Here is a 230,686-nt window from a genome sequence, read left to right as displayed (position 1 = left end):
AAAACGCTTTCGGAGCCGTCTTTCGGTAACGAAAAGCCTGTTTATAATAGCCGCCGTATCGAGAAGGTATTTGAGTATATGAATGCGAGTTACAGTAAGCCTATAACCCTGGCCGAGGTAGCTAAGATAGCTAACATGCCCGAAGCCTCCTTTAGTCGTTTCATTAAAAAGCGTACCAATAAAACCTTTATTGATAGCTTGAACGAAATACGGCTTGGTCATGCGTCCCGCATGTTGATTGATACCACGTACACTGTTGCCGAGATAGCTTACAAATGCGGCTTCAATAATATTTCCAATTTTAACCGGTTATTTAAACGCAAAAAGTTGTGCATTCCAAAAGAGTTTCGCGAAACGTATGTTGGCAACCGGGTATTTATATAAGGCTTGTATTTGCATAAATACATACTCTTTCGTTAAAATAGTATTATCCATTCTTCCTGTTCAGAAATATCTTTGAAAAGCCAGTTATTTCACCTTCTGAATCAGTTTTATCCATTCTTAATTGTTGCCTTCGGATTGGTTGATAGCTTATGCACCTAAAACATGAAATTATCATTTATTGATGCTGCTATAATTATTCTTTATCTGCTTACAACCGTATTTATTGGGTTTTGGTACAAAAACAAAGCGCGGCAAAATAAGGAGAGCTATATGCTGGGCGGCAAAACCCTGCCCTGGTATATGCTTGGATTAAGCGATGCATCAGATATGTTTGACATTAGCGGCACCATGTGGATGGTAAGCCTGTGCTTTACTTACGGTATGAAAAGCATTTGGATACCCTGGTTATGGCCTGTATTTAACCAGGTTTTCCTGATGATGTATTTATCGCGCTGGCTACGCCGCTCTAATGCCACAACTGGCGCTGAGTGGCTCGAGACCCGCTTTGGCAGAACCGGACCCGGTGTAGGCAATTCACACAAGGTAGTTATTGTGTTTGCACTATTAAGCTGCCTGGCATTCTTAGCCTACGGCTTTATTGGCTTAGGTAAGTTTATTGAAATTTTTGTGCCCTGGGATATGGTAAAATCTTATGTTCCTTTTAATGTGGCCCCACAATATGTGCCTCATATATATGGCATTATATTTACGCTTTTTGCTATGTTTTACTCCATTTTAGGAGGGATGCACAGCATCGTACTGGGCGATGTGATCAAGTACATCGTCATGACGGTGGCTTGCATATGGGTAGCTGTTATTACGGTTATAAAACTTAAATCGGGCAGTATACACGTGCCCGAAAACTGGTACAACCCCTTCTTTAGTTCCCGGCTTGATTTAGACTGGTCGCGCATCATCCCTGAGGTAAACCGTAAAATTAAAAGCGATGGTTATTCGTTATTCGCCATCTTTTTTATGATGATGACCTTTAAGGGCTTCTTTGCAGCCCTGGCGGGCCCGGCACCTAATTATGATATGCAAAAAATACTTTCCACCCGTTCGCCCGAAGAGGCCAGCAAAATGAGTGGATTTGTATCTATCATCCTGTTACCAATCCGTTATGCGCTGGTAATAGGATTAACTGTATTAGGGCTGATGTACTTCAAGCAAATGAATCTCAAAAGTGCTGGCGGAGATATCGATTTTGAACGCATTTTGCCGGTGGTAATCAATAACTTTTTACCGGTTGGCCTGGTTGGATTGCTGCTTACCGGTTTGCTGGGTGCTTTTATGGGTACTTTCAGTGGCACCTTAAATGCGGCACAGGCCTACATCGTGAATGATATTTATTTAAAATATATAAACCCCAAAGCCAATACCCGCAAAATCATCTACATGAATTATATCGTAGGCATAGCGGTGGTAACTGTTGGTGTAATACTGGGGTTTTTTGTGCGCGATGTAAGCCAGATACTTAACTGGATTGTATCGGCCTTGTATGGTGGCTACATTGCATCAAATGTGCTTAAGTGGCATTGGTGGCGCTTTAATGCCAATGGTTTTTTCTGGGGCATGTTATCGGGCATTGTTACGGCTATGGTATTATCAAAACTGGTGGCTGATGACAAGTTGCTGTATTACTTCCCGGTACTGTTCGGTGTCTCGTTAGCCGGATCGGTTATCGGAGCTTACGCTACCCCGGCAACCGATATGGTTGTACTTAAAGCCTTTTATAGTAACGTCAGACCCTGGGGTTTTTGGGATCCTGTTAAAGCGCAGGTAATAGCCGATAATCCGGATTTTATACCCAATAAAAATTTCAAGCTTAATATGTTCAACGTAGTGCTGGGGGTAATAGCGCAATTATGCCTTACCATACTGCCTATGTACCTGATATTGATGCAACAACTGCCTTTGCTCATAACAGTAGCCCTACTGCTGGTTATTGTGCTTATTTTAAAAAGAACCTGGTGGGATAAATTAAAAGATTATTAATGATATGATACAGGATTTTGAAGCTAAACTGAACCAACTCCAGCATAAGCATCAGCAGCTACTCAGCAGGGCTAACGAGCCTGTTGAAAGTACCAACGGCATTTATCAGCGTTACCGTTTCCCTGTGCTTACGGCCGAACATGCTCCGCTTAACTGGCGGTACGATTTTAATCCCGAAAGTAATCCGTTTTTAATGGAGCGTATTGGCGTTAACGGTGTGTTTAATGCCGGGGCCATTAAGTGGAACAATAAATATTTGATGGTGGCCAGGGTTGAAGGCGTTGATCGTAAATCGTTTTTTGCGGTGGCTGAGAGTCTCAACGGGGTGGATAACTTTAAGTTTTGGGAGTACCCGGTTACCATGCCCGAAACGGATGAACCTGATACTAATGTATATGACATTCGCTTAACCGGGCATGAAGATGGCTGGATATATGGCTTGTTTTGCACCGAGCGGCGCGATCCTTCAGCCCCGGCGTATGATCAGTCGATGGCGGTGGCTGCCTGCGGCATTGCCCGTACCAAAGATATGGTAAACTGGGAGCGCCTGCCCGATTTGCAAACCAGATCCGCACAGCAACGCAACGTAGTGTTGCACCCCGATTTTGTAGAAGGTAAATACGCATTCTATACCCGCCCGCAGGATAGCTTTATCGAAGCCGGTACCGGCGGTGGCATCGGTTTCGGCTTGTGTGATGATATTACTCACCCGGTTATTGATCAGGAAGTTATCATCGATAATAAAAATTACCATACGGTTTATGAAGCTAAGAACGGCCAGGGGCCGGCCCCCATCAAAACTGAAAAAGGCTGGCTGCATTTGGCGCATGGCGTACGCAATACGGCAGCCGGCCTGCGCTACGTTTTGTATATGTTCATGACCGACTTAAATGATCTGACGAAAGTGATTTATAAGCCTGCCGGCTACTTTTTAGCCCCCGAGGGCGAAGAGCGTGTAGGCGATGTATCTAACGTTGTGTTCTGCAACGGCTGGATCAAGGATGATGACGGAACGGTATATATCTATTACGCATCATCGGATACGCGTATGCATGTGGCCGTATCAACAGTTGATAAGCTGGTGGATTATGTAATGAATACCCCTGCCGATGGTTTCCGTTCGGCTACCTCGGTACAATCCATTTATAAACTGATTGATCATAACAAGCAGGCAGCTTTAGTACAAGAATAATGGGATGCTAAACGAATTGATTATTAACCAGCAATTGCAACAGTACCGGCAGGAGGTAACCGCCGAACTACACAATATATTGAGCTATTGGCTGCAATATACGCCCGATCATGAAAACGGCGGTTATTACGGAAAGATAGATCATGAAAATAAGGTTGATGCTGAGGCACCTAAAGGTGCTGTATTGCATGCTCGTGTGCTGTGGGCTTTTTCGGCTGCTTGTAATCATGAATTTAATGAAACCTACCTGAGTGAGGCGCGCAGGGCTTATGCCTATATAGTAAAGCATTTTATTGATCCACAACATGGCGGCGTTTACTGGACGGTTAATTACCAGGGCCAGCCTTTGGATACGAAGAAACAAGTGTATGCTAACGCCTTTGTTATTTATGCATTAGCAGAATATTATATCGTCTCAGGAGAGCAGGAGGCGAAAGAACAGGCCATTAATCTTTACAGGTTACTGGTTAATAAAAGTTATGATACGGAGCTTACCGGCTATTTTGAAGCCTTTACCCGCGAGTGGCAGGAGACAGAAGACCTGCGCCTGAGCGCCAAAGATGCCAACGAAAAGAAAACCATGAACACGCACCTGCATGTGCTGGAGGCTTACACCAACTTATACCGTATTTGGCCCGATGCAGAATTAAAACAGCAAATGGTTACCCTGTTACATAACTTTCTGGATTATATTGTAGATGTAAAAAGTGGTCACCTCGTGCTGTTTTTTGATGAGCGGTGGAACCGCCGCTCTGATACGATATCTTACGGACACGACATTGAAGCTGCATGGCTGTTGCTGGAAGCAGCAGAGGTAATTGAAGATCACGAACTAATTGAAAAGTTAAAATCGCTCGCTGTTCAAATGGCCAATGCTGCAATTGAAGGGGTGGATACTGATGGTGGCTTATGGTATGAATACGAACCTACCCAAAATCATTTGATAAAAGAAAAGCATTGGTGGGTACAATCAGAAGCGATGGTGGGCTTTATGAACGCATGGCAAATCAGTAAAGATGATCGCTATGCTACGCTATCCTTACGCAATTGGGCGTTTGTAAAAATACATATTTTGGATCAAAGCGGCGGCGAGTGGGTGTGGGGCATTTATGCCGATGGAAGCCTGATGCCGGGCGAAGATAAAGCGGGTTTGTGGAAATGCCCGTACCACAATAGCCGGGCTTGTATAGAAATAGCCAAACGTTTAAACCAAGTAAACTAACCAACAGAATCACTAAAACCTATGATGATGAATATGTATAAACGAATAGCGCTTACTGGCTTACTGGGCTTTTTAACAGGTACGGCCGTGTTTGCACAAGAAGAAGCGCCGGTACAGGTGCAAAAATCGGCCAATGCTAAAGTGACTAACCTCGCGCCAACCCCACCCATGGGCTGGAACAGCTGGAATACTTTTCAAACCCGTATCGACGAAAAGCTGCTGCGTGATATGGTAGATACTTATGTGGCATCGGGCATGCGCGATGCCGGTTACCAGTATTTTACGCTGGATGACGGCTGGATGTCAATGGAGCGTGATAAAAACGGGCAGTTGGAAGCCGATCCTAAAAAATTTCCATCAGGGATGAAAGCCTTTGCCGATTATGTACACTCAAAAGGATTAAAGTTTGGTATATATAATTGTGCAGGCGACCGTACCTGCGCCGGCTATCCGGGTACCCGGGGGCATGAGTATGAAGATGCCCGCCTTTACGCCTCATGGGGTGTGGACTTTTTGAAATATGACTGGTGTAATACTGATAGCCTGAACGCCCGTGAGGCCTATATTACTATGGCCCGTGCATTGCAGGCAACCGGCCGGCCTGTTTTATTTAGTTTATGCGAATGGGGTAACCACCAGCCCTGGCTTTGGGCAAACGGTGTGGGCGAAATGTATCGTGCCACAGGCGATATTACCGCTAACTTTGATAAGGATAAGCACATGGGCACCTGGACGGCCTTAAGCGTGTTAACCATTGTAGATAAACAACCCGCCATACGGCAATTTAACGGGCCAAACCATTGGAATGACCCGGATATGCTGGAAGTTGGTAATGGCATGAGCCCTACAGAAGACAAGGCACATTTCACCATGTGGTGTATACTGTCGGCCCCGTTGGTAGCAGGTAATGATCTGCGTAAAATGAGCGAACAAACCAAAAGCATTTTAACCAATAAAGAACTGGTAGCGATTGATCAGGATAAGTTGGGCATTGCAGCTTACCGTAGCTCGGCGGTTAATGGTTTAGAAACATGGATCAAGCCCTTAAGTAATGGCAAGTGGGCTGTATGCTTTTTGAACCGTAGCGATAAACCGCAGGCGCTTAACCACGTTTGGGCACAAAATGCACTAAACGATAGCTTTTCAAAGCGCGGAGCCGACTTTACCCAATCAACCTATAAGCTACATGATGTTTGGGCTAAAAAGGATGTTGGTACTACTAAAAAAGCTTTCAGGCAAACTATTCCGGCGCATGATGTGGTGCTGCTAACGCTAACCAAATAACTGTAGTTGCAATCAATGAAACGTTTGTTAAAGATAGCTTTACTGGGGGCATTGCTTTATTGCGGCGACAATGCAAGGGCACAAATTTATGCACCTTCCGACCCGCAGGCTACGCCCGAAACCCGCTTTTTGTTTGCCAGTATGCAGCGCCTGCAAGGGGCCGGGGTGATGTTTGGTCATCATGATGATACGGCTTATGGCGTAGGCTGGAAGTTTGATGCCAACCGGTCGGATGTGAAAAGTGTGACCGGGGCGTATCCGGCTATATACGGCTGGGATTTTGCCCGTTTGGAACATAACAGCAAACTGGATATTAACGGCACCCCGTTTAAACTGCAACGCAAGCTGGTGCAACAAGCCTACCGCCGTGGTGGTATCAATACTTTTTGCTGGCACATGGATAACCCGTTTAATGATAAAACAGCCTGGGATACCACGCACAATTCCGTAAAAGAGATTTTACCAGGCGGCAGTGCTCATGCCAAATACATACAGTACCTCGATCATGTGGCTGGTTATGTACGCAGCTTAAAAGGCGATAATGGCGAGGCTATTCCTATCCTGTTTCGCCCGTTTCATGAGCTAACGGGCAACTGGTTTTGGTGGTGCCGCAATACCTGTACGCCTGATGAGTTTAAAGAGCTATGGCGTTTCACGGTGGATTACCTCCGTCAGCAGAAAAAGATTTATAACTTTTTGATAGTATACTCGGTAGCTGATTTTGATACCAAGGCTGATTTTTTGGCCCGTTACCCGGGCGATGCGTATGTAGACTTTATTGGCTTTGATAACTATTGCTACAAAAGTGTACCCGACTATCAACAAAAGTTAGGAATGCGCCTCGCCCTGCAGCAAGAAATTGCTGCCGAACATCATAAAGTGACCTGCCTGGCCGAAACCGGTTATGAGCAGATACCCATGGCCAACTGGTGGACTACCGTACTGCTGCCCGAACTGCAAAAAAATAACAAAACAGCCTACGTGCTGGCCTGGCGCAATGGCCGGCCCGATCATTATTACACGCCTTATCCAGGGCAGGTAAGCGAGCAGGATTTTGTTAAGTTTTTTAATAACCCGGTCAATATCTTTCAAAACCGACTTACGCCGTTGGCCGTATATGGGCACTATATTTTACCCGAAAAAGTAAAGTAACCCAACAAACAGAAAATCCCGATAGTATTACCACCGGGATATTCTGTTATGTAATCTATCAGTTATTCACTAAACGTTAGTAAGGAGTGCTGGCTGGCAGTATGCAGGTCGCGCCATACCTGGTTTATTTCAGTATCGGGCGATGCCGCCTGTAAGCCGCAATAAGGATACAGTAAATCAACACTTTCGCGGGATAGCTGTGCAAGCAATCTGCTGGTGCGGCTTACGGCTTTCAGTAAGCTATCTTCATTCAATTGTTGGTCTGGCAAAGCCTGCCAGGAAGCATCCACCGCCTGATAAAAACTATCGCGCATAGCCTGTAAATTATCTTTTACGTCACGCAGTGTATCTTGTAGCACGGTTTTTTGCATGCCGGTCAACTTAGGCTGTTGTAACTTTTGCTGAAAAACATCCTCACACAAATCAACAAAGTGCATGGCCATGCCCGATAGGTTGGCCGCCAGGGTAGCTTCAGCCAATTGCAAAAATGGATACTGGTACAAAGGGGCATCAACTACAGCCGCATTAGCAGCAATTTTAAAGCTCCGGTTGGTATTTACCTCCACATTATGAATATTAAACGCATGGCTGCCGGTTCCCATCATGCCTACATACTTCCAGGCAGGTACAAACTCAGCATCGGCTTTATCAACTACAAATGGCAATATCACTGGCTTGCCCATATCATCTAACACAGGCTGTCCGTTCTGGTAAATGGCGCAATTAGCTGTAAAGTGCGTAGCATGGCGTACGCCGCTGGCATACTTCCAACTGCCGTTTAACAGATATCCATTCTCGGTTATTGTAGCCGTACCCGAATCGGCACCGCTACCGGCCAGGCATACTTTTGGATCGGCAAAAAGTTGCCGGGCTGTTTCGGGCGCTAAAAAGCCGCCAAACCAGCCGGCACCGGCACATAAGGTAACTACCCAGCCCAGGCTGCCATCGGCCCAGCTCAATGCTTCTTCCAGGCGTACCAGGTCAGGCAATGGCATTTCTAACCCACCATATACAGCAGGCACCAATAATTTAAACCATTGTTGCTCATAAATCAGCTCCAGTTGTTCTGGCTGTAGTAAGCCGGCCTGCTCAGCCGCAAAGGCATGTCTGCGGATGGTATCAACCCAATCACTACGTAATAAAGCGGATGGATGCGGAATAGCGGTCATATAACTTGTTTGGCTGCTTGAGTTGATTTATAAATTTTACGCCACTCCAAATAGCCAAAGATGGCTACAATAAATAGAAACGCTGTTAGCAGCGCAAACAGAGGTAGTTCTTTATGAAACAGGAGCGGAATAGCAAACAGGTTGCTTATATTCAATACCAGCCAGTTTTCAATGCGGCGACGGGCCAGCAGCCAGGTGCCTGCCCATGCTGATGAGGATACCCAGGCATCCCAAACCGGTACGGTTGATGGCGTATAGTTTTTAAGCAGCAAATAAATAAGGCCCCAGCCGCCAAAGGCAATTAGTAAGGTTACCATCCATTCCTTACGGGTGGCATAGGCTACCTGTATTGGTGGCTGCCCTTTCCGGTACACCCACAAAACCCAGCCGTAAATGCTCATCAATACATAATAGGCGTTCAGTGCCGAATCGGCGTAAAGGCCAACCTTTAGTAGAAGGAAAATGGTAATGGCCGAGCTGGCAATACCTGCCGGGTAAAGCCATACCTTATTTTTGCGGGCCAGCAGCACTTCGGCTACACCCAGCAATACGGCAAACCACTCCCAAAAAGTGGTGTGCCGTATTTGTGTGGTCAGTAATTCAAGCCATTGCTGCATAGCGGTTAAAATCTCAGGTTAACAGAGGCCAGGAAATTGCGTGGCGCCTGCGGAAAGAAGTAGTTATAGTTAATAATATGACCGGCCTCAACATCCGGGTAGGTAGCGCCGTTTGCTTCATACTTTTTACTGAACAGGTTGTTAACCAAAAGGGTAACACCAATATTTTTAACGCCTTTTACACTGAAATTGTAATTTAACCGCAGGTCATTTACAAAGTACGATTTCAGGTAGCGGTTAACCGCATAGGGATTATTAGCCACGTCAGGAGAGGTGGTGATGCCCTGCGGGTTAGTGTTTGAGGTATTATCTAAATATTGTTTGCTTACATACTTGCTCAATAAAGCGATGCTGCCGTTTTTAACCGGTGCAAAGCTCAGCTCGCTGCCGGCAATAAATGATGGAGAAAACGCCAGGTTAGATTTGGCAAGCGTTTGTACTACCGGGTCAATCTTTTCAAAGTCGGCATTGTAATTGTCGAGTGCTTGAGTGAAATTTTTCACTTTATTAGTGCTTACAGTAGCGTTAGCACCCCAGCTTAGCTGGCGGGTAATGCGCACGCGGCCCTCGGCCTCAATACCGGCGCGGTAACTGTCTTTTACGTTAGTGCGTATTTGTGTACCCACATCGTTCAATTGCCCAGTAAGTACCAGCTGGTTTTTGTACAGCATATAAAAGCCGTTAATGCTACCGCTAAAGTTAGATTGGTTGATGCGGTAACCAACTTCAAAATCTTTCAGGTTTTCCGATTTTGGCTCTGGCTGCCCGGCAGCACGGTCAGTATAATCATTACGGTTAGGTTCGCGGTTGCCTACAGCAAATGAGGCATAAACGTTGTTATGGTCATCAATCAAATAGGTAAAACCAACTTTCGGGTTAAAAAAGTTGAAGGTTGCCCGGTTGTTGATTAGCTGCATCTTATTTTCAATACCCTGAATGTTGTAGTTTACGCGGCGGTATTGCAAATCACCATAAAGTAATACGTCACCTACCTTGTATTCTGCACGACCAAAAATGTTAAAGTCGTTCTTTTTGCCATTGTTGCGATAGTACTCATAGTTAGGAAGTATACCGGCACTTTGCTCTGTATAAAGCACGTTGCCAATATGATCGCCATCGTATTTATTATATGCGCCACCTAATATAAAGTTGAATTTATCATCAGTGCGATACTTTAATGAGTAAGTTACACCATAAAAGTTATTATCCAGCCAGCGGCGGCGCACCAGGTTGGTATTGGTAATTTTAACGCCACCAATGGTCACGGGTTTAATACCATACGTTCCGGCCAAATCGTCATTATCCTGATATTCTTCATAATAACCATAACCTCTGGTATAATGCAGCGCACCGCTGAATGATAAAGAGCGTGATATGGTTTGATCGTAAAGCAATTGGTAATGCTTTTGGGTATAATCATCTACCTGATTACGGTAGCGGTCGCCATTTGGCATAATACCCAGTTCGTTATACCGGCGCGGATTTTCACCAATGCTATCTGCATATGCCTTATTGCCAATAACATAATCCGGGATACCGTTCCAGGCCTGATAAGTACGCTCATGACCGGCAAAAACATTGGCTCTTATAACATTAGTTTTACCATAGTAAGCACCGCTTAAAAAGTAAGACTGTAAGTTAGAGGACGCCATATCAATGTACCCATCAGATGAAATGCGCGACAAGCGGCCATCGAAAGTGAATTTGCCACCCAATAAGCCGGTACCTAACTGCACCGTATTTTTAACCGTACCGTATGAACCGGCTGCGTTGTTTAATTCGGCATAAGCAGAATCGCGGCGGGTAGTGGTTTGTATATTTATACTTGCACCAAAAGCACCGGCTCCGTTGGTTGATGTACCTACGCCACGTTGTATCTGGATGTTATCTACGGATGAAGCAAAATCGGGTAAGTTTACATAGAAAGAGCCCTGGCTTTCGGCATCGTTGTAGGGGATGCCGTTGATGGTAACGTTGGTGCGCGTGCCGTCTGATCCGCGAATGCGGATACCGGTATAACCAACACCAGCGCCGGCATCAGAAGTAGTAACTACCGATGGGGTTTGATTAAGCAAAAAGGGCAAATCCTGACCCAGATTGTTTTTTTGAATATCCTTGCGGCGCAGGTTGGTAAAGGCAGTAGGCGAGTTGGCCGATGCACGGGTTGCACTCACGGTCACTTCCTCAACCTGTGTTGTAGCGTTTGCTATTTGCAGGTTAACAGTGAGGTTGCCATTTAAATTAAACGCTTTTTGAGCAGTTTGGTAACCGATATAGCTTACGGTAAGTACATAGCTGCCAGCTTTTATATTGCTAAACTGATAGTTGCCAGTTCCGTTAGTTACGGTGCTGGGCGCTAACTGCAGGCTTTTTAAAACGAGGGTAGCACCTGGCAAAGGCTGACCGGTTTGCTGGTCGATCACTTTACCGGATACGGAAAACTGTGCTGCTGCAACAAAGGGCAACAGCATGGCAATAAATGCCGAAAGTAAATTTTTCAAAATGTAATGAATCCAATTACGTTAAACCATCTGCCCGCTAAGGGAGTAAAATGCGTGCAGTATAATTAACTTATTACCTCTCTCCCTACGCCGGCATTACCCGGATCAGGTGCTGGAGTGAGTGGTGAGTGGCGTGTTGTAAATTGTGAGTGGAACACACAACCTGCAACAGATAGCTGACAACACTTCTCCATGGGTATGATCTCAGCCTGTCTTTCAGTTTGATTGCTCAAAGCAAGGCACCCCTTATGAATTTGAGGCAAAGGTAAGATATGATTTGAATTTTGGTGGCTTATCGCGTGCTTTTGTTGCAATCTGTTCATATAGCAGTCGAAATATTAACAGATTAATCAATAGTATCATCAATTTTGGCTGCTTTTGTCAGCAAAAAGTGCTATCTCCCGAACCTTCTTTTTTAACAATTGTTAAATCCGTAATTTTGCACTTATGAAATTACCTATTGTAGCCTACGGCGACCCGGTTTTAAAAAGAAAGGCCGTTGATATTGTGCCAGAGGAATATCCTAATCTGAAAGAATTGGTAGAAAACATGTTTGAAACCATGTATGCTGCCCGCGGCGTTGGGTTGGCTGCACCTCAGGTAGGTTTGTCATTACGTTTGTTTGTAATTGATGCATCACCGTTTGATGAAGATGAACCCGAACTGAAGGACTTCAAAAAGGTGTTCATCAATGCCCAGATGCTGGAAGAAACCGGCGAAGAATGGCCGTTTAATGAAGGTTGCCTGAGCATCCCGGATATAAGAGAGGATGTGTACCGCAAGCCAACTGTGCGTATATCTTACTATGACGAAAACATGCAGCACCATGAAGATACCTTTAAAGGCCTGGCCGCACGCGTTATACAGCATGAGTATGACCACATTGAGGGTAAGCTTTTTACTGATAAATTAAGCCCCTTGCGCAAGCGCCTTATCGAAAAGAAACTGAACGATATTTCGCGTGGCGTAGTAAGAGGAGTGGAGTATAAAATGAAATTTCCGGCAGCTAAAAAAGGCCGTTAATTAGTCATTGCTGCTGCGGCTTTTGTCTCCGGCAGATATTTGTTTAATTAAAGATCCCCAGGCCAAGGGGTTCAGCAACGGATTTGGGATCAGCGAGTGCTGGTTCAGGATTCGTGTATGCATATCCTGCCCTATGGCCGATTGTATTTCACTGGCATCGCGCGGCAACGTGCTGTTGGCCGCCGCCAGTGAACTCTTACTTAAATTCTTCCGGGCGTTTTCCAGATCGTCGTCTGCCAGCTTCATGGTCACAAAGTCTTTTCTGAACTCATCTGTTGTAGCCCACGGAAATACATGAAAAGCAGGCAGGTTAATAACCTGCGGTTGCATTTTGATCTGTATGGTATAGCTTTTACCTATTTTGGTTGGAATTACAATTTGTTGCGGAGCAAAACCTACCGCCGTAAACAACAAGGTATCCTGCTCGTGCGCAACAAATGAAAAGTATCCTTTATAGTTGGAGATGTTGATGGTCTTTTTACTGCTGGCATCCACAATGCTCACGTAAGGCACAATTACTTTATTACTGTCGGCATTAATGGTAATGCCCGAAAATTGCAGCAAAGGCTTTTCCTGCTGTTGGGCAAAACCTGCAACTGCTGTAAATAAAAAGAGTAAAAGGCCAACTACACGCTTCATCATGAACTCCAAAATCTCTTAACGGTATCTGATTTGTTTACCTGATTAGTTTTAAAAAAGTTTCAACCCGATAAAAGTAAGCTTAGGCTTACATAACCAACTAATTTTTAACAAAACTTAACACTAACGCATGTTGGCTGGCAACACGGCATTAGGGTCGTCTATATCCGTTAGGTTCACGGCCTCAACAGCTGTAATTTCAGGTACCGATTTTTTGATGGCCTGCTCAATACCGGCTTTCAGCGTCATGATACTCATCGGGCAACTGCCGCAAGAACCTAACAGTTTTAATTTCACTACATTTTCAGGCGTAATCTCCTCAACCGAAACGTTCCCGCCGTCAGCTTCCAGATACGGCCTGATGGTATCTAATGCTGCTTCAACCTGCTCAAATAAACTCATGTTTATAATTTTAGTAATGTAAAGATATTAAATTATTTAGTGACTTGCCACATTCGCTCCATCGGGTGCCTTGGCATTGCTAATGGATACCTGCTGCGCCACCTTTTCGGCAATGTGTATAAAGGCTTTGCTCATAATGCCATCCTCGGTGAGCACTACAGGCTTGCCTGCATCGCCCGATTCGCTGATGCTTTTAACCAGCGGAATTTCGCCCAAAAACGGAGCATTAATTAATTGAGCCAGCTTTAAGCCGCCACCCTGTCCAAAAATGTAATACTTATTATCGGGCAGTTCGGCAGGGGTAAAGTATGACATGTTTTCGATCACACCCAAAACCGGTACATTAATGGCATCCATCATAAACATGCCTACACCTTTTTTGGCATCGGCCAAAGCTACATCCTGCGGGGTGGTTACAATAACCGCACCTGCAATAGGGAAGCTTTGGGTAACGGTGATATGAATATCGCCGGTGCCCGGAGGTAAATCCACTACCAGGTAATCCAGATCGCCCCAATCGGCATCATTAAACAGCTGCTTTACGGCTGTTGATACCATTGGCCCGCGCCATGGCACCGGCTGGTTAGGGTCGGTAAAGAAACCGATAGACAAGAGCTTGATGCCATACTTTTCAATAGGCTCAATGCGGGTTTTGCCATTTACCTGGCTGGCCTGCGGGCGTGCACCCTCCAAGCCAAACATAATAGGAACCGAAGGGCCATAAATGTCGGCATCAATTAAACCTACCTTGGCGCCGGTTGCTGCCAGGCCCAAAGCCAGGTTGGCCGCCACGGTTGATTTACCTACGCCTCCTTTGCCCGATGCCACGGCAATGATATTTTTAACGCCCGGTACGCCAACATTCTTTTGCTGGGTAACGCGCGATGTCATATTGATGGAAACCTCAATATCCGGACTGATAAAATGGCTGATGGCATTACGGCAGGCATTCTCAATTAACCCTTTTAACGGACAAGCCGGGGTGGTTAGTATTACTGAAAAGCTAAGTTTATTGCCTTCAATATGTATGTCCTGAATCATGTTCAGGGTAACCAGATCTTTCTTTAAGTCTGGCTCCTCTACGTTGCTCAGGGCTTGTAAAACTTGTTCTTTGTTTAGTTGCATTTCAAAACCGAATGAACACAAAATTACAAAAACAGGGCCGTAATGCTTTTTGTTAGAGAAATAATTACTTTACGGAAACGTTTTATAGCCGATAAGAATTAGTTTTGGAGAGAAATTTACACATGCGTCGCCTTAATCCTAAATATTTACGAATTGCCGGTATTGTACTTGGCATCGTCTTCATTATAATTCTTATTGGTGGCTACCTGGCCTATAGTAAGCGTGAAGGCTTGTTACAAACCGCTATTACCAAAGCGCAAACCAAGGCTAAAACGCAATATAACCTGGATGTGAAAATTGGCAAAGCCCATTTTACCGGGCTAAGCACTGTTGCCTTTAGTGATATTACCGTTGTGCCCGAACAGCGTGATAGCCTGCTGCACATACGCAAATTTGTAGTAAGTGTAAAGCTGATGCCTTTGATTGTAGGCAACATTAAGCTGGCCAATGTGGAGCTGCAGGATGGCTTGCTGAATCTGGTAAGCAAAAATGGCGTGCGCAACTTTGATTTCCTGTTCAAGAAAAAGAAAACTGACGATAAGAAATCAACCAAAGGGCTTGATGATTTGGCCGATAACCTGATTAACCAGGTGCTTTACAAAATACCTGATAATTTAGACCTAAAGAATTTTAAGGTAACTTTTACCGATGATAGCAACCAGGTAAAAGTGCTGGCCCGTTCGGCAGTGATTAAAGATGGCGATCTGATGTCGACCTTTGATATCAATGATAATTACGCCACCTGGCATTTTGCGGGCAAGCTGCATCCGTCTGATAAGGAGATTGATGTAAAGTTATATGCAGATGGTAAAAAGGTAGAGTTTCCGTTCATTGAACAGAAGTATCATCTGAAAATGAACTTTGATACCCTGACTACCCGCCTCAACAAAGTAGAGCATGGCAACGATCAGACGCAGATTTATACTTATTGCGCCGTGCGCAACCTGCTTATCAATCATCCGGCTTTATCAGACAGTAATGTTATTGTGCCGTCGGGCGCTATTGATGCCAATGTTTTTGTGGGCAACCGGTATGTGTCGCTGGATAGTTCATCGGTTATTCACCTTAAAAAGATCACGGCCCATCCCTACATTAAATACACTATGCGCCCGGTAAAAATATTTGCCGTTAAAATGCATACCGACTGGCTGCCCGCCCAGGATATTTTTGATTCGTTTCCGCAAGGGTTATTCACTACGCTTGAGGATATTAAGGTAGCTGGTAAACTGCGTTACAACTTGCACCTGTTTTTAGATACATCACGGCCTGATGATGTGCAGTTTGAATCGGGCATGGCGCAGCAAAATTTCAGGATAGTTAGTTTTGGCAAAACCGATTTTGGCAGGCTGAACCGCCCTTTCACCTACGTGCCTTATGAAAAAGGCAAGCCCATGCCAGCCCGTGAAATTGGCCCTCAAAACCCTAATTATACCCCGTTAAATGAGATAGCACCCGAGTTACGCTATGCGGTTATGACGGCCGAAGATCCGTCGTTTTTTACCCATCATGGCTTTGTGCAAGAATCGTTGCGTAAATCAATTGCCACCAACCTTAAAGAAAAGAAGTTTAAGCGCGGTGGTAGTACCATATCCATGCAGTTGATAAAAAATACCTTTTTGAGCCGCAAAAAAACACTGGTACGTAAGGTAGAAGAAGCCATTATTGTTTGGATGATTGAAAACACCCGCCTTATGAGCAAGGACCGCATGATGGAAGTGTATTTCAACATTATTGAATGGGGGCGCAATATTTACGGTATAGGCGAGGCTTCGCATTTTTACTTTGGTAAATCGCCATCCAACCTTACACTGGGCGAAAGTATTTACCTGGCCAGCATTGTACCCAACCCTAAAGCTGGTTTATACGCTTTTGAGCCGAATGGTACCCTGCGCTACCGCCTGCACGGTTACTTCAGACTAATTGGTAACCTGATGGCCAGCCGTGGCTGGGCTCAGCGCGATAGCAATGCTTACGGCTTTTATAATGTGCGCCTGCGCGAAGGCTTGCGCCAGCGCATAGCCCCGGTTGATACTGCTGTGGCCGATAGTATTATGAAAAATCCGGATGCTGTGGATGACGAATTAAACCCGATAGGTGTAACCGAAGAACCAAAGCAATTGGGCTTTTTCCAGCGCTTGTTCGGTAAAAAGGACTCGTCGGAAAGGGCACAGGAAGCAGTACAGGACACTGCCAAAGCAAACCGCAGACGCGAGCGAGATGCCCGCAGAGAGCAAAAGCGGTTAGAAAAAGAGCGTTTGAAGGCTTTGCATGACAGGGGTTTAGGTTAATCTGACATCATGATTACGCTTTTAAATGTTTAAACATCTAAATTTGTTGAAAAAATAAAAAGTCCCATGTCATTAAAGCAATCACTGGAGTGGCGTTATGCTACCAAAAAATTTGACCCGGCTAAAAAACTAAGTGCCGATCAGCTACAGCATTTACTGGATACTGTGCACTTGTCGCCTTCATCATACGGCTTGCAGCAATACAAAATATTGGTGGTTGAAGATGCGGCCATCCGCGAGCAACTGCGCGACGCTGCTTACGGCCAGGCTCAGTTAACCGATTCTTCACAGGTAATTGTGTTTGCCGCCGAAACTGAAATTAACGAAGCTTACGTAAAAAAATACATTGATCACATTGTTGAAGTGCGCGGTATTGAGCGCAGCGCCGTGGCCGATTTTGAAAACGTGATATTAGGTGCTATTGGCCGCATGGGCGAAGACCAGAAAATAGCCTGGGCGCACAAACAGGCTTACATTGCACTGGGTATTGCCATGGCCGCCGCATCAGAAGCTGGTATTGACAACTGCCCGATGGAAGGTTTCAACGCCGGTAAGTTCGACGAGATTTTAGGCTTGAAAGAAAAAGGGCTGACCACCTCGGTGATTTTATGTATCGGTCATCGTGCCGAAGACGATCATTATGCTCACTTTGCTAAAGTGCGCAAACCTGCCAATGAGCTGTTTATCCATATCTAACAGTTACGTTAAATAATACAAAGAGGGCCGCTGGTGTAACACCGACGGCCCTTTCTTTTTGTATGTTTTTAGCTGATAGGATACCGGGCTATGATAGCTACTATAATATGTAGAATGATATTGCTGTACACGCCGGCCAGCACATCGTCCATCATTACGCCGGTACCACCGGGCAGCTTTTCCATACGGCGAATTAGCAAGGGTTTTACCATATCAAAAAAGCGGAACAAAACAAGGCCGATGATGAGGTATAGCGGCGTTATGGGAATGAAAAGCAGTGTAACCAGTTGCCCGGCTACTTCATCAATCACCACACGATAACTGTCCTTACCCCAGTCGGGTTCTACCTGGTCGCCCACGTAGATGCCCAGCAGGGTAATTATTATGGTAATAACAGGCAAAGTCCAGTTGCTGTCTAACAAATGGTTTTGTTGCAGCAGGTATACCAGCAAACAGGTAACGATGGCCGCAAGGGTGCCGCCGCCTTTAATGTAGCCGATGCCCAGCCACGAGGCAATTAATTTATGAATCACTTTTTGTAGGGTTATGCTTAATAAACTGCTAAGTTCAGCATTTTTGGTTTGCCCTTAAAATAAAAAGCCCTTTTGCCAGTAGCAAAAGGGCTTCGTTGCATTCGGTGGTGTAGCAATTATATTTTGAGTGTTAACGCTTGTCATTCTTGGTATGTATGATAATAGTGGCAAAGCACATCAATTAGGCGGTAAGCCGCCTGGTAAATTGATGGCACGAAATAAGCAGCGCCCGGAATATTATTCTTCATACATTTAAAAAATAATTCGATTTATAATTACTGATTTTGGTTTAGCCTTGTTATAATGGCCGTAGTTAAGATATAAGTTTGTTAAAGCAGCTTACTGAACTTGGTAAAAAAGTATCAGCAAAAGCATTAAAAATACAAGGGGCTAAAAACATATTCAATTAATATAGCTTCAGGAAAAAGTATTAGGTTAGCAACATCTATACATCTGTATAACATTATATTAGTTTATGAGAAAACTTCTAAGTTCGGCTGCGTTGGTGGCATTAAGCGTTGTAGGCATGCCTGCAGCGTTAAAAGCGCAAACAGCTGCTGTAAAGCAAGTACAGCTTACCCGGTTCCAGCTGCAATCGTCGGCAATAGTTAAGGAAAGTGGTAAAGAATTATCGGGTAATACCTATCATGGTACTGCCAAATGGTACCCGGTGCGGGTGCCCTCTACGGTATTAACTGGACTGGTAGCTAATAAAGTTTACCCCGACCCCTACCAAGCGCTGAACAACATGCGCATCCCCGATGCGTCAGATGAGTTCAACAAGCAATATGATCTGGATAAATACAGTCATTTACCAGGCAAGGTAAATCCATGGAAAAAGCCCTACTGGTACCGCACCACTTTTAATGTTCCGGCGGGTGATAAAGGCAAAACTTTTCAGCTCATCTTTAAAGGTATTAACTACCGTGCCGAGGTATGGCTGAACGGCAAGCGTATTGCCGACTCCACCCAGATGGCCGGTATGTTTGCCGATTATAACCTGCAGGTTAGTAAGCAAATTGTTCCGGGCGGTGTAAATACGCTGGCCGTAAAGATATTCCCGCTTGATTATCCCGGCCTGCCCGATAAGGAGCAGTTGGAAGCGATGGGGCCTTTTTATTTGAATGGTGGCCCCACCGGCGATATTGGTAAAAACGTAACCATGCTTTGTTCGGTAGGGTGGGATTGGATGCCGCCCGTGCGCGATAGGAATATGGGTATCTGGCAGCCGGTATTTTTACGCACTACAGGTGGCGTAACCATTAGCCGGCCCAAACTGGCAACCGAATTGGCTTTGCCCGATACCAGCACCGCCAGTGTAAAACTGAACTTGATTTTAGCTAACCATAGCGCTGCCGCTGCCAACGGTAAATTAACAGTAAGCATTAAGCCCGAAAACTTTGCCGGCTCGGCTGTGCAGTTTACCCGCAATGTATCGGTAAAAGCCGGAGAAGCCAAAGATGTAAACCTGACCCCGGCACAAGTAAGCGAACTCTATCTGCGTAATCCCAAATTATGGTGGCCTAACGGCTATGGCAAGGCAAATCTGTATCGTATCCGTTTACAATATGCCAGCGGCAAGCAAGTAATGGATGATACCACTTTTGTGTTTGGCGTGCGTACCGTAAGCACCAAAGCAACTGATGTAAATGGCTTTACCCGCCGCGAGTTTTTTGTGAACGGCAAGCGTGTGCATTTGAATGGCGGTGCCTGGGTGCCTGATATGATGGTAAACCGCGATTCGGCCCGTTATGATTACGAACTACACTTGTGCCGTAATGCCAACGTAAACCTGGTGCGGATATGGGGTGGTGGCGTTACTCCGCCTGATCATTTCTGGAATGCCTGCGATAAATACGGGTTGATGGTGTGGTCTGACTTCTGGATCACCGGTGATACCCAGGGCGAGTTCAAAGGTTCGCCTGATTACCCGCTGGAAGGCAACATCTTTACCAAGAACGTGATCAGAACCATTTACCGCATCCGCAATCACCCAAGCTTACTGGTGTGGACGGGTGGTAACGAAGGTCATGCCCGTAAAGAATTATATGATGCCATGCGCAACAATGTGATCCAATTGGATGGTACGCGGCCGTTTATTCCAAGCTCATCGGGCTTTGCTAAATTGCCTGCAGGCTGGCAGGGTTCATGGCCTGATAACTTGCCGAGCGGCGTTTACAGCGGCGGCCCTTATGCCTGGAAAGATCCTAAAGAGTATTATAAATTAGCAGATGCCGGTAAAGATTGGGTGTTTAAAGATGAAACTGGTATTCCATCGCAGCCGCCTTACAACACGCTGGCTAAAAATATTCCGGATACTACCTGGGATCAGAAACTGCCGTACCCGCTCAACAACATGTGGGGCTACCATGATGCCGCTACCGGCGCCGGTAAGTACGATGAGTACTATAAAGACATGGTAGACCGCTATGGTAAACCTAAAAGCCGAGTAGATTTTTCAAACAAAATGCAGCTGATGAACGCTGCTGGCTACCAGGCCATATTTGAATCGGCCGGGCATAAGCTCACGGAAACCGGCGGTGTAATGCTGTGGAAACTGAATGCCGCTTTCCCAAGCGTGATATGGCAGATATACGATTGGTATTTGCAACCAAATGCCGGTTTTTACGCCATGCAAAATGCGGTTGAGCCTATCCACATCCAGTTCAATCAAAATGATTCGACCGTGGCTGTGCTAAACCGTACCCATGCACCAACCGGCACCTTAATGCTGCAGGCTGATGTGTATAATACCAAAGGCAAACAGCTGTTTCATCAAATGGCAACTGCCAACCTGAGCGATGAGGGTGTAAAAGAAGTAATACCAATGGCCTACGTTTTAAAACCATTGAAAGAACTGAGCCTGGTGGTGTTAAATATTAAAGACACCAAAGGTAAAGTTATATCGCGCAATGCTTACTGGATGGCGCCGGGTAATGATTATACCTCTTTGAGCAGCATGCCGAATGCGCAATTGCAAACTACATTGGTAAAAACAGAAAAAGGTAAAACAGAAAACAAGTGGACGCTGCAAATCACTAACAAAAGCAGCCAGGTTGCCTTCTTTGTTCGCCCGCAATTGCTGGTAAATAACGACGAGATTAGGCCAAGTTACTGGAGTGCCAGCTATATTACACTGGCACCTAATGAAAGTGCAACCGTTTCGGTAAGTGCACCTGTAGCTAAGCTAACTGGTGGTGCACCAACCATTACTGTTGAAGGCTGGAATGTGCGCAAACAAAGCGTAACCCTATCTGGTAAATAACCGCATTCGCTAATGCAAAGCTAAAAGGGAGCCGATGAATACTATACATTGGCTCCCTTTTTTATGAAAGGCAATTCTTAAACATTCACAACACTAAATAGCTGAATTGTATGGTAACGGCTAATATTATTAAGCGATTAATTTCCGGGTTAGGCTTGTTGGCTGCCGCAAGCAGCATGAGTTGTGCACAAACTCCACCGGGCGCTGGAGCAGATAGTATCCGTTTAAACCAAATGGGCTTTTACCCGCATGCGTCAAAAGTGGCTATTGTACTTACAAACAAAGCACAGCAATTTACCATTGAAACGGCCGATCATAAAAAGGTATTTACGGGACAACTGCGGCCTTCGGCCAAGCCGGATCTGTCCGGCAAAGCCGTTTATGTGGCCAACTTTACTGCCTTGCAGCAACCCGGTAAGTATGTTCTACAAGTTCCAGGTATAGGTTATTCTTATACCTTTGAAGTGCGCAATTGCATCCACCAGCCTGTAGCAACGGCCAGCATAAAAGCGTTTTATTACCAGCGTGCATCCATTGCCTTGCCCGAAAAGTACGCCGGCCAATGGCATCGCCCGGCAGGGCACCCCGATAATCAGGTGCTGGTTCATCCATCGGCAGCAAGTGCCACTCGGCCTGCAGGTACGTTTATATCTTCATCACGCGGATGGTATGATGCCGGTGATTACAACAAGTATATTGTAAACAGCGGTATCAGTATGGCTACCCTGCTGTCAGTTTGCGAAGATTTCCCTGACTATATATCCACTGTAAAACTGAATATTCCTGAAAGCAGCAATAAAGTACCCGACATGCTGGATGAAATATTATGGAACCTCCGGTGGATGCTAACCATGCAGGATCCGGCTGATGGCGGGGTATACCATAAACTTACCAACGCCCGCTTTGATGGCATGGTTATGCCCGATGATGCAAAGGAACCGCGCTATGTAGTACAGAAAAGTACTGCCGCAACGCTCGATTTCACCGCCGTAATGGCGCAGGCCAGCCGGGTAATGAAGCGTTACAAGCGGGAGTTACCCGGTTTAGGTGATTCATGCCGGAAAGCAGCGTTAAAGGCATGGCAATGGGCGCAAGCTAATCCTAAAGTGATTTATGACCAAACGGCCATGAACGCCGCCTTTAAACCTGAAGTAGTTACCGGTACCTACGGCGACCAGCAGGTAGCTGATGAGTTTGACTGGGCCGCGGCCGAAATGTACATAACCATGCAGGATGACCGGTACTTGAATAAAGTACCATTGGGTGATAAAATAAAATTATCGATACCCAATTGGGGGCAGGTACGTATGCTGGGCTACTACAGCCTGCTGCGAAACCGGAATAGGCTTACACTGGCCGGTAAAGCTGCAATGTCTACACTAACCAAGCAGATGCTGGCCTTTGCAGATAGTTTGACTAATCCGGCTACCTTACCGGCTTATCAAACAGTAATGGGGCGGTCGGCGCGCAATTATGGTTGGGGAAGCAGCTCGGAGGCAGCCAACCAAGGCGTGGCTTTGGTGCAGGCTTATTTGTTCACCAACAAGCCGCAATACCTGAATGCTGCTTTAAGTAATTTAGATTATTTGCTGGGGAGAAATGGAACGGGTTATTGCTTTATTACCGGCTTGGGTAGCAAGCCCGTAATGCACCCGCATCACCGGCCATCGGTGGCTGATGGTATAGTGCCGCCTGTTCCCGGGTTATTATCGGGCGGGCCAAACCCCGGCCGGCAAGACGGCATTGCTTTGCCATCTTTAGTTCCCAATCAGGCTTTTGTGGATGATGACCGGGCTTATGCCGTGAATGAAATAGCTATCAACTGGAACGCACCGCTGGTATACCTGGCCAATGCTATGGAGGCCTTGCAGTATCGTAGCAAATATGCGGTACCCAAAAAGAGGTAAGTGTATCGCTCACCTCTTTTGGGTTTTATTAAGCTTGTTTACCGTTTAAAAAGTCGATCAGCTTTTCCATGGCAATAGCACGGTGACTGATACTGTTCTTTTGCTCCATGCTCATTTCGGCAAAAGTAATGTCGTACCCCTCGGGCTCAAAAATCGGGTCGTAACCAAAGCCTTGTGCACCTACGCGTTCGGTGCGGATAGTTCCGTTTACCGTGCCGTCAAAAAAGTGCTCTTCCCCGTTCCATAGCAGTGATATCACTGTACGGAAACGCGCTTTGCGGTTGGTGACCCCGTTCAGGTTAGTTAGTACTTTATTGATGTTGGCCTCGTGGTTGCCGTGCTCGCCTGCATAACGGGCAGAGTATACGCCCGGCTCATTGTTCAGTGCCTCTATCTCAAGGCCGCTGTCGTCGGCAAAGCAGTTTACCTTATATCTGTCAAAAACATAATGGCTTTTAATAGAAGCATTTTCCTGGAAAGTAGTACCTGTTTCAGGTATATCTTCCATACAGCCAATATCGGTTAAGCTTAGCAGCTGAAGCTGGCTGCCGGTTTTGGCAGCCACTTCCTGCAGTTTATGGTTGTTGTGTGTGGCAAAAACAAGTGGGTTGGGCATATTAAAAAGTTTTTATCTGGTTCCAGAATGCTTTGGTGTTTTCCTTATGGCCCATCATTTCGTCAAAACCAAAAGTATACAAGGCTATGCAGTCATTTATAGTTTGTACGGCATTTAGCGCCACCTCCGGAAAGTTGGCAGGCCGGGCTTGCGCACCTAATATCAATAGCTTCTCCGGACTGAAAAAGCTGGTCAGTTGTTTAAAGTCGGTACCAGCACAGGTGGCGATGTTGAGTAAGGCAATATCATCCTGCGTAAAAGAAATACGGCTTAATGTGCTTTCGAGTGCCTTCAGATGCGCATCGGCCATAAATTGCTCCTGCGGGTAATGGCAAATAACCAAGAAGTGCTTTTTATTGCTACCCAAATACTTGAACTCCCGCTTTGGCGTTTTAATGGCAATCACCTCTGGCTCTGATACTGGTTGGGTTGCTGTAACCGGTGGTTCAGCCCGTTGAGGTGCAGGAGCTGTTGATGCGGCAGGCTCTGGTTCCGGTACTACGGGTGCTGCTGGCTTGGGGTTACGGAGCTGCTCTTTATCGGCATTCAGCAGGTAAATATCATCCTGTAGCAGGTAGCGTAAGGCAGCAATGGCGTTCTCGGGGTTCACTTTAACAAATTTTAACAAAAATAGCTAAACCATGTGAGCCTTTATGGGGATATTAGCACAATTATGCGCGGTAACAATTAATGACATTATTATGCCGCTGAAATTCAGGAAATTTTACGAAATTCGGAGGTTTATTTCGGGCAGTTATCCCGGGTAAATAAACGAGTGTTATACGATAATAAATGAGAAAGTTCGGAATAGTTATTTTTAGTCTTTTAATCGCTTTTTCTGCGGCACATGCGCAAAAACAAACGCTGGATAAAATTGCCGGTGTGGTAGGTGGAAGCGTAATCCTACAATCAGACATTGAGCTGCAATATGCCCAGTACCTGGTATCAGGTAATCAGCCTGATCCTAATATCCGTTGTGTGATACTGCAACGCTTGTTAACCCAAAAGTTGTTGGCACAGCAGGCAGTTATTGATAGTGTTACCGTAAGTGAGGATGATGTAGACGCACAAATAGACCGTCGTATGCGTGCATCCATACAACGTGCCGGCGGTCAGGATCGGTTGGAGCAGTTTTTAGGCCGCTCATTGATCCAATACAAAGATGAAATACGCCCCGATATCAAAGAGCAAATGATTGCCGAGCGTATGCAGCAAAAAATTACAGAAAAGGTAAGTGTAACCCCGCAGGAGGTTAAACGTTATTTTGAAGCAATACCTAAAGACAGCTTGCGTACCTACAATAAAGAGGTTGAGGTTGGTCAGATCGTATTTCAGCCCAAGCTGAACAAAGATGAAAAAGCCTACTACAAACAGAAAGCTGAAGATTTGCTAAAACGTGTTAAAAATGGCGAAGACTTTGGTACCCTGGCGCGCTTATATTCCCAGGACCCGGGCTCGGCACCAGAAGGTGGCGATTTAGGTTTTCAAGACCGTAACGGCCTGGTGAAAGAGTTTACCGCAATGGCTTTTAAACTAAAAGCCGGTGAAGTTTCACCTGTATTTGAGAGTGAATTCGGTTTCCACTTTTTGCAGGTTATCGAGCGTAGGGGCGAGCAGGTGCATGCAAGGCATATCCTTATTGTTCCGGCAGGTACACAATCCAGCCTGGACCGTACCAAAGCTAAAGCGGATAGTGTTTATGACCAGCTAAGCAAAAATAAAAAGATCGACTTCTCTACCGCTGCGTCAATTTTCTCAGACGATAAAGAGACTAAATACAACGGTGGCATGATGATGAATGAGGAGAATGTACAATCACGTTCAACTTTCATTCCAACTGATAAACTGGATCCGCAAACTGCACTGGTAATTGATACAATGAAAGTAGGCGGTATTTCAAAACCACAGTTAATTACCGGTCAGGATGGTAAACAATCTTACCGTATTTATTTCCTGCGGTCAATAACGGATGCACACAAGGCTAATCTGAACCAGGATTTTCCGCGGATGAAAGAAATTGCACAGTCCGACAAACTGAACCGTACGGTAAGCGAGTGGTTTGAGAAAAAGCGGAAAGATACTTATATCCGCATCGATCCGGAGTTCCAAACCTGCAATATACTTAAAGACTGGGTTACCAAGCCTACAACGGCACAGGTAACCAATCCATAATTGAGTTTATGACATACCGTTCAGAAGTTGAAGCAGCTGATGCCTTAAAGCAGGCTTATCATACCATCCGTGCCGAGATAGGAAAGATTATCATCGGGCAGGATGAAGTAGTTAAGTCTGTGCTGATCTCTATTTTCAGTAACGGGCATTGCTTGCTGGTAGGGGTACCTGGTTTAGCTAAAACCCTGCTGGTACAAACCGTAGCCCAGGTGCTTGATCTGAACTTTAACCGCGTCCAATTTACGCCCGACCTGATGCCATCTGACATTATAGGTTCGGAAATATTGGGCGAGGATCGAAATTTCAAATTTATACGAGGCCCCATTTTTGCCAACATTATTTTGGCTGATGAGATCAATCGTACGCCGCCCAAAACGCAGGCTGCCTTGCTGGAAGCCATGCAGGAAAAAGCGGTTACAGCGGCAGGCGTTACCCATAAACTGGAACAGCCATTCTTTGTACTGGCTACCCAAAACCCGATAGAGCAAGAAGGTACTTACCCGCTGCCCGAGGCGCAGTTAGACCGCTTTATGTTTAACGTAGCCCTAAATTACCCAACCTTTGCCGAGGAACTACAGGTGGTTAAAAACACCACCACTACAAACCAAGTACAGGTAAACAAAGTACTGAATGCAGAACAGATTGTATTCTTTCAGCAATTGGTGCGCAACATACCCGTTACCGATCATGTGCTGGAATATGCCGTGCGCCTGGTAGGCAAAACGCGGCCACAGGGCGAGCTGGCTACCCCGCAGGTTAAAAGATTACTGAACTGGGGCGCAGGGCCGCGTGCATCACAATACCTGGTACTGGGTGCCAAGTGCCATGCTGTAATCAGTGGCAAATACTCGCCGGATATTGAAGATGTACAAGCCGTGGCCAAGCCTATTCTGCGGCACCGTATTGTGCGCAGCTACCATGCTGAGGCCGAAGGCTTGTCAACAGATCAGATCATTGAGCAGCTGTTTTAATTAAAAAAGCTTATCATAAAATAAGAGGCGCTGTATCCACATACAGCGCCTCTTATTTTATGGAAATATATCTAACTAAAAAGCCGGCTATTAATGTAGCCGGCTTTTTAATTTATTCATTGAGTTACTACTCGTTTTCAACAGCCGAAAGTATTTCCAGCAGTACGTTCCAGTGGTTTTGAGCATCCATTTCCCACACACGTACGTAGTTGTAGTTGCTTACAATGTTACCTTTACGAATGCGTGCCCGGCCATAGCTGTACGCTAAATCGTTGCTGTTCGAACGGCCGGCATTAACCGTTTCAGCTGAAATACTGATAGCCTGATCGGACAGGAACTGCAATACTTTATCCTGACCGGTTATTGGCTGAAAGCCCGGGAAATAGTAATGAGCCTCGGGGCTGCAAAACGCTTTGTAGCCTACCAAGCTCGATTTTTGAAGGGTTGCATTCAAAGCTTTATCGGTTGACATAATGATAGCCTTGGCCTTAAACGGATCTTTAGTAGTTGTATTGGCTTTGGCTGCATCCGGCTCTTTTACATCAACCAATGGTTCGGCATCGCTTTCGGGGTGTTGTATACCCAATTGAAACAGCAGTTTTAATTTATTATCTAAACCGCCACGCCAGATGGATACATAGTCGCCAAATACTTTATCGTCACTTGCTTTGCCTGCCGTATAAACGTAAGGACCAGCAGTAACCGCTAAATCGCCTGATGCAGATATACGGGCAAACTTTGGCTGCCAGGTTAAGGTGCCGGGTTGTTTATCGATGTTACCGTAAAAGTCTGTTATTTTAACAGGTTCGGGTTTAAAAACCAAGCCTTCAGGATCAGCTACAGATAAAAATGCTTCTTTAATGCCTTTGCGGGCGGCTAACTTGTTAAAATCTTCTTCGGTTTTAATAGCAGTTTGTGTAGTGCCGGTAGTTTGGGCTAAAGTAGTAGCGGCATAACAGCATATTGCAGCAATAGCCGACAAAGCTTTGTTCATATTCATATTTAGATTGAAGACAGTTGTAGTTGATGAAGCAATATGCTAAAGCAAGAAAGCTATCATAACTATGAGTTTAACTTAAAATGTATATAATTATTGTAAAGACAGGGTAAAGAATTTAATGCAAGTCTATACACCGCATGGCTTAATCTATTAATATCCATGCGGTGTTAATAAACGTTATTGCTTATAAAATGTTTTTATGGGAATTTAAATCTTGTTCCAGGTGGTTCCCTCTTTACTGTCTTTCAATTGAAAGCCGATTTTCTGCAGACCATCGCGAATTTTGTCAGATGTAGCGTAATCGCGGTTGGTTTTAGCCTCGCTGCGCAGTTGTACTACAAAATCCATCACTTTCGGCAGTTCATCAGTAGCTGCCTGCTCATTTTTAAGACCCAAGATATCGATGACAAAATCCTGCATCAGCTTTTTTAGCAGTGTTAAATTTGCTTCGTCAATCTTCAGCTTATTATCATGAACCGAGTTGATAATGCGCGATGCCTCAAACAGTTCGGCAATTAAAACCGGGCTGTTAAAATCATCATTCAAAGCTTCATAGCAACGGGTTTGCAGGGCTTGTATATCCGCTTCGCTGGTGTCGGATGCTTTGAGGCCGCTAAGCAGTGTAAGTGCATTCATCAGGCGTTTAAATCCTTTTTCGGAAGCCTCCATCGCATCGTTACTAAAATCAAGCGTGCTGCGGTAATGAGCCTGCAGCATAAAGAAACGAACCATCATCGGGCTATATGCCTTGTTCAGGATTGAGTTGTTGCCCGAAAATAACTCATGCGGCAAAAAGCTGTTACCTAATGACTTTGACATTTTCTGGCCATTAACAGTGAGCATATTGGTATGTACCCAGTACTTGGCGGGATTTTTACCGCAGCTGGCCATATTTTGCGCCACCTCGTTGGTATGGTGTGTTGGTATCAAATCCAAACCGCCGCCGTGTATGTCAAATTGCTCGCCTAAGTATTTATTACTCATGGCCGAGCACTCCAAGTGCCAGCCCGGAAAGCCAACGCCCCATGGTGATGGCCATTTCATCAGGTGCTCAGGTTTGGCCTTAATCCATAAGGCAAAATCAAGCTTGCCACGTTTTTCATCCTGGCCGCCTAAAGTACGGGTGTTGTTCAGCAAGTCGTCCAGATGACGGCCGCTTAGTATGCCGTAGTTGTGCTCATGGTTATATTTTTCAACATCAAAATAAACTGAGCCGCCTACTTCATAAGCATAACCTTTAGCCAGGATTTCTTTTACCAGTTCAATCTGCTCAATGATGTGGCCTGTAGCTGTTGGCTCAATGCTGGGCGGCAAAATATTTAAAGTTTGCATTACCTCATGAAAACCTACAGTATAAGTTTGCACAATTTCCATCGGCTCCAGTTTGGCCAGCTTAGCTTTTTTGGAAATTTTGTCTTCTCCTTCATCGGCATCACTCTCCAGGTGGCCGGCATCGGTAATATTGCGCACATAACGCACTTTATAACCTAAGTGAGAAAGGTATCTGAAAATTAAATCGAATGAAATATAAGTACGCGCATTACCCATGTGAGCATCGCTGTAAACGGTAGGGCCGCATACATACATACCTACATAAGGCGCATCTAATGGTACAAACTCCTCTTTATTACGGGTTAAAGTATTGTAAACAAATAAATTTTGTTTCATGAGTGCAAACTTACAATTTTTTGATGTGAGGTGGCATTATCAGCAGCAATATGAATTTAAGCAGATAAAGAAGGCTATTTAAGCATTAAGTCGCTGCAAACGGGATAATGGTCGGACATTTTCTTTTTCACGATCCAGTAATTGTCTACATCCAGTTTTGGACTGGCCATAATGTAATCAATCTGGTAGTTTGGAAAGCTGCCATTATAGGTGCGCCCCATACCCGAGCCTTTTTCGCGGAAAGCATTTTTAAGGCCCTTAGCCATCTGGTTTACAGCAAAGGATGCCGGGGTGTCGTTAAAGTCGCCTGATATTACATAAGGATAAGGGCATTGCGCAGCATGTTCCTTCACCTTAAATACCTGCTCACTGCGTTTAATAAAGGCGCGCTTAAGCTTGCTGCCAATCCGCTTGGATGATGACAAGCTGGTTTTGCCATGCCGCGAAACCGAATCCAGGTAATCATAATCGGTAGGATCAAACCGGATAGACTGAAGGTGTATGCTGTAGATACGAACAATATGATTGCCTTTCTTGATATCCGTATACACGCACTGGTTACCACTGCCACCTTCGTCTGAGAGCCTAATGTAACCTTTATTTACAATAGGGTATTTTGAGAAAATAGCCAACCCGACTGCCTCATAGCTTCTGTCATAATTAAAAGGCTCAAAATAATAATGATTAGAGCGCATGAGCCTTTTCATAGAGTCGGTAAAGGCGTACTGCCCGCGTTTGCGGGTGAAGTATTCCTGCATACCTACTACATCGGGGTGCTCGGCTGCAATGATGCTTAAGGCTTCGGTTTTGGTATTAGGATTATTTTTGTCGCCATAACCTTTAAAATTGTGCACGTTGTAGGTCATTACCCGCAGGCAGTTCTCTTTAACAACATTACGTGGCGGCTCAAAAAAGCGGAAGCCAATATTATCGAATAATACATTGAAGCCAATTATGATGATAAGCGTTGGCATAAGCCAATACCTTTTACCCCTGAATACCCAGAATATCAGTAGTAAAACATTTGCTAATAAAAGGAACGGATAGGCCAGGCCAAAAAAAGCGACGATCCAAATTTTGCGTGGATCGATTATAGGTGAAAGATAACTGATAAGCAATGATAAGCCTGCCAGAATGGTTAACCACCAGAATAGTTTATCGAAAAAATTAAGCTTCGTATTTTTACCCTTCATTATGATTGCTGGCGCGGAATAAAGTTTCCTTTTCCTGCTTGTTCAGGCTGTCATAGCCGCTTTGCGATATTTTGTCCAGAATACGGTCTATCTCTTCTTCACGCGGGCGACCAGCATTTGAGGGTACGCTGCGATTTTTAGAGGCCACGGTTACTTTGGGCCGTTGGTTCAGTATCCGATCCATTGGGCGGTTCCAGTCGTGCCCGCTTTTTAATTGCTTAATGTAAATAAAGCCCAGCAGCGCCCCGCCTAAGTGCGCAATTTCGCCGCCGGCATTAGGGCCTAATATGCCTAAAAAGTCGATAGTTACATAAAATAAAGCCAGCCATTTTAATTTTACCGGCCCTAAAAACATCAGGTAAATGGTGTAGTTAGGCAGCAGGGTAGCCGTGGCAATTACAACAGCCATTACACTGGCCGATGCGCCTACTACCGTTGCATTATACAAAGCCTCTTTGGAGAAAGCCGGTAATACATTAAACGCCAGGATAAATAGTGCCGCTCCGGCAAGCCCGCCTAAAAAATACAGGCTAACGATTCGAGTTTTACCCAGGTACTCTTCAAACAGCTGCCCCATCCAGAATAACCACAGCATGTTGAATAAAATATGGAAAATACCGTCATGCATAAACATGTAGGTAATCGGTGTCCAGAAGTGGGTGGCCAATTGGGGCAGATAGGCCGGCATGCTTAAGTACTCGTTTGCAAAAATGCTTATGGCATCATTACCCATCATGTGCAAAATAACTGCAGGTATATTGATAGCTAAAAATACCAATACATTAATGCCGATAAGCAGGTTCAGTTTGCTGCCTGATTGCAGCATTTTATAACGCAGTTCTTGCCACAGGGTACTCATGATGCCGGAGAATATTTACTTAAATAACTTACATAAGTTAGTAAAAATTGTTTGGTGTTTTTATATTCCAGATTTTAATTAAAATATAGCCTACCAAAGCGCCCCCGAGGTGTACTAAGTGGGCTATCATATCGCCCTGCTGAGGCCTTATGGTGCTGTATAGTTCATACAGTATGTAAAGTGAAACAGCATACTTTACCTTTACCGGCATTGGTACCGGAAACACGATCAACTCCATGTTGGGGTATAAGATCAATATGGCGGCTGTAAGTCCGAATATTGCACCCGACGCGCCTACCGTGCTACCTCTGATGATTTCCAAAAAGCTCAGAAATTGCTCCTGTGTTTCGGGATTAAAGCTTTCTGGCCCTGGAAAAAAGTGGCCGGTAAGCTGATAGGCCTGTACTGCCTTTACGATATAATTAAAAAGTAAAGCGCCTATACCGGTAATGAAATAATAGTTTAAAAACCGCTTGGTTCCAAATGTTTGCTCAATGATAGGACCTATAAACAGCAAGCCCAGCATGTTTGAAAACAAATGGCTTAAATCAGCATGCATAAACATATAGGTTACTATTTGCCACGGCCTGAAGAGGGGTGAACTTGGATAGTAAGCAGCCAGCCAGCCCATTTGTACCCCCATTTTGGGCAGCATGGCTTCTGCAATAAAAAATATAACATTTATGATGAGCAGGTTTTTTACAACCGGCGTCATGTTTTGTAATGGATTCTGACTGTATGGTCTCATATCTGTACAGGTAGCCGATTGTATTATTTTTCGAACCTTTCGGCCAGTTCATTCAGTGTAAAAGTACTAATCACCGGTTTGCCGTTAATAGCGAGGTTGGGCATTTGGCAGGCAAACAGCTGGTCAATCAGTAAGTTCATTTCTTCGAGCGTTAGCTTGGTGCCGGCTTTGGTAGCCGCATTGCGGGCCAGCGTACGGGCCAGCGCATCGCGCTTATCTAACTTTAGAATAGCCAGATTGTTTTTAAACCCTTCCAGCAGGTCTTCCAGTAACTGATGCTCGTTTGTGGCGTTCATGTCGGCCGGTATGCCTTCAATTACTACCGTATTTTTACCAAACTCGCGGATGTCAAAACCCAGTGAGCGAATATCAGGCAGCAGTTCACGTAAAAGCTCAAAATCTGCCGCATTCAAGGTAACCGTTTGCGGAAACAGGCTTTGCTGGCTAATGCCCGAGTGGTTTTGCAATTGCTGCAAAAAGCGCTCATATAAAATACGCTCGTGCGCCGCCTGCTGGTTAATGAGCATAAAGCCCGATTTAATTTGCGACAGTATAAACCGGTTGTGTATCTGGAACAACTGCCGTTCGCTGTCTTTACTGATCTGCTGGTTGTTTACCTCAATGGTTTCAGTAGGCAATAGTTCTTCCTGCCGGGTGTCTTCCTGCTTGCTGATTTCATATAGCATTTCCCAGTTTTGCGGTATACCGGCTTTATACGGATTGTTATCTGACCGGAACGCAGGCTCGCGTGGTTCACGGGGAGCAGGCCTGTTGTCAGATGCAAAAGGGTTAAAGTCTGGATTGAAAGTAACGCTTGGCGGAACGATCTCATTCAGCGGCTTAGGCGTAATCAGGTGTTCAATACTGTTCTCCTGGTCAAAATCAAGCGTAGGCGTTATGTTGTAACGGCCCATAGAGCGTTTTACCGATGAACGGATGATGGCATATATTGCTTTCTCATCCTGATACTTAATCTCAGTTTTAGTAGGATGTACATTGATATCGATCTTGCTCGGGTCAATATCAATAAACAGCACATATAACGGATAACTTTCTTCGGGTAATAGCTCCTCGTAAGCGGTTAGTACGGCATGGTTCAGGTAAGCATCCTTTATAAAGCGGTTGTTTACAAAAAAGAACTGCTCGCCACGGGTTTTGCGGGCAAATTCGGGTTTACCTACAAAGCCATGCAGTTTAATGATGGTAGTATCTTCCTCAACTGGTACCAGCCGTTGGTTATAATTGTTGCCAAACAAGTGTACAATACGCTGCTTTAATGCCGCAGCCGGTAAATGGTATACCTCCTGCCCATCATGATGCAGGGTGAAAAATATCTGGGGGTGGGCTAAAGCCACACGCTGAAACTCATCGATAATATGCCGCATTTCCACCGAGTTGCTTTTTAAAAAGTTACGACGGGCGGGCGTATTATAAAAAAGGTTTTTAATAGATATTGATGTGCCGGCGCTGGCAGCACAGGCTTCATGGCTTAATACTTCAGAACCTTCAATGCTGATGCAGGTGCCCAGCTCATCCTCGTGGCGGCGGGTTTTTAGCTCCACGTGTGCAATAGCAGCAATAGAAGCCATGGCTTCGCCACGAAAGCCCATGGTGCGTATGGCAAACAGGTCTTCAGCTTTGCGTATTTTGGATGTGGCATGCCGCTCAAAGCACATGCGCGCGTCGGTAGTGCTCATGCCGCAGCCATTGTCAATTACCTGTATCAGGGCTTTACCGGCCTCTTTAAGTAATATCTGTATCTTGTCTGCACCCGAGTCAATGGCATTTTCCACCAGCTCTTTTACGGCCGAAGCCGGCCGTTGTACTACTTCGCCTGCAGCAATTTGATTGGCTACGGCATCCGGTAAAAGCTGTATTATATCTGACATCTAAAATAATCCCTCTCTATTTCGATGCTAAATTAATTATTTGGCGGCATAACTTTACTTTTGAATACTTGTATATAGTTTTGCAAACATTGTACGTTTAAATAACTTCTGTAGCTGAAACGATGAAAAAACTTTGGCCTGCGCTATTAGCGGTGGTTTTTGCCGCCTGCCAAAAAAAAGAATATAATGCCGACCTGCTGGTAAAAAATGCAACCGTATACACGGTTGACAGTAATTTTACCACAGCCGAGGCCTTTGTGGTGAACGGTGGTAAAATTGTGGCCGTAGGCAAAGCCGATAGTCTTGAAAAAATTTACATGGCCCGCCAGGTGTTAGATGCTGCCGGTAAAGCTATTTACCCTGGCTTTATTGATGCCCATACCCATTTTTACCGTTACGGATTAAGTTTGCAGGAGGTGGCGCTGGCCGGTACATCAAGCTGGGAAAGTATATTGGATTCGGTACAGAATTATGCCAAGCGCAATGAAGAAGGCTGGATAGTAGGCCGTGGCTGGGACCAGAACGACTGGGCCGTGAAGCAGTTTCCCAACAAGATACAGCTGGATTCGCTGTTCCCTGTTCGTCCGGTTGTATTGAGCCGGGTTGATGGCCATGCTGCCATTGCCAACCAGGCTGCATTGAATATTGCCGGCATTAAGCCCGGTCAAAAAATTGAGGGCGGCGAGATAGAAACGATTAACGGTAAACTGACCGGTATACTGGTAGATAATGCCGTTGGGCTGGTAACCCACAAAATGCCCGAAGCTACCGATCAGGTAACGCAAGCCGCTTTGCTAAATGCGCAAAAAAACTGTTTTGCAGTAGGCTTAACTACTGTAGATGATTGCGGTCTGGATTACCCAATGATTAACACCATTGCCGAAATGCAGCACAAAGGGTCGCTTAAAATGCGGATGTACGTTATGCTTTCGGATAATGAAGAGAATATCAATTACCTGTTTAACCGTGGTATCTACAAAACTCCCGGATTAAATGTACGTGCATTTAAAGTGTATGCTGATGGCGCTTTAGGATCAAGAGGGGCCTGTATGCTGCATGATTACAGTGATCAGAAAGGGTGGAAAGGCTTTTTACTAAGTAGCCAAAAGCACTTTGAAGAGATAGCTCAGCGTTTGGCAGGTAAAGGGTTCCAGATGTGTACGCATGCCATCGGCGATTCGGCCAACCGCACCATATTAAAAATATATGCCAACGCCCTGAAAGGCAAAAACGACCGCCGCTGGCGTATAGAGCATGCCCAGGTGATAGCACCGGAGGATATGCACTACTTTGGCGACAACAATATCATTCCATCCGTGCAACCTACGCATGCCACATCAGATATGTTTTGGGCAGCACAGCGTTTGGGTAACGAGCGTCTTAAAACAGCTTATGCCTACAAGCAACTGCTGCAGCAAAACGGCTGGCTGCCGCTGGGTACCGATTTCCCGGTTGAGAACATCAACCCGCTGTATACTTTTTATGCTGCTGTAGAGCGTAAGGATATGAAAGGTTTGCCAGCCCGGGGCTTCCAAACCGAAAACGCATTGAAACGTATTGAGGCTTTGCGCGGCATGACCATCTGGGCGGCCCGCTCCAACTTTGAAGAGAAAGAAAAAGGTAGTATAGAGCCTGGCAAGTATGCTGATTTTGTGATCCTGGAGCAGGATATTATGAAAGCAAAAGGCGGCGACCTGCCTAAAATAAAAGTGCTGAAAACATATATTAACGGTGAAAAAGTGTATGAGAAAAAGTAGCTCCACGTTGCTGGCAGCTATCTTGTCGGGAGGGATTTTATTGAGTGCAGCCTGTGCGCAAACGCCACCGCTTATTAACATGCCCACAGGGGCGGCTTACGTAGCAGAAGAGCGGACTGCCGCACAAACCACCGTTTTGCTTAACAATGAGCAAAGCATCATTCCGTTGCGCGATCTGGATCAAATGAAAGCGGCCAGTGTTCGCTTTAACCATACCAACGCACCGGTTTTTGATAGCTTATTGAACAAGTATACCCAGGTAAGCAGCTTTAATGGGCTTACCTACAACGGTTTTACCGGTGCAAGCAAACTGGCCGATGATCTGAAACTGTATAACACCGTTATTTTGCAGTTAACAGATGCCGACCTGATTAATCCGCAGGTGATTGATTTTATTGGTGTAAATGCCCGGCTAAAAAAACTGGTTATTGCCTATTGGGGTAATGGCAGCACACTGGGCAGGCTTAACGAGATTGCGGTACCCATTGTATGGTGCCAGCAGGTTTCACCGGTAAGTGCATCATATGTTGCGCAGGCTGTATTTGGTGGGGTAGCTGTCACACAAAAGCTAGCTAAAACATTTTCGCCCAGGTACGCGGCCGGCACCGGCTTTTTAACTGCGAAAACCCGTTTGCAATATACGGTGCCCGAAGGTGCCGGCATGAGTGCTGCCAATTTGCTGGCAATTGATAATATAGCCCGCGAGGCTATAGGCGACCGTGCTACGCCGGGCTTTGTGGTACTGGCAGCAAAGGACGGTAAAGTGATCTTTAATAAGGCTTACGGTTATCACACGTATGAAAATACACAGCCCGATAAAATAACTGATATATTCGATTTGGCATCGTGTACCAAAATATCGGCCACTACCATAGAGGTAATGCAGCTGGTAGAGCAGGGCAAGTTAGGATTGGATTCAACCATGGGTAGTTACGTAGCTTCGGCACGTAATACCAATAAAAACAAGGTGCTGGTGCGCGATCTGATGTTGCATCAGGCTGGCTTAACGCCTTATATTCCATTCTACGAGCGCCTGCGGCCAAGCGATCATAGTTCCGATTCATCAGCTGCTTATCCAACCAAAGTGGCCGACGGGTATTATCTGCGTAAAGATTATTACAAAGATGTAATGCTGCCGCAGATGCTTAATACCGCTTTACGTACCAAAGGGCAATATGTATACAGCGACCTGAGCATGTATTTCATGAAAGAGATTGTGGAAACCATAACCGCCACACCTTTGAATGTATATGTGCAGGATAAATTCTATAACCCATTAGGTATGCAAACGGCCGGCTTTTTGCCACGAAACCGTTTCAGCCGCGATCGTATTCCGCCTACCGAAAATGATACTTATTTTAGGCATACGCTGGTGCAGGGCTATGTGCACGATCAGGGCGCAGCTATGGCAGGCGGCGTATCTGGCCATGCCGGTATGTTTGCTACAGCTAATGATCTGGCTATTTTATACCAGATGCTGCTGAATGGTGGCACCTATGGCGGTATTCAGTATTTAAAGCCCGAAACCGTACAGCAATTTACCTCCAAACAATCGGCTGTAAGCCGTCGCGGCTTAGGGTTTGACCGTTGGGACCCGGTGGTAAGCAAGCATTATCCATCCAATTTGGCCTCGCCGCAAACTTACGGGCACACAGGATATACCGGCACCTGTATATGGGTTGATCCGCAAACAAACCTCATTTACATTTTTCTGTCCAACCGCGTATATCCAAAAGATTCAACACTACTTAATAGTCGTCGCATTCGTGGGCGCATACAGGATGTGTTTTATGAGGCAATACAAAAGGGGCTTTAGTAGTAAAGAGGGAATTGGTGCGGGGTGAGGTTTTTAGGGAACGAGGAGAGTAACAAGAGCGAGATTCATAGAGAAACGTGCGGGGAATTGTTGTCTGATCGAATTTGATAGTCTTAATCTTGGCGCTTGATCCTTAGTTCTTGGCTCTCAAAATTGGTTCTTTTCCCCAAAATATCTATCTTCATCACTAAAACTTCATTATGTCTCAATTAAATATACCCGAGGGTTACCAGCAGGTAATGCCTTATTTGATTGTCAAAAATGCTGACGCATTCAGCCGGTTTATGCAGGCGGTTTTTGGTGCAGCCGAAAAGATGAAGGTGATGCGCGATGAGGAGAAGATAATGCATGCCGAATTACAGTTAGGTGAAAGTACAATTATGTTCAGTGATGCCACTGCCGAGTTTCCGCAGCAAAACGCCGCGCTGTTTGTGTACGTGGCCGATTGTGATACGGTGTATGACAGGGCGTTGGGCCATGGTGCAAGCCCCTTAATGGCACCCGACGAACGGGAATATGGCCGCAGCGCAGGTATACGTGATGCATTTGGCAATACCTGGTGGATAACCGGTTCTGCTTCTTCAGCTAATGAACAGGCCGAAGAGGAATAATGAGTTAAAGTATGGCTTTTGTATCAAAACTGTTGCGCTGTCAAAGTTTACACGCGCTTAACACATTTGCCATAAATTGCTGTTAAACTTGCACGTATGAAAATCGGAATTGTATGTTATCCAACCTTCGGGGGGAGCGGTGTGGTAGCTACTGAATTGGGCAAAGCACTGGCCGACCGCGGGCACCAGGTACACTTTATCACCTATAATCAACCCGTGCGTCTGGATTTCTTTTCCGAGAACCTGTTTTACCACGAAGTTAGCGTTAGCAAATACCCTTTATTTGAGTTTCCGCCGTATGAGTTGGCCCTGGCCAGCCGAATGGTAGATGTGGTTCGGTTTGAAAAGCTGGATATTTTGCACGTGCATTACGCCATACCACACGCATCGGCCGCTTATATGGCCAAGCAAATTCTGGCTACCTATGGCATTCATATTCCTTTCATTACTACGTTGCATGGTACAGATATTACCCTGGTGGGTAACGATCGTACTTACAAGCCCGTAGTTACCTTCTCTATTAACCAGAGTGATGGTGTTACGTCGGTGTCCGAACATTTAAAGCAGGATACTTACCGCTTTTTTGAAGAAGTGAACCGCGATATACGCGTGATTACCAACTTTATTGATTTAAAACGTTTCAGCCATCAGCCTAAAGGCCACTTCAAAAAGGCCATAGCGCCCGAGGGCGAAAAAATACTGGTGCACACTTCTAACTTCAGGCGGGTAAAACGCACATCAGATGTGGTGCGCATTTTTGCCAAGGTGCAGGAGCAGATTCCATCCAAATTGCTCATGGTAGGCGACGGGCAAGACCGCCCTGAATGCGAGCAACTGGCGCGCGATTTAGGCGTTAGCCAAAACATTCGTTTTTTGGGTAAGCAGGATGCGGTAGAAGAGATTATGTCGGTATCTGATTTATTCCTGATGCCTTCACAGTCAGAAAGCTTTGGTTTGGCTGCGCTGGAGGCAATGGCCTGCCGTGTGCCGGTTATCAGCAGTAATGCCGGTGGCTTGCCTGAACTGAATGTAGACGGTGTAACCGGCTACCTGTGTGATGTAGGCGATGTGGACGGCATGGCTCAACGCGCCGTTTATATGCTGGAGGACGAAGACCGCCTGAATACTTTCAAGGAAGAGGCCCTTAAACACGCCCGCACTTTTGACCTTTCGAACATATTGCCTCAGTACGAAAATTTCTATCAGGAAGTGATTGCTAACAGCAAGCCCGTTAAAACGGCATAGTAAACTTTAGAGTTAAAGCGCACAAAAATTGTTGATCCTGAACGGTTGCTTTGTGCAACTGCCACACCGTTTAAAACAACATGGGCAGGATTTGTGTATAATTAGCACATATACTTAAAGTTTTATTATTTATGAAAAGGATATTTCAATCTACCCTGCTTATAGCAGTTATAGCCCTGGTGGTTTCAGCATGTTCATCAACCAAAAATACGGCAGGCTATGCCAATGCATCACGTGGTAAATTTACCGGCACCTGGACAGTAACCAACATTTCGTATGATGGTATACTGCAAAGCGCCGTAAGTAATGTGTTCGATCAGGCTGCACCTTCAGCTTTTGTGGGCAGTACCTGGAAACTAACAAACAGCGGCAATGGTATTTATACCCTTACCAATGGTGCATCACAAACCATCTTCTGGTCACTTTTCAATGACCCGACCGGCCAGATGTTTCAGTTTAAAAAGATTTTTGAAGGCGATAAAGCCAAAAACGTACAAACTGGCTACCGCATGCTGGTTAGCAGCAACGATGGCAGTACCATGATGTTAAAAACGCCGGTAAGCTTAGGTAGCGGAACTGGTTATGTAGTATATACATTCGCTAAACAATAACAAGCGTTTAAATCATAAAAAAGGCCGGCATGAGTTCATGCCGGCCTTTTTTATATTGTTCCTGTAGCTTAATCAATAGTAGTAAACTTGAGGCATACAGGGCTATCAACAGTAATGCGATTATTGGTAAGCTTAAGTTTACCGGTAGTTTTATCAACCTTAAATACGATTACACTGTTACCGTGCTGATTAGCCACCAACATGTAGCTGCCGGTCGGGTCAATTACAAAATTACGTGGCGTACTGCCCAGTGTCGATTGGCGCTCAACCAAAGTTAACTGGCCGCTTTCCTGGTCTATGGCAAATACCACAATCTCGTTGGCATCACCGCGGTTGGTTGCGTATAAAAAGCGACCATCAGGCGATACGTGCAGATCTGCTGCACCGGTTTGGCCAGTGTAGCCATCAGGCACAATGCTTACGCTTTGAAATGGCTTTGGTTTGCCGCCATTGTAGTGATAGGCATATATCTTACCGGTCATCTCTGTAATTAAATAAAGATGCTTGCGGTCAGCGCTAAAATCCCAGTGGCGCGGACCATCGCCGCCTTCAACGCTTACGCTGGCCGGCGTTGCTGGTGTAAGCACAGGCGTTTGTGATGCTTTATAACGTTGTATGTTCAGTTTATCGGTGCCTAAATCGGTGTATAGCAAAAACTTTTCATCAGGCGTAAGTGAAGCCATGTGAACATGTGGCTTTTCCTGGCGCTCTTTGTTAGGCCCCAGCGGCTGATTGCGGTCGGATAATGTTTGTGATGCCGGTTTCAGTGAACCATCTGCATTCAACAAGAAAACACTAACGCTACCACCGCCATAATCTGCCGTAAAAACGTTTTTTTGTGCTTTATCAATACTGATAAAGCAAGGTGCCGCGCCTGTAGATTGTTTATTCAGGAAAGTAAGCTTGCCGGTTTTAGCCTCGAACGAGAAAGCACTTGCGCCGCCTTTGCGCTCGTCGCTGGCTTCATTGACCGAGTAAACAAACTTGCGGTCGGGCGATACGCACAGGTAAGAAGGGTTGTCCACGCCATCTGCTTCGTTTAAATAAGCCAGGCGGCCGCTTTCGGTGTAAAACCGGTACACATATATGCCTTTGCTTTCGCCGCTGGTATAAGTGCCAATCAGGAGGTCGAGCGATTTGGGTGGTTTAGGCTGTGCTTTTGCCAAAAAGGGAAGCATAGCCATCAGTATCAATGTTTTTTTCATGAATTTAACACTTTAAACAATGCAAGGTAACAAAAAAGCCCTTTTAAAATAAAAGGGCTTTTGTAACAGTCTTGATGCCTGTATGGTGTAATTTTATTAGTTGATCAGGTGTTTTAACTGGATGATTTCTTTTTCATCCAAATAACGCCATCTGCCTCGCGGCAAATCTTTTTTGGTCAGGTTGGCATAAACCGTGCGGTCCAGTTTTACCACCTCGTAGCCTAAGTGTTCAAATATGCGGCGTACAATGCGGTTTTTGCCGCTGTGTATTTGTATGCCTACCTCGCGCTTGGTGCCACCTTGTACATAGGTAACCATATCCGGCTTAATAAAGCCATCTTCCAGCTCCAGGCCGAAAGCTATTTTGTTTAAATCGCCCTGGGTTAAGCTTTTGCTTAGCTCAACCTGGTATAATTTGGTGATATTGTTACGAGGGTGTGAAAGCTTATCAGCCAAATCGCCATCGTTGGTCATTAACAATAGGCCGGTCGTATTACGGTCTAAGCGGCCAACGGGATAAATACGCTCGCGGGTAGCTTTATCAACCAAATGCATCACCGTGCGGCGCTCCTGCGGATCGTCGGTAGTGGTAATATAGTCCTTTGGCTTGTTCAGCAGTACGTATACCATTTTTTCGCGCTTCAGGGTTTCACCGTTGTAGCGAATCACATCTTTAGACGGATCAACCTTAAAGCCCAGTTCTGATACCACTTCGCCGTTAACGCTTACCACACCCGCAGCAATCAGCTCGTCGGCCTTCCGGCGTGAACAGATACCTGCGTTTGAAATATAACGGTTAAGACGTATTAAGTGGCTGTCTTCCTTCTTTCCTTCAGTGGCTTTTTTGCGTCCGCGCATTACACGGGCGGGTTTCTCGCCGGCAAAGTCGTCCTCTGCCGGGCGGCTATAGCCACTGCGTGTTTTAGGCTGATCGCCTCTTTCGCGGAAAGGTTTATTTTTGAAGCCTTCGCTTCTTTCGCCACGGCTTCTGTTGCCGCCGGCTGGTCTGTCAAATTTCTTTTCGCCCTGGAAACCGCCTTCACCACCTCTTTTTGCAAAAGGCTTGCGGTCGGCTGATGCGCCGTTACCAAAGCTGCGCTGCCCTTTACCTTCGCCGCCTGATGCATCTCTGCGCGATGAAGAAAAAGGTCTTTTACCTTCTGATGCGTTGCCGCCGAAACTTCTTTTCGGACGATCATCGCCACCAAAACCACCTGATGAGGTTTTGCGTGATGCTGAAAAAGGTTTTTTGTCAGCATCGGCATCGCCGCCTGTAAACCTTTTACGTGGTGCGCCGGTATCTGATTTTTTAAATCCTGAAGATGCGTTGCGTGTGCGTGAAGATGAGTTACTGCGTGGGTTATCGCCACTTCCGGCACGCCTGCCGGATGATTTGTTGGACTTGTCGTCGCGACTGTTCCCTGGTTTTTTAAATACCATAAATGTTTTTTAAAGCCTTAAAAGCAAGACAGCAAAAGTACGCAAAAAGTTGATATTTATTAAAAAATTTTCCACAGCAGAAAGTGTGTTTAATACACTGTGAGGCGTTGTTTTAAAAACTTTTCAACAAGGTTGTAAACACTAAGCCGGTGTAACTATTTGGTATTCTGATATGTTTGTATACCTTTGCAACACATCTAAACCTATTTGTTTAACTTAATTTAACAGAATGATTAAAAAACACTTAATTACGTGTTCCGTAATCTTTGTGCTGTTTATCATTTCTAAGCTTTTTATTTACAGTGTTCCTGATAAAAAGCCTTTGAAAAACAGTGGTGCGATTTTAAATTTTTATGCCGCAACCAAACCCGCTTCAGCTAAGCTGAACTTTGCCGAAGAAGAGCTTCCTCTTCATAATAAGAAAGTGAACAGAAAGATCCGTTACTCGATCTGGAAACACACTGTCAGAAATACCCAATCGCCCGAATTGCAAGAACAGGCCGAGAAATGGTTTCCTGTTATTGTGCCTATCCTGAAAATGTATGGTATTCCCGAAGATTTCAAGTACATACCGCTGCTTGAGTCGGGTTTTAGCAACAAAAGGAAATCGCCGCGCGGTGCTGCCGGTATGTGGCAGTTTATGCCGCAAACTGCACGTGCCTATGGCCTGAAAGTTTCGCGCCGGCGCGATGAGCGTTATAACGTACGCAAATCAACCATTGCCGCCTGCAAGTACATTCTTGAGCTTCATGACAAATTTAACAGCTGGACACTGGCTGCTGCCGCATATAATGCCGGCTCGCCCCGTATTATGCATGCCATGAACCGCAAAAATAAGGGCAATTACTTTTATATGCGCCTTAACCGCGAAACCAGCTCTTATGTGTACAAGCTGGTTGCCATGAAGCAGGTGATTAATAAAGCCGAAGAAGCTAAGCCGGCCTATGCGCATTACGATGCGCTGTGGGCCATGCTGAAGCCAACCGAAAATTTGACTTTGAATTAATAAATAACCCGCTATTACGGAGCACACCCGGTCGGCCAACGCTATGTTGCCCGGCCTTTTTTCCGTATATTTGCAGCTCTGTTTGAGAGAATTACGGCGGCGTTAAAACTTAGCTGCCTAATGCAAGTTTAATACTTGTTTCCTAACTAAAATATGAGCACAAAACCTATTGATCTGGGCGAGCAAAGCGATGTGGAAGTGTACGGAGCCCGGGTACATAATCTGAAAAATATAGACGTTTCTTTTCCGCGCAACCAGCTGGTGGTAATTACCGGTTTAAGTGGCAGCGGTAAATCATCACTGGCGTTTGATACCATTTATGCCGAGGGGCAGCGCCGTTATATGGAAACCTTTTCGGCTTACTCCCGCCAGTTTATGGGCGGTATGGAGCGGCCGGATGTGGATAAGGTATCGGGCCTGAGCCCGGTTATAGCCATTGAGCAGAAAACCACCAGCAAAAATCCACGCTCAACGGTAGGTACCATTACTGAGATTTACGATTTTATGCGTTTGCTGTATGCCCGTGCAGGCGAGGCTTACTCTTACGTATCGGGCCAAAAGATGGAACGCATGAGCGAAGACCAGATTTTGCGTGCCATTATGGAAAAGTTTGACGGGCAGCCGGTAAATATTCTGGCTCCGGTGGTAAAAGGACGTAAAGGGCACTACCGCGAATTATTTGAGCAGATACGCAAGCAAGGCTACCTGAAAGTTTATGTGGACGGCGCTATTATGGACGTAGAGCCCAAAATGCAGGTAGACCGCTATAAGATTCACGATATTGATATTGTGGTTGATCGCCTGATGATCAGTGAAAAAGATAGCAAACGTTTGTATACTTCTGTGCAATCGGCGTTAAAAACGGCCAAAGGCATTATTCGTATTGCTGATAAAGATAACAATGTATCTTACTTCAGTAAGTACCTGATGGATCCTATATCCGGTATATCCTACGATGAGCCGCAGCCTAATACTTTCTCCTTCAATTCGCCTTATGGCGCTTGTGATAAGTGCGATGGCTTGGGATATATCTTTGTGGTGGATGAAAGCTCGGTAATACCCAATCCAAAGCTAAGCATCATTAACGGCGGTTTGGCCCCGATAGGTGAGTACCGTGAAACATGGATATTCCATGTGCTGAAAGCGCTGGCTAAAAAGTATGAGTTCTCACTATCTGTACCGATTGAAAAAATTCCGCGCGAAAAGCTGGATATTATCCTGAATGGTTCGCATGAATTACTTACGGTATCGGTTGAGCACAATAAATGGAACGTACAAAGCTACCAGGTAACTTTTGATGGCCTGATCCGCATGCTGGAAGAGCAGCAGGAACGCAAAGGCGACGAAATAGCTGACGACCTGGAAGCTTACCGCGTGCTGAAAACCTGCCCGGTTTGCGAAGGTGCCCGGTTAAAGAAAGAATCACTGCATTTTAAGGTAGACGAGAAAAATATATTTGAACTGGCCAGCATGGATATCCGTACCCTGCAAGACTGGTTCAACGGCTTGGAAGAGCGCCTGAACGAACGCCAGAACGTTATTGCCCGCGAGATATTGAAAGAGATTCGCGCCCGCATTGGCTTTTTGCTGGATGTAGGTTTGAGCTATCTTACGCTTGACCGTACGGCCCGTACCTTATCGGGCGGCGAAGCACAGCGCATCCGCTTGGCTACGCAGATTGGTTCGCAGCTGATGAACGTGATGTACATCCTCGATGAACCCAGCATTGGCCTGCACCAGCGTGATAACGACCGGTTGATTAATGCCCTGAAAAACCTGCGCGATTTGGGTAACACCGTATTGGTGGTGGAGCACGATAAAGACATGATTCTGGAAGCCGACCATGTGATTGACATGGGTCCTGCGGCCGGTGTGCATGGCGGTACGGTAGTAGCCGAGGGCACGCCCAAAGAACTGATGGCGGCACATACCTTAACTACATCCTATCTGAACGGCGAGCGCGAGATTGCCATCCCCAAAAAACGGCGTGAAGGTAACGGCAAGGTACTTACCTTGAAAAAAGCTACCGGCCATAACCTGAAAAAAGTTACCGTGCAGTTTCCATTGGGTAAGCTCATTGGCATTACCGGTGTATCAGGAAGTGGTAAATCCAGTTTAATTACGGAGACCTTGTACCCGATACTGAACCATCACTTTTTCAGGGCTAAAAAGCACCCGCTGCCTTATGATAAGATTGAGGGGCTGGAGCATATAGATAAAGTAATTGAAATTGACCAAACGCCTATTGGTCGTACGCCACGCTCAAACCCGGCTACGTATACCGGGGTGTTCTCGGATATACGCGCGCTGTACGTGCAATTGCCTGAGTCGAAGATACGGGGTTATAAACCGGGCCGTTTCTCGTTCAACGTAAAAGGTGGCCGCTGCGAAACCTGCCAGGGTGCCGGTCAGAAAGTAATCGAAATGAACTTTCTACCCGATGTACAAGTGCCTTGCGAGGAATGTGGCGGCAAGCGTTACAACCGTGAAACTTTGGAAGTGCGTTACCGTGGCAAGTCCATTAGTGATGTGCTGGATATGAGTATTGAGGATGCTACGGCATTTTTTGAGCATATTCCATCCATTCATCGTAAGGTAAGAACCCTGAATGATGTGGGTTTGGGCTATATCACCTTAGGCCAATCATCGTTAACCCTGTCGGGGGGCGAGGCGCAGCGGGTAAAACTGGCTACCGAGCTGTCTAAAAAAGATACCGGCAACACATTTTACATTTTGGATGAGCCAACTACCGGGTTGCACTTTGAGGATATCAATGTGCTGTTAGGCGTATTGCAGCAACTGGTTGATAAAGGCAATACCGTGTTAGTGATTGAACACAACCTGGACGTGATCAAAGTGGTTGACCACGTGATTGACCTGGGCCCTGAAGGCGGATCGGGCGGTGGTCAGATCCTGTACAAAGGCACACCCGAAGGCTTGTGCAAGGTAAAGGAAAGCTTTACCGGGCAGTTCCTGGCCAAAGAGATGGGTATAAGCGTACCTGTAAGCGTGTAAATTCAGGAATAAAATAGGATAATATAGGAAAGAGGCGTAAGTAATTACGCCTCTTTTTGTTTGGCCGGTTTTTCAGGTACAAACAGTATGTTTGCGTAAGCCAACCCATCACATGAAACTGAACGACGATCTGAAAACTTTTCTTTCTGTAGCATCTTATATACTGTTTACGTTTATTCTGTCGCGCATAGTTATATGGGGCGTAGATAGCCCGATCATTATCTACGTTTATTTGTCGCTATCGTTCCTGTATTTGGTGTATGTTTCCTATCAAAACGTTGTTTACCGGCTTGGTAAGGCAAAGTACCTGCTGTTCCCTACTTATAATGACCGCTATTATATTCGGTGTTCTTTTATCAATCGGGTGTGTGCTTTTGTTTGTATTTGATACAGGTATCGGCATCTATCTTTTTATCCTGGGCTTTTGTTTAAGTATGCTGATCGTGTTTAATGGTATCTACCACCTACCAAATGCTAAAATAGAAATTAATGGAAATGAAATGCTGATTTCGGGGTATAATACGGCGTTCGATTTAAGGTTGGTAAAGCAAATAGAAATCCAGCAAAATAGGATACTCGTTAAGAATATTAATGATAGTGTAGTTCGGATAGATAATTTGAATCTTGATAAGGACTGGGCAGACCGCGTTAGTAATTATATTATATCATATGCTCCGCAACTAAGCATTGCCACAGCCACCGACAGCAATGTTGCTGTGCTTATATCTAACATTTAAACATGTCAGCATCCATTAAGGTAAAAGATAACAGTCATATTTGGTGGCTTATTATTCCGCTTTGTATGCTTCTTATAGTATTCATAGCTATGTCTAACGTGGTATCAGGTTATCTGACAGCCTTCGTAATTACATTGCTTATTTATACTATATATTTGACCTTATATGTCAGATATCTTATTAAAAATGAACGTACTTATGCTATTGATGCTGATGAAAAAGGAGTCAGAATTCGCAAGTATGGATATTTTAATTGGTTTGATGTAACACAAATTGTAACGGACACCAAAACGGTACGCAATATGAATAGTAGGTATGAAGAGAGATACATCATATTTAAGTTACGTGTACATCCGTACAGTATACGACTGATAGCTACCTCTTATGATGATGATTACCTTGAACTGGCAAATAAACTGCGTATAATGGGTAAGCTGAACGGATAGTTATTAGAATCTCGCCAATAAAATTTTCTTTCTTCAAAACTTGACAACTAATTATTTAGTTATATCTTTACCTAAAGATTTAGTTATAAATACCAATAGTTATGAAAACAAGAAAATTTAACAACAGCTGGGTTGCCAAGGGTGCCGGCTGTATCCTGACATTAACACTAATGCTGAGCTATAATATTAGCAGGGCACAACAAAAAAGCACAGGCAACGAGGTGTTTACATCAGTAGAGCATACGCCCGAGTTTCCTGGAGGTATGGAAGCCTTTTACCAGTACCTAGGCAAAAATATCAGATACCCTGCCCCAGCGCGTGATAAGAATATTACCGGCAGGGTCATCGTTACCTTTATTGTGGAGAAAGACGGCTCGCTGAGCGACGTAAAAGCCGTGCGCTCGCCCGACCAATCGCTGGCGAATGAAGCCAAAAGAGTAATAGCTGCATCACCCAAATGGAAGCCAGGTACGCAAAACAACCATGTGGTGCGGGTACAATATACCGTTCCGGTACAATTCTCTATTATAAAGAATGACGGTAAAGAGCCCAAATCTGAAAAAGGGCAGCCCACCAATAAAGTAGGAAGCACTAAAAATAAAACTACAACAGATGAAGTAGTTGTAGTGAGCTATAAAAATTAACCGGGCTAAAATACAGGCAGGCTATACCAGTGCATTAGCGTTTGGGTATAGCCTGCCTGCTAGTAATTATTCCAGCTCTATCTTTTGGTGCTGGTAGGGGATTTCCACGTTGGCAAAACCATTTTCAGCTAACCGTTCGGCAAACTTTTGCTGGGTATCGTACTCGCCATGTACCAGGAAAACCTTTTTCACCTGAGCCGGGTCCTGACAGGATAAAAAGCGAAGCAAATCTTCATAATCGCCGTGGGCGCTCATGGATTTGATGGCGCATACGCGGGCTTTTACCTCATGGCGCTCGCCAAAAATGAATACTTCATGATCGCCCCGGATGAGGTGCCCGCCTAATGATGAAGGTTCAGAGTAGCCTACCATCAAAATTGTATTCTTGGCATTGTTAATATTGTTGCGGATGTGGTGCCGCACTCGGCCAGCTTCGGCCATGCCCGATGAGGATATAATTACGCATGGCCGCGGGTCATCATTCAGTGCAATAGATTCTTCGGTCGACTGGATAAATTTGAGCCCTTTAAAGGCAAACGGGTCATCATCCACCTCCATAATTTTGTTTACCCGGTTGTTGTATTCCTCAGGATGGTCCTTAATTACCTGTGTAGCTTTTTCTGATAGTGGGCTATCTACATAATAAGCTACATCGGGCAGGCGGCCCTTCAGTTCCAGGCTGTTTAGGGCAAATAATAATTCCTGCGTGCGGCCCACGCTAAAGGCTGGTATAATTACCTTGCCGCCATTGGTAATACAGGTTTCGCGGATGATTTCCTGCAACGCATCCTCAATGGGTTCCAGCTCTTTGTGCAGCGAGTCGCCATAGGTTGATTCCAGCAGAATGTAATCGGCCTGTGGAAATTTTTGCGGATTGCGCAGTATCAAATCACCATACCTGCCCACGTCTCCGCTAAAGGTAATTTGTGTTTGCTTGGCATCCTCAAAAATAGTAAGATGTATAGCGGCGCTGCCTATTACGTGCCCGGCATCAGTAAGCCGGAACTTTATGCGCGGGGTAATTTCATACTCTTCGTTATAATCTACCACCTTAAACAGGTGCATAGCCTCCATCACATCCTCTTCGGTATATAAGGCTTCTTCGGGGTGGCCTTTGCGTTTAGTATACTCGGCATCCTGCTGCTGTATCTTGGCCGAGTCAAGCATCAGTATCTGCGCCAGTTCCATAGTTGGCGCGGTGCAAAATATAGTGCCTTTAAAACCTTCGGCAAGTAGCTTAGGGATCAGTCCGCAATGGTCGATATGGGCGTGCGACAAAATCATATAATCTACCTTGAGCGGGTTAAAGCCCAGGTGGTCGTTATATCCATCCGTTTTTTCGCCCAGTCCCTGGAACATGCCGCAGTCCAGCAAAATGCTGGTACCGTCATTTAGTTGTACAATATGTTTGCTGCCGGTTACATTGCGGGCAGCACCATGAAAAGTAATATGCATGTATATGTTTGTATCTAATTGGTAAAATGAAAAATAACTGTTTCAATTATTAAAATGTTCAGTACATAGAAAAAATTTGTTGACTAAATAATTAGTTGTAAATTTATCATTATACCAATTTAGCTGACAGGTACATATCTTTCAGTAAGTTAAAGTGTTTATACTATGGAAATTAAAGAGCTTACCCGTGCCGAAGAACAAATTATGCAGGTGCTTTGGCAACTTGGTAAAGGCTATGTTAAAGATGTAATAGATTTGCTGCCCGAGCCCAAGCCGGCATACAATACCGTATCTACTATTATCCGTATTTTAGAAAACAAAGGCTTTGTAGGCCATACTGCTTTTGGCAAAAGCCATGAGTATCATCCTGTCATCAGTAAAGAGCAATATCAAAACTTTGCCACCGATAAACTCCTGACCGGCTATTTTGATAATTCGGTAAAAAGGATGTTTTCTTTTTTTGTGCAAAAAGAAAAGATAGATGTAAAAGAGGCCGATGAAATTATGAAACTGATTGAAAAGTTTAAGGACAAATAACCCGATGTGATATGACCTGGTGGCATTACCTTTTGCTCGTAAACCTATACCTGATACTGTTTTTCGGGTTTTATGCTTTGCTGTTGCGGCGCGAAACATTTTTTCAGCTAAACCGCATTTATCTTGTGGGTACGGCAGTGTTATCATTTATACTACCGCTGGTACAGGTGCAGTGGGTAAAGCAGTGGTTTATTACCGAGCAGGTACGGCAAACCATTTATCAGGTTAATCCGCAGATTGTTTTTCTTATCAAGGCCCAGCAGCAAAGTAATATTACTCTGGGGCAAATTATAGCGGGTATATATTTTGCCGGTGCAATAGTGTTTGGCATTAAGTTGCTGTGGCAACTCATTGCCGTAAAAAGGTTGTTGCGGCAAAAGCCGGAAGCCGCTGCCTGGTCGTTCTTTAAAAAAATTAAGGTAGACGAGAACATGCAGCAGCAGGGCGCCATAATGGCGCATGAGCAGGTACACGCCCGGCAATGGCATTCGGCCGATATATTGCTGGTGGAGGCAATAGTGATTATTAACTGGTTTAACCCGGTGGTTTACCTGTGCCGCAAGGCTATAAAGCATATCCATGAATATATTGCCGATAGCAATGCCATCAATGAGGGCTATAGCAAAAGTGAGTATGCCATGCTGTTGCTAAGCCAAACTTTTAATGTACCTACACATAACTTAACTAATACCTTCTTTAATAACAGTATGCTCAAGCAGCGCATATGGATGCTGCAAAAAAGTAAATCTCGGCGGGTAGCTTTAGTTAAGTATGGCTTTTCGGCCCCATTATTTATACTGATGCTGGCTTTATCTTCGGCAACTATCAGTAACAGCAGTGTGGTTAAAGCAATTCAGCACAAAGCGGAGCGCGTATTAGATGCGCCTGCCGGTACTGATATCAAAAGTGCAAATGTCAAGCAGCAACCTAATGAACTGAATAGAAACAGGCAATTAAGCTTTGCGGGTAAGCTATCTGAATCAGAAGCTGAGTTTCCTCGGGAACCAGCTTTGGCCGAAGCAACAGATAACAATATAAAGCAGACGAACGAGGTGTTTACCTCGGTTGAACAGGTGCCCGAGTTTGAAGGGGGAATGGAAAAATTCTATCGATATATAGCACAGCATATACGCTATCCTAAACTGGCCTACGAGAGCAATGTACAGGGTAGGGCTATCATTACCTTCGTGGTAGAAAAAGACGGTAGCCTGTCCAACATCCATTCCCTGCGCGATCCGGGCGCTGGCCTTGGCGATGAAGCCATACGGGTGATGGCGCAGTCGCCACGGTGGATGCCCGGCAGGCAAAACGGCAAAACTGTCAGGGTGCAATATACCGTGCCAATATTATTCACCTTGCAGGATGAGGATAAAACGCCCACAGATACTTTGGCTGCAGCGATGAACTAAAGGATACACGGCAAATTACTATTAATTAAAAGATAGATATGCCACAGCAGCCTTTGGCAAAAAGGGACGATGCGGGGCAGTTCTTATTAAAACAATCTAAACTTTGTAAGCCGGTTAACAACCGGCTTTTTTAATGGTATTGACATTGTTGGTTCTACTCTTTATTTAAGCACCCACAAGTTTATGCCTGGCTTGTGCGCTCTATCCTCAAAATACAACTAATTATTAATCTATTGTTGTATGAAATATTATTTCAATAATTGAAAATATAGCTAACCCTACAGATTTAACTTTCGTAAAAGGTGGAAGGTTTGGATAAAAAGTAAATGTTTTTTCCGGCCTGTAAATGAGCACATAGTTGCTCCGTCATCACGCTAAACTTAATCTGTTTGTTATGAATATAATTCTAAGCTCCGGCAAATCCCACTTTATTATCAATGTATCAGGTCCGGCTATGGGTCTGTCTGGTTTTAACGCTTACTTAACGGCACGAGTAAAATTTGATTCCCTTAAGGCGCGTAATTAACTGTGGGGAAATCAAAACTGTTGTAGAGCACAATACCACACTTTTTCCCAACTCAGGGGAATGACTACCACACTTAAAAACGCTAAATATTAAAAATATGGCCAAATCAGCCCCAATTGAAGGCTTTTCACAATTGGAACAGCGATTGCCTAATGTATAACATAAGTTAATTAGTAAATAAAAAAATAAATAGATATGAATAGAAAATTTACTTATGCCATATTAGCCGGAATTATCTCGCTATCGGCTTGTAAAAAAGACAACGTACGGGTGGATGAAAATCCAGGTACTACAACTCCGGTTAACAAAATTGCTCCGGACGGCTTTACATTCGCAACTTCAAAAAACGTAACACTTAATGTTACTTTAAAAGCCAACAACGATCAGCCGCTGGCAGGTGTTGTGGTAAGTGTGCTGATGCCAAATACCAGCAACATCATTTTTAAAGGTGTTACCAACAAAAGCGGTGTGTTGCAAGGTGTGGTTACCGTACCTGCTGCAACCAGCAAATTAACTATCGATCCGGCTTACATTGGTGTAATGCGTAATGCCAATGCCAGTATATCGGCCAGCAATACCATCAATGTCGTGATTGGTGGTAAAGACGGCTTTAGCGGCGATATCGTTCCTGACGAGTTCAACTCTTCTGAATCAAAAGCCAACAACAAATACATAAGCCAGGGTTGGTTAACAACAGATTATGGCTATCCGGGTTCTTACACTGCTTCTTCAGCGTTTGTAACTACAGCGCCTTATACCAGAAGCATGGGCCGTCCGTTATATCTTGAATCAACAGGTGACGTAATCGAGCCATCTCTACTTTCTTATATCAATGCTTCTTTACCTGAAGGTAGCCCGTTAACCACCACTCACCCTGAATATCTGTCAAACAGTACCGTATCAACTATCAACGTTACTGCAAAATCAGATATTTATGTAACATTCGTATCAGAGGGTGCTGGTTACCAAAGTACTTTAGCGTATTATACTTACAAAACTAACACCCCGCCAACCAATACATCAGGCGGTATTATTGTGAACGCTATTGATAAAATTACGTATGTGTTCCCTAATGCATCAGCTTATGGATCAGGCGGTGGCTTAAAAGCTGGTGATAAAGTGAAGTTAGGCAACTTTGATGCAGGTACTACTATCGCATTCGTATTGATGCAAGATGCTTGGACAGGTACCGGTGTATACAATAGCGCTCAAAAGTTCTATAGCCAGAATTCACTTAACCCGGAAAGCTCAAGCAGCGGTAAAAGACAACATGCGGTTGTATTGTACGATGACGTACACGACCTGTACTTAACTGGCTTTGAGGACTGTAACCGTACAACACCAAGCAGCAACGTAAATGGATATACTACCGACAACGACTTTAACGACTTAGTATTCTATACCACTTCAGCTGTAACCAACGCTATTTCAAATGCTGATGTACCTGCAATTGATAAAGGTGGCGACAGTGATGGCGACGGTGTGCAAGATGTACAGGATGCATTCCCTAATGATCCAACCCGTGCTTACATTAGCTACTATCCATCTCAAAATACTTATGCAAGCATTGCATTTGAGGATAACTGGCCTAAAAAAGGTGACTATGATATGAACGACTTAGTGGTAAACTGCCGCTACACTTTCACCAGCAACGCCAGCAACCAGATCGTGGATATGAAAGGCGAGTTTGTGCCACTGGCATCAGGTGCTTCATTCCACAACGGTTTTGGTGTACAGTTACCAGTTGCTGCATCAGCAGTTAGCGCAGTAAGCGGTCAGAAAGCCATCAGCAACTATATCAAATTTGCAGGTAACGGTGTTGAAGCCGGTCAGTCAAAAGCGGTAATCATTCCGTTCGATAACCACGAAGCGGTTATGAAAAATGCTGATAACTCATACTTTATCAACACCATGACTGATAAGCCAAAAGTAACTACCAGCACTGTAACCGTAAACGTTACCTTCGCATCACCAGTAGCACAATCAAGCTTACAACCATCAACCTTTAATCCATTCCTGATCAGCGACTTGCGCCGCGGTTATGAAATCCACTTACCAGGCTACGCACCAACTGATCTGGTTGACAGCAAACTGTTCGGTACTGATGATGATGCATCTTCATCTACTACCAAATACTACGTGTCAAAAGAAAACTGGCCATGGGCTATCAGCTTTAGCACTGAGTTTAAATACCCTGTTGAGCTGCAAAGCATCAACCAAGCTTATCCTCACTTCCTGGAATGGGCTGGTTCAAATGGTGCTACCTACACCGACTGGTACAGCAACACTGCCGCAGGTTACCGTGTAGACAGCAAAATCTATTCAAAATAAGTTCTATTTACTAATTAAACGCAAGCCCCGACCGGATCTATCCGGCGGGGCTTTTTTTATTTGCATCGTATTTAAAAATTAATGTTTAAATAATGATACTACATCGGGCGTGGTTACCGGCATTTTAATTTTTACACGCATAGCGCCGTTAAAACTGTCTTCTTCTTTCAAAAACTCATGCCCCTTTTTGCTTAGCCAAAAAGCTTGGGTATAGGTGCTGCCATTGGGCGCTTTACCTTCCGTTACCAGTTTCCAGCAATCGGTTTGGGCATTATCCAGAAGGGTAATCTTTTCGCTACCGGTTACTTTATAAGTTACATAACCCGGCTTACCTAAGCCGGCATCATAAAAACTGATGGCAAAAGTTTTACCGGCAGCCAGTGGCAGCATTTCAAACGTCTCAATATCCAGGTTCCAGTTATAATTGGGTTCGGTAAATGCCAGTTCAAAACCTTTGGCTTCGTTATTAGCAACGGTATCTGTTCCTGTTATTTTATCAGATCCCCAGTTATAGGCTTTAGTTTTGCTGCGTACAGTTTCTTTTTGATACACAGGTGCAAAATCGGCAGCACGGTTTACCGCATAATAGGTACGGTAGGCGCTTGTATCGTTAGCATACCAGTGCTGGCTTACCGTAAAAATCTTTTCGCCATTTTGTGTACCGCTTTTTACATCTCTTACCCAGTAAGATAAATTAAGCGTTTTGGGTCTGGCAGGGCTTTGCATATACACCAGGTACTGGCGCAAGCCTGGTTTCAAATACGATGTTTGCAGCTTGTGGCTTTTGAGGTTAACGGTGTCAACATGAGTTTGCGCAAATGCATTTGGTGATAAGGCTGCAGAGCATAAGCCCGTAATCAGCAATCCGGTGTAAGCAAGTTTAAGCATGTGTGTAAAGGTTTATTGTATTGACTATCCCTACCCATGCTTTGTTACAATATTTGACTGAAAGCAGCGAAAAAGATAATTATCAGGTTATTAAACCGTTAATAAGCTGTTAAGTCAAACTCGCACAACAAACAGGTTTATGAAAACAGTGGTAAAACTTTATTGGCACTATCATTTTGGTAGCATGCACAGGCTGCGCACTCAAGTTTGCAAGGCTGCTGTTTACTGAAAAACAAAAAGGCTGCTTAGCAATGCTAAGCAGCCTTTTTATATCTAATACGATATTGATTACTCAACAACAGTAACTTTCAGCATGTTGGTTTTGCCTTGGTTGGCAATTGGCACAGCAGCAGTGTTAATTACTACGTCGCCGGTTTTTACCAGGTTTTCAGCTTTCAAAATGGCATTTACGTCACTGATTGTTTTGTCAGTGCTTTCCAATTCGTTATAATAGAATGCTTTTACACCCCAAACCAGGCTTAATGCATTCAGCAGGTTTTGGTTAGATGTAAAGATATAAGTTGGCGCTTTAGGGCGGTGGCTCGAAATTTCAAAAGCGGTATAGCCAGAGAAAGTCATTGACACGATACCTACGGCATTGGTATGCTCAGCTAAATGTACGGCTGATTCACATACAGCATTGCTCAAGTAGTTAGGGTGAGTGCTTTCAACCTCGCCACCTTGCTTAGATGCATTGAATGGATAGCCACCTTCTTCAACATTACGCACAATTTTAGCCATAGTTTCGATAACGATAACCGGGAACTCACCAACTGAAGTTTCACCGCTCAGCATCACAGCATCGGCACCGTCTAATACAGAGTTAGCTACGTCATTCACCTCTGCACGGGTTGGGCGAGGGGTAGTAATCATGCTTTCCAGCATTTGGGTAGCTACAATTACCGGTTTTGAAGCCGCACGGCATTTACGAGCTATCATTTTTTGCAGCAATGGTACTTCTTCTAAAGGCATTTCCACACCCAGGTCACCACGGGCAACCATCACACCATCGGTTGCGGCAATAATGGCATCGATATTTTCAATAGCCTCCGGTTTTTCAACTTTGGCAATAACGCGTGATGATTTGCCGCTTTGGCTGATAATACGTTTCAGTTCAACAATATCATCACCAGTACGAACAAATGATAAACCAATCCATTCTACGTCGTTTTTCAGCGCAAACTGCAGGTTATCTAAGTCTTCTTCAGTTAAGCTTGGGATAGAAACTTTGGTGTTAGGCAGGTTCACACCTTTGCGTGAAGTTAAGATACCACCGTGAATAACCTCACAAAGTACGTTGTCTTTACGGTTGGTTTCAATCACTTTCAGTTGCAGCTTACCATCATCCAATAAAATGATCTCGTTGGCTTGTACGTCCTGCGGGAAAGTTTCATAAGTGATATAAATCTGGTTCTCATCGCCAATGCACTCATGAGTGGTCATGTTGATGTGCTTGCCATTTACCAGGTGTATACCGCCATCTTTTACCAAACCAATACGAATTTTAGGGCCTTGTAAATCGGCCAGCATGCTTACATTGGTTTTGTATTGTTCGTTGATTTCGCGGATAAGATCGATGGTTTTTTGGTGATCTTCTTGCCGGCCGTGCGAAAAATTCAGGCGGCAAACATTAACACCAGCTCTTATCATTGCCAGCAATACATCTTTTTTTGCAGATGCCGGGCCCATTGTGGCCACTATTTTAGTACGGTTGTAAGATAATTTCATATAATGATTTTTACTGTCCCTGTCAAGCTATTAATATAAGTGTAACGTCAACACTTTGTAAAAGTGCCGCTAAAATAACAGATTTTCACGTGATTTTATTTTTTTTGGGTCAATCTTTACTGCGGCCAAAATTTCCTGAATGCGATTTAAGGAGCTGATGATGCGATTTAAATCGATTTCGTCAATAAAATTCCTGATCATCAGAAAATAATCCACCTCGCGCATTTCCGGGATTAATAATCCGTCAGAGCCTTTGTTGGCAATCAAATAAAAGTCGGTTTCGGTGGTTTCCCAGTGGGTGTGATAAATAGAAAAATGTGCCGGCTCAATGGTGCCCTGATATATATCAACCGCTAAATCGGGGATTTTTTTAAAATCGAAATTGAGGTACTTATTAATAAAGTAACACAACCGGTAATCCCTTAACGGTGCTGTGATGGCAATGAGCGCAAAGTCCAGATCGATTTCAAATTTTAAAATCTTCTTCGTCAAAATCCGTATTTTTGAGCTGCAAAAATACAAACTGAAACCTTAGCAGTGAAATTTTGTTACAACATTGCAGTAGATTTTAGATTTGATATTTAACTAAATTTATTTTTCTTTGCACTGAAATTTTATTTAATCATTAAAGATAAACTATTATGTCTGATATCGCTTCAAGAGTAAAGGCTATTATCGTAGAAAAATTAGGTGTTGACGAAAGTGAAGTAACACCGGAAGCAAGTTTCACCAACGATTTAGGTGCAGACTCTTTAGACACCGTGGAATTAATCATGGAGTTTGAAAAAGAATTTAATGTAGCTATTCCTGACGATCAGGCAGAAACTATCGGCACCGTAGGTCAGGCAATTGCTTACCTTGAAAAAAACGTTAAATAAGAAACTCCCAAGAGAAGTAGATGGAGTTTAAACGAGTTGTTGTAACCGGGCTGGGTGCACTTACTCCAATTGGTAATTCAGTTGCAGATTACTGGAACGGATTGATTAATGGAGTGAGTGGTGCTGCCTTAATAAAAAGTTTTGATACCACGCATTTCAAAACCAAGTTTGCATGCGAGGTTAAAAACTTTGATGCCGATGCTTTTTTAGGTCGGAAAGATGCCCGTAAGCTCGACCCTTTTGTTCAGTATGCTTTATACTCCACCGAAGAGGCAGTAAAAGACGCGCAGCTTGATTTTGAAAAGCTGGACACCAATCGCATAGGCGTTATCTGGGGATCGGGAATTGGCGGTTTAAAAACATTTTTGGATGAAGTGGTAAGCTTTGCCAAAGGTGATGGTACACCGCGCTTTAATCCGTTCTTTATCCCTAAGATGATTGCTGACATTGCGCCTGGTCATATTTCTATTAAATATGGCTTGCGGGGTCCAAACTTTACTACAGTATCAGCCTGTGCATCATCAAATAACTCGCTGATTGATGCGTTCAACTATATCCGTTTGGGTAAAGCTAACATGTTCATCAGCGGAGGGTCTGAAGCTATAATTAACGAAGCCGGCATAGGTGGTTTTAACGCTATGCATGCCTTGTCTACCCGTAATGATGATCCTGCAACCGCATCCCGGCCATTTGACTTGGATCGCGACGGCTTTGTAGCCGGCGAAGGTGCCGGAACCATTATACTGGAAGAACTGGAGCATGCCAAAGCCCGTGGTGCAAAAATTTACGCCGAAATGATGGGTGGTGGCATGAGTGCCGACGCTTATCACATGACGGCTCCGCACCCCGAAGGTTTAGGCGCTGCACTGGTTATGAAAGCGGCGTTAGAGGATGCGAACATGACACCGGCAGATATTGACTATGTAAACGTACATGGTACCAGTACCCCTATAGGCGATCCGCAGGAGGTGAAAGCTATCCAGCAGGCTTATGGTGAAGATGTTTACCGCGTTAATATCAGTTCAACCAAATCCATGACCGGGCACTTATTGGGTGCGGCAGGTGCGGTGGAGGCCATTGCGGCTATCTTGGCTGTGAAGAACGATATCGTTCCACCAACCATTAACCACTTTACCGACGATCCTGCTTTTGATCCGCGTATTAATTTCACTTTTAATACCGCTCAAAAGCGTGAAGTACGTGCTGCACAAAGCAATGGCTTTGGCTTTGGTGGTCACAATGCTTCTGTAATTTTCAAAAAATACCAGGACTAAGCGTATTTTAATGCCCATCTCAAGGTTATATAAGCTTTACATATCGCCTAACAGGAAATACGTAAAAACATTAAAGAATTTGCTCGGCTTCGTGCCGGGCAATTTGTCTTTATACCGACTCGCTTTCAGGCACAAGTCGGTGGCGCAATCTGTTAAAAAAGGCGTTAAGAACAGCAACGAGCGATTAGAGTTTTTGGGCGATGCCGTATTAGGCAGCGTAGTGGCCGAGGTGCTTTTTAAATTATACCCTTATAAAGACGAGGGCTTTTTAACCGAGTTGCGTTCTAAAATTGTGAGCCGGGTTAACCTTAACCAGCTGGCCCGCAAACTGGGTTTGGAACAATTAATTGAGTATGATAACCGCATGGTTAATTCCACACGGCAAAGCTCATTGCTGGGAGATGCTTTTGAGGCCTTAATCGGTGCTGTTTACTTAGATAGAGGTTATGATTTTACCAAAAGCTTTCTGCTCAACCGTATTATCAAACCCCATATTGATATTCATACCCTCGAGCAAACCGAAACCAATTTTAAAAGCAAGCTTATTGAATGGTGCCAGCGCCACGGTAAAGATGTACTGTTTGAACTCACCGCCAACCAGGAAGGCGAAAGCAGTAAGCTGTTCACTATTCATGTAAATGTTGATGGAGAAATAATGGGCCTGGGTAAAGAGTTCAGTAAAAAGAATGCCGAAAAATTAGCAGCCGAAAAGGCCTGCGAAGCATTGGGTATTTAGTATAATTAACCTCTTTAAGGCGAGAGTTTATAAAGGGCTACTTAGCTTTTGTACCGGTTTCTCTTTAATTGACTTAAAGCTCTCAGCCGATTTTTTGATAAATAAGATCAGATCATAATCTGTCCATTTCTTTAAGTCTTCATAACCTGGGCGGTAAGCCAGCATAAATAATTCTGCATCCTCATCCGAGAATTGCCCTATTCTCTTTACCAGCGCTTTGTTGTAGCGCTTGTCAATTTCCTGCTCCTTGCTTTCGCGCTGCATGTAGTTATTAAAACGCCGCGCCTGCGAGGCGTTCTTGCCAAAAAGCTCATACAAGGCTGTAACCGGCGATGCCAGGGCTGATAATGCTGGCGGTTTGCCATCGTAATAAATGCCTTTACTGCGGTAGCCCTCCATTGTTTCCTGCAATTCCTGCTTTTTGCTGGTGCCGCGTATTACCACCGGGCCCAATACTTGTTGCGGCATCATGCGTATAACCAGATCTTGTGTTGTGGTAACGGCAACCTGCTGCTCGGCATACCCTTTTTTAATGAACAGTAGCGTATCGCCCACTGAGGCACGGATGCTGAACAGCCCCAGGTTATCGCTCATTACCATGGCCTTATTATTCAGGTTGCTGATAGATACCTGTGCCGAACGGATATTGGTACGCTCATTAAACACCACACCCCTAATGGCTGTTGCCAGTTGCGCTGATGCAGAAAAAGACCAAAGCAGCAGGGCAGCCAAAAAATATTTAAGGTATGAACGGGGCATAATAATGTTTTTGCGAAAATACGGATAATACCGGTTAATGAATGTTAAAAAAGGTTAACGCAAATATCAGCCGCTTATTCTGATTTGGCGGGCAAACTATAAGTAAATCAAGTAAAAACGCTATCTTTGCACATGATAAAATCCATGACAGGGTATGGAATTGCCGCTTTTGATTCGGGCAGCACCAAATACACCGTTGAGATCAAATCTCTGAACAGCAAGTTTCTGGAGCTTTCGCTGCGTATTCCCAAAGCTTTTTCTGAAAAAGAGTTTCAGTTGCGCACCGAGTGCAGCAAGCTGCTGGAGCGGGGTAAAGTAAACCTGAGCATCAATGTAGAGCAAACCGGTTCGGCTGTAAAAGCTGCCGGTATTGATACCACCCTGCTAAAACATTACTATGAACAGCTTAAAGCAGCCAGTGCTGAGTTAGGTGAAAACTCCGGTAATTTAATGCAATTGGCCCTGGGTTTGCCCGAGGTAGTAAAATATACGGAAGACACGGTTAGTGAAGAAGAGTGGAAACAGGTAGAAAGAACTTTTCAGCAAGCCGTGGCTAATTTTCAGCAGTTCCGTAATGATGAAGGTAGCGTTTTACAACAGGAATTAACCAATCGTATCAACCTGATTGTGCAAAGCCTGGATCAAGTTCTTTTAGAAGATCCTAAGCGTGTACCGGTTATCCGCGAACGTCTGAACCAGTTTCTGGCTGATGCTGTAGGCACCGAACACATTGATCATAACCGCTTTGAGCAGGAACTGATCTACTACATTGATAAGTTGGACATCACCGAAGAAAAGGTTCGCTTGCGTACCCATTGTACGTATTTTATTGAAACCCTGAAATCTGCTGATGCTAACGGGAAGAAATTAGGTTTTATTTCGCAGGAGATTGGCCGCGAAATAAATACCATCGGTTCTAAAGCGAACGATGCTACTATTCAAAAGCTGGTAGTAGGTATGAAAGAAGAACTGGAAAAAATTAAAGAACAACTATTGAACGTACTATAGTTATCAAGTTCGGTGCCCCTAATCATCAAACTTAATAACCTCAAACATTGCAACATCAAACATGGGTAAACTCCTTATATTCTCTGCCCCATCGGGCGCTGGTAAAACTACCATCGTGCATCACCTGCTAACCAAGTTTCCTGAACTGGAATTTTCTATTTCGGCAACCACACGTGAAGCGCGCGGCGATGAGCAGCAGGGCAAAGATTATTATTTCATCAGCAAAGAAGAGTTTTTGCACCGTATTGCCAAAAAGCAGTTTGTTGAGTTTGAAGAAGTTTATACCGGTACTTTTTATGGCACCCTGCGCGAGGAGATTGAACGTATTTGGAATAACGGCAAAACCGTAATTTTTGATATTGATGTTGAAGGTGGCTTGCACTTAAAACGTAAGTACCAGGAGCAGGCGCTGGCTATATTCGTTCAGCCCCCGTCGTTAGAAGTATTGATTGAGCGCCTTACCGGCCGAGGTACTGATAGCGAAGAAAAGCTAAAAGAACGTTTTGCCAAAGCCGAAAAAGAACTGAACTACGCCCCTAAGTTTGATGTGATCCTGAAAAACTATGATCTGGCCACAGCCTGCCAGGAAGCAGAACAGCTTGTGGGAGATTTTCTGAGTAAATAAGGTATCCCTTCATTGTATGAAAAAGGTCGTTTCTTGATATAAGAAACGACCTTTTTGTTTTACTGGTTGATTAGTTATGCTGAACGTGATTTTGGTATTTCCTAGGCCAGTCTGACACTGAAATTATCCTGCAAGTTCAGCACAACAGCAACCTTTTTAACGCATTGCATCTTTCTCCTGATAATTCTGCACAATGTCAACGGCATCGTTTACAGCATCGCTTAAGGTAGTGATGAAAGCCCCTGGCTGTGCCAGGCTAATAGCGTAAGCAATAGCATCAACTTCGTCGGGCAGCATTTCAAGCGGCATATCCGGCTTTACAGACTGGATGCCCTGTGCCATTAAACTCATAATATTTTCGCGTGTACGGCCGCGTAAATGATCGGCTTGGCGCAACAGTATGTGGTCAAACATTTCGGCAGCAATGCGGCCCAGTTCTATAATATCTTCATCGCGCCTGTCGCCCGTACCGGCAATCAGCCCTATCTTCTGTGGCGAGTCAATATGCCGCAAAAATTCACGAATTCCGTTATAGCCATCAGGGTTATGTGCAAAATCAACCATAAACCTAAACTCACGGAAGTTGAAAATATTCATCCTGCCGGGCGTTTGCGTAGCTGATGGAGCAAAGGTTTGCAGCGAGGTTTTAATGTCTTCCGTTTTGAAGCCATACAGGTAAGTGGCCAGAGTGGCGGCCAGCACGTTTTCAATCATAAAGCTTACCGTGCCACCAAAGGTTAAAGGTATCTGGCTGATGCGCTGTACACGTATTTTCCAGTCGCCTTTTTGAATGGTAACATACCCGTTTTCGCAAATGCAGGCAATTCCACCTTTTTGGCAGTGCGCTTTAATAACCGGGTTGTTCTCATTCAGGCTAAAGTAGGCAATGTTGCAGTCGGCATCTTTAGCAATACGCACGCAGTGCTCGCTATCGGCATTCAATACGCCCCAGCCATCTTTTTTTACGGAATTGATCACCACGCTTTTTACCCGCGCCAGGTCATCCAGCGTATGGATGTCGGCAATACCCAAATGGTCGGGCTGTATATTGGTAATTACACCAATGTCGCTTTTACCAAAGCCCAATCCTGAACGTAAAATGCCGCCGCGGGCTGTTTCCAGTACGGCAAAATCAACGGTTGGGTCTTTTAAAATAAACTCAGTACTGTGCGGACCGGTGGTATCGCCTTCAACCATCAGCGTATTTTGTACATAAATACCGTCTGATGTGGTAAAGCCAACTCGGTAGCCATTATTTTTTACAATATGGGCTATTAAGCGGGTAGTAGTAGTTTTACCATTGGTACCGGTGGTGGCAATAATAGGTATACGCGCTGCTGTACCGGGCGGGTACAGCATATCAAGCACATTACCGGCAACGTTGCGGGGCAGGCCCTCGCTTGGTGCCACGTGCATCCGGAAACCCGGCGCAGCGTTAACTTCCAGTATTACGCCGCCATTCTCGGTAAGGGGCTCGGTCAGGTTTTCGGCCATAATGTCGATACCGCATATATCCAACCCAATTACTCGCGAAATACGCTCACAGATAAAAATATTTTCAGGATGTACCTGGTCGGTTACATCAATAGAGGTGCCGCCGGTACTCAGGTTGGCGGTCGATTTCAGGTAAACCACCTCATCCTGAGCCGGAATAGTTTCGAGGGTATAGCCTTTTTTCTGTAGCAGGTCCAGCGTATCTCGATCAACATTGATCAGCGTCAGTACATTTTCGTGGCCATAACCGCGGCGTGGGTCTGTATTTTCCTTGTCAATCAGTTGCTGAATGTTCAGCTCTCCATCGCCTTTTACATGGGCTGGTACGCGGAGGGCAGCGGCAACCATTTTATGGTCAATTACCAGTACGCGAAAATCAAAGCCGGTAATAAATTTTTCTACTATAACCTTGCGCGATATACGGGCTGCATGCTCAAAAGCATCTATGGCCTCCTGCTCGGTTTTTACGTTAATGGTAGCGCCACGGCCGTGGTTGCCATCCAGCGGCTTAAACACCAACGGAAAGCCTACTTTACGGATAGCCTCTTTAACCTGCGATGCCGAAGTAATAGTTATGCCGCTTGCTACCGGTATGGCCTGCTCTTGCAGTATACGCTTCGTTTCTTCTTTATTGCTCGCTAAATCAACGGCGATGCTGCTGGTGCGCTCGGTCATGGTAGCGCGTATGCGTACCTGGTTTTTGCCATAACCCAGTTGAACTAATGATTGGTTGTTTAACCTGATCCAGGGGATATCTCTTGAAATAGCCTCTTCAACGATAGATCCGGTACTTGGGCCCAAGCGGGTTTTTTCCCGTATCTCACGCATTTGCTGAATATCGGCCTCCAGGTTGTACTCACGGCCTTCAATCAGTGCTTCGGCAATGCGTACGGCCGATTCGGCTGCAAACACGCCTACCTTTTCTTCAACATAATTGAATACCACATTGTAGGTGCCCGGCGTTTTGGTTTCGCGCGTGCGGCCAAAACCACAAAACATACCGGCAAGTGTTTGGGTTTCCAGCGCAATATGCTCAATCACGTGGCCCATCCAGGTGCCTTGTTGCACACGCTTAAAAAAGCCCCCTGGTACGCCCGGTGAACAACGGTGCCCGTACATACTGGGTATCAGTTCCTGAATGCGCTCATAAAAACCTTCAATTGTATTTGTAGGGCGGTGCTCCAAATCCTCCAGGTTCAGCCGCATTTGAATCAGTTTTTTACGGCTGATGCTCCAGATATTGGGGCCGCGCAGCACTTGTATTTTTTCAATCTTCATAGATGTTGTTTCTCAATATCAGATAGAGGGTATTCTTTGTTTGCTTAAATCAAAAATTGTAACAAATTAGTGTAATTTCTGGTATTATAAATGATGTTTTATTGCGAAAAGTGCAGATTTTATGCTTTTTTATTTTACTTTGTAATATACCAACTGAATTTAAACGATGATTGTCCCGAAAGGTAAACTAATAATTATAGGCGGTGCGGTTGATATGGGGACCAATGTGAGTGCTACGGAGCATATTTTACAGCCCAATTATATCAAATTTTTTGAACGCGGTATACTAAAAAGAATAATTCTTGAATCGGCCAGGCAGCAGGCTTCGCAGGTAGAGGTAATTACCACAGCTTCGCAGATACCCGAGCTGGTTGGAGAAGAATATATTAAATCATTTACACAGCTGGGCGTACCTAACGTAAATGTGCTGGATATTCGTAATCGCGAGGATGCAGCCAATCCCGAATATCTGGAGCGCATACGCCAGGCCGACGTGGTTATGTTCAGCGGCGGCGACCAATTGCGGCTTAGCTCGATTTTTGGCGGTACCGAGTTTTTACAAACGCTAAAAAAGCGCTATTGCTACGAGCACTTTGTAATAGCCGGCACTTCTGCGGGTGCAGCGGCGGCATCAACCAATATGATTTACCGTGGCGAGAGCAACGAGGCATTGGTGAAAGGCGAGGTACAAATTACGGCCGGCCTGGGTTTTATTGACCATGTAATTATCGATACCCACTTTGTGCAACGTGGCCGTATAGGCCGGTTGTTTTATGCGGTGGCCAGCAATCCGGGCATTTTGGGTATTGGCTTAGGCGAAGATGCCGGCCTGCTGATTACAGAAGGTTGCATGATGGAAGCTATCGGTTCGGGGCTAACTATTGTGGTAGACGGCAAGGGTATGGTCGGTACCAATATTTATGATGTGGAAATGGGTGCACCGGTATCTATCGAAGGCCTTAAAGTGCACGTGATGTCTATTTTCGACCGTTACGATTTAGAGCAGCACCGTATGGTGATGAAAAAACGTACCAAGGTAGAGGATGGCGTTTACCTCCAAGTTCCTGACAAGGATTAAGTTGCTGGTTATATTCTTATAGATAGTGACTTTAACAACTGAAAATGTAATTTCGTTGCACTTCAATCAAAACAATAAATCATTCATTATACTTTTGCAGAGACACAAACTATTGTGTCTCTTTGTGTTTTATAACCCTTATTACCAGTTATGAAAATTATTATACATGGCGGCTTCTTCAGTGAGTCGGGCACTAATCAGGAAGTAAAGCAGGCTAAGCAGGATGCGCTGAAGCAAATTGTGCAGCAGGGCTATGAATATCTGCAAACGCACACCGCAGTAGAAACAGTGGTTTACACCGTAAGCCTGCTGGAGGATTGTGATTTGTTTAATGCAGGTACAGGCTCGCAGATACAAAGCGATGGCGTAACCAGGATGAGTGCCTCCCTGATGGATGGTAAAACGCTGGGCTTTTCGGGCGTGATCAATATTGAGGATGTAAAGAACCCCATTTTTGTTGTCGAAAAGCTGATGGCTTTTGAAGATAAGGTACTGAGCGGTAAAGGCGCCTTGCAATTTGCACGTGATAACGGTTTTGGCTACCACAATCCCGAAACGCCGCAACGCCGTCAGGAATATGAAAAGAAATTAAATGAATCGATCAGACTGGGTACAGTAGGTTGTGTAGCGCTGGATGCTGATGGTAATCTGGCAGCGGCAACTTCAACCGGCGGTAAAGGTTATGAAATGCCCGGCCGGGTAAGCGATTCAGCCACGGCTGCAGGTAATTATGCCAATGCTTATGCGGCAATATCATGTACGGGCGTAGGGGAAGATATTGTGAGCGGTGCAGTGGCCAGTAAAATTGTTACCCGTGTTACCGATGGTATGTCAATCGAAGAAGCTACGCGAAAATCATTAGGCGAATTAAAGCCGTTCGATGGTTTTGCAGGTACTATAGGTATTGCTGCAAATGGCGATATCTATCATGCTGATACACATCCTTATATGGTTTGGGCATTGCATGATGGAGATGTGGAAGTTTTTGATTAAGTTGCAAACTTATTACAAACGGATAACGTAATAAGCGGTAAATTTGCTTACTGGCTAATTTAATTGAACTCAAACAGAGAACGCATGCGCATATCCTTACTCGTTTTGTTTTGTACTGTCAGCTTATCAGCTTCGGCACAATGGTATAAGTTGAAACTATCCAATTACCGCAGGCAGCCGCAATTGGTAACTTCACAGGGGCCGGCGTTTAAGCTTTTACCGGCAAAAATGCAGTTAACCTCGGTTAAACGGGTAAGCATTGCACAAACATGGTACGGCTTGCTGCTCAATGAGCATGTTACCATGAAAACGGCACAGCACCAAATGCGTTTCCGCGAATATGCCGAGGCAAGCTATAGCTTTCGCGATCTGGCAAAAATTTATTTGCAGTTAAACAAGTTGTCGCAAGCCAAATGGTTTTTTTTACAGAGCAACAATTTATCGCGCCAGCAAAATAATGATAGGCTTACCATCGCCAACCTTATTGATCTGGCTGCTATCAAAACAACCATTGGTGATTTTTCACTGGCCCAGCAGGATTTGGACGAGGCACATACCCTGGCCATTGCCCGTAACTGGCAGGATGATGTAGCGCATGTAAACCGCGAAATTAAAAGCTTGCAACGCGATAAGCTTGCCGCTTTAAAACCCGGCACTACTTACGCCGGTACTGCACAAACCGCGCTATAATCGGGCTGCATTAAATCAGTGTATAGTAAATTGTTAGATAAATGACATAACTATACAGTTTCTGATAAAACATTATTAAATATATTATTATTGTATACAGGAGACAGCTTTAAATGCTGTCTCTTTTTATTTACTTTGGCACGAATAATAATATAGGCACCAATATTGATGTTTTATTTAAATACTGATTTAAAAACCGCAAAAGAAATGTTCAAAAAGCTCTATATACTGCTGGTGCTGGGCGCTGCACTGGCTTGCAAAGCGTCTCCATCCAAACCGGTTAAGCTTGCCCCCGGTGATTTGCAGCCAGATCAAAAGCAGAGTTTGGTATGTAAAGAAGTAGCCTCGCTGATATCTCAGTACAACTACAAGAAAGTGAGCCTGAACGATTCGCTTTCCAACGCAGTATATAACCGCTATCTTAAAGCGCTGGATGAGAACCATAACTATCTGTTAGCATCAGACCTTAAGGATTTTGACAAATACAAAAACGAACTGGATGACGATCTGAAAACTGGCGACCTAAGCGCTGTTTTTTACATCTTTAATGTTTACCAAAAACGTTACCTGGATCGTATCAACTACTCGCTAACCCAACTGAATAAAAACTACGATTTTAATACGAACGAAACGTTTACTTATGACCGCGAAGATCAGCCTTGGGTATCTTCTTCATCGGCTATGGATAAGTTGTGGAGCCAGCGTGTAAAATATGATCTGCTGAACCTGAAACTGGCCAGCAGTGATATGACCAAAAACAAAGAAACTTTACGCAAGCGCTATCAAAATCTGATATCGCAGTCTAAAAAGCTGTCTAACCAGGATGTGTTCCAGGTGTTCATGGATTCATTTACTGAGGCCATTGACCCGCATACAAACTATTTTAATCCGGCTAATGCGGCCAATTTCAATATCGAAATGTCGCGCTCGCTGGAAGGTATTGGTGCTTCATTGCTGTCAGAAAACGAATATGTAACAATTAAAAGTGTTGTAGCTGGTGGGCCGGCAGATAAAAGCCGTCAAATCAATATTGATGATCGCATTATCGGTGTTGCACAAGGCCGTACCGGTGAGTTTCAGGATATTGTGGGCTGGCGTACAGAAAGTGCTATTGCCCTGATACGTGGTACAAAAGGTACAATAGTGCGATTGAAATTATTACCTAAAGGTACTGGCGCATCCGATAAGCCTAAAATTGTGGAAATGGTGCGCGAAAAGATCGTACTGAAAGACCAGTTGGCCAGAAAAGAAATTCGTACTTACAATGCCAATGGTAAAACCTATAAAATAGGTATTATCAATGTGCCTGCTTTTTATATCGACTTTAACGCTTACCGCGCCAAAGATCCGAACTACCAAAGCACCACCCGCGATGTGAAACTGATATTGGATACCCTGAAGCGCGAAAATGTGGATGGTGTGATTATGGACCTGCGCCAGAATGGTGGTGGTTCATTGATTGAGGCAATTGAGCTGACCGGCTTATTTATTAAGCAAGGCCCGGTAGTGCAGGTGCGTGATACCCGTAACCGTGTTGAGGTGAATGAGGACGAAGACCCTACTGTAGCATACAGCGGCCCTATGGCTGTAATGGTTGACCGCTTTAGCGCCTCTGCTTCCGAAATTTTTGCCAGTGCCATACAAGATTATGGTCGCGGTTTGATTTTGGGTACACAAACTTATGGTAAAGGTACCGTGCAAAGCGCTATTGAGCTGGATAAGGTAATTAGCACCTCATTGCGCGATATGATCACATCCATGACCAAAAAAGGAAATGGTACAGGTGCCGAAACTAAATTTGGTCAGTTAAACTTAACCATTGCTAAATTCTACCGTATCAACGGCAGTTCTACCCAACACAAAGGTGTTACGCCTGATGTGGCCTTCCCGTCAGTAATTCCGCTGGATAAATATGGTGAAGATACCGAGCCATCAGCATTGCCTTTTGATATGATACCAAAAAGCAACTATACAAAAGCAGCTGATTTAAGCGCAGTAATTCCGCAATTGGCTCAGTTGCACAACCAGCGTATGGCTGCCAGCAACAGCTATAAATATTTAATGGAAGATATTGCCGACTATAAAAAGCGTGATGCCGAGAAAAGCATAACCTTAAATGAGAAGCAACTGAAAGCACAGCGCGATGCCGACGAGCAGAAAATCTTTGAGCGTAATAATTTGCGCAGAGCGGCTTTAGGATTATCGCCGTTGAAAAAAGGGCAAACCCGTCCTAAAAACGAAGACCTTGACTTCCTGAAAATTGAAGCCGGTCAGATCATGACTGATTTCATTAATCTGGATAAAAACGCTCGTTACACAGGAGTAATAGCACCCGGATCATCAAACTGATAAATTCAATTTCTTAGACGTAATCAAACGCCCGGTATTGCCGGGCGTTTGGCGTTTAAAACCAAACCCATTTGCATCGGTTATCTCTATATGTTCAACAAACCGCTGCTCGAATTTACCGACAAAGGCATTTACTGTGCTAAAGGTAAATTCTATATCGACCCCTGGCAACCTGTGGATGATGCCGTAATTACCCACGCACACTCCGACCATGCCTACGCCGGGCACAAACGTTACCTGGCTCATCACTTGTCGCGCGAGGTGCTTAAGTACCGTTTGGGCGAGGATATCCGGTTACAAACGGTTGAGTATGGCGAAAAGGTGATGAAAAACGGTGTCGAGATCAGTATGTTCCCGGCCGGTCATGTAATTGGCTCAGCCCAGATACGGGTTGAAAGCCAAGGCGAAGTTTGGGTCGTATCCGGCGATTATAAAGTAGAAGATGATGGCGTGTGTACCCCTTTTGAACCAGTAAGCTGCCATCATTTTATATCTGAATGTACTTTCGGACTGCCCATTTATAAATGGAAGCCGCAAGTTGATCTTTTTAACGAAGTAAATGCCTGGTGGAAAAATAATCTGGCTCAGGGCCTGGCAACGGTTATTGTAGGGTATTCACTGGGCAAAGCGCAACGCATATTACAAAACCTCGATTTAGGTAACGGTAAAATATATACGCACGGCGTTATCGAAAACACCAATGAGGCGCTGCGCCGCAATGGCATACAATTGCAGCCTACAAAACGCATAACGCAAGCTACATCGAAAGAAGAGATACGTAAAGGCATCGTAATAGCACCACCATCAGCGGTTGGTACACCCTGGATGCGTAAGTTTCAACCCTATAGTTTTGGTTACTGTTCAGGTTGGATGGCGCTGCGTGGCGCCAAACGCCGCCGCGCGGCCGATAGAGGGTTCATCCTATCAGACCATGCCGATTGGGACGGGTTAGTGAGTGCCATTGATGCTACCGGCTGCGAAAAAGTATACCTTACGCATGGCTACACCGCCAGCTTTGCCCGCTATTTGACCGAAATAGGCTTTGATGCGCATGAGGTGCACACCCTGTATGGCGGCGAAGAAGAGGGAGCCCCGCCCCAGCCCTCCCCGGAAGGGAGGGAGTTGGACGATGCGAATATTAATATAGCAAATCAAAAAGTCTCCCCTTCCGGGGGAGATTTAGAGGGGGCTGTAGATTTGGGAGGGGCCACTATATGAAAGCATTTGCCCAACTGTTCACCGCCCTCGATGAAACCAACAAAACCAACGAGAAGGTAAAGGCGCTTAAAGATTATTTTATGCGCGTGCCCGATACCGATAAAATGCACATGCTGGCGCTGTTTACCGGGCGTAGCCCCAAGCGGCAAATCAATGCTACACAATTCAGGCTGTGGGCTATGGAGGCGTCTCATATACCGGCCTGGCTGTTCGAGGAAAGCTATCACGTAGTGGGCGATCTGGCCGAAACGGTAGCCCTGCTCTTACCGGATCATGAATACAGCAGCAGCAAAACACTCACCGAGTGGATGGCCGAAATTGTAGCGCTGAATAATCTGCCCGAAGTAGAAAAGCGCGACTGGTTAACCCGCTCATGGGCGGCATTGGACAGGCAGGAGCGTTTTGTGTTCAATAAAATATTAACCGGAAGCTTTCGTGTAGGCGTATCGCAAAACCTGGTTATTAAAGCCCTGGCAGATGTATCTGGATTAGATGCCGCTACCATTACACACCGCCTGATGGGTAACTGGATGCCTGCTACCTATCAGTTCGAAGAATTGGTGCATACTGATACGGCTATTGAGGATGTGTCGCGCCCTTATCCTTTCTTTTTGGCTTACCCGGTGCAGGAAACGTCTACCGTGCAAAAAACGCCGGAAGAACTGCAAAACCTCTTGGGTGATGCCGGCGAGTGGCAGGCCGAGTGGAAGTGGGATGGCATACGTGCCCAGCTTATTAAGCGCGATGGTCAGATTTTTATCTGGAGCAGGGGGGAGGATCTGGCTACGGATAAGTTCCCGGAGCTGCACCCATTCATGCAGCAATGGCCCGACGGTACAGTGGTGGATGGCGAGATACTGAGCTTTAAGGAAGGCCTGCCGCTGCCCTTTGCCATATTGCAAACCCGTATTGGTCGTAAAACGCTTACCAAAAAGGTATTGGAAGAAGGGCCTGTGGCTCTCATCGCTTATGATTGCCTGGAATACGATGGAGAAGACATCCGTTATAAAACACAGACCGAGCGTCGTGGGTTGCTGGAAGGTTTACAGCACACAACGCCTTATCCCGAAGTGTTCCGCATTTCGGAGCTGATTGAATTTGACAGCTGGGCACAGTTGAGCCAAATACGCGAACAATCGCGCGCTATGGTAGCCGAGGGTATTATGCTGAAACGCAAAAACGCCCACTACCAGGTAGGCCGCCGCCGGGGCGACTGGTGGAAATGGAAGATAGATCCGCTATCCATTGATGCCGTAATGGTGTATGCACAAAAAGGCCACGGTCGCCGCGCCGACCTGTATACCGATTATACCTTTGCCGTTTGGGATGGCGATAAACTGGTGCCTTTTGCCAAAGCTTATTCGGGCCTTACCGATACCGAGATTAACAAGGTAGATGCTTTTGTAAAGCGCAATACGCTCGAAAAGTTTGGGCCTGTGCGTACTGTAAAGCCCGAACTGGTTTTTGAAATTGGCTTTGAAGGGATACAAAAATCAACCCGCCATAAATCGGGTGTGGCTTTACGTTTTCCGCGTATATTGCGCTGGCGGCATGATAAGCCCAAGGATGAGGCCGATACCATTGAAACGCTGAAAGCTTTTTTGGGAGAAGGCCCTATCTAAATATCCTCGAAAGGGAAACTTTTAATAATTGAATATTTAAAATAAACAGTAAGCCCTTCCCTTGCGGAGGGTTTGGGAGGGGGCTTATGACTTTACAGATTCTAAACGGCGATGCAACGCTAAATGGCTTTAATAAAACCGGGCTGGACGGCGATGTGCTGGTGTGGCGCGAAGTATTTTCAGAAGGCCCTTTAATGGAAACCCTGGATGCTGACTTTTGGAAAACCCGGGAGGCCTGGATTACAGAAACGTTTAATGCTACAGCCGAAGGCTACCAGCAAAAGGTTTTGCTGGAGCTGGAAAAGCTGAATGAGCCCTACAGTGAAATTAACCTTTGGTTTGAATTTGATTTGCACTGCCAGGTAAACCTGCTGGGCGTTATGCAACTGCTGCAACGGCAGGCCGATTTAACTGAGCGCAGCATCTTCTTAATTTGCCCGGATAGCCATCCCGATGTGCTCGATTTTCGTGGTATGGGCGAATTGACAGGGGCTCAATTGGAAGATGTATTTGACAACCGCCTGCAGTTAAGCGAATATGATTTTACCATCGCGGCCGAAGCTTGGCAGGCCTATACAAGCGGCAATGCTACGCGGTTAGCTGAGTGGATAGCGGGTACGCCTTTTTGGGGAAGTTTGCACATGCTAAAGCCAGCTTTGGAAGCTCATATTAAACGGTTGCACGTAAACCAACAAGGGTTAACTTATATGGAAGCAACACTGTTGTTGTTATACCAAAGCGGCGCCACCCAGCGCGATGCCTTGTATGAAGCATTTTGGAAACAGCATAAAATTTATGGCATGGGCGATTGGGAGCTTGATATCTATTTGAATAAGCTGCAAAGCAAGGGTTTGATTAATTCTGGTAAATAAGCTGATTCTACTTTAGATAAAGCAATAATTTAAGGCTTGCAATATTCCGGTTAGCTTACCGTTTTAAAATCAGTACCCACATTATTACAGAGGCGCATCTTCCCTCACTTAAGGCAGGTTGTGCCTCTGTAAAACCAAGCCCGGGCGGTTTTAGCTCAAAACATTTTCAGTTTCCGAATACTTATCTTTGCTGAAATAAACTTACAGCAATCAAATGAACACCTATATCATTAGCGGTGCCGGTAGTGGCATTGGCAAAGCTATGGCACAAAAGTTGGCCCAGGCTGGCAGCACCTGTATCTTATTGGGACGTAACAAAGCGAACCTAACTGAAACGCTGAATACATTGCAGGGCAGCGGGCACCAAATTTTGGTTGCTGATATTAAAGAAATAGCCAGCCTGCAGCAAGCAGCAAATCAATTAGGGGATACAGCTGTAAATGGATTGCTGGCCAATTCGGGTATTGGCGGCGAGAACTATTGGGGCGATGCTGACCGTTGGAACGATATCATAGGCACAAACCTTACCGGTACCTATAATTTTATAAATACCTTCTTGCCTAATCTGCGTAAAACGGAGGGCATCAAACAAATTGTTATTACCTCATCAGTACTGGCGCGTTTGGGTGTGGCCAATTATTCGGCCTACTGTGCATCTAAAGCTGGGTTGCTGGGCTTAATGCGCTCGTGGGCTGTGCAATTTGCACCCGAACAAATACTGGTTAACGCCATTTGCCCGGGCTGGGTAGATACCGAAATGTCGCAGGAAGGGCTGCAGGGCATTGCCGACGGCATTGGCATCACCAAAGACGAATTTTTTGAAATAGCCATGCAAAGCGTTCCGCTACGGCGCATGAGCCAGCCCGAAGAAATTGCCGATCTGGTAGCATACCTGCTCAATCAGCGCTCCATGACCGGCCAAACTATTGATATCAACTGCGGCGCAGTGATGAATAGCTAATTACTGGTAATTAAATGTAGTTACTGCCGGTACGCTTTCGTTCTTAAGCCTGTCTATGGCGGTAACTACATACGTATAAATCTTTCCGCGTTCGGCGGTTGGGTCGGTTGCCTCGTTAGCGTTATCGTACTTAATGCTGATGATGTGGCTTGGATCAGAAAGGTTTACTTTTTCGCCGAAATAAAACCGGTATACCACATAGCCATATACAGCTTCGTTATCGGCAGCCAGTAAAGGTGTTTGCCACCTAAGCTGTATGCCACCCTGGTCATGCCGTACCACACCTAACTGGCGTGGTGCATTGGGGGCTACCGAATCCAGCCAAAGCATAACAGGCGGTAGGGCCGGCGTTTTATAATAATTAGTACGCAGCGAATCGGTAAAGCCCAGCGGGTTGCGCCTTAGCGATGCCGAACTGAAATATACACTACCTTGTACACGCGGATTATTTCGCATATATCTGATCTGAGCCGGTAACTGGTTCGGGTTTTTGAATCCCGGCGAGCCCGGTTCGTTAATGCGGTAGGCAGCCTGGCCTATATATAAGTGATGGTTGTATGCATTGTCGCTCCACCAATCGGCCAGCTTTTCGAAAGCTGCAGCGCGGTTGTTAAACGGCCAGTATATTTGCGGGTTAATATAATCTACCCACCCTTCCTTAATCCATTTGCGCGAGTCGGCAAAGTTTTCATAATAGGCGGAACCACCATGGGTTTCAGATCCTTCCGGATCCTGGCTCTCGTTTTTCCAGATACCAAACGGACTGATACCGAATTTCATGTGCGGGCGATACTTGTGTATACTGTCGCCCAGCATGTGTATAAGGCTATCCACGTTGCTGCGGCGCCAATCGCGTATATCGGTAAACTGGCTGCTGCCATACTGCTCATACGTAGCCTGATCATTGATGCGCTGCCCGGCAACGGGGTAGGGGTAAAAGTAATCGTCCATGTGTATACCGTCCACATCATAATTTTTTACCACATCCAGTATTACCTGAACAATATAGGCGCGTACATCTGGTATACCGGGGTTAAACAGCTTCCTGCCGGCGTAAGTGAAGAACCAGTCGGGATGTATGCGGGTAACATGCTGCGGGCTCAGGCTGTTAAAGTTGCCATCCATTGTAGCGCGGTAAGGGTTAAACCAGGCATGCAGTTCCATGCCTCGCTTATGCGCTTCTGTAATAGCAAATTCCAGCGGGTCGTAAAAAGGCTCGGGTGCCTTGCCTTGCTGGCCGGTTAGCCACTTTGACCATGGCTCACGGCTTTTGGCATAAAAGGCATCTGCCGCAGGGCGTACCTGTAACATAATGGCATTAATGCCGGTTTGGCGGTGCTGTTCAAAAATGTTTACCAGTTCCTGCTTTTGCCGGTCGGCGGGGGTGCGGCCGCTGCTGGGCCAGTCTATATTTGTTACTGTTGCTACCCAAACTCCCCTAAATTCGCGCTTTGGAACAGGATTGTTTTGTTTAATGGTATCTATCTGTGCCTGCAGGCGCAAACAGCTTAGCAATATGGTGGCAATCAGCACAAATCTTTTTTTTATCATACAGCGGAACTACTACGTTTAAGGGTTGCAAAGATAAGCAAACCGATGCTTAGCTATGGTTCTATAATGGTTAATTTGGTTTATGGTTTTGGCTTTTTATGAGATTGTATTTATTTTTAGCGCGTCGCGTTGATTAATTTACAGGTTAAAAACGGCTTAAAAGGCAGTTAAAGTATATGCCAGGCCCGATATAAAATAGCTTTGGAACTGTATTGCCGGAATGTTTTTTTACATTCGGCACATCAGTTTTTGATCTTAACGGCGTTATAGTAAGTACCTATTTAAAATTTTAAGATATTCCGATGGAAAATAAATCAGAACCAACATCTAAAAAAAACTCGAACGTAATTTATTTTCTTATTGCCGTAGTTATAGCTTTATTAGGAACCGATGTATACCTGTACATGCAAAAGAAACAGGATACCAAAGTTATATTTCAGCAAGATGATGAAAAGCACCGTCTGCAAACCGAACTGGATAGCCTGGAAGCGCAGATAGAACAGGTAAATGCGGGCAAAGCTAAAATGACAGCCGAAATGCAGTCACGCAATGATTCATTGCAGTCTAAAATAAAAGTATTAAGAAAAGCGCTGGCTAAAGGTCAGCTTACTATAGCAGAGTTAAAAAGCGCACAGGAAGATATCAAGCAACTGCGTTATTTCGTAACCAAGTACACCGCTGATATTGAGGAACTGAAACAGCAAAATGCATCGTTGACTACCGAACGCGATACGCTGAAAAACAACCTGGCTTCCGTATCGCAAAAAGCCACAACGCTGGAACAGCAAAACCAGGAGCTGAATACGAAAGTAAAAGTAGCCTCCGCCCTTAAGATCGGTAACGCCGAGGTGGTAGCTTACAAGGTAAAATCGAGCGGTAAAGAGGTTGATGTAACCAAAGCCGGTTCTGCACAAAAAATTAAAGTTAACTTTAATGTAGCCAGCAATGCTGTTGCCGAAAAAGGTATGCACGACGTTTATGTACGTATTACCGATCCTGCCGGCAACCTGATGATTGCTAGCGATAGCGGCGTGTTCACTGCCGATGGTCAGGAATTGCAGTACACCTACAAAACCGCTATTGATTTTAAAGACGACGGTTCGGTATACACGATTGATTGGGTGAACCCTAACAAATTCGTTAAAGGTGATTACACGGTGATATTATACGCCGATGGTTATACCATGGGTAAAACCACCTTCCACCTGAAATAAGCGATCAAGCACCAATGCATAAAAAAGTCCCGGCCTTTATAAGGTCGGGACTTTTTTATTTGTATAGCGAGGTGGCTTAATGAGTAACTAATGTATAATTGATTGTTAATCGTTACACAGGTACTCTCTTATAGCTAATGAATCGATGTTAAGCGTATCTACTTACAATCATTATTGGCTTACAGGCGCGATACCGGAAAATTCAAGTGGAAGGTAGTACCGTGGCCAATCTCAGTTTCGAACCATACCTTACCGCCTGCATTTTCGATAGAGTTTTTAACAAAGGCCAGGCCCAAACCGGTTCCCGAACTCTTGGTTGTAAAGTTGGGTTCAAATATTTTGGTGCGCAGGTTTTCGGGTATGCCGTTACCGTTATCTTTAATATTGATCAATACCTGATTTGTACTTAGGATGTAAGTCACCTCAATTAAGCCCATCCTATCAGGCGACATTGCCTCAATCGCATTTTTAAGCAAGTTATTAAAGCAGCGCAGTAACTGATCACGGTCGGCTTTGATAAAATAAGGTTGCTCTGGCCGGTTAAAAGCGATTGTGATATTATCCATGTGCTTAAAAATAATGATGGCCTGTCCCAGTGTTTCAAAAACATCCAGTTTTTCCATGCGGGTATCCGGCATTTTGGCGAAGGCCGAAAACTCGGATGCGATGGAAGACAAGCTTTCAATTTGCTCCACAAACGATTTGTTGAAGCGCTCAAACTTCAGGTCAAACTTAGGGTCTTTATCTTTCCACGATTTTTCGAGCAATTGTAAGCCAAGTTTAAGCGGTGTGAGCGGGTTTTTAATTTCATGCGCCACCTGTTTGGCCATTTCGCGCCAGGCGCTTTCCCGTTCGGATTGTGCCAAACGGCTGGCGCTGTTTTCAAGGGCCGCAATCATTTTGTTATACTCGGTTACCAAAGCGCCAATCTCATCATCACGGCGCCATTTAATCGGCTCAATCTTTTTACCATAAACAGTTTTGCTCAGGTTTTGCTGTATAAAGCTCAATGGCGTAGTTATTTGCCGGGCTACAACTACGGCAAACAGCCCTATGGCAATAAATATGAGCGCATAAATGTTTATCAGATCATTCAGGAAAGTGCCGATACGGTCACGATATTCAGCCTCATCCGAAAAGGACGGCAATTGTAGGTAAGCCACCGTAACATTCTTATTATTCCGTATAGGTGCATAAGCCGATTTATAATTGAGTGTACCTACCTTTTCATCATTTACAAAAACAGATTTTTGCAGGCGGCTCAGCATTACATAAGCCTTGGCGTTCATGTACCTTTTAAGAATGCCAAAGCTGTATATTTTAGGCTGGCTCGAAAAAAGCAATCTGCCGCGGCTGTCAAACAAACTCAAATCGGTTGAAAAGTCGGCTGCAATGCTGTTAAATTCAACCTGAGCCTCCTCATCCGGGTCTTGAATGCTGCCCGTAAAGTTGTTTTCCAGTTTGTCGGCAATGCGGGTTACTTTTTCGCTGATAGCTTCGTCCTGCTGGTCCTGATATTGATCTTTGATGGACAGGAAAGTGATAATGCCTACTAAGGCCAGCGTTACAACCACGGCAAAAATCATGGAGAACTGGATCCGCGTTTTATAAAGAATACGATCCAGATCGAGCGCGAAGTTCCACCGGATACTGTTACGTGTTACTTTAACAATAGTTAGCCTTGCCCAAATCCATTTTAAGATAATAAGGCTGGCGCTAAATGCCAGCAACACTACAAAAAAGAAAGTAAGTGAAGCTACACTGTTAAGCAAATTGCTTTCTTGCCGGGTTACCACAATTACCTTGCGCAGGCTTGGCTGATAAATAAGATGGCTATACTTATTCAGACGTTGCCACCAGGGTTTGGATGGGTTGGTTTCCTGCGTGGTTTTAAATACATACTGCTTTAGGTTGCCTTTAAACTCGTTATTAATTACGTTGTAATCGAACTTGCCATTCTGCGTAAGTAAGTGCCCGTCGCTATAAAAGGCATAAGCATAGTCCTTAAACTCGTTCGACAGGCTAAAGCGGTTATCAACCAGTATTTCGGGAAACGAATCGGAAGAATGAAAGGGCTTGGATTTAAGTTCGATGATTAATGTGCCCAAGTTACTTTCGCCTTGATAAACCGGTAAAATGGCGAAGTATTTTTGGAAGCCGAAGCTCTCATTTTCACGGTAAAAGAATTCGGATACTTTAAAGGAACTGTAAATAACCATGTCCTTAAAGTCGTTGAGGGTATAGTCTTTATTCTCAAACAGTGGCTGCCCTTGGCTATTGAACGGATGGATCTTAAATTCGTAGTCAGAAAGGTAGCCATCGAAATAGAATTTCTGCAGCCGGTCTTTCAGGTAGTTAGGAGAGGATTCAGTCCGCGTAAAATAAGAGAGCAGAACCGGATCATGTATAAGCTGGTGTTCAACCGTGCTGAAAGCTTGTTTAATGCCATGCGAATTGCCATTCTCCAGTTCCTTAACCAGCTGCTTGCGCACCTCTCTCTCTTTTTGAGCCTGGAAGCTATTCAGGTTAAGAGAGAATATAAGTGCGCTGGTAAAAATTACGATAACATACGAAATGGCGTTTATTGTTCCGCTTTTATATCGGTCTGCGTAAGCACAGCCCAATACAATGGCTCCCCACAACAAGTAAAATTCGGTAAATTCAAAAACATAGTGAATACCCGTAGCCAGTAAAATAAGGCTAATGAAGATGGCCAATTTAGCTTTACTATTGATAGCAAGCCTCGAATCAATTGCCAGCATAATTTCGGCAAGCAGGTAAAACGCCAAAAAGCTCAAACAAGCCATTAACACACCCAACGCGCTGTATGAGGTGAGGTTCAGTACATTGTTAACATCAAAACTGATATTGGAATCGGCAACCAGCCTTTTAAACAGGTAAAACAATACTGTGGAGCTAAGCACCATAAACAGCACACCACCGATGAAAATGATATAACTAACGGGTTTGCCTAAGTTTCTTTTTACAATTTTATACCGGTGGCTATAGATAAAAGCAACCAGCCAGCACGCCGCCAGCAGGTTCAGCAGCATATCACCCAGCGATGGGAACAGACTGTTAAGGGTGTAGAATGCCGGGTTAAATATCTGCAAGCCCCGGTCAAAGTCCGGAAAATGAAAGTAGATGTTAATAAACCGGATAATGATGATTGATAGGGCCAATGTGCCGAATGCGGCAAGCAATCGTTTTTTATGAGCCAGATAATTGCAAAAGTTATCAATAAGCAGGCAAAGCGCGATGAGCGTAAGTACCCAGCAAACTATTTCGGTTGAAGAAAAAGCGTGGCGTGGTGCATTGCCAGTTGCTTTTACTGAAAAAAGATAACGATTGCTGATATCATGTATATGGTATACATCCTTGTCCGAAAAATCGGCTATATCCAGGTTGGTACCTTGCAAAAGGTCTCTGTCAATATTGTTTTGCAGGTAAGTATTCTGGAACTGGTAGGCGTTTTTAACAGGAATAAATGCAATGGCCGAAAAACTTCCGCGAGTTTTTTTGATGGCCTCGTAATAGCCATTGCTTTGCTTAATGAAAGAGCGGCCTTCTTTAACAACCAAATAGTTATCTGGTAATACTTTGATACCGCTCCAAAAGGCTAACTGGTTATTTTTAAGCGTAATTATCCACAGCCTTTGCTTTTGCGTATAGGTTTCAATAATGTTCAGTGCCGCTCGTTCGTTTTTATCGAGCATTTTAAGCTGCTCAAACTGCGGATCGCTTAATACTTTTCCGGCCAGCGTTTCTTTTTTATGCAGGTTGTTTTCGAGCGTACGGGCAGCGTTTATAAAGCTGTACTTCGGTGTGTTTTTGTAATGTATAATAACCGATGTAAGCAATAAGCTGGCAAACAGCATGGCCAGCAATAAACGTATTTTAGCAAAAGTGGTCAAAGTATTTTCAGATAGATAAATGTAAATATCATAAAAAAATTAAAGCCACATTAGTTTGTGGCTTTAATTTTTTATTTATTACAGGCTTAAACTCGAGGTGTTTGCACTTCGGTCAACCTTCTTGACCAGCCCTTGCAGAACGTTACCCGGACCTACTTCGGTAAACGATGTAGCGCCATCCTGAAGCATATTGGTTACGGTTTGTGTCCAGCGTACGGCACCGGTTAACTGTGCTATCAGGTTTTGTTTAATTCCTTCGGCAGCGGTATGCGGCTTGGCATCTATGTTTTGGTAAATCGGGCAAACGGGGCTTTGGATATTGGTATTTACAATAGCCTGCTCCAGCTCAACACGGGCCGATTCCATTAATGGAGAGTGAAATGCACCGCCTACGTTCAGTACTAACGCACGTTTAGCACCGGCCGCTTTCAGTTTTTCACAAGCCTCTTCAATACCGGCTATGGTGCCTGATATTACAAGCTGGCCAGGGCAGTTATAATTGGCCGCCACTACTACCTCGCTTACCTGCTGGCAAACTTCTTCTACCACGGCATCATCCAAACCTAAAACAGCGGCCATGGTTGATGGCTGTAGCTCACAGGCTTTTTGCATGGCATTGGCACGGGCCGCAACCAGGCGCAGGCCATCTTCAAATGATAATGCACCTGCAGCTACCAGGGCCGAAAACTCGCCCAGGGAATGACCGGCAACCATTTCAGGCTGAAAGCTTTCGCCGGCAACTTTGGCTAAAATAACCGAATGCAAAAATATAGCCGGCTGAGTTACATTAGTTTGTTTCAGATCCTCATCGGTACCGTTAAACATGATATCGGTAATGCGGAAGCCTAAAATTTCGTTGGCTTGTTCAAATAACTGGCGGGCTTGTTCGTGCTGGTCATACAAATCTTTGCCCATGCCCACAAACTGGGCGCCCTGTCCCGGAAAAATATATGCTTTCAATTTAGTTATTAGTTGATTGAGTTATTGATTATTAATTTTTAGGAATGTCAGACGCTTGTATATTATAAATCTTAGCAAGACAATTCTATCCATTCTATAATTCTGATTCAGAATTTACGACAGCTTGGAGCGGATCAGGTCCAGAAACTCGGTGCGGGTTCCCTGCTTGAAAAACTCACCGCTAAAGGCTGAGGTAGTTGTTACCGAGTTTTGCTTTTGCACACCACGCATGCTCATGCATAAGTGGCGGCACTCAATTACCACACCTACACCCAAAGGCTGCAGCGTATCCTGTATACAATCACGTATCTCGTTGGTTAAACGTTCCTGTACCTGCAAACGGCGCGAAAACACATCTACAATACGGGGTATTTTGCTTAAACCCACTACATAACCGTTAGGGATATAAGCCACATGGGCCTTGCCAAAAAACGGCAGCATATGGTGCTCACACATGGAGTAAACTTCAATATCCTTTACAATTACCATTTGGCTGTAGTCTTCCTTAAACATGGCCGAGGTCAGGATATCCTTAGCATTCAGGTCATAGCCGTGGGTAAGGTACAGCATGGCTTTGGCCATACGCTCAGGCGTTTTTACCAAACCTTCGCGCTCCGGGTCTTCGCCAATATTTTTCAACACCTCGCGGTAATGGCCAGACAGGTTTTCAATCAAGTCCGTGTTGTAACGGTCAATCTTCTGGTAGCCGTCAATACCTTCGTCGCGGTCAGGAATATTTTCGTCGTTAATCATGATTGCTGGTTAGTTGCCAAAATACTCGGCAGAGTTGTTTTCGGTTTCGAATAGTTTTACGGAGTGTAAAAATACACCCTCATAAGCTTCAATAGGGCCTTTTAGCTGGTTGAAAATCTCGATACATAAAATCTCGGTCGATGCCATTTTACCTTCCATAAAATCAACATCCTTATTCAGGTTCTTATGATCCAGCTTTTCAATCACATACTCATTAATGATCTCTTTAAGCTCTTTTAAATCAATAAGGTAACCGGTGGCGTGCGTAATTTCGCCTTTAACGGTAACAAACAGATTATAATTATGCCCATGCCAGTTGGGGTTGGCGCATTTACCAAATACTTCTTCGTTCTTCTCAGCGCTCCACTCCTCGCGGTACATCCGGTGTGCGGCATTAAAATGCTCTCTGCGCGTAATGTGTATCATCATAACAAATATTGGTGCAAATATACAAAACAAAAACAGGCGAGTTGTTTTATCTTAGTTGCTATGAATATATTAGTAGTTGCGGCCACCCGTTCGGAAATTGAGCCGTTGCTTAATGTTGTGGATTGTGAGTTGTCAGTTGCAGGTAATCATCAAAGTAATTCTCTCACAACGCACAACACACAACTCACAACCCTAGTTACCGGCGTAGGTATGGTTGCTACAGCTTATGCGCTGGGCGTTCATCTAGCTACCCACAGTTACGATTTGGCGCTCAATTTAGGTATAGCCGGCAGCTTTGACCGCCATATAGCTTTAGGTGATGTAGTTGAAGTAACCGAAGACACTTTTGGTGAACTGGGTGCCGAAGACGATGAACTGTTTTTACCCATTGAAACTTTAGGCTTTGGCGAGAGTAAGTACCATGCTTCGGCTGCGTTGAATGATTTTTATGCAGATTCCGATATAAAACAGGTATCAGGCATAACAGTAAATACCGTACATGGTAATGCATATAACATAGAAAAGCTGACCAGCCGTTTACCCGTTCAGGTTGAAAGCATGGAAGGCGCTGCCTTTTTTTATGCCTGTAAGCAGGCGGGTGTACCTGCGTTGCAAATCAGGGCAGTGTCAAATTACGTAGAAAAGCGCAACCGCGACGCTTGGAAGATAGGGCCGGCTATAAAAAATCTGAATAGCTTTGCGGAGAATTTGTTGTCAGTTGTGGGTTGTAAGTTGTGAGATTTCAGCTAATACCGACAACTGACAACCTACAACACACAACTACAAAATATGAAACTTACCCTTGGCTTTTCGCCCTGTCCTAACGACACATTTATATTTGACGCACTGATACATCATAAAATTGATACCGAAGGTTTGGAGTTTGAGGTATTTTATGATGATGTGGAAACCCTTAACCAAAAGGCTTTTCGCAACGAACTGGATATTACCAAGCTAAGCTACCATGCTTTTGCTTATGTGGCTAACCATTACATATTGCTGGATGCCGGCAGCGCGCTGGGTTTTGGTGTTGGCCCTATGCTGATTTGCAAAGGCAATGAGGAAGAGCTGCACTCACAACTTACAACCGGCAACTCGCAACTCAAAATAGGCATTCCAGGTAAATATACTACAGCCAACTTTTTGTTAAGTCTGGCTTTTCCTCAAGCTACCAATAAGCAAGAGATCGTTTTTTCGGAAATCGAAAACTCAATTTTGGAAGACAAGATAGATGTTGGCTTAATCATCCATGAAAACCGATTTACCTATCAGGATAAGGGTCTGAAAAAAATTATAGACCTGGGCGATTATTGGGAAAAGCAGACCGGCTGTGCCATACCGCTGGGCGGGATTGTGGCCAACCGCCGCCTGCCCGAAGAGGTGCAACACAAAGTAAACCGCGTACTGCGTCGTTCGGTGGAGTATGCCTTTGCCAACCCTAAATCGGGCCTGGATTTTATCCGATCGCACGCACAGGAAATGAGCGAAGAAGTGATGTACAAGCACATTGAGCTTTATGTAAACCAATACTCGCTTGATTTAGGCACTGAAGGCAAAAAAGCTATTCAATTGATGTTTGATACGGCTAAAGAAAAAAATATTATTCCTGAAATCAAGGAGTCGTTGTTTTTGAATTAAGACCCATAGCCCCACCCAAACCCTCACCGGGAGGGTTTTTAAATAGGGAGAAAATAAAAGATAACCTTGTCATGGCGAGGAGCGATAGCGACGTGGCCATCTCCTTACTTGCTTAAGTAAGCGAGGAGATGGCCACGCTATCGCTCGCCATGACAAGGTTTCAAAATAAGAAAGTCTCCCCCTACCGGGGGGAGATTTAGAGGGGGGCCTGGGCTACTTCAACTCTTTCATAATTTCTTCAATAGCCCTATCCAGTTGCGGGTCGGTGCCATTGAGCCGATCAACAAAGGTAGTTTTGATGTAGATGTCGGGTTTTACACCTTCTTTCTCCAAATCCTTGCCATCCAGCGTAAAACAACCCCATGATGGCAGGCGTACGCTCGAACCGTCTACTAAACCTTTGGCGCTGGTAAATATAATCCAGCGGTAAGTTTCGGTACCGATGATCTTACCCAGTTTCAGGGCCTTAAACCCAGCTGCTGTCATTTCGGCATCGCTCAGGCTCTGCTCGTTGATGAGCAGTACAATCGGCTTGGCGGCAGGGGCAAAGTTGGGTTGCACGGTACGTTGGCCGTTGCGGTACTGCCACTGCAAATACGGCCGTTGCGACAGAAAATTCAGCACCGCATCGTGTACATTGCCGCCGGTGTTGTAGCGCAAATCCAGTATAAGTGCATCCTTTTTGTAGGCATCATCTACCATATCTTCCAAAAAGTGTTGCAGGGATGAGCCGCCCATGTCTTTCATCTGCGTGTAGGCAATGCGGTTGTGGCTTTTTTGCGTAACCACCTTGCGGTTATGGTCAACCCACTCATCGTACAGGTTGGCCTTGAGGTCGCCTGCACTCTGCGGGTGTATTTTGGTCGTAAAGGTTTTGCCGCTACGCTCAAACGTGAGTTCCAGCTCAGGGCTAAGTGAGGGTTGCGTAAAATAGAAGTTGCGATTCTGGCTTTCATTAACCGCTACGCCATTTACGGCTTTCAGGCGGTCGCCGGGCTGTACGTCAATGCTTTTGTAATCGGCATTGCTGCGTTTTGCCACTTCGGCTACTACGTAGGGCTGTTCGTTGTTAAACACAATACCCGTTTCCATGGTGCGGTAGTGTAGGTTGGTGCGCTCCTCGGGGCCAGTGGTGCCAAAGCCCATGTGCGATGAGTTGAGCTCGCCCAGCATATCATTCAGCATTACGCGCAGGTCGGCCCGGTTGGTGATGTACGGTAAAAAGGTTTGGTAATGGTCGTGTGTTTTTTTCCAGTCTACACCGTGAAACTGCGGGTCGTAGTAGTTTTCCTCCAAATCGGCCCAGGCTTCGTCAAACATCTGCTTAAACTCGCCATCCAAATTACGATTAAAGGTATAACTCAGGTCTAACTCATCTACCCGGTTTTGGTCGAGGCTTAGTTTATATACATTGCCATTAGCAATAAGATAATAACGGTCGCCACTCGGGACAATTTCAAAACTCCATCCATTGGCCCCGACTACTTTTTCGGTTTTGTTGTTCTCGAACGGCTCAATGGTGGTGCGGTAAACGCCCGGCCGGCCCTCGGCCTGGTCGGATATATAATACACCATCGTTTTGCTGCCTTTTTGAATTACATAAGGGTTACCCTGCCGTCCAAACTCCGGACTAATACGCTCCAGCCTGTTCATTACCTCTACCGTATCTATACTGATATTGGCCGGTGCTTTGGGCACGGGCTGCGTTGATGTATGTTTGGGTGCGTTCTCCGGCTTTTTGCTTTTGTTAATATTGGTAGGCACCTCGCTTTTCTTCTCCTCGCTAAACAGATCACGAAACTTATTCAGCTTAAAATCCTCATCCGTTCTTTGCAGGGGCAAGCGGTAAATATGCGTATTATTGGCACCCGTCGGGTACTGCGCCTGCGTACGCGAGGAGGCAAAGTACAAATCCTTACCATCGGGCGACCAGAACGGGTCTGACTCGGTAACGCCGGTTTGGGTGAGGTTGAAGTTTTTACCGGTATTTACGTTATATACAAAAATGTCCAGCTCAAAATTGCGGCGGGCAGTGTAAGCCACATACTCGCCGTTTGGCGAAAAGTAGGGCTTGGAATTTTGGAAGCCCCAAAGCTCATCTTTCGCAATGGTTTTGCTGGCTAATGTTTTTAGGTCGATAATGCGAACCTCATCGCGGCCGCTCAAATATACGCCCTGGGTATGCGCTTTATTTACCGTAAGCTGGCGGTTACTGCGTTTTTCGCTGGTAATCTGTTTGGGTTTACCCGTGCCATCGGCAGGCAGGGTGTACCAGTTTACGTACCCTTCTAAAGTTTGACTAAAAATAAGCGTCCGGTTATCAGGCAGCCATTTAACCTCGGTTACCCGTTCGCTGTTGCCGCGCGATAATTGCTGAATGAATTTGCCTTCAATATCACTCACAAAAATTTCGCCGCGCGATATAAAGGCAATCTTCTTTCCATCAACCGAGGCATCCATAGCTTCAATTCGTCCGTCTATATCAAACTCCTGGTCCTTAGCCAGCACATTATTGCGGTACAGGTTAAGGTTAAGTTTGCGGCTTTGCTTAGTGGCTACATCATAAACATAAAGCTGATAGTCTTTCTCGAACACCACCCGGTTACCAATCGCGCTTACAAATGGGCGTTTAATAGAAGAAGTGAAGCTGGTTAAAGCTGTTTTTTGCCCGTTGGTCAGCGTATACAAATTGTATTCGCCATTGGTCTCGTCAGACACGAAATAGATATTGCCCTGGCTATCCAGCGTGGTCCAGAAATCCTTACCTATCCAGTTGGTGTATTGCTTGTAGGCTTTGGTTTTGGGGTTGTACGATTGGATGTCGGGATTATAGTCGCCTTTATAATGCTTGCGCTGGGCAAAGTTATAGCTCTCCCAGGTGTTGCTGAAAAACAGCTCACCGGTTTGCGGGTGCGGCACCACGCCGTGTATGGTGTTAAAATAGTGGTTAAACAACCGTACAGGCGTGCCGCCGGTGCGGTTTACGCTATAAGCGCCAAACATATTGTAACGGCCCGAGGTGAAGTAGATGGTTTTAGAATCCCAGCTCCAGGAATCTACCTCGTCATTAGCTTCGTGGTAGGTTAATTGCTTTACCTCGCCGCCGGCCATCGGCATGATATATACATCGTTGTTGCCATACTGGCTTGACGAAAAGGCCAGCCACTGCCCGTCTGGCGATACCCTTGGGTTGGTTTCGATGCCCTGCATGGCGGTTAAGCGCATGGCAGCAGGACTGTTTACGTCGGCTTTCCACAAATCGCCTTCATAACTGAAAATTACCGTATTACCATCGGGTGTAAGGGTAGGGTAAGAGGTAAAGTAAGTTCCGGGGCTTTGCGCCCGGGCAAAAGGTGCGGCGGATAGTGCCGCAAAAAACAACAAGTATAGTTTTTTCATGTTATGGGTTTAGTCAATTCTGTTTGGATAAGTGTATTTTTGAACCATGCTGAAAGTAGTGCATTTGAATACCTATGATGGCAACGGCGGAGCGGGAAGGGCCTGCCTGCGGCTTAACAAGGCATTGCTTGCCGAAAATATTAATTCTAAGGTGATTGTGCACTATAAGTTCGGTAAAAATCCGGCTATAGAAACCTTTAATAACACCGTGCTGCAAAAGGCTTATGCGGCTGCTACTATTGTGATTGAACGTATACTGGCCAAGCGGTTGTTAAAGCCGCTTAAGCGCACGCCTTTTTCTTTCACGTGGTTTGGGCGTTCGGTGGTTAACCATCCTGATGTGCAGGCGGCTGATGTGATTCATCTGCATTGGGTCAATCACAGCTTTTTGAACCCCTCGCACCTGGGCGAGCTGGCTCAACTGAACAAGCCTATTGTTTGGACATTTCATGACAGTAATGCCTTTACCGGCGGCTGCCATGTGCGTTATACGTGCGATCATTACCAGCGACAATGCGGCCACTGCCCTTTGCTTAAAAAGCCAGATGCCGAAGATGCTTCTAACCAGATATGGAAGCAGAAAAATGATGCTTATCAGCAATTGAAGTTTACCGTAGTGGCACCCAGTAGCTGGATGCTGAATTCTGTTTTGCTAAGCAGTTTGATGAAAGACAAGCCGGTACTGCAGATACCCAATACTTTGGAAACAGAAGTGTTTAAACCGCAGCCTAAAACAGAAGCTAAAAAGGCTTTAGGCTTACCTGAAGATAAATTCATCTTTTTAACTGGCTTCATGCCATCGCGCAAGGATTTGCATAAAGGTACCAGCTACTTAATGGAAAGTCTGGATTTGTTGAAGGAGCGCCTGGGTACCAATGCAGCCAATGTAGAATTAGTAGTATTCGGTAACCGCGACGCCAAAAATGTGCCCGATTTTCCTTTTAAAACCACCTTTTTAGGTACCATAAATAATGACGAGATGCTGGCCCGCTGCTACGCGGCGGCCGATGCTTTTCTGATCCCCTCGTTAGAAGATAATTTGCCTTATACGGTGATGGAAAGCCTGGCCTGCGGTACGCCTGTAGTAGCTTTTACTACCGGGGGGATACCCGACATGGTAAAGCACGAGCAGAATGGCTACCTGGCCGAATATAAATCAGCCAAAAGTTTTACCGATGGTATGGAGTGGATACTGAATCACCCTAACCAACCCGAAGTGCAGACCCAAGCCCGCGAAACGGTGATGACGCATTTTGCTGAACAGCGCATTGCCCAGCAGCATTTGCAGGTTTACCGCCAGTTGTTGGACAAGGCAACAGAGGGAGGTGCCGGTGTTTAACCCCAAACTGAGCGTAATTACCATTGTATATAACAACGTGCGTGATATGGAGCGTACCATGTTGTCGGTTATCAATCAAACTTATAGCAATATTGAATATATTGTAGTAGATGGCGCATCTACTGATGGCACGCTGGAGGTGATCCGTAAGTATGAGAGCAAGGTTGCAAAGCTGGTCAGCGAAAAAGATAAAGGTATTTATGATGCTATGAACAAAGGTTTGGCCATGGCCACCGGCGATTATGTGCTGTTCATGAATTCCGGCGATGAAATTTATGCGCCCGATACCGTTGCCCGCGTGTTTGCTGCCGATGATGATGCCGATATCTACTACGGTGAAACCGAGATGATAGATGATGCCGGCAACAGCTTAGGCCGCCGCCGCCACAAAGCACCCCGGCAATTTACCTGGCGCGGATTTAAGTTTGGTATGAGTATTAGCCATCAGGCTATTTACGTGCGGCGTTCGCTGGCGCAGCCCTATAATCTGCAATATCAACTCAGTGCGGATATTGACTGGGTAATTACCGCCGCTAAAAAGGCCCGTAAAATTGTGAATGTAAATCAGTATGTGGGCAAATACCTGGTAGGGGGTATGTCGAAAAAGAAACACCGGCAAAGTTTACTGGAACGGTTTGATATTATGAAACGGCATTACGGCTTAGTGCCAACCTTATTCAATCACGGCATAATTGCATTTAATTTAGGCTGGTACTGGCTGCTGCACCGCCGTACCAATGATTAAGCCGGGCATGTAATGTTTTATTCTTAGTTCTTGGCTCTGATTACTCGCCGATCTTGAATCGTTCCAACAAATTTTTCACGTCCAGTTTGGCGTTCAGGTCTTCGGTGTCGTTGTGGTCTTCTTCGTCGGATTCAACGGCGGCAAAGTCTTCGGGTCGGTATTTAAATATGGTCCAGTTGCCGTTCGCGTATTCCAGGGCGGTGAGGCTCTCTACCCAGTCGCCCGAGTTGAGGTACAGTACGGAGCCTTGCTGCTCGGTTGATTGGATTTCCCGGATCTCGGCATGATGGATGTGCCCGCATACCACGTAATCATACTTTTTATCTATGGCCAGGTCGGCAGCCGTTTGCTCAAAATGGTTGATGAACTTAACGGCTTCTTTTACCCTGCCCTTTATTTTTTGCGAAAAGCTCATCTTTTGGCGGCCCATCGCCGTAAGGCACCAGTTTACCAGGCTGTTAATTACAATGAGGGTGTCATAGCCAACTGCGCCCAGCTTGGCCAGCCATTTGGAGTGCTGCATGGTTACGTCGAACACGTCGCCATGAAAAATCCAGGCTTTTTTACCGTCAATCTCTAATAATAACTTGTTGAGTAGCTGAAACTTGCCCAAGTTAAAATCGGCAAACTTGCGCAGCATTTCATCGTGGTTACCGGTAAGGTAATAAACCGGTATGCCATCGGTTACAAATTTGAGGATACGGCGCACTACTTTCATGTGCGATTCGGGCCAGTACGATTTACTGAACTGCCAGATATCGATAATATCGCCGTTAAGAATAACAATTTTGGGGCGAATGCTTTTTAAGTATCGCAGCAGTTCGGCGGCGTGGCAGCCATACGTGCCCAGGTGCACGTCCGAAATTACAACGATGTCAATATCACGCTTTGCCATTTACCAGCTTATAAACAATAAGGGTGTTATTACAAGCCTTTGGCTTGTTCAAAATAAATACAAAGCTTGGTGATGAATAAATCTTCGGAGATCAATCATCATCCTCGTCTTCCAGCACACTCAACTCATACGGGCTAACGTAAAAGGCCCACAGCAGCAAAAGCAATGCAGTAACGATCAGGTATGGGAACTCGATATTCATTTTAATAACTGGATAAAAGTCGCGGTTAAAAATTATTTTAACGTTAAGACTGCATTAAATATCAAATAGTTACTGTTGTGGAAAACTTTTTTCTATCCTGTCCAGCTGCTTTAAATGGTGTACGGTATGCATGCGTATAAACTTAAGCCATTGCACGGCGTTGAGCATGCCCAAACCGGGGTGGTTAACCTTATAATCGGCCGATGCTTTGCAAATTTGTGGTGCCAGCTCGTCTACCCGTTTGCGTAAACGAACAATCAGGTTGCGGGCTTCTTCTTTGGATATCTTTTTGGCTAAAGCTGCGGCCTGAGGCGGCGCTTGATGCCTGCCTGGTGTAATTTGCCCCAGCAGAAAAACCAGTCGGCCTTTCCAGTTCAACCCTTTGTCGGTACTGGTTGCTGTTTTATTGCAACATTTTTCGGCCGCTATGGACGAGCCCAGGTTGGCCTGTAAAATATGTGAATACACCTCCGCGTAAGACCACCCGCCGCCCGGTGGCGTTTCGGTGAACCGCTCTTCGGATATATTTTCCAGCCGTTCGCGGTAAATATCCAGCGCGGCATTGATGGCCTTGTGCTCGGCGGCTATTCTTTTTTCCATTCTTTTATTTCAAAGCCTGTAACTATTAAATATTGATTAGAACTCAATTATCCGGCTATTTATTATGTTATAGTATCCGGGTTAACTCATCCAAACTGTGTATCTGCACCGGCACATCATCCGGCTTAGTGAGATTCAGCGGATTAAAGTAGATGGCGTCCATACCAAAGTTTAAGGCACCATATATATCGGCTTCCAGGCTGTCGCCTATCATCAGGCTTTCCTCCTTTACAGCTCCGGCCAGTTCCAGCGCATGCTTAAAAATATTGGGATGTGGTTTATTTACGCCCACCTCTTCCGATATAATGATGTTATCAAAATATTTAGCCAAGTCGGTACCGGCAATTTTGGTTTTGGTTGACTCCTGAAAGCCGTTTGAGATGAGGTGCAAGGTGTATTTAGCCTGCAGGTAGCTCAACGTTTCGTGTGCGTGCGGAAAAAGATTGGTTTTGGTAGGGCATAGCTGTACATAGGCATCCTCAAACCCCGCAGGTATCGCTTCGGGCTGCATACCCAGATCGGTAAAGGTTTTATTGAAACGCAGGTGACGTAGGGTGTCCTTTGTGATTTTACCTAAATGATACTCGGCCCAAAGCTGGTGATTGTTGCGCGTGTAGGTTTCAATAAAGGCAACGGCCGATGCTACGCCTAAAGCCTGCAGGTTATGCAGTTCGTATAATTCGTGTAGGGCCTCCTCTGCATTTTTATCAAAATCCCAAATGGTATGATCCAGGTCAAAGAAGAGGTGTGTGTATTTTTTCATGTTCTGGCGTTGTACTGTCGGTCGGCAAAATTGGTAAATATGTTGGTGATATCGCAAAATTTACCCGCAACAAATTGCAGCTGTCATCCCCACCGATAGTGAGAGGTCTTAAACGGGCAATTACCGCATGACATATAAGATTTTCGTTGTCACTCTAAATGCATGGCAGAGAGCCGAAATATCTTATAGCTTTTCACCGAACGATAAGTCGCCCGCATCGCCCAGGCCGGGTACAATGTACGATTTGGTGGTCATCTCTTCGTCAACCGCGCCAATCCATAAATTGGCCATGGGCAAATGGGCGCGTACATGCTCCACACCTTCTGTACTTGCAATTATAGAAGCAATGTGCAATGCTTTGATCTTGTATTGTCCCATCAGTTCTTTGCAAACTTCTACAATGCTCTGCCCGGTGGCCAGCATGGTATCGCACAAAATAAAAGTTTTGTCATCTAAACTTGGCGACGATATATGCTCAATCTGGATCACAAAGTTGCCGCTCTTGTGCACTTTACGGTAAGCCGTAATAAAGGCCGATGCCGATTGGTCAAAAATGTTCATGAACCCTTGATGCATAGGCAAACCGGCGCGGAGTATCGTACCCAAAACAGGTTGCTCTGCCGGTACATTTAACGGTGCGGTACCCAGCGGTGTTTGCACCTCAACCGGTTGATAAGTCAGACTTTTGCTCACCTCGTAAGCCAGTATTTCGCCAATGCGTTCCTGGTTGCGCCTAAAGCGCATACGGTCCTGCTGCAAGTCGGCATCGCGCATCTCAGCCAAAAACTGGTTACAAATGGTGTTGGTTTCGTTTAAAATAAAAAGCATGCTTCCCCCCCGGTCCCCATAATGGGGAGTTATGTTGATATGTTAAATATAACGCTATTCTTAATAAAGAAACTATTTAGGAGGGATAAACGTTTGGTATATTTGATATTGCTAAAATGATTAGCTTAAAATTCGGTGTAATTCCGTATCTTTAATCAAATACTTTACTTCCCTTTATGGGATGGGGGCAAATATGGATTTTAAACTTAATTCTCATTATAAACCTACCGGCGACCAGCCGGGGGCAATAAAACAACTGGTTGACGGGGTGATGTCCGGCGAGCAGTACCAGACACTATTAGGGGTTACCGGCTCAGGTAAAACTTTTACCGTGGCCAATGTAATTGAGCAAACGCAACGCCCTACGCTGGTACTAAGCCACAACAAAACGCTGGCGGCCCAGCTGTACGGCGAGTTTAAGCAGTTTTTTCCGGAAAACGCGGTAAACTACTTTGTGTCGTATTACGATTACTATCAGCCGGAGGCGTTCATTCCAACTACCAATACTTACATTGAAAAGGATTTGCAGATCAATGACGAGATTGAGAAACTGCGTCTGCGCACCACTTCGGCCTTAATGTCGGGCCGGCGGGATGTGATTGTGGTATCGTCCATCTCGTGTATTTATGGTATGGGTAACCCCGAAGATTTTGCCAATTCGGTATTCAAGTTTGCGGTAGGTACGCGCATTAGCCGCAACGCCTTTTTGCACCGGCTGGTTGAAATTTTGTATGCCCGTACCACGGTGGAGTTCAAGCGCGGTACTTTCCGGGTAAAAGGCGATACGGTGGATATTTACCCCGCTTACCTGGATTATGCTTACCGCATATCTTTTTATGGGGATGATATTGAAGAGCTGAGCAGCTTTGACCCGCAAACCGGCAAAACCATCGAGAAGTTCCCGAATATGGTTTTGTTCCCGGCCAATTTGTATGTAGCCCCACGCGACAGGTTTACCCAATCTATCTGGGCTATTCAGGAAGAGTTGGAAATGCGTAAAAAGCAGTTTATAGACGATCAGCGCTACCTGGAGGCCAAGCGTTTGGAAGAAAGGGTAAACTACGACCTGGAAATGATCCGTGAACTGGGTTATTGCTCCGGTATCGAAAATTATTCCCGTTTCTTCGATGGCCGTAAACCGGGTATGCGCCCGTTTTGCCTGTTAGATTATTTCCCGGATGATTACCTGATGGTGATTGATGAGAGCCATGTAACCGTGCCGCAAATACGTGCGATGTATGGTGGCGACCGCTCCCGCAAAATATCACTGGTTGACTACGGTTTTCGCTTGCCTGCTGCATTGGATAACCGGCCGCTTAATTTCGATGAGTTTGAGCGGCTGGCACCGCAAACGGTTTATGTAAGTGCTACGCCCGGCGATTTTGAACTCGAAAAATCAGGCGGTGTGGTGGTTGAGCAGGTAATACGCCCAACCGGCTTGCTGGACCCGTTGATTGAGATACGTCCGGTGATTAACCAGGTGGATGATTTACTCGATGAGGTAGACAAAACCATTAAGCAAGGCGACCGCATACTGGTAACTACACTTACCAAGCGTATGAGCGAAGAACTGGCCAAATATGTGGACCGCCTAGGCATCAAGTGCCGCTACATTCACTCAGAAGTGAAAACCTTGGAGCGGGTGGAGATCTTACGTGGCCTGCGTTTGGGTGAGTTTGATGTGCTGATTGGTATCAACTTGCTACGTGAGGGGTTGGATTTACCCGAAGTATCGCTGGTGGCTATTTTGGATGCCGATAAGGAAGGCTTTTTGCGTTCCGAACGCTCGCTGATACAAACTATTGGCCGGGCAGCGCGTAATGACCGGGGCCGCGTAATTATGTACGCTGATACCATCACCGAATCTATGCGTGTTACTATTGAAGAAACTACCCGTCGCCGTGAAAAGCAGATTGCCTATAATGAGGAGCATGGTATTGTGCCAAAAACTGTAGGTAAATCAAAAGAAGCTATCATTGAGCAAACCTCGGTGGTTGATTTTAAAGGTGGTGTGCAACGCGCTTATGTGGAAAGTGACGAAATTACTATCGCCGCCGACCCGATTGTGCAGTACATGACCAAGGCCGACCTGAAAAAGGCTATCGACAACACGAAAAAAGATATGCTGGCCGCCGCCAAAGACATGGACTTTTTACAAGCCGCCAAACTGCGAGACGAAATGTTTGCACTCGAAAAAATGTTGAGCGAAAAGTAAACCGGCGTTATTATACTTTTACAAAATCCGTATTGTTGCCTTTCTCAAGGACAGCAATACGGATTTTTTATTTAAGGGCTAGATATGTTATTTAAAAGCGAACCTCAAAGCTACCATCTTTAATAACAACCGAATCCTGACTGTTCTGCTCATTGTACAGAACACCATTTAGCTGCCCGCCAACCGTAGGTATGGAGCTACCTGCGGGGCGCTCGTACTTAGTAATGCGTACAGTAAAGGGTTTTGCATGGTTGTTAGGAGTATATGTATTATTACTTTTCCATAATAATATATGTGATTCGGTGAGTAGATTATTAGGTATAGTATTAGAGATTGTAAAAGTCCCTTCTTTGACTTCCCAAATATGTATACGAAGCTTAGCTGTTTCGCTTGGCTTGGTCTCACTCGGCAGAGCAACACTTATCGTATACAGTTCCTTTTGCTCTCCTGAAGCGAAGCCGAGTCCGGTCCAGCTGCCTGATAAGTTTTCGCGGTCCTTTCGCATGGTATTTTCAACTGCCATAGGCTTGCCGTTTACCGAAGCTTTAAAAAACTGGACATACTCCGGTGTGCTCTCCTCAACTGCTTCTTTCTTGGAACAAGATATCATCAATAAGCTGCTCAGGCTAATTAAAGCAGTGTAATTAACTAAACGATTTAAACAGTATGCAGGCATTGGTTTTAAGTGATTCGATTTAGGGGTATACAAATATACAGTATGTGGTGATTTGAATTATTAATTACACAAAATAATCTGAATGTATCATGCTGATATGAAGCGGTTTGGGGAACACACTCCACAATATGGACAGGGATTTTCTTGATGGGATTCTTAAAATGCCTCTATAATTGGTTTTAATACCGTGGCATAATTTGTGCTCTTAATTTTATACAAGTGTATTTTTTAGCAAACATTTCTGTATGCTTAAAATGACATTTGAGCGAGAAAAATAAATTAACTCCCACTTGCTTTTCAAGGTTAAATAAATCTATTTTTGCGCAACTTTATTAATAAGAGCGAGTATAAAGGGGTTATAGAGCACTTTAAGTTTAAGACAAGGGAGAAGGAAGCTGTATTAAAATAAAATCGTGCCAAAATATTAAAAAAGGTTAAAAAAATTAAAATATATCAAAGATGAACTTACGTCCTTCTGAAATATTAACTGAACAGCAGGTACAGTCAGGCCAAAAATATATACTGAAGGATAGTCTTGCCGGTGAGGCAATGGTTAACCTTTCGGGAGGGGCGTTCATTACCGCAATGGCGCTTCATTTGGGCGCATCAAACTTCCAGATCGGACTGTTGGCAAGTTTGCCCATTCTGACCAATATTTTCCAACTATTTTCCATCTGGTTGGTGCAGCGTTACAATAACCGCCGTGCTGTAGCCGTGGTTGGTTCATTTTTGGGCCGTTTCCCAATGCTGTTTGCTGCATTTCTGCCATTCATGTTTTCAACGGCTATGGGTTTAAAACTGCTTTTGGTTATCCTGTTTGCGCATTATTTTTTCGGCTCTATAGCCGGTGCCAGTTGGAACGCCTGGGTAAAGGATCTGATTCCTGAAAATGGCCTGGGTGCTTTCTTTTCACATCGTACCCGGTTAGTTACTATACTGAGCGCCGTATTAAGCTTGTTCGTATCATTTACTATTGATTATGTAAAAGCACATTACATTGATCACTTAACCCTTACCTATTACGCCATCTTTGTATTAGGCGGCATTATCGGTTTGGTAGGGGTAATCTGGTTATCCCGCGCACCGGAGCCTATGCCTATACCGGTTAAAGAGAATGTGTTTGCCCAGTTCAAAAAACCATTGGGTGATAAAAACTTCCGCAACCTGCTTAAGTTTAATGCAGCCTGGGCCTTTGCGCTGAATTTAGCTGTGCCGTTTTTTACAGTGTTCATCATGAAAACCATTGGCTTGTCGTTATCTTATGTAATTGGTTTTACTATGCTGGCGCAGGCAAGTAATATCCTGACTATTAAAAAGGTAGGCCGCTTAACTGATCGTTACAGCAATAAAACGCTTATTCATATCTGTGCACCGGTATATATTGTGTGCATTTTAGCCTGGACTTATGCCGCCATGCCCGAAAGTAAATTATATAGCGTTTTGATCCTGGCTGTTATCAGTGTGGTTAGTGGTGTGGCTACGGGCGGTATAGCTTTGGCATTAAATAATATCGGTATGAAGTTGGCCCCTCGTCGTGAGGCAATGGCTTATATGTCATCATTAAATATGGTGGTTGCGTTCTTTTCAGCTATTTCGCCTATTATCGGCGGTTTACTGGCTGATTTCTTTGCTACTTACCAATTGGTGTGGGATTTTCAGTGGAAAGATGCTGCCGGTGTGGAAACTTTTCAGTTAATTAACCTGCATAGCTGGAGCTTTCTGTTCATTATTGGTGGTATGATGGCTTTTGTGTCATTGCGCTTGTTAAACAAAGTGAAGGAACAGGGCGAAGTGCAAAAAGATCGGGTAATGCTGTACATGCAGGCACGCCTGCGCAAGCAGATCCGCCAAAATTCGCACACGCTAAAAGGCGGCGTTTTAAAGCCGGTACAAAAAGTGCAAACCCTGATGCGTCAGGCATCATAACGGATTATTTATAAACTAACAGAGCGGGTAAATTAAATTTTACCCGCTTTTTTCTTTTATAATCCATCCATTTAACTGATTATTGCCGGTAAAAGGAAGTGCCCGGTTTATGACATTGGTTTAACATCCCGGTAATCATAACCAAACATTTTCAGCGTTATTCAATTATATTTGTAGCCTTAAATTATATTTAATGATCTTAATACGTTTTCTGATTATTTCTGTCTGTGTATTATATATCATCCGCAGTTTAGCCCGCATTTTTTTGCCTATGCTGTTTCAAAGCATGGTAAATAAAGCTCAGCAGCAAAACCGCCAGCAATACCAGCAACAGCAGCAAAGCAGCAATCGCCCGGATGGAAAAATCAAAGTAGATTTTATACCGCCGGCCAAAAAGAATTCCGTTCCTGATAATGAAGGCGACTTTATTGATTACGAAGAAGTAAAATAAAAGCCCATGGTACCCGGAAACGTTTTTAAAGACCGCAATTATAGCTCGCAGGCAATCATTAGCCTTATTACAATCAATTATATTGTGTTTGCTCTGGCCGTGCAAATGTGTGTGTCATGCACTGGTTTGCACTGGTTTTTTTGGATAATTATAGCCGGGCTTGCCGTATATAATTTTTATAATATCAGATTTAACCGCGACGAGTTTTCTGAAAAAAAGACACAGATAATTTATGTGATCAGCTTAGCCGGGCTAAGTATCATTTATTATCTGCTGGGTGTTGCTGCATTAAATTGCAACGTGCCTAAAGCCATGTAAACTAATCGTTTCTATTATCGCTCAAATTTCTATTTTTGGGAAAATATTTTATTCCCAATATAAATGAGTAATTGGTTTAAGCGCAATGGTCTTCATTTGGCCATTATAGGAGTGTTTGTAGTTTTATGCTTTGTATATTTTACTCCGGCATTTCAAGGTAAAACATTAGGGCAAAATGACGTTACCCGAGCTCAATCCACCCAAAAGGAGATTATGGATTATAGAGCAAAGGGGCAAACCATTTTATGGACTAACCAAATTTTAGGCGGTATGCCGGCCTATCAAATATGGGCTCCGTACTCTAGCAATTTAACTTCGCATGTTATATCTGCTGTTAAAGCAATATTTCCCAATCCGGTAGATACTGTACTTTTACTCTTAGTGGGCGCTTATTTCCTGTTTCGGGTATTAAAGATTAACCCGTGGTTAGCTGCTGCCGGTGCTGTGGCATTTACTTTTTCTTCCTATAATTTTATCTTATTGGTAGCCGGGCATGCTAATCAGGCCTTTGCAATTGCTTTTTTTGCGCCTATCGTAGCCAGTATTATTTTAACTCTAAGAGGGCGGTATTTATTGGGGGGCTCGCTCACCGCTTTGTTTTTGGCATTAGAGATAAGAGCCAACCACTTACAAATGAGCTATTACCTGATGTTGGGGCTGCTGATTTTGGTGGGTATAGAACTATATCATGCTGTTAAAGCAAAACAAACTGGTCCGTTTCTCAAATCAATAGGTTATCTGGCTGGTGCAGTTATTTTGGCTGTAGCTGTAAACGCTTCTATATTATGGAGCACTTTTGAATATAGCAAAGATACTATCCGCGGTAAATCTAATCTTACTAAAACTGCTAAAGCATCTGGTGAAACTCCCGGCGATGGCTTATCAAAAGATTATGCATATGAATGGAGCCAGGGAGTAGGCGAGTGCCTTACTTTTTTAGTGCCGAATGCCTACGGCGGATCTTCCGGCTTGCGTGAACTTGATCCAGCCAAATCTGAAATGACCAAAGCTTTTGTAGCTAAAGGCTTACCACAGGAACAAGCCGAGGGATATGTGCAACAATTACAGGGGCTTGGTATATCTACTTATTGGGGGAACAAGCAATTCACCGAAGGGCCGTTTTACTTTGGTGCAATTATATTTTTCCTGTTTGTGCTGGGATTATTTATTGTAAAGAACAGGATAAAGTGGTGGCTATTGGCAACAGTGTTACTAACTATGTTGTTATCGTTCGGTCGCAACTTTCCGTTTGTGTCTGACTTGTTCTTTGATTACTTCCCATTATATAATAAGTTTAGAGCCGTTGAGTCTATATTAGCTGTAGCTGGCTTATGTTTCCCTATACTGGCGATACTTGCAGTTCAGGAGATCATTTCATCCACAGATAAAGCAGCCGTCCTCAAAAAAGTATTGCTGACTTTTTATATTGTTGGTGGCATTACCTTAGTTCTTGCTGCGGTACCAACCTTGCTTTTAAGTTTCCGCACAGAAAATCAACAAGACTATATAAATTATCTAACTCAGGCTTTACAGGGTGATACTGCTCTGGCTAACAGCATTATGAATGGCTTAGTAGCAGACAGAGCATCGTTGGCACAAAATGATGCATGGCGCTCTTTGGGCTTTATTGTGCTTGCTTTCGGTTTGCTGTGGGCATTTTTAAAACAAAAGTTAAACGCTACTTTAACATCTGTTGCATTTTTTGCCTTGATTCTAATCGATATGTGGATGGTTGATAAGCGTTACCTAAACAATGATAGCTTCACTGAAAAACAGACTGTACAACAGGTACAGCCCCGTGAAGTAGATACATTTATCTTAAGGGACACGGATCCTGATTTCCGCGTATTTGATATGACGCAGAATATCATGCAGGACGCCTTTAGCCCTTATTTCCATAAATCAATAGGTGGTTACTCCGCTGCAAGGTTAAAGCGTTATGATGAACTGATCGAAAACCAGTTCACAAAAAGCGTGAACCAGGACGTGCTGGATATGCTGAATACCAAGTACATCATTACGGCCGATGAGAAAAACCAGTCGGCCCGTATGCAGGTTAATGCTACAGCCTGTGGCCATGCCTGGTTTATAAAAAGCATTAAAGTGGCTAAAAATGCCGATGAGGAAATGCAGGCCATCAGCAGCTTCGATCCTAAAAACGAGGCTATTGTTGATCAGCGCTACAGCAAGTTGATTACCAATAAGTCGGGCGCGTTGGATGAGGCGGCTACCATTAAACTGGTGAGCTACAACCCCGATCATTTGGTATATGAAACCGGTTCGCGCACCAGTCAAACCGCCGTATTCTCTGAAATTTATTATGAAAAAGGTTGGAAAATGCTGATAGACGGTGTTGAAAAACCATATTTCCGCGCCGATTATGTACTGCGTGCTGCCGAAATACCGGTAGGTAACCACAAAGTGGAGTTTGTTTTCCACCCGGCCTCTTATTACACCGGCGAAGGTATATCACTGGCCAGCTCTATACTGCTGGTACTGGCTCTGGCCGGCGTTGCATACACCGAAAGCAAAAAGAAAGCGCCTTTAATTAATAAAGAAGCTTAATTAATATAAACTTTTCAGAAGCCCCTGCAAGTAATACTTGCAGGGGCTTTTTCTTGGGCGGTAAATTGGCTGCTTTACAGTAGCCAACTATAAGTTTGTATTATTTTACCGTAAACAAATGTTTAGTTTAAACGCTTTTTTCTGAAAGCGCTTATATTTGCACAGCTACCACCATCAGCCATCGCTATGAAAATTTTGTTCGGTATTCAGGGAACAGGTAACGGCCATATTAGCCGTGCACGCGAAATTGTGCCCTTGCTGCAGCAATATGGCCAGGTGGATCTGCTCATTAGCGGTACCGAAGCCGAAGTGGGCCTATCTCAGCCGCTGGCTTACAAGTTTCATGGCTTCAGCTTTGTTTTTGGTACCAAAGGCGGGGTCGATAAGTGGCAAACCTACAAACGGATGAATTTGCGCCGCCTGTGGCGCGATATGCATAACCTGCCGCTTGCCCAGTATGATTTAATAGTAAATGATTTTGAGCCGGTAAGCGCCTGGGCCTGTCGTATACAAAAGCTACCTTCGGTATCGTTAAGTCATCAATGCTCATTTGTGTCGCCTAAAACCCCGCGCCCGGCTCGGTGGAACTATGCCGAGTGGTTGTTTAAATACTATTCGCCCACTACGCACCATATCGGTTTTCATTTTGAAAGGTATGATGACTTTATTCACACACCGGTTATCCGCAGCGAGATACGTAGCTTGCAGCCAACCAATGAGGGGCATTACACCGTGTACCTGCCCGCTTACCATGATAAAACGCTGGTAAAGTATTTAAGTCAAACCAAGGGTGCAAACTGGCAAATCTTCTCAAAAAGGCAAAAAACAGCTTACCGCGAAGGTAACATCCAGATATTTCCGGTAAGTAATGAGGCCTTTAACCGGAGTTTAGCCAGTTGCGAGGGCTTACTGACCGGCGGCGGCTTTGAAGGGCCTGCAGAGGCGCTTTACCTGCAAAAAAAGGTAATGATGATACCCATGTCCGATCAGTACGAGCAGCAGTGTAATGCGCTGGCCGCGTCCAGACTGGGTGCTGTGGTTGTGCCTGGCATTAACGGCGGCTTTGTACAGCGCGTTAACGAGTGGATTGCCGATGATCAGCGCATAGAAGTTAACTTTCCGGATGAAACTGCACAGATTGTGGACAACATGGTTAAGCAGTATGCCCGCCCGCAGGCTGTATTAGCTTAAACATTTTGTGTAATATTGCCTTTTGAAACTGCGGCAGGCATGATAGGTATTTTTCGTAATTACAATCCGCTCAATATCATTTGGCTTTTCTTTCTGCTTATCATTATGCGGGTAGGGTATCTTTTGTATTCGCCCGATCTGGTAAACCTGCAGTTAGCCGAACCCTTTATGCGGGCGATATTGCCGGTAAAATATGCCAACACCGTTCCGCCTTCTATCAGTATGCTGCTTGCCGGCATTGTGGTGCTGGTGCAATCATTGCTGATAAATTACCTGGTTAATTATCACAACCTGTTAGGCAAGCCCAGCTTTTTACCTGCGCTGATGTATGCTGTTTTATCCGGCTTGTTCACGCCCTTTTTAGTGCTTAGTGCGCCTTTGATATGTAATTTTCTGGTGATATGGATGCTGCATAAGCTGTTGTACCTGTACAAAGCCGAAGATGCCAAGTCTACCGTGTACGATTTGGGTATGATAGCCGCATTAGGTACGCTGTTTTACCTGCCCTTTGTTTATCAGTTTATTGTGGTATGGATTGCCCTTGTTGTTTTGCGCCCGTTCGACTGGCGCGACTGGGCCGCCAGTATACTTGGCTACCTTACCGTTTTCTTTTTCATTGCGGTGTATTATTACCTGCACGATGATCTGGTAAATTTTCACAAAATATGGCTGCCGTTGGGTGCACCATTCAAAGGCATCAGTGCTTTTGACCGGTATGATTATTTTCTGCTTATCCCGGTAGGCTTTATCGTGGTGTTAGGCTTGTTCAGATTACAGGAAAACTTTTTTAAGAGTTTTGTGCTGGTGCGTAAAGCCTTTCAGCTGTTGCTGTTTATATTTCTGATAGCCGGGGCCTCTTTTTACGTACGTCCCGAGTTTGGCATCAGTCACTTTTTAATCTGTACAGTACCCATTTCCATCTTCTTTGCCTACTATTTTTTGTATGCCGGCAAGCCCTGGTTCTACGAAACACTGTTTATTTTTCTGCTTATCGGCATTATTTATTGCCAGTTTAACACTTTTTAACTTTTACATTCGTTCAGGTTCAAGGCGTTGTATTAGTTTTGTAACATGAAATTTGGTGTAGTAATATTTCCCGGCTCTAATTGCGACGAAGACATTATCTATGTACTGGAGCAAATAATGGGGCAGCAGGTGGTTCGCCTGTGGCATAAAGACCATGACTTACAAGGTGTGGATGTAGTAATTCTGCCTGGTGGCTTTTCATTCGGCGATTACCTTCGTTCAGGCGCTATTGCCCGTTTTTCGCCCATTATGCAGGAGGTTGTTCAGTTTGCAGCTAAGGGCGGTTATGTAATGGGTATTTGTAACGGTTTCCAGATCCTGGCCGAGGCTGGTTTGGTTCCGGGTGCATTGCTGCACAATAAAAACCGCAAGTTTATTTGCCGTAACACCTACATCAAGCCGCAAACTACCAATTCGCTGCTTACTTCGCAGATAGATGCCGAGAAAGTGCTTAAAATTCCGATTGCACACGGTGAGGGTAATTACTTTGCTGATGAGGATACACTGAAAGCGTTGAATGATAACGATCAGGTATTGTTCCGCTATTCAGACGAAGCTGGTAATATCACTGATGAGGCTAACCCGAACGGATCAGCCGAAAACATAGCCGGTGTATGTAACATCAAACGCAATGTTTTTGCCATGATGCCACACCCTGAGCGTGCTGCTGATACCCTGCTTGCCAACGAAGACGGCCTGGCTATCTTTGAATCGATCCTGAATATGGCGAAGGCCTGAGATGGCGCAACTGGTTATTGATATCGGCAATACCTTTACCAAGCTGGCCGTGTTTAATGGTAATGAGCTGCTTTTTGCCGAACATTACGAAGCACCCGATGGTGAACTGCTGCAGAGTCTGATTAATCAGTATACTATTCAAAAAGCAATTGTATCATCCGTAAAAAAGGATGTGCCGCTGTGGCTCGTCAGCTTGCAGGAGCGTGTTAAGGTGATGCTGTTTAGCCGCGATATGGCAACCGGCATCCGCAACCATTATCGTACGCCGCATACGCTTGGGCTTGATCGTTTAGTGGGCGTAATGAGCGCACGGCACTTATATCCGGGTACCTATAACCTGGTAATTGATGCCGGTACCTGTATTACGTATGACGGGGTTGATGCCGAAGGGAATTATTTCGGCGGCAGCATATCTCCCGGATTAAATATGCGCTACCGCGCCATGAACCATTACACGGCCGGTTTACCGCTGGTACAGGCCGATGAGCTGTTTAACCGGCTGTATGGTGACGATACCCTGACGGCCATGCAATCGGGCGTGCAAAACGGCATGCTTTACGAAGTGCAGGGATTTATACAAAGTTATTTACAACAGGCCGGCAGCCTGAATATTATATTAACCGGCGGAGATGCTGTTTTTTTGGATACCGTGCTGAAAAATAGCATCTTTGCCGGCTATATTAAATTAGAACCGTACCTGGTTCTTAAAGGATTAAACGCAGCTATACAAGAGCATAATGATTAAATATATCAGATCGGGCTTTACTTTTTTACTTACCCTTTGTGCGGCCGGCGCTATGGCACAAACCACCGCCACTACCAGCTCGCCCTACTCACAGTTTGGCCTGGGTACGCTCAGCGAATCATTGCTGCCGCAAACCCGTGCTATGGGTGGTATTGGTACTGCCGTTAACAAAATAAGCAGCTACAATACCATAAACGTACTCAATCCGGCATCTTACGGATACATCAACCTCACTACTATCGATGTTGGTTTGAATGGTAACTTTTCAACGCTGCGTAATAGCACTACTAACGGGCAATCCAACGGTAATTTCAGGCTGAGCCATGTGCTTTTTGCTGCACCGGTTTCTAAACGATCTGCATTGAGCTTTGGTTTGATGCCATATACCGAGCTGGGTTACAACTACCGTCAAAACGCAAGCAGCCTGGGTACCGGTACAGCTACTGATACTAACGCTGTTCGTTCTATTTACACCGGCGATGGCGGTTTATCCAAAGCTTATCTGGGTTATGGTTTCGGTATAGGCAAGCACCTGAGTTTTGGTGGTAATGTATCCTATATTTTCGGTAACCTGCGCCAGTACCGCTCGCTTGAAGTGGTTGACACTTACGGAAACTTAGGTGCATTAGGTACCCGTACCGAACGCAGTAACAGTATCGGCGGCGTTAACTATGATTTAGGTACACAAGTGAATTTTGATTTGGCCGAAGATATGCACCTGGTGTTTGGTTACTCTGCATCATTAAGTACCAAATTGAATTCAAAACTGAATAACTATACCACCCAGTATACTTATGACTCGCAGGGCAACGAAAGTTTACCTATTGATACCGTGTATGCACAAAACCTGGGCAACTCTAAAATAAAACTGCCGATGATGAACCACTTTGGTGTGTCATTGCAGAAAGATAATAAATACCTGATCGGTGCCGATTACAGTACCAGCAACTGGTCTGACTTTATGATTGGCGGTGTAAACCAAGGCTTGCAAAAAAGCGAAAGCTATCGTATAGGTGGTCAGATTACACCTAACTTCAATGCGCTGCACAGCTATTTTGCCCGTATGGATTACCGTTTGGGTTTACGTTATGATAAAACTTATATTAATATCAACAATACCGATATTAAGCAATACGCGGTAACGTTTGGTTTAGGTTTGCCTATACCACGTAACAACAGTGCGTTCTATAAAGTAAACATCTCTGCAGAGGTAGGCAAATTAGGTACACTGCAAAACAATTTAATCCGCGAGAACTACGTTAACATACACTTAGGCTTTACCCTGAATGATGTTTGGTTTACAAAATACAGATTTGATTAATCAGGTACTTAACATACCGCATAAGGCAGCCCGTAACTTTTTTAGGTACGGGCTTTCTGTATTTGGTTGCATTGTACTTTTAACATCGGTAGGGTGTGAAAATAGTTTGAAGCAGATACAGGAAATATCGGCCAAGGAACTGGAAAAGCCGGTTGAGCGTACCATCGGTGTTGATGTGATCTATAGCGACTCGGCCCGTGTTAAGGCACGCATGAGCACGCCGATATTGTTGCAGTACAACACGGGCACGCCTAAAGCTTATTCCGAAATGCCAAATGGCGTAAAAGTGATTGTATTTGATAAAAGCATGCAGCCTAACAGTACCATTACTTCTGAATATGCCATCACCAAGGAAGATAATAAGGTGATTGAATTGCGCAGAAATGTAGTGGCTAAGAATGATAAAGGCGATGTGTTTAAATCTGAAGAGTTGATTTGGAACCAGCTAACCGGCAAGGTAACTTCCAGCAAGCCGGTAACCATCACTTCGGCCGATGGGTCGGTGATATATGGAAATGGGTTGGAGACCAACCAAAAGTTCGACCCTTGGACCATTCCAAATACCACCGGTAAAATCAATATGAGTTCAAACCTTTCTCAACAATAAACTGTTTAAGAGCGCAAAATTTTGTTTTACAGAATTTTATTAAAAGTTGTATCTTGCGCCTCATAAAAAAGTAAAAATTATTTTTTATAAGTTATATGGGTATAATGGGTTTCTTGCGCGAGCGGATGGGGGTGATATTAGTAGTTATCATCGGTGTCGCGCTGTTTGCTTTTATTGCCGGTGAGGTAATAACGTACGGCAGATCTTTTATGGGCGGCGGCAATGATTTAGGTGCGGTGGCCGGCCAAACAATTACTTACGAGGAATACAATAACAGGGTTAAACAAGGCACTGAAGCATTCTTGCAGCAGTCTGGCCAAACCAGTGTTACACCGCAAATTACAGATTACATTCAGGAAAACACCTGGAACCAGATCATCAGCAAAGCCATTCTTCAAAAAGAAATGGATAAAGTAGGTGTTGTGGTAGGTGCTGATGAAACGCAGTCCCTGATAAGCGGCAAAAATCCAAGCCCGCAAATTGCACAATACTTTACCGATCCTAAAACCGGTCAGTTAAACCGTACTGCCTTGAACGAAGTACTGTCTCGCTACAGAACTGCTAAAGCAGGCGATCCGCTGGTGCAGCAGTGGGACCAACTGGTTACCGGCATCATCGAGCAAAAACGTGCCGAAAAATATTTCGCTTTACTGCACAATGGTTTATATGTAAACTCACTGGATGCAAAAGACGATTATGAGGCCAAAAACAAACTGGCTAAGTTCAAATACGTTGAATTGCCTTACGCATCTGTTGCTGACAATAAAGTAAGCGTAACCGACAACGATTACCAGGATTATTACAACGAGCATAAATATGCTTTCAAAAATCAGCAGGAAACCCGCACACTGGAGTATGTAACCTTTAACGGTGCTGCTACTAAAGCAGATTCTGCTGCTATCCGTGCACAGCTTGATAAATTGGCGCCTGCGTTCAAAACCAGTACCAACGATTCATTATTTGTACAGGTAAATGCAGAAACCAAAGCACCGTTTGTATATCAGCGCAAAGGCCAGTTAGAGCCCGTGCTGGATTCAGTAATGTTTAACGCTGCTCCTGGCTTTGTATATGGTCCTTACGCATCAAACGGCAGTTTCAAAATTGCTAAGCTGGTTGACTCACGCGTTGGTCCGGATTCGGTTAAAGCCCGTCACATCCTGCTTAACCCAGCCAAGGTTGGCGGTGTGGATAAAGCGCTGGCCAAAGCTGATTCAATTAAGAAAGTGATTCAGGGCGGTAAAACTTTTGCCGAAATGGCTAAAAACTTCTCTGAAGATCCTCAGTCTGCCGAAAAAGGTGGCGATTTAGGAACCTTTGGCCGCGGTGCTATGGTGCCAGCTTTTGAAGAAGCTGCATTTAACGGCAAAGCAGGTGAGTTTAAAATAGTAACTTCTCAGTTCGGGGTTCACCTGATTGAGATTGAAAGTCAAAAAGGTTCTTCTAAAGTAGTTAAAGTAGCTACTGTAGATAAACCGATAGCACCAAGCAGCAAAACACAATCTGCCGCTTATGCACAAGCACAGGCATTTTTGGGTAACCTTAATAAAGATAACTTTACCGAACAGGCCAAACAACAAAAACTGGCTGTAAAAACTGCTCCGGATGTAACCGGCGTAGCTTCGGCAATTCCTGGCCTGGATGGTGTTCGTGAACTGGTAAGATGGGCCTACAAATCCGAAAAAGGTGATATTGTAGATCAGGTATATACATCTGGCGACCAATATGTGGTAGCCCGCCTGGCTCAGGTAAAAGAAAAAGGCTTATTGCCGCTTGATGTGGTAAAACCACAAATCAAAAACGAGGTATTGAATTACGTAAAGGCTAAACAATTAAGCAGCAAACTGGAATCCGCAGTTAACGGTGCATCATCTATTGAGCAGGTAGCTCAAAAAGCAGGTGCCTCTGCCGTACCGGTTGAAAACATTGTGTTTGCTAACCCGGTAATTCCAGGCTTGTCGTTAGAAATGGAAGTGATTGGCCATGTGTTTGGTGCTCCTGCTAAAAAGGTATCTAAACCAATCAAAGGTCAGCATGGTGTTTTTGTGGTACAGGTTGATGCTTTAACCAGCCCTGCACCGTTAACCAACCCGGTTCGCGAAAAGCAGCAAATCATTCAAACCTTATTACAACGTGCCGATGGTCAGATATTTGACGCACTGAAAGATAAGGCGAATGTAAAAGATAACCGTGCTAAATTCTTATAACAGAAATTAAAGTAATTTTGTATCCGGAAACAGCGTTAAACCTGTTTCCGGATTTTTTATTTTCAGAGCAATGGATATACAGGAAAATATTATCAATAAAGTAGCCCAAAGCGGACTGGTTACGCTTGACCCGGCCAGCTTTTATCCGCCCGGCGAGCGTGTGATTTATGATATCAAGGATAACCTGTTTCACGGTCTTATCCTGCGCGAGAAAGATTTTCGTGAGTTTGTAAAGGGGCACGATTGGTCGCAGTATACCGGTAAAAACGTAGGTGTTACCTGCACTGCCGATGCTATAGTGCCGGCATGGGCTTATATGCTGCTTGCTAACCGTATGGCACCCTACGCCCGCGAGGTTGTTTTTGGTAATGCCGAGGTGCTGGAAACCGTTCTGTTTGAAAAGGAAATGGCCAGGGCCGATTTTGAGCAGTATCGCGATCAGCGCATTGTATTAAAAGGCTGTGGCGATACGGAAGTGCCTGTATCAGCTTACGTTGAGCTAACCAAGCGCCTTACGCCGGTTGCCAAGAGCCTGATGTTTGGCGAGCCCTGCTCAACAGTACCTATCTACAAGCGGAAAGATTGATTAAGCATCAACTGCGCTTTTGCGTACATAAGGTAAGCTTGTTATATTGGCCGGTGGCAGAAGGACTGTTAAACCTTACAGGTAAACCTATGTCTTTCAGAGAAAGACATAGGTCATCAATTATTATGGCAAGATATATTTTATTGTTTATACTGGCAGGCTTTGCCTCTGTGGTGTCTGGCCAAAACCTTCCGCAATTAAGCGAGCCGGTTTTTAAGCCGGGCGAGGAACTCAATTACCGGCTGAAATATGGCTGGTTTACCGGTGCCGAAGCTCATTTAAAGGTAGAGAATGCTGATACCAAATACGAAGGCAAGCCAGCGTGGCATATTATTGCCGATGGTAAAACAGCAGGTACTTTCGATGTATTTTACAAAGTGCGTAACCGGTACGAAACCTACATTGATCGTAATACACTGTTACCGTACCTGTATACCGAAGACCGGCACGAGGCGAAATACAAGCATAAAGACAAAGTGGTTTTTGATCACCAGGAAGGAAAGATTACAGCCGATAAGGGCGTATTTCCGTTTAAAGGAAAAGTGTTCGATTTTCCGTCGGCCTATTACTTTGCCCGTTGTTTAGATATATCCAAGCTAAAGATAGGTGATAAGTTTGATCTGCCTTACTTTTTGGAAGATGGCATACACACCCTGAGTATTACGTACATGGGTAAAGAGAAGGCCGAATGCCCGCTGGGTAAGTTTAACTGCTTAAAATTTAACCCGACCATTATACCCGGCCGGATATTTAAAAAAGACAGTAAGCTGTACCTGTGGATAAGCGATGATAATAACCGCATCCCTGTAAAGGCCAATGTAGGCCTGATAGTAGGAAGCGTAACTATGGAATTAACCAATGCTAAGGGACTTAAATATCCGTTAAATCCGCTTGGTAAATAATAAGAGATGATGATTGAGGTTGGGAATACTTTACTGCACGAGGATGTAGTAACCGAAAATTTTGTTTGTAATTTAAATCGTTGTAAAGGAGCCTGTTGCCTGGAGGGCGACTCGGGTGCGCCATTGGCTGCTAATGAGCTGGATATCCTGAAGGAGATATATCCTAAGGTAAAGCCTTACATGACCGCTAAAGGCATTGCAACGGTAGAGCAGGAGGGAACTCATGTAACCGATTTTGAAGGCGACTATACCACCCCCTGTGTAGATACCAATAAAGAGTGTGCCTATGTAACCTGGGAAAACGGTATTACCAAATGTGCTATTGAAAAAGCCTGGGAGGCCGGCGATGTAAGCTGGCGTAAACCTATATCCTGCCATTTATACCCCATCCGTATCACCAACTATCCCGAGTTTGACGTATTGCATTATGACCGCTGGAACATTTGCAGCCCGGCCTGTTCATTCGGTAGCGAGCTGAAGGTAAAAGTGCATGAGTTTTTGAAAGAACCATTGATACGTAAGTATGGCGCTGAGTGGTACCAGGAACTGGAAGAGGCACTTGCCAGTATGTAAACCTTTTTATATGTTTAGCGTATAACGGATAATAACCATATAAGATATAAGGCTTTGAAAGGAATTATACTTGCCGGCGGTTCAGGAACCAGGCTACACCCACTCACTTTAGCTGTAAGTAAACAGCTGATGCCGGTTTACGACAAACCGATGATCTATTATCCATTGTCGGTATTGATGCTGGCCGGTATCCGCGAGATACTGATCATATCAACGCCGCATGATATGCCGCAGTTTAAAAAGCTGCTGGGTGATGGAGAAAGCTTAGGTTGCCGCTTTGAATATGCCGTGCAGGAAAAGCCCGACGGACTGGCGCAAGCTTTTGTAATTGGTGCCGATTTTATTGGTAATGATAAGGTAGCTTTAATACTGGGTGATAATATTTTTTATGGTGATGGCTTATCAAACCTGTTGCAAACCAGCAGTGATCCTGAAGGAGGTGTAGTGTTTGCCTATCAGGTTGCCGATCCGGAACGTTATGGTGTGGTTGAATTTGATGCCAATAACCAGGTAATATCTATTGAAGAGAAGCCAACGGAGCCTAAATCAGACTTTGCCGTACCCGGTTTATACTTTTATGATAACGATGTGGTGGAGATTGCCAAAAATATACAACCATCTCCACGCGGCGAGTATGAGATTACCGACGTAAACAAAGAGTACCTGCGCAGGGGGAAACTGAAAGTAGGCATATTAAGCCGTGGCACTGCCTGGCTGGATACCGGTACCTTTGCATCGCTGATGCAGGCCGGGCAATTTGTACAGGTAATTGAGGAGCGCCAGGGTATTAAGATAGCCTGTATAGAAGAGATTGCCTACCGCATGGGCTTCATTGATGAGCAGCAACTGGTAAAGATTGCTACCCCATTAACCAAAAGCGGCTACGGGCAATATTTGCTTAAACTGGTAAAAGGAAAGAAATAAAAGAATATATAATAACAAGAAAGCCCGGCTAATAGCCGGGCTTTTTGTTTGCCGTAAAGTGAAATCTGATACTGACACGATCGTGTCACGAGTATAAATACCTGTACCAAACTGTTCCGGGTGTTCCACACTGTACCACTTTTTTTGAACGGCCTATAGGTGCTGCAAACGGCATTTTAGGTGTACCAAAGTGTACCACCTGTTCCGCTGTGTACCGGTTTGTTCCGCTTTGTACCACTTCAAAAGTGGTACACTTTACCGGAACGAGTCCGGTAAAGTGTTTGGGCAATGTTCTGCTTATCTTGACAGCTACTACCAGATACGTGCACGTTTATCCGGGTCAAGCCACATCTTATCACCTTTCTTGATGTGGAATGCTTCATAAAACTCAGCTACATCGGCAAACGGGCCATTTACGCGTAAAAAGCCCGGCGCATGCTCATTAGTCAATACCTGGTTCATCAGGTTTTCCTTACGTTGCTGCCCCAGCCAGCCTAACGAGTAACCTAAAAAGAAGCGCTGCAACGGGGTAAAGCCATTAATGCTTTTACCTTCTTTATACTGCTCGGTCTTTTTAAAGGCATCCAAACCGATAACAATACCGCCTAAATCGGCAATATTTTCACCTTGTGTAGCTTTGCCGTTTACATGCAGGCCATGTACCGTGAAGTTGTTAAACTGGTTAATGAGTACCTGTGCATGCTGGGTGAACTTTACAGAGTCTTGCGGTGTCCACCAGGCTTTCAGGTTACCATCGGCATCAAACTGGCGGCCGGTATCGTCAAAGCCATGCGTCATTTCATGGCCAATGGTTGATGCGGCTGCATAGCCATACACTACGGCGTCATCCACATTCTCATCTTTTGCTCCCGGAATCATAAACTGCGCAGCAGGCAGCACAATTTCATTGTTGGATGGATTGTAATAGGCATTGTAGGTTTGCGGTGTCATGTCCCACTCGGTACGGTCAACTGGTTTGCCCAGTTTAGCAGCATCCCGCTTGTGCCAAAAAGTAGCGGCCCTGAATACATTTAGTACATAAGCATCCCGGTCTATTTCCAAGTCCGAAAAGTCTTTCCATTTATCCGGATAGCCTACTTTAGGGTTAATCTTCGCCAGCTTTTGATAAGCTTTCTTTTTAGTTTCTTCGCTCATCCAGTCCAGTTTGGCTATACGTTCTCTAAAGGCCGTACGCATGTTCTCTACCAGTTTTACATAACGCTCCTTAGTTTTTTCCGGAAAGTATTCTTTCACGAACAACTGACCTAATACCTCGCCCATTAAATTATTCTCGGTATCCAAAACCCGTTTCCAGCGCGGCAACTGCTCCTTACGGCCCGATAATACGCTGCCGTGAAATCTGAAGTCTTCGTCGCTAAAAGGTTTGCTCAGGTAAGGACTGGCTTCTGCCAGTAAGTTTTTGCGCAGGTATTGTTTCCAATCGGCAATGCTGTAAGTTTTTAAGGCTTTGCTTACGGCCCGGTAATACTCCGGCTGACCGACTATCACCGTATCAACGCCCTTATAGCCCATCTGCTCAAACAAATCTTTCCAGTTAATCTCCGGCGTTAACTTGCTTAATGCAGCTAACGGCATTTTGTTATAGTTGCGGTATGGATCCCGCAGGTTTTCCAGCTTGCGTGAGCTATCTGCCAGGAACTTTTCAAGTGCATAGGTTTTGTTGCTTGCCTGTGTGGCTTCTGCATCAGCCATACCACCCAATTTAAACAGAGCAGGCAGGTGCTGCCGCTGATAGTCGGTGCGTACCTTTGCGCTCAGCTCATCGTTATTAAAATAATAATCGCGGTTGGGCAGGCCAATGCCGGTTTGCCAAAGCTGTAATAATTGTTTAGAGCTGTTCTTGGCATCCTGCCCTACATAGGTGCCAATAGGCGTACCTACGCCGATGGTTGACAGGTGGGCAAACTCAGCCATTAATCCCGGCAGGTCTTTGATTTGTTCAATACGGCTTAATTCAGGCTGCAAAGGTTGTAGGCCCTGCTTTTCAATCCGGGCGCTATCCATGCCGGTATAATAGAAGTCGCCTATCTTTTGTGTATTCGTGCCTTTTGCCGCATTTGCTTTTAAAGCATCCTCACTAATCTTTTTAAGCTGATCGCGTAATTCCTCTCTTACGACGTTGCCAATACCCCAACTTGAATAAGCGCCAGGTATAGGATTCTTTTTAAGCCAGCCGCCATTGGCATACTGAAAAAAGTCGTCACCTACTTTTACGGTGGTGTCTATGTTTTTGATAATAGCATCATGTGCAGCATAGTCTTTTTTTTCCTGCTGGCAAGCCGTAAATAAGCCGGTTGATATCAAGCCGGCAACGGTCCATTGCAATAAGCACTTGTTTTGCATATAAAATTGAGTTCTTGTATATTTTTACGTACAGTATTTTATAATAGGTGTCCTTTTAAATGGAATTGTTGGTTTTTTGAGACACGATTAAATGCATAGATATCTTGAATTTGAAAATTTTATTTTGGGTTAAATCACCCTTGGTATTTCTTTTAAACAAATAAACTTGTCATTTACTAAAGCAACAAACAGTATATATTTTCATTATGCACACAGCTTACTATGCTCCATCGTAAGTAAACTACTTATTTAAAAGCGGCTTTTTAAAGCGGCAAAGGCGATTTTATAGACGTAAATCAAAGCAGTTGCTAATATAAAACAACATAGGTATATACAATGAGCCTTAACTTAGTTTTATAAATATTACCGCGGTTTAAAGCATATAATTATGGAAAATTAAATTGTGGCTTCAGTTTTGTATAACTATTAACGACTCTGCATCTAACTGAAAAACATAAATAGTAACATCTACCTATGTTACATTTCTTAAAAGAGAATTCTCAGGCACCCAAGCTGAGATGAATTTGTTCTTTGTTTTGGGTTTAATCAATAGTTTAAATTAATTAGGGGAAAGGGAGCTTCAAAAGAGCTCTCTTTTTTTGTGCTCAAAAATTTGATTTATCTTAAACCTGTCAAAATCTATAAAGTATACTGATTTTGTAGTGTATTTTTATTTTCTTTGCTGCGATTATTATTCGCATGAAAAAGACATTTTATTTAGCCCTTATACTTTTCTTGAGCGCTGCATCAGCATTTGCCCAAACTAAATTGCCTTCAGGTATATGGCGAGGCGTGTTAACAACTACTGCCGGTGCCGATGTGCCATTCAACTTCAATGTTCAGGATACAGCCGGCCGGCAGCAGCTTACTATCTATAATGCTAACGAGCGCTTTAAAGTGACTGATGTGAAGGCTTCGGGCGATTCCGTATTTATTAAAATGCCATTGTTTGATTCTGAATTTAAGTTAAAGCTGCAAGGCGGCCAATTGAACGGTCAGTGGATAAAACATGTAGGTGAGCGCGATGTGGCCATGAAGTTTACCGCAAGCCATGGCGAAAACTGGCGCTTTGTAAAATCGCCCGAAAAGCCGGCGTATAACGTAACTGGCCGTTGGCTGGCTGTGTTTGGCGAGGGTGCAGACCGTGATACAACAGTTGGTGAGTTTAAGCAGGAGGGAAGCCGTTTAACAGGAACCTTCTTAACCACCACCGGCGATTACCGTTACCTGGAAGGTAACGTGAGCGGCGATAAGCTTTATTTATCGTGCTTTGATGGTGGACATGCCTTTTTGTTTACTGCCACTGTAAAGGATAATCAAACTATAACCGACGGTAAGTTTGGTAACTCGCCGTGGACAGCCGTAAAAGATGCTAACGCAAAGTTGCCCGATGCCTTTTCACTTACTGCGTTAAAGCCCGGCTACAAAAAAATCAGCTTTAGCTTTCCTGATCTGGACGGAAAAAAAGTATCGCTTGATGATCCGCAGTTCAAAAATAAAGTAGTGATACTGCAGATAACCGGCTCATGGTGCCCTAACTGTATGGATGAGACCGCCTTTTTGGTTAATTATTACAAAAAGTACCACAAACGTGGTGTTGAGGTATTGGGGCTGGCTTATGAACGTACTACTGATTTTAATAAATCGCGTAATGCTATTTTACAGGAGAAGAATCACTTCAATGTACCATACCCTTTACTGGTAACCGGTTACACCAGTAATAAACAGGAAACTGCTAAAAGCTTACCTATGCTCAATAATTTCCTGGCTTTTCCAACTACCATTATTATTGATAAAAAAGGTGATGTGCGCAAAATATATACCGGCTTTAGCGGCCCCGGTACCGGTAGCCACTATGCCGAGTTTGTAGATACTTTTGAAAAGCTGACCGAAGATTTACTGGCCGAAAAGTAATTACTGCTTTCTGCGACGCCAGGCTTTAAAGGCCCAGATGATAAGCACAATTAAAAGCAGATAAGGCCAGATACTGATGATACCGAAAAACAGGCCTTGCAGGTTTTGCCAGCCGCTACTCAGCGCCGTTTTTAACTGATAGCCAAAAGTGTTGCCATCATTGCGGGCGGCGCTTTTAGTAAACAAAGTAATGGTTAAAGAACTATAGGCGATTTGCTTATTAAGGTAATTGAGCTGACCCTGGGCTGTTTCAATATTGGTACGAACCTCCGTTAGCTTATCTTCAATTTGCAATATATCTGCCATTCGGGAGGATTGTTGCAGTAATTGCTTATAGCGGTTTTCGAGCAACTGCATATTAGCCAGTCGGGTTGTAATATCAATGAACTCGGTAGTAACATCCTTGATGCGGATGTTCTTAGATTCCACCCGGTCGGCCGCCTCGGTGGCCGTAGCCAAAAAGCGGTCGAACTGTTCGGCAGGTATCCTTACCTTTAAAATAAAATTACGGCCAGGTTGCTCAATGTTACCATTGTCGTTAGTTTCGCTTTCCTCATCCATATAACCGCCTAATTTGGTAAGGTTTTGTATGATGGCTTTACGTGTGGACTGGAGGTTACCTGTTTCCAGGCTGATCTCGCCTTCTTTTATTATCTTTTTAGAAACAGGTTGCTGTGTTTTTTCGGGTGAAACTGCATCGGCCTCTTCCTTAGCCACATTCATCTCGCCTGTTGAGGCTGCCTCCGGAGGAGGTGGAGCGAACTCTACTTCTTGAAGTTGGACTTTGTCATTGGACTGATGCTTACCACAACCAAAAGTTAGTAAAGTTGCCAGGGCAAAGTACAGGTAAAGCAGCTTTTTCATAGTGGGTTAAGGTTTAAGTTTTTCATTGTTGCGATGACGGTCGGCATCGCGTATGCTTTTCTTTTGCAGGTTTTTTTCGAGGGCTTCAGTTAAATTGATGCCGGTTTGGTTAGCCAGGCAAATCAGAACAAATAGCACATCGGCCATCTCATCGGCCAGGTTTATCTCGGTGTCCGACTTTTTGAAGGATTGTTCACCATACTGGCGCGCCATAATGCGGGCAACTTCGCCAACCTCTTCCATTAATATGGCCGTGTTGGTTAGTTCGTTAAAATAGCGTATACCGGTGGTATTTATCCAGTTATCTACCAGCTTTTGTGCTTCTTCAATCGTCATGCAGCAAATAGTTAATGATTTTCCTTGTCTTTCGTATCCATCATAATGGTAACCGGACCATCATTCAGTAAACTGATCTTCATATCAGCACCAAAAATACCGGTAGCAATCTCGTTGCCGGTAAGTGTTTTAAGCGCATAAATCATTTTTTCGTATAGGGGAATAGCCTTATCGGGCTTAGCCGCACGGATAAACGACGGCCGGTTACCTTTTTTAGTTTGGGCAAACAGGGTAAACTGCGAGATAAGCAAAATGCGCCCATTTACATCAGCCAGCGCTTTATTCATGAGGCCGTTCTCATCACCAAATACACGCATGCCGGTAATTTTTTGTGCCAGCCATTGTACATCTTCGTCGGTATCTGCATCCTCAATACCTAACAATATTAAAAAGCCGGCATCAATTTGTCCGGTTATCTGCCCGTTAACCGTACAACTGGCCTGGGTTACACGTTGTAATACTGCCCTCATAGTTTCAGAATCATGAATTTAGGAGCAATATAACACACTCTATCAAAAGTATTTCAATAAGAACTTATTTAGCGCAAGTGCATAAGCTTAACCCCCGCCCTTATCTTCTTACGCCAGTTATGACCGGGTATCGTTGCCGTTATAAATACTAAGGTAGCTTTCATAGCGCGAGGGCTCAATTTCTCCATCTTCGAGGGCCTCTAATACGGCACAGCCCGGTTCGTTAATGTGGCGGCAATTATTGAAGCGGCAATCGTGCATGCGGTTGCGCATTTCCGGAAAAAAGTGGCTCAGCTCCTGCTGGGCAATATCAATGATACCCAGTTCGCGTATGCCGGGCGTGTCAATAATAGATCCGCCACCGGGTAGATCATACATTTCGGCAAACGTAGTGGTGTGCATGCCCTTGTCGCTCCATTCGGATACCTCGGTGGTACGCAATTGCAGCTCCGGTAATATGGCATTCATCAAACTGGATTTACCAACGCCGGAGTGGCCTGAAAATAGCGTGATCTTATCCTGCAGCGTATCCCTTAGCTGGGGTATGTTGGTACCTTCCAGCGCTGATACCTCATAACATGGATAGCCCAGGTTTTCATAAATGCTTTTGTATTCGGCCAGTATTTCCAGTCCCTCGTCGCTAAACATATCCAGTTTGTTGTACACCAGGCAAGCCGGAATATCATACGCTTCGGCTGTTACCAAAAAGCGGTCAATAAAGCCCAGTGAGGTACGTGGCGAAGCCAGTGTTACCACCAAGTAAGCCTGATCCAGATTGGCTGCAATGATTTGTGCCTGTTTAGACAGGTTGATGGATTTACGGATGATGTAGTTTTTGCGGTCGTACAGTTTGGTAATTACACCCGATTCCTGCTCGGGTTCCAGCTCAAACTCTACACGGTCGCCCACGGCTACCGGGTTGGTCGTGGTTAAGCCTTTAATGCGGAACTTGCCTTTAATGCGGCAATCGTACCGCTGCCCATTTGCATCGCGTACCTGGTACCAGCTGCCGGTTGATTTAGTGACGAGTCCTTGCATAAGGGTGTAAAATTAACAAACTTTATGATGCTGTTATGAATTAAAACAGTAGCTTACGGCATAACTGTATTACAGCGTAACTTGTTTTAACATACCATCTGTAAACATGACTAACACCATAATTTTTGATTTGGGCGGGGTTTTGATTGACTGGAACCCGCACTACTTATACGACAAGATTTTTACTAACCCTGCAGAGCGAGATCACTTTTTGGCCAATATTTGCACCTCCGACTGGAATGAGGAGCAGGATGCTGGCCGTACCATTAGTGAAGGAACCGAACTGCTGGTGGCCCAGCACCCCGGGCAGGAAGAAAATATACGTGCCTTTTATGGCCGTTGGGAAGAAATGCTGGGCGGTGCCATAGAAGGTACTGTGGCATTGTTTAAACAGTTGAAAGATAGCGGCCGGTTCAAAGTGTATGCGCTCACCAACTGGTCAACCGAAACGTTTGGCATTGCACAAAGCAAATACGATTTTTTAAACTGGTTTGACGGCATCGTGGTATCGGGTGTTGAGAAAACACGCAAGCCCTATCCCGAATTTTATCAAATACTGTTTGACCGGTATCAGGTAAATCCGGCTGAAGCCCTTTTTATTGACGATAACCTGCGTAACATCAAAGCAGCAGAAGCATTAGGCCTACCCGGTATACGTTTTACCTCATCGCAAGAATTGGAAGAACAACTAATACAAAAAAAGCTGCTTTAACAAGCAGCTTTTTTATTTGTTATTTAAAGTAATAATGAGCGCCGATACCATAAATTGATTGTGCAATCGAAAATGATGCTTGTGATGTAAATGCTGTAGGCGATGTATAAAGCGCGTATATTTCAAATTTTTTATTGATAATCGTGCCAACCTGAACAGGGAGGCTAACCCACAGATTATTTAGTCCATAATAATTATCATTAATGGTTGATATTGAATAAAACTGATAGGTATGCTGGTTCTTACTGTAGAACGAGTAATTGAAACTTGCACCAATGTTCAAGTAAAGCTGTAAATTTTCTTTATTATATATATTGTAAAGCACTTGTGGTTTAAGCGAGAATGTAGCTTGTTTCAGATGATATTTAAAATACATTACGTCATCTGAAATTGCATCATAATTTGCCGAACTGTTATAAAAGCTTAATTCTCCCCGGAAAATCAACTTTTGGGTATGTCTGTTCAGAAATAAATCAATCCCTGCGTTAATACTAGGAAAAAAGTTAGCAGACTTTTGGCCACTGAATATGTTATCTCCATCAATTTCATTAGAGATACGGGCAAAAGTTAAACCGGCAAAAAAGCGGCTGCCTCCCATTTTCGTTTGAATAACATTTTTATCATTATTTATCTGTTTAACTATATTTACTATACTCGTTTCTGTATATCTTCCACGGTCTATACTTGCTCGTAAACTTTTGTTAGTAGGATTATATTTGGTTGCCAGCTGGTTCAATGTAACAGTATAGGGGCTGTATTCTCTAACAGCTTCTTTATCACTGCCTGCATAGAAATGGTAGTATTTGATTTCAAATGGCTGGCTATTGCCTTCCTGAAGAAATATGCGGTATTTAATTTTGTCCTGATAGGTAAGTACTGTTACCGGTTTGCCCCTGTAAGCAAGCTTCAAAAAAACAGTATCCTGCATAACAGTTGTATCAACACCAACAGATAAATCAGGAAATGTACTCTTATCCATAGTAACAGGACCGGTATAAGTGATATACTCATCCATACCGTTTACTACAAAAGTACGCAGCATTTTAGGGTAAAAGCGGTTACTTTGACCGTTAGGCATGTTTTGTTTGAATTCAATGTATTTAGGTGAATGTTCCCACTCTTTGTAGTTGATATAACCTTTTAGTGTATCGCCTTGGGTATTTATTACATATCCGCTTTTGTAATTAGACTGAGCATATAAAAAAGTTGGTAATAGTAGTGATAATAGTAATAAGCGAAAGGTCATGTGTAATAAGGTGTTTATCTGTTAAAGTAATAATGTATACCTGCTCCGTAAGTGGTATTGCTGATGGAGAAATAGACATAGTTGCCAAAAGAGGATGCAGGAGAGTACATGGCAAATACATCAAACTTTTTGTTGACAGTTACGCCCGTTTGAACCATGAAATTGATCCATGTTTTTTCGAGGTCAAAAGGTGTAATAGGCTGGCCTGCATAGGTTAGCTGGTTGTTGCTATAAATGCTGTAATTGATTCCAACACCCGCACCGGCAAAAAATTTAAAATTTTCTTTATTGTAGATGTTATAAAATACTTGCGGAGCAAGCGCGATGGTATATTGATTAAACTGGTAGCTTGCATCAGTCGAGCTCATGATGTTTTTTACAGTACCATTGAACTTTGGATTAGCCGCTGTAAAGGATAATTCTCCTCTGAAAAAGAATTTTTGAACATGTTTATTGGTGAAGAAATCTACACCAACGCTGATAGCAGGCAGATAGGTATTCTGAGATTGGCCATTGAAAATAACATCCCCGTCAAATTTTGTTGCTGTGTTTTTTATTAAGGTACCAGCAAAGAAACGACTGCCATAATTACCCCCCTTTTGTTGTACTTTGTCATTATTAATTCGCTTAGTCAGGCTCAGTATTTCCCATTCCTGAAATTGTGCATAATCAATAGCTCTCAGCAATTTAGCATCCTCGCTTTTATACTTTTCTGCAAGTGCTTTAAGGGTAACCTTATATACATCAATACCTCGGATGGTATTGCCGGCAGTTCCATTACTGTAGTTATCGGTAATATAACTATGGAAAATAAGTTCAACAGGCTGGTTATCATTATCCATAACAAAAAAGCGCTGCTTTAATTGATCGCTTTGTTTGAGCATACTTACCGGTGAGCCTGCATAGAATAGTTGTAAAAACAAGGTGTCTTGCACTACAGTGGTATCTAATGCCAATGGAAGGTCTGGCATGGAGTTCTTATCCATACTTACCCGGCCCTTATAAGATATGTAACGATCCATGCCATCTACAACAAACCCCTGTAACATACCAGGCGTATACCGGGTATATTCTTTATCTGTTGCTGTGGCTTTAAATTCTATATACTTGGGCGTGATTGACCAATCCCTATAGTTGATATATCCTTTTATGGTGTCGCCCTTGGTGTTTATAACATAGCCGCTTTTATAGTTGGATTGTGCGCGGCATATTATAGCAAAGAGTAAGAAAGACACCAATAAATAACTGCGTAAATTCATTTTATAAAGTAAAGTCAGATTAATGATTCGGGGTAAATAAATAGCGTAGGCCAATGCCATAGGTTGTGTTGCTGATGGAAAATAAATGATATTCTGTATAAGCGCCAGACGGAATATACATAGCGAACACATCAATTCTTTTATGAAGAGTTATACCTGCCTGTAATGGAAAGTTCATCCATAAGGATTTCAAATCGTACACATTGTAAGTGCCCCGATCATTACCGGTATAGAATGAATAGTTGAACGATGCCCCTGCCCCTGCAAAGATTTTAAAATTGTCTTTGTTGTAGAAGCTATAAAGGTACTGTGGCGTAAATGATATAGTATATTGCTTAAACCGGTAATCGGGGTTACCCAAAAAGTGTGGACTAACAGTACTAAACGCTAATTCGCCCCTGATATATGATTTTTGTGTATACCGGTTAGGGAAAAAGTCTATTCCACCGCTGATTCGCGGAAAATAACTTGTCGGTTTACTGTCTGCATAGGTGTTTTGGCCGTTGGGGTAAGCAACAGAAATGTTGTTGATACCGTTAAACTGTGATACGGTTCGATTAAATAACAATCCTACAAAAAAACGGCTACCATAGGTGCCTGCTGCTTTAATACGCTGATCATTATTAATCAACCTTGCAGCTTTATACAAGTCCGACTCTGTAAATTCTGTGCGGTTTACGGTTTTGTGTATGCCAATATCTCCGCCTCGGTATTTGCCGGCTATAGCACGTAAAATACTTCTGTAAGGCGTTTGTTCACCAAGGTTGTTACCGTCAACATAATACTGGTGATAAGGCAGCTCTACAGGTGCAGCGTTGTGTTCTTTAATGAAATACCGGATCTTTACATCGTCCTGCTGCTTAAGTAGGCTCACGGGGCTGCCGGCATAAGTTACCTCTAAAAACAGGGTGTCCTGAACCGTTGTGGTATCCAGATTGGAGGGTAGGTCTGGAAAGATGTTTTTATCCGCACTTACCCGCCCGATGTAAGTAATATAATGATCCATGCCGCTTACCTCAAAAGCTTGAAGCATGCCTGGATAAAAGCGAGTCAACTCCCGACTTGACGCTGCCTGCTTAAATTCAATAAATTTCGGTGTTGTTTTCCACTCACGGTAATCAATAAAGCCATTTAAAGTGTCACCTTTAGTTGTGATTACATAGCCGCTTTTATAGTTGGATTGTGCCCGTGTGGAAATAGAAAACGCTACCCCTATCAGTAGCGCTAAAATGCTTTTTTTCATTGCAGTGTTTAGGTTGCCGGCGCAAATATACAATAAGCGGCCGGTTTGGTAAACCGCATTCTATTAAAATATAGCCTGTGCAATGCGTTTGGTAGGTTCGGCATTACCCATGGTATAAAAGTGCAATACGGGTACGCCAAAATCAACCAGCTCCTTACATTGGTTAATCATCCATTCAATGCCTACTTCTTTTACCTCTTTATCGTTTTTGCAGGCATGCACGGCATCGCACAAATCTTCCGGGATATCGATATGGAATATTTTAGGCAGATTAATTAGTTGCTTTGCTGTTGTAAGCGGCTTTAAACCCGGTATAATTGGAATGTTAATACCGTTTTCACGGCATTGGTTTACAAAGGCTTTATACTTGCTGTTATCAAAAAACATCTGGGTTACAATGAAGTTGGCACCGGCATCTGCCTTCTGTTTCAAATATTTGAAATCGGTTTTCAGGTTAGGTGCCTCAAAATGCTTTTCTGGATAGGCTGCCACGCCAATGCAAAAGTCGGTTTTCATGGATGAATCCTGGTACTCGTGCAGGTACATGCCTTTATTCATGTTGGCTACCTGCTCCAGCAATTCGGTGGCGTAGCAGTGGCCGCCGGGCGTGGGTATAAATCCGGGGTCAGTTTTGCGGGCATCGCCACGCAATACCAGTACATTGTCAATACCTAAAAATTGCAGGTCTATTAACGCGTACTCGGTTTCTTCTTTAGTAAAACCGCCGCAAAGCAAGTGGGGCACAGCATCAACCTTATACTTGTTCATGATAGCCGCACACACTGCTACTGTACCAGGGCGCTTACGGTAAGTTACCTTTTCGAGCAGGCCGTTAGGTAACTCCTTGTACACATGATCTTCACGTGACGAGGTTACGTCAATAAACGGCGGTTTAAATTCCATTAAAGGATCAATGGCGTTGTAGATGCCCTGCAGACTTTGCCCTTTGATGGGGGGCAAGAGTTCGAATGAAAAAAGGGTTTTACCTTTTGCGTTCTGGATGTGCTCTGTTATTTTCATTGTAGTCCCTAAAGGGGCTCTATTGGTTTACAAAAGAATATAAATATTACCTGTTTTGAATTTGCTATTGCTTAATAATTCAGATTCGGGCTCAGCCATCGCTCTACTGTTTCAACCGACATATTTTTCCGCTTTGCATAATCCTCAATCTGATCTTTGCCAATTTTGCCTAACCCAAAGTACCGGGCTTGCGGGTGGGCGAAGTAGAACCCGCTAACAGAGGCAGCCGGTAACATGGCCAAACTTTCGGTTAGGTGCATGTGGGCATGGTCCGGCGCTTTTAGCAAGTCAAATAAGGTTGTTTTTTCGGTATGGTCCGGGCAGGCCGGGTAACCCGGTGCCGGACGAATGCCCTGGTATTGCTCTTTAATCAAATCCTGATTGGTAAGCTGTTCATCCTTGGCATATCCCCAATACTCGCGGCGCACCAGTTCGTGCATCTTTTCGGCAAAGGCTTCGGCCAGGCGGTCGGCAATAGCTTTGGCCATAATGCTGTTATAATCGTCATGATCTTTTTCAAACTGAGCCACCAGTTCGTCGCAACCAATACCTGCTGTTACGGCAAAGCCGCCAAAGTAATCGGCCACGCCGCTATCTTTAGGTGCAATAAAGTCTGACAGGGCATAGTAAGGTTCGCCGGCGGCTTTTTCGGCCTGTTGGCGCAGGGTATGTATCTTGCTTAATAGCTGGGTGCGGCTTTCGTCGCTGTATAGTTCAATATCATCGCCCACACTGTTGGCCGGCCAAAAACCGATTACGCCATTGGCCTGCAACAGGTTTTCTTTAATTACACGGTTAAGCAATGCCTGGGCATTATCAAACAACTCACGCGCTTCCTGCCCCACGTTTTTGTCGTCGAATATTTTGGGGTAGCTACCGCGCAACTCCCAGGTATGGAAAAACGGTGTCCAGTCGATGTACGGAACCAACTCTTCCAACGGGAAAGCTTCGAATACCTTAACACCGGTAAAGGTAGGTTTGGGCGGAACAGCACCATCCAGATTGATCTGGCAACGTTGAGCGCGTGCGTCATCAATAGATACATAGCGCTTGTCTGACCGCTTGTTCATATGCGCTTCGCGGGCTTTGGCATACTCATCTTTTATGGATTGAATGTACCCATCGCGTGCATCCTTGCTCATTAAATTGCTGCATACCGTTACACTCCGAGATGCATCCAGCACGTGAATGGCCGGGCCGGAGTAGTTAGGCGCAATTTTTACCGCAGCATGTATGCGTGAGGTTGTAGCTCCACCCACAATCAGCGGAATAGTAAAGCCTTCACGTTCCATCTCTTTGGCAAAGTGTACCATTTCATCCAGCGACGGGGTAATGAGGCCGCTCAGGCCAATAATATCTACCTGTTGCTTTTTAGCTTCTTCAATAATTTTCTGTGCAGGCACCATTACGCCCAAATCAATCACCTCGAAGTTGTTACAGGCCAGTACCACGCCTACAATGTTTTTGCCGATATCGTGTACGTCGCCTTTCACGGTAGCCATTAGTACCTTGCCAGCATTGCTGCGCTGACTGGCATCAGCATTCCGTAGCTTTTCCTCTTCAATAAACGGCAACAGGTAAGCCACAGCTTTTTTCATAACCCGGGCCGATTTTACCACCTGTGGCAAAAACATTTTACCCGAGCCAAATAGATCGCCCACGATGTTCATACCGTCCATTAATGGGCCTTCAATTACCTCCAATGGGCGGGGATACTTTTGGCGGGCCTCTTCCACATCATCATCCAGGTATTCTACAATACCTTTAACCAATGCATGCGAAAGGCGTTTTTCAACCGGTTCATTACGCCAGGCTTCATCACGTACTATTTCTTTGCCTTTGGCTTTTACGGTTTCGGCAAATTCTACCAGTCGTTCGGTGGCATCCGGGCGGCGGTTCAATAACACGTCTTCCACTCTTTCCAACAGCTCTTTAGGTACTTCTTCATAAACCTCCAGCATACCGGCGTTTACAATACCCATATCCATACCGGCTTTAATGGCATGATATAAAAATGCTGAGTGCATAGCCTCGCGCACGACATTGTTGCCGCGGAAAGAGAACGAGATATTACTTACCCCGCCGCTTACTTTGGCCAGTGGCAGGTTTTGCTTGATCCACCGCGTGGCTTCAATAAAGTCAACCGCATAGTTATTATGCTCTTCTAAACCGGTGGCAACCGTTAATATATTCGGGTCAAAAATGATGTCCTGTGGCGGGAAACCGATTTCGTTGACCAATATATCGTATGATCGTTTACAGATCTCGATACGGCGCTCCATGTTATCGGCCTGGCCCTGCTCGTCAAAGGCCATCACTACCACGGCTGCGCCGTAGCTTAATATTTTGCGAGCGTACTCTCTAAATTTGTCTTCACCCTCTTTCAGTGAAATCGAGTTCACAATGCCCTTACCCTGCAGGCATTTCAAGCCTGCCTCAATCACGCTCCATTTAGAAGAATCGACCATGATGGGCAGTTTGGCAATATCAGGTTCAGAGGCTACCAGGTTCAGGAATTTGACCATGACGGCTTCCGAATCAATCATACCCTCATCCATATTGATGTCAATCACCTGGGCGCCGCCTTCTACCTGCTGGCGGGCAACGGTTAGGGCCGCCTCGTAATCTTCGGCCAAAATCAGTTTCGAAAACTTGGGCGAACCGGTAATGTTGGTACGCTCGCCCACGTTCACAAAGATGCTTTCGGGCGTAATGGTCACGGCCTCTAAGCCGCTCAGGCGCAGGTAAGGCTCTACTTGCGGACGAACGCGCGGCGAATATTTGGCCGCGCGTTCGGCAATGCAGCGAATATGATCGGGCGTGGTGCCACAGCAACCGCCCACAATGTTTACTAACCCGGCCTGCATAAAATCATCTACCTGGTGGGCGGTTTCGTGCGGGGTTTCATCATAGGCGCCAAACTCGTTCGGTAAACCGGCATTGGGGTAGGCCGATATAAATACGTTGGCTTTTGCCGAAAGCTCCTCTAAGTAAGGGCGCATTTCTTTTGCACCCAAAGCACAGTTTAAACCTACTGACAGCAGGTTGGCATGGCAAATAGAATTCCAGAAAGCTTCTACTGTTTGTCCTGATAGGGTGCGACCTGATGCATCGGTAATAGTCCCCGAAATCATGATAGGCAAGTGCTTACCCGATTCATGGGCATAACGTTGTATGGCAAACAAGGCTGCCTTGGCGTTCAGGGTATCAAAAATGGTTTCCACCAATAATACGTCCGAGCCGCCGTCAACCAATCCGCGTACCTGCTCATAATAAGCATCAGCCAGAATATCAAAGGTTACGGCGCGGTAACCCGGGTCGTTTACATCGGGCGATATGGATGCCGTACGGTTGGTGGGGCCAACAGCGCCGGCCACAAAACGGGGCTTACCGGGCGTTAGTTGGTTATACTCATCGGCTGCTTCACGGGCTAAGCGGGCACCTTCATAGCTCAGCTCGTAATCCAGCTCTTCCATGTGGTAATCGGCCAGTGATATGCGCTGGGTACTGAAGGTATTGGTTTCAATAATATCGGCACCGGCCTCCAGGTATTCCTTATGTATGGCTTTGATCACATCCGGCCGGGTAATGTTCAGCAAATCGTTGTTGCCTTTCAGGTCCGACGGGTGATTTTTAAAACGCTCGCCACGAAAATCCTCCTCCGTTAACTGATAGCGCTGTATCATGGTACCCATGGCGCCGTCAATTATCAATATGCGTTTTTGTAGTTCTTCTCTAATGTCCATTTGATCGTATCAAGTAGTGAGTATCAAGTATAAAGACAAACTTCATACTGTTGCTATAAAGTAAATGGCATCAAAAAAATCCTGATACTGGTTACTTAATACTTGATACTAAAACGGCTTATATCGAAAAGTCGGTTCACAGGAATTTGACTTCATCGCTTATCTGTCTTAAAACCTTCATAGTGGCAGGCTTTAAGTAGAATGTAGCACCTTGTAAGCACAGGTTGCCAAGACTTCGCAGGGTCCAGTCCCTCCATCTTTCTCCATAAGCATTACAAATTTGCACAATAAGGCGGTCAAATGCAAATATGTGTACTTATAAGTACTGTAAAATATTCCAGTGATGGCAATGCAAAAAAACCGCATCATCCATCGCGGATGATACGGCCTAAGATTAAACGGAATGAAAAATTTTAATGGTAATAATAAATTATAAGCGGTAGCCTACACCAAAGCCAACTACCCAGGGTCTGATCTTAACATCGGCGTTGATGTTGCGCAGTACAGGTGCCAGTGCCTGGTTGCCTGATGGTGTAAGGTTAGATGCATCAACCGTAACATCGGTTGATAGGAATATCTTTTTCACATCCACGTTCAGGAAGAATTTTTTGCTGATATCATAATCGATACCCAACTGGCTGGCAAAGGCAAACTTGTTTTTGTAATCGATACCTTGTGCAACCGGGCCATGGTCGGCGTTGTAAAAAATGGTATAGTTGGCGCCTGCACCAATGTAGGGTTTAAAGGCTGTGCCGGTAGGCAGGTGGTATTGCAAGGTAAGGGTTGGGGGCAGCAGCCATACTTTGCCCAGGTTTACATCGGCAGATGCAGGGCCGCCAATGGGGCTCAGGTTAGAGCCGGAGGTGCTCACTTTGTGCTTGGATGTACCCAGTATCAGCTCGGCCGAAAAGTTTTTGGCAAAGAAGTAAGTAAAGTCCAGTTCGGGAATGTAAGAGTTGCTGAGGTTGATATCACCGCCGATAACACCGATGTTAGCACTCTCCTGCGGGAAAATGCCCAGTGCCCGAACGCGTATATTCCATTCATTTTTTTGTTGTGCAAAACCGGTGAAGCCTGCCAGTAACAACAGGGCGCATACCAATAGTCGTAAGGTTTTCATAATACTTTGGGGTTGATTAACGGATCAAATGTATACCGCTTTGGCGGGCCCCATATTGATGAAAAGCAGTTACGGAATTGATGCTCATCATTGCCGGATATGGTAGAAAAATGTTAAACTGTCCCGCAAGTGATGATAAGTGATTTAGAGCACAAATAGATTAGCCAGGAACAACAAAGGCCCTCCATTTGGAGGGCCTTTGCGTTATTGTTTATTATACAGTTACTTAATTTCTGCGGCCACCGAATATCCTTAATAAGGATAGGAACAGGTTGATAAAGGTAAGGTATAAAGACATACCGCCCATCACAGCCAGCTTCTTAGCAGAAGCATCACCATATTCTAATCCGGCACCAATGCGCTTTAGCATTTGTACTTTATAAGCCGTTAAGCCCACAAACACGGCTACGCCAATATAAGTAATGGCCTGGCTAATGCCCGGGCTGGCCAGCCACATGTTTACCACAGAGGCAATGATAATACCGATTAAGCCCATCATCATCAATGAACCAAACTTAGTCAGATCCTGGCTGGTAGTATAACCCGCCACAGCCATAATACCAAAAACGGCTGATGTGGTTATAAAAACGCCTAACACAGAAGATGCGGTAAACGCCAGCAAAATAAAGCTCAGGCTGATACCCATTACGGCCGCGAAAACGATGAATAACAGCGATAGCACCGGGAAAGAGATACGGTTCATGCCGAAAGACATAACCAGTACAAAAGCCAGTGGTGCAAACATCACGATTTTGCCGAAAGCGGTTAAGCCGGTTGGGCTAACCAGTAATTGCAGCAAAGACGCATCGTGGCTAAAGATATAGGCAAAAAAGGCTGATATGCCCAGCGCCAGAAACATCCATGAAAATACATTGGCAATAAACCTGCGCGAAGCGCTGCGTTCATCGTCCAGTTGTATTACACGGTCATAATCATAATTTCTATTTTCCATTTTTAAATCAGGTTAAAAGTTGTTTAATAAGTTAGACGTTGTTCAGCCCAAATAGTTTATGCCAGTCTGCGCATTAATTGCTCTTCCACACGGTTGTAAACCTGTAAGGGCTTCAATGTGCGCCAGCTCAAATCGTCAAGCCCGCCGCCAAAGTTAATATAGTAGTCAATATTGTTTTGCTTGAATTCGTTGATCACATGCTCACGGAAATTGACGCCCGCAATCCAGCCATCTTCCACATCCTGAAACCACTCTTCATAATAACAATCGTCAGATGAGTGGTAGTTGAGCACATTTTCGCCAATCAAAATAAATTTGTTGATGCCTTGGTCAATCATCAGCTCCATGATTTCGCGCTTAAGCAGCATAATATCATTATTGATGGCATCATTCCATTCGCCTATAAACTCAATGATCACATAACCGTGATCGTAATCGGCAAATAAAACTTTCAGGTACAGCGTATTGGAGCCGAACGAATCCCACTGCGGGTGCAACAGATAGTTGTAAACCTGTTTATCAAACTCAAACTCATTGTACTCAGTAGCATAAAAAGGCGAGTATTCGTCTTCCGCTGCAATGTAATCATCCCTCCACTTGTAATATGGCTCTATCTCGTGCATAACCCCCTCCGGCCCCTCTCAAAGGCTTTTATATATAATTAATGGGCAGCTGCATAACTGCCTATCTAATTTAGTGATACTTTTCTTTATCTCCAACAATGGCTGCACGTTTGCTTGTCAGCAAAAAGTAGTCTTATTTGCTGTAAGCCTCAACCGCTTTACGTACGCTTCCATGTGTGGTAAGCAATTCGGCAGCGGTTTGTTCGTCAACGCCAATTTCCTGCATTACCATGCGGGTGCCGCGGTCAACCAGCTTATGATTAGTTAACTGCATATCCACCATTTTATTACCCTTTACCCGGCCCAGTTGTATCATTACACTGGTAGTAAGCATATTGAGCACCAGCTTTTGGCCGGTACCAGCTTTCATACGGGTAGACCCGGTTAAAAACTCAGGTCCGGTAACTACTTCAACCGGGTACTGGGCCTCGGCAGCAACCGGGCTGCCTGCATTGCAAACCACGCAGCCGGTAACCAGGCCATGTGCATTGGCTTGCTGCAAACCGCCTATTACATAGGGCGTACGGCCTGATGCCGCCAATCCTACCACCACATCTTTAGCGGTAATATTATAAGCCTGCAAATCAAGCCAGGCCTGCTGATCATCATCCTCGGCGTTTTCTACGGCTTTGCGTATGGCACCATCGCCACCGGCAATTATGCCCACCACCCAATCAAACGGTACGCCGAAAGTAGGCGGGCATTCTGATGCGTCAACCACGCCCAAACGGCCACTGGTACCCGCACCTATGTAAAACAACCGGCCACCGGCACGCATTTTTTCGGTTACGGCTAATGCCAGCTTTTCTATCTGCGGCAGTGCCTTTTCAACTGCATTGGGTACGGTTTTATCTTCATTATTAATGTGTTGCAGTATCTCGGCAACAGGCATTTGATCCAGGTTGGCGTATTGGGATTCTTTTTCGGTGGTATAGTCCATTTTATTATTACAAATCGGTAACAAAATTCGTTAAAAAACCTTCAACAACAAGAACCTGTTGCATAATCAAATGTTTATTTTTGTAGCAAGGGTTATATGAAACAAACAGCTGCTATTATCTTCAGGTCGGTGGTGTTATTGATTGCGGGTGTAGCTATCGGTTTGTTGATCAATAGTAACCGTTTTTCTGAAGACGATTATATTGCCGGCGGAACGTCAAATAAGCTGGACCGGGTGATGCAGCTGGTTAAGAAAAAGTATGTGGACAGTATCAATGTGGACAGCGTTGAAGGTGTTACCATCAATAACCTGCTCCAAAAGCTTGACCCGCACTCCGTTTACCTGCACAAACAGCAGGCGCAAACCCTGGCCGATAAACTGCAGGGTAATTTTGACGGTATTGGTGTTGAATCGCAATTACTGCGCGACACCTTGTTTATTACCCAGGTATTACCCGGCAGCCCTGCTGCACGTGCCGGTTTGCCCAATGGTGCCCGTGTAGTACAAGTTAATGGCGAGTCTTTTGCAGGCACGCACTTAACTGAAGACAGGGTGAATGAAGCCTTTGGTGGAAAAACGGATACTGATATCACCTTGGGTATAGTGCAATGGCCGGATAAAAGCATTAAAACTTACCGTATTAAACGCAGCCACATCAGTGTGAGCAGTCTGGATGTAGCTTACCTTACCACTCCCGAAATAGGTTATATCAAAATCAGCAAGTTTGGTACCGCTACAGATATTGATTTCCGTGCAGCTTTGGAAAAACTGAAAGCAGCCGGCATGAAAAAGCTGGTGCTTGATCTGCGTGGCAATGGCGGCGGTTACCTGAACACGGCAACAGCCCTGGCCGACGAGTTTTTGCCTAAAGGCAAACTGATTGTTTATACCCAGGGATTGCATGAACCTCGTACCGATTACTTTGCCACCGATTCGGGTGTGTTTGAGCAAGGCAAGCTGGCGGTACTGATCGATGAGCATTCGGCTTCGGCAAGCGAAATATTGGCAGGCGCACTGCAGGATCTGGATCGTGCCGTGATTATTGGCCGACGCTCATTTGGTAAGGGCCTAGTGCAGGAGCAGTTTGAGTTTGAGGATGGATCAGCGTTAAACCTTACAGTAGCCCGTTACTTTACGCCATCAGGCCGCAGTATTCAAAAATCATATAAAGCCGGTACCGAAAATTACCGCAATGAACTGACCGATCGTTTACAGAAAGGGGAGTTATATACGGCCGAAAATAATCTGGATGACAGCGTTTTTAATACATCAGTGCCTTATCATACTACATCGGGTAAAAAGGTGTATGGTGGCGGTGGTATAATGCCCGACATTTTTGTGCCCGAAGATGCTGCACTTAATTGCATGCTGGTGCATGAACTTGCCCGTAACGCGCTTTTTAGCGGTTATGCCATTGACCGGATGCAGGCTGTGTTGAAGAATTACAGCAGTGCCACAGACTTTGCGCAAAATTATGCAGTAAGCGAAGACGAGTTTACCCGTTTTATTATTTATGCCTCCGGCGCATTACGTGAAATGGACTCGCACGAGATAGCCCAGTCTAAAAACTACATCAAGCTATTACTTAAAGCCCATGCTGCCCGCTTTAAATGGGGTAACGAAGTTTACTACCGGATACTAAATCAAAGTGATACCACGGTAGCAAAAGCGGTTGAGGCGCTGAGGTAAAATCCATTAATATTGCCTTCACGAAAAGCTTTGGGTAGTCTCAGATTAAAGAAAGAAGAATTAGAAGGTAAGTAACCCTATTTATATAAATTAAAAAGCCGCTCATTTGAGCGGATTTTTCTATTCTTCAACTATTTCGCTGTGGGGGCTGCTTGCTTCAACCTCTTCTTTTTTAAAGTACCGGTTTTGGTAAATCAGAATCATAATCACACCTACCGAAATGGCGGCATCAGCCAGGTTAAATATGGGGCGGAAGAATTTAAACTCTTCGCCCGGCCCAGCCCAGGCTGGCAGCCAGCCTGGCAAATGGCCCTGAATGATCGGGAAATAAAACATATCCACTACCATACCCTGAAACAAGGGGCGGTTTTGAAACAAAACGCCGTAAAAAGTGGAATCAATAATGTTACCTAATGCGCCGGCAAATATCAGGGCTACGTTCATAGCCAGCCCGCGGTGGTATTTATGGCGTATAAGGTACAATAAAGCATAGCCAATACCCAGTACTGCTACAATGCGGAACAAGGTTAAAGCCAGCTTACCGGCTTCGCCGCCCAGTTCCCAGCCAAAGGCCATACCGTTGTTGAGGGTATACAGCAGCATACCACGATCCCCCAAAAAATGAATTTCCTGGCCTTGGTACATATTAGTGCGTACCCAGGTTTTGATCAGCTGGTCTACAATAACAATTAACGCAGCCACTAACAAGGGCTTAACGTAAGAAGCTTTCATTAATACTGTTTCAGTTTAGCTTCCATGCTTAGCGTGGTGTGTGGTACAGCACGCAGGCGCTCTTTTTGTATCAGTTTACCGGTTTCGCGGCAAACACCATAAGTTTTATTTTCGATACGTACCAGGGCAGCTTCTAACTGCTCTATAAATTTTTTCTGACGTGCTGCCAACTGGTTAATCTGTTCTTTCTCCAGCGTAGCCGAGCCGTCTTCCAAAGTTTTATAAGTACCGGCGGTATCATCTGTACCGTTCAGGTTCGGGTTGCTTAATGATGATGCCAGCGAGTTCAGTTCTTCGCGGGCAACACGAATTTTATCCAGGATGATTTCTTTGAATTCCTGTAATTCTACATCAGAATATCTGGTTCTTTCGTTTGTTGTGCTCATTATACTTTACTTATTGCAATTACAATTTCATTGTTTTCGATCACTACAGTCTCGCCTTCAAACGCTTCGCTATCCAATTGAATATCAGTAGCTAATATTTCGGCGCAAATATAGGATAAATTGCTTGTTACGGCATTGCTGATATACGGATGATCGCTCAGGCGTACATTAATCTTGTCTGTAACCTCAAAGCCTTTATCCTTACGCAGGTTCTGTATGCGATTGATCAGTTCGCGCGAGATGCCTTCCTGCTTGAGTTCTTCGGTTAGGGTAACATCTAAAGCAACGGTTAGTTTGCCTAAATTTGCTACCTGCCATCCGGGAACATCTTCGGCAGTGATTTCTACTTCGGTATTCAGTATGTTATGGCCGGTTGAAAGTGTAAAATTGCCTTCGTTTTCCAGCTTGGCGATGTCTTCTTGTGATAGTTCGGTAATGGCCTGTGCCACCACTTTCATATCCTTGCCTACTTTTTGGCCTAATGCCTTAAAGTTAGGCTTTATTTTTCTTTTAATGAAACCTGCCGTGTCGGTAATGTACTCAATGGTTTTGATGTTGGTTTCCGACAAAATCAGGTCTTTCACCTCTTCTACCTGGTGCTCAAAGTTTTTATCCAGTATAGGCAGTAAAATTTTGCTTAGCGGCTGGCGTACATTGATACCCACTTTTTTACGCAACGACAGGGTTAATGATGAGATATCCTGCGCCAGTTGCATACGCTCTTCCAGTTCCTTATCCACCAGTTCGGTGTGGTAAACAGGGAAGTCGGCCAGGTGAACGGATTCAAACTGTTCTTTACCGGTAGCGGTATTCAGGTCGTTAAACAAGCGCTCCGCAAAGAATGGCGCGATAGGCGACATCAATTTGGCGATGGTTACCAAACAGGTATATAACGTTTGGTAAGCCGATATCTTATCTTCAGAGTTGTCTGATTTCCAGAAGCGGCGGCGGCTCAGGCGTACATACCAGTTGCTCAGGTGCGCATCCACAAAATCCTGTATAGCACGGGCGGCCTTGGTGGGTTCAAAGTCGGCGTAGAAACCGTCAACCTCCTGGGTCAGGGTATTCAGCAGCGATAATATCCAGCGGTCAATTTCTGGGCGCTGGCTTAACATTACGTCCGGTTCGCTATAATCGAATTTATCGATATTGGCATACAGGGAAAAGAAGGAGTAGGTGTTGTACAACGTGCCAAAGAATTTACGGCGAACCTCATCCACACCTTCCAAATTAAATTTCAGGTTATCCCAGGGCGATGCATTGCTGATCATGTACCAGCGGGCAGCATCAGCACCGTATTGCTCAATGGTTTCGAACGGATCAACCGCATTGCCTAAACGTTTAGACATTTTGTTACCGTTTTTATCCAGCACCAATCCGTTTGATACCACGTTTTTGAACGCAATACCACGATTGCCTACCTGCTCATTCACAGCTTTTACCTCTTCGCTGGCTTCGCTCAGCATAACTGCAATAGCGTGCAGTGTAAAGAACCAGCCGCGGGTTTGGTCAACACCTTCGGCAATAAAATCGGCCGGGTAGGCGTTGGCAAACTCTTCTTTATTTTCAAAAGGGAAGTGCCATTGCGCATAAGGCATAGCACCCGAATCAAACCAAACATCGATCAGATCCGGCTCGCGGAACATTTTTTTGCCGCTGGCTGATACCAGCACTACATCATCTACGTAAGGGCGGTGCATATCTTCCAGCTTAAAGCCCTCGGGCATAAAGCCGGCTGCAATAGCTTTTTCAATTTCGGCATTCAGCTCAGCAACGGAGCCAATGCATTTTTCTTCGCTGCCGTTTTCCTCGCGCCAGATAGGCAGCGGGGTACCCCAATAGCGTGAGCGCGACAAGTTCCAGTCAACCAAGTTTTCTAACCAGTTACCAAAACGACCAGTACCGGTAGCTTCGGGTTTCCAGTTGATAGTTCTGTTCAGCTCAATCAGTTTATCTTTAACCGCAGTAGTTTTAATGAACCAGCTATCCAGCGGATAGTATAAAATAGGCTCATCGGTACGCCATGAGTGCGGGTAGCTGTGCTCGTACTTTTGTACGTTGAAAGCTTTATTGTCTTCTTTCAGTTTGATGGAGATCAGTACGTCGGTACCCCTAAAGCCGGGTTCGTCGCGTTCTGCCTGGCTGTAGTATTCTTCTTTTACATAGCGGCCGGCAAAGTCGGTTACTTCATCCACAAAACGGCCCTGTTTGTTTACCAGCGGCACTTCTTTGCCCGTTTCATCCAGCACCATTACTGATGGTACGTCGTTCTCTTTACAGGCTCTAAAGTCATCCGCACCAAAAACAGATGCGGTGTGTACGATACCGGTACCATCCCCGGTGGTTACAAAATCGGCCGGGATAACGCGGAAAGCCTTTTGCTCCAACTCATCATTGGTAACATAAGGCATTAGCTGGTGGTAACGTAAGTCAACCAGGTCAGCTCCTTTGAAAGATGCTTTTACTGCCCACGGAATCACTTTATCGCCGGGTTTGTAATCTTCAAACGAAGCATTCTCACCTTCGGCTTTAAAGTATTTGCCAACCAGCGCTTTAGCCAGCACTACGCTTACCGGTTTAAAAGTATACGGGTTAAGCGTGCTGATTTTTACATAGTCGATATCCTCGCCAATAGCCAGGGCACAGTTTGATGGCAGTGTCCAAGGGGTAGTGGTCCAGGCCAGGATGGCGGTTTCTTCACCCGGTTCGCTGAACAGGGTTTGCATCAGCGGATGTTGCTGATCATTCTTTAAAAAGAACTGGGCGGTAATGGTGGTATCTTTCACCATTTTATAGGTGCCCGGCTGGTTCAACTCGTGCGAGCTTAAACCAGTGCCCGATTTAGGGGAGTACGGCTGCACGGTGTAACCTTTATACAGCCAGCCTTTGTTGTACAGCTGTTTCAGTATCCACCAAAGGGTTTCAATATAATCGTTCTGGTAAGTGATGTACGGATTTTCGAGGTCAACCCAGTAACCCATCTTTTCGGTCAGGTCGTTCCAGATGTCGGTATAGCGCATTACCTCCTTACGGCAGGCTTCGTTATAATCTTCAATCGATATTTTTTTGCCAATATCATCTTTGGTAATGCCCAATGATTTTTCAACAGCCAGTTCAATAGGGAGGCCGTGGGTATCCCAGCCGCCTTTACGTTTTACCTGGTAACCTTTAAGGGTTTTGTAACGGCAAAAAATATCTTTAATAGAACGGGCCATGGCATGGTGAATGCCGGGCATGCCGTTGGCAGATGGTGGTCCTTCGTAAAAAGTATAAGGGTTGCTGGCCGGACGGCTGCTGATACTTTTTTCAAATATGTTGTTCTGTTTCCAGAACTCCAGCACATCCTTACCAACCTGCGATAGATTTAATTGTTTATATTCCTTGTACATCAGTGTTTTCCACAATTTTAAGAGGGTGCAAAAATACGGATTTTTAAAGTAATAATTTACTTCCAAAAAAATGAAACAAATGTTAAGGAATTTTTAAGATTTGAAAGAAAGAAAGTAGGGTTGGAGCTACCAGATTGACATATAGGGTTTAACAGGTTGCATTTGTTCTAATGCATCTGGTATTTAGTAGTCAATAATGTTTCCTAATAAAATGGATAGGGCAAGGATAAATACTGTATAAGCTTATGCCCGTTTTGCCCTACTTTTATGCGGCATGAAAAAAAAGGAAATATACTACCACATAGCCGGGTGGTTGCTTTATATAGTGTACCTGCTTACAGGCGAGTTTTTAGGATTTAGCCACATTAAGGCGCCCCTGTTTAGCTATACATTGGTTTTTGCCCAAATGGTGGCATTTTATGTTTGTTACTTCTGGGTAAATGTTAACAAGGGGAAAGTTTCCCGTATCGTCATCGGGGGCATAGCAGGCTTGCTTGGCTTTGTTATCGTCCGGTATCTGGTTGAGGAAGTTGTTATCAGGCAAATTTTTCAAGTATCTGCTTATACTTCCAGCGCTACTATACTAGATTATATATTCAACAGCTTGTACCGCGGATTGCCAGCCGTAATGCTGAGCATAGCTGTATACGGCATGTTTAACGCCTTACATAAGGGGGAGGAAAATAAACTGTTGCGCGAAGAGAAGATGCGTACCGAAAAGGCTCTGCTAAAAACGAATATTAACCCCGGTTTTTTATACGATACGCTTGATTATATGTATTCGCTGGCTTATCCGATATCAGATAAGCTGGGCGATGCCGCTAAGAAGCTATTACAATTGATGCGCTATGCATTCACAGAAAGCACAGCCGAGGAGGTTGATCTGTTGAAAGAGATAGAGTTCATTCAAACCTACATTTTTATACATCAACTGCGGTTTGAAGAGGGATTTTATGTGAACTTTAAAGCCGAAGGCGATCTGGCCGATAAACGAATTGCTACCTTGCTGCTAATCGCATTCGTAGAGAACGCCATGCAGCAGGGGGTTACGGATAACCCTGTGCGGCCCGTTCGCATTCAGCTTAAAGTAACCGGTAGCCGGCTTGTGTTCAGCGTAAGCTACAACCAAGGCAAGCCATCAACCGGTGACAACCTGCACAACATCCGCCGCCGGCTGGAGCTGATTTATCCCGGCCGGCACGAGCTGCTGATTGGTGGTAACGGGCAAACGTATAAAACAACGTTGAATATTATGCTTTGATAGTAAATGTTGACCTGAATAGTTAAATTTTAGTGATCAGAAACTTAGGGTAACTGCTCCTCGTCCAACAGAATAACAAACTCCATTTGGTTGTCTGATAGTGACCGGCAGCTCAATTTCCCACCGAATATATATACCAGGGTTTGCAGTGCATTTTGCAGCGCTGTTTCATGATGATTGGATTCCATCAGGTATATATCCGACGGTTGTACCTCAAACCGGCATTGCAGCTGAACGAGTTGATTAACATAGCTTACATGAAATTCGCAGCATGAAAGGCGCGCCGATGCCACGTGGCTTAGCGCTTTTTGCACCAGCCTGAAAACGGCCGTTTCCATACGGCTACTCATTTCCTGTGGCTGTATTTTAAGCGAACAGCAGTCGGGATTTGCATTAAACCTGTGTTTAAAAAGCTCGGTAATAGCCGTATGCAAATCGAAGTGCTGTAACAAGTAAGGCTTCAGCTCAAAAACAAGTGCGCGCAACTTGGTTAGCGCCATCGTTAAGTGCAAATTAGCTGCCTGGTTTTTATCGCCATACAGCTCCATCGCAGTAATGGAAAGCAGCTGACCTATGTCTTCCTGCAATAGTTGCACAATCCATTCCCGTTCATCTTCCAAAAGCATAAACATATCCTTGCGGGCGTTTATCTTTGGATTATCCCTCTCACGTTTACCCATGCTCATTAAATGGTTAGGTAACTTTGCAAAAACCGTTTCCATATATTATAGATGAAAAATCCTGTTAATGGTTTAATTATATTCCTTAAAAGTCAAGTAGTTAAAGTAGCGGAAATATATAAGATGCTACGGCGTAATAGCTATTTATACGGGAAAAATAGCTGCCTGGTTTTATGAATAACAGGAGGGTAAGAAATATTTATTTAGGGATTTCAATATAAAAGGTAGAGCCTTCGCCTTCCTGGCTTTCAAACCATATTTTGCCGCCGTGCAGTTCTACAATAGTTTTGATGATAGACATACCCAAGCCAACAGGTTCTTCGCCGTGCAGGCCATTGCGGCGGGCCCGTGTAAAACGTTCAAACAGGTAAGGGTGCATGTTGGCAGGGATGCCAATGCCATTATCGCGCACCATAATCAGTGCGCTGCGTTGCAGATCCTGGATGGTAAGTTCGATAACCCCGTTATCGGGCGTAAACTTGATTGCGTTTGAGATGAGGTTGTTGATAACCTGCATAAATTTTAGGCTATCTATCGCAATATAAAGCTTGGGTACCGTACTGTGCAATGTAAAAGTTTTGGCCAGATCATCTTCATGCTTTTTATAGTTTTGCACCACATCATTAATCTCCCAAACTAAGTCAGCACGTTCTTTACGCAGCTCAACTTCAATCGACTCCGAAAACTCCTGTTGTACAATATTGCCTATCAGCGCAATGTTTCGTTTGCACATATCCTGAATCATTTGTACTGATTGCAGGATGTGATTTTTATTATCGGCTATAGTTTCGCGCTCTATACCGGATGCCAGCATACTGATCATACCCAGGGGGCCTTTCAAATCATGTGCTAAAATTTCGAGTGATGAATTTTTACGGGCATTGATCTTTTCCATATAAAAGATATTCCTTTTCAATACCGTAATATCTTCGGCAATGCCCACCGTAAAGTTTACCGCATCTCCATCCTGAATAGGGTAAACGCTCAGGCGAATGTATTTTAATGTTTCATTTGGGAGTTGGATACGAAATTCAAATTTGCGCGCTTTCTGCTCTTGCTTAAACTCATGGTAGCTATCCATCACGTCTTGCTTATCTTCCTGATGTATGGTTTTCAGTAGCGATAAAGGCGAATACAATACGGTATCGGCAGGCATTGCCCAAATTGTTTCAAACGCCTTGCTAACATAAATGAACTTGATGGCAGCCGTATCAAAAACGAAGTAAACATCGTTTGATAGCGCTCCCATCTGCCGGAAAATATCAAGCTGAGCCTCGTGCATGGTACTGAAAGTGAATGAATTGCTAAACAAGAGTTATTAACATAAAAGCCTGCTAATTGTTAGCAGGCTTTTATGTTAGTGTAAATAGCGTTTGGTTTATGCAGTTCAGACCAACTGTCTAATTGTTTTTCCTAAGATTGGAGCTTTACCAGCTTTTCGCCTTCCAGTACCGGTATGGCCGTGGTTAAATCAATTTGCTGGCAAAAGGCAATGTCCTTTTCGATACCTAATTTTTTAAGGCGCTCGCCGTGCGATGTTTTTTTCAGGTATTCGCTAATGTCGTGTTTGCCTAACTGGTACAGGTCGTTGGCGGCAATGGCCGGGTCGTCCAGTTTAAAGTTGCCGTCTTTCAACTGCTCAACTACAGCACCTGCAAACAAGGTATCTTCCAGGTTGAAGTTGTTTTTCCAGCCGGCACAAACCATCAGGATGTTTTCTTGCTGCGTTTTAAGCCAGTTACATAAGGCTGTGAGGTTTAGGAATGAGCCGATAACTACCCGCCTGGCATTGCGCGACAGGTGCAACGCATGGGTGCCGTTGGTGGTGGTTAGCACTACAGTTTTGCCGGCAACCTTTTCGGCAGTATAAGCAAAGGGTGAATTTCCAAAATCAAATCCGGTTACCACCTCGCCGTTTCTTTCGGCTGCCAGTAAGTAACCCAGGCCTTTCTCTCTATACGCGGCACACTCCTCAACTTGTGATACCGGTATAATAGCCTCAGCACCGTTTTCAATACCATAACAGATGGACGATGTCGCCCTGAAAATATCAATAATTACAACAATATATTCCTCTACCTTATACAGCGGCAACAGGGCCGGCGTAAGGCATACTTCTAAACATTTTGATTCCATAAATTCAAAACGTCATTGCGAGGAACGAAGCAATCTCTGCGGAGGACAAGCAAATTGCCCTGGTAAATTTAAAGATTGCTTCGTTCCTCGTAATGACGGTGTTAAGTATTTTATTGCTTAAAGAAAGGCAGTTTAACCACCTGGGCTTTTACCTTGTTATCGCGTATCTTGATGAAGATCTCGGTACCTTCTTTGGCCAGCTCGGTTTTTACATAGCCCATGCCAATTGCTTTTTGCAGCGATGGCGACTGCGTGCCTGATGTAACACGACCAACTTTGTTGCCTTCGGCATCCACAATTTCATAATCGTGGCGTGCAATACCGCGGTCAACCATTTCAAAGCCTACCAGTTTTTGTGATACGCCTTGTTGTTTTTGCTGTTGAAGCGCTTCGGAGTTGGTAAATGGCTTGGTAAATTTGGTGATCCAGCCTAAGCCTGCTTCAAGCGGCGAGGTAGTGTCATCAATATCATTACCGTAAAGGCAAAAGCCCATTTCCAGACGCAATGTGTCGCGGGCGCCTAAGCCGATAGGTTTAATACCGAATGGCGCACCGGCTTCAAATACTGCTTTCCAGATAGCCTCGGCATGCTCGTTATCAAAATAAATTTCGAAACCGCCTGCGCCGGTATAGCCCGTGGCCGATACCAGTACATTATCAATACCGGCAAACTGTCCTTTTTTAAAGGTATAATACTCCATTGATGCTAGGTCTATATCCGTTAAGCTTTGCAAAGCATCGGCAGCCTTAGGGCCCTGGATAGCCAGCAGTGAGGTGCGGTCTGATATATCTTTCATATCCACACCGAAAGTATTGTGCTTGCTGATCCAGTTCCAGTCTTTTTCAATATTGGAAGCATTAACTACCAGCATGTAAGTTTTCTCGTCAATGCGGTAAACCAGTAAATCATCTACAATGCCGCCGGTTTCGTTAGGCAGGCAGGAGTATTGTACTTTACCATCGTAAAGTTTAGCAGCATCATTGCTGGTTACCTGCTGGATGAGATCAAGCGCTTTGTCGCCTTTCAAAATAAACTCGCCCATGTGGCTTACATCAAATACGCCAACGGCTTTGCGAACAGTATCATGCTCAACGTTAATACCGGCGTACTGCACGGGCATGTTATAACCTGCAAAGGGTACCATTTTGGCACCTTCCTGAATATGAATGGCGGTTAAAGCGGTGTTTTTCATCCAATAACTTTTTTGTGGGTATAAAAGAAAGCGTTATTGGCCGCAAAAGTAGCAAAAAATAAGGCTAAACCGAGGCTGAAAGTACTTGTTGGTAAAAATCGACGAGTTTATGGGTAACCATATTGGTTTCGTGATTTTTTTGTACCTGTTCGCGGGCATTAAGGCCGATGCGTTTGCAGTAGCTTTCATCAGATATGCATCGCCTAATAGCACGGTGGAACTCTTCCTGCGTATTGGCAATAATGATGTTTTTGCCGTTCTCGTAGGTAATACCTTCGGCGCCTAAGGAGGTAGATATAATGCATTTCTGCATGGCCATACCCTCTACAATTTTTACACGCATGCCGCCGCCCGAAAGCAGGGGCACAATCATAATGGCTTTGCTGTTTACAAATTCCAATGCATCATCAACTTCGCCCTGAATGTAAATTTTGCCCATTACTTCGTAATCGTCGAAGCGCTCGGGTATATCATTGCCGGCCACGTAGAAGCGAACGCGCAGATCGCCATCGGTCAGCTCTTTCGAGAATGTGTCCAGAAACCACTCAATACCCTCGCGATTAGGCATCCAGTCCATTGCGCCTAAAAAGAACAAGCTCGGAAACTCAGTTTTACTCAGGTCGGGTTCATAGCGCGACAAATCAATACCTACAGGTAGCACTTCTACCGGTACCTTAGCGCCATACTCGGTCATCAATTCCCGGTCCTGAGCGGTAAAAGCGGCCAGGCCGTCAAACTGCAAGAGTTGCTGCAGCTCGTACTTTTTAACCCGCTTGGCAATCATTTTCAGGTACGAGCGTTTTACCGGATCGTGCTTTTGGTGTGCCATGCGCTCCCATACCAAATGCTCTATGTGGTGTGCACGGTAAATAAGCTTAGCCGTAGTTGCTTTACGCACTGCCTGCAAGTAGGGTGTTGCAAACAAACCCTCAAACTGAATGATATCATAATGCCCAAGTTTTACCTCCTGCACCAGTAAGCGCTCAAAGTCGGCATTGTAGTAGCGGTCTATCGTATACAGCTTCCGGTTAAATAAGCTGGATATAGCCCGGCCTATAGTTATGCTGGTATCAATATAATGCTTGTAAAACTTGATCTGTTTTAATAACTCATCAGGCTGTTGTTCCTGATGGTGGCGTTGCTTTTTGGGGTGTAATGAAAACAGCGCTACCTCGTGTCCCATAGCAATCAGTCCCCTAATGGTATTGCCTACCACTATCGGATACCCGCTATTTTGCGGAAAAGGGGCTAAATGAGTAACTATAAGTATTTTCACAGAGGTTTACGATGTGGTTGCTAACAAATGTACCCAACAGGCCGGCTCAATCAAAGTCAAAATATGCTTAGTTGCTTATCCGTGACATTGAAAGTTCGGCGGTGATGCGGCGTAAAACCATGCTGTAAAACCATAGTGCGATGCTTTAATGTAGGATAGCCCTTGTTGCTGTGCCAGTCGTATTCGGGATGTTCAGCCGCTATTTGTAACATATAATCATCGCGGTAGGTTTTAGCCAGGATGGATGCCGCAGCAATGCTAAAGTACTTACTATCGCCTTTTACGATACATTGATGCGGTATGTTAGGGTGTTTGTTAAAACGGTTACCATCAATAATCAAAAAGGCAGGTTCAAGCTGCAATTGATCAATGGCCCTGTGCATAGCCAAAAAGGAGGCATTCAGAATGTTGATCTCATCAATTTCGGTATTACTTACCGATGCTACGGCAAAGGCCAGGGCCTGCTGTTCAATTTCGGTACGCAGGGCATAGCGGGTAGCTTCATTAAGCTGTTTGGAATCGTTAAGTAGCGGGTGGGTAAAATCGGGAGGTAAAATTACAGCGGCGGCAAATACGGGCCCGGCCAGGCAACCGCGACCGGCCTCATCACATCCGGCTTCCAACAATTCAAACTGATAACGTGCTGATAACATAGCTTGCAAAGGTAACGCAAGTAATGCTAAAATATTTTCAGGGTAAGCAAAGTTACATCATCAATACGGCGGCTTTTTACCGTACGGTTTAAGTAATCCAGTAATGCGTGATTAAATTTTTCGGGCGTAAGCTCATAATTCTCTTTTACAAACTCCACCAGTCTTTCCTCATTCCATTGCACGCCCTGTTCCACCTCATAGTCCATCAGGCCATCGGTGTAGTTAAAAACCAGGCTGCCGGGCTGCATCATCATTTCGCCCTGGTTGATGAAGGGGAGATCATCAAACACACCGATCATGGTGGTGCCCAGCTTTAATGATGCAGTTTCTGTACCGTTGTGTACTACGGGTGGGTTGTGGCCAGCATTAATGTAGTACATGGTGCGGTTCTGCTCGTTGTACTTGGCCAAAAACAGCGTAATAAAACGCTCGCCCTTGGTGTTTTTGATTACGATTTTATTAAGGCGCCTTACTACAGTGGCCAGGTCATCTTCAACCGTGGCCCAGGCACGCAGGCTGGCCTGGAAGTTGGCCATCAGCAATGCAGCCGAAATACCCTTGCCCGATACATCAGCAATACACCATAAAAACTCATGGTCGTTTAAACGGAAAAAGTCGAAGTAATCGCCGCCTATATCCTGATGAGGGAGGTACTGGGCGCTTACCTCAACGGCGGTGTCTTTGTGCAGCTTTACCGGTATCAGCATGTTCTGTACTTCAACGGCCAACTCCATTTCACGCTTAAAACGCTCGGCCTCCAGTCGCTCGCGGAAAAGCCGCTTGTTTTCAAGGGCCACCACAATTACGTTGATGAGCGTTTGAATGAAGTTCAGGTCATTGCTCAGCATCTCGCCCGAAATGTTGAAATCTCCTATGAGGGCATAGGCCAGCGCCCTGCCTTTATGGTAAATAGGCACCACATAATTGTAAGAACGTAATACCGGATCGGGATGGTCGGCCAGTGAAGTTGCTGCTTTTACTTTTTTAAGTTTTAAACAGGCACGGTGCAGTACAGGTAAGCTTTCAAAATCGCCGCCAAATTTGGATACACATACAAAGCTGCCCTGCTTTTCAATTAAAAAGCGCAGCTTGCCCACCTGCAGGTAACCTTTTAAAATTACCTCCAGCATCTGGATCAGTACAGGTGCAGACGTGTTTTTATTAATAGCCTGCGTAACCTCCAGCAACGAATTTAACTCCCACTGCCTTTTAAGCAGCAGTTTAATTAATTCATCCTCCCCAGAGCCTTCGTCTAAAAACTGCATCAGTGTATTGTAGTAGCGCTTCTAAAATAGAAAAATAAAACCGAGATGATTAAAATTTCTGATTTTATGTAAAATTTCTGTTGGTGTAATTCATACATAATTTACTCAGAATAAGCATAGTAGTTACCTGATGCAATTATTGCCTAACTATATTCTGCAAAGTACAAAAGTGGTTAATAATTCAGATTTAATTCAGGTGCATATATTTTCTTTTTATAAAATGTTTTGTATCCATAAGTTAAAACCCTATAACACAATGCTCTGTTTATTTAGATTTATTCAAAATAACTTTGTTTGTATGTGCTGAATTGATACTTTTGACCATTATTTGTAATTGGTCTAAATAGTACAATGAAAAAACTTTACAACCTGTTCTTAACTACATTTTTTATTATAGCATCTGCCTGCATGGTGTTTGCCCAACCAAATAGGGGCACCATTAAAGGTAAAGTGCTTACTTCTGATAATAAACCTGCCGATAATGTGTCGGTATCTTTAAAAGGAACCAAATACGGTACCATTACCAACGAGAACGGTGAGTATAGCTTTAAAGCAGCTCCCGGTACTTATACGTTACATATATCATCTATTGGTACGCAAAGTTCAGAAACTTCTGTTGAAGTAAAAGCTAACCAAGTTATCACTGTACCTGTTGTAAGCATAAACACAAGCAGTAATGCTTTGAATGATGTTACTATCAGCGCAACAAATAACCGCTTTACCCGCAAGGCAAGTGTTGATGCATCAAAGATACCATTAGCTCCCTTAGAAAATGCGCAGGTATATAGTACCATTACTAATGAATTGATTAAAGAGCAGCAAGTACTTTCAGTTGATGATGCTGTACGGAATGCACCAGGTATACAAAAGCTTTGGGATGCAACCGGACGTGCCGGTGATGGTGGTGCTTACTACTCACAACGTGGTTTTGTAACGCAAGCCCGTTTGCGTAATGGTATTGCCGGATTAGTAACCAGTGGTATAGATGCTGCAAATATTGAGCGTATTGAAGTAATCAAAGGCCCATCAGGTACTCTGTATGGTAGTAACTTAACCTCATTTGGAGGTTTAATTAACCGTGTTACCAAAAAGCCATACGAATCATTTGGCGCTGAAGTAAGCCATACCGTAGGTAACTACGAACTTAGCCGTACTGCAGTTGATGTTAATACACCTTTAAATCCCAGCAAGACAGTGCTTTTTCGCCTTAATACGGCTTATCAGTACGAAGGTAGCTTCCAGAATTACGGTTTTAATCGCAGCTATTTAGCAGCGCCAACTTTAGCTATTAAGCCTAATAGCAGGTTGTCAATTTTGTTGGAGGCTGAACTTTTTTATGGCCGTTCGGCAGCACGTCCGTTCTTCTTCTTTCTGTCAACGCCGCGTCAGATGGGTATAAGTAATGCTAATCAGGCAAATATTGATTACAAACAAGCTTATGTAAACGATGATATTACACAACGTACCCGTAGCAGCAACTACTATGCGCAGGTTAATTATAAAATCTCTGACAAGTTTACATCACAGACACTGTTCTCTACATCCAATAGCTATTCCAACGGTGCCAGTCCATACTTTTATCTAGCAGCTGATTCGGTTGTAGCTCCGCAGCCTGGCGGCGTTTACTCTCAGGGGCAAAATAATTATATACTGCGTTACGATCAGTCGACTCGTAATTCTAAACTCAATGCTATTCAAATTCAGGAAAATATCAACGGCGATTTCAACATCGGTACATTACGCAACCGTTTAGTAATAGGCTTGGATTACCAGTATCAAAACTCTAATCAGTTGTTCTTTAGTAATTTTTATGGATCTGCGCCACGTAATAGCCCAACATACGATTACGGTAGTTTCAACAAAATTTTGGTAGATCAAACTAATAACGCAAACCCACTTACTGTAGATAATACTTACCCTTACATTTATAAAACGAACACTTACAGTGCCTATGCTTCGGATGTAATTAATATTACCGAGCAACTGTTTGCTTCGGCCGGCGTACGTGTTGATCATTACCGTAATGGAGGGAATTACCGGACTGATGGTGTGCTTACATCACCATCTTACAACCAAACAGCTGTCTCTCCTAAATTCGGTTTAGTATTTCAACCATTAAAAGATCAGCTTTCGTTATTTGCCAACTATCAGAACGGTTTTGTTAATCCGGGATATTTTCTGAATACAACCGGTAGTACAGTTAGAGCCGATATACAAAACGCTAATCAGATAGAAGGTGGTGTGAAAATGGCCTTGTTCAACGGAAAGTTAAACGGAACTATTAGCTATTATAATATTAAACTAACTAATGTTTTACGTGGTGCTGTTGGTACAACCTTAGCTGGCGCTCAAATACAGGACGGAACCCAGCGCAGTCGCGGTTTTGAAGCCGAAGTAGTAGCGAATCCTGTAAGTGGTGTTAATATTGTTGCCGGCTTTTCTTATAATGACTCAAAATATACCAAAGCAGACGCTGATGTATTAAATTTAAGACCCAATACAGCCGGTTCACCTTACTTAGCTAATTGGTATGTAAGCTACCGTTTACCACAAAGCGCTGTTAAAGGCTTAGGTGTTGGATTGGGTGGTAATTATGCAAGCGAGAATAAAGTGATTAATAGCGTAAGTCAGGGAACATTCTCATTGCCAAGTTATACTGTACTTAACGCTAATGTTTTTATAGACAGAATAAGATATCGCTTTGGTTTGGCAGCTAATAACTTTACTAATGAGCACTATTTTACCGGTTATACTACGATTAACCCTCAAAAGCTTCGTCAATTTATTTTAACTGCAAGCTATAAGTTTTAAACAAATTGCTTATGACGCGAACCAAGAAATTCATCCTGTTCGTTCACCGCTGGCTCGGATTTATATCCGGGCTTGTGGTGTTTATAGTGGCTGTTACCGGCTGCCTTTTTTGCTTTCAGAAAGAGCTATCTGAGGTGATATACCAGGAGCAAATGTTTGTAAAGGCACCGGTGCAAGCCCGGCCTTTACCATTTACACAGCTTAATGGTATTGCCAAAACGGCGTTACAGGGTGATGCGTCTTTTGTTACCACTTATAAAGATGTGGGCAGGGCCTGGGAGTTTATGCGTTACCAGGAGGGTAACCCCGATGCTTTTTGGTTTTTTGATACTATCAATATTTATGAGTCTGTTTTTGTGAACCCTTATACCGGGCAGATAACCGGCAGGCACAATTATAAAACCGACTTTTTTGTTATTGTGAAATATATTCACTGGAGCCTGCTGCTCAATAACAAATATGGACAACCCATTGTGGGCTACAGTACGCTGATTTTTGTTATACTGCTTATCACCGGACTAGTGCTTTGGTGGCCCAAAAATCTACGGCGGGCGAATTTTAATAAAAGCTTTAAAATAAAGTGGAAAGCCAGTTTTAAGCGTGTGAATTATGATTTGCACAATGTGCCCGGCTTTTATACCATGCTGTTTGCACTTATACTGGGGCTTACCGGTATGGTATGGGCCATGAAGTGGTTCCAGGCAACGGTTTATGTGGTAGCATCGCAATCCACTACGCCGCCTGCGCCGCGTGTGTTTACCTCCGATACGACCGCTAAGGCACTAAGCAACCCCATGGATATTGCCTTTCATACCGCCCGGCGGGAATTTGCTGATGCAGATCGTATAGGCATGTCGCCGGCGTTTGGAAACAAGGGCGTAATATATGCTTCGGGCTACCGGGGCAAAGAAGTTTTTTATGATTTTGATATGTTGCAGTTTGACCAGTATACTGGCAAATTGCTCGGTCGTGAAAACTTCAAAGACAAGAACAATGGCGAGAAGCTGATTGGTATGAACTACGATATCCATGTAGGTGCCATCTGGGGGCTGCCCGGCAAAATATTAGCTTTTTTAGCCAGCCTGGTTGCAGCCAGTTTGCCCGTTACCGGCATCATTATTTGGCTGGGTAAACGTAAAAAGAGTAAAGGAAAAAAAGTAAAAAAATTAGAAGTTGTTCAGCCGTCTGGCAATACAACGCAGCCGCGTCGGGTATTTATGAAGCCGCGCGTTACATCACAAACAACTACGCTGTAAGGCCTCAAACATAACATAAACATCAAAAGCCATTCGGGGCGTAGTAAAATACTTTACGCTCAGAATGGCTTTTGTGTATAATTATATTGTTGATTTTAGCTACATGTCGTAATCTAACTGTACGCCATCATTCATGGCATAGCCGGTGCAGGTGAGTACCCAGCCCTGTTTTATTTCATCATCGGTAAGTACCTCATTTTTTACCATGGTAACCTGGCCGCTTTTACATTTCACGGCACAGGCGGCGCATACTCCATTGGCGCAGCTATAGGGCAGGTGCAGTTGGTTTTGCAAGGCGGCTTGCAGAATTGTTTGGTTTTCGCCGGTCATTAAATCATGCCATTCGTGGTTAAAATAGACACGTACCTTATGCGGGGCAAAATTGCTGACTGCTGTGCTGGCAGGTACGGTTTCCAACACAAAAGTTTCGCGGTGAATTTGCCCGGGCACTATGCCCATGTATAGTAGCGTAAGCCGCACCATACGCATATAGGTAAATGGTCCGCATAGGTAAAACTCAGCAGCGTTCATATTTTGCTTAACGTGCTGTTTAACCAGCTTTTCTACCAGGATGTTATTAAGCCGGTTTACCTCGCTGCTTAAAAGATGAATAACAGTCAATTGATCAGGGTGCCGGCTGGCTAGCTCGTCCAACTGTTGTTTGTAAATAACAGATTGCGGATTGATGTTGCTGTAAAAAAGTGTTAAGTGGCAATTGGCTTCGTGCTTTAACAGGTACTTTATATGCGCATATACCGGTGGTATACCGCCGCCTGCTGCAAAGTAAAACAGCTCTTTACCACGGGCATTGGCCGGTGGTGTAAACCGCCCTGCCGGCTCAACTACATTCCATACATCGCCTACTTTGGCATAGGTAAGTAAATAACGGGATATCTCGCCGTTCGCTACCCGTTTTACGGTAATCGAGAGCAAATCTTCATCGGGCGAAGAACTAAGGGAATAGGATCGCCTTATTTCTTCGCCATGATGATTGATGACCAATGTAATAAACTGGCCTGCTTTGTAAACTACGGGATTGCCTGATACCGGCTTCAAATAAAAGGTAGCCGTATCAGCCGTTTCGGGCTTTATGGCTTCAACACGTACTTGCAGCATCCATTATATGGTTAAAACCAACTTGCCAAACTGCGCCGAGTTGCCCATTTTATCAACAGCCTTTTGTGTTTGGGCCAATGGCATCACCTCGTCAATTACAGGTACTAGCTGGTGCTGGTTTACCAGATCAAGCATTGCCTTAAATTCGTCCGATGTACCCATCATGCTGCCCAATATCTGTATCTGTTTAAAATACATGAGGCGTGCATCCAGTTCGGGAATGTTACCTGCCGTAGCGCCAAAAAATACAATGCGTGCACCGGGTTTGCATAAGGCCGGTATCTTGGCAAAATCTTTACCCAGGGCACTGTCAATTACTACATCAAATCCACCAGCCAGGTGTTGCAATTCTTCGGCCCAATCCTGCGCTTTATAGCTTACACCGGCTGCCGCACCCATATGGCGGGCACGCTCAATTTTTTCGCCGCTGCCCGAGGTTACAAACACCTGGCACCCTGCTGCCACAGCCCATTGTAGTATAAAGGTGCCGGTTCCCGAGCCTGCGCCTACAATCAGCACTTTATCGCCCGCTTTAGCACGCCCTTTGGTAAACAGGGCACGATAGGCCGTTAAACCAGCCAAAGGTAAAGCAGCAGCCTGCTCAAAGGTTAAGTACGTTGGCTTATCGTACAGATATTCGGCTTTTACTTTGACGTATTCGGCCAGTGTGCCGTCTTCGGGTAAGCCTAAAATCTTAAAGTCAGGCCCTTGTATATCAGGGTTATCGCCCCAGCCGTGTGATGGGTTGATGATGACCTCTTTACCAATCAATGCTTTATCTACATCATCGGCTACTTCGGCTACAATACCCGCACCGTCTGATCCTAATATGGTTGGATACTTAATGCCGGCATACTTGCCGATAGAGATCCAGTAATCGCGGCGGTTTAAGGCCGCAGCCTTAATCTGTACCAAAACTTCGCCGGGGCCTAATGCCGGTTTCTCAACTTCTTTATAGGTAAGCGGCTCATCCGCTCCTGTTAATACAACTGCTTTCATAATAAATATAATATCAGCGGTTACTACCGCCGCTAAACTTGCTGAAAAAATAAATGATGATGGCTACAATGATAATGACTAACACAATGCCGGCATACAATCCGGCTTTAAAGATGCCATTTATGACATCGCAACTACTTAACAGCAGCATAGCCACCATTAAGCCGGGCAGAACGGCTTTTTTCATAACCCCTCCTTATAATGTTTAATGTAATGTGTGGTGTTTGATTGGTTTTGTATATAAACAACAAAGCCACTGCAAATATGTTGCAGTGGCTTTAGTTATAATTTGCTTCCTGTTTTAAAGGAGGCTGCAATTATTTTGCTTTGTTATACAACTCAGCTACGTGATTCCAGTTAATTACGTTCCAGATGGCCGCTAAGTAATCCGGACGTTTGTTTTGGTATTTCAGGTAGTAAGCATGCTCCCAAACGTCAATACCTAAAATTGGCGTACCTTTTACGGTGATTTCAGGTAAGTCCATCAATGGGTTGTCCTGGTTAGGCGTTGAAGTTACGGCCAGTTTTTTATCGGCAGTAACCACTAACCAAGCCCAGCCCGAACCGAAACGGGTAGCACCGGCTTCGTTCATTTTGGTTTTCAGTTCGTCAAAAGAACCAAAGGTGCTTTTGATAGCCTCAGCAAGTTCGCCTGTTGGCTGACCGCCACCGTTTGGTGATAATAAAGTCCAGAACAAAGTGTGGTTGTAGTGGCCACCACCATTGTTACGTACTGCAGCAGGATATTTAGAGATGTGTTTTACAATTTCTTCGATGCTGCTGTTAGCCTCTGGTTTACCTTCCAAAGCTTTGTTTAAGTTGGTTACATAAGCTTGGTGGTGCTTACCATGGTGTATTTCCATAGTAGCTTTATCAATATGCGGTTCCAGTGCATCGGTAGCGTAAGGTAACGCCGGTAATTCAAATGCCATAATGCGTAGTTTTTAAGGTTAAAAAAAGATGTATCGCTGCAAATATAAAGGGTTGGCTATCATATTTGTTCAGATTAATGTTAACTTTTTAAACGCTTGCTCCTGAAAAAGTCGCGTACCAGTTCGGCACACTCATTCTCACGAATGCCGCCGGTAATCAGCGTTTTTGGGTGGGTGATCTTTTGGTTCAACCGCCCAAATCCCAGCCGGGTATCATAAGCGCCAAACACAATTTTACCTATCTGAAACCAGTATGATGCACCCGCACACATTACGCAGGGCTCCATAGTTACATACAGCGTGCAATCTTTTAGGTATTTGCCGCCCAAGTAATTGGCAGCCGCTGTAAGGGCCTGCATTTCGGCATGGGCCGATACGTCGTTCAGTCGCTCGGTCAGGTTATGGCCACGGCCTATAATTTTGCCCTGGCAGGTTACAATAGCACCAATAGGTATTTCATCTTCGGCATAAGCTTGCCGGGCCTCGCGTAGCGCCTCGTTCATAAAAAACTCGTCGGGCGATACGGTATTCTCATTATCAAAACTGATATATCGCATTAAATTAATTTACTTCCGTTAGGTACCGGCCGCTCAATAGCAGCCAGCACAATATTTCCATCCTCATCAGCCAAACCGGTAACCAAAAACTGCGACATAAAGTTTGCAATCTGCTTTTCCGGAAAGTTCACTACACCCAATATCTGCCGGCCAATCAGCTCTTGCTTCGTATAATGCTTAGTGATTTGCGCGCTCGACCACTTTACGCCCAGCGGACCAAAATCTACTTTCAGCTTATACGCAGGCTTGCGCGCTTCCGGAAAATCAAACACTTCCAGTATGGTGCCTGCACGCAGTTCTACCTTTTCAAAGTCGTTCCAGGTGATGTGTTGCATGGCCGTAAAGATACATGCCCGGGCTTAAGTCAGCCAAATTAAGCTGCACATTTAGCACTAAAATAAAAAAGCAGTAACCCAGGTATGCATGAAGCATGGCCGGGGTTACTGCTAAGTAGGTTTAAGATAAGGTATATCAGGATACCGTTAACTCACCGCGTATATCGGTTTCCATCCAGCGGCGAACTTCGTTAGGGTCATCAAACTGGCTGAGCAGGTACATGGTTTTGGTAATGGCGGCCTCAAATGTCATGTCGTAACCGTTGGCTACGCCGATGTCTTTCAATAGCTTACTGGTTTCATACCGGCCCAGTTCTACAGTGCCTACCTTACATTGCGATATATCTACAATGACTTTACCGCTGTCAATAGCGCCTTTAAGCAGGTCAATAAACCATTGGTCGGTAGTGGTATTGCCAGAGCCAAAGGTTTCCATCACAATGCCGCGCACGTCAGAATTCACGATGGTTTCCACCACTTTAGGGCTGATGCCGGGGTACAGTTTCAGTACAGCAACATCATTCGTCATGTTTTTGTGTATGATGAGCTGATCGCCGCTTGGCTGGCGAATGTCATTGATGCTAAAGCGTAAATGTACGCCCGATTCGGCCAGTACCGGGTAATTGGGCGAGCGGAAAGCTTCGAATTTAGATGAATTGTACTTGAAGGCCCGGTTTCCGCGGAAAAGCTTGTAATCAAAGTAGATACAAACCTCGGGCACGCGCACTTTGTCGTTCTTTTTGGCTTTGGCTATTTCGATGGCCGTCATCAGGTTTTCCTTCGCGTCCGTACGGATGGCGCTGATAGGAAGCTGCGAACCGGTGAATATGACTGGCTTGGCCAGGTTCTCGAGCATAAAGCTCAGGGCCGATGCCGAAAAGGCCATCGTATCCGAGCCATGCAGCACCACAAAGCCGTCTACCTTGTCATAGTTGCTTTCAATAAGCTGGGCCAGGCGGCTCCATATTTCAGGATTCATGTTCGATGAATCAATTACCTCATCAAAAGAGTGTACATTGATACGGCAGTTTAAACGCTCCAGTTCGGGAACGTTTTCCATGATCTGCTCAAAGTTGATGGGTACGAGCGCTTTAGTTTTCGGATCGCTCATCATACCGATTGTCCCCCCGGTATAGATGATCAATATTTGACACATTTTATATAATTGGTTAAGCTGAAAAAATCAATTAGTTAGTACCTACACACCAAAAATTACCTTCGAATTTTGGGTAGTGATAGCAGCAACCTCTTCTATGCTGGTTTGATGCAAATCGGCCATTTTTTGGGCCACGTGTATCAGATATGAGCTTTCGTTGGGCTTGCCGCGATAGGGTACAGGCGTAAGGTACGGAGAATCCGTTTCTAAAACCAGATGTTTTAAATCAATCTGTTGCACTATTTTATCCAGTCCGGCATTTTTGTAGGTAACTACACCGCCTATACCCAGAAAAAAGCCCAGATCGATAATCTTCTGTGCCTGTTCAAGCGTGCCCGAAAAGCAATGGAAAATTCCGCGCAGCTTTTCGTCATGCTCTTCCAGCAAAATTTCATACACTTCATCAAAAGCCTCGCGGCAATGTATCACAATGGGCAGATTGGCGGCTTTGGCCCAGGCAATTTGTTGCTTAAAGGCAATTTGCTGCTCGGCAATAAAAGTTTTGTCCCAATACAGGTCAATGCCAATTTCGCCAATGGCGTATACCTTGGTTTGCTGTAAAGCGGCATAAATGGTATCCAGTTCCTGCTGCCAGTGCTCTTTCACATCACAGGGGTGCAGGCCAAGCATGGCAAAGCAGTTTTGCGGATAGGTGGCCACCATGTCATTAATCAAAGCGATGGAGCTTGAATCCACATTGGGTAAAAATAGCCTGCTGATGCCGTTTTCCAGGCAGCGCTGCATTAAACCGGCCTTTTTTACCGGGTCGGTTTCATAGTACTGGTGCGTATGTGTATCGGTTAATACCATGCTGCGAAAATAAAAAGCCTTCTGTGGGTTACAGAAGGCTTTTTGCAATTTTATTTACGGGTGACTTTCTTTTTAACTGTTTTGCCGCCTGTAGCCCGTTTTTTTACGGCTGGTTTGGCAAAAGGAACGGCTTTGTGCAAGGCTGGCTTTACTTTTACCAGTTCCACATCAAAAACCAGGGTACTGAATGGCGGAATAGTACCATCCGGCGTACCGCGCTGACCGTAGGCCAGGGCAGATGGTATAATGAAAGTCGCTTTTGATCCTTCGTTCAATAACAGCAAGCCTTCATCCCAGCCTGGTATTACCTGACCTTTGCCTACCGCTACCGAAATAGGCTCATAAGTACGGCCCGGTTGCGCCAAGCCCGATGCTTTAGCTACGGATTCAACACTGCTGTCGAACACTTTGCCGTTCAATAGCTTGCCTGTATAATTTACCAGCACCGTATCGCCGGCTAAGGGTTTGCGGGCAGCAGAGGCTTGTGTAACCACATACTTTAAGCCCGATGCAGTAATTTTTGGTGTTAACTTATTATCAGCAATGTACTTAGCGGCCGTAGTGGCTTCGGCGGCGCGAACTTTTTCCATGGCGGCGTTTCTTTCGGCCATGGCCTCGTTCATTGATTGAACTTTTTCAACCTTCAGCGTAAAATTCAAAAAGCTGCCTTTTGGGAAAAACGGCGGACGGCGATCATCGTGGCCGGCAAAAAGACTGTCAGATGGTACGCGCACCAGCACGCTGTCGTTCACATTCAGTTGCGGAAAAACCTCCATCAGGTCGGCAGCATTTTGCGATGCGCGTACCTGCGCCTGCGCCGGGCGACCAGCCTGGTAAGAACTTTCCAGTACCGAATCTTTATCGGTTTTTACCGTGAACTGAAAAGTAACAATATCGTCGAGCTTAATTTTGGGGCCGTTGCCGTGAGTTATTACACGATAACGGGCTCCTTTAGGGGTTTGTACAAAGTCTGTTTGTGCCTGGGCAGTAAACGCTAAGGCAGTAAGCAAACCGATACAAGTAATCAGTTTATTCATTATAAGTGGGATAGATATAAAAAGGGCCTTGTGCTGTTATGCTCAAGGCCCTGAAATTATTATTGTTGAGGTGCAGCCTGAGCCCGTGGAGCATCCAGCATTTGCGGCATGGCAGGTTTTGGTGCGTTAGGATTTGGGTGAATGATATCAACCAACTCAATTTCAAATGCTAAAGGTGAGTATGGACCAATTGGTTGCATACCGCGCTCGCCATAACCTAATTTTGATGGGATAACCAAAGTTGCTTTAGAGCCTTTGTTCAGTAATTGCACACCTTCATCCCATCCCGGAATAACGGCACCTACACCAACCGGGATGTGGATAGCCTGGTAAGGGCGCATTGGGTTGAAAATTTTGTTTTTCTGTGCTACTTCTTTAATGCTGCTGTCAAACACTTTACCGGTTAGTAACTGGCCGGTGTAGTTAATTACAGCAGTGTCACCTTGCATAATTTTAGGGCCTGAGCCTTGTTTGGTAATCTGATACATTAAGCCGGAAGCAGTTTTGCTTACTTTCAAATCTTTATCAGCAACGTATTTGCTGATTTTGCCTGGCTCAGCATTTTTCAATTTATCACCTTCAGTTTTGAAGTACTGAGAGATACGGTCTTTGAAAATCTCGTCTTTCAGTTTGCCTTTTGAGATCACTTTAGCTACTTTGATTTCATAAATCACGTATTTGCCTTTAAAGCCCGGCGGTTTTTGGCCCATTGCTTTAAACATAGTATCGGCGTTTAATTTGATGGTAGCGCTGTCGCCTTCGCTCAATAAGCCCAAAGCGGTAAAGATATCGCCTTTATACTGTGGTTTAGGTACCAGGCTTGGGCTTGGCTGTCCGGAATCGTAAGTGTTAAGCAATACGGAGTCGGCATCGTTTTTAGCGATCAGGTTAACGGCTACAAAGTCGCCTTCTTTGATTGTCGGGCCGTCTTTATCCTCGTGGATACTGTACAGCATCCCGCCTTCGCCCTTTTTTAAGCCACTGTTGCAACTGGCCAGGCCAATAGCTGCAACCGCTAAAAACATTAAGTTTTTTTTCATTTTTATTGTATTAATAGTGTTTTGTATTCGGGTAATATGTTTTTAAATTGTTCAACTACTTGTTCTAACGTAGCATCTGAGTGGCCGCCCGCTGCATTACGGTGACCGCCGCCATTGAAATACTTTTTACAAATATCGTTGGCCGGAAACTCGCCTTTTGAACGTAGCGAAAGTTTTACGCGGCCGGGGCGCGACACAAAAAAGCCGGCCAGGCGTATGCCGCTTATGGATAAAGCATAATTTACAATACCTTCCGTATCGCCGGTTATTACATCGTATTCCTTTAACTCTTGTTCGGTAACGGTAATAATAGCTGTATTATACTCAGGCAGTACTTCCAGTTTTTGGCTCAGGCAGTGGCCTAAAAAGCGCAAACGGGTTTCAGACGAATTGTTGTAAACCAGTTCATGTATACGCCAGTTCACAGCGCCGGCGTCAATCAAATCGGCTACAATGCGGTGCACGGCCGATGTGGTGTTTGGTAAACGGAAAGATGCCGAGTCGGTCATGATACCGGTGTACAGACAGGTTGCCACATCCGCATTGATCAAATCAGGGCGTTTCAGCTCCGTAGCAATAAAGCTGTATACCAGCTGTGCAGTAGCGCAGGCATTAATGTTCCAATACCGGTAATCATCAAAATCCTGCGGTTCCAGGTGGTGGTCAATCATCACCTTTACGGCGCTGCTTTGGCCTACCAGTTCGCCCATTTCGTTAATGCGGCTCAGGTGATTAAAGTCCAGGCAAAAAATTATTTCGGCCTCGGCTATCAATGCTGCCGCCGCCGCGGTTTGCTCTGTATAGATCATTACCTCGGAGTTGCCGGGCATCCAGGCTAAAAACTCCGGATAATCGGTAGGGGCAATTACCTGGGCATGGTGGCCCAGTTGTATCAGGTAATTGTACAAACCTAATGATGATCCCATTGCATCGCCATCGGGCTTATGATGCGTGGTGATAACTATTTTGCGGGGCTGGTTTAAAAGCTGGCTAAGCGCGGTTATATCTAACATTCACAATAAAACAGAAGTGGCAAATTTAATATAATTACTGAAAAGCAAATGATGTTATTTATGTAAAAGGCTTTAAGTTTCAGTAACAAAACTTAAATTTGCGGCAATTTTAAAGCAATAATGGAAACCAACAAAACTTTTACCATGATTAAGCCTGATGCTGTTGCCAACGGCCACATCGGTGCTATACTTGACCACATCATTAAAGGCGGGTTCAAGATCAAGGCCATGAAATACACTTTCCTGAGCCCTGAAAAAGCAGGCGAATTTTATGCAGTGCATAAAGAACGTCCTTTTTATGCTGACCTGGTTAAATTCATGTCGTCAGGCCCTATCGTGGCAGCTATTTTAGAAAAAGACAACGCCGTTGCGGATTTCCGTACCCTGATTGGCGCTACTGACCCAGCTAAAGCTGAGCCGGGCACCATCCGTAACCTGTTTGCACAATCAATTGATGCTAACGCGGTTCACGGTTCAGATTCTGATGAGAATGCAGCTATCGAAGGCAGCTTCTTCTTCACAGCTTTCGAGAAATTCTAATTCTTAATAAAGTAGTTAATTACCCGGATGCATCCATTGCTCCGGGTAATTGCTTTTTAGATAAGCGTTTTTTGCTCTTGGGTTGATAATCAGGGCTTTTTAACGCGAAAATGCTTTAGCTTGCAAAGCTTTCATTTCAAAGTATTTATCTTTGTTTTTATGAAAGCGACCGTGAAGTACCTGATTTATTCTGTAACTGTTGTATTGTTTTTGGCAGGCAGCTATTACCTGGTAAAATATCATCCCGAAGTACAGTTTGCCTTTTATATTCCCGGCTTTATGATTGTACTGTATGCTGTTATTTACGATGATCTTTTTGCAAGGCCCCACCACCTGAGCGCCCTGCGCGAGTTGCGGGCGGCTAAAGGAAAATAATTTCTTCGATTAACTTATCGCCGGCCTCGGCGTTAATCTTTTCAATAATTTGTGAGCGCATCATCACCAGCTCGTTTTTAACAATAGACGATTCAATGCGTAAAAACATCTTTTTGTTGCTGATAAATAATTCGCTGGTGCGGTTAGCCACCGGTTTCCCTACAATATCGGGCCATGCAGCTACTACCGCAGTTTCATCAAACCGGCGTTTAATTTTATAAACGCTTAACATCTGGTCTATCGCTTCTTTCATCGTCTTGTCGTTCGGCTTGCGCATGGTTCTTTTTTATTTTAGTAGTATCAAGTATCAAGTTTTTTAAAGCATCCGGCTGGCTTACGCTATCACTTCTCCGTTTTCCACTTTAAATAGTTTTACGTCTACCTGTATCTGGTTAAATATGGTTCGCACGCGGTTGGTGCTGGCATCCGTTATAAATACTTGCCCAAACTCATGGGCAGATACCATTTGCATGAGTTTGGTAATGCGTTTCTCGTCGAGCTTATCAAAAATATCATCCAGCAGCAGCAGGGGCTTAAAGCCTTTTTGTTGTTGCAGGTAGTTGTACTGAGCCAGTTTGAGCGCTATCAAAAAAGATTTTTGCTGCCCCTGCGAGCCGAACTTTTTAAGCGGCATACCATGTATGCTAAACTGCAGATCGTCGCGGTGTATACCTGCGGTGGTACGTTCCAGTATGCGGTCCTTTTCGGTGGTTTTGGTAAGCAGCTCGGCAAAGCTATGTTGCAGTAATTGCGACTCATATACCAGTTGTACCTGCTCGGCATCTTCGGTAATGAACTGGTAATATTTACTAAAAATGCTGGTAAAGCTCTCCATAAAGCTGCGCCGCTTTCCGAAAATTACATTGCCCGATGCAATCAATTGCTCGTCCAGCACCTCCAGCAGCCCCGGATCAAAACGACCAGTTTCTGCAATGCTTTTAAGCAGGGCGTTGCGGTTGCTGAGTATCTTGTTATAGGTAATCAGCTCGTCGAGATAATGGTTATCGGTTTGCGATATAACGTTGTCAATAAACTTGCGCCTTTCCTCGCTGCCCTCCATAATAATGCTTACATCATAGGGCGATACCATAACTATGGGGAACAGGCCAATATGATCGGCCAGGCGCTGGTAGTCTTTCTTATTGCGTTTAAATATCTTTTTCTGTGCGCGTTTTACCGAGCAGGCTACCGTTTCGGGGATGTCGTTTTTATCAAAAGTGCCGTTGATGATAAAAAAATCAGTACCCTGTTTAATTTGCTGGCTATCCACCGTATTAAAGTAGCTTTTACAAAGCGAGAGGTAATGAATGGCATCAAGCAAATTGGTTTTGCCAGCCCCGTTGTTGCCTGTAAAGGCATTCACCCCGTCGCTGAAAATCAGCTCGGCCTCACTGTAATTTTTAAAGTTGATGATGGATAACTGTTGCAAATACATACGGCGGGGTCAAAGTTAGCACTTACGCACGTGCCTTTATTAACATTGTGAATTTAAAAGCGGGATGAAATATTTTAAAATTTTACAATTGTTAAAACATTTTTAAAAGCTTATTTTTGCACACTTAATTTTAGCATAGAAATGTCAAAGACAGAGGTGAATACAAAAGCTGAGGCCCAACCAAAGAATTATGGACAATCAGGCGGATTTGTAAGAGAGAACCAAAAAAGCTTATTATTTATAGCTGCAGCTATTGTTGCGCTTATTGTTATCTACATCGCTTACCAGAAACTTTACCTGGCCCCCCGCGAAGTTGAAGCTGCTGATCAAATGCACGTAGCGCAGGAATCATGGTCTAAAAAAGAATGGGATAAAGCCTTAAAAGGCGATGGCAGCTACCCTGGCTTTGAAAAAATCATTGCCGATTACAGCAACACCAAGGCTGCAAACCTGGCTTATTACTATGCCGGTACCGCTTACCTGAATAAAGGCGAATATCGCAAAGCGATTGACAACCTGACCAACTACCGCAGTGATGACGGCATGATTGCTGCCGAAGCGCTGGGAAGCACAGGTGACGCTTATGTAGAACTGAAAGATTATGATAAAGCCGAAACTTACTTCAAAAAAGCGGCTGATAAGGCACAAAACAAATTCTTATCACCTTTTTACCTGAAAAAGTTAGGCTTGGTTTACGAGGCCGAAAAGAATAACAAAGAGGCCAGCGAAACTTATAAAAAATTAAAAACTGAGTATCCGGAAAGTACCGAAGCTCAAAACATTGACGAATACATTGCACGTGCCGAAGCCAGCTTATAAAAGCTGGCTTTTGCCGTTATAAGAACAATATATTTACTTTAATACAAACCTTTACCATGGCTACCCAACTCAAAAACCTATCTGATTTTTCGAACACAACCATACCCGGCGCTGCACCTTACCGCTTTGGTATTGTTGTGGCAGAGTGGAATGCTAAAATAACCGGTGCCTTGTATGAAGGCGCTTACCAAAGCCTGATTGATAATGGTGCGCTGGTTGATAATATTTTTACCTACAGCGTAGCCGGTAGCTACGAATTAATATCAGGAGCTGATATTTTATTGAAACATAAAGAACTGGATGCCGTAATATGCCTGGGCTGTGTAATTCAGGGCGAAACAAGGCATTTCGACTTTATTTGCCAGGCTGTAGCAAACGGAATTAGTAATGTTTCGTTAAAATACGAAAAACCTGTTATCTTTGGTGTGTTAACCACTGATAATGAGCAACAAGCAATAGACAGGGCCGGAGGGAAGCATGGGAACAAGGGTGTTGAAGCTGCTGTTACTGCAATCAAGATGGCTGACTTGACTATGCAATTGAAAAATAATTGAAAACGATAAGTATCAAAGCATGAAAAAAATTATTTACATTGGATTAGTAGCAGCATTTTTAAGCACATTTGCATCCTGTTCAAACAAATTGTGCCCGGCCTACGGCTCTTATCCGCGCCGCGGACGCTAATTAAAGTGTCATATTGTAAAGCCAGCAAAACCTATCTCAATACTTAACTGTACCTTTGAGATAACACTTTATTGATTTACTATGAACTGGACAGCGCTTGATTCGGCCGATCAATTAAACGAGATCAAACAAAAATCAGGATATAGCTTAATATTTAAGCACAGCACACGTTGCTCTATCAGCATGATGGCTAAACGCCGTTTTGAGCTGGATTGGGAGAAATTACCGGCAGATATGCCTTTATATTTCTTGGATTTAATTAAACACCGCGAGATATCCAACCAGATAGCGCAGGATTTTAAGGTACATCATGAGTCGCCGCAGTTATTACTCATAAAAGATGGCGATTGTATCCTTGATCAGTCACACGGCGGTATTTCGGTTGACGAAACGCTGGAAGTGATTGCATAAAGCGTCAGCAAAAAATATTAATATAAAAGCGCCGGAACACCCCGGCGCTTTTATATTGTACACCTCATTGTAAAAACTGATAGCTCCGGGCGCTTGCCTCTTGGTTCTGCTGCTAAAAAAACTATTTTTGTATTATGATAGATTTGCCGGTAATTCCTGCCAACCAGGTACAGCGTAAGCCTGACTGGTTAAGGGTAAAACTTCCTGTGGGTAAAGAGTATGCACATGTGCGCAGTTTGGTGGATACCCATAAGCTGCATACCATATGCGAAAGTGGTAACTGCCCTAACATGGGCGAGTGTTGGGGAGCTGGTACGGCTACGTTCATGATTTTGGGTAATATCTGTACCCGTTCATGCTCATTTTGTGCTGTAGCTACCGGCCGTCCGCTGGCAGTTGATATGGATGAGCCTAACCGTGTAGCTACCTCGGTGAAACTAATGCAGGTAAAGCACTGCGTTATTACCTCGGTTGACCGTGATGATCTGAAAGACGGCGGCTCAACCATCTGGGCCGAAACAATCAATGCTATCCGTCGCGAAAGCCCGGAAACTACCCTGGAAACCTTATTGCCTGACTTTAAGGGTAATTGGGATAACCTGGCTCGTGTATTGGCTGTACGGCCCGAAGTGGTATCACATAACCTGGAAACCGTACGCCGCCTTACCCGCGAGGTACGTATTCAGGCTAAATACGATCGCAGTTTAGAGTGTTTGAAACATATATCTGAAGCTGGTTTGCGTACCAAGTCGGGCATTATGCTGGGCCTGGGCGAGCATGAAGAAGATGTACTGCAGGCGATGGACGATTTGCTGGATGCTGGCGTTCATATCCTTACGTTAGGCCAGTACCTGCAGCCAACCCGTAACCACCACCCTGTAGTGGATTGGATTACCCCCGATCAGTTTAAATATTATAAAGAAGTAGGTTTAAGCAAAGGCTTTAAATATGTAGAAAGCGGGCCATTGGTGCGTTCTTCTTACCACGCTGAAAAACACTTATTTGATTTATAAGTTGTAACATAATATTATCCCTATATATTTACAGCGTTTTGGCCAAAAAGCATAAAATCACCCTTTCCGAAGAAGAATTGATATCGGCTTTGCGCCGCCGCGAAAAAGTGGCGGCCGAAGCTTTATATGATATGTATTCCGCTTCATTATATGGCGTAATCTTCCGGATAGTGAACGACACGGCTACGGCTGAAGACGTATTGCAGGAAGCTTTTGTGAAAATCTGGAACTCTGCCTCGAGTTACAGTGCCGAAAAAGGCCGCCTGTTTACCTGGATGCTCAACATCGCCCGCAACCTGGCAATTGATAAGGTAAGATCAAAAGATTTTAAAAATCAGTACAAAAACCAGGAGCTTGAAAATAACGTAGGTTATATTGACAAGCATAACAGTACAGAGTACAAGCCTGAACTGCTGGGCGTAAAAGATTTGGTTGAAACGCTTAAACCTGAGCAAAAATCAATACTTGACTTAATATATTTTAAAGGTTACACCCATACAGAAGCAGCCGATGAGCTTGGTATACCGTTAGGTACTATCAAAACCCGGTTGCGAATGGCTATCATGCAGTTAAGGAGACATTTTAATTGAGCGTGGAAGATATTAAGGCATATATTGAATCGGGGGTGTTGGAGCTTTATGTTCTGGGTGATTTAAGCGCAGAAGAGAAAGCAGAGGTAGAAGCTTTGGCCTTAAAAAATCCGGCAATCAAAGCTGAGCTGGATGAAATTGAAAAAGCCACCCATTTGTATGCTGATGTGCATGACATTGAGCCGGCAGATGAGTTACGCCACCGCATCCTGAACAGTTTAATGACCAACCTTGGTGATGACCGTACCTTTAGCAAAGGTAAATATAACCAGCCCGAGGCGCGGGTAGCCCCAATTAAACCAGCTACTACCAGTATCTTTTATAAATATGCCTTTGCGGCCAGCATATTGCTGCTTTGCCTTTGCGGCGGCGCATTAGTGATGGTATTAAACCGCTTGCAAAATGCCCGGCAGCAATTAGTAACTTACCAGCTGCAAAACCAAAAGTTTACCCGGCAAGTGAGCCAGATGGACGAGGAGATAGCAGTTTTTAGGGATACTACTTTTCGGTTTGTTAAGTTAAAGGGCACAGCTAAAATGCCGCAAGCCAACGTTACGGTTGCCTGGAGTTCGCAGCGTAAAAAAGTGATGCTTGATGTAGCTACTGCAGCTTTACCGGCGCCAGATAAAGGGCATCAGTATCAGCTGTGGGCAATAGCCAATGGTAAACCTGTAGACCTGGGTGTGTTTGACGCTGCCGAGGCCGATTCTACCAAGATGATGGAGATGAAATCTACCGGCGAGGCACAGGCCTTTGCTATTACCTTGGAGCCAACAGGTGGCAGCCCCAAACCGACAACAGAACCGCTGGTAATTGCTGCTTTATAACTCAGTTACGGTATAAGCCAATTCCCTTGCCAATCACCATCAGGCTGCATTGTAAACTGTGCCCGGCGGTTACCCTCGTGACTTAGGTGAAGATATTCCAGTTGATGTAACTGTATTTCAATTACTGCAAAGTTTTCATATCCGGCAGTGTCCTGTTCATCAAAATTTTTATTTCTAAAATCATCCAGCCCATCACTTTCCTGAGCTATAACGGTTGATGGAGCGGGTTTTGCCATGTAAGACTGGCGGCTTTTGCGACCTTCTTTTTTCCAATACTGCTTTGCTACATCATTCTGGAAATGAATGCTTGCTTTACCCTGTAATATCAGTTGTATTTTTTCGGCAGTATCATACCCACATACAGTAATATTTGGATTAGCTTTGATATGTTTGATTTTGGGTGAGCGGTAATCCGTAAAAAATGCAATAGAGCTTCGAGTAGCCGAAGCCGCTCTTAAAACAACGGTATATGCGCTTACATAGCTATCTGCATAATGTGCCACCGTTATATTACGTAAATTGTGCCCTGGTGTAGTGCTTGCAGTTTTCAAAACTTGCCAGATATTATCCAATATATAGCGGATATTAACATTCATGTATAAATTATATGTAAAGATATTGTTGCAAAATATTTTTTCTTATATTGGTCATAACATCAAGCTAATAAAAAGCATCTTACTCGCGTCAAGTATTTATGTTCTTTATAAGGTCAGTTAATATATAAACGGTTGCCTAATACTTGCAACCGTTTTTTTATGCCAGTAACTTTGCCATAGTTATGGGTAAGCCTGCGGCCACTTGTCCGGGCAATACCACATTTAATCTGTTTGGTAAAGCTAATTCATCTCCTGCTTTGCCGTGTAGGTAAATCCCTGCCAAACATGCTTCCAACGGTGTATAATTTTGTGCTAATAATGCTGTAATAATACCGGTTAATATATCGCCCATACCGCCCGATGCCATAGCCGCATTACTGGTTGAGTTAAAATACAGCTTACCATCAGGTGAGCCGGTTATCGTGTAATCGTTTTTCAATACAATATAGATGTTCAGCTCGTTTGCTTTTTGCTGCAGGGTTTGCAGCCGGTCCCACCAATTGCTGTGCTCGCCAAACAAGCGGTCAAATTCTTTCATGTGCGGGGTGATAATACTGCCTGCCGGCAACTGTCGCAGTAACTCATGATGTGTTGCCAACAGGTTTAAAGCGTCAGCATCTAAAACCATTGGTTTGTTGTAGTTTACCAGTATATCGGTAAGCAGGGCTAAGGCATTCTCATCCTTACCCAAGCCAGGGCCTGCACCTATGGCATTAAATTTTTCATAATCTATATCCGGTAAATCATTACCCTGCCTTACAATAGCCATTACTTCGGGCTGGTAACTATTTAGTGCCGTCAGTCCGCTTTCGGGAATACAGGCCGTCGTTAAACCGGCTCCTGCGTATACACTGGCTGATGAGCAAAGCAGGGCTGCACCCATCGTTTGTGCCTGACCGGCCACCAGCAGGGCATGGCCAAAAGTACCCTTGTTGCTAAACCTGTGGCGCGGCTTTAATATGGCTTTGATGTCTTTCTCTTCAATAAGCTGATAGGCGGAGTTAAGCGATTGCAGGAACGTATGATGTAGCCCTATGTTAACAGCCTCCCAGCACGCAATGTGTGAGCCCGACTCGGGCAATAAAAAGTTAAGCTTCGGCTGCTGAAAAGTAATTACTAGATCAGCCCTTAAAACAGTTGCTTCTTTATCTACTGGTACTTCAGCGGGTAAGCCTGTGGGTACGTCAACAGCAACTACGGTTTTGTTGAGCTGATTCAGTTGGCTTACCAGGCGCTCGTAATCGCCGCTTAAAGGTTTGTTCAGGCCGCTGCCTAATAGGGCATCAATTAATATCGTGCTGGCTTCTTGCGGGAAGTTCTCTTCTTTATTCAGTTCTGTTAACGGCACAGTGGTTTGCTGCAGGCGTTGCAGGTTGGTGTTAAAGTCATCGGTGCTTTTGTCTGAGAACCGTGCTATTTTAACATTCAGCTGTTGATAACTATGCTCGTTAAGCATACGCGCAATAGCAAGGCCATCGCCTCCGTTATTGCCGGTGCCGCAATAAACTGATATCGGCTGCCTTTTGTCAGGAAAATGGTTAACAAACCAGTTAACAAACGCTTTGGAGGCGCGTTCCATCAAATCAATAGAAGCAATAGGCTCGTGTGCTATGGTGTAAGCATCAGCCTCGTGTATTTGTGCCGAAGTAAGTAAAGGAAGCATGCTGTTAAAATAGTGACAGGTACCATTTTGTTTACAACAAACGGTTTTCATTACCGGATAGTTGCAAAATTAAAATAGCGGGCGGTTAGGTAACCGGCCCGCTATCGGGATTCAACAATTATACAAAATGTATAATATCTATTCAACCGCAGCCCTAAACATCAGGGCACCTACGGTTACGTTGGTACGGCTGTCAATAATGATGGCGCCGCCGTTGGCTTTATTGTCTTGGTACAGGTCAAATGCCAGCGGGTCGGCCGTTTTGATAATGATGCGGCCAATATCGTTCAGCTTAAATTCTTCATCATATACTTTTTCGAGTGTGTTGATGTTGAATTTGTGCAGTACTTCTTGTATGCGGCAACGGGTTAGCTTACTGTTGTGCTGTATAAAGTAGGTGTGCGAGGTATCCAGCGCACGGGTATCCATCCAGCATAAATCAGCCTCAATGAGTTGTGATACTTCGGGCTTGCCGTTGCTGCTTACCAGTATATCACCACGACTAATGTCAATGTTATCCTGCAGGTGTACGGTTACTGACATGCCTGCAGTGGCCTCGTTAAACTCCTTATCCAGCAGCTCAATTTTGGTTACGGTTGAGCTAAAGCCTGATGGCAATACTGTCACCTTATCGTTTACTTTAAAGCTGCCGCTCACTACTCGGCCGGCATAGCCGCGGTAATCGTGCAATTCTTCCGTTTGTGGGCGCACTACCCATTGCACTGGCATACGGGCGTGGGCAGCCGTATCATCAACCGTAATATCAACCGTTTCGAGATGATCTAACAAGCTTTTGCCGCCGTACCAGTCCATATTGTCTGAACTGTGAACAATGTTATCACCTTTTAAGGCACTTACCGGTATAAAGGTTACGTTTGCCAGGTTTACTTTGCCGGCTAAAACCTGATAGTCGGTTACAATCTGGTTAAAAGTATCTTCACTGTAACCTACCATATCCATTTTGTTGATGCAAACCACTACCTGCGGTAACCCCAGTAACGATACCAGGAAGGAGTGACGAATGGTTTGCTCTACCACGCCTTTACGTGCATCAATGAGAATGATAGCCAGGTTGGAGTTAGATGCACCGGTAACCATATTACGGGTATATTGGATATGTCCGGGTGCATCGGCAATAATAAACTTGCGTTTATCGGTCTGGAAATATTTGTAGGCAACGTCTATCGTAATGCCTTGCTCGCGCTCGGCCTTCAGGCCGTCGGTCAGGATGGCCAGGTCGATAGACCCGTCATCGTTCTTACGGTTGGAGCGGTGCAGGGCCTCCAGCTGGTCGGCCAAAATAGCATCGCTATCGTATAAAAGGCGGCCAATCAGGGTGCTTTTACCATCGTCCACACTGCCGGCGGTAATAAATTTCAGTATTTCCATATTAAAAGTAGCCTCCTTTCTTGCGGTCTTCCATGGCAGCTTCGGATACTTTATCGTCCATACGGGCGCCACGTTCGCTTATTTTGGAGGTGCTTATTTCATCAATAATATCGTCAATCTCAAACGCTTCGGATGCTACGGCAGCAGTACAGGTCATATCGCCCACGGTACGGAAACGCACGGTGCGGCGTTCTATCACATCCTCCTCGTCCATATTTAGAAAATCGGCGGCAGCCATAAGCTGGCCGTTGCGGGTAATTACATCGCGCTGGTGCGCAAAGTAGATGGATGGCAGGGCAATGTTTTCGCGGCGGATGTAGTTCCATACATCCAGCTCGGTCCAGTTACTAATGGGGAACACACGCACGTTTTCGCCTTTATGAATTTTACCGTTATAGATGTTCCATAGCTCGGGGCGCTGGCGTTTGGGGTCCCATTGGCCAAATTCATCGCGTACCGAAAATATACGTTCTTTGGCACGGGCTTTTTCCTCATCGCGGCGTGCACCGCCTATGCAGGCATCAAACTCATAATGGGCAATGGTATCCAAAAGGGTAACGGTTTGCAACGCATTACGGCTGGCATTTTTGCCCTTTTGCTCTACCACCTTGCCTTGGTCAATCGAATCCTGTACGTGGCCTATAATCAGCTTTTCGCCCAGGCGGGCAACCATCTCATCACGGTATTGAATTGTTTCCGGAAAATTATGTCCGGTATCAATATGTACTAACGGAAAAGGAAATTTGCCGGGGCGAAAAGCTTTCTCGGCCAAACGCACCAGGGTTATCGAATCTTTACCGCCCGAAAACAACAGGGCGGGGCGTTCAAACTGCCCGGCTACCTCGCGCAAAATATGTATGGCTTCTGCCTCCAGCTCATCCAGGTAATCCAGCTGATGTTTACTCATGTTATACTTCAATTATTTAACCGCATGTAACCCGCACTCTTTTTTGGATTGATCTTCCCACCACCAGCGGCCGGCCCTGAAATCTTCGCCCGGCTGTACGGCGCGGGTGCAGGGGGCACAGCCAATGCTCGGAAAGCCACGGTCGTGCAGGGTATTGTAGGGTATATTATTGTTTTTGATGTAATTCTTAACTTCCTCGAGCGACCAGTTATAGATAGGGTGGAACTTTATAAGCTGGTTTGCTTCATCCCATTCCAAATTTTCCATTGACTGGCGGTTGGCCGACTGCTCGGCACGGATGCCCGTAACCCAGCATTTATTGCCATTCAGCGCTCTTTTTAAAGGCTCAATTTTGCGTATACCACAGCATTCTTTCCGGTTTTCTACCGATTCATAAAAGCTGTTGGGGCCTTTTGCATTCACCATCTCCTGCACCATCTCGGCTTGCGGATAGTAAGCATGAATAGGCTGCCCGTATATTTCCATGGTACGGTTCCAAACATAGTAGGTTTCCGGGAAAATGCGGCCGGTTTCGAGCGTAAAAACTTTAATAGGTAGATTTTGGCTGAAGATCATGTGTGTAATCACCTGGTCTTCCCAGCCGAAGCTGGTCGAAAATACGATTTGGCCCGGAAAAGCATCGGCCAGCCAGCCTAATGCACTGCCCGGCGCCATGCCTGTAATTTCTTGTTTTATATCTTGAATGATCTTACTGTTCATGTGTTAAAAAACTTTGTCTATAAAGCTGTAAATGCTTTTTAGGCTCACCAGTATCACAATGATGCCAACAGAGGTCATGATGATTTTGGTGGAAATTTTATTGGATATACGGGCTGCAATAGGCGATGCCAGTGCACTGCCTATGATAAGGCCAATAATAGCGGGCCAGTGCGCACTGTTGAGCATTGACATAAAGGTAAGCGAGCCCATCATGGCTACAAAAAAGCGTGACAACTTTACCGTACCTAATGAAAACCTTGGATGGCGCCCGCCTGCAATTAATGAAGACAGCACGATAGAGCCCCAGCCACCGCCGCCTACCGCATCAATAAAACCGCCACCTAAACCCAGCATTGGTATACGCTTTATTTTATCAGCAGATTTTTTTGGCTTTTTGTTAAATGCTTTCTTGAATATTACAATGCCCAGTATCAATGTATAAACCGATACCACGGGCTTGGTATACATGCTATAATGCTCTAACGATGATAGTAGGTACGCGCCTGTAACGGCACCTATAATGCCCGGGATGAGCAACAGCTTAAATAACTTCCAGTTGATATTGCCCATGCGGTAATGCATCCAGCCGGCAATGCCGCAGCTAAAAATTTCGGAAAGGTGCACACCCATACTGGCTGATGCCGGTGGTATGCCCATACTTAATGAAAAAGTAGTTGACGTAACCCCGTATGACATGCCCACCGCTCCATCTATCATGGCAAATACGAAGCCGGCACCTAAAAACCAATAAAATTCGTTGGGGACGTTTTGTACATAGTTTCTGAAACCCGGTTCGTTGTACCACAAAGCAGCGCTGCCAACAATTAGAAACGTCATGAGGGCTCCCCATACCAGCCACTTAAAACTGCGTTTACGTGCGGGTGCCGCTTCGGCAGGTACCGCAATAGGTGCAGGTGTATGTGATGTAGGGTTCAGCACGGTTTTTATTCTTGTGAGATAATATTATAAAACTCCTGAATTGGCTGGAACTGCGGATGCAGCGACACTACCTGTCCGAATATCATCAGAGCTGGTGCTTTGATTTGGTGCTCTTCGGCCAGTTCAACCAACGTTTCCACCACGCCAACTACCACTTTTTCTTTATCGGTTGAGCCGCTCTGAATAATTGCTGCGGGTAAACGGTGCTTACCTGCGGCTTTAAACAGTTCGGTAATTTCCGTTAGCTTTTGCAAGCCCATCAGTACCACTACGGTAGCATTGCTGTGTGTAGCTTCGCGTAAATCGTCAGATATGCGGCCATCGGCTGTGGTACCGGTTACTACCCAAAAGCTTTCACTCATGCCGCGATGGGTTACGGGAATTTGCTGTAAGCCCGGTACGGCAATAGAGCTGGATATACCCGGTATTACCGTAGTAGGTATACTGTAGGCTGCTGCATGATCCAGCTCCTCATAGCCGCGGCCAAACACAAATGGGTCGCCGCCTTTAAGGCGTACCACGTGGCCGTAGTTAAGCGCGTAATCAACCATCAGCTGGTTAACAGCCTGCTGGGAGTAGGAGTGATCGCCGGAACGTTTGCCTACATATACTTTAACAGCGTGTGCAGGAGCAAAGTCCAGCAGCTCCTCATTAGCTAAAGCATCATATAATACCACATCAGCAGCTTGCAAGGCTTTAATGCCTTTCAGGGTAATCAGTTCGGCATCACCCGGACCTGCACCTACCAATGTTATGCGTGGTTCTTTAATATTTTGCATAATAAATTTAAAAAAAGCCCCTGACAGTGGCGCTGCAGAGGCTCTTGAATTTATAACCTACTCACAGCTATTCCACATGCCACATAGGGCAACGCATGGCAGCATTGCCGCAGGTGCTGGGTGTAACTGTTATCATTTCCATAATCCAAATATATACATACTATACAGAAATAGTAGTATTTGTTTCAAAAAAGGGCTTGAGCCTTATTTGAGTTAATAAAAATTAAAGATTATCGATCAGGTTGCTTTCGCGTGCAATGATGTCGGCAATGCTAGTTTCAGTAAGAATTTTAAGCGTTGCATCACGTACCTGTACAAACACATCGCGTATGCCGCAGGTAGTTTCCTGGTGGCACTCGTCGCATTTACGGTAAAAGTTAAGGCTGGCGCAGGGTACCATAGCTATAGGGCCATCAGTAATACGCATAATACTAACTAGGTAAATATCTTTCGGATCTTTGCTTAAACTATAGCCGCCACCTGCACCTTTTTTGCTGTATAAAAAACCTGCATTACGCAGATCAAGTAGTATCTGTTCCAAAAACTTTTTAGGTATGCGCTCTTCCTCAGCAATTTTTGAAATTTGCATAGGTGGCTTACTGGCGTTTTTTCCCAGTATTACCAGAGCTTTGATAGCATATTTGGTTTTTTTAGATAACATATTGCGGATATGGCAGGCAAAGTTACGCAAAATCTGTGTTAAACCGTTTTACTATTGCCAGTAGCCATTTAAAGGGCTGATTTTTGTGCCCGATTATGCTCAAACGTAAAAAGGATTACATTTTGTATAAACCTGCCAACAGGGGCAAATTTATGTGATTATACCGTGTAACAATTTAGTACGGCCATTCTCTTAGCATTAAGTTTTGTATATTACAGCTTCATCATCACAATTGGCTATGAGTAGTGTGCCTTTAATTGAAATACGCAATCTTTCAAAATCTTATGGCGACAAACTGGTGCTTAAACACCTGTCGCTCGATATTTATCCCGGTCAGGTAATAGGGTATATAGGGCCTAACGGTGCCGGTAAGTCTACCACGGTAAAGATACTAACCGGGCTGATTCCTGATTTTAACGGAGAGGTTACCGTAAATGGCCTGAGTATGCGTAATAACCCGCAGGAAATTAAGAAGCTGATTGGTTATGTACCTGAAAATGCTGAACTATACGATGTGCTTACGCCAATGGAGTACCTCGACTTTATAGGCAAGCTGTATGATATGGAAGAAGCGCAGCTGCACAACCGCGCCCGCAAGTTGCTGGCCGCTTTCGGGCTGGAGGCCAATGCGGATAACCGCATGGATACTTTTTCGAAGGGGATGCGGCAAAAGGTGCTGCTCATATCAGGCATTATTCATAATCCGCAAATTATAATTTTGGATGAGCCATTGTCTGGGTTGGATGCCAATGCTGTGATTTTGGTGAAGGAACTGATTATGCGCCTGTCGAAAGAAGGAAAAACTATTTTTTACTGCTCGCACATGATGGATGTGGTGGAGAAAGTATCAGACCGTATTTTGCTGATTAACAAAGGTGAAATTGTGGCCGACGGAACCTTTGAGTCCCTGAAACAGGACCACGCCGATACCCTGGAGCGTGTTTTTGCCAAGCTTACCGGTCGAGACGAATCTACCCACGAAACCGATGCTATTATTAATGCCTTTGATTAAGCACCTGCTGCCATGAACAAGCTTTTTCTGAAACTGATTGCGCTGTTTTATCCGATGCTGGAACGGAGCGGTGTTAACGTATCACAACTGTACCAAATACTCAAAATAAAGCTGCTGATAGATAACCGCCGGCCTAAAACTGCTTTTGCGCAAAACCGCCAGGCTACCAAAAAAACAGGCAAGGCGGGCAATATATGGGGCATATACCTGGTAACCGGTCTTATGGGTGTGATGGTGGCCTTTTTGCTGTTTCTGTTTAAAATGCCGCTGGTAGGGCAAACGGTGTACTTTACCCTATTTATGGTGTTGCTGGCGCTTACCATGATTACCGATTTTACTACCGTGCTGCTTGATGTGCGCGATCAGTACATCATCCTGCCCCGGCCGGTAAATGATCGTACACTTACCGTATCGCGCATACTGCATATTGGCATTTATGTAAGCAAGCTGGCGCTGGCGCAGGGTTTACCGGGTGTTATTTTAGTTGGCTTTGCCGATTCGTGGGCGGCTGTTCCGGTATTTATAGTGCAGTTGGTTGAGGCTACATTTCTGAGTATTTTGCTGGTGAACATGGTTTACCTGGTTTTGATGAAACTGGTATCACCGCAAAAGTTTAAAGACATAATCAGCTATTTCCAGATCGGTTTTTCGGTGCTGATTTTTGGCAGTTATTACCTGATACCAAGATTGGTTGATACCACCGTTTTGGCCAATATCAATTTACTGCATTATGCCTGGGCTTATTTTATGCCACCTGTATGGATAGCGGCTTTGAATGAAGCGCTGATTCATTGGAGCCGGGCCGGTGCACTTACTTATGTTTTGGCTGTGCTGGGTCTTGCTGCGCCTTTGATAGGTTTATGGCTGGTTGCCAGGGTGCTGGCCCCGGGCTTTAACCGTAAGCTGGCCGTGGTTGCTACTTCTGATGGTAATAGCACTACGGATACTGTTACTAAAGAAAAGCCAGGATTCAGGCTGGTGAGTCGTATAGCTAATTTGCTGGCGCCCGACCCGGTTGAGAATGCGGGCTTCCGCATTACCTGGACACTGGCCGCACGTATACGCGAGTTTAAAATTAAAGTATACCCTGCATTTGCCTATGTGCCTATTTACTTTGTTTATTTTGCCTTCAACTCCAAAGGTACCGGCCTGAGCGAAAAGTACGAAGGCTTGCAACATAGCCATAAGTATATTTTGCTTATCTACCTCAGTACCTTTGTGCTGGCTTCTATTCTGCAGCACATATCTTATACGGAAAAGTTCAAGGCATCGTGGGTATATTATGCACTGCCTATCAGTAAGCCGGGCAAAATATTGTCGGGTATGTATAAAGCGGTTTCTACGCTGTATTACCTGCCTTATTGTATTGTGCTGGGTATGATCAGCGTTTATATTTGGGGTCCATCCGTAATTAATGATATTATACTGGCCACATTTGCCGGCTTGATATATGGCCTGCTTACTGCCTTGTTTTTATTGAAAGGCCTGCCATTTTCCAAACCGGTTATGGTAAAGCAATCGGGAGGGCGTGTAGCTGTATCTTTACTTATTACCAGCTTTGTGGGGCTGATTGGATTTGCCCACTACCTGCTGTCGCGCTGGGAGATAGTGATTTGGATACTCATTATACCGGCAATGGGGCTTTACTGGTTAATGATGCACTATTACAAAAAGCAAAGCTGGGAAAGCATTGAGGTAGAGGAATTATAGCAGTACGGGCTAAATAGTTTCAACCGCCGGTTTATCCTCAATTACGTCCTTTAGCATCTTCAGTTCGGCCACAATAATATAGCTTACTACTACCAGGAAAGCCCATGAACTTATTTTTTGGTAATCCACCATCGCCCACTGCTTATGCTGGTAAGCGTATTTCCAGGCACCAAAGCGGGTGGCAACATTTTCGGCCAGCCAGATAAAGAAGCCGATCAGCAAAAAGGAAAGCGCTACCGGCAGGCGGTATGCCCTGCGCTCTACATGAAATACCACCCAGGCTTTACGAAAGATAATGAGCACAAATATTCCGATCACGTAACGCATGTCATGAATAAAGTGGTTGGTGAAAAAGTTGAGGTAAATTAAAGCGCCTGCTATGCGCACGGGCCAGTGCGGGGGCCAGTTAAGCATTTGCAAATCAAACCGTCGCCAGGCCTGGCACATGTAGCTGGCCACGCTGGCATACATAAAGCCGCTGTACAGCGGTACACCTGCAAACTTGGTATAAGCAAATTCCGGGTACGACCATGAGCCTATGTTGACCTTAAACAGCTCCATGCACAAACCCAGCAAATGAAATATACAGATCACCAGCACTTCGTCCTTCGTTTCTATTTTGCTGTAAAACAAGGCGGCTTGTATCAGTAAGCAGGCTATCAGCATAAAATCATACCGGGGCAGCACGCCTGCAAACAGGTGTGAAAGCGCCAGCATAGCAAATACCAGTGCCGGAAACAGGCATGAAAGCGCTTGCTGCCAGCCAAAGATAAAGAAGTGACGAAGGTAGGTTTTCAAGGTTCTAAGTTCTCAGGTGTTTGGGTATCGATAGCCAGCCAAGTTAGGCACTTATATCCAGGTTTCGTATTTGTGCTTTATAACGGGGTGGCAAAATAGCTTCTTTTACCAGCCAGTCTAACTTAATATTGCGGCTCAATTTATACAGCCATATTACCGGCATAAGCAACGGAGTGCGGCCCAAATTCAATAAGTGGTTTACCCGTGGTGGCACAACCAGTACCTGCACCTGTTTTAAAAGAATATATCGAAGCCAGCCCAAATGTTTGCGGTATTGCTTAAAAAGATCGGTAGTAAAACGGCTGTTAATCATGTTGTGTTGTAAATGATCGTCGCGCATTATTAGCCAGCTGGCGTAGGTGGCAGGCAAGCCGGCAATGCCCATGCGGTGGCCTACCCGGTAAAATACATTAAACACTTCTTCTTTTTCAGCTTCGGTCAGTTTGCGTTCCAATAGCTCATAGGAGCGGATGGAGTAGTCGATAAGCATAAAAAGCACATCGCGGTAAGCCCAATCCGGTATCTGCGAGCCACGGGCATTTTCAACACCCTGATGTATAGCCGCAATCCTATCAATAGCCTGCAAAGCGTCACTGTGGTTCGAAAAAACAATTTGCTGAGCATAGGCCACGGTTGAAAACAAACGCCCCAGCGGGTCGGCAGGGAGCCGGCCGGTAAAGTACAGCCAGTCAACCGCCTTGTTCAGGGCAAATTCTGCTGCTGCGCCTGCAAATATAAACAGGGTGGTATCGCTCTTACCCCATATCTCTCTTACAATGGAGCCTTTGTTCACAAAAAGTTGCATGCTGCTTTAACGCTTAAATAGCCGGATAATTACTTTACCGGGTAAATGCAAAATATTTAAAATAATTGAAACTAAAGCATTTAGCTAAAGTTGTACTTATAGTTGATATTGTAAACCAAAAATTAATCAGATATGAAAAAGCTAAGTGTAATGATGGCTGTAGCGGCTGCGTGTGTGTTTGAATACGCTATAGCAAACGATCATAAAGTAAATGAAGGTACCGTTTCAAATGGCAGAATAGTAGCCGTGCAGGATACTGTGCCAAAGCGGAGCAAAACAACGCCAACCAGCCCGGCAAGGCCAACCATGCCAACTAATCCGAACAGGCCAAACAGCCCTACAGCACCAACTGTACCGCCAAGTACGCCAACAAATCCGCAGGTGCCAACCAGTCCTACTGTGCCGCCAACCAGTCCAACTACACCAACGGTGCCACCAACAAGCCCAACCGCGCCTACTACACCGCCGCCACCGCCACCAACTGCGCCAACTACGCCGCCAACAGGTAAGTAAATGTGTGATCGTACTTTATTATACCTTATATAAAATTAGCCCGGTAAATGCCGGGCTTTTTTGTTTCATAATTTAATGGTTAATTAGCTGTTGGTTACAACCGGTTTGCAAAAAGGTTAATTATACTATCGCCTATAAGAGTGGTCTATCGCAAATCGAAACCTATAGCCTATTTATACCTTTATCTGAAACATGAGATTAATTTCTACATCTATATTCTTAAAAGTACTTACTGTTTGTGCATTTATTCCAACTACAGGTAATCTTGCTTACGCACAGGGTAAGGCTAAAGTAACGGCCTTGAAATGTGAGTATTTGGTTAACCCGTTGGGTGTTGATGTTACGCAGCCGCGCCTTTCATGGCAAATGCAAGATGCCGCACAGGGGGCAGCCCAGAGCGCTTATCAAATTTTGGTATCCAAAGATTCGGTTGCGCTGGCTCAATTGGGTAATGCGGCGGTGTGGAATTCCGGTAAAGTGCAATCGTCGCAACGGTTGGTAGGTTATGCCGGTGGGGCTTTGGAGCCGTTTACCGCTTATTACTGGAAAGTTTTAACCTGGAATAAAGCCGGGCAGCCATTGCCAGCCAGCAGCATAGCCCGTTTTGAAACAGGTATGATGCAACGTACCAACTGGCGGGGTACCTGGATAAGCGATGGTAATAGTATAAACGCACGTCCGGCCGGTTACTTCAGAAAAGAGTTTAATGCTGCTAAAAAAGTTCGCTCGGCCCGTGCTTACATTGCTGTGGGTGGTTTGTACGAGTTGTATCTAAACGGCCAAAAGGTAGGTAACCATCGCCTCGACCCAATGTATACCCGGTTTGACAGGCGAAACCTGTATTTAAGCTATGATGTAACAAGTCAGTTGCAAAATGGCACCAATGCCATCGGCGTGTTACTGGGTAACGGCTGGTATAACCACCAGTCGCTCGCTGTTTGGAACTTTGACCGTGCGCCCTGGCGTGCCCGTCCGGCTTTCTGCCTGGATTTGCGTGTAACCTATAATGATGGTAGCACCGAGGTGATTACATCCGACGGTAGCTGGAAAACTCACACTGGCCCGCTGGTATCAAATAGTATTTATACTGGCGAGCAGTACGATGCCCGTTTGGAAATGCCGGGCTGGAACACCGCCGGCTTCAACGACCAAAACTGGCACGAGGTGCAACTGCGCGCGGCACCATCCCAAAATATCGTTAGTCAGTTGATGGAGCCTATCCGCAACGTTGAAAAAGTACCGGCCCGCTCGGTGCGTAAGTTCAACGATACCACTTATCTGTTCGATTTGGGCCGCAACATAGCTGGCGTGAGCCAGATCAGGCTAAAAGGCGATAGCGGTACGGTGGTACGGCTGAAACACGGTGAGCGGTTGTATGAGAACGGGCATGTTGATCTGTCGAACATTGATGTTTATTACCGCCCTAAGGATGGTTCCGATCCGTTTGGTACCGATGTGGTTACCTTGAGTGGTAAAGGCACTTTGGAGTTTATGCCTAAGTTTAATTACAAAGGCTTTCAGTACGTAGAGGTAACCAGCAGCAAGCCCATTAAGCTGAGCAAAGAGGACTTAATCGGCTACTTTATGCACAGTGATGTGCAGCAGGTAGGGCAACTTAATACATCCAATCCGCTGGTGAACCGCTTATGGTGGGCAACCAACAACTCGTATCTGTCTAATCTATTTGGCTACCCAACCGACTGCCCGCAGCGCGAAAAGAACGGCTGGACCGGCGATGGGCACTTTGCCATTGAAACAGGCTTGTATAATTACGATGCAGTTACCATTTATGAAAAGTGGCTGGCCGACCACCGCGATGAACAGCAGCCCAATGGCGTTTTGCCTGATATTATCCCAACCGGCGGCTGGGGCTACGGCACGGCCAACGGTACGGACTGGACCAGCACCATTGCCATCATCCCCTGGACGCTATATATGTTTTATGGCGACAGTAAGCCCCTGGCCGATAATTATGACAACATCAAGGCTTATGTAAATTATGTGCAAAGCATTAGTCCCGAAGGCTTAACCACTTTTGGCCGGGGCGACTGGGTGCCGGTAAAATCCTCATCGCCGCTGGAGTACACTTCATCGGTATATTATTTTGTGGATGCCAACATACTGGCCAAAGCGGCCAGGCTATTGGGCAAACAGGATGATTATAGTTACTACAGCAAACTGGCAAATAAAATTAAAGAAGCCATCAACAATAAGTATCTTAATAAAGCCGCCGCTTTGTATGGCAGTGGCCTGCAAACCGAGCTTAGCGTAGCCTTGCAGTGGGGTATTGTGCCCGATGAACTGAAAGCCCGTGTAGCCGAAAACTTAGCCAAAAGGGTAGCCGCCGATGGTATGCACCTGGATGTAGGGGTATTGGGGGCGCGTGCTATATTAAATGCCCTGAGTGATAATGGGCAAGCCGAAACAGCCTACAAACTGGCAGCGCAAAACACCTACCCATCATGGGGGTGGTGGATTGTAAACGGTGCCACCACACTTTACGAAAACTGGAATATTAAAGCCGAGCGTGATATTTCGCTCAACCACATGATGTTTGGTGATGTGGGCGGCTGGTTCTTTAAAGGCCTGGGCGGTATAAAGCCCGACGAGGCCCATCCCGGTTTTGCAAACGTGTTACTGAAACCCAGCTTTGTATCCGGCCTTACGCATATGGAAGCCAGTCATGAAGGGCCTTACGGCATTATTCGTTCTGCCTGGAAAAGATCAGGTACTACTATTAAATATAAGGTTACCATTCCGGCCAATTCTACCGCTTCGGTTATGCTGCCACTGCAGGCAGGGCAAGCTGCTTACTTGCAGGGTAAGGCCGTTGCGGCAACGTTAAACATTAGTGCCGGTACGTATGAATTTGTGATCCGGTAGTACCACATTTATAGCTATCACATTAATGTAACCATTTATTTACAAGCCTGTTCGCTTCAATGATGTAATCGTTGTTTAAACGTAGTAGCCTGCGTAAAATTGAACTTTTTTTGAACAAGCGTTGTTTGTGAACGGTGTAATGCGCACAGGCATAGTGTCAAAAGAACAATAATTATGAATATTTTATATTAATTTTGTGCCAAGGCATGTGGAAAAAGTGGATTAACATAATCTTAGCTGTCTGGCTAATCAATGCGGTTACTTACTTTCATTCAAGTAACCCCTTTGATACTGTTGAAGAAAATCACGGCATCTGTTCCACTATTGAGTGCCTTGATATCAATACCTGGGTTGATTGCCTGGTACAGATAGCTGATGATGAGGGAGAGGCAGCTACCAAGGCGCACAAAATTAACTCTCAGCGTAAGTATGTACATTCCCGCTCGGTTAATCTAAGTGTATTCCTGTCGCCGCAGCTTCTGCATTTACCACATTCTGCTTTTAACAGCGAGGTTGATAATGACACTGGTCATTACTCAATTGGTGTTGCTTTATTGCCGGCCTACTATAATTTTCTGTTCCGGCTCTGTCCATTCTGATGATTTCTTGTAACTGATTTTTAGGTTAGCGGTGCATTTGCTGAATGTTACCGGCTGCCTTATTGTTTCTAAACAAATAAGTTAACAGAATTCATCTATAACACATGGTTAATATTAAGCATGCTTGTAGTTGGTTTGGGGTAATCGCTGCATTACTTTTGGCCGGCTGTGCGTCAAACAATAAAGAAAAAGCAAAACAAGATACCCTGCAATTGCCGGTATTTACTTTAAGTACCAAGGATACCGTATTGCAAACGGCTTATGTAGCCGATATACAAGCCCTTAAAAATGTTGAGGTAAGATCCAGGCTGAAAGGCTTTTTGGAAAAAATATATGTTGATGAAGGTAAGCCCGTAAGCAAAGGGCAGGTACTGTTCAAATTAAATGATGAAGAGTATCGCGTAGCCTTATCCAAAGCTAAAGCAGCTTTGAGCAACGCCGAAGCCGATGCGGTAGCCACTAAACTGGAGGTTGACCGTGTAAAGATGCTGGTGGATAAAAACGTTATCTCGCCATCCGAACTGGAGGTAGCCAAATCCAAATTAAAGGCCGATATGGCTACCGTGCAAGAAGCACGCTCCAACGTACAAAGCGCACAAACACACATCACCTACACTATTATACGTGCACCCTTTGACGGTATCATTGACCGTATTCCGCTTAAAGCAGGTAGCTTGATTGACGAGGGCGCATTGCTGACCAGCATATCCGACATCAACTCAGTATATGCTTACTTCAGTTTTCCCGAAAATGAATACCTGCGTTACCAGCGCATTTTAAATAAAGATCCGCAACAGCATAACAATACTGTGAAGCTGGTGCTGTCCGATGGTTCCAGCTATGCCCATACTGGTACCATTGAAACCATTGAGGGTGAAATTGAGCAGAATACCGGGTCAATAGATCTGCGCGCTAAATTTCCAAACCCGCACAAACTGCTGCGACATGGCGCCAGCGGTAAAATCTACATTTCGGCCGAGATGGAGGATGCCGTGATGGTTCCTCAAAAATCTGTCTTCGAAATTCAGGACCAAAACTTTGTGTACCTGGTAGGGCCCGATAACAAGTTGCACATGCAAAGCTTTACACCGCTTACCCGCGTATCACAATACTACATCGTAAAAGATGGTTTGAAACCCGGCGACAAGATTTTGTTTGAGGGTACACAAAACGCCCGCGATGGTATGGTCATTAAACCCCAGAAGGTATCAGCCAACCAGGCGCTCGCTTTGAAGTAATAAAGCGGGCAATTCGTTTTTTCTTGTAATGCTGACGGTGGGTATTGCCCTGCCGCAGCTATGGTTTGATACATTAATTTAAATGGAAATATAATGTTCAATGTCTTTATAAAGCGGCCTATATTGTCGCTTGTTATATCCCTGATTATAACTTTACTGGGTGTGCTGGCTTTAATTACCCTGCCGGTTACCCAGTTTCCGGATATTGTGCCGCCGTCGGTTACCGTAACGGCCAACTATACCGGTGCCAACGCCGAGGTGTGTGCCAAAGCTGTAGCCACTCCGCTTGAGCGGGCCATTAACGGTGTGCCGGGCATGACCTACATGTCGTCTGTTTGTAGTAACGATGGTTTAACCGTTATCCAGATCTACTTTAACGTAGGTACCGATCCCGACCAGGCTGCCGTAAACGTGCAGAACCGCGTGGCCACCATCATCGACGAGATGCCCGAGGAGGTAATCAAAGCAGGTGTTACCACCGAAAAGGAGGTAAACAGTATGCTGATGTACCTCAACATTATGAGCGATGATAAATCGATGGATGAAAAATTCATCTACAACTTTACCGACATCAACGTACTGCAGGAGCTGAAACGTATTGATGGCGTGGGCCGTGCCGAAATTATGGGTGCCAAAGAGTACTCCATGCGGGTATGGCTAAAACCAGACCGTATGATGGCTTACAAAGTATCAAGCGATGATGTGATCAAGGCCATCCGTAACCAAAACGTGGAAGCGGCGCCGGGTAAAACAGGGCAAAGCTCCGATAAAACGCCGCAAATGCTGCAATACGTATTGCGCTATCCCGGTAAATTCTTTGAGCCCAAACAGTACGAAAACATTGTCATCAAGGCGGATGAAAGCGGTACGGTGCTCAAACTCAAAGAGGTGGCCGATGTAGAGTTTGGCTCACTTACCTACAGCATGGTATCTAAAACCGATGGCCGCCCGTCTGCTTCGATTATGATCAAACAACGGCCAGGATCAAATGCCCGTGAGGTTATCCAGAATATCAAAACCCGCATGGCCGAACTGAAGGAAACATCATTCCCGAGCGGCATGACCTTTAACGTGAACTACGACGTATCCCGCTTTTTGGATGCCTCCATTCACGAGGTATTACGCACGCTGGTAGAAGCCTTTATACTGGTGTTTATCGTGGTTTACATCTTCCTGCAAGATTTCCGTTCAACCCTTATCCCGGCACTCGCCGTACCGGTGGCGCTGGTGGGTACGCTGTTCTTTATGCAGATGCTGGGCTTCTCCATCAACCTGCTTACATTGTTTGCGCTGGTACTGGCTATCGGTATTGTGGTGGATAACGCCATTGTGGTGGTGGAAGCCGTGCACGTAAAAATGAGCGAAGAACACCTGAGCCCGATGGATGCCACCATGAGCGCCATGAAGGATATAAGCGGGGCTATTGTGGCTATTACGCTGGTTATGTCGGCGGTGTTTGTACCGGTGGCGTTTATGTCGGGCCCGGTGGGGGTGTTTTACCGGCAGTTCTCGCTTACCATGGCCATCTCTATCGTTATTTCGGGTATTAACGCAGTAACGCTTACGCCAGCCCTGTGTGCCATATTATTAAAGCACCAGCATCCGGGTCAGAAGAAAGGATTTATTGATCGCTTTTTTGCCGGCTTTAATAAACGGTACGATGCAATATCCAACCGTTATTCGGGCTTTATCGGTAAAATAGCCGGTCGCCGCATCATCACCATCGTATTGTTGCTGGTGTTTTTTGCAGCCACCTGGGGTACCAGCGCCATATTGCCAACCGGCTTTATCCCCACCGAAGATCAGGGGATGATCTATGTAAACGTAACCACACCGGCCGGTGCAACGGTAGAACGTACCGAGCAGGTGCTGGATGAGGTGCAGCGCCAAACCAAAAGCATGGGGGCTATCGAGTCGGTATCCACACTGGCCGGTTACAGCTTGGTGAATGAGGTGGCCGGTGCATCGTACGGTATGGCCATGATTAACCTGAAAGGCTGGGACGAGCGTAAAGAATCGTTGGATGATGTTATTGAAGAATTGCAGAAGCGTACCAAAAATATTGGTGATGCTTCTATCCAGTTCTTCCCGCCGCCAACGGTGCCAGGCTTTGGTAACTCCAGCGGTTTTGAAATTCGCTTGCTGGATAAAAGCGGTACCGGCGATTTGCAGAAAACGGCAGCGATATCCAACGAGTTTATCAAAGCCCTGAACGAGTCGCCCGAGATATCCAATGCGTTCTCCAGCTTTGATGCCAACTTTCCGCAGTACCTAATTGAGGTTGACCAGCAAATGGCGGCCAAAAAAGGTATTACCATAGATAACGCCATGGCTACCCTGCAAACGCTGATGGGTAGTTACTATGCATCCAACTTTATTCGCTTTGGACAAATGTATAAGGTGATGGTGCAAGCCTCGCCTGAGTTCCGGTCGAAACCCGAGGATGTATTGAGCCTGTATGTGAAGAATGATGCCGGTGAAATGGTGCCGTTCTCTACTTTCATTAAAATGAAAAGGGTTTACGGACCCGAGCAGCTTACCCGCTACAACATGTATACTTCGGCCATGATTAATGGTGATGCCTCGGCCGGTTACAGTAGCGGTGATGCCATTAATGCCATTAAACGTATTGCCGCCGAAAAATTGCCGAAGGGCTACTCCTTTGAGTGGTCGGGCATGACGCGTGAGCAAATCCTGTCGGGCAACCAGGCCATTTATATCTTTATTGTTTGTTTAGTGTTTGTTTACCTGCTACTGGCAGCGCAATACGAAAGCTTGTTGCTGCCTTTAGCGGTAATTTTATCCCTGCCAACCGGTATCTTGGGCGCGTTCTTCTTCCTGAAAATTACCGGACTTGAAAATAATATTTATGCCCAGGTGGCGCTGGTGATGCTGATTGGTTTGCTGGGTAAAAATGCTATCCTGATTGTGGAGTTTGCCGTACAGCGCGAACGCGAAGGTGCTACAGTACTCAAGGCGGCCATTGAAGGTGCTGTATCCCGTTTACGCCCTATTTTGATGACTTCGTTTGCATTCATCGCAGGCCTGATACCGTTGTGTATTGCGAGCGGCGCAGGCGCAATGGGTAACCGCTCCATCGGTACCGCTGCTGCCGGGGGGATGCTGCTCGGAACTTTCTTTGGTTTAATACTTATTCCGGGCCTGTATGTCATCTTCTCCAGTCTGGGCAAAAAGAAGGATAAACCGACAGCCGAAAAAGTTGCCGAACCTGAAATGGCCAGTACTTATCATTAACTATACTTTTATGCATCAATATAAATTTCGTCTATATATAATTTTTGCTGTACTGGGGCTATCGGCTTGTAGTAAGCTGAAAACGGTGAGCACAAAGCTGCCCGACGAGATGCCTGCAACTTATACCGGCGCAACCGATACAACCAATGTTGCAGCTATGCCGGTATCCAGCTTTTTTGCGGATGAATATCTGCTAAAACTGATTGATACGGCATTCGGGGCTAATCCGGATGTATTATCTGCTCTGCAGCGCATCGAGATAGCCAATGCTAATTTAAAATATAATCGTCTGCAGTTACTGCCCAACATTACGCTGAACGCGAATGCAGGGTTGGAAAAGTATGGTGATTATACATTGAACGGCGTAGGTAATTATGATACCAACCTGTCGCCTAATATTAACAGCGATCAGCGCATTCCTAACCCAACGCCTGAATACTTTTTGGGTTTCCGCAGCTCATGGGAAATCGACTTGTGGGGTAAGCTGCGCAACCGCAAACGCGCAGCCTTTAGTCGTTTTTTGGCCAGCCAAAGCGGTTATAAAATGGTAACCACTTCTTTAACTGCGCAAATAGCAACAGCGTATTACCAACTGCTGGCTTTGGATTACGAATTGCGGGTAATCCGCAAGAACATTGCCTTGCAAAACAATGCGCTCGAGATAGTAAAGATTCAGAAGCTTGGCGGCCGTGCCACTGAGCTGGCCGTACAGCAGTTTTTGGCACAGCTAAAACGCACGCAGGGCCTGGAGTTTGCAACCCTGCAGCAGGTAACGGAAACCGAAAACCAGCTGAACTTTTTAACCGGCGGCTTTGCCAATGCCATCCCGCGCGATACATCGATCAATACACTGAAATTGCCATCGGTGCTTAAAGCAGGCGTGCCCTCGCAACTGTTGCTGAACCGGCCCGATATCCGTGAGGCCGAATTTGAATTACAGGCTATGAACGCCGACATAAAAGCGGTGCGTGCGGCATTTTTTCCGTCGCTTACGCTGTCGCCTTATGTGGGGTATAATTCTTTCCGGTCATCGTTGCTATTCAATCCGGGGTCATTCGCTTATGGTATTATAGGCGGGCTTACTACGCCTATTTTTAGCCGCCGTTTGCTGAAAGCCGATTATGAGCGTACCATAGCGCAGGGCCAGCAAGCATTATACGGCTATCAAAAAACGGTGCTGTCCAGCTTTCAGGAAGTGATGAACAGCCTGAAAAGCATCGAGAATTACAGCCAGATGTACGAACGCAAACAGCAGGAGGTGCAGGCGCTTAACAATGCGGTATCCGTAGCCAACGACCTGTACCTGGTAGGCCGGGCCAACTACCTGGAAATTATTACCGCACAGCGTAACGTACTGGATGCCGAACTGGAACTGGCCAATACCAAAAAGAATATCTTTTTAGGAGCCATCAACCTGTACCGTTCGGTTGGCGGTGGCTGGAAACGATAAGGATAGATTAGTATCAAATAAAATGGGCTGTAAATATTTACAGCCCATTTTTTATAGACAAAATTTATTGGCTTGGCTTGCGCCACTCTGCCAGGCTTACTTCCTCTTCTTTGGTGGTATCATAATATTTAATTTCATAGAACGGATACCGGTAAACCCGAAAGGTAAACAAAGGTGCAAAGCTTCCATTGTTTTCTGTACAGGCTTCTATAAGGTAAGGCGACATGGTTTCGGTAGGCTTTTTAGCAATTTTTACTTTAGCTGCTTTTTCCTTTACCTCGGGCAGGTTGGCTATATCGTTTATTATCTCTTCCTCTTGTTTAGGCTTTTCGAATAGCTGGCCGGGTACCTCTTTAAACCGGATCAGGTGTTTGGCTTCAAACTTGCCGTCATCGCCGGCTTCTTCAAAAGTATCCGGCCGCCATTTAACTTCCAGTATGTGGTTGCTCAGCTTGTCCAGGCCATCATCTTCTGTAATCATATTAACCGTGTCTTTGCGGGCATTCATAAAGTAAGCCTGCCAGTAATCACCATTACCATCAAAGTAAAGAAACTGGAGCGTATCGGTATGTTCGGGTTTAGTTGTAGCCGTTTGTACCTGTGCTGTTGTGCTTTTAATTACGGTATCTGTTATTTGTGTACCGGTTTGCGGCTTGTTTTTGCAGGCAAAGGCCAACAGGCATAGAGTAGCAGTTAAGATGTTGATTTGATTTTTCATAAGGTTTTGTGATCGTATCATGGCAGCCACATCAAACAGTTGGATGTAAGGTAGCAGCTGTACTTGCGAAGTTAAATACTTAACCATAGTATGCAAATAACTGATAAACTTGTTTAAGTGCCCGGCATTGTATTGCTTTGCTGAAACAAATTTTTCCTGTGTTATGGAACTCAACTTATTTGACATACAGGTTTATACCGACCGGCGCAATACATTAAAGCAAAACTTTGGGCAAGATGGCATTCTCCTCTTTTTAGGGAACGAAGACAGCAGCATGAACTATAAAGACAATGCCTATCCCTTCAGGCAGGATAGCACGTTTTTATACTACTTCGGGCTGGATGTGCCTACACTGGCTGCGGTTATAGATACCCAGTCGGGCGAGGAAATTATTTTTGGTAACGAGCTTACTATAGACGATATAGTGTGGACGGGTACCCTGCCAACCGTTAGCGAAATGGCTGGTAGGGTAGGTGTTACGGCTACCAAAGCTTATAATCAGGTGGCCGGATATGTGCAAAGTGCTTTAGCTCAGGGGCGCACTATACACGTTTTACCACCTTACCGCCCCGAACATCAAGTTAAGCTATCAACCTGGTTTAATGTAGGTTTTGCCGAAGTGGCTGAGCTTGTTTCGGTGAAGTTTATTAAAACTGTAGTTGCGCAACGCGTAATCAAATCACCGTTGGAAGTTAGCGAGCTGGAGAAAGCTGTGAACATCAGCATTGATATGCAGCTGGCTGTAACTAAACATGCAAGGCCGGGCATCAAATGCTACGAGTTGGTAGCTAAAGCTTTGGAAGTAGCCCAAGCTAATAACGGCCGGTTAGGGTATCCGGCTATCATTACCACCAAAGGGCAAACCCTGCATACGCATTACTATGGCCATGAACTGCATGAGGGCGATATGGTGCTGAGCGATATTGGCGCCGAGAATGCCATGTATTATGGTGGCGACCTTACCCGTACTTTCCCTGCCGGTGAGCGTTTTACCGACAGGCAGAAGGAACTATATCAGGTAGTGATTAATGCAATGGATCATGCCATCAGCTTACTGAAACCGGGGGTGCGATATAAGGATATACACCTGGCATCATGCGAGAAATTGGTTGAGGGTTTGGTTGATGCCGGTCTGATGAAAGGTAACCCTGCCGAGGCTGTGGCCGCAGGTGCACATACCATGTTTTTTCAGTGCGGCTTAGGCCACATGCTGGGCATGGATACCCACGATATGGAAAACCTGGGCGAAAAGTATGTGGGTTACAACGATACATTGCAGAAGGAAACCAGCCTTTTCGGTCTTAAATCGCTACGCTTGGGCCGTGAACTTGAAGCTGGCTTTGTGTTAACCATTGAGCCGGGTATTTACATTATTCCTGAGCTGATTGACCGCTGGCAGGCCGAGAAAAAGTACACCGACTTCATTAACTATGATGTGCTGAACAGTTACCGCAACTTTGGCGGCATCCGGGTGGAAGATAACTTTCTAATTACAGATAACGGTTACCAGTTGCTTGGCAAATATCTGCCAAAATCGCTTCAGGAAATTGAGGGGTTGAAGGGGTGATGAGGTTAACAAACTAACAAAGGCCGTGAAAAAGATTTACGGCCTTTGTTAGTTATTGACGGAAAGACTCATTGTAAAAGATGATATTGGTTGTTTATCTTCCATAATAGTAATTTAAGCAATCAATTTCCTGAGTTCTCCGGCAAGCCAGGTTGGGTCTTCCAGCGGGAAAAGATGACCGATGTCTTTTGTGGTGATGAGTTGCGCATGCGGTGGCAGGTTAGGCAAGGTATCTTGCCGCGTCATGGCTATGGTAACCGCTTGGTCGTTTTCTGAGGCAATTACAGTTATGGGTATGGTTAGTGATGTGGTTTGTGTAGCAATGGAGTGATTCATGCCTCCTTCTATCCACCAGCGCCAAACCAGGTTGTCGGTAATGTTTTGGGTGTTTATGGCCAGCAGGTATTTCTCATCATTAAGTTTTTTGAAAGTACTGTTTGCAACAGTAACCGCAACCTCTTTGGTGCTGGGGTGTATCAGCATGCGTTGTTTCTCCGCATCAGGCATACGCTCAACCGATGGCGGCGATGGGGTCAGTAAAATAAGCCGTTCAATGTTACCATGTTCCTGATCATCAACGGCTATTTGTAATGCTATTTTACCACCCATAGAATGCCCGATGAGTGTATAGCGGTCCACCTTTAAATCGGCTAATTGTGTTTGCACATAGCTGGCAAAAGCTTTTATTGAGGGTTGCGCCAAAGCGGGCTGTCCGCCAAAGCCAGGCAGGTTAATGGCTATACAGTGGTAATGATTTTGCAGCAAAGGCATTAACCATTGCCAGCTTTGTGCCGAGCCTCCAACATATTGTAAAAATACTAATACCGGTTTGTTTGAACTGGCTGCAACAGGGGTTGCTAATGACGTGTTAATCACAAAGAAGCAGATTAATAACAACGCCGCCCGGACTAAAGCAGGCAGCGTTGCCAAATAAACATCAGAAAAAGAAAAAATTTAAAAGGCCGATTCAACAGCGCCGCCATCTACCCGGTAGTTGCTGCCGTTTACGTAGCTGGCCAAATCTGACGACAGGAAGGCAATTACTGCGGCCACTTCCTCCGGCTGGCCCCGGCGACCTACGGCAATATGCGGGCGTTTATTTTTCAGGAACCATGCAACAGCTTCGTCTCTGTTGGTGCCACGCTCCTGGGCAAGCTCATCCATCATGGCATTGGTCATCGGCGATTCTACATAGGCGGGCGATACGCAATTAAACAGCAAACCATCCTTGGAATAGGAGCGGGAAAGGCATTTTGATAAATTGATAATACCGGCTTTGCAGGCGTTATAAGGGCTTTCTTCCTCATAAGGCTGGTACGCATTTTCGGAAGATACCAGCACCACGCGGCCCCAGCCTTTCTTTTGCAGCTGCGGGATAAATGCGCGGCATACCCGTACTGCCCCTAAAAGATCTGTATTAATGGTTTGCAGCCAGTCTTCGTCAGTAAGGCTCAAAAAATCTCCGGCTGCCCCGCGTGCACCGGCGCAGTTAATGAGTATGTTGGCGCCGCCCAGCTCGGCATCAACTTTTGCGGCCAGCGCCAAAACGCTCGTGTTATCATCCAGGTTGCATGCAATTGGCAGCACCTTAATATTGGGTGCTTGTGATTGTAATTCAGCCGCGGCTTTGTCAACAGTGTCCTGCCGGATGTCGGTAAGCACAATGTGTGCACCTTCAGCAGCTAATAATTTGGCCGTAGCTAAGCCAATGCCCGAGTCGCCTCCAGTTATTACAGCTACTTTTTCTTTAATATTCAGGTTCATATATTATCGGATAAGCAAATATGCTATATGAACTTTTTAATGAACCGTTTGGTTTTAAGGAAAAGCTGTTGATTTACAACTGTATTCTATAATCTATTTAGCTATTGCTTCGCTGCTTTAGCCGTTATCGTTTATTCAAGTAAGGGGTATTGAGTATTACACCGCTATAAAATGTATAAAGTAATACTTGTATACACATTGGCAATTGGTAACTTTGTATTTCAAAGTACTTTATATGAATCTGAATTGCAATTTAGATCGCTTGCACAGCAAAGCCAAAAGGAACAGATGGCTGCATGGTTTTGCTATATTTAACAGAATAGGTTTGGCAGCCGGCTTTTTACCGTCTGGGTTTGTAAAGATTATGGGAGAGCGGTTCACGGCCTTATCCGTAAATCATCCGATGGGGCATTACCTCGAAGCCCTGCACGTAACGGGCTATTATTATACCTTCATTGGCATTGCACAGGTAACAGCAGCTGTGCTGTTGTTAATACCACGAACAGCAACACTGGGTGCACTACTGTATTTTCCTATTATACTCAATATCTGTATCCTCTCATTGGCGGTACGTTTTGATGGATCATTACTATCGTCACCCTTAATGGTGCTGGCCAATTTGTACCTGCTGTGCTGGGATTATGATAAACTAAAGCCTATTCTCCCTTTTAGCAAGCCAGCAATACAGAATAACCTGCCCCGGCAAAATGAAATGGATAATAAGTTTCCAACTAAGTTTTTTGCCGGCGTTGCTGCCACCGTTATCCTGCTGGCACTAATAATATTTAATATGTATGATATCCGGCCACGTAATACATTAAAAGACTGTACCCAGCAGTGTGAAACCAGTGATAACCCCAATGCCTGCAGGGTTTTTTGCGATTGTATTCATAAACAGGGCCAGTCGCTTGACCAAAGCCTTGATAATTACCATAAAGCGCTGAAAGTTGCACACAGGTAAAGGTGGTAATCACAATTTTTATCAGTTAAAGAAGTCTTTCCTAAATAGAAAGGCTTCTTTAAAGTACCACATTCAGGCAATCTTGTCAAAAGCCTTTTGTGGTTGATAGTTACCTGTGGCGATTAGAAGCTATCTTGTAAATAGCAAAGTGGTGACTTTGCTGTGTGAGTGAGCTAAACGACAAGCAGTGGGAAAAGATTAGAAAGTTGGTGCCGGAAGGCGTAGTATGGCTCCAAGAGCTGGCTAATATCAGCGAATTCTTCATTTTACCAACCAATTAGGTGTTGTAACCAATTGGTTGGTAAGCTTAAAAGACGTATTTTACAGTTATATGTTATAGCAGTTATTTAATTTCAGTCACGAAATTGCTGCGACTGCGTCTTACTTTTTTAAGGTTCACAAGCCAGTCACCTTCAGAAGCGCGGTATCCAATAGGTAGTATAATAACGCTACGCAGATTTTTAGATTTAAGATCCAGTATTTCGTCAACCGCTTCGGGGTCAAATCCTTCCATGGGTGTTGCGTCAACTTCTTCAAATGCGGCAGCAGTAAGGGCAACACCCAGCCCAATGTATGCCTGCCGTGCTGCGGCTTGATAATTGCCTTCGGTACCCCGAGCTGCTACAATATCGAGCAATTGTCTGCGATAGTTTTCCCAACCTTCATTTTTAAAACCCCTAACCTCATTAGTGAGGTCGAACATCATATCAACACGATCTTTGGTTATATCATCCCATGCAGCAAATACAAGCAGGTGAGATGCCTCCGTAATCTGCGCCTGGTTCCACGCTACAGCCTGAATTTTAGCACGGATAGCCGGATTACTTATTACTAATAGTTCGAATGGTTGGAGGCCGCTACTTGTTGGTGTAAGGCGGATGGCTTCAATAATACGCTCAAGCTTTTCATCAGACACAGTCTTCGTTGCATCAAACTTTTTTGTGGCATATCGCCATGTTAATTTATCAATTACCGTATGCATAATTTCTCTTTTTAATTTGAAAAGCAAAAATGCACCTTTGGCCAATATTGTAACGTTTACATAAGACAAGAAAAATAAATGTCATCGTTTAATCGTATCAAAAATACGTTTTCGGATACGTGATAACGATGTTGCCGTAATGCCTAAATAATTAGCAAGGTAATGCTGCGGTACCTGCTGTAACATGGAGGGATTATCATGCAGAAGCGTAGCATAACGCTCTTCGGGCGTTTGAGTAATAAAACCATGCATTCTGTCTTCGTAGCAGAAAATTAAATCTTCCGCTAACAACCTGCCAAAACGTTCCATTTTACGGGCAGTTACGGGATTGTCAAGAAGTTCTTGTAATGCGTTATATTCAAGTGTGATCAACAAAACATCGTCCAACGCTTGTATTGCAGAAACGCTGGGTTCCTGTTTCATAAAGCTTTTATAAGAAGTAATGAAATCGTTTGTTGTGCAAAAGTAGCTGGTTTTTTCTGTACCATCTTTAATATGATACAGGCGCATGGATCCAGTTACAATAAACCCTAACGCTTTACATATTTCACCTGACTGGACGAAGTGCTCTTTTCTGCCCAGCGTCTTTAAGCTTAAATGGGTTGTGATGATGGCCCACTCTTCATCGTCAAATACAACCATTTTCTCCACCTGCTGCTTAAATGCAGACAAGTAGGGGCTTACGTTTCTACATTCATCCATCAAACTGATTGTTTTCTTATAGTCTATATCCTGCAACGCACTACAGTTTGCAACGCAGTTTAGTGGGAACATCCCTGCACAGGCCAACCGTTAGGCGAATTTGAGAAGATTCGAAGCTCGGTGCAACTGAAATTTGTAATTTGACATCTGTTAAACACATGAATTACATGACGACAACTACCTTATTTTATAATCAAGCCGCTCATTATTTCGGTGGAAGATATTAATAGCTTTTATAGGTTAACACTTACAGAAGGCCAACAATCATTAAACACAGCCGAAAAAAATGGATATATATCATCTCGACCATAAAGCCACAAGTACCTTCCGCTTATAACGCCAGGGGTAGCCTTTGCCATCGGGGCGTCTGGTACTTTCTGGCATCAGGCTTTTAATTTTCTTCCACTGCTTGTTGCATACTCACACAGCCAGTCTACCACTTTATCATTTATGAGATGACTTTTGGTAATGTTACCTTATACTTTCACCAAGCTGTACAGGTTCATCTGGCTTAGTAGTAAGAAATAGTTTTTCGAGGTGTTGCTGGTACCGCTGCAGGTCTTTGTTTATATCCGCGTTCTTTTCCACATCATGAAAGTGAAGGCTTTCAAGCGGTGTTAAACCGGTAAAGGCGTTCATGCGGTGAAAGCCAAATAGTGCACCTTCATCCACACTCTTTTGATTGAAGAACTCACCGGGTAGTGTAAATGCGGTTTTGGGCGCATTCCATGAGGTAGTTAACAGGTAATTACGTCCATGCATCGTGCCGCCGGTACCATAGTTAATTTTTGGATTATCCGCCTTGCGGCCATCACTATAATAAATGCCTTTGCGGTACCCGGCCGTGAACACCTCGTCGATATATTTTTTTAGTCCGTGTGGCAACTGGAACCACCAGATGGGCGTATGATAAATAATGGTATCCGCCCATACAAAGTGTTCCACTTCCTGCTCTGGTGTGTAAGGTTTATTAATGTCGGTAGCGCGTATTTCAAAACCTTCATGATTGCTAAAGAACTCTTTTGTCGCTTCAAAAACCGTTTTATTAAAACGCCCGCCCGAGTGGCCAAAAATCTGCCCGCCGTTGATTACAAATATTTTTTTCTTTTGATTTTGCATGTCATTTAAATTAATGACACAAAGTTATCTCTGTTGTATCTACTATAAAAATAAGCTAATTTATACTTTTGTATTATAATTATAATAGATAACGTCATGGTAAACTTAGAGTGGTTCAGAACGTTTAAAGCAATTTATGAAACGGGGAGCTTAACCGGCGCTGCAGAAGCGCTTTTCGTTTCGCAGCCGGGCGTAAGCCTTCACCTTAGTTCGTTGGAAGCATATGTAGGCTATAAGTTGTTTGACCGTACCTCACGCAAACTGGTCTCTACCGAACGTGGCAAGGTGTTGTACAATTACATACAGGAAGCGTTGGCTAAACTGGAAGAAGCCGAGCAGCACTTTCATCGCAGTACCGAAAAAGAGCGGCCTACCATCAGTATCGGTATGTGTTTTGAAACTTTCCAGTTTACGCTCGAATCGTACCTGCCTACGTTCAACTTTAACGTTATCATTAAGTTTGGCGATTATCCCGAAATGCTGAGCGACCTGGATGCCGGCATACTCGACCTGATTATTACGCCACAAAAAGGCGATTATCCGGCACTGCATTACGAGCCGTTTTCAAAAGAACGCATTGTTGTGGTTGGCGGCGCTAAAACTGATACATCCGGCTTTGCCCCAATTCTTAAACATGGCGATAAGCAGGAAATACAAGACTGGCTAAAAAAGCAATTATGGTACGGTACTACAGGCGACATGGAACATTTGCGCAGGTTTTGGCACCTCAACTTCGGTAAACGGCCGGATTTTAAGCCCAATTATATTGTGCCTAACATGAGTTCTATTGTGAGATGCCTGAGTGGCGGTGAGGGGCTAGCCGTAATACCCGACTTTTTGTCCATGAAACAATTAGAGCGGGGCACAATCAAATTAATTTGGGAGGGCCATAAGCACATCGAAAACACGCTCTACTTCGGCACCCGGAAGAAAACGATTTACGAAAACGAAATAAGGCAGATTAAAGAAGTGTTTTTAAAAGAAATGGTTTAGGGCGTGGTATCAGGTGTTGAATCAATATTTGCCTGTGCTAAGTAAGTAGCAACTGCTTTAATAGGTCTTTTTATTTCTATATACTATAAGTAAAAAGCAGGGTTTTATTGATTGTCATGGTTGGTAATCAATAAAATCCTGCTTTTTCTTTTAAATGAATCAAAGTTATTTGATTGGAAGTCTTTTTACTGCTTAATAATTTGGTCTTGGTTCGTTTTTTAAAGAGATTAATATTAAAAATCATCTATTTTAAATATAATATAACGTAAAAATGTATTTAATCGATTTAATTTAATGCTTTAGGCTAAATTGAATTAAAATTCTAATAAAAATTAGATTGTTATTAGAATTTTAGTTACAAATGCTTGGTTTTTATATTGTTATTCCATATTTTTATGAAAAAGCCAACTAAAATTATCTAAATAACCTTATTTCTTTACTAAACTCTCCTGAAAGTATGAAACGAATTTTTCCATTTGTGCTCTTGCTCATTGTTGCAGTCGCTGCCATTTTTGTTCCGGCCCAAGCCGATTATGCTGACACCAGTAAGTATAACTCGGCAGACATTGCCTGGATCATTGTTGCTTCTGCCTTGGTATTTTTAATGACACCCGGGCTGGCCTTTTTTTATGGCGGTATGGTAACAAGAAAAAATGTGCTATCAACCATGATTAAAAGCATTGTGGCGGCAGGCGTAGTAACAGTATTATGGATTCTTGTTGGATTCAGTCTTTGTTTCGGTGATTCTGTTCATGGCTTTATCGGGAACCCATCAACGCATTTCTTTTTCAAGGGTGTTAATTCAGGCGCGCCTTGGGTTTTTGCGCCAACTATTCCCAAGTCTTTATTTTCGGTGTTTCAGCTAATGTTTGCCATTATAACACCCGGATTGGTTGTGGGTGCTATAGCTGAGCGTATACGCTTTACTTCTTACATACTATTTACAGTACTTTTTAGCCTGCTGGTTTATGCGCCTCTTGCCCATTGGAGCTGGCATCCGGATGGCTTTTTAGCTAAAATGGGTGCTTTTGACTTTGCTGGCGGTACGGTAGTTCATATTTCGGCCGGTTGTGCAGCACTGGCAGGTGCATTGGTGTTAAAAAGACGTAAGTCGCATATAGAAGGTGTGGAAGTGCCTCCGGCCAATATTCCTTATGTTCTTATTGGTACAGGATTGTTGTGGTTTGGCTGGTTTGGATTCAATGCCGGTTCTGCTTTAGGCGCCAATGCTTTATCCGTGTCCGCTTTTTTAACCACTAATACTGCAGCAGGCGCAGCGGGCTTGTCATGGATGTTTTTTGAAGTGCTTCGTGGCAAAAAGCCGTCTGTATTAGGATTTTGTATAGGTGCAGTGGTGGGCTTGGTGGCTATTACTCCGGGCGCAGGTTACGTTGCTATTCCGCAAAGTATTTTCATCGGGTTTATTGCTGCCATCATCTCCAACCTGGTGGTGTCATGGAAACAGAAAACCTCTTTAGATGATACGCTTGATGTATTCCCTTGCCACGGCGTAGGCGGTATAGTTGGTATGATTTTGACCGGGGTGTTTGCCACCAAAACTGTAAACAGCGCCGGACCAAACGGCTTACTGTATGGCGATGCAACATTCTTTTTAACGCAGTTAAAAGCGCTTCTGATTGTTATTCCTTTCAGTTTCATCGTGTCATTCGTCATCTTTAAACTGGTAAACCTCATTGAGCCAATCCGGGTAACTAAAGAAGAAGAAGAAATGGGGCTTGATGCAAGTCAGCACAACGAGCGTTACACTTCACAAAGGCTCTCGTCGGCTCATACAATATAAGTATACCACACAGTAAGCGCTGTAGTTTGCAAGGTTGCAGCGCTTACCTACTTACCTGTTTTTATTTCGTCATTGTTTGCTATTCTGTTTACATGAAAATCAGGGTAGTTAGCCATTGCTATGCCTTTACAAATCCAATTAACCTGCTTGTCAACCTTTACACAAAGTTATTCACATGAAAAAATCACTTTTATTATCAGTTGTGCTCTCCCTATGCTCATTACTTACACATGCGCAAGACACTACTAAGGTAATACCAGCGCCTATTGATCCGGGTCTTACCATTTTCGGATCGGTAGATACTTATTATAAACTTGATTTTGCAGGTAAAAAAAATGCTAATATCCAAACCAGTTTTGCCAATGAGGCCAATTCAGTATCTATTGGTATGGTTGATTTGGGTGTGAAAAAGAAATATAATAAAGCGCTGTTTGTAGGCGAGTTATCCTTTGGTCCGAGAGGGCAGTATCAATCTATTCCTAACGGGCCGGATGAAAATAGCTTTCATATTCAAAACTTATATATAGGTTATGATTTAACCAGAAAATTGAATGTTACGGCAGGTTATATGGCTACCTTTGTTGGCTATGAAATTATCGCCCCGGTAGGCAATTTTAATTATTCAACTTCTTATCTGTTTACTAACGGCCCTTTCCAAAATGCCGGCTTAAAGTTTACGTATGCCTTTACCGACAAGGTGAGCCTGATGGCGGGCTTGTTTAATGATAACTGGAATGTTTATGAATCAAAAAGAGACGTGTCAACATTCGGAGCGCAGTTGATGGTAAGCCCGGTTAAAGGGTGGACTGCCTATTTTAACCTGTTAAGCGGTAAGTTGTCAGGTACGGAACTCGATCTAACCACAAGCTATCAAATTACCGAGAAGTTTAAGATGGGCTTAAATGGCGCTACTTTTTCCTCACCTGATCAAAGCGGCGGATTCTCGGGTGTGGCTTTGTATCCCCAATATGCAATATCAGGTGCTGTGGCTTTAGGTTTAAGAGGAGAGTATTTTAAAAATAAAAGTGCAAGCCAGGGTGCATTGTCTGCTATTGCTCCGGGTAGTTCGGTAACTGCTTTTACTTTTACAGCTAATCTGAAAACAGGCGGCCTGACATTTATTCCCGAAATCAGGCTCGATAATGTCAATAAAGCATCGCCATTTGTTAAAAGTAATGGACAACCTACTAAAACCGCTTCGCAATTTGTGGTAGCAGCCGTTTATGGTTTTTAAATTTTACCTGTGATGTAAATTATTCCTGCTTTATCTTTGAGTACTATTCATAATAAAGGATAGTCCTTAAGATGAAAAACATAATTTTAGCACTCATTGTATTTCTGGTATCAGCCCATAGTTATGCGCAAAGTACTGCGCTGGTGCTTAATGATAATGATAAGCTCATGTACTACCAGGTAAATTCGCTATCCCTGGGCGATACCTTGCAACCGGTACCGACTGTGAACGAATTTATCAAGAAGAAATATCCTGACATCCGGATTGCCAAAAACCAAAGTGAAGCTGCTGGTATACAGGGAAAAGGAAGGTTAACACTATACCATAAAGGCCTTGTGTTTGGGCAGGAGGAAGGTCAGTTATCATTTGACCTTAAGATAGATTTTAAAGAGGAAAAGTACAGAGTAATGGCATCAAACCTAACTTTTATGCCGCTGCAACGAAATCGTTATGGAACCTTTACGCCAGTTAATGGTATAGCCTATGCATGGGAGGAACTACCCAAAAAAGTTAAAGATACCCAGTACGAAAGCTATACCAGTCAGGTAGTAAACTATTTCAATTATCTTAATAAACAATTGGAAGTTTATTTGACAAGCAACGACGGTCAGGATGCTAAGACCGCTAATCCGCAACGCATTTCAACCAAGGAATGGTAATAATGGAGTTTGATTCCTTTGAATGCCTTGCCATGATGATATAAAATGGCGTATAACGCCGACTGTCTGTTAAATTTAAAGCCTGATTCCGTAAGGAATACAGGCTTTTTTCTTTTGGTAAGATGAGCAGGATGACCTTCGCGTTAGTGCGGTATTACTCTAATGAAAGAAAACTTGGAAATGATAAGAGAAGTATGTAAAAGCAAAAGTGCCACCCATTGGCATGGAGCGCTTTTCTTCTTCGAGTAAATTTAACCGTTATAATTAGGATCAAATTCCACAATCCATTCAATACCATACTTATCTCTGAACATACCGGCGTATGTACCCCAAGGGCTGTCGCCAATGGGCCCTTCAATGTCTCCGCCTGCTGATAGCCCGTTGAATATTTTGTCCGCTTCTTCAAGGCTTTCAGCACTCACTACTATTTTTGACCTGTTTTCAGTCTCGCTTACCTGCCCCATAAACTCAGGAACATCATTGGCAATTAACATGTTGTGTTTGCCAAGTGGCAAGGCAATGGTCATTATTTTATTCGCTTCTTTTTCTGCTACCGGAAATTCGGAGCTTGCCAGATCGCCAAAGCGAATAAGCTTTGTGAATTCGCCACCAAATACTGATTGGTAAAAAGTGAATGCTTCTTCAGCATTTCCATTAAAATTGATCCAAGGGTTAATGGTTCTCATAATTTTAGTTTTAAATATGGTCGTAAAACTGTCTTTTATTGTTTTTCTGATAAGGTGGCCAACAGTGCTTCCAGGTTTTTTAAGGTTAGCGTGAAGCCGATTTTGAAGCCCTCGAGCAATTTTTCTAACCGCTCAAACGATTCATTATAGATGGTAATGTTTACTTGAGTAATGCCGTTTTGTTCGCTAAAAGTGTAATCCCAGTCAGAGCCCGGCAATTCACGGTTTTCGTCTTTGTCGGTAAAGGTGTTGTACATTTTAAAATTGGTTTTCGGGGTAATGGAAGTAAATTCCTGAACCGCCCAGCGCTCTTGTCCGTCGGGACTTACCATCGCGTAAAAGCGCCTGCCGCCTACTTTAAAATCCATGTACTTGGTTTGGGCGCGCATTGGCGCAGGCGCACTCCATTGGTCCAGTAGTTCGGCTTTGGTAAAAGCATCCCATACTAAAGACTGTCCCGCGTTAAATTGCCTGGTGATGTAAACCGTTTTGGCAGTTTTGTCAACGTTAAAATCAAATAGCAAATCGTTGTTCATTACTTCTGTTCTTTAATTGTTGTTAATAGTTGGTCGAGTTGGTTGAATTGAGTTTCCCAGTTTTGCCTGAACTGGGCTAACCAATGATCAAATTCCTGCATTTTTTTCGCATTAAAGTGATAGTAAATCTCTCTGCCGCTATGCACAGGTTTAATCAATTCGCATTCGTGCAATACTTTAATATGTTTTGATACTGCCTGGCGCGTCATATCAAATTTTTCCGCCATGGCATTTGGTGTTAATGCCTGCACAGCGATTAACGTCAAAATAGCCCTGCGTGTCGGGTCGGCTATTGCTTGGAATATATCTTGTTTCATTCTTAATCTTAAATAAGCAACCGGTAGGTTGCAAATATACGTGCAACCTATCGGTTGCGCAAACTTATTTGTACTTTTATTATGAGTATAAAGATTTATGCAGATAATTCATGAACAGCAGTCATCCCAAAAAGAAATAGCCCATATACATCAATGCTTTAGTAGGCTATAGTTTTGCAAGGCAGGAGACGACTTCAATCGAACACCTTATACCATTAGCCATTTAGAAAATCATTCCTTGATTTGCTTACAAGCTTCAGGGGTTTGCATACATGTGCCCAATTGGGCTTACCGACCTTTGAATTATGGAAATAAAACAAATAGCATTGGGCAGCCAGGGTTTGGTTGTGCCCGTGATTGGTCTGGGCTGTATGGGTATGACGGGTTTTGAAGAAGGCCATATGTATGGCCCTGCGGATGAGCAGGAAGCCATCGCAACAATTCACCGTTCGCTGGAGTTGGGCGGTAATTTTCTGGATACGGCCGATCTGTACGGCCCGCTTAAAAATGAGCAGCTCATTGCAAAGGCAATTAGCGGTAAACGCGATCAGTATATTTTGGCCACCAAGTTTGGCTGGGAAATAGATGACAATAATAAAGTGACCTGGGCCATCAATGGCAAAAAGAACTATGTAAAGAAATCAATAGAGCGTTCGCTAAAAAACCTCCATACCGATTACATCGACCTGTATTACCTGCACCGCCTGGATAAAAATACGCCAATTGAGGAAACGGTTGAAGCCATGGCCGAACTGGTTAAAGAAGGAAAAGTGGGTTATATCGGCCTGTCGGAAGTATCGTCTGAAACGGTTAAGCGGGCGCATGCCGTACACCCGATCACCGCAGTACAAAGCGAATATTCTTTATTTGAACGTACGGTGGAAGAACGTGGGGTTTTAGAAACCTTAAATGAGCTGGGTATTGGCTTTGTAGCTTACTCACCATTGGGCCGCGGGATTTTATCCGGACAGATTAAAAGCATCGATGATTTGCTGGAGAACGATTTCCGCAGAGCGATCCCGCGTTTCCAGGGTGAAATGTTCAATAAGAATATAGAATTGGTTAAGGCCATTGAAGCCATGGCCGAAGAAAAGAACGTCAGTTCTTCGCAGCTGGCTTTAGCCTGGATCATGAGCAAGGGGATTGTACCGATACCGGGAACGAAACGCAGAAAATACCTGGAGCAAAACCTTGCGGCTACCACCATTGAGTTGACAGAGGCAGATCTTTCAAAACTGGAAAGTATTGTGCCTTTAGGTTCGGACACAGGCGCACCTTATGATGAGTTTAGTATGGGCTTAATTGATTAATTTTGTTTATGAACGCCATTAATTCTATATCGGAGTTTCACCGGTTGCTGTCATTGCCTCAACCTCGCCACCCGCTGGTGAGCGTGATCAATCTGGCGGAAAGTGTTTTTTTGGAAGACGAGATATGGAAAGGTTTCGTTAACCGCTTTTATTGCGTGGCGCTCAAACGCGAAGCCAAAGGCAAGATCAGGTACGGACAGCAGCATTATGACTACGATAAAGGCGTATTAAGTTTCACCGCCCCTAACCAGGTGCAACAACTGGACCTGCAAAATATGGAATGCGGGTCCGGTTATCTCCTGATCTTTCACCCGGACTTTCTGTTACAGCATGCGCTGGCGAACAGTATCCATCACTACGGTTTTTTCGATTATGCAGTTAACGAAGCGCTGCACCTGTCGGCCGAGGAAGAAGATGACCTGATTATAATCCTCCATAAAATTGATAAGGAGTGCAGGCATATTGATAAGCATACCCAGGAGATTATTCTGACGCAGATCGAGAGCCTGCTAAAATACGCCAACCGTTTCTATGAGCGGCAGTTTTTTACCCGCAAAAATAATAATTCAGCGCTGCTGACCAGGTTCGAGCAGTTGATCGATGACTACTTTAACAGCGACGTACCCGGTTTGCTCACGGTACAATATATGGCTGCGCAGATGAACCTGTCGCCAAATTACCTGAGTGACCTGCTTCGGGTTCATACCGGGCAGAACACGCAGCAGCATATTCATGAAAAACTGATCGCAAAAGCCAAAGAAAAGCTATCCACAACCAATCTTTCAGTCAGCGAAATCGCCTATGCCCTGGGCTTTGAGCACGCGCAATCCTTTAGCACGCTTTTTAAAAAGAAGACGAATTTATCCCCACTGGAATTTCGTCAGGCTTTTAACTGATGACCTGAGGCAAGCGCTGTCAGGTAAATATTTAGCGATACGTTGTCCGGCTTGTTTTGGCGCACTGGTTCCCTGTTTAAATTATGTTTCCTATAATAAGGTCAAGCAAAGCTTGCTTTCTTCATTCTGTAATGTTGAAGGTGTGAGTTTTTGACTTATATCCTCTTTGTTGTTCGTTATACTTTCATCTACGCCATTGCATATAAAAGCTAATTTAGCGTAAATGGAGGGAGTGATTCGGATATATGGTAAAACAGTAGTGTCTCTTTTTAGATTGTTGCGATAGCTATTGTTATATCGTTATTTAAGGGGGAGAAGCCGAAGATGAATAGCTTGCAAAATGTAATTGACTCATAATAAAACAAGTATGTTCTATATTGCAAGCTTGCTACATGATTGCCGCTAAGGATTCAGCAGCCCATTTCTCGCACTGTTAGACACTCATATTTTAGTATTGCCAACATTCAATGTAGTACACTGGGATTGTCAAAAAACTATAATTCTTAGGAGCAAAGATCAATATTTATAGTTAAAAAAAAGCTTTTTATAGTGCTGAAAAGACTTAAATTTCTGTTGCCGGGGAATTCATATAAAGTGCTATATGTTGAATAGCAGGGAAGTTCCTGCTCTTAGTAGGAAGCAAAAAGGCAATTATGAGCCTACACACTTTCATATTATTATTTATCAGAAGCCAAAATTGGTTTTTGCATCTGTCGAAAATAAAGCGTTGTATAGTTGCTATTTTGATAGTGATGTAATAACTTTGATAACGAATTAGCACATACCTGACTTAAATACCTTATCAAAAAGATGATTTCAACTCTCATTTGGTTGCCTGGGCAACTCTATTCGCAATTCTTACGTAACTCATCTAACTTTCTGTTGTTACAAATCGCCGTAGAAGATTGACCACGGTCAACTTACTAAGTATATCGATTTAATCACTATTACAATTCCAGAATGAAAAAGCTTTCTTCTTTACTAGCCTGTCTGTTGGCTGGCTGTGCTTCTTATGCACAAAACACACCATGGAGCACAACAACCAATATTGGTATAGGGACTGCCACCCCTAAGACACTTTTAGAACTAAGAAAGGATGTTCAGGGAGGTCAGGGACCCATATTAACTTTGACCAACGGTAGCGGCTATGTGGGAGCAAGCACCGAAATCCACTTTGCTACCTATGACCGCGGAACAGGAGAACCATCGGGCCGGATTAAAGTTGCTGATGGGGGTAACTATACCGGAAACATGTTGTTCGAAACGAAGGGAAACACAACGACGTCTCCATTATACACCCGTATGTTTATTCAGGGCGCAACCGGGAATATTGGTATCGGTACTACCAACCCGCAATCTCCTTTGAATGTGAAAGGATCAGTTAACGGCTTGATCAGGCTCACACCGGCAAGTGACAACGGAGAAGCCAGTATTCATTTTAGTTCACGTGCATCAGAAACCGACAATAGTGCTAGATGGGCAATTGGACCTGGGGTATTTAGCACAGGTAGTAACTTTGCCATTGGTAGTACAATTTATGGTAATGCGGTTGCAACCTTCCAGACCAATGGCAATGTTGCTATTGGCACCACTGATGCGAAAGGTTATAAGCTGGCTGTAGCTGGAAAGCTTATTGCAGAAGAAGTTAATGTAAAACTACAGGCTAACTGGCCTGACTATGTATTTAAGCCAAGTTATAAGCTGCCATCTCTTACAGAGGTGAAAGAGTACATTGATAAGAACAAACACCTGCCAGATATGCCGTCAGAGCAGGAAGTAGCTAAAGAAGGTATCAGCCTGGGAGAGATGAACCGATTGTTGGTAAAGAAGATGGAGGAGATGACACTGTATTTGATTGAACAAAACAAACGAATAAAGAAGCAAGAAGCCTTTGTCAGAAAACAAGCAAATCGTATCCGGGTACTGGAAAATAAAGCGCAACAATAGTATTCTTTTCCCGAGAGGTTTATGGTGTTCAAATACATTCAATTCCTAAGGCTGTTTATTTGCTTATGCCCTTTTGCAATTACATAGGCAGTCCATAACAATGATCAAAATCAACTATTCCAAAAATATAAATGAAAGTTTCTTTAACAAATCTTCTAGTTAGCGTGACAGTCGCCGTAGGCTGTTCTTTATTAGTACATTTTTTCTTCAACAAAAAGATAGCATATATCGATTCCAATAAAATCCTGAATGGTTACAAGGAAATGCAAATTGCAAAAAAGGAATTTGAGCGTGAAACCGAGCTGTATAAAGAAAGGCTGGACACTTTAGCTGGTAGGGTGAAAGTTGATTTTTTAAATATGGAGAAAGCCAGAAATAACAAAGTAATATTGCAGCAATACACCGACTCTTTAAACTTGCATAAAAAACAATACAAAGATTACCAGATGGCCATTTCTGGTTCGTTACGAGAAAAGGAAGCCGCACTTACGCAGGCAGCATTAACAAAGCTGAATCAATTCCTTAAAGAATATGGTAAGCGAGAAGGCTATGATATGATTCTGATTGCTAATAACTCAGGTACTATAGCTTATGCAAAAGATGAGTTTGACATTACTGAAATAGTATTAAAAGAAATTAACCAGTAAGAATGCGACGGTACATTATATTTTGTTCAGTCGGTATTGCTTTCCTTTTAAGTTCCTGCGCCAAGCGTCAGATGAGCCAGAAGGAGTTGAGTGCATATATCAAGGATACAGGCAATAGTTTAACTTACCACATTAGTAACCGCGATAGCTTCGAGATGGCCGTTTCTGTTATACGGCCGGAATTACTGGGTAAGAAAATACAGTCTGTTCAGAATGCGCGTTATTTTTTACTTAGTTTCAGTAGACACGGTCGCGAAGCACTATCACAAGTCGGCAACATTAACAAATATGCACAGCTAAATAACAACCTGTCTTTTAATCTTCCACAGTATTGCAGGCTGATAGTTGATCGAAAAGATACAGTAAGATTAGCGAATTACGCCTTTAATAACACTTATGGACTTGCTGCATCCAATAATATATTACTGGTATTTCAACTGCCGGCGGCGAAGAAGAATTACATGCTGACAATAGATGAAATCGGATTCGGTCTTGGTCAGCAAAAGTTTGAATTTGATAGAACGAAAGTCGATAACCTGTATCAAATATCTATAATAAAATAGTACATGATAAAATCTTACACAATTAAACGTTTCATATCGCTTACACTTGCTGTTGTTATATTAAATAACATCCTAACGCCAAGTATTGCTTTAGCTTTAACCTCAGGCCCGGCCCGCCCCGAGTCGGCGAGTTTTGAGCCGGTGGATACGACAGATATGGTCAATATGCTTAGCGGCGATTTAGCTTATAACGTTCCGCTGCTCGAAGTGCCTGGCCCTGAAGGCGGTTACCCGCTCTCTTTATCCTATCATGCTGGTATCATGCCCGAGCAGGAAGCATCCTGGGTGGGTTTAGGATGGACGCTCAATCCGGGTTCTATTGACAGGACCGTTAGCGGTTTTCCTGATGACTTTAAGGGACAGGAGAATGTTGTTCGTGATTATTGGTCAGGGGGTAATCGTTCAACAACATCTGTTGGTCTTACTGTTGGCTTAACGGGGGTGTTATCTGCCGATTTTGGCGTTATTGTAGCCCACGATAGTATGTTAGGTACCGGAGTTGGCGGTTGGGCTGGTTTAAGTGCTCAATATTCTTTTAGCCTATCCCCATCCGTAGGAGCATCTGTTGGTGGTAGTTTAGGCATATCCTTGGACCCGTTTGGCGGTGTTTCACCTTATATGAGTGTCGGTGTGGGATTGGCCGTTGGAAACTTTGGAGAAGGAAATCATTTAACAGGGAGCTTGGGCCTGAACATTTCAACCAATTTCAAAAGTGTAGCTGCTGGAGCTAATGCTGGTATTAGTTTATATTCCAGCGACGGACAAAAAGATGGGAAGCGGTCAAACCATTCTTTATTAGGTGCGTCTGTTAGTTCATCAGGTGGAAGCGTAAATTTAAGTGTTGGTGGAGTAGGATACAGCGGCGTTGAAAATATCACTGCCGGTAAAATTCAGACAGAAACCCGCAGTTGGGGACTCAGTATTCCTTTGGGTTTCGGGTCAATTTCCTTAAAGCGATCCTACACCAGATATTGGTCTGATGAAACCAATGCAGTAGCAACTTTTGGTACCTTATATTATCCGCTGACTAGGGAAGACGCTTATGGGGCTAATAAAGAATATGATACCTACTACTTAACAGATGTTAACGATCCGAATTACAGTTTAACGGATGTAAACAAGAACGATCCAATGAAATCTACTGGCGGGTCACTACCAGATTATGATACCTACTCTGTGATGGGGCAGGGCATATCGGGCTACATAAGGCCTTATGGCTACCAAATGGAAGTTTTTGGTAAAGGTCGTAGTGTTGCCACCAGTGCGCACACTAACCGAGACAACATTGTGTATACTGAAACACCTGGAGAGCCTTATTACGATGAATATGGCAACTGGCAAACGCCTTCGGTTACAACGGCAACCAGTTATGTGAACAACCCAAGCAAGCTGCATTTCCGATTTATGAATGAGTTCACCAACCGTTACGTGCAGCAAGAATTATCAGCAAACAGTACCTATAAATTAAATTTTGACAAAAGTCCGCAATATGGCATAAACGATGGTACTTACGGCTATGACCCTGGGTCAGAGCGGCTAGGGTCTTCAAGAGATATTGAATATTTTACGAATACAGAAATTAATGACGGTAGCGCCAGCTTAAAAGGCTTTATAGATGTACAGGCCAAAGGCTTCGATCGGAAATTAAATCCCGATGGATCAACTATCTTGAAAAACAGTGGTGATAAAGATAGCCGTATTGGCGGTTTTATGATTACCAATGAAAGCGGAGTAACCTACCATTATGCCTTGCCTGTCTACGCTTATAGTGAAACAACTATAAGTCGGAACCTGAATCCACCTACTAACTCTTCTCAATATAATACGCAAACCCGTAACAACCCTTATGCTACCTGCTGGCTGCTTACTGCTGTGACCGGCCCTGACTATGTGGATATCAACAATAATGGGAAAGTTGATCAGGGCGATTGGGGGTACTGGATAGATTTTGAGTACGGTAAATGGGCGAGCCAGTATATGTGGAGCACTCCTTTTTCGGGTGAGAATATTGATCTTGATCACAACTTTGCTTATCAATCAAAAGGGAAAAAAGAGTTATACTATTTGGATGCCATAGTTACCGGCTCACATACGGCTATTTTCTCAAAAAAGATGAGAGCGGATAGTAAAAGTTGGACAGAAACCTTGGATAATCCAATACGGCCAGCAGCTGAGTTAAGATTAGAAAGTGTAACATTATTTAATAATAAGGATCTAGGACTATCCATTGAGCAAATAAGGCAACAGTCAGCCGGTTACAGTAATATGTTAACCAACGGTAATAATACTGGATTTAATGTAATTGATGTAGGCGATATGAGTTCGTTGCCGCAGTTATCGGCTAAAGTCTTGCGTAAGATTCAATTAAATTATAATTATAGCCTGTGTCCGCTTACGGAAAATAGTTTTGATGAAGCCGGTGAGATGTATAGTGCTTCCAATACCAGAAACTGGTGGAGTTTTCCTAAGCAAGGTAAACTGACGCTTTTATCTGTAAGCATGTATGGCAAGCAAGGGCAGGAAACGGTACCGCCAACGGAGTTTGAATATGAAATTCCCGAAGAGCAAATTAAAAGGAGCAGTAATATTAGTTTTATTAGCTTAAAAACTACTGACCAATCGGTTTATCTATTCAATGACCCAGATAATGTCTTTAAAGAAGGTGAACTTATTCAATTTAGTATGAATGGAACCAATTTTTATGGTTTGATTAAAAATGCAGCTAATGGCACCTTAGAAGTTAAGTTTCCTCAATGGCCTAACACAACAACCTTAAAGGGCGTTGGTAAAATCGCTATGCGAACTACAAAAAATCCTGCTTATTCAAAGGGTAGCTATGATATGTGGAATATGTATAAAGCCGACTTTCAGGATTATAAGGATGCTAATAATCGGTTTAACGAAAATCTTTCTCGTCTGCCATCTAAAGCTTCTGCTAAATCAGTAGATGTTTGGAGTTTACGCCGTGTCCACCAAGCACTTGGTATGACAACAGATATTGTTTATGAATCTGATACGTATAGCAATGTCGCATTATATAAAAATGCCTCGATAGTTATTGACGGTGTTGAAAGTTTAGGTAATTCTCAAATAAAAATAAACGCTAAAAAATATTTCGGCGTTGATCTTAGAGATTTTATAAAGACGGGAGACAAAGTCCGTATGATATTGTCTGGTGATATTACTGAATATTATCCAGGAAATTACGATGAGCAACCATATGAAGTAAATGTTGGTGTTAGCTTATCATCCGGCGAAGCGCCCAGTCTTTTGGTTACTTCCGTGGACGAAGGTTCTATTACCGTTACTGATGAAAATTTTTATAAAGAAGTTTTTGTGTATCGCAGTGGTACCAACTACTATGGCGGTAATTTATCTGCCGGAGGTATAGGAAATAATTATGGAGGTGGTATAAGGGTAAAACAAGTGATCAACAAAGAACCAATAACAGGTGTAACCTTACAAACGACATATAATTACGATATACCTGGAAGTAATGGACTAACTTCTGGAACAACTTCGTATGAGCCATTAGGTTTGGATGCTGTACCGCTTCGTGGAGGTGCTGAAGATGCGAAATACCAGAATATTTTAAATAAAAACTTTTCAAAATTATTAGGCTTGGCTAGGGAAGTGCCAGCGCCTGGCGTTATGTACGAGTATGTAGGTGTGAGCATAAGCCGACAAGCAGATGGGCAGGAAACTAAGTTTCTGGGAAGTTCGCAATATCAGTTCGAAGTGTTCAATGAGTCCATGATCAATGTTAAAAAACAAGCATCAACAAGCACTTCTTATATGGATGTAGCTAACATCACACTGCAAGACTTTAGTAGCAGGATCGGAGCGCTAAAACGGATGATTCAGTTTGACGATCAGGGTAACAAAGTTGCCGAAACCATCAATAATTACCTGCATGACAAGCACCCAACATCATCAGCTGCAGCCAATGGTGCCACTTACCTTGATGATCTGGACAAATATCAACGGCAAGGCGTAATCATAGAGCGAATTGCGGAAGGCAGGTATAATGATAGCAAATCCCGCTACACGATGACATCCAAAATAGATGTGCCTGCAGTATCTACCGGCTCCACAGTAATTGATTACAGGACTGGTTTGCGAAGTAGTAATAGCGTGGAAGGATTCGATTTTTATTCAGGTCAGCCTATAGCTACGTCATCTAAAGACAGCTATGGTAATCACTCTATGACTTTAGTGACTCCAGCTTATTATCTATATCCAAAGATGGGGCTTAAATCAATGAATTTGTCAAACGCGAATATGCTAACCCAGAGCGCACAACAGATTACGTATAAGCTGGATGATTTTAATGCAACGGAGGGTATAATCAGTGCTTCTGCTACGATCTGGAGCGATCAGACCAGTATGCTCAATGATAACGAGCAGGTAGTAAACACTAAAAACGCTGTAAGTGGAAAGACTTTGAGTATCTGGCGCCCTTACCAAAACTTTCAGTGGATGCCGCAGAGCAGATCGCAGGGCATCACCCAGGCCAAGGACTTTAAGCCTTATTTTACGATCTTAAACAGAACTGCCAGCTCGCCATTTGGTGGCGGCGAACAGATGTCTGAGTGGACTAAGACTTCAGAGATTAAGTTATATAACAAGTATTCCAATCCGTTGGAGGCGGTTGATCTGACTGGAATATATGCGGCGACGAAGATGGGTTATAATCAAAGCAAAGTGATTGCTACGGTCAGTAATGCCAAGTATGCAGAATTTAGCTATACCGGTTTGGAAGACGGTGTGCTGTCTGGTAAGGTGCTTTATGGCGGTATGAACTTAGGAAATGCTACGGTTTCAATGGCCGCGAGTCACAGTGGTGTTAGTTCAGCTTTGCTAAATGCTGGCCAAACGGGTTTAAGCTATACCGTAAATACAAACCAATTGAAAGCCGGGAGGGCATATACAGCGGCAGTATGGGTTAAAGCTGACGACAACTTGAATAAAGCAACCTTATATTACCGTGTAAATGGTGGTACGCTGAACACTGCTACCGTAAATACTACAAAAAAGATAGGATCATGGGTTTTGGTAAGCTTGCAAATACCAGGCAGTCAAATAGCTGCAAACGCAACTCTTGAGGTGGGCTGCATCAACAATGGAACAGGCGCTGCTTACTTCGATGATTTTAGGTTTAAACCACTAAATACCATCATGGCGTCCTACGTTTACGATAATTTCTCGGGCGAATTAACTTACATACTAGATAACAATAACCTTTACTCCAAATTTGAATATGATGCTGAGGGCCGCCTGACTAAAGTATATGGTGAAACCTTCGCGTATGGTGTTAAACTAATTTCTGAAAACCAATACAATTATGCTCAATCTACCCGGGCTAAATGGCAAATGACTGGTAGCACTAGATGCCAGCAAGTGGATAATTTAAATACAGGACTAACGGAGGCAGAACAAGTAGACCAGAACGCATTAAGCAGTACTTATAATAGTAAACGCTGGGTCGTTACCGGCAGTTCATCGAACTGCGCAATTAGTACCGACTATTGTACAGGGCCTGATAAGAAATATGTTAACGGTGTTTGCCAGACGGGACGGAGAGAAAATGTGCGGACAGAGCCAAATCCTTATGGAACAGGATATAGATGTTATTACCGGTACGCCTGGACGGATGGGACTTACAGTCAGGAGTATTGGGAAGTAAATGCAAATTCTTGTCCAATCACAATTAGATAAACCTTATGAAAATCAGTAGAGCAATTTTAATACTTAGCTGTCTTTTTGCAAGCCCTATTGTGAAAGGTCAGGAAGTGATATCGAGCGTTTCACCCATAGAACTGCCAACTGCCGGAAATACGAAAACAGTATCCAGCGGGCAATCCCTGCGTGTGATCAGCAATCAATCTATTACACTCAAACCGGGCTTCACGGCTCTTGTGGGTTCAAACGTGAGCTTGAGCATAGCTTCGTCAACTATTTATCCTATACCCGCGGCTGCCGGCTCTGCCAATCCAGAGTTGAATTGGGTATTGAAAAGAGCGTTTAACGAAAATGGAGAAGCGATTGCTGAAGGCAAAGCATTTTTTGATTTGAGCGGGCAAGCCCTGCAAAGTCAGTCGAAAAGCTTTGTTACCCAGCATGTGTTTGCCAGTCAGCCGATATATGATGCTAACGGCCGGCCGGCTATACAAACACTAAGTGCACCTATAAACAACAGTGCATTCAGCTACAAGCCAGACTTTGTGCAAAATGCAAATAATGCTAAGTACAATACGCTGAATTTTGATACCAAGGATAAATTGAACAATCCCGACCCGGTAGGAGCCGCACAACCAGGCACGCTGGGTTGGTATTACAGCAACAATAACACCTGGGATGCCTATGTACCGGCAACAGCTTTTCCGTATACCAGGACAGATTACTTCAAAGATGGTGTGAATTCGGCATCGCGCCAGGCGGGTGTCGGCGAAGCCTTGAAATTAGGATCAGGGCATGAGCCGGTATCTAATACATTCCCGGTAGGGCAGGAATTAAGTAAGTATCTGGCCATTCGAAATAAGTTTTTCTCCAGCGATATAGTGGGAAAAACAGGGCAAACCGATTTGGCCAATGCTTCGTCGCTTATGATGGCTCGCGATGCGCAAGGAAGCTGGAGTATGGCTGTGCAAGACCAGGAAGGCCATACCTTAATGACAGCTTTACCCGGCGACTGGCTGCCGGTAACCAATACTGTGCAGTTAACCAATTATCTGGATGAACTAACCATCTTTAGCCATTTAGGCGAGCGTACAACCGATATCAAGCTAAAAGGGTCAGGAAAGTTAAAGGTATATGACCATGATCAATTAATCTACCATGGTGATTTCAGTGCCTACACGCCCCCAGCTGCTATTACTCCGACTAATGTCTATCGCTTGGCCTCCGACAAGCCATTTACCGCCAGTTACAATGCCGCGACAGGCGATAATGAAGAAACCGTTTGCGATAATTGCCGCTCGCAGGTAAAAGAAGGTAGCGTTGTGGGACAGAATTACCATTACTTAGGATTAACTAAGGCGGGGGCGCTTAATATTACAGGCGGGGGTGTAAACGTAGTGGACTTGATTAGTAACAACGTTTTATATACCAATCAGTCTGCAACAGTAAATTTACCGGCGGGCATGTACAAGGTTGTGGCCGCCAGTGGCCAGCCTCAAATAAGCTATACTAATACTTGGGGCGATATCAGTTATAACTACTACAATCTTAACGGTCAGCCTATTGCCTCTATAGCGCCTAATGGTGTGCAGCAGGTGCTGGTAAAGGGTATAGATCAATACACCAATAAAGAGAACTTACCTTTTACTAATCTGGCCGAATACGACCTGATGGGCCGCGTGATGGCATCAACCACAACTGATGGTGGCCGTTCCGAATATGCTTATACTAAAGATGGCAAAATTCGCTTTAGCCAAAATGCAGAACAACGTAAAACCGGGAGATTTAGCTATACTAATTACGACGAACTTGGCCGGCCAATAGAAGCAGGTGAGTACCTACCGGGGAGCAGCATCTCTTTTAACAGCGCTAAAACGGACCAAGCTCTTCTAAATAATGTTTCGGCAGATGGCGGGTTGACTGGTGGTAGCCGTTCTGATTGGATGAAAACCCATTATGATGCAAGTGATAACAGCCATGGTTTAACCAGTTATGTACAAGATTTTACAGAGAATGCTGTAAGTTGGACGGAGAATGCAAACAGTAAGACCTGGTTTAGCTATGACGAGCAAGGGCGTGTAACCTGGATGATTAAATGGATTAACGGTTTGGGCTTTAAAACGGTTGATTACACTTATGATTATTTTGGTAATGTTACTACGGTCGCTTATCAGAAAAGTAACAATACGGAAAGGTTCTATCACCATTATACTTATGATGCCGATCAGCGGTTAGTGAATGTACAAACCAGCCGTGATGGCGTCAATAAGCTACAACAGGCGGCTTACCAGTATTATTTGCACGGGCCACTGAAGCGCGTTGAATTAGGCGATAATTTACAGGGTATAGATTATACGTATACTGCACAAGGCGCATTGAAAACGATCAACCATCCAAGTGGTGTGGCTGCGAATGACCCCGGGCATGACGGCGCTAATAGTTTCGCTGCTGATGCCTTCGGCTTGCAGCTGGAGTATTTTAACGGCGACTATACGAGAGCGAATAGCAATATAGGGAGTGTTAATACGGGGCAGGCCACTTATTACAACGGGATGGTAAGCGGCATGAGCTGGAAAAGCAAAAAGCCGCAGGGAGTTGTAAGTACCGATGGCGTTGCCGTGCAAGACCCAACCATGTATACTTACGGTTACGATAACAAATACCAATTAACCGGAGCCACCTGGGGTACGCCCAATTTTACTAATAACAATTTTACCGCAGCTACAAAATTTGCTGAGAACAACATTACCTACGATTTTAACGGCAATATAAAAGCCTTGCAGCGAACTAACGCAGCAGGGGTTGTGAGCGATAACTTCAATAATTACCAGTATCAGGCCGGCACTAACAAACTACTATCGGCAGGTAGTATGGCCTCACCCGAGAGTTATGCTAAATACACTTATGATGATTTAGGACAGTTAAAAAGCATGCAACAAGCTGGTGTATCATTTGGTATGTACCTCAAATATGATGTTACCGGTAAGATAACAGGAATATACGCTGATGCCGCTTTAACTCAATTAAAGGTCGGATATATTTACGATGAAGCAGGTAACCGCATAAGCCGAATCGACAATACAAGTCAAGTGCCGCTCACCACCTATTATGTATATGATGGAACTGGCAATGTTATGGCTATTTACAACGGTGCTACAATGGCAGAAGTGCCAGTTTATGGAAGCACGCGATTGGGTAATTATACATTGGCATCCAATAGCTATGTATACGAACTGCGTGACAATGTTGAAAGCGTCCGTGTGGTTATTAATAGAAACAAAAAAGCTGACAGTACTGTTGATGTAACTACCTATAATGATTATTTTCCTTTCGGTAGCATTGCCCGTAACGGCGGCGTTGGTTATCGTTACGAATACCAAGGAGCTTATGCCGAAAAGGATCCGGTTACTGGCTGGAATAACTTTGATTTACGCATGTACGATTCAAAGTTGGGTAGGTGGCTTTCACCCGATCCAAAAGATCAATACGCTTCCCCTTATACAGGTATGGGAAATAACCCTGTTACGGGCTTTGATCCGGATGGAGGAGAAAGTACTGCAAGTCCCATCATTGATAAAGCTACTGGAGGTATTTTGGGCTATGATAGTTGGGGCATGATAGGACCGAGTTTGTATGCAACAGCTGCTGATTATAATATTTATTCTAATAATGGGCAAATGACAATTGATCATGATGTTGCCATTAGGGCTTTTGAGCAGTTCAGCTTTTCTTTTGTTCCAAGTGTGAGCGACCTTGGTTTAGATAAAGCTGGGTTTAGTATCGATAAAGCACTCCTTTGGTTGAATAATAATTCTCACCCTACATATGCTGATGCTGACAAGGCTGGGGAAGGATCAGCATGTGCTAGATTTGTAAGATTGGCATTAGAAGCTGGTGGAATTGATACTAAAGACCATCCTGTGCCAGCTAGATTGTACGGTTCATATCTCAAGAAGTGGAAGTTCGAAGAAACAGACACAAGGGATTTCAAGCGAGGAGATATAGCTGTAATACAAGGATATCCTGGAGGCACATCAGATCCTAGTGGAGTGCCATATGGACACATTGAAATGTATAATGGCAAACAGTGGATGTCTAATTTTAAGCAAAATTCTTTTTACCCAGGTAATAACTATAGAGTACATAAGCCACCATTTAAAATTTATCGTTGGTGACATTAATAAGGTTTCTATGAAAAAGTTCAAACTAACGCTTATCATAACGTTTATGATAGCAACATCCGATGCTCAGAATTATAAGCAAGATAAGCAGATAACAGATCGGATACGCAATTTTTATAATATTCACTGTAAGTTGTGGGCTACTAAACCTCTTACCTCTCCAGACAAATTATATATTAAGTTAGATTCTCTACAGAAGCAATATTGTACAGCTTTATTAAGAAAAAAGGCGAAAAGCTGGTTTCTTGATGGTCATGACCTGTTGACAAATGATTGGGGAATAGACCCTGAGTCATTAAATACTTTACGTATAAGAAAAGTTATGTCAAAGGACGGCATATACACTTATACTATTTCTTACATAGTTAAAACTTATCCTGTATCTCCTTACGATGCTAAAATGGAACGAATAACTTTTCAATTGGGAGGAATAATTGTAGATAAAAAATTTATGATTAATTCAATCAAATAGCGTATGTAAAATTACATATGCAAGACACTGAAGAATACCGCTTGAGAGTAGGGGGGTAAATAAAAACACCATATTAAGGTATAAACTTATACTCCTTTCAGCTCATTATTTAAAGTCAGATTAGTAAATTAATACTTTAAATCAGCCCAAATACGAAACAAGAGAATTATTTTTTCTTGCGTCTTTCATTTAAATAGTTCTGAAAAGTTAAAACTTGCTCTTGGCTAAGTATTTCTGCCAACTTGGCCTGGTTGGCTTTTACTTGAGCTATAACCACAGATTTATCAGCATTGATATTTCTAAGACTATCGAAGGTTACATTTTGGTTGTATAGCCAATTGTATAAATCCTTTTTTTGCTTGTCTGTAAGATGTAGTTGAATTTGTGATTCACTGATGATCCGGTCGGCCCTTAATTTAGCCGATGTGCTTAATTGCGGAGTTTGTGACTGGGCGTGGGCGATTCCACCTACAAGAAGTATTAAGGAAGTAAAAAAGGTAAAGGCTTTCATTTGTTTTTATTTAAGTTTTAAAGATAAAAGAATCTTATTTAAGATGCAATGGCAACACGATTAACGTCTAAGTAATAATCAAGGTTTTGGTTCTGACTGAATTTTAGGTGTATGCGTCCCTGCTTCTTTTATCTTGACTCAACTTAAGCAAATAAACCCAGATATGGATAACTTTGATATTATTAAATTAAGTAGCTAATTAACTCTTGTAATGGATTAGCAACAATAACTTGAGGGAAATTATTCTGATTAGGAAAGTAAAAACGTTCTATCGTTTAACACTTTAAAATCTTTATGACGAAACCGATCCATATTTATAAATTTCAGTATCAAAAGTTCGTTTTCATATTCAAAATTAAATTGTTGAGTTAAAACGCTAATTTATATTGAAGGGTAGAGAGTAAGAATTGCTGGCCCTTCTATTCCTCAACCATATATTAAACCTATATAGCATTATAAAGATTACACCAAATAGAATAACTATCTCAATTCGAAATTGGTGTGGCATTCTTAGTATTTATTCCGTATATATAGGTGTAAAAATTGATGTATATATAAGGTATAAACCGCTGGAAAAGTAACAATCTAAAAGTGGTACCAGCTGGAAAGATATTGCTGGTTTCTAGAAGAGCAAAGCCCAGATTACTCCTTTTCTCTTTTTGCTGTTATCACTCGCGGGCCTGTCCTCCATTCTCATTTCGTACATAGGTTAGATAACGGTAGCAGGTAGCAATGGGTAGCTTGAGCCTTTCCGCTATTTCGCCGATGGAATACTTGCCGGTGTCATGCAGGTCGCGGGCCGTTAACCCACCTGCATCTTTTCGGGTGTCAATCCTGCTGGTCTTCCACCTTTCTTCCCTCGGGCCTTGGCAGCCGAGAGTCCAGCCTTGGTCCGTTCCCGGATGATGTCTCTTTCAAAATCGGCAAGGGAAGCAAAGATGTTGAACGTAAACTGGCCGGTTGCGGTCGTCGTGTTGATGTGGTCATGCAAGCTTACAAAGTCAACACCCTTTTCTTGAAGATGGGCAACTACATCTACCAGATCGCGAAGTGATCTTCCAAGCCGGTCCAATTTCCAGATTGCGACCTCATCTCCTTTGCGGAGACTTGCCATCAGTTTTCTGAGTTCCGGCCGTTCTGTGTTCTTGCCGGATATCTTTTCCTGATATATATTGTCACACCCAAACTTGGTCAGCTCGTTAATTTGCAGATCCAAGTTCTGTTCCTGGGTACTCACTCTTGCATATCCTATTTTCATTTATCTATGTCCCTCTTTATCAAATACTCATCATCAAAAACGCAAATTTTCTTTTGAATAATGGAATGAGTTTACGAGAATTCAACAAAAAGAAGAAAAGCGAGTTTTGGGGTAGGTGAGAGGTGTTTTCCGGTTTTTGTGATTTTTTAGTTTTGACCACCAAATTCAATATCAAAAAACGGTCGTTTTATAATAGAGAATTTAATTAGTCCTCCTTGATTAACCAGGCTGGATTTCTGCTTTTAATAGCTAAATAAATTAGTAGAACTTCTATATCTCTACAACAGCGTTGTAGGGCAACCGTGGAGCTATCTGTTTGTCATATAGTCTTCGAGTGTTTTTATTCATATACGATTAATAATTATAAAATCTTAATAGAAGCATTGGCTATTTATAGCAATATGGTATCTTTGCTTTCGAAGTATTAATTACTCAATCTTAAGACCTTATCACAGAAATGACTCTACCTCTCATACGGTTGCATAGGCTACTGCACAGTTAAGCATCGGAAAATACATCCTTCAGCGTCACAAGAAACGCTTGTGCCGCACAGCTTATTAAGTATATCAATTTAGTCACTATTACAATTTCAAAATGAAAAAGCTTTCTACTTTACTGGCCTGCCTGTTGGCTGGCTGTGCTTCTTATGCGCAAAACACACCATGGAACACAACCGGTAACATCGGTATCGGTACTACCAACCCGCAATCCCCTTTAAATGTAAAAGGATCGGTGACCGGCTTGATCAGGCTCACACCAGCAAGTGACAATGGAGAAGCCAGTATCCACTTTAGTTCACGTGCGTTAGAAACTGACAATAGTGCTAGGTGGGCGATTGGACCTGGGGTATTTGGTACACGTGGTAACTTTGCCATCGGTAGTACGATTTATGGTAATGCTGTTGCTACTTTTCTTACTAATGGAAATGTTGGTATAGGTACGATAAGCCCAAAGACAAATTTAGATGTAAATGGCACTCTGCTTTCGAGTGGTAGTTCCGCAAATATTGATGGAATTAATTTATCCTTTTTAGCCAACTCAGGAAAAGTACTTACTGGTTGGAACCGGACAAAAGGAGGAGGAGAAACCGACTTTATTTCCAACCAGGCTGACGGTGAAACAGGAGGCTTTGCGTTTTACAACTATAATAATAACAGTCAGGAAAAGCAACTAATGTGGATAAAGGGTGATGGCAACGTTGCAATTGGTACCCTGGACCCTAAAGGCTACAAACTAGCCGTAGCCGGCAACATACGGGCAACGGAAATAAAAGTAGAGGCGCTACCATGGCCGGATTATGTATTTAAGCCAAGTTATAAGCTGCCATCTCTTACGGAGGTCAAGGAATACATTGACAAAAACAAACACCTGCCGGATATGCCTTCAGAGCAGGAAGTTGCTAAAGAGGGTATTAGCCTAGGGGAGATGAATCGGTTGTTGGTGAAGAAGATGGAAGAAATGACGCTGTATATGATCGAAAAAGACAATCAAGCTCAGCAGCAGCAAAACCTTAATAGAAAGCTTATAAAAAAGATAGCACAGTTGGATCATAAGCTAGCTGAACTTTATAACAAGCGAAAATAGTTAATAAGAGCTTATAGTATAAGCTACATAAAAGGCAACGCCTATTGCGTTTGATTCTTATACCTAATCAGTATCAAAGGCGGTTGTACCTGCAAATCTAAAAAAGGTTTTCAAATTGTCAATTATCACGCAAACACAGTGTAAATCGGATTCCTCCTTTTCTATAAGCATTAAATACTTTCCGTTTCCTAATATGTCAGGTTTTAAGATCAATTCGTAATCCTTTAAATTCTTTCTAATGGTCATGTTAAAAGGCTGCTCCCCATTTTCGCCTGTTAAACAGAATTGGGAAACTCTTTCGAGGTTCTCGATAATAGCTTTTAGTCAGCAAAAGTTATCCTTCATAAAGCCCCTATGGTCTTCAATAATTATTTGTTCACTTGGTGAATTTTATAAGCCCATTCACAACAAAGTGAATGAGCATGTCTATGTAGTTCGTTTACCGAATCTGAAAGCTCATAGTTCTCCAAGCTGTGAAATAATTAAACTAATTATCTGTAAAAGTAAACTTTTCTTTAGATGCTCAAAGAAATAGCAAAGTTTCCCAATTTAAAAACAAGAACCATAAATGAAAAAATTACAGTCAGCCTTGATACTGGGCGTGATTCTTCTAGCAAATGTGCTGTATGCACAAACCCGCTTGGTTACACCGAGTTATACCGGACATTCTCCAAACGTTACAGAAATTGGAAAGTATGGAGAGTATCCAGTGAACACAGCTACTGGTGTGCCTTCGATTGACATTCCGCTTTACACCATCAAAGGCAAAAAGCTGGAGTTGCCAATTTCATTGTCATATCACGCGAGCGGCATCCGTGTTGACCAAGAAGCTTCATTTATAGGGTTAGGCTGGGTTTTAAATTCTGGCGGCGTTATAACCCAGGTAGTAAAGAATAAGCCGGATGAGGGTGATTTCGGCTTTTTACAAACTGAAAGGAAATATCGAATTATAATCCAATGAATCATATAGATGCTCTTAGTATGTGTAGTGCAGCTACCAGTGAGTACGCGGAATTGTTGTGCGGTGTTTATACCTGATAATCAGAAAGGTGGTTTTGATGAAGTATACAAATTCTCAATATATAGTTTACAACAAAACTTTTTTATGACGAAAATACTAAATAAATTAGCTTTTTTAACTTGTTTGATTTTTTTATCAAACGTTCTTTTGGCTCAACAACTTGAGACGAAGTTAAATATACCTACCTATACTGTTCATTCTCCTAATGTAACTGCGTTAGGTCGTTATGAGGAATACCCGGTGAATACAGGAACAGGCGTACCGTCTATTGAAATTCCCCTTTATACCATTAAAGGAAAAAAGCTGCAGTTACCAATCTCGCTGTCTTATCATGCAAGCGGGATTCGCGTAGATCAAGAGGCTTCGTTTGTTGGCTTGGGTTGGGTATTGAATGCTGGAGGCATAATTAGCCGTGTCATAAAAGACAAGCCTGACGAACAAGCCTATGGTTTTATGGAATTAGGCAAAGCCTTGCCTAATTATAATACAATTGGCGATGACATAGGGGACTCGCAGCCGTTTAGAACTGGCTATAGTGAGACTTTGAAACAATGGGCAATTTATAACGATAAGCAACCCGATTTGTTTAGTATGCAAACAAGTAACTTAAATGCAGAATTTAGCCTAAATAATAGTGGTAAGTTTATTAATCTAAACTTGGATTCCATAAAGTTCGAAGCGGACTTATATGGCAATAAGATAGTTGTCACTGATAAACAGGGAAATACATATCGTTTCGGGACAAGCTTAGATAACCAACCAGCCTTCGAGACGCCGAGGCAATACAATTCAACCAGCACATCAAGTACGCATGTAATAAAGTATGAATATACTAACGGAAATTTGAACTATGTGCCACGGCCTGCAACTTGGTATTTAACAGAAATAATTTCTGCAGATCATTCGGATACGATTAGTTTTAAGTATAAAGACGTGGCCTACCATGGTTACAAACTTGTAAATATGGTCCGTTTTATGCTTGATGACCAACCAAACTTAAGCACTGTGGACAAGGGAGGCAACGAATTTGATGGTCTAATCAAGTCATTTATCAGAACCGATATTGCCGATGCTAAAATGATCGATAAGATTGTTTTCAATTCTGGGTACATACAATTTCTTTCTGCTAACGATCGGCAAGATGTAATCGCAAGTACTGACGGGCCTCCGACCCATGCTAGACTAACTGGTTTCATTCTCTTTGACTCTAAAGGTAACATAATGAGGAAAGTTGGTTTCGAAAACAACGTTTATTTTGAAAGAACTGCTAGCGGAATGCCGATGGTCTATAGCGCCCCTATGGATCCGGTGGCCCGAAAGAGCCTGAAACTAAATGGTGTGGTTTTCTATAACGGAAGCTCTAAACCCATCAATAGATATAGCTTTGATTATAATGAAACCCCATTGCCTCCACGGCAAACAACACCTCAAGATTATTGGGGATATTACAATGGCAAGAATAACGAGTCAATGATTCCACAAAATTTCTTTACCAAGAGCAATGGAAATCCTGTAGCCGTCGGAGAAGATCGAAAAGCTGACTTTAACTACACCAAAGCCGGTATTTTAAACAAGGTTGTTTTCCCCACAGGCGGATATACTACTTACGAGTATGAACCCAATTACTACTTAAACGATAGCCAAAAGCAAGGACAAGCGGAGATGCAAAGGAAGGTTACATTATATGCAATAAATCGAGATCCGGCTTGTACTTCAGATTTTTTGACTGGGGTTCCGGCCAATAATAGTTTAGAATTTCAGGTTAATGAAAATTTAGGCGGCTCAATTAACAATGGTAACATTACGCTGGGAAAATTATATGTCATGTTTTCTGATTATAAAGTCTCTACTAATCTTCCTATGACATTCAAGATCACGGATTTGACAAATAGTGATTTTAGCTATTCTTTTACCCATTGGCAGGCAGATAGAGATCAACGAAAAGTTCTGAATTTGGATATTGTCTTATATGAAGGTCACAAGTATAAAATGGAAGCATATACGAATGGAGTAACTGGATCGATTATGGGGACTTGTAATAGTCCTTACATTGAAGCAGGACTATCTTATCATTATTATACAGGTGGAACACCAGCCCAAATTATGCCTGAGCAAGCCGGAGGCTTACGGATAAAAAAGATTTCTACTTACGATATAGATAGCAAGATTGTCTCGCAAAAAGCTTATGAATACGGTGACGTTAAGTATGGCCCGAGCTCAGTAGGTGTTGGTGAAATACTTACAGATCCGTCTAAAAATTTTTATTATTCCCCGTTATTGTACCAGGATACAGAATTCACGAAAAGTTTAAAGCGGGTAATTTGGTTTGCATCGAACAGTTCTGTAGAATTAGGTAGCAACCAAGGTTGCGCAGTTAGCTATGATAAGGTGACTGAAAAAAGTACATCGGTAGGCAATTCGCAAGCGTCAAACGGAAAAACAGAATATCAGTACTACGCACCAACGGCATACTATGAACCCAAGTCAAGCGGGAAATTTCCATACGTGTTTAAAACTTATCCTTCATGGATGAACAGTAGGATTAAAAGTGTGATTTTTTACAAATCAGATAATGCTGGTGCGTATTATCCTGTGAAAAGCACAAGCTATGAATATGAACTATCTGAGAAACGCATAAAGACTTTCGTAATCGACGAATATGAACCGTTTATTTGGTCGGGGAACAATTGGTTAAACACTGATTTGAGTAGGCAATGGGTATATCAAGGCGATAATCCCAATAACTTTTATTACTTCAACTATTTTGTTTCTTATGGTAGAACAAAAAAATCTAAGGAAATTACAAGAGAATTCGTTAATGGGATTGAGTCATCGACAGTAGAAAAGACCTTTACTTATAATAACCAAAACGAAATAGCCAAAGAAGAGTACACCAACAGCAAAGCAGAACTGGTTCAAAATACTATGAAGTATACTTCGGATTTGAACTATACGAATTTGATTAGTAAAAATATGTTATCGCTTCCGGTACAGGAAGAGCAGTTGGTGAACGGCAAAGTTGTGAGCGGTACCATTGTCAAGTACAATGATTTTGGTGCCATCAGCGAGCGGTATGCGGCCGTAGCCAATTCGCCCAAGGATATGGTGCCTTATGTATCCGCAGCTTCACTTCCGCCGTATTATGAAAAGAAGGAAACCGTTGATTACGATTGGAACAACAAAAATCTGAAGCAGGTCAAGTCGGAAAAAGGTATCAATACAAACTATTTGTGGAGTTACGGAGGACAATATCCGATCGCTATCATTCGCAATGCTGATAGTACCGCTATTGCAAACGTTTTAGGGGCGGATAACATTAAAAATTATAGCAAAAAAATAAGTCCGCCCGATGAAGCAGTAAGAAGCTTCCTGTCAAGGCTGCGTACGCAGCTGCCTAATGCGGAAGTGGCAACTTATACTTACAATCCCTTGGCTGGGTTAACCAGCCAGGCCGATCCTAGAGGAAATTTGAAGTATTACGAGTATGATACTTATCAACGATTGCGGAACGTTAAGGATCAGAACGGCAAGATAACAGAAAGCTATTGCTATAATTATGCCGGGCAGTTGCAGGACTGTGCGCCGTTGGTATCTTATGCCAGTGCAGCTATGGATACAACCGTTACCCGTAATAACTGTGGCCTTAACTCGGCATCGGGCAATTACACGTATTATTTGGCGGCAGGCAAATATACCTCCTTTACCAGTCAGGGAGACGCCAATGCCATGGCCCATGCTGATATGAAAGAGAATGCGCAAACCCTCGCTAATCAATACGGTTCGTGCTCCAGTGTATCGGGTGGTGTCAATTTAATAAACAATACACAGGGGCTAAACAACACCATAACCGTTCAACTGAAGCTTGGTACAACGGTGCTAAAAACCATGACCTTTCCCAATGCCAGCAATGCAAATGCTCAGTACATGGATATCCCGGCGGGCAACTACACGCTGGCTATAAATATTGCGGCTTCAACGCCGAGAGGGTTTACTATCTATCGCGACTTTAACATGGATTCGCCGGGAGAGTCAAAAAGCGGCACATCTGTTACGTTCACCAATGTGAACATCAGTGCAGGTTACGTACTTCCGGTTATTGTTTATTAATTCAAATCACGAAAAGAAACCTGTCTTAATATTTTTGATCAACCTATTCTAGCATAACCTTATATGCAAAACTGTAAATTACAGCATTTAGCCTATTGCTTGCTTGCTGGTTTCGTGCTCATGCTTAGGCCTTTGGGCGCACAGGCACAGCTCGTTGCTAACCAGCAGATGTCCAGCACAGTAGCGCCGGGGGCGTATTGCCATCAGGTAAGCCTTGCGCTTAAACCAGGGTTTTCCTTTAAAGCCACGCTCGGCAACAGTTTTAGGGCCTACATTTCCGGCAATGTATGCGTACCCCAAAATATACAGCCTTCGGATGCGCAAAGTTATATCATTACCCTGAAGCCACGGGGGCCCGGGGGTGCTGAATCCGATGGGGGATACTGCCTCGCTTTGTAACGTGGCCGCCTCTGTACAATATTTTGATGTACTGGGCAGACACTTTACAGACAGTGCATATTAAAGGCAATCAAAGCGGCCTGAAAGATGTGATTCAGCCTTTTGCTTACGATCAGTTTGGCAGAGGTGCCACGAAATATTTGCCTTACGCCACGGATCAGAGTGCCCCAGGCAGTTACCGCATTAACGCGCTGAATGGCACATCTGGTTATAGTAATAGTGCGCAAAAACAGTTTTACAATTCATTGGGCCAGGGTTATCCAGCTATCCCTTCGCCGTATGCCACAACTGTATTGGAGTCTTCTCCCTTGAACCGCTCGCTGGAGCAGGGCGCGCCCGGTAATGACTGGCAGCCCTTGGATAATAATATCCCAGGCTCAGGCCATACGGTTAAGCTAGAGTACAGCACGAACACAGAAAGCGGAGATCGGGTGGTCAAACTTTACCGTGCCGTTCCTGTAACTACTTCCGGACTGGAATACCAGCGCAAGCTGAGTAGCACTGAAAATTATAAAGCAGGTGCACTTTTGCTAACCATTACCAAAGATGAAAACTGGCAGGCAACCGACGGACTGGCGGGGCAGATACATGAGTATAAAGACAAAGATGGTCGCGTAGTGCTTAAGCGCATATTCAATAAAGTGAAAAATGCGAACGGGCAAGAGGTGCCGCATGCCCTGTCTACCTATTACGTTTATGATGACCTGGGTAACCTTTCGTTTGTCTTGCCGCCGGGGGCGAATTCGGACGGGGGGCTGCCGGATGCGACCAAGCAGACGGCATTCTGTTACCAGTACCGTTATGATGACCGGAATAGGTTAATCGAGAAGAAAGTGCCGGGTAAGGGCTGGGAACTGATGGTATATAACAGACTGGACCAGCTGGTGATGAGCCAGGATGCCGTGCAGCGCAGCAAGTCACCGCAGCAGTGGACGTTTACCAAGTATGATGCTTTGGGCAGGGTTATATTGACAGGTGTGTATAATGATAATCTGCACAGTAATCTAGCTTATGATAATTACCGGCAAAACTTCCAAGGCAGAGCCTATTCAGCCCCTGGGCAGTGGGAGACCGCCGATCCGAATAATACCACCACAGGTTACAGCAACAATGCGATTCCGCAGGGAAGTGTTGGCCAGTATTTGACGATGAATTATTATGGTAGTTATGCCTTTCCGGGGTCAGGGGCTTTGGGCGCGGCAGCGCCCAATAAGGATCTGGGCCAGTCTGAGAATGTAACAGGGTTACTCACCGGCACGAAAGTGAATGTACTGGGCACAACAAAGATGCTGCTGACGGTGAACTACTATGACGAGGAAGGAAGAGTAGTGCAAAGCAAGAGCGATAACCATCTTTTAGGCACAGATCAGGTAGAGAACAGCTACAGCTTTACTGATGAGCTGCTGAGTAGCAAGCGTACGCATATAGTAAATGGCACGACCACAACGATTGCCATGAACTACAGCTACGATCATATGGGCAGAAAGGTAGAGACCAAAGAGAGCATCAATGATGCAGCAGCGGTATCCTTATCCAAACTGACGTATAACGAGGTTGGACAACTGAAGGACAAGGCATTGGGTGATGGGCTGCAGACGCTGAGCTACGGCTACAACGAGCGGGGCTGGATGCGCACCATGTCCACGAGCGGCAATCTGTTCTCGCTGGACCTGAGGTACAACACGCCGGATGTATTGGCAAACGCACAGTGGAACGGGAATATTGCGCAGATGAACTACCTCACCACGAAAGTCAGTGCGCCGGGCACGAAGAGCTTTGCCTATACGTATGACAAGGTGAACCGGCTGACTAATGCCGTATCGACAGCTAACGCTTTGGATGAGGCGATCAGCTACGACGTAATGGGCAATATCACCAAGCTTACCAGAGGTGGCATCGGCACGAGTCAGGGCATGCTGGATTATACCTACAGCGGTAACCA

General features: G+C 44.3%; 194 protein-coding genes and 1 riboswitch (1 of these 195 cut by a window edge). Of the genes, 101 read left to right on the top strand and 93 right to left on the bottom strand.

What is annotated here, in order from left to right; translation table 11 throughout:
• The 6 genes from KHS38_RS19825 to KHS38_RS19800 form a co-directional block, all read left to right on the top strand.
• Window positions 1-384, top strand: the 3' end of a protein-coding gene (locus KHS38_RS19825) for an AraC family transcriptional regulator (protein ID WP_213490301.1). Its footprint begins 492 nt before the window's first position; 384 of the gene's 876 nt are visible here — the last part of the coding sequence; the start codon falls outside the window, past its left edge; the stop codon is at window positions 382-384.
• A 162-nt stretch (window positions 385-546) separates the two neighbouring features.
• Window positions 547-2,379, top strand: coding sequence for a sodium:solute symporter family protein (locus KHS38_RS19820; protein WP_213490300.1), 1,833 nt, complete (start codon window positions 547-549; stop codon window positions 2,377-2,379).
• A gap of 4 nt (window positions 2,380-2,383) precedes the next feature.
• Entirely contained in the window at window positions 2,384-3,571 is a 1,188-nt protein-coding gene (locus KHS38_RS19815; RefSeq protein WP_213490299.1) for a glycoside hydrolase family 130 protein, read from the top strand.
• Window positions 3,572-3,575: 4 nt separating this feature from the next.
• Entirely contained in the window at window positions 3,576-4,793 is a 1,218-nt protein-coding gene (locus tag KHS38_RS19810) for an AGE family epimerase/isomerase (RefSeq protein ID WP_249665490.1), read from the top strand.
• 33 nt (window positions 4,794-4,826) lie between these two features.
• Entirely contained in the window at window positions 4,827-6,077 is a 1,251-nt protein-coding gene (locus KHS38_RS19805) for a glycoside hydrolase family 27 protein (RefSeq protein WP_213490298.1), read from the top strand.
• A gap of 15 nt (window positions 6,078-6,092) precedes the next feature.
• Complete coding sequence (locus KHS38_RS19800) at window positions 6,093-7,229, top strand: glycoside hydrolase family 26 protein (protein ID WP_213490297.1); 1,137 nt, start codon at window positions 6,093-6,095, stop codon at window positions 7,227-7,229.
• 62 nt (window positions 7,230-7,291) lie between these two features.
• Here the strand turns inward: KHS38_RS19800 and KHS38_RS19795 are convergent, their stop codons facing one another.
• The 3 genes from KHS38_RS19795 to KHS38_RS19785 are packed head-to-tail and all read right to left on the bottom strand — an operon-like array spanning window position 7,292 to window position 11,516.
• A complete protein-coding gene (locus KHS38_RS19795; RefSeq protein ID WP_213490296.1) occupies window positions 7,292-8,398 on the bottom strand; it encodes an acyl-CoA dehydrogenase family protein in 1,107 nt (368 codons plus the stop codon).
• Window positions 8,395-9,015, bottom strand: a complete 621-nt coding sequence (gene pnuC / locus KHS38_RS19790) for a nicotinamide riboside transporter PnuC (RefSeq protein WP_213490295.1) — start codon at window positions 9,013-9,015, stop codon at window positions 8,395-8,397. Before pnuC ends, KHS38_RS19795 begins: the two co-directional genes overlap by 4 nt.
• A 5-nt stretch (window positions 9,016-9,020) precedes the next feature.
• A complete protein-coding gene (locus KHS38_RS19785; RefSeq protein WP_349627944.1) occupies window positions 9,021-11,516 on the bottom strand; it encodes a TonB-dependent receptor in 2,496 nt (831 codons plus the stop codon).
• Window positions 11,517-11,963: 447 nt separating this feature from the next.
• Between KHS38_RS19785 and def the strand changes: the two genes are divergently transcribed.
• Window positions 11,964-12,539 carry a peptide deformylase gene (gene def, locus KHS38_RS19780; RefSeq protein WP_213490294.1) on the top strand — a complete coding sequence of 192 codons (576 nt, stop codon included), beginning with the start codon at window positions 11,964-11,966 and terminating at the stop codon, window positions 12,537-12,539.
• Here def and KHS38_RS19775 read toward each other — a convergent pair whose 3' ends face one another.
• The 3 genes from KHS38_RS19775 to KHS38_RS19765 all read right to left on the bottom strand — a co-directional run bounded on the left by KHS38_RS19775 (window position 12,540) and on the right by KHS38_RS19765 (window position 14,705).
• Window positions 12,540-13,181: a hypothetical protein gene (locus tag KHS38_RS19775; protein ID WP_249665489.1), complete on the bottom strand. Its 642-nt coding sequence runs from the start codon at window positions 13,179-13,181 to the stop codon at window positions 12,540-12,542.
• A 120-nt stretch (window positions 13,182-13,301) separates the two neighbouring features.
• Window positions 13,302-13,580 carry a NifU family protein gene (locus KHS38_RS19770; protein ID WP_213490293.1) on the bottom strand — a complete coding sequence of 93 codons (279 nt, stop codon included), beginning with the start codon at window positions 13,578-13,580 and terminating at the stop codon, window positions 13,302-13,304.
• A 36-nt stretch (window positions 13,581-13,616) separates the two neighbouring features.
• The gene (locus KHS38_RS19765) at window positions 13,617-14,705 is read right to left on the bottom strand and encodes an Mrp/NBP35 family ATP-binding protein (protein ID WP_213490292.1); all 1,089 of its coding nucleotides are present in this window, start codon (window positions 14,703-14,705) and stop codon (window positions 13,617-13,619) included.
• 104 nt (window positions 14,706-14,809) lie between these two features.
• On the opposite strand from KHS38_RS19765, the gene KHS38_RS19760 reads away from it, so the two are divergent.
• Together KHS38_RS19760 and KHS38_RS19755 are read left to right on the top strand one after the other, a co-directional pair.
• Window positions 14,810-16,993, top strand: coding sequence for a transglycosylase domain-containing protein (locus KHS38_RS19760; protein WP_249665488.1), 2,184 nt, complete (start codon window positions 14,810-14,812; stop codon window positions 16,991-16,993).
• 66 nt (window positions 16,994-17,059) lie between these two features.
• Entirely contained in the window at window positions 17,060-17,689 is a 630-nt protein-coding gene (locus KHS38_RS19755; protein WP_213490291.1) for an NAD(P)H-dependent oxidoreductase, read from the top strand.
• Window positions 17,690-17,757: 68 nt separating this feature from the next.
• Here the strand turns inward: KHS38_RS19755 and KHS38_RS19750 are convergent, their stop codons facing one another.
• Window positions 17,758-18,222, bottom strand: a complete 465-nt coding sequence (locus KHS38_RS19750) for a phosphatidylglycerophosphatase A family protein (protein WP_349627943.1) — start codon at window positions 18,220-18,222, stop codon at window positions 17,758-17,760.
• Window positions 18,223-18,697: 475 nt separating this feature from the next.
• Here KHS38_RS19750 and KHS38_RS19745 point away from each other — a divergent pair, with 475 nt between their 5' ends.
• The gene (locus KHS38_RS19745; protein WP_213490290.1) at window positions 18,698-21,487 is read left to right on the top strand and encodes a glycoside hydrolase family 2 protein; all 2,790 of its coding nucleotides are present in this window, start codon (window positions 18,698-18,700) and stop codon (window positions 21,485-21,487) included.
• A 110-nt stretch (window positions 21,488-21,597) separates the two neighbouring features.
• Window positions 21,598-23,394, top strand: a complete 1,797-nt coding sequence (locus KHS38_RS19740; protein ID WP_213490289.1) for a glycoside hydrolase family 9 protein — start codon at window positions 21,598-21,600, stop codon at window positions 23,392-23,394.
• 28 nt (window positions 23,395-23,422) lie between these two features.
• Here KHS38_RS19740 and KHS38_RS19735 read toward each other — a convergent pair whose 3' ends face one another.
• Both KHS38_RS19735 and KHS38_RS19730 read right to left on the bottom strand, forming a co-directional pair.
• Entirely contained in the window at window positions 23,423-24,010 is a 588-nt protein-coding gene (locus KHS38_RS19735; protein WP_213490288.1) for a non-canonical purine NTP diphosphatase, read from the bottom strand.
• A 1-nt stretch (window position 24,011) separates the two neighbouring features.
• Window positions 24,012-24,620, bottom strand: a complete 609-nt coding sequence (locus tag KHS38_RS19730; RefSeq protein ID WP_213490287.1) for a hypothetical protein — start codon at window positions 24,618-24,620, stop codon at window positions 24,012-24,014.
• 182 nt (window positions 24,621-24,802) lie between these two features.
• Here KHS38_RS19730 and KHS38_RS19725 point away from each other — a divergent pair, with 182 nt between their 5' ends.
• Complete coding sequence (locus KHS38_RS19725; RefSeq protein WP_213490286.1) at window positions 24,803-26,182, top strand: peptidylprolyl isomerase; 1,380 nt, start codon at window positions 24,803-24,805, stop codon at window positions 26,180-26,182.
• A gap of 8 nt (window positions 26,183-26,190) precedes the next feature.
• On the top strand, window positions 26,191-27,153 hold the full coding sequence (locus KHS38_RS19720) for an AAA family ATPase (protein ID WP_213490285.1): 963 nt from the start codon (window positions 26,191-26,193) through the stop codon (window positions 27,151-27,153).
• 127 nt (window positions 27,154-27,280) lie between these two features.
• On the opposite strand, the gene KHS38_RS19715 is transcribed toward KHS38_RS19720, so the two are convergent.
• From KHS38_RS19715 to mutL, 6 genes are all read right to left on the bottom strand, one after another.
• Window positions 27,281-28,147, bottom strand: a complete 867-nt coding sequence (locus KHS38_RS19715; protein WP_213490284.1) for a DUF4440 domain-containing protein — start codon at window positions 28,145-28,147, stop codon at window positions 27,281-27,283.
• A gap of 213 nt (window positions 28,148-28,360) precedes the next feature.
• Window positions 28,361-29,821, bottom strand: a complete 1,461-nt coding sequence (gene cysS, locus KHS38_RS19710; RefSeq protein ID WP_213490283.1) for a cysteine--tRNA ligase — start codon at window positions 29,819-29,821, stop codon at window positions 28,361-28,363.
• A 74-nt stretch (window positions 29,822-29,895) separates the two neighbouring features.
• The gene (locus KHS38_RS19705) at window positions 29,896-31,014 is read right to left on the bottom strand and encodes an endonuclease/exonuclease/phosphatase family protein (protein WP_213490281.1); all 1,119 of its coding nucleotides are present in this window, start codon (window positions 31,012-31,014) and stop codon (window positions 29,896-29,898) included.
• Window positions 31,004-31,873, bottom strand: coding sequence for a rhomboid family intramembrane serine protease (locus tag KHS38_RS19700; protein WP_213490280.1), 870 nt, complete (start codon window positions 31,871-31,873; stop codon window positions 31,004-31,006). Before KHS38_RS19700 ends, KHS38_RS19705 begins: the two co-directional genes overlap by 11 nt.
• 37 nt (window positions 31,874-31,910) lie before the next feature.
• Window positions 31,911-32,621 (bottom strand): rhomboid family intramembrane serine protease, encoded by a 711-nt coding sequence (locus KHS38_RS19695; RefSeq protein ID WP_213490279.1) that lies wholly within the window; start codon window positions 32,619-32,621, stop codon window positions 31,911-31,913.
• Window positions 32,622-32,644: 23 nt separating this feature from the next.
• Window positions 32,645-34,510 carry a DNA mismatch repair endonuclease MutL gene (mutL, locus tag KHS38_RS19690; protein ID WP_213490277.1) on the bottom strand — a complete coding sequence of 622 codons (1,866 nt, stop codon included), beginning with the start codon at window positions 34,508-34,510 and terminating at the stop codon, window positions 32,645-32,647.
• Between the two features lie 122 nt (window positions 34,511-34,632).
• On the opposite strand from mutL, the gene KHS38_RS19685 reads away from it, so the two are divergent.
• From KHS38_RS19685 to KHS38_RS19665, 5 genes are all read left to right on the top strand, one after another.
• The gene (locus KHS38_RS19685) at window positions 34,633-36,267 is read left to right on the top strand and encodes an amidohydrolase (protein WP_213490276.1); all 1,635 of its coding nucleotides are present in this window, start codon (window positions 34,633-34,635) and stop codon (window positions 36,265-36,267) included.
• Window positions 36,254-38,083: a serine hydrolase domain-containing protein gene (locus KHS38_RS19680; protein ID WP_213490275.1), complete on the top strand. Its 1,830-nt coding sequence runs from the start codon at window positions 36,254-36,256 to the stop codon at window positions 38,081-38,083. Before KHS38_RS19685 ends, KHS38_RS19680 begins: the two co-directional genes overlap by 14 nt.
• A gap of 200 nt (window positions 38,084-38,283) precedes the next feature.
• Window positions 38,284-38,694: a VOC family protein gene (locus KHS38_RS19675; RefSeq protein ID WP_213490274.1), complete on the top strand. Its 411-nt coding sequence runs from the start codon at window positions 38,284-38,286 to the stop codon at window positions 38,692-38,694.
• Window positions 38,695-38,790: 96 nt separating this feature from the next.
• Entirely contained in the window at window positions 38,791-39,939 is a 1,149-nt protein-coding gene (gene bshA / locus KHS38_RS19670; RefSeq protein WP_213490272.1) for an N-acetyl-alpha-D-glucosaminyl L-malate synthase BshA, read from the top strand.
• 131 nt (window positions 39,940-40,070) lie between these two features.
• The gene (locus KHS38_RS19665; RefSeq protein ID WP_249665487.1) at window positions 40,071-40,550 is read left to right on the top strand and encodes a hypothetical protein; all 480 of its coding nucleotides are present in this window, start codon (window positions 40,071-40,073) and stop codon (window positions 40,548-40,550) included.
• Window positions 40,551-40,618: 68 nt separating this feature from the next.
• On the opposite strand, the gene KHS38_RS19660 is transcribed toward KHS38_RS19665, so the two are convergent.
• Both KHS38_RS19660 and KHS38_RS19655 read right to left on the bottom strand, forming a co-directional pair.
• The gene (locus KHS38_RS19660; protein WP_213490271.1) at window positions 40,619-41,755 is read right to left on the bottom strand and encodes a lactonase family protein; all 1,137 of its coding nucleotides are present in this window, start codon (window positions 41,753-41,755) and stop codon (window positions 40,619-40,621) included.
• A 96-nt stretch (window positions 41,756-41,851) separates the two neighbouring features.
• Entirely contained in the window at window positions 41,852-43,195 is a 1,344-nt protein-coding gene (locus tag KHS38_RS19655; RefSeq protein WP_213490269.1) for a pseudouridine synthase, read from the bottom strand.
• A 229-nt stretch (window positions 43,196-43,424) separates the two neighbouring features.
• Here KHS38_RS19655 and KHS38_RS19650 point away from each other — a divergent pair, with 229 nt between their 5' ends.
• The 6 genes from KHS38_RS19650 (at window position 43,425) to KHS38_RS19625 (ending at window position 49,043) form a co-directional block, all read left to right on the top strand.
• Window positions 43,425-44,201 (top strand): lytic transglycosylase domain-containing protein, encoded by a 777-nt coding sequence (locus KHS38_RS19650; protein ID WP_213490268.1) that lies wholly within the window; start codon window positions 43,425-43,427, stop codon window positions 44,199-44,201.
• 153 nt (window positions 44,202-44,354) lie between these two features.
• Complete coding sequence (gene uvrA, locus KHS38_RS19645) at window positions 44,355-47,216, top strand: excinuclease ABC subunit UvrA (protein WP_213490267.1); 2,862 nt, start codon at window positions 44,355-44,357, stop codon at window positions 47,214-47,216.
• Between the two features lie 112 nt (window positions 47,217-47,328).
• Window positions 47,329-47,604, top strand: a complete 276-nt coding sequence (locus KHS38_RS19640) for a hypothetical protein (protein WP_213490265.1) — start codon at window positions 47,329-47,331, stop codon at window positions 47,602-47,604.
• Window positions 47,585-47,953 carry a hypothetical protein gene (locus KHS38_RS19635; protein ID WP_213490264.1) on the top strand — a complete coding sequence of 123 codons (369 nt, stop codon included), beginning with the start codon at window positions 47,585-47,587 and terminating at the stop codon, window positions 47,951-47,953. The genes KHS38_RS19640 and KHS38_RS19635 overlap by 20 nt, the downstream gene beginning before the upstream one ends.
• Before the next feature lie 2 nt (window positions 47,954-47,955).
• Complete coding sequence (locus KHS38_RS19630) at window positions 47,956-48,399, top strand: hypothetical protein (protein WP_213490263.1); 444 nt, start codon at window positions 47,956-47,958, stop codon at window positions 48,397-48,399.
• A 101-nt stretch (window positions 48,400-48,500) separates the two neighbouring features.
• Entirely contained in the window at window positions 48,501-49,043 is a 543-nt protein-coding gene (locus KHS38_RS19625) for an energy transducer TonB (protein WP_213490262.1), read from the top strand.
• 66 nt (window positions 49,044-49,109) lie between these two features.
• Here the strand turns inward: KHS38_RS19625 and KHS38_RS19620 are convergent, their stop codons facing one another.
• A complete protein-coding gene (locus KHS38_RS19620; protein WP_213490261.1) occupies window positions 49,110-50,498 on the bottom strand; it encodes an MBL fold metallo-hydrolase RNA specificity domain-containing protein in 1,389 nt (462 codons plus the stop codon).
• Window positions 50,499-50,663: 165 nt separating this feature from the next.
• Between KHS38_RS19620 and KHS38_RS19615 the strand changes: the two genes are divergently transcribed.
• The 3 genes from KHS38_RS19615 to KHS38_RS19605 all read left to right on the top strand — a co-directional run bounded on the left by KHS38_RS19615 (window position 50,664) and on the right by KHS38_RS19605 (window position 55,301).
• The gene (locus tag KHS38_RS19615) at window positions 50,664-51,035 is read left to right on the top strand and encodes a BlaI/MecI/CopY family transcriptional regulator (RefSeq protein ID WP_213490260.1); all 372 of its coding nucleotides are present in this window, start codon (window positions 50,664-50,666) and stop codon (window positions 51,033-51,035) included.
• A gap of 11 nt (window positions 51,036-51,046) precedes the next feature.
• Entirely contained in the window at window positions 51,047-52,444 is a 1,398-nt protein-coding gene (locus KHS38_RS19610) for a M56 family metallopeptidase (protein WP_213490259.1), read from the top strand.
• A gap of 721 nt (window positions 52,445-53,165) precedes the next feature.
• Entirely contained in the window at window positions 53,166-55,301 is a 2,136-nt protein-coding gene (locus KHS38_RS19605; RefSeq protein WP_213490258.1) for an LruC domain-containing protein, read from the top strand.
• 78 nt (window positions 55,302-55,379) lie between these two features.
• On the opposite strand, the gene KHS38_RS19600 is transcribed toward KHS38_RS19605, so the two are convergent.
• From KHS38_RS19600 to KHS38_RS19590, 3 genes are all read right to left on the bottom strand, one after another.
• On the bottom strand, window positions 55,380-56,189 hold the full coding sequence (locus KHS38_RS19600; RefSeq protein WP_213490257.1) for a DUF3108 domain-containing protein: 810 nt from the start codon (window positions 56,187-56,189) through the stop codon (window positions 55,380-55,382).
• 288 nt (window positions 56,190-56,477) lie between these two features.
• Window positions 56,478-57,917: a pyruvate kinase gene (gene pyk / locus KHS38_RS19595; RefSeq protein WP_213490256.1), complete on the bottom strand. Its 1,440-nt coding sequence runs from the start codon at window positions 57,915-57,917 to the stop codon at window positions 56,478-56,480.
• A 69-nt stretch (window positions 57,918-57,986) separates the two neighbouring features.
• Entirely contained in the window at window positions 57,987-58,409 is a 423-nt protein-coding gene (locus KHS38_RS19590; protein WP_213490254.1) for an IPExxxVDY family protein, read from the bottom strand.
• 149 nt (window positions 58,410-58,558) lie between these two features.
• Between KHS38_RS19590 and KHS38_RS19585 the strand changes: the two genes are divergently transcribed.
• From KHS38_RS19585 to rnc, 3 genes are read left to right on the top strand one after another with little or no spacing between them, the layout of a single operon-like run.
• Window positions 58,559-58,795: an acyl carrier protein gene (locus tag KHS38_RS19585; RefSeq protein WP_008508386.1), complete on the top strand. Its 237-nt coding sequence runs from the start codon at window positions 58,559-58,561 to the stop codon at window positions 58,793-58,795.
• Between the two features lie 20 nt (window positions 58,796-58,815).
• Complete coding sequence (gene fabF, locus KHS38_RS19580) at window positions 58,816-60,069, top strand: beta-ketoacyl-ACP synthase II (protein ID WP_213490253.1); 1,254 nt, start codon at window positions 58,816-58,818, stop codon at window positions 60,067-60,069.
• Between the two features lie 10 nt (window positions 60,070-60,079).
• Window positions 60,080-60,805: a ribonuclease III gene (gene rnc, locus KHS38_RS19575; RefSeq protein ID WP_213490251.1), complete on the top strand. Its 726-nt coding sequence runs from the start codon at window positions 60,080-60,082 to the stop codon at window positions 60,803-60,805.
• A gap of 27 nt (window positions 60,806-60,832) precedes the next feature.
• Here rnc and KHS38_RS19570 read toward each other — a convergent pair whose 3' ends face one another.
• Window positions 60,833-61,564 carry a hypothetical protein gene (locus KHS38_RS19570; RefSeq protein ID WP_213490250.1) on the bottom strand — a complete coding sequence of 244 codons (732 nt, stop codon included), beginning with the start codon at window positions 61,562-61,564 and terminating at the stop codon, window positions 60,833-60,835.
• A gap of 132 nt (window positions 61,565-61,696) precedes the next feature.
• On the opposite strand from KHS38_RS19570, the gene KHS38_RS19565 reads away from it, so the two are divergent.
• Both KHS38_RS19565 and gmk read left to right on the top strand, forming a co-directional pair.
• Window positions 61,697-62,572: a YicC/YloC family endoribonuclease gene (locus KHS38_RS19565; RefSeq protein ID WP_249665486.1), complete on the top strand. Its 876-nt coding sequence runs from the start codon at window positions 61,697-61,699 to the stop codon at window positions 62,570-62,572.
• A 61-nt stretch (window positions 62,573-62,633) separates the two neighbouring features.
• The gene (gene gmk / locus KHS38_RS19560) at window positions 62,634-63,197 is read left to right on the top strand and encodes a guanylate kinase (protein ID WP_213490248.1); all 564 of its coding nucleotides are present in this window, start codon (window positions 62,634-62,636) and stop codon (window positions 63,195-63,197) included.
• 156 nt (window positions 63,198-63,353) lie between these two features.
• On the opposite strand, the gene cphA is transcribed toward gmk, so the two are convergent.
• On the bottom strand, window positions 63,354-65,969 hold the full coding sequence (cphA, locus tag KHS38_RS19555; RefSeq protein WP_213490247.1) for a cyanophycin synthetase: 2,616 nt from the start codon (window positions 65,967-65,969) through the stop codon (window positions 63,354-63,356).
• Window positions 65,970-66,135: 166 nt separating this feature from the next.
• On the opposite strand from cphA, the gene KHS38_RS19550 reads away from it, so the two are divergent.
• From KHS38_RS19550 to KHS38_RS19515, 8 genes are all read left to right on the top strand, one after another.
• The gene (locus KHS38_RS19550; RefSeq protein WP_213490246.1) at window positions 66,136-67,047 is read left to right on the top strand and encodes a cyanophycinase; all 912 of its coding nucleotides are present in this window, start codon (window positions 66,136-66,138) and stop codon (window positions 67,045-67,047) included.
• Window positions 67,048-67,197: 150 nt separating this feature from the next.
• Complete coding sequence (locus KHS38_RS19545; protein WP_213490245.1) at window positions 67,198-68,040, top strand: isoaspartyl peptidase/L-asparaginase; 843 nt, start codon at window positions 67,198-67,200, stop codon at window positions 68,038-68,040.
• Window positions 68,041-68,124: 84 nt separating this feature from the next.
• Window positions 68,125-68,730, top strand: coding sequence for a hypothetical protein (locus KHS38_RS19540; protein ID WP_213490244.1), 606 nt, complete (start codon window positions 68,125-68,127; stop codon window positions 68,728-68,730).
• A 207-nt stretch (window positions 68,731-68,937) separates the two neighbouring features.
• Window positions 68,938-71,079, top strand: coding sequence for a carboxy terminal-processing peptidase (locus KHS38_RS19535; protein WP_213490243.1), 2,142 nt, complete (start codon window positions 68,938-68,940; stop codon window positions 71,077-71,079).
• A 90-nt stretch (window positions 71,080-71,169) separates the two neighbouring features.
• Complete coding sequence (locus KHS38_RS19530; RefSeq protein WP_213490242.1) at window positions 71,170-72,297, top strand: ligase-associated DNA damage response exonuclease; 1,128 nt, start codon at window positions 71,170-71,172, stop codon at window positions 72,295-72,297.
• Window positions 72,294-73,919: an ATP-dependent DNA ligase gene (locus tag KHS38_RS19525; RefSeq protein WP_213490241.1), complete on the top strand. Its 1,626-nt coding sequence runs from the start codon at window positions 72,294-72,296 to the stop codon at window positions 73,917-73,919. Before KHS38_RS19530 ends, KHS38_RS19525 begins: the two co-directional genes overlap by 4 nt.
• A gap of 86 nt (window positions 73,920-74,005) precedes the next feature.
• A complete protein-coding gene (locus KHS38_RS19520; RefSeq protein ID WP_213490240.1) occupies window positions 74,006-74,791 on the top strand; it encodes a DUF1835 domain-containing protein in 786 nt (261 codons plus the stop codon).
• 214 nt (window positions 74,792-75,005) lie between these two features.
• A complete protein-coding gene (locus KHS38_RS19515; protein WP_213490239.1) occupies window positions 75,006-75,752 on the top strand; it encodes an SDR family NAD(P)-dependent oxidoreductase in 747 nt (248 codons plus the stop codon).
• On the opposite strand, the gene KHS38_RS19510 is transcribed toward KHS38_RS19515, so the two are convergent.
• Window positions 75,753-77,303, bottom strand: coding sequence for a glycoside hydrolase family 10-like protein (locus KHS38_RS19510; protein ID WP_213490238.1), 1,551 nt, complete (start codon window positions 77,301-77,303; stop codon window positions 75,753-75,755). It lies immediately after the preceding gene.
• 302 nt (window positions 77,304-77,605) lie between these two features.
• Between KHS38_RS19510 and KHS38_RS19505 the strand changes: the two genes are divergently transcribed.
• Entirely contained in the window at window positions 77,606-78,517 is a 912-nt protein-coding gene (locus KHS38_RS19505) for a DUF8428 domain-containing protein (protein WP_213490237.1), read from the top strand.
• A gap of 179 nt (window positions 78,518-78,696) precedes the next feature.
• Here KHS38_RS19505 and KHS38_RS19500 read toward each other — a convergent pair whose 3' ends face one another.
• The 4 genes from KHS38_RS19500 to KHS38_RS19485 form a co-directional block, all read right to left on the bottom strand.
• Entirely contained in the window at window positions 78,697-82,431 is a 3,735-nt protein-coding gene (locus KHS38_RS19500) for a sensor histidine kinase (RefSeq protein ID WP_213490236.1), read from the bottom strand.
• 78 nt (window positions 82,432-82,509) lie between these two features.
• Entirely contained in the window at window positions 82,510-83,391 is an 882-nt protein-coding gene (gene fabD / locus KHS38_RS19495; protein WP_213490235.1) for an ACP S-malonyltransferase, read from the bottom strand.
• 114 nt (window positions 83,392-83,505) lie between these two features.
• On the bottom strand, window positions 83,506-84,144 hold the full coding sequence (gene folE, locus KHS38_RS19490) for a GTP cyclohydrolase I FolE (protein ID WP_213490234.1): 639 nt from the start codon (window positions 84,142-84,144) through the stop codon (window positions 83,506-83,508).
• A gap of 9 nt (window positions 84,145-84,153) precedes the next feature.
• Window positions 84,154-84,570, bottom strand: a complete 417-nt coding sequence (locus KHS38_RS19485) for a 6-pyruvoyl trahydropterin synthase family protein (protein WP_213490322.1) — start codon at window positions 84,568-84,570, stop codon at window positions 84,154-84,156.
• 63 nt (window positions 84,571-84,633) lie between these two features.
• Between KHS38_RS19485 and mqnB the strand changes: the two genes are divergently transcribed.
• On the top strand, window positions 84,634-85,311 hold the full coding sequence (gene mqnB, locus KHS38_RS19480; RefSeq protein WP_213490233.1) for a futalosine hydrolase: 678 nt from the start codon (window positions 84,634-84,636) through the stop codon (window positions 85,309-85,311).
• 51 nt (window positions 85,312-85,362) lie between these two features.
• Window positions 85,363-86,211 carry a menaquinone biosynthesis family protein gene (locus KHS38_RS19475; RefSeq protein ID WP_213490232.1) on the top strand — a complete coding sequence of 283 codons (849 nt, stop codon included), beginning with the start codon at window positions 85,363-85,365 and terminating at the stop codon, window positions 86,209-86,211.
• A 213-nt stretch (window positions 86,212-86,424) separates the two neighbouring features.
• Here KHS38_RS19475 and KHS38_RS19470 read toward each other — a convergent pair whose 3' ends face one another.
• Window positions 86,425-89,610: a S41 family peptidase gene (locus tag KHS38_RS19470; RefSeq protein ID WP_213490231.1), complete on the bottom strand. Its 3,186-nt coding sequence runs from the start codon at window positions 89,608-89,610 to the stop codon at window positions 86,425-86,427.
• A gap of 46 nt (window positions 89,611-89,656) precedes the next feature.
• Here KHS38_RS19470 and KHS38_RS19465 point away from each other — a divergent pair, with 46 nt between their 5' ends.
• Together KHS38_RS19465 and KHS38_RS19460 are read left to right on the top strand one after the other, a co-directional pair.
• Window positions 89,657-90,949: a glycosyltransferase gene (locus tag KHS38_RS19465; RefSeq protein ID WP_249665485.1), complete on the top strand. Its 1,293-nt coding sequence runs from the start codon at window positions 89,657-89,659 to the stop codon at window positions 90,947-90,949.
• Window positions 90,942-91,694, top strand: coding sequence for a glycosyltransferase family 2 protein (locus KHS38_RS19460; protein ID WP_213490230.1), 753 nt, complete (start codon window positions 90,942-90,944; stop codon window positions 91,692-91,694). Before KHS38_RS19465 ends, KHS38_RS19460 begins: the two co-directional genes overlap by 8 nt.
• A 40-nt stretch (window positions 91,695-91,734) precedes the next feature.
• Here the strand turns inward: KHS38_RS19460 and KHS38_RS19455 are convergent, their stop codons facing one another.
• From KHS38_RS19455 to upp, 4 genes are all read right to left on the bottom strand, one after another.
• On the bottom strand, window positions 91,735-92,589 hold the full coding sequence (locus KHS38_RS19455) for a UDP-2,3-diacylglucosamine diphosphatase (protein ID WP_213490229.1): 855 nt from the start codon (window positions 92,587-92,589) through the stop codon (window positions 91,735-91,737).
• A gap of 271 nt (window positions 92,590-92,860) precedes the next feature.
• Window positions 92,861-93,391: a DinB family protein gene (locus tag KHS38_RS19450; RefSeq protein ID WP_213490228.1), complete on the bottom strand. Its 531-nt coding sequence runs from the start codon at window positions 93,389-93,391 to the stop codon at window positions 92,861-92,863.
• A gap of 67 nt (window positions 93,392-93,458) precedes the next feature.
• Window positions 93,459-94,154 carry a YjjG family noncanonical pyrimidine nucleotidase gene (locus KHS38_RS19445; protein ID WP_213490227.1) on the bottom strand — a complete coding sequence of 232 codons (696 nt, stop codon included), beginning with the start codon at window positions 94,152-94,154 and terminating at the stop codon, window positions 93,459-93,461.
• A 183-nt stretch (window positions 94,155-94,337) separates the two neighbouring features.
• Complete coding sequence (gene upp / locus KHS38_RS19440) at window positions 94,338-94,982, bottom strand: uracil phosphoribosyltransferase (RefSeq protein WP_213490226.1); 645 nt, start codon at window positions 94,980-94,982, stop codon at window positions 94,338-94,340.
• A gap of 193 nt (window positions 94,983-95,175) precedes the next feature.
• Between upp and uvrB the strand changes: the two genes are divergently transcribed.
• The gene (gene uvrB / locus KHS38_RS19435; protein WP_213490225.1) at window positions 95,176-97,197 is read left to right on the top strand and encodes an excinuclease ABC subunit UvrB; all 2,022 of its coding nucleotides are present in this window, start codon (window positions 95,176-95,178) and stop codon (window positions 97,195-97,197) included.
• Window positions 97,198-97,288: 91 nt separating this feature from the next.
• Here the strand turns inward: uvrB and KHS38_RS19430 are convergent, their stop codons facing one another.
• Window positions 97,289-97,807 (bottom strand): DUF5025 domain-containing protein, encoded by a 519-nt coding sequence (locus KHS38_RS19430; protein WP_213490224.1) that lies wholly within the window; start codon window positions 97,805-97,807, stop codon window positions 97,289-97,291.
• A 525-nt stretch (window positions 97,808-98,332) separates the two neighbouring features.
• Here KHS38_RS19430 and KHS38_RS19425 point away from each other — a divergent pair.
• From KHS38_RS19425 to rfbA, 15 genes are all read left to right on the top strand, one after another.
• Window positions 98,333-99,799 carry an MFS transporter gene (locus tag KHS38_RS19425; RefSeq protein WP_213490223.1) on the top strand — a complete coding sequence of 489 codons (1,467 nt, stop codon included), beginning with the start codon at window positions 98,333-98,335 and terminating at the stop codon, window positions 99,797-99,799.
• Window positions 99,800-99,992: 193 nt separating this feature from the next.
• Window positions 99,993-100,250, top strand: coding sequence for a DUF4834 family protein (locus tag KHS38_RS19420; protein WP_213490222.1), 258 nt, complete (start codon window positions 99,993-99,995; stop codon window positions 100,248-100,250).
• A gap of 6 nt (window positions 100,251-100,256) precedes the next feature.
• Window positions 100,257-100,568, top strand: a complete 312-nt coding sequence (locus KHS38_RS19415; RefSeq protein ID WP_213490221.1) for a hypothetical protein — start codon at window positions 100,257-100,259, stop codon at window positions 100,566-100,568.
• A gap of 213 nt (window positions 100,569-100,781) precedes the next feature.
• Window positions 100,782-103,133: a YfhO family protein gene (locus KHS38_RS19410; RefSeq protein WP_349627942.1), complete on the top strand. Its 2,352-nt coding sequence runs from the start codon at window positions 100,782-100,784 to the stop codon at window positions 103,131-103,133.
• Between the two features lie 186 nt (window positions 103,134-103,319).
• Window positions 103,320-104,324, top strand: a complete 1,005-nt coding sequence (locus tag KHS38_RS19405) for a glycosyltransferase family protein (protein WP_213490219.1) — start codon at window positions 103,320-103,322, stop codon at window positions 104,322-104,324.
• 39 nt (window positions 104,325-104,363) lie between these two features.
• Entirely contained in the window at window positions 104,364-105,350 is a 987-nt protein-coding gene (locus tag KHS38_RS19400; protein WP_213490218.1) for a DUF6427 family protein, read from the top strand.
• A gap of 45 nt (window positions 105,351-105,395) precedes the next feature.
• Window positions 105,396-106,088 carry a phosphoribosylformylglycinamidine synthase subunit PurQ gene (purQ, locus tag KHS38_RS19395; protein ID WP_213490217.1) on the top strand — a complete coding sequence of 231 codons (693 nt, stop codon included), beginning with the start codon at window positions 105,396-105,398 and terminating at the stop codon, window positions 106,086-106,088.
• A 1-nt stretch (window position 106,089) separates the two neighbouring features.
• Window positions 106,090-106,833 (top strand): type III pantothenate kinase, encoded by a 744-nt coding sequence (locus tag KHS38_RS19390; RefSeq protein ID WP_213490216.1) that lies wholly within the window; start codon window positions 106,090-106,092, stop codon window positions 106,831-106,833.
• Window positions 106,826-108,154: a BamG family beta-barrel-assembly machinery protein gene (gene bamG / locus KHS38_RS19385; protein ID WP_213490215.1), complete on the top strand. Its 1,329-nt coding sequence runs from the start codon at window positions 106,826-106,828 to the stop codon at window positions 108,152-108,154. Before KHS38_RS19390 ends, bamG begins: the two co-directional genes overlap by 8 nt.
• Complete coding sequence (gene lptC / locus KHS38_RS19380; RefSeq protein WP_213490214.1) at window positions 108,120-108,761, top strand: LPS export ABC transporter periplasmic protein LptC; 642 nt, start codon at window positions 108,120-108,122, stop codon at window positions 108,759-108,761. The genes bamG and lptC overlap by 35 nt, the downstream gene beginning before the upstream one ends.
• Before the next feature lie 95 nt (window positions 108,762-108,856).
• Window positions 108,857-110,965, top strand: coding sequence for a peptidylprolyl isomerase (locus KHS38_RS19375; RefSeq protein ID WP_213490213.1), 2,109 nt, complete (start codon window positions 108,857-108,859; stop codon window positions 110,963-110,965).
• Between the two features lie 70 nt (window positions 110,966-111,035).
• Window positions 111,036-111,551 carry a DUF2480 family protein gene (locus KHS38_RS19370; protein WP_213490212.1) on the top strand — a complete coding sequence of 172 codons (516 nt, stop codon included), beginning with the start codon at window positions 111,036-111,038 and terminating at the stop codon, window positions 111,549-111,551.
• Window positions 111,552-111,676: 125 nt separating this feature from the next.
• Window positions 111,677-112,453 carry a DUF3108 domain-containing protein gene (locus tag KHS38_RS19365; RefSeq protein WP_213490211.1) on the top strand — a complete coding sequence of 259 codons (777 nt, stop codon included), beginning with the start codon at window positions 111,677-111,679 and terminating at the stop codon, window positions 112,451-112,453.
• 9 nt (window positions 112,454-112,462) lie between these two features.
• On the top strand, window positions 112,463-113,026 hold the full coding sequence (locus KHS38_RS19360; RefSeq protein WP_213490320.1) for a DUF3109 family protein: 564 nt from the start codon (window positions 112,463-112,465) through the stop codon (window positions 113,024-113,026).
• 54 nt (window positions 113,027-113,080) lie between these two features.
• Window positions 113,081-113,950 carry a glucose-1-phosphate thymidylyltransferase RfbA gene (rfbA, locus tag KHS38_RS19355; protein WP_213490210.1) on the top strand — a complete coding sequence of 290 codons (870 nt, stop codon included), beginning with the start codon at window positions 113,081-113,083 and terminating at the stop codon, window positions 113,948-113,950.
• 312 nt (window positions 113,951-114,262) lie between these two features.
• On the opposite strand, the gene KHS38_RS19350 is transcribed toward rfbA, so the two are convergent.
• Window positions 114,263-116,314 (bottom strand): M13 family metallopeptidase, encoded by a 2,052-nt coding sequence (locus tag KHS38_RS19350; RefSeq protein WP_213490209.1) that lies wholly within the window; start codon window positions 116,312-116,314, stop codon window positions 114,263-114,265.
• A 699-nt stretch (window positions 116,315-117,013) separates the two neighbouring features.
• Here KHS38_RS19350 and KHS38_RS19345 point away from each other — a divergent pair.
• Window positions 117,014-118,228, top strand: a complete 1,215-nt coding sequence (locus KHS38_RS19345; RefSeq protein WP_213490208.1) for a peroxiredoxin family protein — start codon at window positions 117,014-117,016, stop codon at window positions 118,226-118,228.
• Here the strand turns inward: KHS38_RS19345 and KHS38_RS19340 are convergent, their stop codons facing one another.
• The 4 genes from KHS38_RS19340 to rsgA all read right to left on the bottom strand — a co-directional run bounded on the left by KHS38_RS19340 (window position 118,229) and on the right by rsgA (window position 120,936).
• A complete protein-coding gene (locus KHS38_RS19340) occupies window positions 118,229-119,092 on the bottom strand; it encodes a DUF4349 domain-containing protein (RefSeq protein WP_213490207.1) in 864 nt (287 codons plus the stop codon).
• 6 nt (window positions 119,093-119,098) lie between these two features.
• Window positions 119,099-119,428, bottom strand: a complete 330-nt coding sequence (locus KHS38_RS19335; protein ID WP_213490206.1) for a nucleotide pyrophosphohydrolase — start codon at window positions 119,426-119,428, stop codon at window positions 119,099-119,101.
• Window positions 119,429-119,439: 11 nt separating this feature from the next.
• Window positions 119,440-119,898 (bottom strand): D-aminoacyl-tRNA deacylase, encoded by a 459-nt coding sequence (gene dtd, locus KHS38_RS19330; RefSeq protein ID WP_213490205.1) that lies wholly within the window; start codon window positions 119,896-119,898, stop codon window positions 119,440-119,442.
• A 117-nt stretch (window positions 119,899-120,015) separates the two neighbouring features.
• A complete protein-coding gene (rsgA, locus tag KHS38_RS19325) occupies window positions 120,016-120,936 on the bottom strand; it encodes a ribosome small subunit-dependent GTPase A (protein ID WP_213490204.1) in 921 nt (306 codons plus the stop codon).
• 106 nt (window positions 120,937-121,042) lie between these two features.
• Here rsgA and KHS38_RS19320 point away from each other — a divergent pair, with 106 nt between their 5' ends.
• Entirely contained in the window at window positions 121,043-121,648 is a 606-nt protein-coding gene (locus KHS38_RS19320; RefSeq protein WP_213490203.1) for an HAD family hydrolase, read from the top strand.
• Between the two features lie 19 nt (window positions 121,649-121,667).
• Here the strand turns inward: KHS38_RS19320 and KHS38_RS19315 are convergent, their stop codons facing one another.
• The 9 genes from KHS38_RS19315 to murQ all read right to left on the bottom strand — a co-directional run bounded on the left by KHS38_RS19315 (window position 121,668) and on the right by murQ (window position 133,797).
• Entirely contained in the window at window positions 121,668-122,663 is a 996-nt protein-coding gene (locus KHS38_RS19315) for a porin family protein (RefSeq protein ID WP_213490202.1), read from the bottom strand.
• 245 nt (window positions 122,664-122,908) lie between these two features.
• Complete coding sequence (locus tag KHS38_RS19310; RefSeq protein ID WP_213490201.1) at window positions 122,909-124,153, bottom strand: hypothetical protein; 1,245 nt, start codon at window positions 124,151-124,153, stop codon at window positions 122,909-122,911.
• A 19-nt stretch (window positions 124,154-124,172) separates the two neighbouring features.
• Window positions 124,173-125,396, bottom strand: a complete 1,224-nt coding sequence (locus tag KHS38_RS19305; protein WP_213490200.1) for a hypothetical protein — start codon at window positions 125,394-125,396, stop codon at window positions 124,173-124,175.
• A 63-nt stretch (window positions 125,397-125,459) separates the two neighbouring features.
• A complete protein-coding gene (gene metF / locus KHS38_RS19300) occupies window positions 125,460-126,416 on the bottom strand; it encodes a methylenetetrahydrofolate reductase [NAD(P)H] (protein WP_213490199.1) in 957 nt (318 codons plus the stop codon).
• A gap of 71 nt (window positions 126,417-126,487) precedes the next feature.
• Window positions 126,488-130,162, bottom strand: coding sequence for a methionine synthase (gene metH, locus KHS38_RS19295; protein WP_213490198.1), 3,675 nt, complete (start codon window positions 130,160-130,162; stop codon window positions 126,488-126,490).
• Between the two features lie 156 nt (window positions 130,163-130,318).
• A riboswitch (SAM riboswitch) is annotated at window positions 130,319-130,434 on the bottom strand.
• A gap of 158 nt (window positions 130,435-130,592) precedes the next feature.
• Complete coding sequence (locus KHS38_RS19290) at window positions 130,593-131,282, bottom strand: OmpW/AlkL family protein (RefSeq protein WP_213490197.1); 690 nt, start codon at window positions 131,280-131,282, stop codon at window positions 130,593-130,595.
• Window positions 131,283-131,508: 226 nt separating this feature from the next.
• On the bottom strand, window positions 131,509-132,234 hold the full coding sequence (locus KHS38_RS19285; protein WP_213490196.1) for a Bax inhibitor-1/YccA family protein: 726 nt from the start codon (window positions 132,232-132,234) through the stop codon (window positions 131,509-131,511).
• A gap of 56 nt (window positions 132,235-132,290) precedes the next feature.
• Window positions 132,291-132,857 carry a hypothetical protein gene (locus KHS38_RS19280; protein ID WP_213490195.1) on the bottom strand — a complete coding sequence of 189 codons (567 nt, stop codon included), beginning with the start codon at window positions 132,855-132,857 and terminating at the stop codon, window positions 132,291-132,293.
• 133 nt (window positions 132,858-132,990) lie between these two features.
• On the bottom strand, window positions 132,991-133,797 hold the full coding sequence (gene murQ / locus KHS38_RS19275) for an N-acetylmuramic acid 6-phosphate etherase (RefSeq protein ID WP_213490194.1): 807 nt from the start codon (window positions 133,795-133,797) through the stop codon (window positions 132,991-132,993).
• A gap of 96 nt (window positions 133,798-133,893) precedes the next feature.
• Between murQ and KHS38_RS19270 the strand changes: the two genes are divergently transcribed.
• On the top strand, window positions 133,894-135,486 hold the full coding sequence (locus KHS38_RS19270; RefSeq protein WP_213490193.1) for a S41 family peptidase: 1,593 nt from the start codon (window positions 133,894-133,896) through the stop codon (window positions 135,484-135,486).
• Window positions 135,487-135,606: 120 nt separating this feature from the next.
• Here KHS38_RS19270 and KHS38_RS19265 read toward each other — a convergent pair whose 3' ends face one another.
• From KHS38_RS19265 to ileS, 3 genes are read right to left on the bottom strand one after another with little or no spacing between them, the layout of a single operon-like run.
• Window positions 135,607-136,218, bottom strand: coding sequence for a lipoprotein signal peptidase (locus KHS38_RS19265; RefSeq protein ID WP_213490192.1), 612 nt, complete (start codon window positions 136,216-136,218; stop codon window positions 135,607-135,609).
• Entirely contained in the window at window positions 136,218-136,604 is a 387-nt protein-coding gene (locus KHS38_RS19260; RefSeq protein ID WP_213490191.1) for a TraR/DksA family transcriptional regulator, read from the bottom strand. The genes KHS38_RS19265 and KHS38_RS19260 overlap by 1 nt, the downstream gene beginning before the upstream one ends.
• On the bottom strand, window positions 136,604-139,993 hold the full coding sequence (gene ileS / locus KHS38_RS19255; RefSeq protein ID WP_213490190.1) for an isoleucine--tRNA ligase: 3,390 nt from the start codon (window positions 139,991-139,993) through the stop codon (window positions 136,604-136,606). Before ileS ends, KHS38_RS19260 begins: the two co-directional genes overlap by 1 nt.
• 274 nt (window positions 139,994-140,267) lie before the next feature.
• Between ileS and KHS38_RS19250 the strand changes: the two genes are divergently transcribed.
• A complete protein-coding gene (locus tag KHS38_RS19250) occupies window positions 140,268-141,254 on the top strand; it encodes a sensor histidine kinase (protein WP_213490189.1) in 987 nt (328 codons plus the stop codon).
• Between the two features lie 44 nt (window positions 141,255-141,298).
• Here the strand turns inward: KHS38_RS19250 and KHS38_RS19245 are convergent, their stop codons facing one another.
• From KHS38_RS19245 to KHS38_RS19215, 7 genes are all read right to left on the bottom strand, one after another.
• Entirely contained in the window at window positions 141,299-141,976 is a 678-nt protein-coding gene (locus tag KHS38_RS19245) for a sensor histidine kinase (protein WP_213490188.1), read from the bottom strand.
• A 157-nt stretch (window positions 141,977-142,133) separates the two neighbouring features.
• Window positions 142,134-143,216, bottom strand: a complete 1,083-nt coding sequence (locus KHS38_RS19240) for a PAS domain-containing sensor histidine kinase (protein WP_213490187.1) — start codon at window positions 143,214-143,216, stop codon at window positions 142,134-142,136.
• 131 nt (window positions 143,217-143,347) lie between these two features.
• Window positions 143,348-144,070, bottom strand: a complete 723-nt coding sequence (locus KHS38_RS19235) for a 2-phosphosulfolactate phosphatase (protein ID WP_213490186.1) — start codon at window positions 144,068-144,070, stop codon at window positions 143,348-143,350.
• Window positions 144,071-144,180: 110 nt separating this feature from the next.
• Window positions 144,181-145,263: a glycine cleavage system aminomethyltransferase GcvT gene (gcvT, locus tag KHS38_RS19230; RefSeq protein WP_213490185.1), complete on the bottom strand. Its 1,083-nt coding sequence runs from the start codon at window positions 145,261-145,263 to the stop codon at window positions 144,181-144,183.
• Window positions 145,264-145,327: 64 nt separating this feature from the next.
• A complete protein-coding gene (locus tag KHS38_RS22490) occupies window positions 145,328-146,539 on the bottom strand; it encodes a glycosyltransferase family 4 protein (RefSeq protein ID WP_213490184.1) in 1,212 nt (403 codons plus the stop codon).
• Between the two features lie 56 nt (window positions 146,540-146,595).
• Window positions 146,596-147,192 carry a ribonuclease HII gene (gene rnhB, locus KHS38_RS19220; protein ID WP_213490183.1) on the bottom strand — a complete coding sequence of 199 codons (597 nt, stop codon included), beginning with the start codon at window positions 147,190-147,192 and terminating at the stop codon, window positions 146,596-146,598.
• Window positions 147,193-147,218: 26 nt separating this feature from the next.
• On the bottom strand, window positions 147,219-148,457 hold the full coding sequence (locus tag KHS38_RS19215; RefSeq protein WP_249665484.1) for a PP2C family protein-serine/threonine phosphatase: 1,239 nt from the start codon (window positions 148,455-148,457) through the stop codon (window positions 147,219-147,221).
• Window positions 148,458-148,808: 351 nt separating this feature from the next.
• On the opposite strand from KHS38_RS19215, the gene KHS38_RS19210 reads away from it, so the two are divergent.
• Together KHS38_RS19210 and KHS38_RS19205 are read left to right on the top strand one after the other, a co-directional pair.
• Window positions 148,809-151,268 carry a TonB-dependent receptor gene (locus KHS38_RS19210; RefSeq protein WP_213490182.1) on the top strand — a complete coding sequence of 820 codons (2,460 nt, stop codon included), beginning with the start codon at window positions 148,809-148,811 and terminating at the stop codon, window positions 151,266-151,268.
• 11 nt (window positions 151,269-151,279) lie between these two features.
• Window positions 151,280-152,524 carry a PepSY-associated TM helix domain-containing protein gene (locus tag KHS38_RS19205; RefSeq protein ID WP_213490181.1) on the top strand — a complete coding sequence of 415 codons (1,245 nt, stop codon included), beginning with the start codon at window positions 151,280-151,282 and terminating at the stop codon, window positions 152,522-152,524.
• Between the two features lie 99 nt (window positions 152,525-152,623).
• Here the strand turns inward: KHS38_RS19205 and KHS38_RS19200 are convergent, their stop codons facing one another.
• The 11 genes from KHS38_RS19200 to KHS38_RS19150 form a co-directional block, all read right to left on the bottom strand.
• Window positions 152,624-153,640: a ferredoxin--NADP reductase gene (locus tag KHS38_RS19200; protein WP_213490180.1), complete on the bottom strand. Its 1,017-nt coding sequence runs from the start codon at window positions 153,638-153,640 to the stop codon at window positions 152,624-152,626.
• A gap of 3 nt (window positions 153,641-153,643) precedes the next feature.
• Window positions 153,644-154,639, bottom strand: a complete 996-nt coding sequence (locus KHS38_RS19195; RefSeq protein WP_213490179.1) for a zinc-binding dehydrogenase — start codon at window positions 154,637-154,639, stop codon at window positions 153,644-153,646.
• Window positions 154,640-154,652: 13 nt separating this feature from the next.
• A complete protein-coding gene (locus KHS38_RS19190; protein WP_213490178.1) occupies window positions 154,653-154,826 on the bottom strand; it encodes a hypothetical protein in 174 nt (57 codons plus the stop codon).
• A gap of 130 nt (window positions 154,827-154,956) precedes the next feature.
• Window positions 154,957-155,571 carry a superoxide dismutase gene (locus tag KHS38_RS19185; RefSeq protein WP_213490177.1) on the bottom strand — a complete coding sequence of 205 codons (615 nt, stop codon included), beginning with the start codon at window positions 155,569-155,571 and terminating at the stop codon, window positions 154,957-154,959.
• 80 nt (window positions 155,572-155,651) lie between these two features.
• A complete protein-coding gene (locus KHS38_RS19180; protein WP_213490176.1) occupies window positions 155,652-156,128 on the bottom strand; it encodes a nucleoside deaminase in 477 nt (158 codons plus the stop codon).
• A complete protein-coding gene (locus KHS38_RS19175; protein WP_213490175.1) occupies window positions 156,128-156,463 on the bottom strand; it encodes a tRNA-binding protein in 336 nt (111 codons plus the stop codon). The genes KHS38_RS19180 and KHS38_RS19175 overlap by 1 nt, the downstream gene beginning before the upstream one ends.
• 136 nt (window positions 156,464-156,599) lie before the next feature.
• A complete protein-coding gene (locus KHS38_RS19170) occupies window positions 156,600-157,619 on the bottom strand; it encodes an asparaginase (RefSeq protein ID WP_213490174.1) in 1,020 nt (339 codons plus the stop codon).
• A 42-nt stretch (window positions 157,620-157,661) separates the two neighbouring features.
• Window positions 157,662-158,429, bottom strand: a complete 768-nt coding sequence (locus tag KHS38_RS19165; protein WP_213490173.1) for a TatD family hydrolase — start codon at window positions 158,427-158,429, stop codon at window positions 157,662-157,664.
• Between the two features lie 50 nt (window positions 158,430-158,479).
• Entirely contained in the window at window positions 158,480-159,466 is a 987-nt protein-coding gene (locus KHS38_RS19160) for an FKBP-type peptidyl-prolyl cis-trans isomerase (protein WP_213490172.1), read from the bottom strand.
• 59 nt (window positions 159,467-159,525) lie between these two features.
• A complete protein-coding gene (locus tag KHS38_RS19155) occupies window positions 159,526-160,506 on the bottom strand; it encodes an FKBP-type peptidyl-prolyl cis-trans isomerase (protein WP_213490171.1) in 981 nt (326 codons plus the stop codon).
• 2 nt (window positions 160,507-160,508) lie between these two features.
• Window positions 160,509-161,519, bottom strand: coding sequence for a DHH family phosphoesterase (locus tag KHS38_RS19150; protein ID WP_213490170.1), 1,011 nt, complete (start codon window positions 161,517-161,519; stop codon window positions 160,509-160,511).
• A 120-nt stretch (window positions 161,520-161,639) separates the two neighbouring features.
• Here KHS38_RS19150 and KHS38_RS19145 point away from each other — a divergent pair, with 120 nt between their 5' ends.
• Both KHS38_RS19145 and KHS38_RS19140 read left to right on the top strand, forming a co-directional pair.
• On the top strand, window positions 161,640-162,059 hold the full coding sequence (locus tag KHS38_RS19145; RefSeq protein ID WP_213490169.1) for a nucleoside-diphosphate kinase: 420 nt from the start codon (window positions 161,640-161,642) through the stop codon (window positions 162,057-162,059).
• Between the two features lie 159 nt (window positions 162,060-162,218).
• Window positions 162,219-162,434, top strand: coding sequence for a hypothetical protein (locus KHS38_RS19140; protein WP_213490168.1), 216 nt, complete (start codon window positions 162,219-162,221; stop codon window positions 162,432-162,434).
• On the opposite strand, the gene KHS38_RS19135 is transcribed toward KHS38_RS19140, so the two are convergent.
• On the bottom strand, window positions 162,421-162,711 hold the full coding sequence (locus tag KHS38_RS19135; protein ID WP_213490167.1) for a DciA family protein: 291 nt from the start codon (window positions 162,709-162,711) through the stop codon (window positions 162,421-162,423). The genes KHS38_RS19140 and KHS38_RS19135 overlap by 14 nt on opposite strands.
• A 57-nt stretch (window positions 162,712-162,768) precedes the next feature.
• Window positions 162,769-163,869 (bottom strand): DNA replication/repair protein RecF, encoded by a 1,101-nt coding sequence (gene recF / locus KHS38_RS19130; RefSeq protein WP_213490166.1) that lies wholly within the window; start codon window positions 163,867-163,869, stop codon window positions 162,769-162,771.
• 141 nt (window positions 163,870-164,010) lie between these two features.
• Between recF and KHS38_RS19125 the strand changes: the two genes are divergently transcribed.
• From KHS38_RS19125 to KHS38_RS19100, 6 genes are all read left to right on the top strand, one after another.
• Window positions 164,011-164,688 carry a tetratricopeptide repeat protein gene (locus KHS38_RS19125; protein ID WP_213490165.1) on the top strand — a complete coding sequence of 226 codons (678 nt, stop codon included), beginning with the start codon at window positions 164,011-164,013 and terminating at the stop codon, window positions 164,686-164,688.
• 56 nt (window positions 164,689-164,744) lie between these two features.
• A complete protein-coding gene (gene ribH, locus KHS38_RS19120) occupies window positions 164,745-165,242 on the top strand; it encodes a 6,7-dimethyl-8-ribityllumazine synthase (RefSeq protein WP_213490164.1) in 498 nt (165 codons plus the stop codon).
• 211 nt (window positions 165,243-165,453) lie between these two features.
• Window positions 165,454-165,783: a bacillithiol system redox-active protein YtxJ gene (ytxJ, locus tag KHS38_RS19115; RefSeq protein ID WP_213490163.1), complete on the top strand. Its 330-nt coding sequence runs from the start codon at window positions 165,454-165,456 to the stop codon at window positions 165,781-165,783.
• Between the two features lie 134 nt (window positions 165,784-165,917).
• Entirely contained in the window at window positions 165,918-166,796 is an 879-nt protein-coding gene (lipA, locus tag KHS38_RS19110; protein ID WP_213490162.1) for a lipoyl synthase, read from the top strand.
• Window positions 166,797-166,834: 38 nt separating this feature from the next.
• Window positions 166,835-167,386 (top strand): RNA polymerase sigma factor, encoded by a 552-nt coding sequence (locus KHS38_RS19105; RefSeq protein WP_213490161.1) that lies wholly within the window; start codon window positions 166,835-166,837, stop codon window positions 167,384-167,386.
• Window positions 167,387-167,388: 2 nt separating this feature from the next.
• The gene (locus KHS38_RS19100; protein WP_213490160.1) at window positions 167,389-168,213 is read left to right on the top strand and encodes an anti-sigma factor; all 825 of its coding nucleotides are present in this window, start codon (window positions 167,389-167,391) and stop codon (window positions 168,211-168,213) included.
• 5 nt (window positions 168,214-168,218) lie between these two features.
• Here KHS38_RS19100 and KHS38_RS19095 read toward each other — a convergent pair whose 3' ends face one another.
• From KHS38_RS19095 to KHS38_RS19060, 8 genes are all read right to left on the bottom strand, one after another.
• A complete protein-coding gene (locus KHS38_RS19095; RefSeq protein ID WP_213490159.1) occupies window positions 168,219-168,809 on the bottom strand; it encodes a pyridoxamine 5'-phosphate oxidase family protein in 591 nt (196 codons plus the stop codon).
• Between the two features lie 157 nt (window positions 168,810-168,966).
• The gene (locus KHS38_RS19090; protein WP_213490158.1) at window positions 168,967-170,472 is read right to left on the bottom strand and encodes an NAD(P)H-hydrate dehydratase; all 1,506 of its coding nucleotides are present in this window, start codon (window positions 170,470-170,472) and stop codon (window positions 168,967-168,969) included.
• Window positions 170,473-170,610: 138 nt separating this feature from the next.
• The gene (locus KHS38_RS19085; RefSeq protein WP_213490157.1) at window positions 170,611-171,861 is read right to left on the bottom strand and encodes a sulfate adenylyltransferase subunit 1; all 1,251 of its coding nucleotides are present in this window, start codon (window positions 171,859-171,861) and stop codon (window positions 170,611-170,613) included.
• A gap of 1 nt (window position 171,862) precedes the next feature.
• A complete protein-coding gene (gene cysD / locus KHS38_RS19080) occupies window positions 171,863-172,768 on the bottom strand; it encodes a sulfate adenylyltransferase subunit CysD (RefSeq protein ID WP_213490156.1) in 906 nt (301 codons plus the stop codon).
• 12 nt (window positions 172,769-172,780) lie between these two features.
• Complete coding sequence (locus KHS38_RS19075; protein ID WP_213490155.1) at window positions 172,781-173,488, bottom strand: phosphoadenylyl-sulfate reductase; 708 nt, start codon at window positions 173,486-173,488, stop codon at window positions 172,781-172,783.
• Window positions 173,489-173,491: 3 nt separating this feature from the next.
• A complete protein-coding gene (locus KHS38_RS19070; protein WP_349627941.1) occupies window positions 173,492-174,427 on the bottom strand; it encodes a sulfite exporter TauE/SafE family protein in 936 nt (311 codons plus the stop codon).
• Between the two features lie 5 nt (window positions 174,428-174,432).
• Window positions 174,433-175,206, bottom strand: coding sequence for a uroporphyrinogen-III C-methyltransferase (gene cobA / locus KHS38_RS19065; protein WP_213490154.1), 774 nt, complete (start codon window positions 175,204-175,206; stop codon window positions 174,433-174,435).
• A gap of 223 nt (window positions 175,207-175,429) precedes the next feature.
• The gene (locus tag KHS38_RS19060) at window positions 175,430-175,867 is read right to left on the bottom strand and encodes an RrF2 family transcriptional regulator (RefSeq protein WP_213490153.1); all 438 of its coding nucleotides are present in this window, start codon (window positions 175,865-175,867) and stop codon (window positions 175,430-175,432) included.
• Window positions 175,868-176,072: 205 nt separating this feature from the next.
• Between KHS38_RS19060 and KHS38_RS19055 the strand changes: the two genes are divergently transcribed.
• Entirely contained in the window at window positions 176,073-176,879 is an 807-nt protein-coding gene (locus KHS38_RS19055) for an ABC transporter ATP-binding protein (RefSeq protein WP_249665483.1), read from the top strand.
• Between the two features lie 12 nt (window positions 176,880-176,891).
• Window positions 176,892-178,589 carry a hypothetical protein gene (locus KHS38_RS19050; protein WP_213490152.1) on the top strand — a complete coding sequence of 566 codons (1,698 nt, stop codon included), beginning with the start codon at window positions 176,892-176,894 and terminating at the stop codon, window positions 178,587-178,589.
• A 9-nt stretch (window positions 178,590-178,598) separates the two neighbouring features.
• On the opposite strand, the gene KHS38_RS19045 is transcribed toward KHS38_RS19050, so the two are convergent.
• Entirely contained in the window at window positions 178,599-179,387 is a 789-nt protein-coding gene (locus KHS38_RS19045; RefSeq protein ID WP_213490151.1) for a DUF817 domain-containing protein, read from the bottom strand.
• A 43-nt stretch (window positions 179,388-179,430) separates the two neighbouring features.
• On the bottom strand, window positions 179,431-180,192 hold the full coding sequence (locus KHS38_RS19040) for an oxygenase MpaB family protein (protein WP_213490150.1): 762 nt from the start codon (window positions 180,190-180,192) through the stop codon (window positions 179,431-179,433).
• Between the two features lie 132 nt (window positions 180,193-180,324).
• Between KHS38_RS19040 and KHS38_RS19035 the strand changes: the two genes are divergently transcribed.
• The 6 genes from KHS38_RS19035 to KHS38_RS22305 all read left to right on the top strand — a co-directional run bounded on the left by KHS38_RS19035 (window position 180,325) and on the right by KHS38_RS22305 (window position 190,130).
• On the top strand, window positions 180,325-180,705 hold the full coding sequence (locus KHS38_RS19035; RefSeq protein ID WP_213490149.1) for a hypothetical protein: 381 nt from the start codon (window positions 180,325-180,327) through the stop codon (window positions 180,703-180,705).
• Window positions 180,706-180,897: 192 nt separating this feature from the next.
• Window positions 180,898-183,588, top strand: coding sequence for an alpha-L-rhamnosidase (locus tag KHS38_RS19030; protein WP_213490148.1), 2,691 nt, complete (start codon window positions 180,898-180,900; stop codon window positions 183,586-183,588).
• 206 nt (window positions 183,589-183,794) lie between these two features.
• The gene (locus KHS38_RS19025; RefSeq protein ID WP_213490147.1) at window positions 183,795-184,187 is read left to right on the top strand and encodes a hypothetical protein; all 393 of its coding nucleotides are present in this window, start codon (window positions 183,795-183,797) and stop codon (window positions 184,185-184,187) included.
• Between the two features lie 104 nt (window positions 184,188-184,291).
• Complete coding sequence (locus KHS38_RS19020; RefSeq protein ID WP_213490146.1) at window positions 184,292-185,425, top strand: efflux RND transporter periplasmic adaptor subunit; 1,134 nt, start codon at window positions 184,292-184,294, stop codon at window positions 185,423-185,425.
• A 93-nt stretch (window positions 185,426-185,518) separates the two neighbouring features.
• A complete protein-coding gene (locus tag KHS38_RS19015) occupies window positions 185,519-188,680 on the top strand; it encodes an efflux RND transporter permease subunit (RefSeq protein WP_249665482.1) in 3,162 nt (1,053 codons plus the stop codon).
• 10 nt (window positions 188,681-188,690) lie between these two features.
• Window positions 188,691-190,130 (top strand): TolC family protein, encoded by a 1,440-nt coding sequence (locus KHS38_RS22305; protein WP_249665481.1) that lies wholly within the window; start codon window positions 188,691-188,693, stop codon window positions 190,128-190,130.
• 64 nt (window positions 190,131-190,194) lie between these two features.
• Here KHS38_RS22305 and KHS38_RS19010 read toward each other — a convergent pair whose 3' ends face one another.
• Window positions 190,195-190,848 (bottom strand): hypothetical protein, encoded by a 654-nt coding sequence (locus KHS38_RS19010; protein ID WP_213490145.1) that lies wholly within the window; start codon window positions 190,846-190,848, stop codon window positions 190,195-190,197.
• A gap of 163 nt (window positions 190,849-191,011) precedes the next feature.
• On the opposite strand from KHS38_RS19010, the gene KHS38_RS19005 reads away from it, so the two are divergent.
• The gene (locus KHS38_RS19005) at window positions 191,012-192,415 is read left to right on the top strand and encodes an aminopeptidase P family protein (RefSeq protein WP_213490144.1); all 1,404 of its coding nucleotides are present in this window, start codon (window positions 191,012-191,014) and stop codon (window positions 192,413-192,415) included.
• Window positions 192,416-192,529: 114 nt separating this feature from the next.
• On the opposite strand, the gene KHS38_RS19000 is transcribed toward KHS38_RS19005, so the two are convergent.
• A complete protein-coding gene (locus KHS38_RS19000; protein WP_213490143.1) occupies window positions 192,530-193,291 on the bottom strand; it encodes an alpha/beta fold hydrolase in 762 nt (253 codons plus the stop codon).
• A gap of 78 nt (window positions 193,292-193,369) precedes the next feature.
• Entirely contained in the window at window positions 193,370-194,179 is an 810-nt protein-coding gene (locus KHS38_RS18995; protein WP_213490142.1) for an SDR family NAD(P)-dependent oxidoreductase, read from the bottom strand.
• Between the two features lie 235 nt (window positions 194,180-194,414).
• Here KHS38_RS18995 and KHS38_RS18990 point away from each other — a divergent pair, with 235 nt between their 5' ends.
• Complete coding sequence (locus KHS38_RS18990) at window positions 194,415-195,140, top strand: DoxX family protein (protein WP_213490141.1); 726 nt, start codon at window positions 194,415-194,417, stop codon at window positions 195,138-195,140.
• Between the two features lie 343 nt (window positions 195,141-195,483).
• Here KHS38_RS18990 and KHS38_RS18985 read toward each other — a convergent pair whose 3' ends face one another.
• From KHS38_RS18985 to KHS38_RS18975, 3 genes are all read right to left on the bottom strand, one after another.
• A complete protein-coding gene (locus KHS38_RS18985; RefSeq protein ID WP_213490140.1) occupies window positions 195,484-196,122 on the bottom strand; it encodes an NAD(P)H-dependent oxidoreductase in 639 nt (212 codons plus the stop codon).
• Window positions 196,123-196,203: 81 nt separating this feature from the next.
• A complete protein-coding gene (locus KHS38_RS18980) occupies window positions 196,204-196,824 on the bottom strand; it encodes a Crp/Fnr family transcriptional regulator (protein ID WP_213490139.1) in 621 nt (206 codons plus the stop codon).
• Between the two features lie 471 nt (window positions 196,825-197,295).
• Window positions 197,296-197,943: an NAD(P)H-dependent oxidoreductase gene (locus tag KHS38_RS18975; protein ID WP_213490138.1), complete on the bottom strand. Its 648-nt coding sequence runs from the start codon at window positions 197,941-197,943 to the stop codon at window positions 197,296-197,298.
• 96 nt (window positions 197,944-198,039) lie between these two features.
• On the opposite strand from KHS38_RS18975, the gene KHS38_RS18970 reads away from it, so the two are divergent.
• The 4 genes from KHS38_RS18970 (at window position 198,040) to KHS38_RS18955 (ending at window position 202,630) form a co-directional block, all read left to right on the top strand.
• Window positions 198,040-198,936 carry a LysR family transcriptional regulator gene (locus tag KHS38_RS18970; protein ID WP_213490137.1) on the top strand — a complete coding sequence of 299 codons (897 nt, stop codon included), beginning with the start codon at window positions 198,040-198,042 and terminating at the stop codon, window positions 198,934-198,936.
• Window positions 198,937-199,393: 457 nt separating this feature from the next.
• Entirely contained in the window at window positions 199,394-200,737 is a 1,344-nt protein-coding gene (locus tag KHS38_RS18965) for an ammonium transporter (protein WP_213490136.1), read from the top strand.
• A 175-nt stretch (window positions 200,738-200,912) separates the two neighbouring features.
• Entirely contained in the window at window positions 200,913-201,971 is a 1,059-nt protein-coding gene (locus KHS38_RS18960; RefSeq protein ID WP_213490135.1) for an outer membrane beta-barrel protein, read from the top strand.
• Between the two features lie 71 nt (window positions 201,972-202,042).
• Entirely contained in the window at window positions 202,043-202,630 is a 588-nt protein-coding gene (locus KHS38_RS18955; protein WP_213490134.1) for a hypothetical protein, read from the top strand.
• Window positions 202,631-202,881: 251 nt separating this feature from the next.
• Here the strand turns inward: KHS38_RS18955 and KHS38_RS18950 are convergent, their stop codons facing one another.
• Genes KHS38_RS18950 through KHS38_RS18940 form a run of 3 tightly spaced genes read right to left on the bottom strand, consistent with a single transcriptional unit; the run spans window position 202,882 to window position 204,169 of the window.
• Entirely contained in the window at window positions 202,882-203,316 is a 435-nt protein-coding gene (locus KHS38_RS18950; protein ID WP_213490133.1) for a VOC family protein, read from the bottom strand.
• 35 nt (window positions 203,317-203,351) lie between these two features.
• Entirely contained in the window at window positions 203,352-203,852 is a 501-nt protein-coding gene (locus KHS38_RS18945) for an SRPBCC family protein (protein ID WP_213490132.1), read from the bottom strand.
• A complete protein-coding gene (locus KHS38_RS18940; RefSeq protein ID WP_213490131.1) occupies window positions 203,852-204,169 on the bottom strand; it encodes an ArsR/SmtB family transcription factor in 318 nt (105 codons plus the stop codon). The genes KHS38_RS18945 and KHS38_RS18940 overlap by 1 nt, the downstream gene beginning before the upstream one ends.
• A 305-nt stretch (window positions 204,170-204,474) precedes the next feature.
• On the opposite strand from KHS38_RS18940, the gene KHS38_RS18935 reads away from it, so the two are divergent.
• The 8 genes from KHS38_RS18935 to KHS38_RS18900 all read left to right on the top strand — a co-directional run bounded on the left by KHS38_RS18935 (window position 204,475) and on the right by KHS38_RS18900 (window position 219,864).
• On the top strand, window positions 204,475-205,479 hold the full coding sequence (locus tag KHS38_RS18935) for an aldo/keto reductase (protein ID WP_213490130.1): 1,005 nt from the start codon (window positions 204,475-204,477) through the stop codon (window positions 205,477-205,479).
• 8 nt (window positions 205,480-205,487) lie between these two features.
• Window positions 205,488-206,375 (top strand): helix-turn-helix domain-containing protein, encoded by an 888-nt coding sequence (locus KHS38_RS18930; RefSeq protein ID WP_213490129.1) that lies wholly within the window; start codon window positions 205,488-205,490, stop codon window positions 206,373-206,375.
• Between the two features lie 960 nt (window positions 206,376-207,335).
• Entirely contained in the window at window positions 207,336-208,322 is a 987-nt protein-coding gene (locus tag KHS38_RS18925) for a hypothetical protein (RefSeq protein WP_213490128.1), read from the top strand.
• A gap of 131 nt (window positions 208,323-208,453) precedes the next feature.
• Window positions 208,454-208,969 carry an OmpH/Skp family outer membrane protein gene (locus tag KHS38_RS18920; protein WP_213490127.1) on the top strand — a complete coding sequence of 172 codons (516 nt, stop codon included), beginning with the start codon at window positions 208,454-208,456 and terminating at the stop codon, window positions 208,967-208,969.
• A gap of 71 nt (window positions 208,970-209,040) precedes the next feature.
• Window positions 209,041-209,532 (top strand): hypothetical protein, encoded by a 492-nt coding sequence (locus KHS38_RS18915; protein WP_213490126.1) that lies wholly within the window; start codon window positions 209,041-209,043, stop codon window positions 209,530-209,532.
• Between the two features lie 3 nt (window positions 209,533-209,535).
• Complete coding sequence (locus KHS38_RS18910) at window positions 209,536-215,250, top strand: hypothetical protein (protein ID WP_213490125.1); 5,715 nt, start codon at window positions 209,536-209,538, stop codon at window positions 215,248-215,250.
• Between the two features lie 5 nt (window positions 215,251-215,255).
• Window positions 215,256-219,386: an RHS repeat domain-containing protein gene (locus KHS38_RS18905; RefSeq protein ID WP_213490124.1), complete on the top strand. Its 4,131-nt coding sequence runs from the start codon at window positions 215,256-215,258 to the stop codon at window positions 219,384-219,386.
• 16 nt (window positions 219,387-219,402) lie between these two features.
• Window positions 219,403-219,864 carry a hypothetical protein gene (locus KHS38_RS18900; protein WP_213490123.1) on the top strand — a complete coding sequence of 154 codons (462 nt, stop codon included), beginning with the start codon at window positions 219,403-219,405 and terminating at the stop codon, window positions 219,862-219,864.
• A gap of 166 nt (window positions 219,865-220,030) precedes the next feature.
• Here KHS38_RS18900 and KHS38_RS18895 read toward each other — a convergent pair whose 3' ends face one another.
• Entirely contained in the window at window positions 220,031-220,375 is a 345-nt protein-coding gene (locus tag KHS38_RS18895) for a hypothetical protein (RefSeq protein ID WP_213490122.1), read from the bottom strand.
• Window positions 220,376-221,177: 802 nt separating this feature from the next.
• Window positions 221,178-221,633, bottom strand: coding sequence for a recombinase family protein (locus KHS38_RS18890; protein ID WP_213490121.1), 456 nt, complete (start codon window positions 221,631-221,633; stop codon window positions 221,178-221,180).
• Between the two features lie 594 nt (window positions 221,634-222,227).
• Between KHS38_RS18890 and KHS38_RS18885 the strand changes: the two genes are divergently transcribed.
• From KHS38_RS18885 to KHS38_RS18875, 3 genes are all read left to right on the top strand, one after another.
• Entirely contained in the window at window positions 222,228-223,217 is a 990-nt protein-coding gene (locus KHS38_RS18885; protein WP_213490120.1) for a hypothetical protein, read from the top strand.
• A 568-nt stretch (window positions 223,218-223,785) separates the two neighbouring features.
• Complete coding sequence (locus tag KHS38_RS18880; protein WP_213490119.1) at window positions 223,786-224,178, top strand: hypothetical protein; 393 nt, start codon at window positions 223,786-223,788, stop codon at window positions 224,176-224,178.
• A gap of 144 nt (window positions 224,179-224,322) precedes the next feature.
• Window positions 224,323-228,345, top strand: coding sequence for a DUF5977 domain-containing protein (locus KHS38_RS18875; RefSeq protein WP_213490118.1), 4,023 nt, complete (start codon window positions 224,323-224,325; stop codon window positions 228,343-228,345).
• 87 nt (window positions 228,346-228,432) lie between these two features.
• On the opposite strand, the gene KHS38_RS18870 is transcribed toward KHS38_RS18875, so the two are convergent.
• A complete protein-coding gene (locus tag KHS38_RS18870; RefSeq protein ID WP_213490117.1) occupies window positions 228,433-228,645 on the bottom strand; it encodes a hypothetical protein in 213 nt (70 codons plus the stop codon).
• A 125-nt stretch (window positions 228,646-228,770) separates the two neighbouring features.
• On the opposite strand from KHS38_RS18870, the gene KHS38_RS18865 reads away from it, so the two are divergent.
• Window positions 228,771-230,686: DUF6443 domain-containing protein (locus tag KHS38_RS18865; RefSeq protein ID WP_249665480.1), on the top strand; the 1,916-nt coding region annotated here is incomplete at its 3' end.

The sequence above is a fragment of the Mucilaginibacter sp. Bleaf8 genome (assembly GCF_018390515.1).
Taxonomy (GTDB): domain Bacteria; phylum Bacteroidota; class Bacteroidia; order Sphingobacteriales; family Sphingobacteriaceae; genus Mucilaginibacter.
This window is presented reverse-complemented; position numbering and strand designations above follow the sequence as displayed.

Bases quoted from the DNA above. Each gene is read 5' to 3' on its own strand.
- KHS38_RS19820 (WP_213490300.1), top strand. From the start codon at position 547: ATGAAATTATCATTTATTGATGCTGCTATAATTATTCTTTATCTGCTT.
- KHS38_RS19815 (WP_213490299.1), top strand. From the start codon at position 2,384: ATGATACAGGATTTTGAAGCTAAACTGAACCAACTCCAGCATAAGCAT.
- KHS38_RS19810 (WP_249665490.1), top strand. From the start codon at position 3,576: ATGCTAAACGAATTGATTATTAACCAGCAATTGCAACAGTACCGGCAG.
- KHS38_RS19805 (WP_213490298.1), top strand. From the start codon at position 4,827: ATGTATAAACGAATAGCGCTTACTGGCTTACTGGGCTTTTTAACAGGT.
- KHS38_RS19800 (WP_213490297.1), top strand. From the start codon at position 6,093: ATGAAACGTTTGTTAAAGATAGCTTTACTGGGGGCATTGCTTTATTGC.
- KHS38_RS19795 (WP_213490296.1), bottom strand. From the start codon at position 8,398: ATGACCGCTATTCCGCATCCATCCGCTTTATTACGTAGTGATTGGGTT.
- pnuC (WP_213490295.1), bottom strand. From the start codon at position 9,015: ATGCAGCAATGGCTTGAATTACTGACCACACAAATACGGCACACCACT.
- def (WP_213490294.1), top strand. From the start codon at position 11,964: ATGAAATTACCTATTGTAGCCTACGGCGACCCGGTTTTAAAAAGAAAG.
- KHS38_RS19775 (WP_249665489.1), bottom strand. From the start codon at position 13,181: ATGATGAAGCGTGTAGTTGGCCTTTTACTCTTTTTATTTACAGCAGTT.
- KHS38_RS19770 (WP_213490293.1), bottom strand. From the start codon at position 13,580: ATGAGTTTATTTGAGCAGGTTGAAGCAGCATTAGATACCATCAGGCCG.
- KHS38_RS19765 (WP_213490292.1), bottom strand. From the start codon at position 14,705: ATGCAACTAAACAAAGAACAAGTTTTACAAGCCCTGAGCAACGTAGAG.
- KHS38_RS19755 (WP_213490291.1), top strand. From the start codon at position 17,060: ATGTCATTAAAGCAATCACTGGAGTGGCGTTATGCTACCAAAAAATTT.
- KHS38_RS19745 (WP_213490290.1), top strand. From the start codon at position 18,698: ATGAGAAAACTTCTAAGTTCGGCTGCGTTGGTGGCATTAAGCGTTGTA.
- KHS38_RS19740 (WP_213490289.1), top strand. From the start codon at position 21,598: ATGGTAACGGCTAATATTATTAAGCGATTAATTTCCGGGTTAGGCTTG.
- KHS38_RS19735 (WP_213490288.1), bottom strand. From the start codon at position 24,010: ATGCCCAACCCACTTGTTTTTGCCACACACAACAACCATAAACTGCAG.
- KHS38_RS19725 (WP_213490286.1), top strand. From the start codon at position 24,803: ATGAGAAAGTTCGGAATAGTTATTTTTAGTCTTTTAATCGCTTTTTCT.
- KHS38_RS19720 (WP_213490285.1), top strand. From the start codon at position 26,191: ATGACATACCGTTCAGAAGTTGAAGCAGCTGATGCCTTAAAGCAGGCT.
- KHS38_RS19715 (WP_213490284.1), bottom strand. From the start codon at position 28,147: ATGAACAAAGCTTTGTCGGCTATTGCTGCAATATGCTGTTATGCCGCT.
- cysS (WP_213490283.1), bottom strand. From the start codon at position 29,821: ATGAAACAAAATTTATTTGTTTACAATACTTTAACCCGTAATAAAGAG.
- KHS38_RS19705 (WP_213490281.1), bottom strand. From the start codon at position 31,014: ATGAAGGGTAAAAATACGAAGCTTAATTTTTTCGATAAACTATTCTGG.
- KHS38_RS19700 (WP_213490280.1), bottom strand. From the start codon at position 31,873: ATGAGTACCCTGTGGCAAGAACTGCGTTATAAAATGCTGCAATCAGGC.
- KHS38_RS19695 (WP_213490279.1), bottom strand. From the start codon at position 32,621: ATGAGACCATACAGTCAGAATCCATTACAAAACATGACGCCGGTTGTA.
- mutL (WP_213490277.1), bottom strand. From the start codon at position 34,510: ATGTCAGATATAATACAGCTTTTACCGGATGCCGTAGCCAATCAAATT.
- KHS38_RS19685 (WP_213490276.1), top strand. From the start codon at position 34,633: ATGAAAAAACTTTGGCCTGCGCTATTAGCGGTGGTTTTTGCCGCCTGC.
- KHS38_RS19680 (WP_213490275.1), top strand. From the start codon at position 36,254: ATGAGAAAAAGTAGCTCCACGTTGCTGGCAGCTATCTTGTCGGGAGGG.
- KHS38_RS19675 (WP_213490274.1), top strand. From the start codon at position 38,284: ATGTCTCAATTAAATATACCCGAGGGTTACCAGCAGGTAATGCCTTAT.
- bshA (WP_213490272.1), top strand. From the start codon at position 38,791: ATGAAAATCGGAATTGTATGTTATCCAACCTTCGGGGGGAGCGGTGTG.
- KHS38_RS19665 (WP_249665487.1), top strand. From the start codon at position 40,071: ATGAAAAGGATATTTCAATCTACCCTGCTTATAGCAGTTATAGCCCTG.
- KHS38_RS19660 (WP_213490271.1), bottom strand. From the start codon at position 41,755: ATGAAAAAAACATTGATACTGATGGCTATGCTTCCCTTTTTGGCAAAA.
- KHS38_RS19655 (WP_213490269.1), bottom strand. From the start codon at position 43,195: ATGGTATTTAAAAAACCAGGGAACAGTCGCGACGACAAGTCCAACAAA.
- KHS38_RS19650 (WP_213490268.1), top strand. From the start codon at position 43,425: ATGATTAAAAAACACTTAATTACGTGTTCCGTAATCTTTGTGCTGTTT.
- uvrA (WP_213490267.1), top strand. From the start codon at position 44,355: ATGAGCACAAAACCTATTGATCTGGGCGAGCAAAGCGATGTGGAAGTG.
- KHS38_RS19640 (WP_213490265.1), top strand. From the start codon at position 47,329: ATGAAACTGAACGACGATCTGAAAACTTTTCTTTCTGTAGCATCTTAT.
- KHS38_RS19630 (WP_213490263.1), top strand. From the start codon at position 47,956: ATGTCAGCATCCATTAAGGTAAAAGATAACAGTCATATTTGGTGGCTT.
- KHS38_RS19625 (WP_213490262.1), top strand. From the start codon at position 48,501: ATGAAAACAAGAAAATTTAACAACAGCTGGGTTGCCAAGGGTGCCGGC.
- KHS38_RS19620 (WP_213490261.1), bottom strand. From the start codon at position 50,498: ATGCATATTACTTTTCATGGTGCTGCCCGCAATGTAACCGGCAGCAAA.
- KHS38_RS19615 (WP_213490260.1), top strand. From the start codon at position 50,664: ATGGAAATTAAAGAGCTTACCCGTGCCGAAGAACAAATTATGCAGGTG.
- KHS38_RS19610 (WP_213490259.1), top strand. From the start codon at position 51,047: ATGACCTGGTGGCATTACCTTTTGCTCGTAAACCTATACCTGATACTG.
- KHS38_RS19605 (WP_213490258.1), top strand. From the start codon at position 53,166: ATGAATAGAAAATTTACTTATGCCATATTAGCCGGAATTATCTCGCTA.
- KHS38_RS19600 (WP_213490257.1), bottom strand. From the start codon at position 56,189: ATGCTTAAACTTGCTTACACCGGATTGCTGATTACGGGCTTATGCTCT.
- pyk (WP_213490256.1), bottom strand. From the start codon at position 57,917: ATGAAATTATCTTACAACCGTACTAAAATAGTGGCCACAATGGGCCCG.
- KHS38_RS19585 (WP_008508386.1), top strand. From the start codon at position 58,559: ATGTCTGATATCGCTTCAAGAGTAAAGGCTATTATCGTAGAAAAATTA.
- fabF (WP_213490253.1), top strand. From the start codon at position 58,816: ATGGAGTTTAAACGAGTTGTTGTAACCGGGCTGGGTGCACTTACTCCA.
- rnc (WP_213490251.1), top strand. From the start codon at position 60,080: ATGCCCATCTCAAGGTTATATAAGCTTTACATATCGCCTAACAGGAAA.
- KHS38_RS19570 (WP_213490250.1), bottom strand. From the start codon at position 61,564: ATGCCCCGTTCATACCTTAAATATTTTTTGGCTGCCCTGCTGCTTTGG.
- KHS38_RS19565 (WP_249665486.1), top strand. From the start codon at position 61,697: ATGATAAAATCCATGACAGGGTATGGAATTGCCGCTTTTGATTCGGGC.
- gmk (WP_213490248.1), top strand. From the start codon at position 62,634: ATGGGTAAACTCCTTATATTCTCTGCCCCATCGGGCGCTGGTAAAACT.
- cphA (WP_213490247.1), bottom strand. From the start codon at position 65,969: ATGAAGATTGAAAAAATACAAGTGCTGCGCGGCCCCAATATCTGGAGC.
- KHS38_RS19550 (WP_213490246.1), top strand. From the start codon at position 66,136: ATGATTGTCCCGAAAGGTAAACTAATAATTATAGGCGGTGCGGTTGAT.
- KHS38_RS19545 (WP_213490245.1), top strand. From the start codon at position 67,198: ATGAAAATTATTATACATGGCGGCTTCTTCAGTGAGTCGGGCACTAAT.
- KHS38_RS19540 (WP_213490244.1), top strand. From the start codon at position 68,125: ATGCGCATATCCTTACTCGTTTTGTTTTGTACTGTCAGCTTATCAGCT.
- KHS38_RS19535 (WP_213490243.1), top strand. From the start codon at position 68,938: ATGTTCAAAAAGCTCTATATACTGCTGGTGCTGGGCGCTGCACTGGCT.
- KHS38_RS19530 (WP_213490242.1), top strand. From the start codon at position 71,170: ATGTTCAACAAACCGCTGCTCGAATTTACCGACAAAGGCATTTACTGT.
- KHS38_RS19525 (WP_213490241.1), top strand. From the start codon at position 72,294: ATGAAAGCATTTGCCCAACTGTTCACCGCCCTCGATGAAACCAACAAA.
- KHS38_RS19520 (WP_213490240.1), top strand. From the start codon at position 74,006: ATGACTTTACAGATTCTAAACGGCGATGCAACGCTAAATGGCTTTAAT.
- KHS38_RS19515 (WP_213490239.1), top strand. From the start codon at position 75,006: ATGAACACCTATATCATTAGCGGTGCCGGTAGTGGCATTGGCAAAGCT.
- KHS38_RS19510 (WP_213490238.1), bottom strand. From the start codon at position 77,303: ATGATAAAAAAAAGATTTGTGCTGATTGCCACCATATTGCTAAGCTGT.
- KHS38_RS19505 (WP_213490237.1), top strand. From the start codon at position 77,606: ATGGAAAATAAATCAGAACCAACATCTAAAAAAAACTCGAACGTAATT.
- folE (WP_213490234.1), bottom strand. From the start codon at position 84,144: ATGATTAACGACGAAAATATTCCTGACCGCGACGAAGGTATTGACGGC.
- KHS38_RS19485 (WP_213490322.1), bottom strand. From the start codon at position 84,570: ATGATACACATTACGCGCAGAGAGCATTTTAATGCCGCACACCGGATG.
- mqnB (WP_213490233.1), top strand. From the start codon at position 84,634: ATGAATATATTAGTAGTTGCGGCCACCCGTTCGGAAATTGAGCCGTTG.
- KHS38_RS19475 (WP_213490232.1), top strand. From the start codon at position 85,363: ATGAAACTTACCCTTGGCTTTTCGCCCTGTCCTAACGACACATTTATA.
- KHS38_RS19470 (WP_213490231.1), bottom strand. From the start codon at position 89,610: ATGAAAAAACTATACTTGTTGTTTTTTGCGGCACTATCCGCCGCACCT.
- KHS38_RS19465 (WP_249665485.1), top strand. From the start codon at position 89,657: ATGCTGAAAGTAGTGCATTTGAATACCTATGATGGCAACGGCGGAGCG.
- KHS38_RS19455 (WP_213490229.1), bottom strand. From the start codon at position 92,589: ATGGCAAAGCGTGATATTGACATCGTTGTAATTTCGGACGTGCACCTG.
- KHS38_RS19450 (WP_213490228.1), bottom strand. From the start codon at position 93,391: ATGGAAAAAAGAATAGCCGCCGAGCACAAGGCCATCAATGCCGCGCTG.
- KHS38_RS19445 (WP_213490227.1), bottom strand. From the start codon at position 94,154: ATGAAAAAATACACACACCTCTTCTTTGACCTGGATCATACCATTTGG.
- upp (WP_213490226.1), bottom strand. From the start codon at position 94,982: ATGCTTTTTATTTTAAACGAAACCAACACCATTTGTAACCAGTTTTTG.
- uvrB (WP_213490225.1), top strand. From the start codon at position 95,176: ATGGATTTTAAACTTAATTCTCATTATAAACCTACCGGCGACCAGCCG.
- KHS38_RS19430 (WP_213490224.1), bottom strand. From the start codon at position 97,807: ATGATATCTTGTTCCAAGAAAGAAGCAGTTGAGGAGAGCACACCGGAG.
- KHS38_RS19425 (WP_213490223.1), top strand. From the start codon at position 98,333: ATGAACTTACGTCCTTCTGAAATATTAACTGAACAGCAGGTACAGTCA.
- KHS38_RS19420 (WP_213490222.1), top strand. From the start codon at position 99,993: ATGATCTTAATACGTTTTCTGATTATTTCTGTCTGTGTATTATATATC.
- KHS38_RS19415 (WP_213490221.1), top strand. From the start codon at position 100,257: ATGGTACCCGGAAACGTTTTTAAAGACCGCAATTATAGCTCGCAGGCA.
- KHS38_RS19410 (WP_349627942.1), top strand. From the start codon at position 100,782: ATGGATTATAGAGCAAAGGGGCAAACCATTTTATGGACTAACCAAATT.
- KHS38_RS19405 (WP_213490219.1), top strand. From the start codon at position 103,320: ATGAAAATTTTGTTCGGTATTCAGGGAACAGGTAACGGCCATATTAGC.
- KHS38_RS19400 (WP_213490218.1), top strand. From the start codon at position 104,364: ATGATAGGTATTTTTCGTAATTACAATCCGCTCAATATCATTTGGCTT.
- purQ (WP_213490217.1), top strand. From the start codon at position 105,396: ATGAAATTTGGTGTAGTAATATTTCCCGGCTCTAATTGCGACGAAGAC.
- KHS38_RS19390 (WP_213490216.1), top strand. From the start codon at position 106,090: ATGGCGCAACTGGTTATTGATATCGGCAATACCTTTACCAAGCTGGCC.
- bamG (WP_213490215.1), top strand. From the start codon at position 106,826: ATGATTAAATATATCAGATCGGGCTTTACTTTTTTACTTACCCTTTGT.
- lptC (WP_213490214.1), top strand. From the start codon at position 108,120: ATGATGTTTGGTTTACAAAATACAGATTTGATTAATCAGGTACTTAAC.
- KHS38_RS19375 (WP_213490213.1), top strand. From the start codon at position 108,857: ATGGGTATAATGGGTTTCTTGCGCGAGCGGATGGGGGTGATATTAGTA.
- KHS38_RS19370 (WP_213490212.1), top strand. From the start codon at position 111,036: ATGGATATACAGGAAAATATTATCAATAAAGTAGCCCAAAGCGGACTG.
- KHS38_RS19365 (WP_213490211.1), top strand. From the start codon at position 111,677: ATGGCAAGATATATTTTATTGTTTATACTGGCAGGCTTTGCCTCTGTG.
- KHS38_RS19360 (WP_213490320.1), top strand. From the start codon at position 112,463: ATGATTGAGGTTGGGAATACTTTACTGCACGAGGATGTAGTAACCGAA.
- KHS38_RS19350 (WP_213490209.1), bottom strand. From the start codon at position 116,314: ATGCAAAACAAGTGCTTATTGCAATGGACCGTTGCCGGCTTGATATCA.
- KHS38_RS19345 (WP_213490208.1), top strand. From the start codon at position 117,014: ATGAAAAAGACATTTTATTTAGCCCTTATACTTTTCTTGAGCGCTGCA.
- KHS38_RS19340 (WP_213490207.1), bottom strand. From the start codon at position 119,092: ATGAAAAAGCTGCTTTACCTGTACTTTGCCCTGGCAACTTTACTAACT.
- KHS38_RS19335 (WP_213490206.1), bottom strand. From the start codon at position 119,428: ATGACGATTGAAGAAGCACAAAAGCTGGTAGATAACTGGATAAATACC.
- dtd (WP_213490205.1), bottom strand. From the start codon at position 119,898: ATGAGGGCAGTATTACAACGTGTAACCCAGGCCAGTTGTACGGTTAAC.
- rsgA (WP_213490204.1), bottom strand. From the start codon at position 120,936: ATGCAAGGACTCGTCACTAAATCAACCGGCAGCTGGTACCAGGTACGC.
- KHS38_RS19320 (WP_213490203.1), top strand. From the start codon at position 121,043: ATGACTAACACCATAATTTTTGATTTGGGCGGGGTTTTGATTGACTGG.
- KHS38_RS19315 (WP_213490202.1), bottom strand. From the start codon at position 122,663: ATGGATGAGTATATCACTTATACCGGTCCTGTTACTATGGATAAGAGT.
- KHS38_RS19310 (WP_213490201.1), bottom strand. From the start codon at position 124,153: ATGAATTTACGCAGTTATTTATTGGTGTCTTTCTTACTCTTTGCTATA.
- KHS38_RS19305 (WP_213490200.1), bottom strand. From the start codon at position 125,396: ATGAAAAAAAGCATTTTAGCGCTACTGATAGGGGTAGCGTTTTCTATT.
- metF (WP_213490199.1), bottom strand. From the start codon at position 126,416: ATGAAAATAACAGAGCACATCCAGAACGCAAAAGGTAAAACCCTTTTT.
- metH (WP_213490198.1), bottom strand. From the start codon at position 130,162: ATGGACATTAGAGAAGAACTACAAAAACGCATATTGATAATTGACGGC.
- KHS38_RS19290 (WP_213490197.1), bottom strand. From the start codon at position 131,282: ATGAAAACCTTACGACTATTGGTATGCGCCCTGTTGTTACTGGCAGGC.
- KHS38_RS19285 (WP_213490196.1), bottom strand. From the start codon at position 132,234: ATGGAAAATAGAAATTATGATTATGACCGTGTAATACAACTGGACGAT.
- KHS38_RS19280 (WP_213490195.1), bottom strand. From the start codon at position 132,857: ATGCACGAGATAGAGCCATATTACAAGTGGAGGGATGATTACATTGCA.
- murQ (WP_213490194.1), bottom strand. From the start codon at position 133,797: ATGGACTATACCACCGAAAAAGAATCCCAATACGCCAACCTGGATCAA.
- KHS38_RS19270 (WP_213490193.1), top strand. From the start codon at position 133,894: ATGAAACAAACAGCTGCTATTATCTTCAGGTCGGTGGTGTTATTGATT.
- KHS38_RS19265 (WP_213490192.1), bottom strand. From the start codon at position 136,218: ATGAAAGCTTCTTACGTTAAGCCCTTGTTAGTGGCTGCGTTAATTGTT.
- KHS38_RS19260 (WP_213490191.1), bottom strand. From the start codon at position 136,604: ATGAGCACAACAAACGAAAGAACCAGATATTCTGATGTAGAATTACAG.
- ileS (WP_213490190.1), bottom strand. From the start codon at position 139,993: ATGTACAAGGAATATAAACAATTAAATCTATCGCAGGTTGGTAAGGAT.
- KHS38_RS19250 (WP_213490189.1), top strand. From the start codon at position 140,268: ATGAAAAAAAAGGAAATATACTACCACATAGCCGGGTGGTTGCTTTAT.
- KHS38_RS19245 (WP_213490188.1), bottom strand. From the start codon at position 141,976: ATGGAAACGGTTTTTGCAAAGTTACCTAACCATTTAATGAGCATGGGT.
- KHS38_RS19240 (WP_213490187.1), bottom strand. From the start codon at position 143,216: ATGCACGAGGCTCAGCTTGATATTTTCCGGCAGATGGGAGCGCTATCA.
- KHS38_RS19235 (WP_213490186.1), bottom strand. From the start codon at position 144,070: ATGGAATCAAAATGTTTAGAAGTATGCCTTACGCCGGCCCTGTTGCCG.
- gcvT (WP_213490185.1), bottom strand. From the start codon at position 145,263: ATGAAAAACACCGCTTTAACCGCCATTCATATTCAGGAAGGTGCCAAA.
- rnhB (WP_213490183.1), bottom strand. From the start codon at position 147,192: ATGTTATCAGCACGTTATCAGTTTGAATTGTTGGAAGCCGGATGTGAT.
- KHS38_RS19215 (WP_249665484.1), bottom strand. From the start codon at position 148,457: ATGCAGTTTTTAGACGAAGGCTCTGGGGAGGATGAATTAATTAAACTG.
- KHS38_RS19210 (WP_213490182.1), top strand. From the start codon at position 148,809: ATGAAAAAACTTTACAACCTGTTCTTAACTACATTTTTTATTATAGCA.
- KHS38_RS19205 (WP_213490181.1), top strand. From the start codon at position 151,280: ATGACGCGAACCAAGAAATTCATCCTGTTCGTTCACCGCTGGCTCGGA.
- KHS38_RS19200 (WP_213490180.1), bottom strand. From the start codon at position 153,640: ATGCTGCAAGTACGTGTTGAAGCCATAAAGCCCGAAACGGCTGATACG.
- KHS38_RS19195 (WP_213490179.1), bottom strand. From the start codon at position 154,639: ATGAAAGCAGTTGTATTAACAGGAGCGGATGAGCCGCTTACCTATAAA.
- KHS38_RS19190 (WP_213490178.1), bottom strand. From the start codon at position 154,826: ATGAAAAAAGCCGTTCTGCCCGGCTTAATGGTGGCTATGCTGCTGTTA.
- KHS38_RS19185 (WP_213490177.1), bottom strand. From the start codon at position 155,571: ATGGCATTTGAATTACCGGCGTTACCTTACGCTACCGATGCACTGGAA.
- KHS38_RS19180 (WP_213490176.1), bottom strand. From the start codon at position 156,128: ATGCGATATATCAGTTTTGATAATGAGAATACCGTATCGCCCGACGAG.
- KHS38_RS19175 (WP_213490175.1), bottom strand. From the start codon at position 156,463: ATGCAACACATCACCTGGAACGACTTTGAAAAGGTAGAACTGCGTGCA.
- KHS38_RS19170 (WP_213490174.1), bottom strand. From the start codon at position 157,619: ATGTGTCAAATATTGATCATCTATACCGGGGGGACAATCGGTATGATG.
- KHS38_RS19165 (WP_213490173.1), bottom strand. From the start codon at position 158,429: ATGGTATTAACCGATACACATACGCACCAGTACTATGAAACCGACCCG.
- KHS38_RS19160 (WP_213490172.1), bottom strand. From the start codon at position 159,466: ATGAATAAACTGATTACTTGTATCGGTTTGCTTACTGCCTTAGCGTTT.
- KHS38_RS19155 (WP_213490171.1), bottom strand. From the start codon at position 160,506: ATGAAAAAAAACTTAATGTTTTTAGCGGTTGCAGCTATTGGCCTGGCC.
- KHS38_RS19150 (WP_213490170.1), bottom strand. From the start codon at position 161,519: ATGTTAGATATAACCGCGCTTAGCCAGCTTTTAAACCAGCCCCGCAAA.
- KHS38_RS19145 (WP_213490169.1), top strand. From the start codon at position 161,640: ATGGAAACCAACAAAACTTTTACCATGATTAAGCCTGATGCTGTTGCC.
- KHS38_RS19140 (WP_213490168.1), top strand. From the start codon at position 162,219: ATGAAAGCGACCGTGAAGTACCTGATTTATTCTGTAACTGTTGTATTG.
- KHS38_RS19135 (WP_213490167.1), bottom strand. From the start codon at position 162,711: ATGCGCAAGCCGAACGACAAGACGATGAAAGAAGCGATAGACCAGATG.
- recF (WP_213490166.1), bottom strand. From the start codon at position 163,869: ATGTATTTGCAACAGTTATCCATCATCAACTTTAAAAATTACAGTGAG.
- KHS38_RS19125 (WP_213490165.1), top strand. From the start codon at position 164,011: ATGTCAAAGACAGAGGTGAATACAAAAGCTGAGGCCCAACCAAAGAAT.
- ribH (WP_213490164.1), top strand. From the start codon at position 164,745: ATGGCTACCCAACTCAAAAACCTATCTGATTTTTCGAACACAACCATA.
- ytxJ (WP_213490163.1), top strand. From the start codon at position 165,454: ATGAACTGGACAGCGCTTGATTCGGCCGATCAATTAAACGAGATCAAA.
- lipA (WP_213490162.1), top strand. From the start codon at position 165,918: ATGATAGATTTGCCGGTAATTCCTGCCAACCAGGTACAGCGTAAGCCT.
- KHS38_RS19095 (WP_213490159.1), bottom strand. From the start codon at position 168,809: ATGAATGTTAATATCCGCTATATATTGGATAATATCTGGCAAGTTTTG.
- KHS38_RS19090 (WP_213490158.1), bottom strand. From the start codon at position 170,472: ATGCTTCCTTTACTTACTTCGGCACAAATACACGAGGCTGATGCTTAC.
- KHS38_RS19085 (WP_213490157.1), bottom strand. From the start codon at position 171,861: ATGGAAATACTGAAATTTATTACCGCCGGCAGTGTGGACGATGGTAAA.
- cysD (WP_213490156.1), bottom strand. From the start codon at position 172,768: ATGAGTAAACATCAGCTGGATTACCTGGATGAGCTGGAGGCAGAAGCC.
- KHS38_RS19075 (WP_213490155.1), bottom strand. From the start codon at position 173,488: ATGAACAGTAAGATCATTCAAGATATAAAACAAGAAATTACAGGCATG.
- cobA (WP_213490154.1), bottom strand. From the start codon at position 175,206: ATGCAAAATATTAAAGAACCACGCATAACATTGGTAGGTGCAGGTCCG.
- KHS38_RS19060 (WP_213490153.1), bottom strand. From the start codon at position 175,867: ATGTTATCTAAAAAAACCAAATATGCTATCAAAGCTCTGGTAATACTG.
- KHS38_RS19050 (WP_213490152.1), top strand. From the start codon at position 176,892: ATGAACAAGCTTTTTCTGAAACTGATTGCGCTGTTTTATCCGATGCTG.
- KHS38_RS19040 (WP_213490150.1), bottom strand. From the start codon at position 180,192: ATGCAACTTTTTGTGAACAAAGGCTCCATTGTAAGAGAGATATGGGGT.
- KHS38_RS19035 (WP_213490149.1), top strand. From the start codon at position 180,325: ATGAAAAAGCTAAGTGTAATGATGGCTGTAGCGGCTGCGTGTGTGTTT.
- KHS38_RS19030 (WP_213490148.1), top strand. From the start codon at position 180,898: ATGAGATTAATTTCTACATCTATATTCTTAAAAGTACTTACTGTTTGT.
- KHS38_RS19025 (WP_213490147.1), top strand. From the start codon at position 183,795: ATGTGGAAAAAGTGGATTAACATAATCTTAGCTGTCTGGCTAATCAAT.
- KHS38_RS19020 (WP_213490146.1), top strand. From the start codon at position 184,292: ATGGTTAATATTAAGCATGCTTGTAGTTGGTTTGGGGTAATCGCTGCA.
- KHS38_RS19015 (WP_249665482.1), top strand. From the start codon at position 185,519: ATGTTCAATGTCTTTATAAAGCGGCCTATATTGTCGCTTGTTATATCC.
- KHS38_RS22305 (WP_249665481.1), top strand. From the start codon at position 188,691: ATGCATCAATATAAATTTCGTCTATATATAATTTTTGCTGTACTGGGG.
- KHS38_RS19010 (WP_213490145.1), bottom strand. From the start codon at position 190,848: ATGAAAAATCAAATCAACATCTTAACTGCTACTCTATGCCTGTTGGCC.
- KHS38_RS19005 (WP_213490144.1), top strand. From the start codon at position 191,012: ATGGAACTCAACTTATTTGACATACAGGTTTATACCGACCGGCGCAAT.
- KHS38_RS18995 (WP_213490142.1), bottom strand. From the start codon at position 194,179: ATGAACCTGAATATTAAAGAAAAAGTAGCTGTAATAACTGGAGGCGAC.
- KHS38_RS18990 (WP_213490141.1), top strand. From the start codon at position 194,415: ATGAATCTGAATTGCAATTTAGATCGCTTGCACAGCAAAGCCAAAAGG.
- KHS38_RS18985 (WP_213490140.1), bottom strand. From the start codon at position 196,122: ATGCATACGGTAATTGATAAATTAACATGGCGATATGCCACAAAAAAG.
- KHS38_RS18980 (WP_213490139.1), bottom strand. From the start codon at position 196,824: ATGGATGAATGTAGAAACGTAAGCCCCTACTTGTCTGCATTTAAGCAG.
- KHS38_RS18975 (WP_213490138.1), bottom strand. From the start codon at position 197,943: ATGCAAAATCAAAAGAAAAAAATATTTGTAATCAACGGCGGGCAGATT.
- KHS38_RS18970 (WP_213490137.1), top strand. From the start codon at position 198,040: ATGGTAAACTTAGAGTGGTTCAGAACGTTTAAAGCAATTTATGAAACG.
- KHS38_RS18965 (WP_213490136.1), top strand. From the start codon at position 199,394: ATGAAACGAATTTTTCCATTTGTGCTCTTGCTCATTGTTGCAGTCGCT.
- KHS38_RS18960 (WP_213490135.1), top strand. From the start codon at position 200,913: ATGAAAAAATCACTTTTATTATCAGTTGTGCTCTCCCTATGCTCATTA.
- KHS38_RS18955 (WP_213490134.1), top strand. From the start codon at position 202,043: ATGAAAAACATAATTTTAGCACTCATTGTATTTCTGGTATCAGCCCAT.
- KHS38_RS18950 (WP_213490133.1), bottom strand. From the start codon at position 203,316: ATGAGAACCATTAACCCTTGGATCAATTTTAATGGAAATGCTGAAGAA.
- KHS38_RS18945 (WP_213490132.1), bottom strand. From the start codon at position 203,852: ATGAACAACGATTTGCTATTTGATTTTAACGTTGACAAAACTGCCAAA.
- KHS38_RS18940 (WP_213490131.1), bottom strand. From the start codon at position 204,169: ATGAAACAAGATATATTCCAAGCAATAGCCGACCCGACACGCAGGGCT.
- KHS38_RS18935 (WP_213490130.1), top strand. From the start codon at position 204,475: ATGGAAATAAAACAAATAGCATTGGGCAGCCAGGGTTTGGTTGTGCCC.
- KHS38_RS18930 (WP_213490129.1), top strand. From the start codon at position 205,488: ATGAACGCCATTAATTCTATATCGGAGTTTCACCGGTTGCTGTCATTG.
- KHS38_RS18925 (WP_213490128.1), top strand. From the start codon at position 207,336: ATGAAAAAGCTTTCTTCTTTACTAGCCTGTCTGTTGGCTGGCTGTGCT.
- KHS38_RS18920 (WP_213490127.1), top strand. From the start codon at position 208,454: ATGAAAGTTTCTTTAACAAATCTTCTAGTTAGCGTGACAGTCGCCGTA.
- KHS38_RS18915 (WP_213490126.1), top strand. From the start codon at position 209,041: ATGAGCCAGAAGGAGTTGAGTGCATATATCAAGGATACAGGCAATAGT.
- KHS38_RS18910 (WP_213490125.1), top strand. From the start codon at position 209,536: ATGATAAAATCTTACACAATTAAACGTTTCATATCGCTTACACTTGCT.
- KHS38_RS18905 (WP_213490124.1), top strand. From the start codon at position 215,256: ATGAAAATCAGTAGAGCAATTTTAATACTTAGCTGTCTTTTTGCAAGC.
- KHS38_RS18900 (WP_213490123.1), top strand. From the start codon at position 219,403: ATGAAAAAGTTCAAACTAACGCTTATCATAACGTTTATGATAGCAACA.
- KHS38_RS18895 (WP_213490122.1), bottom strand. From the start codon at position 220,375: ATGAAAGCCTTTACCTTTTTTACTTCCTTAATACTTCTTGTAGGTGGA.
- KHS38_RS18890 (WP_213490121.1), bottom strand. From the start codon at position 221,633: ATGAAAATAGGATATGCAAGAGTGAGTACCCAGGAACAGAACTTGGAT.
- KHS38_RS18885 (WP_213490120.1), top strand. From the start codon at position 222,228: ATGAAAAAGCTTTCTACTTTACTGGCCTGCCTGTTGGCTGGCTGTGCT.
- KHS38_RS18880 (WP_213490119.1), top strand. From the start codon at position 223,786: ATGAAAAAATTACAGTCAGCCTTGATACTGGGCGTGATTCTTCTAGCA.
- KHS38_RS18875 (WP_213490118.1), top strand. From the start codon at position 224,323: ATGACGAAAATACTAAATAAATTAGCTTTTTTAACTTGTTTGATTTTT.